Genomic DNA, 230,686 nt, shown 5'->3' with positions numbered 1-230,686 from the left:
CGATTGATCATAAATCTTCTCCAGTTTGTAGCCAGTAGGTAGGTCGTTGCGAATTGATTCTATGCGCTCTTCAACAGACTCAGCCACGGCAACAGTATTGGCATCGCCTTCTTTGTATATAGCGATCTCCACGGCTTCACGACCATCAAGTCGTGTAATGGCTTCTCGCTCTTTATAGCCTTGACGTACTTCGGCAATATCTTTTAAATAGATGGTGTTATTTGCCCTGCGTGTGATAACCACATTACGGATTTGATCCACATCTTGGAATTCGTTGAGAGTACGAACTAAATACTGCTGAGTGCCTTCCTGAAGGCGCCCCCCAGAAAGGTTAACATTCTCTGCTGCAAGGATTTGATTAATGCTTTCTATCGGAATGTTTAGGTAGGCAAGGCGTTGTTGATCGATGTTAACTTGGATCTCATCTTCTAAACCACCACTAATTTTAACAGAAGCCACTCCAAGCGACGCTTCTAAGTTTTTCTTTATTAACTCATCGGAGAGAATACGAAGTTGCTTGAGCCGTGCAATGGTAGACGGATCATCAATGTCTTGGGCTGAAGTGAGTTGAACAGGTGTATTTTTATCGGGCGAAGCACCTTCATAATAAATAGCGTACCGAATGATAGGATCTAAAGTAGGATCGAATCGTAGGGTGACAGGCTTTTTTGCTTGAAGGGGTAATTGAATGGCATCAAGTTTACTGATCACATCTAAGTTTGCGATGTCCATATTTGTACCCCAATCAAATTCGAGTACCACGTCCGATTGCCCCGGTCTAGAAATCGAACGAACAAGTTTTACCCCTTTAACCACACCTACCGCTTCTTCAATAGGTTTGCTAATTAAATTTTCGACTTCAAGGGGTGCTGCTCCTTCAAATTCAGTGCGAATAGTAAGGGTAGGATAGCTGAGATCAGGTAGTAGGTTTACATTCAAGCGTGTAAGAGATACGATTCCAAACAACAGTATGGCTACTGTAAACATCGAAATCGTTACTTTTCTTTTAACGGAGAAATCTATGAGTTTCATTTTCTATCTCCGCTTAGCTACGAACTACATTTACTTTAGTGCTGTCTTTTAAACTGCCTTGGCCAGTAGTAACAATAATTTCTCCTTCTTCGAGTCCTTCAATAACTTCAATGTTTTGTCCATTCACGTAGCCTGTCTTAATAATTTTTCGGTAGGCTGTTGAATCTTTGATTACGAAAACAGATTGGTTCTCATCTTCTGATAAAACCGCAACTTTAGGAATCATATGAGTAGCGGTATGAGTGTCGTAAACAATCTTGATGCGTCCAAACATACCTGGCTTTAGCTTACTGTTCTTTTCATCGATTACTACCGTCACTTTAAAAGTACCTGTTGTAGGGTCAACGATAGGGCTGATTCGTTCAACATGTCCTTTAAAAACTTGGTTAGGCAGTGCGTCTGCTTTAAGCTCAGCTGGCTGCCCTTGATCTATCTTAGCCATCTCGTGTTCAGGGATGTAGAGTATGGCTTGGAGTGGGTCGAAATCAGTTACTTTAAATACATCTTGGTCGGTACCAATCATATTACCAACTTTGATAAAACGTTCAGAGATCACTCCATCAATAGGTGATTTTATAGCCGTGTACTCTTCGTTTAATTTAGCCAGTTCATAGGCAGCACGTTGGGCTTCATATTCGAATCGTTTATTATCGTATTCTTCAACAGAAATTGCCCCTTTTTCATAAAGCTCTTTACTACGTTTGTAATCGTTATTTAAACGATCCATGGTAGATTTAGCTCGTTCGGCTTCAATGCGATATTGCTCACCTTCAATTCTGGCTAAAACTTGTCCTGCTTTAACACGGTGGCCTTCTTCTACTAAAATTTCTTGGATAACCCCACGAACTTTTGCTACTACTGTGGCTTCTTGTTCTGCTTCGAGTGTGGCTGTATTCGAGTAATAAGCGGAGATGTCACCCTTTAGAACTGTAGCTGCTTCAACGGGAACGACTAGTGTTGAATCTTGGTCGTTGTTTTGGTTTTCATTGCCTTCGCTGTTGTTGCAAGCTGTGATTAGTAGAAAGGAGCTTGCAAGGAGTATCCCTATGGCTTTTGTTCTCATGATTGAAGTCTTATTGATTGTGTGAACATTTGTGGCTTTGACGGTTCACTCAAAAAGATGTTACAATTTCAATCTATAAGAACGATAAAAAGTGTTTGGAGCACGGGCTATGTATTTAATTTTGTGTAAGTATTAATCTTCAATAGGAAGTCGACGCAGGATGATGTCTCCGTAATATGCTGTTGCTGAACCTTTCGAATTGTCTGAATCCGTCATGATGGCAATTCCGGTTATATTCTTTGGTTTTTCATCAAATGCCGATAGGTAATCATCGTACAGATTAGCTGAGGCTTTAACCCAGGTACCAGCTTTGTCATTGCCACTTTCCTTCACAACCATATTTACCCAATTGGTAAATACATTTTCTTGAATCTCACCAATGGAAGCTTTGTTAGCCCAAACGTAGTTCAAAGATCGAAGGGGAATATTGAAGCTTGTGAATGTTTTCATGGCTCCATATTTAATACGCTCACCCAATGGCAGATCACGTCGGCTGTAATCGAAAGTAATGTAAATTCGAGCTGGGTAGTCGTCTCCATCTTTTTGGGTCATATCACCATTTTCAAGCACACCATCTATTTTCCATTCCCATTCAATGATAGGATATTCCGCTGGGTCAATATCTACTACGTACATCCAACCTGAAGCACTATTAGTACTCACGGCTTTAATGTGAGGTTTATCGGCATCTTCAACTAAGGTGTACTCGGTCCAGTCTTTCTTCGGAAGGGTTAAGCGTTCCCATTCATTTGAATCAGCATCTTTGTCGAAGTTTGCAGGGTTGAAGCTAGTAATTGGAATGCGAATTACATCTTGAGCTTGCACAGAGATGCTAAGCAGTATGGCAAACAAAATGGTAGATAAGAATTTCATAGAAATATGTGGGTTGAGTGTCTTATGAGTAATTACGAAGAATCAAGACGATTAGATGGATAATCTATATAAAACTATTTTTGTTGAAATCGTTGCAAATGGATGGACTTAAAGTTATCCACATTCGTGGGATGGGGTAGTGAGCCCAATAAATTGCTAAACCTAGTGTAAGCTAGTACCCCTCTATATTGGGGATGTATTCCTCAGGTATTTACTCATTTGTTCATTCGATATTTCATCACTTTAAGATGTAGGAAGAAATAAATAGCGTTTGAAAAGCAGGTGATAAGAGGGTTTTTACAAACATTATTTACGGGCATGATATAGCCTGAGATTGAAGGTTTTTGTAGATACAATAATTGTTTATATAGTATAAAAATATATACTATAAAAATGTGATTTGTTAATGATTTACAAATACGAATGTGGATAACTTTTGAGATAATATAATTCTCGTTCTATTCGTGTATGCTATTAATTTAAAGGGTTTTGAGGGTTTGAATAAAATATTACATCAATGAAAATATAATTTAATAGCTAATATTTTATCTTCGTTTATAGAGAGCGAAAATAGTGCGATTTTAATTGTGGATAAGTGTTGGTAATTGTGGAAAAGTAATTGATATTTTACTTGCTCACTCCCGACCACTCGTATATATTTATTTTCACTTCAAAGGGAAAAGCAGCTCCCGCCAATGGGTTTTTATCCTGTGCAAACGCTCTACGAAAAATTACTAAGATAACCGGAGTAGCTAATGAAATTCACGCGCTTTTACACCCAGTCAGACTGGGAAACCCCATTCGATTCAATGAACTTTGTATCCAGAACATCGGAGATTAAGAATCCTGATGGTTCACAGGTATTTCACATGGAAAATGTGCAGGTACCCGAAAGCTGGTCGCAAGTAGCAACAGATATTATAGCCCAGAAATATTTCAGGAAAGCGGGCGTACCTGTGAAACTAAAAAAGGTTGCTGAAAAGGGTGTACCGAAATGGCTACAGCGATCTGAAGCGGATGAAAAAGCGTTAAAGGATATTGACCCATCAGAACGATATACACATGAGGTAGATAGCCGTCAAGTGTTTAACAGGTTAGCGGGTTGTTGGACGTATTGGGGATGGAAACATGATTATTTTAACTCAGAAGAAGATGCGCGTGTTTTCTATGAGGAATTATGTTACATGTTAGCGAATCAAATGGCAGCTCCGAATAGCCCACAGTGGTTTAACACAGGCTTACATTGGGCATACGGAATTAATGGGCCCGCTCAAGGTCATTATTACGTAGATGCTAAAACGGGTAAACTTACGAAGAGTAAAGATTCGTATACCCATCCACAGCCACATGCATGTTTCATTCAAAGTGTGGATGATGATTTAGTAAATGAAGGTGGTATCATGGATTTATGGGTGCGTGAAGCCCGTTTATTCAAGTATGGTTCTGGTACTGGTAGTAATTTCTCGAATATCCGTGGATCTAATGAGCCGTTAAGTGGTGGTGGTCGTTCATCAGGACTAATGAGTTTCTTAAAAATTGGTGACCGAGCTGCTGGTGCTATTAAATCTGGTGGAACCACACGTCGTGCGGCGAAGATGGTAACTTTAGATTTAGATCACCCAGATATTGAGGAGTACATAAATTGGAAAGTGAAAGAAGAGCAAAAAGTAGCGGCGTTGGTGTCGGGCTCTAAGATCACTGAAAAGCATCTTAAGGAAATCATCAAGCTTTGCCATACACCGGTTGAGATTGAAGGTAGAACGTTCAACGGGGCAGTAAGTAGAGATCCTCTAAAGAATAAAGATCTTGGAAAAGTAATTCGCCAAGCTAAGCGTGATCAAGTACCGCTTAACTATATCGAGCGTGTAATTCAGTTAGCTGCTCAAGGAGTAACTGATCTAGAATTTGAAACATACGATACAGATTGGAATTCAGAGGCTTATGCCACGGTAGCAGGTCAGAATTCGAATAACTCTGTTCGTGTGCCTAACGATTTCATGAAAGCAGTTAAAGAGAATGGCCAATGGAATCTATATTGGAGAGTTGAAAAAGCGAATGCTAAGAAAGAAGGCCGAGAGCCAGATCCATGCAAGGTGCTAGAAGCAAACGATCTATGGGATCAGATTGCATATGCAGCTTGGGCTTCAGCTGATCCAGGTACTCAGTACCACGATACCATTAATGAATGGCATACATGCCCTGAAGATGGCGAGATCAAAGCAAGTAACCCTTGCTCTGAGTATATGTTCTTAGATAACACCGCGTGTAATTTAGCTTCATTAAACTTGATGAAGTATTTCAAGGATGAAGAATGCACAACCTTTGATGTAGAGTCTATCCGATATGCATCTAGAATATGGACAGTTGTTCTTGAGATTTCAGTATTGATGGCTCAATTCCCATCGAAAGAAATCGCCGAGCTTTCGTACGTATTTAGAACATTAGGTCTTGGCTACGCAAATATCGGAGCAGCGCTAATGGTTCAAGGATTACCTTATGATAGCGATGAGGGAACCGCTACAGCAGGTGCTATTACGGCCATCATGCACATGCAGTCGTACGAAACGAGTGCTGAGATGGCTGGTGAATTAGGGCCATTCAAAGGATTCAAGAAAAATAGAGAGCACATGTTACGTGTATTGCGTAACCATAAGCGTGCGGCCTACAATGCGGATCCTTCTGAATATGAAGGCCTTACTGTGAAACCAATGGGTATTGATGCAACCATCTGCCCAGATTACTTACTGAAAGCGGCCCGTGAAAATGCAGATCGTGCGGTTGAACTAGGTGAAAAGAACGGATATCGTAACGCACAAGTAACCGTACTTGCACCTACAGGTACCATCGGTTTAGTAATGGATTGTGATACTACAGGGGTAGAACCTGACTTCGCACTTGTGAAGTTCAAGAAGTTAGCGGGTGGTGGTTATTTCAAAATCATCAACCAAAGTGTACCAAAAGCACTTAAGACTTTGGGTTACAGCGCTAAAGAGTCAAAAGCTATTATCGACTACGCAAAAGGGGCGGGTACTTTAGAAGGTTGCCCGCATGTAAACCCTGAAAGCTTAAAAGAAAAAGGCTTTACAGAGGATAAGCTTGAAGCCATTGAAGCTGCACTACCAAGTAGTTTTGATATCAAGTTCGCATTCAATCAATGGACCCTCGGTGAAGACTTCTGTAAGGATGTGCTTGGAATTTCTGAAGAGCAGTTGAGTGATGTATCCTTCGATATGTTACGATTCTTAGGCTTTAGCCGTGAGCAGATTCAAGAAGCCAACGATTATGTTTGTGGTACAATGACAGTGGAAGGTGCGCCATTCTTAAAGGATGAGCATTTACCTGTTTTCGATTGTGCCAACAAGTGTGGTAGAACAGGTACTCGTTATATTTCAGCACGTGGTCATATTCGAATGATGGCGGCTGCACAGCCATTCCTATCTGGAGCAATTTCGAAAACCATTAACCTTCCAAATGAAGCGACTATAGAGGACATGAAAGATGCCTATATGCTTTCATGGGAGATGATGTTGAAAGCAAATGCTCTTTATCGTGATGGTTCTAAATTAAGCCAGCCTCTCAATAGTTTAGCGGATGTATTCGAAGAACTAGAGGATGAAGAGGAAATTGACGCACCTACGATGGCTGCACAGGATAAAGTGGTAGAAGTAGCAGAGCGTATTATTCATAAATATGTAGCTCGTCGTCAACGCCTACCATTCCGTAGAGAAGGGTATACACAGAAAGTGAAAATTGGTGGACAAAGTGTTTACCTAAGAACAGGTGAATACGAAAATGGCCAGCTTGGTGAAATCTTTATTGATATGCACCGTGAAGGAGCCGCGTTCAGAAGTCTCCTTAATTGCTTCGCTATTTCTATTTCCTTGGGATTACAACATGGTGTGCCACTAGAAGAATTCGTGGATGCTTTTGTATTCACTAAATTCGAGCCAAGTGGTATGGTTACGGGTAATCCACATGTGAAGATGAGTACCTCTGTTATTGACTATATCTTCCGTGAGCTTGCGGTTGCATACCTAGGTAGAGAAGACTTAGCACATGTACCATCAGATCAAATTACAACTAGAGATCTTCGTCCTACTCCGGGCGGTGAAGTTGTTGAAACTAAGACGGCTACTGCTCCAGCGCCTGTAACTGAGCCAACCCCAGCAACGGTGGCAACACCAACTGCGGATGCAACAGCTACAGAAGCAGCGAGTGAAAAAGGTTCGAGCTACGAAACCGATTATGCTAAAGCCAAACAATTGGGATACACAGGTGATGCCTGTCCTGAATGTGGTAGTATGACCATGGTTCGTAACGGAACTTGTATGAAGTGTATTACTTGTGGATCAACTTCTGGTTGTTCATAAGTATTGAACTCATTTGCGAAGGGTATAGCATTAGCTAGCCCTTAAGTAAACTAATGTAATAAGTTTTCTTTCATGGAGAACAGGATAAACCCTGACTGGCTGAGTGCCGGTCGGGGTTTTTTATTGTTCGAAAGTGGGTAATGAAGCTAACTCCTTAGTAGAACTATCCGACGGATAACCCGTCGGGTGGATGAACAACGCCCTAATGGATGGAATAGGGCAGTGGTAAGTAAGGTAGAGACATTAAAAACCACCGGATGGGCAATCCATCCGATGGTAAATAGGGCAATGAAGCTAGTTCCTTGTAAGGACCATCCGACGGATAACCCGTCGGGTGGATGAACAACGCCCCGAAAGAAGGAATAGGGCAGAGTTAAGTAAGGTAGAGACATTAAAAACCACCGGATGGGCAATCCATCCGATGGTAAATAAGGCAATGAAGCTAGTTCCTTGGAAGTACCATCCGACGGATAACCCGTCGGGTGGAATGAACAAAGCAGAAGCCTTGATTTAAACAGTAGCTAATAAAGTAGCTTCGTATTCTTCAATAGAACTGAAGAGTTGTTCGAACGACTCAATAGCGAAGTACTGAGTTTGAATTTCAGAAGTAATGAAATCGGTATTTATAATCTGCTCCAGATTATAATCATGAATGGTGATTTCATCATTCATTACGTGGTCCGTTTCACCCGATGATGAAATAATACCAGCTCCATAAATCATATTTTTGTCACCGTTTTTGATGAGGCCAAATTCGATGGTAAACCAATACAATCTCTGAAGTTGCTTAACTACGGTTTCGTTGTCGATAAAACGAACACCTAAAGCTCCCATTTTCTGTACGAAGTCGGCATAAGCTTCATTCATCAACAATGGGATATGGCCAAAGATATCATGAAACATATCAGGCTCTTCTAAATACTCCAATTGCTCTTTAGAACGAACCCATGTAGAAGAACTAAATTTTCTATCTGCTAGAAGTTGGAAGAAATCTTCCACTGGTATTAAGCCAGGTACTACGGTAATGGTAAACCCATTGGCTTTAAGTAGGGCTTCATTTAATTCTTCAAATTTCGGTATCGCTTTTTCATTCAGTACATCGGATAGTTGCTCTAAACAATACAAATACTCAGGATGAGCTTTTCCGGGTAAATTCTCTTTTTGTCTCGATGCCAATAAACTCCAAACTTCGAAGTCTTCGGCGGTATAGTTCTTGTAATCCTGAATCATTGTAATTAGTTGTTATAACAGCTATTTAATGGTTTTTGTGAGGCAAAAGTTAACCATTCACTGCTATCAAAACTGTACGATATAGAACTAAATTTTAACTGAATATTTTCTTAAAAAAGAATGATAAGTGTAAAATTAATAGTGTTGTAAGTGGGGTTTATGAAATCGTTGTGTCAGTAAATATTGTTTAAACAACTGTGATTGAAACAGACAGGTCTTGTCACAAAAAGGAAGGTAGATAGATAGTAGTGAATGAGGTCTGAACTTGATATAAGCCCAGACCTCAATTCAATTATAACATGATTAAATACGTGAGTTTAAGAATAGCAATCTGATCATTCATGATAAAATCTCTGCGTGGATTAAAGGTATTCTCATTAGCACCCGTGATGTGGTATGAGGTGTTGTAAACAAAGAAGAGGTCACTGCCGGGAGTATGAATCCAATCTACTCGGATATTTGCTTGGAGGTCTCTACTGAAATTGTCGTATTGAATCAGAGTTTTGGTGAAGAGTTTTCTACTAAACGCCCCTAATACTGACATGGAAAGGGTAGTGGCATCAAACTCTCCATTGTTAACAGGTAAGTCGATTTTTGAATACTGGAAGTTTCCTTCAAGTGTAAGGTGCTGAGATTGACGGAACCCAAATCCACCGCTGTAATCAGTACGCTTGCCATTATAGAAGTCGCCAAATGAAAAGCCACCCATTAAGAATAATCGTCGACTACTATCAGTTTCACCGTTGATTTCATACACATTAAAGGTGTAATCGCCGGCAGGTATGGTAGCATCTTCGGTGATGTCGAAAGGTGATTGAAGGCGATCGAAATTGCGTTCAAATTCAAATGTTAATCTATCTCTAGTACTGAAATCCATAGTGGTTTCAAACTCGAGCTCAGTAGTTTGTTTTTGCCCATCTTGGCCTTCTATATAGTCATAAACTGCATTGAAACCCATTCTATTTAAACTTGGTAAGGCTTCGAAATCTACAGAAGGAGTGTAACCCGCTCTTAAGTTATATTGGCGCATATCACGGCGACGAACAAATCCTAGAGCTGGACTATAATTGGTGCCAACATTGGTATATGAAATCTGACCATTATACAAGTCATTTCGAATTCGAAGTGATGCATGACCGGCGGCATCATTTAAGGCACTTAAGTCGTCCCACACATTTGTGAACCAAGCATTGAATAAGCTGGAGCTCCCAAATCGATATTGGGTGTCGAAGCCTAAAGCTCTGTTATAGCTATTATTTTGTTCGAGGTTTGTGAAGATCACACCAGCGGTGGCTCTAGGCATAAAATTATTACGAAGTCGTATAACCGTATTATTTTGCGAATTACTTCCAAGGAAGTCTCTCATTTCATCCCCGGTTTCGATATTCAATGCACCGATCGACCATTCCCCAATTTGGCCAGTCATTCGTGCACCAGCTAGTATCTGATTTCTTAATCCAATTCGGCGTGAAAAGAATGTTTGAGTAGATCTAAGGTTACCATGTTCGAATAAGCCAGAGCGTTCTAAGAAGAACTCTCTCTTTTCAGGAAAAAATAAGTTGAATCGAGTAAGATTTAGCTGAACATTATCTGATTCTACTTGTGCAAAATCGGTATTAATGGTCATATCAAGCGTGAGGTTTGAGGATATGCCGTATTTTACATCAACCCCTAAGTCTTTGGTGTAATCTATATTGGTTTCTTCGAACTCAATATCAGGTCGTATTTCTTGAGCTCCAGTAATTACATACGGTTTGATTTCAAGGTTTTTACCGCGTCGAATATTCTTTAAACCCTTGAGAGTTCCATACTGTGATACGGCTGCTAGGGAAGTGAAATTTCCATACTCAAGACCAATTGCTGGCCAAAGAACTCGTTCGTTTTTACGGTTGATGGTTCTAGAGAGCATAAGCCCAAATTCGAGTTCATCGCCTTCTGGGAATCGAAGTTGTCGAAAAGGAATGGATACTTCGAGTGTCCAGCCATCGTCATTAATTACTGTTTCGCTTCTAAAAACAGCATCCCACGAAAAGCTATCAATAGATAAACGCTCATCAGTGATGGTGGCGTCATCTTGGGTGCCAAGTGCATTCATTTCGAAGAGGTATGCATTACGCCCATCTTGATAGGTATCGATGCCAATATAGGCATGGTCGTCACGATCGTTACGCCCACCACGTTCTAAGTTCTTAGCTCGTATAAGTTCAGGATTTTTATCGTAGAATTTGAAAGCGAAATAGAGGTTGTCACGGTCGTAGGCAATCCGAACTTCTGTTTCTTCTGTAGCTGGTGAACCATCATTTGGCCAAACTTGAGTGAAATTCGTGATGGGTTGAATTTTCTTCCAGATGTCGTCATTGATATACCCATCTATTTGTGGCGCTTCTTCGACGAATACAGCTGTAACCTCGAAGTTAGTAGCATTACTAGATTGCGCAGTGACATTTTGCATGTTTAATGAAAACAATAAAATGCCTAAAGAAAAGATCGTGTGCTTTTTGATCATAATAGAGTTATCTCCCTTATAGATTAATAGTAGTCTCGCAATGGTTTCAAGATAATCAAAACCGCGACTTTTGCGATTTTATGAACCATTTGTTTCAAACATTTAAAACTTGCATACTCTAACGAACATAATTGGAGGGGAATGAGTAATAGAGACTTAGGGGCATATTGGAAAAAGAATCTCAGGTATTTGGGGTTACTATTGAGCATTTGGTCTGTGGTATCCTATGGCTTTGGGATTCTGTGGGCACCTTGGTTAAACCAGTTTCAAATGGGGGGATTTAAACTAGGGTTTTGGTTTGCCCAACAAGGATCTATTTATGTATTTGTGATCCTCATTTTCGTGTATGTGTATTTGATGAATCGCCTTGATAAAGAATTTGGCGTAAATGAGGAGGATGCCTAATGGATGTGCAATTATGGACCTATATCATTGTTGGGATTACTTTTGCGATATACATCGGCATTGCAATTTGGTCGAGAGCAGCATCAACCAGTGAGTTTTATGTTGCCGAAGGAGCCGTTAAGCCTCTAGTTAATGGTATGGCTACTGCGGCCGATTGGATGTCGGCAGCTTCATTTCTATCTATGGCTGGACTGATCTCATTTATGGGATATGATGGCGCTGTTTATCTGATGGGTTGGACGGGTGGTTATGTACTCTTAGCTCTTTTACTAGCACCGTATCTTAGAAAGTTCGGTAAATTTACCGTTCCTGATTTTATAGGCGATCGCTACTATTCGAATAAAGCGCGTACCGTTGCTGTTATTTGTGCCTTATTAGTGTCATTCACTTATGTGGCAGGACAAATGAGAGGGGTTGGTTTAGTCTTTTCAAAATTTTTAGAAGTAGACATCTTTTGGGGAGTTATAATTGGGATGGCCATCGTCTTTTTCTATGCAGTGTTGGGAGGGATGAAAGGCATCACTTACACACAGGTTGCTCAATATTGTGTGCTGATATTTGCATTCATGGTTCCTGCATTCTTTATCTCGATGCAGTTAACGGGTAGCCCTATTCCTCAAATAGGGTTTGGTTCAACAGTAACCGATGGATCTGGGCAATACTTGCTAGAGAAGTTAGATCAATTGCATACCGAGCTCGGATTTGTGGCCTATACCGAAGGTACCAAAAGCATGCAAGATGTATTCTTCATTACGGTAGCATTGATGGTGGGAACGGCAGGTTTGCCACATGTTATCGTTCGATTTTTTACTGTACCCAAAGTTAGAGATGCTCGAGTATCGGTAGGTTACGCGCTTATTTTTATAGCCATTTTATATACCACAGCACCTGCAATCGCAGTTTTTGCACGAACGAATTTAATTGAAACGGTAAGTGAACGTCCCTACCAAGAATTACCAGAATGGTTTAACACTTGGGAAGAGACAGCACTTCTGAATTGGGTTGATAAAAACGATGATGGAGTAATCACTTATGCACCAGGACCTGCCATTCAAGGTACCCCAGATATCATTCGAGAAAACGGAGTTATTCGACGTGGGGCTCATAACGAAGTAATGATTACAAACCAGAGAACAGATAATACCAATGAGCTTTATGTAGATCGTGATATCATGGTGTTAGCTAATCCTGAAATAGCGGGATTACCAGCTTGGGTTGCAGCCTTAGTTGCTGCAGGTGGTTTAGCGGCCGCATTATCTACCGCAGCTGGGTTGTTGCTTGTGATTTCAACGTCCGTTTCACACGACTTAATTAAGAAGCAGTGGAATAAAGATATTTCTGATAAAGCTGAATTGAGATATGCACGAATAGCTGCGGCGGTAGCAGTAGTAGTGGCAGGTTACTTCGGCATTAATCCCCCAGGTTTTGTTGCCCAAGTAGTGGCTATAGCCTTTGGTTTAGCAGCGGCTTCTTTCTTCCCAGCTATCATTTTGGGAATTTTTTATAAAAAGATGAATAAAGAAGGAGCTATAGCAGGAATGATAGCCGGTATTTTATTCACCTTGGCCTACATCATCTATTTTAAGTTGGCATTTCCAGAGCTCAACTCCCCTGATAATTGGTGGTTCGGTATTTCACCAGAGGGTATTGGAACATTAGGTATGTTGGTGAATCTAATAGTGGCGCTTGTGGTTCAAAAGTTCTATCCAGTACCTCCAGAAGATGTGCAGGAGATGGTTGAAAACATTCGGTACCCTAGGTAGTTTCTTTATTCTTTAATGGATAAGTAAATATCTACGATTCCATTTTCCCAATTTTGGCTACGATCGTCATATACTTCGAAGTCATAGGTATAAGTTCTAGGGATCTCAGAATTCCAAATTTCCTGCCAAGCTTCAGCTATACAATTTGGAAGTACTCCTTGAGCTTCGACTTTATGATATATACCAGCTGGAATTTGGAGTGAATCTAATCCCTCGGGAACGGTAGTACCTTCTTCTACCCAGCATCCAATGAAGTATGAAAATGGAGAAGTGTGATCACTTTCATAATCGTGATACACCGCAATAATACTTTCATTTACCTTGTTTGAAATAAGCGATGGGATCTGCTCAGTTTCAAATTTCTGCCAATGTGCACCGCAATCAATACCTGATTGTCCGTTACTATTTACCGTTTTATGGGGTAAAGCCAAGCCTATTAATTGCAAGGTGTTAACGGTTCTTTTCATAGTTTTTAGCCGAATATAGCTTCTCTAAAACAAATAGTTAAGTAAAAGTTGTTAATTTTAATTATTCGTTGCTAATAGGAATAGTTGACAGGTCCCATTTTGGTCCAGCTGGACTCCCACCATAATGAATCACACCTTTAGTGGAATCGATCTTGCTCTCATTACTTAGAGTAGTTCCTGTACCTTCATTAAACCGAAACATGCCTACTGTATAATTGTCCACCGTAAGTTCCGTCGAAGGTCGATTGAAGGTACTATTAAACCTTAAAGCATTTGAGATTCTAAGTTCATCAATCCAACCAGAATAAGCCGGATATTCAGGGCCTACATCATGTTTCTCTGCACCAATAACTAAATATGGATCGCTGTTTATACATGCACCATTGCAATGGTTTCCTGGAACTCCATCGTCGGGATAGGAGATATCACCAAGTGGACCTTCGTACTGTGATTCTAGCTGTCCATCTATAAAAATCCACATCATCCCATCTGATCGCCGACGTTGTACTAAAATATGGTGCCACTGATTATCGAGTACAAAAGTAGATCCACATAGGCTGTATTCCTCTAAGTTGGTGCCGCGGACTCCAAATACGATTCGGCCATTTGCGAGTGAAATACCGTAAGCTCGACTTTGAGAATATCGGTCACGATCTAAAATCATATTACCATTGATCCATCCATTTCCAGAACCACATGAAGTAGTTGGAGCTGTATTCTCTTGCCATCTGGCTTTCATCCAGAACTCAATGGTAAAGTTTTCAGCACCAACATCATTAGCAGGGCCCGCTTCTGAATTATTAGGATCATCAACCTGAATCTTGACCCGATCTTTGTCTGGGGCTGCCGACCCATTCCCGTAAAAGCGTAATGCATAGTTCAATCCATCGGGTTCTTTATCTCCAACAATTTTCACTGTGTCAGAGCAAGCTGTAAGAGTTAAGAAAATGAAAAAGCTCAGCAAGTATGTTTTAGCGGACATCTAATTGGAAAGTGTGTATATGCGATTCAGTCATCAATAGATTAAGTAATCTAATTGATGTTACAACTAATATGATAGAATATGAATTTGCTGTGCCTAAGTGTAGTCTGCTATTCAAATGATTTCGAATAGATGTAAAAATATCTGTGATTTATACAGGGTATATCAAAATTTTATACATTCCGAGCCTATCTAAACAATTAATACGGGTATCTATGAAAAGAATTCTACTATCATTTTTATTTATTGGGATTTCTATTGCAGGGATGGCTCAAGTGAGTCCGAAGTGGGCGCGCTATTCTGCAATATCTCCTGATGGAAATACGATCGTTTTCACTTATAAAGGAGACTTGTATTCAGTGTCTTCGAAAGGTGGAGAGGCGAAGCAACTTACTCTTCATGAAGCACATGATTACATGCCAGTGTGGAGCAAAGACGGTAAAAAAGTTGCTTTTGCATCCGACCGTTACGGCAATTTTGATATTTATACAATCGACGCTGAAGGTGGAGAGGCTACGCGCTTAACGTTTCATTCGAATGATGAATCGCCTTTTAGCTTCACCCATGACGATAAAAATATCCTATTCGGAACGGTTCGACAAGATCTTGCAACGCATCGTCAATATCCAACAGGTTCACAGCCAGAACTTTATAGCGTACCTGTTGAAGGTGGCCGTGTAGACCAAGTATTTACTGTTCCTGCTGAATATGTACAAGTGAATAGAGCAGGTACTAAGTTGGTATATCACGATAAAAAAGGTGGGGAGAATGAATGGAGAAAGCATCATGAATCTGCCATTACTCGTGATCTGTGGATTTATGATATGAAAAAAGGTGAGCACAAGATGCTTACTACATATGAAGGCGAGGATCGTCAACCAATTTATAGTGCAGATGAAAAATCTCTGTATTACTTAAGTGAAGAAAGTGGAAGCTTTAACGTGCACAAGTTGTCTATCGATAACCCATCAACGAATCAGCAACTCACCAATTTTGATACTCATCCTGTTCGTTTTCTAAGTATGGGAGGAGGAATTCTCTCCTTTAGTTATGATGGTGAACTTTATACAATGCGCGAAGGTGAAAAACCTAAGAAGGTAGATATCATTATCCGCACGCCACTGAAAAAGAACTTAGATAGCTTCATTACTATTAATGGTGGTGTTAGAGAAATGGCGGTTTCACCATCTGGAAAAGAGATTGCCTTTATTGCTCGTGGCGAAGTATTTGTGACATCAACAGATGGTAAATTCACAAAAAGAATTACGAATACACCGTATCAAGAACGATTTGTAACCTTCACTGCTGATGGAAAGAGTGTTGTTTATTCCAGCGAGAGAGATGGTAAGTGGAGTATCTATAAAGCGGAGAAAGTAAGGGAGGAAGAACCTTTCTTTTATGCGGCTACACTTATTGAAGAGCAAGCTGTATTAGAGAACAATGAAGACAATTATATGCCTACCTATTCACCTGATGGGTCGAAGATAGCATATATCGCAGGAAGAAGAACGCTGCGTGTGATGGATTTAAAGTCTAAGAAAACAACCGATTTGCTAACTCCTAAAGATTTATTCCACATGCGTGACGGGGATAAATACTTTACATGGAGCCCTGATAGTAAATGGCTACTGATTGGTTGGAGTAAATTACTTAGCAACAGCGAAGTACTATTGATGTCGGCTGATGGGAAGGAACGCATTAACCTAACCGAAAGTGGTTATAGAGATTATAGACCAAAATGGGTGAATGGCGGTGAGCAGATGATTTGGGTTAGCAATCGTCATGGTTTAAAAAGCTACGCCACCAGTGGTAGCACTCAAAGCGATGTTTATGCCATGTTTTTCACTCAAGATGCGTGGGATAAATTCAACATGAGTGAAGAAGATTTTGAACTCATGAAGGAGCTTGAGAAAGCATCCAAAAAAGAGGAGGATACAGAGGATTCCAAGAAGGATGAGAAAGAAAAGAAAGACGAAGTAAAAGCTTTAGAGTTCGACTTTGACGACATGAAAGATCGAACGGCACGTCTTACTATTCATTCGAGTAGCCTAGGGGATGCTGTTCTCTCTAAAGATGGGGAGACCTTGTATTACTTGGCTCGTTTTGAGCAAGGTATGAACCTATGGGAAACCAATTTAAGAACACGTGAAACGAAAATGGCGCTTAAGTTAAATACAGGCTCTGGAAGTTTAATGTGGGATAAGAAACAAGAGAATTTATATCTGCTAAGTGGTGGACGTATTTCTAAGATTGACCCTGCTAAAGGGCAGAACAAAAGCATTCGTATTTCTGGTGAAATGGAATATGATGCTATAGCTGAACGAGAGTATATGTTTGATCATGTATACATTCGTACTAAGAATATATTCTATGAGCCAACATTCCACGGCAACGATTGGGATATGCTATACCGCGAATACAAAGAGTATCTGCCGCACATAGGTAATTCTTATGAGTTTGCTGAAATGCTTTCTGAAATGCTTGGTGAGCTAAATGTATCTCATGCTGGAGCTCGATACGGAACCAGTATTCCTAATGCGGATGCGACCGCTTCCCTTGGTATTTTTATGGATTACGACCATAAAGGAGATGGAATAAAAGTTGCCGAAGTGATTAAAGGCGGACCGCTAGATAAAGCGAAGTTTGATATAAAGCCGGGTACGATTATTCATAAAATTGACGGAGTTACAATTTCTAAAGATAGAGATGTAGCTCAATACCTAAATCGCAAAGCGAATAAATTCACCTTGCTAGATATTACGGCTCCTGGAAGTAAGGACGTAAAGCAGATTACTGTAAAACCTATTTCTTTAGGTGCAGAGCGCGGTCTTCTTTATAGAAGATGGGTCGATAAAAATGCTCAAGAAGTAGATGAAAAAAGTAATGGGCAGCTTGGGTATGTGCATGTGCCAGGAATGAGTGATGGTCCATACCGTAGTATTTATGAAGAAATGATGGGTAAATACTTCGACCGTAAAGCGGTAATTGTTGATACACGATTTAATGGTGGTGGTGATTTAGTGGCCGATTTAGCCATGTTCTTTACCGGAGAGCCTTTTATCACTTACGCAACTGAAGATAAAGTTGTAGGAGGGGAGCCAACTTCAAGATGGACGAAGCCTACCTTAACCATGTTCAACGAAAGTAATTATTCAGATGGGCATTGTTATGCGCAAGGTTATACGGATTTAGAAATTGGTATCACATTAGGAATGCCTACACCTGGAACCTGTAGTTTTGCAGGCTGGGAAGGACTCCCTGATGGCACACGATGGGGAGTAGTTCCTGTAAGTGCAAAAGATAAATCGGGACGTTGGATGGAAAACCTTCAAACCGAACCTCAAATTAAAGTGAAGAATATGCCTGGTGTGATTGATTTTGGAAGAGATCAACAGCTAGAGCGTGCTATTCAAGTGTTACTTGATGAAGTGAAGTAAACACTAAAACTAATCCAATAAAAAACCCGTGCTGAGGAATCAACGCGGGTTTTTTTATGTCAATAAATATTGGATTAAAAGCGAGCGTGTAAGCAGAAAAGCAAACAACATGAGGTGTTCTAAATTATTCTCATTTACATAGTAGCATATATATAAACGTCGAAAGACTTAAGAGAGAATAAGTTTAGCTGATCATAGTTTGGATTGCATCGAAACAATCATGCCCTTCCGCTTACAGCTACGCTTAATGATATGAGCCGGTTAGTTAACGGCTCTTACCATAGTAGCATATGGGTATAGAATGCTTAAAAGATTTTGTAAATGCAATAGAGTCGAATCAAAAATTTAAATAATGTAAAACAACCGTTAATCCATAGTTAATATGGATGTGTATATATCTATTCCATACCAGATATTGCCAATTCTGATGTTCTCATCAGGTGCATGTTGATTGTTATCATGGTTAGCAATTGGAACAATAATGATCGGCTTCTGCATAATTTGTTCAAAGTGGAAAAGGGGTAAAGACCCTCCAAAAGTTGGATATAGTATCACTTCGTCTTCTGTTACCTGATCAATGGCCTGTACAATCTGTTGTGCCCATTTATTATCAATAGGAGTGCGAACCGCAGGGTAACCACTACTGCGCGTTACTTTAGCGATTTTAGCGTATTTACGGCGCGTATCAATGTCAGGGTCTTCTCGAACTATATGGAACCCCTGAGCACGAATATGAGCTTCTACTTTGTCCTGCATTTTCTGAGGATCATTCCCTTTAGCAAGTCGCATGCCTATGGAAGCTACAGCTTGTGTAGGTATGACATTTCTAGCTAAGGGGCCTGTGTTGCCACTGCTTAATCCTTTAATGGTAAGTGTTGGGTACATGTAGCTCTCAATAAGCGCGCGATTATCAAATTCACTGTTTAATAACCCAAGTTCAGATCGAATTTCAGCATCATAGTCAGGGAGAGTGGCAAAGGCTTTTTTATCGGCGGAAGTGATGGGAGCTGTTTCCGCATTGAAATCCTTAATAAGAATTTCACCTGAAGGTTTTTTCATGCTTGCTAATAAATCAGCTAGGATTTGGCCAGGAACCGGCGCCCATCCTCCATAATGGCCACTATGTAGGGGTCTCTGGGGACCGTAAACAGTAATCTCCATACCCGTTACACCACGAACCCCAAAAACTACTTGAGGTCTACCACTTTGATGTTTAGGTCCATCAAGGAAAACCCACAAATCGCCATCAAGTTTATTTTTGTAGGCTTTTAAGTATTCCCCTACATAATCGGAACCGGCTTCTTCTTCACCTTCGAAAAAGAATTTTATGTTGGAGGTAAGAGCAATATTAGATTCTTGAAGGGCATCAAGTGCCGTGAGTAAAGCAGGAAAGGGGACTTTGTCATCTGAAGCTGATCGTCCATAAATTCGCCATTCAGGATGTACGGATTCACCATTTTTTGGGAAATCTATGGGTTTGCCACCTTCTGCCATCGATGTAGAATAAAGAGTAGGTTCCCAAGGGTTATGCGTCCAATTTTTAGGGTCTGCGGGTTGCCCATCATAATGCACATAAATGATTAGAGTTCGGGTAGCATTAGGTACTTTGATTTCACCAAATACAATAGGAGGCACTTCAGGTTTCCCGGGTAAAGTAAGCATCTCCATCTTTGCGCCTCTTTTCTCAAACTCACTGATTAAATAGCGAGCGTTCTTGGTGATGTTTGGGATGTCTGAAGCGACGTTCGGAATCTCTAATAACTTCTTGTAATCATTAATGATTCTCGCTTCATGTTTCATCCTATAATTTCGAACTTTTTCGAGGGTAGCTGTTTGAGCAAATACAAACCCTTGTACAAAAATTAGTAAGGCCGAAGTGGCAAATAAACGTTTAAGCATAGTCTAGATAAATGAATGTTTGAAGCTTCCAAAATAGAAATTATCTAAACATAAGCTAATACCTAGCGCAAGTGTGGCTTATAAATGAATAGTAATTTTGAAGGACGGTTGTATGCCTAAATCGAATACGCTGGCACTACCAGTAACGATATCACCTGACTCAGTGCTTACACCGCCAATAACCTGAGAGTACCACGGATTATTTCGATTTAAGACGTTATACACTGAAAAAGCAGCTTCAAATCGTTCTTCGAAGTTCTTTTGGTAGGTATAGGTTAATGAGAAATCTACCCTCGAATAGTCGCCGATTCTGCTTTCACTTTCATCTCTTAAAATGGCTAGTGCGTTAGGGGTGCCTGTAGCATAAGTCCATGAACTAAATAATTTCCATCCTTCACCAATCGTAAAATCATTCATCACTGTAAGCTGATGTGTCCGATCATAATCTGGATGAAAGGGTGCGCCCTCATTTAGCATGATATTTTCCAATTCAATAGAAGAAAGGGTATAAGTAGCTGCAACACTGCCTTTGTGATGAGTGAACTTATGTAGTACCTCTAAGCCTTTTCCTTCGCCCGTGTTATTAAACAAATATGGGACTTCAGCTTCACTAAATGATGCTGATATAGCTCCTTCAGATAAGGTGTGAATTCTTAGATTATCAAAGTGCTTCACATAACCCTCAATTTGAAAGTAGTAATAGGGAGAAGGGCGTAGGCGAAAATTTATGGTGTAATAGTCTACCGATGAGGGTGGTTGTTCCTCGTTCGACATAATCCAAAAATCAGTGCTATTTATGGTTAAGAAATCAAGACGATGAAGGAATTGGTAGTTTGTACTATATCCAAGACCAAATGAGAAATTCGATTCAGGAAAAAGTTGAGCTTTAATTCGAGGCGACCATTTTAGGTATTGCCCATTACTGAAGTAATGAAGTCGACCCCCAATATTAAGCTGTGCGTTTTCAATTTGGTTGAAATCGAGTTGCGTAAATAGGTCTAATAGTTGACTGGTTCTTTTACTTCGGAAAGATCGGTTTTCAAGTCTTAATTCGGTGTATTCAAGTTGGAAATCACTGTAGGAGCTTCCCAATTCAAAACTGCCAAAGCTTGTTAGGTAATGAAACCGTTGAGATGCGTTAAATTCCTGCAAATCGTTTTCCAGCGATAGAGGTCGAATTTCAAGACGTATGATAGTCCTATTTCCATTCGTAGTTTCAACGCGTTGTGAGCGATAATCTTCTTTGAAATAGCTCGCATAATAATCAGTAAATCCAATGCTTGTTAATGAACTGGCATTATTTGCTAAAGGAAGTGTCAAATGGAGGTTTAGTAATTTATTCGACCACTCATTAGATGTTTCAAACTGAAATCGGTTGCTTTTTGGTCCTCTTTCGTATTCTTGAAGTGCTTCATCATGGCCGAGATAACCACTTAAGGATAATTGCCCTCCATTTTTAAATTCGGTATACATCTTTCCATGAACATCATAAAAGGAAGCATCAGTAGAAAGTAGGTTTAAATTTCGATTGAAATATTTGGCAATGGTATCTGCTTTAAATGAATAGGGGCGATCAATATCTAAGCCATATTTGATGATGTTCTGATTATTCATCCAGTCAATATCATCAATGTAGGAGTGCCTACCTGATACAATGAAACTGCTCTTTCCTTTCACTAATGGACCTTCTAGAGTGGTACTGATAGCCGTATTACTGAATCCAACTGAGCTATTGTAGTTCTGAAGTCTACCTGTTTTAGTAGTGTATGATAAAATACCTCCTAATGGGGCTCTAAATTGAGCTGGTGTAACATCATAAAAGAATCCACTGCTTCGCAGTATATGAGCATTTAAGCCATCTAGAAGTCCAAACAAGTGACTTTGGTTATACATGGTTAATCCATCTAATATCACTCGGAAACCATCAGAGGAACTACCTCTCACATTTAAGCCATCATTCACAGCAGGTCCCGATAGTACAGAAGGTAGAGATTGTAATGACTGTATCGCGTTATTATCACCAAGTGGGCTAAATGAGCCCGTCTTGATTAATGATTGATACACGGTATCAGCAGGAGAGAAGAGAGAAGTTCCTTTTACGACAATCTCTTTACCAGTATAACGACGTGTTGTGAGGCGAACAGTTAAATCAGTCCAATTTGATCGGTCCTCAGTATTTAATTGTACTTGTTCGGTTTGATAACCAACATAGGAGAATAAGAGCGTTATTTCTAGTTGTTGAGATTCAATATTGATAGCGAACCGGCCCTGTTCATCAGAATTGACCCCAGTAATTTGTCCATCTTTATACCAAGCTATGGTAGAATAAGGTAAGCGTTCACCTGAGGAAGCATCCACAATATAGCCTTGAACGCTTAAGCTAGTAGAAGTAGGAGTACTTGTTGATTTGAACAAGAGGATCTTATTTCGTTGCTCATCGATATGGAGTCCGATTGACGCCTTATTGAGTTCTTGTTCAAGCTCGCCTATGGTATATTCTTTCGCGGGAATCTTAATATCAACAACAAGTGCTTCTCGATATAGAAACTTCCAGGCGGATTCTTTTTCAATCTCTTTAATAACCGTTAAAACATTGGTGGATTGGGCCTGTGCCCTGCTAACAGTGCCTAATAGTAACTGAATACCAACAATAAAAAGAATGATAAATAACCGCATAAGCTAGCTAGTTAAGAGAGATGAAGCGGTATTCGTCGGTATTTGTAAGGCGGAAGGTACCGTTTAAGATAATCCCAAGGTCCTGCAATGTAGAATCTACAGTGCTGAGTTCAATAGAACCTGTGATAAGCTCATTCTCCAACGCGCTGTCAGTAAAGGTTATTTTGATTTGATAGTGCTGTTCAATTTCATTCAATGCAGAAGCCAATGGCGTTCGCTCAAGCACAAGTACTTGATTCATCCAATCTAGGAAAGTAGCAGAAGTGCTTTCAAGTGATTCAATATTTCCGCTGGTCTTTAATTTGGCCGATTCACCCGGTTTTAAAATAAGTTCTTGATCTGATAACGAATTTAGCTGTACCGATCCTTCTTCAAGGTACACAAGGGTTTCCTCTCCCCACGTGCTCATATTAAATCTCGTACCTAACACGGTAACTGTGCCGTGTATACTTTCTACTGAAAACGGATGCTCTGGCATACTTACAACATTAAAAAATGCTTCCCCTTCAATGGTATAAGCTCGATTCGTTGGGTTGTTATCTGTGGAGTATAATTTAGAATATGGACGAAGAGTAACTGTAGATCCATCTTCCAGAGTAACTTGCTCTATTTGAGCAAAACTTTCTCCTTTCAGTACCATAGTAGGTTGAGTAGTCATCCAGAAAATGCCTATAAATGCAGCAATTATTACTGTAGCAGCCGTGGCCCATATCCTATAGTTGATTGATCTAGCCTTTAAGGTATGTACAGGAGCGGCTTGATAAGTCTTAGCTTGATTTATTGTTTGCTGCTCAATATTAGCCCACATTGTTTGGCTATCACGCTCAGAGGTATTTAGCACCTCATTTATAGATGAACGTTTAAACACTTCGAGCTCTTGTAGCAAGGGATCTTGTACAGAGCTGAGACCTTCGTCACTTTCCAATGCTTTACCAAGGGCTTTGGCAAGCTTTAGGTCGAGGTCTGATTCTGGTAAAAATTTTGAAGTGTTCATGGTTCTTGTATAGGAAAAGCAGGCTACTTCAATAGCCTGCTATTCATTATCTAGGTTAGGTTATCTTCCTTATTCCTCATCAGTACTTCCGTCTTTCAGAGAGAATCGAATGATTTTAGGGATTTTCTTAAAGCGTAGTAGTGCAGTTCCGTCGCCTACAAACTCAATAGTTCCTTCAACAACTTTTTCTTCACTTCTATCGCCATTTACTTTGTTCAATGCTACACTATAGTTCAGGGTACCATTAACGCCTTGCTCAAGATTACTATAAGTGGCTACCGAGTCTTTATCAATAGTAACGTTGTCGAGCTCAATATTTACTGCGAAGCTTCTAGATACCTGAGTACCATCTTCTAAAGTACCACTTGCTGAACCTTCACCGTAGTGAATACCGTCGATTGTTACGATTGAGCTAGTACTATGTAATCCGCTTACTGCAAAAGTATCAGCACGAGCAAATTCAGATGAACGATGTGGACGTGTATGCGAACCTGATTTGTTTCCAGTGAAGTCGATGCTTTCAATAGAATCACGATCTGCACGTGGACGAGCTATGAAATTACCTTCTGGTGTTTTGAAGATGTAGGTGTTTACTAATGAAACACTCTTGCTGAATTCACCACGCTGTGCACTTCTGTTGTAAGAAATGGTGTGCAAACCGGTAGCTTCGTCGTATGTATAAGAGTAGCTCGATTCATGTCCGCGGTCGGTTGGGTCGTTTGCCGCTTTAGCTTTATCGCCATACTCAATACCACTTTCGTCTACATTAGATACGGCATCATATACACTACTCATTACGCCAGAGTTTTCACTCGACATCGATTCAGATACCACTTGGGCTGCCATCGCTATATCTTCATCAGATAGTGATTCTATTTCGTTACTCACTGAAGAGCATGCTGCAAAACTAACTAGTAGAACTGCAATTAAACTTAGTTTGTATAGGTTTTTAATCGTTTTCATGACTTAATCCTTTTGTTTGTGTTAAAGACATTTGTTGTTTGCCCTTATTACACATGGGATGAAAGCACCCCCTAAAAAATTTTCAAATTATTTTAAATTCGTTCTTTTAAGTCCTTTAATTGAGCTCTTAAGTCTTTTAAAGCCAGTCCTATATGGTTCTCAACGGTTTTAACAGAAATATCCAATACTTGAGCTGCTTCCTTATAGGTGAACTCTTGTATATAGCATAATCTAAATACTTCTTGGCGCTTTGTAGGCATTTGTTGAATCGCTGATTCAATCGCATTTTTGATCGTAACAGATTTCTGTTCACCTGCGATTTCAACTTCCTCAGGTTCCACCGAAGCCTCTATAGGTGTTGATTTATCAAATTTATTCTCATCTCTAAATACATTCAGCATGCGTGTGTATGCAATTCTGAATAAATAAGATCGGATTGATTTATCAGGGTCAATTTCAGCTCTTTTTTCCCAAATAAGTACAAAAGCTTGTTGAACTAAATCTTGTGCAGTTTCCTCAGGAGTGCCTCTTTTTAATAAAAAATTAAGGAGATATGCATGATATCGATCAAAGAATTCTTTGAAAGCCTTATGATCACTTTCTTTGATTTTATGAGCGAGTGCATCATCGTCCAATTCCTTGAACTTGATGGTAGCCAGTAATAGTAGAAGATATAGTATGAGTATGTTCATAGGTGGGAATATAATCTCAAGAAATGCTAATGAACAATAATTGTATTAAGCAGTAGATTTCAACTATGAAATACATCGCATTCATATTCCTTATCGCTAGTTTATTTGAGATTCAGCAGTCGCAATCAGTGCTTGTTTATCACGAAGAAGCTCAAAATGGTGCCGTTGTAATTGCCAAAAATAGTAATTACTTCCCGGTGACCTTAAATATCAAGATGGATCTGACCAATGTTTCGAGCTCAAGAAGAAATCCACTTACCATAGTCTTACCTGGGCGTAGCCAAAGCCAAGTAGCTCAATTAACTATTACTGATAAAACGAAAAGTTGGCGGGTAAACTATAATTACTCCTATCATATGGGTAGTATATTTGCAAAGCACGACGATCAATTTGCGTACAGATTGCCTTACCAAAGGGGAGAGAGCTATCGTTTAGACCAAGGTTATGATGGTGCATTTTCACATCAAGGAGATGGGCGCTATTCGTTAGATTTTAATATGCCAGAGGGTAGCAGAGTATTAGCGGCAAGAGCAGGGAAAGTGATTAAAATCACGGAGAAATATAACGTGGGGAAAAATGATCCCGAATTTAGAGAGTATGCTAATCATGTGAGCATCCTACATAGTGATGGTACCATTGGAACTTATAGCCACTTAAAACAAGATGGGGTAATCGTGAAACTAGGGGATACGGTGGCGGCAGGTCAGCATATAGCATTTTCGGGAGCAACAGGATATGTAACAGGACCACATTTGCACTTTTCGGTTGAGAAAGCAAAACAGGGAGGCGGTTATACCACACTCCCTGTTAAATTTCGAACCCAAGAAGGTATTTTAATGCTAGAAGAAGGTAAAACTTATACCAGCTACTAGTACTAAATGAGTCTAGGTGGTTTTTTTCTTAGCCGTTAGTTTAAACTCATCCAAGGATAGACCTTCCATTACGGCGTCATAACTTGAGATATCTTTTGGTAAGATGATATCATTTTGATTACGACCTAAGCCTTCTAGGGTATTCAAGTATTTTTCTGAAAGCCTTAATTTCATGGCTTCTGTACCCATTGGTTGAGATAATGCTTCAGCTATTTTTTCGATGGATATAGCCGTTGCTTCAGCAATAGCTTCAATCTCTTTAGCCTGTCCTTCAGCTTCATTGATCTGGCGCTGCATTTCAGCCTCCGAAATATTCACAATTTCAGCTTTTATACCTTCTGCATCATTTACTTTAGAGCCTTTAACCCCTTCAGATTTCGCAATTACAGCACGTCTATCACGTTCTGCAGTCATTTGCCTTTCCATGGCATTTTGAACTGTTCTTGGAGTTAAAATATTCTTGATTTCATATCGGTGAACCTTGATTCCCCACGGAATTTCCATTTCACTGAGCACTTTAACTACCTCTTTACTCATAAAAGCGCGTTCTTCGAACGTTTGATCTAGATCCATTAAACCGATTACTGAACGAGTGGTTGTTTGAGCTAGTTGAATAGCGGCATATCGGTAATTCGTTACTCCGTAACTGGCATTCACTGGATCCATAACACTGAGGTAGATAACACCATCTACTTCAACTTTAACGTTATCTTTAGTGAAACATTCTTGAGGTTCAACTTCTATCGTTTCCTCACGCAAATCTTGCTTGTACACCACTTTATCTACAAAGGGCACAAGAGCGTGGAAACCTGGCCCAAGCGTTTTATGGTAATTACCAAGGCGTTCTACGATGTAGGCATATTGGTTAGGCACGAGTCGTAGTGACTTTATCACTTTAAAAATGAGATATAATGCAAATAAGCCAACTAAAGCTTGGCTAACCAATTCCATGATTTCAATGACTTCCATAACTACTTACCCTCTTTAGATTCATTACTTTTTGTGTGGTCACTTACTTTACCAACCCCTTCAAAAAAGGTCTTCAAGTTGGCGGTTTCAGTAGGAAGAACTGAGATATTACTTTGTTTAAGAATTTGGCCAAACTGATTTATGTATTGCTCAACAAGTTTGGTTTTCACCGCTAATTCACCACCTGGTTTTTTCATTGCTTCAGCAATTCTATTGATACCATTTGCAGTAGCAGTGGCTATTAATTCAATTTCTTTGGCTTTACCAACTGCCTCATTAATTCTTTTCTGTCGAGCCCCTTCAGATAATAATACTTGGCTACGTTGTTCACCTTCCGATTCATTAATTCGAGCTTGTCTAAATCCTTCAGAATGTGTGATTTCAGCACGTTTTTCACGTTCTGCTTCCATTTGCTTTTCCATGGTATCTACAATTTCATTCGATGGACGAATATTTTTAATCTCGTATCGAAGAACTTTAATACCCCAAGGATCGGCTGCTTTATCAATTTCACGAACGATATTTTCATTCATCTTCTCACGTTCCGAAAAGGTGTCATCTAAGGTGATTTTACCTACTTCACTTCGCATAGTGGTTTGCGCAAGGTTGATGGCCGCTGCCTGGTAGTTTGAAATACCATAACTAGCTTTGTACGCATCCATCACTTTGATATACACTAAACCATCTACAGCAACCTCAATGTTATCTTTTGTGATACAAGTTTGGCTCGGTACATCTAGCACCTGTTCACGCATTTCTCGACGGTAGGCGGGGCGGTCCACAAAAGGAACAAGAAAATGAAAACCCGGTTTTAGGTTCTTTTTAAATTTACCTAGTCGCTCTTGAATTACCTCTTCTCGCATCTCTACGATGATGAATAGACGTGTAAGAATAAAGTATAAGACAACTAGACCAATAAGTATTGGAGTCCAGAACATATTATTCCTCGTTTGATTGTTTTAATTGTTGATTTGAAGTGGGTGAAATAGGTGTTACAGGCTCAACAATCCAAGTTGTATTGTCGCGATATTTAATGCGAACTTGTGCGCCCACAGGAACCTCTCCGTCAATTGTTCGAGCTTGCCATGAGATGCCTTGAAATCGAATTCTACCTTCATTTGTAGAATCATTAAGTGGTTCAACAACCTCTACAATTTGATCCATGGCTTCGAAGTCTTCATCGGCGAACTTAAAAGAGGTCTCACCTTGAAAATATTTTTTTATAACAGGTCGAACCGCGATGGTAAGTGCGACGGATGTGAATAACCAAGCCATTACCGCATTTACAGGATCTTCAAAAAATCCAAGCAGTTGAACCAAACCAACTAACACACCGCTTAACCCTAGTAAGAAGGCCATCCCAGATGGTATGAGCAATTCAAGTAGCATTAGGCTCAGACCTCCACCAATAAAAATCCAAGTGATTAACTCAATATCCATAATATTATGATGAATTTAACTCCTCTTAGTAGATACATAATTGAGTGCAAAAAAGCTCATTTTACTTACATACATTTTCACCATATTTATGTCGCTCATAAATAAACAATTGGGAGATAGGCTGTTTTATGAAATGGCCCATTAGATGATAGATGGCAGAAAAAGAGAAAAATATAAAAGCAGATACTAAACCATCTATATCGTCACTTAAAGATACAATGATTAAGATTTTTGCTCTGAGTAAGCCTTACAGAGCAAAGTTTTATTTTGCTACAGTTGTTGTATTAATAGCCTCGGCTATTTGGTTAACAGTACCTCTAGGTCTTAGAGCATTATTAGATGCTGTATTCGATAAAGGAGACGCCTCTCTATTGAATACCTTAGCCATGGGTTTGATTCTTCTATTTACCCTTCAGGCACTATTTGGCTTCTTAGGTAACTATTATTTAGAGTGGGTAGGCGAACGTGTAGTAACTGATCTGAGAAAAAAAGTATATGGTCATCTTCACACATTAGGGTTTAGGTTTTTCGCAGATCGGAGATTGGGTGAAATTACTTCGCGACTTACTAATGATGTTGGATCAATTCGCACGGCCTTAACAGATTCTCTACCTCAATTACTTACCATCTCATTTTCTTTAATAGGATCTGTGTCTTTGATGGTTGCCTTAAACTGGCGATTAAGCTTAGTCATTTTTGTAACTGTACCATTTGTAACCATTGCCACACGATATTTTGGGCAAAAGATTCGGAAGCTGTCTCGAGGAATCCAAGATGATCTCGCCGATTCAACTGCGGTAGCTGAAGATGCACTGGGGGCTGTTCGGCTAGTAAAAGCATTTGTTAGAGAAGACTTTGAAGTAGAGAGGTATAACTCTGCTATTGAACGATTGTTTACTACCGTTCGAAAGAAAGTAGTATTGAGCGAATTGTTCTGGTCGGGCGTAGGGATTTTATTTATGGCTACACTCGTAGTGATCTTTTGGTATGGTGGAAAAGAAGTTTTAGAAGGAAGGTTAACTGCAGGTGATTTAGTAGCTTTTATATTCTATGCCTTGAATATCTCTCGATCTATAAGTCAAACATCTCGTTTATATACCGCAGTTAATTCAGCTGCTGGGGCATCAGAACGAATTTTTGAGCTTTTGGAGGAAGTTCCTGAGATTCAAGATGTTCCCGGTGCTAAAGATGTTCAGAATGTTGAAGGTGAAATAGAATTTCAAAAGGTTTCATTCGAATATGAACCCAATCGCCCCATTCTAAAGAATATATCGTTTCATGCGAAAGCTGGAGAGACCATCGCATTAGTAGGACCAAGCGGTGCTGGTAAAACAACCTTACTTCACTTAATTCCTCGATTTTATGACATCCAAGATGGAGACATCAAGCTTGATGGAAATTCAATTTCTAAACTTAAAGTAAAAGGATATCGAGAACATTTGTCGATGGTGCCGCAAGAGGTTCACCTATTTAGTACTTCTATTAAAGACAATATTCGATATGGTAATTTAGAAGCTACCGATCAGGAAATTGAAGCGGCTGCTAAAGCTGCTAATGCACATGATTTTATTCAGGAGATGCCCGATGGCTATGATTCTTTAATTGGTGAAAAGGGCGTAAAGTTAAGTGGTGGGCAGCGTCAACGTGTTGCGATAGCGCGAGCGATCTTAAAAAACCCGAAGATCCTACTATTAGATGAAGCTACATCATCGCTGGATTCGGAATCAGAATCATTAGTTCAGGAAGCTTTAAACCGATTAATGCACAACCGAACTACTTTTGTTATTGCTCATCGCTTATCAACCATTCAAAATGCGGATACCATTTTAGTATTAGATAAAGGAAAGATTATTGAAAAGGGTGGGCATCAAGAGTTACTACAACTCGGTGGCCTGTACAGCCACCTTTATGAGTTACAGTTTCGAGATTTGAACAACGTACATTAATTATCGGTGGTATAAGCCATGATGATATCAGTGAAGCTCATATCATCTAATATATCGCGTTCATCAAGTGCCTTAATGAAACTTACAGGAACGCCAGCATTATACATGCCAATGATGGATGAAAATGAAAATCTATCTAAATATTCAGCCTCTTTTAAATCATCTAGATAGCTAGTAGTTACCCCGCCATTGTACAATCCGATAATGGCAGAATATGAAAAGGTGTCTAGATAACCAGCCTCATTCATAGTATCTAAATAACCGGTAGTAACTCCACCATTATAGAACCCAATGATGGCCGAGTAGGAGTACCGATCCATATAACCAGATTCCTGGAATTGGTTGATATAACTTGTGGTAACTCCTCCATTGTAAAAACCAATAATGGCAGAATAGCTGAATGTATCTAGTATACCTGCATCTTGAAACTGCGTTAGATAAGCAACAGGAACCCCACCTGAGTACAGTCCTATAACCGCTGAATAGGAAAAATTATCCAAATAACCACCTTCTTCAATTTCACCCAGATAAGAAAGTGGAACCCCAGAATTATATAGTGTTTGAATACCAGTATTTGAGAAATAGTTGGTGTAGCCTTTATCGGTAGCTTCACGGAGATAGTCCAGATAACTTGAGGAAATAGCTTCACCAGAGGTATTAAACTGTGGAATATCTACACTTGGGATGGGTGGTGGAGGAGGTGGTGGAGCAATCATATTTTGCCCACTGCCAGCAATTGTATTGGTGTCGTCGCCGAATACGGAAAATGGATCACTATTAAAAAACCAAAAGGCTGGTAGCAATACAAAGAGTGCTAATGCAATGATATTTCTCTTTGTGCTTGGTTGCTTTTCAATTTCAGCTTCATCAAATAGATTCTCAGATGCCGGGTGAGATTGCTCTTCGATATAGGAATCTAAATCGAAATCTGAATCGTTTTTTTTTAGATCATTTTTAAAGCGTTGATTAGCCATTTTAATTTCCGTCTAACTTATATGCTGCAATTATGGATGAAGAAGACATATTTGGTAAAAGTCCCTTTTCTCTTAGTGTAAGGAGGTATGAAACAGGTACATCGTTTCTATAAAGTTGTGAAAGTGATGAACTGCCAAATTGATTTAAAACCCCAGCTTCTTGAGCTTCTGATAAATAACTAACAGGTACTTCATTTCTGTATAGCCTTATTATGGATGATCCACCAAAATTATCTAATAAATTTGCCTCTTTTAGTTCAGATAAAAAACTTAGTGGAATTTCATTTTGATAAAGCATAGAAATGGAGCTGCTTCCAAATGTACTAAGTAATCCTGCTTTCCCTAAACGGTCTATATAATCAACAGGTACGCTATTATTGTATAAACGAAGACTTGAACTGCTACCAAAATCATCGAGATAACCTAGTTCATTCAGGGCCTCAAGATATTCTGTATAGCTGATATTTAGATTTGAAGTGGTTTGAGTAGCAAACTCGGCAGGAAATGAAATAGAAGGTATTTCGATATCTGGAATTTCTATGTCGGGAATTTCAATATTAATTGTAGGAGCTTGGGCGGTAGTAAATCGAGTCGGGATCGCCTCTTCATTTACCCCAAATAGTGTACTAAAAAACCAAACTGCAGGGATAACTAAAAATAGACCCATTGCAATAAGATTCCGTTTGGTAGTAGGTTCTTCGAATTCATCTTGTGAAGCATAAGTATGATCGAAGTCGCCTTGTCTTGCTTGTTCTTCTAAGTAAAGATCCAAGTCGAAGTCAGGTTCATTATGTTTGGATGGTTTATATCTACGGTGTGCCATATGCCTAAAAATTTTCTTGAAAGACGACTAGATGGAACAATATGTTTCAAATCAGATAGGATATTCATCATAAAATCTATTACAATAGAAGATGACATCTTCAAAATAACTAACGATTCAACTATGAGTATTGCTATGAATAAAAAAATATATCTACTACCAGTGTTTCTGGTGTTACTATTAGCAAGTCCTTCATTTGCGCAATTACCAGTATCGCTTGATTTGCCAAAAGTGAGTCCTAAAGAAACAAGAAGTATAACTATTGGTTACACCAAAATTAGTTTTGAGTATAGCTCAGTAGCGGTAAAAGGGCGCAAGGTTTGGGGCGACTTAGTGCCATATGGAAGAATCTGGCGTACCGGAGCAAATGAGAATACTATAGTCTCTTTTAGTGATGATGTATTGATTAATGGAGAACCGATTGCTGCAGGAAGCTATGCCCTTCATACCATTCCAAGCGAAAATGAATGGGTACTTATTTTCTCTCACTTTACAGAAGGATGGGGTAGTTTCTTTTACGATGAAAGTGAAGATGCCCTTAGAATCCGTGTAGAACCCAAAGATATGGATAGTAAATATGAGTGGATGAAGTTTTCATTCGATAACTATACCGCTTCCTCGGTTGATATCGCACTTAAATGGGCACATAAGAAAATACCATTCCGCGTTGAAATACCGAAGGAGCAGACCTTTGCTCATATAGAAAATCAATTGAGAAGCTTAGCCGCCTTTTCATGGCATGGATGGTACCAAGGTGCGGAGTATACTCTGAACAATAGTTATAAGATGGAAAAAGGCTTAGCATGGGCCGATCGTGCTATGCAGATGGAAAAAAATGTTCAAACCATGACCATGAAGTCGAAGTTGTTACTGGCTACAGGCGAGAATGCAGCAGGTTTGGAATTAGCCGAAGAAATGGGCGATAAATTTGGTGACGAATGGAGAACCCACTACAACATGGGAGAAATCTATCAATTGGCTGAAATGGAAGAGAAGGCTATTAAGCATTATAGCAAAGCTCTAAAAATGAATTCGAATCAGCGTTGGAAAGACCGCATTCAGGCTAAAATCAATTCTCTTAAAAGCAGTACCCCTTAAGATAATTAAAGGGTACTGTTATTTTTTACCATGGTAAATTTCCAAGGTCAACATTGCCACCGGTTATAATAATGCCGACTTGTTGACCTTTAAATTTTTCTGGATGATTAAAGACGGCCGCTACTGGAACCGCACAAGAAGCTTCAATAATCATATTCATTCGTTCCCAGATGAATCTCATAGCCTCAATAATGTCAGCTTCTGAAACAGTAATGATATCATCCACATGGTCTTTGATGATTGAAAAGGGAAGGGCTCCAATCTGAGTTCTAAGTCCATCGGCAATAGTAGCAGTACTTAAAACAGGTTGTATACTTCCAGCTTTAAGAGATCGGTAAGAATCGTCTGCGATTTCAGGTTCAGCACCATATACCTTAATAGCCGGATTTATGTGTTTAGCTGCAATTAAAGTGCCGCTTAATAATCCGCCACCGCCCACTGGAGTTATAATAGTATCTAAATCAGGGTGAGATTCAAGAAATTCAATAGCTGAGGTTCCTTGTCCAGCAACAATTCGACTATCGTTGTAGGGATGGATGATGGTAGCGTTAGTTTTCTCGACTACTTCATTTAGAGTGCCTTCGCGAGCTTCCAATGTTGGTTCGCAAAATGTAACCTCTGCACCATAGCCCTGAACGGCGTTTACTTTAACCTTAGGAGCATTTTTTGGCATAACCACATAGGCTTTTATCCCTCTTATTTTTGCAGCCAATGCTACAGCTTGTGCATGATTACCTGAGGAATGTGTGGCTACGCCTTTGGTTGCTTCTTCATCTGTAAGTGTAAAGATAGCGTTACAAGCTCCTCTAAATTTAAAGGCTCCTACCTTCTGAAAGTTTTCACATTTAAAATAAATGGATGTGCCCGCTCGCTCATTCACAGCCTTTGAAGTTAAAACTGGAGTTACATGTGCATGATCTTGTATAATAGAATGTGCTACTTTTAGATCATCGAAACTTGGAATCGCTTGGTATTCAGACATATAACTACTTTAAATAGGGTGTGAATTATTAAGATTTTAACTACTAATAGTGGATTATTTAGGGTGTAAAAAATAGATAAAAATTTACTGGAAATAGAAAAAATCGTGTTCGTCTTCTTATCTACTTGGTAGCTAACAATATTAGGAGGAACAATTGGGAAAGTTTTTTGGATGTACACTAATCATTCTGATTATTAGTGTAGGTGATGTATGGGCACAGCAACCTACGAGAATAAACGAGGAAATTAATTTAGACGGTGTACTGGATGAATCATTTTGGCAAAGCATAACCTCATATCCAGTGGTTCAATATGAACCAGTGTATAGGGGTGAGATGTCGGAGAAAACGGTTTTTAAAATCGCCTATGATGATAACTACTTATATGTTGGCGGCGCGCTGTATTACAACGACATAGACGATATGACTTCGAACTCCTTAGTTCGAGATAAGTATAGCCAAGATGACATTTTCGCAATTGTAATAGATGGCTTTAATGACAATCAAAACGCGACTTGGTTTTTCACTAATCCTGATGGAACCCGATTCGATTTTGCAGTTTCGAATGATGCCTCATCTGGGGGTGGTCGTAGTTCGAGGAATGCCAGTTGGAATACATTTTGGGATGTAGCTACTACTAAAACCAATGAAGGTTGGTTTGCTGAGATGAAAATTCCATTTAGCAGTATTGGTATTCAAGTTGAAGACAACATCTCAGAAATGGGCATCATCATGTATCGATTAATTGCCAGTAAAAATGAACGGCATGTATTCCCAGACATTCCACCAAAATGGGGGATGGGTTTTGCAAAGCCATCAATTGCCCAAGATTTTAAATTAGAGGGACTCGAAGCAAAGAATCCGTTGTATGTAACGCCGTATGTATTGGGTGGAGTGAAAAGGCTCAGTGAGTATGATGCTACAAACAATGAGTACTATTACGAAGATGATACTCAACTCGAATTGGGTTTTGATGCAAAGTATAATTTAACTCCGAATCTAACTTTAGACGTTACCGTTAATACTGATTTTGCTCAAGTTGAAGCCGATGACCAACAGCTAAATTTATCACGGTTTTCATTGTTTTTTCCGGAAAAACGTCAATTTTTTCAGCAACGAGCTGGTATCTATGACTTCCTAATCGGGCGTGATATGGTTTTTTACAGTCGTAGAATTGGATTAGATAGTTCAGGAAATCCAGTTCGGATATTAGGAGGTGGGCGTGTTACAGGCCGTGTGGGTAACTTGGATATTGGAGTAATGAACCTCCAAACAGCCGATAGTGAGAATTTACCTTCCGAAAACTTTGGCGTTGTTCGTTTAAAGAAAACTGTTTTGAATGATCGGTCTTACTTAGGAGGGATATTTACTTCTCGCCTTGGGGCCAATGGCAATAGCAATGTTGTATACGGTGTTGATACCGATATCAATACTTTCGATAACCAGTTTGTGGAGTTAAGAGCAGTTCAATCCATTGACAGTGATTTGCCATCTGCAGAGCGAACCAACTTCGATGAAACGTCAATGCTTCGTGTTTCAGTGAGAAGTTTAACGGAAACAGGTTTTAGCTATCAGACTTCCTATACACGAACTGCCGAAAATTTTAGGCCAGAGTTAGGTTTTGTTCGCATAAAAGGCATTACTCAGAAATACCTCACTTTAGGATATGGCTGGTTAGCCAAAGAAGAATCTATGTTCACCATAAATAAGCTAAAAGCTTTTTATGTAGGCCGATTCTATAATACCGATCATGAATTCTTCTCATACGAGAAAGGTTTGCAAAGTAGAAGTGCAAACTTCATCTGGGAGTCGAAATTCAAAAAGATTGGAGAACTAGGTATGGAGTTGGTGCTTACCAAAGAGGATATACCTATTGGGGAATCATTCGATTTATTAGGTAAGATTTTTATTCCATCGGATACTTATTCAAATCATAAGTATAAAATACTTTACCGACTTTCAGAAACATGGAAGTTTGGTGGGAACATTCGAGGAGGAATAGGAACCTTCTATGATGGCGATATAATTGAATTTGAATTCAATCCTTATTTTTACGCATCTAGAAAAGTAGAAATAGGAGGGAGTTATAAATTGACAGACCTTCGGTTCCCAGAGAGAGCCGGGCGCACAACCACCGACTTCACTTCTCATTTAGGTCAATTTAAAGGTCAATTTTCGTTTGATAAAAAAGCTTCGATCAGTGCTTTCATTCAATACAGTAACGTGGAAGAGTTAATAGGAGCGAACATCAGATTCCGATATAATTTCCGAGAAGGCCAAGATTTATGGATAGTTCTGAATGAAACGTCTTACACAAACAGAGACCCTCGAGCATTTGGAATGCCAGATTTACCTATGATGCAGAGTGGATCCATATTGCTGAAGTATAATCATACATTTGGGTTCTAGGGATTTAAGTAGTTGAAATCTTTGTTCTGAACACTGTAAACTAGATTTGGTTTAAAATTTAAGCTTGTAAAAATTCGAAAAAAAGGCTTCGTTTAGTCCAGATAAAAGTTCTGAATGCTTATTTACTTAGGCTAAAAAATATTGGAGCTATAGAACATTGATCAAGAAAATTATAGGGCTTTTGGGTGTTTTGCTGATAGTACAAGGTTCAGCAAAAAGTCAGGATAAAGTTCAAATTACACGAATTAGTACCCCCATTACTTTAGATGGGATGCCAACCGAAGAAGCTTGGCAAGCTATTCCCGCATTACCCGTGGTGCAATACGAACCCGTGTTTAATGGCGAAATGAGTGAGACTTCACTGATGAGAGTCGCCTATGACGAAAACTACTTATACGTTTCGGGTGAAATGTATACCAGCGACCCAAGTACTATCACTACGAATTCACTTTCAAGGGATAAATATAGCCAGGGGGATGTATTCGGAGTAGTAATTGATGGTTTTAACGACAATCAAAATGCAACTTGGTTCTATACCAACCCAGATGGAGTTCGCTTTGATATGGCCGTATCTAACGACGCAGATTTTGGTGGTGGTAGAAGTGCTATCAACGGAAGTTGGAATACCTTTTGGGATGTTGAAACGGTGCGCAACGAAAAGGGTTGGTTTGCTGAAATGCGCATTCCATTTTCAAGTATAGGCGTTCAAGTACAAGACGACGTAACTGAAATGGGAATAATTATTTATAGATGGATTAGTAGTGCGAATGAGCGCCATATCTATCCTAGTATTCCTCCAAACTGGGGACTTGGAAATGCTAAGCCTAGTCAAGCTCAAGATGTAGTGCTTAAAGGGATCAAATCGAAGAAGCCTCTCTATTTTACACCGTATGTTCTCGGTGGCGTAAATACCATGAGCAATCTGAAAAGTGATTCATCGGCCTATTATTTTAATGATGATGTTAAAAAAGAAGTTGGTTTCGACTTGAAATACAATCTTACTTCCAACTTAACAATGGATGTAACGGTGAACACCGATTTCGCTCAGGTTGAAGCCGATGATCAGCAGTTAAATCTATCGCGCTTTTCACTTTCATTTCCTGAGAAGAGACAATTTTTCCAACAACGATCATCCATCTTCGATTTCAATTTTGGACGAGATCGTCTTTTTTATAGTCGTCGAATAGGTCTCGATAGCTCAGGTAATCCCGTTCGGATATTGGGTGGTGCTCGATTAACGGGAAGAGTAGGGGATTTAGACATCGGCATGATCAATATGCAAACAGCTGATTCAGATAACCTACCATCGGAGAATTTTGGAGTACTACGAATTAGAAAATCGGTGCTTAATCAGCGAAGCTATATGGGTGGAATCTTTACTTCTCGCATAGGCGCTGACGGTAGTTCAAACATCGTATATGGTTTTGATGGGGATGTGAATACGGTAGGGGATCATTTTGTAGAATTTAAAATGGCTCAATCTATAGACGATGGTATTCCTAAAGAGGACCGGTATGATTTTAAAGAAACTAGCGCTATACGTTTTGGCGTAAGAAGCACAAGTAGCACTGGCTTCGGTTATCAGTTTACATTTAATAGAATGGCCGATGACTTGAGACCGTCATTAGGTTTTGTTCGTGTTGGCGGTACTTCTCAAAAGTTTGCACGCCTAAGTTATGGTTGGGTATCAGGTAAAAACTCTGTGTTTAGAAGAACCGGAGTTCGAGTTTTTTACTACGGGAGATTTTATAACTCTGAACATGAAATGTTAAGCTTTACGAAAGGGATTCAAGGGCGAACCCTTAGTACACAATGGGAAGGAAAATTCAAATACTATGGCGACTTAAGTATTGAATTCAATACAGGTAAAGAGAATATCCCAGCAGGTAACGATTTTAATTTAATTGGGAAGATTTACATCCCATCAGGCACTTATACGGATGAGAAAATTCAGTTACGATACCAATTTTCAGAATCATGGACTGTTGGTGGAAATATAAATGCGAATACAGGGACCATTTATGATGGGAATATTAGTGAGCTTGAATTAAGCCCACGATTTTTTGTATCAAAACAACTCGAGTTAGGCGGTAGTTACCGAATTACTCATTTGTCGTTCCCAGAACGCCAAGGTCGTGATCAAACGGAGTTTACTTCACACCTAGCACAGTTTAAAGGACAGTTTGCCTTCAATAAAAAAGCTACACTTAGTACATTTTTGCAGTATAGTAATGTGGCTGAATTAGTTGGAGCAAATATTCGCTTCCGTTACAACTTTAGTGAGGGGCAAGATCTATGGATTGTTGTAAACGAGCAGAACTACACCGATCGAGTACAAAACGACCCTCGTTTACCAAATTTACCGTATCTACAAGCGCGTTCCATCTTATTGAAATACAATCATACATTCTCATTTTAGCATGTTGTAGCTGCGAGCTATTTAACTGCATGAGTAATGAAAAATTAAACCAAACTACACTATGAAAAAACTAAGCTTATTACTAGTTATAGGATTATTCACAGTTTCAGCTTCGGCTCAAATACAGGAAGCAATAGAACGCTTTCAGTTTGAGGAGAACATAAACTATGACCGTTCTATACCTTCACCTAAAGATTATTTGGGATATGAGTTAGGGGAGGAATATACATTCCACTATCAAGTTATGGGCTATTTCAAAGCCTTAGCTGATGCTTCTGATAAAATCACCTTCCATGAGTATGCCCGTACTTATGAAAATAGAAGTGTGAATTATGCGATTATTACATCTAGCTCGAATCATCAAAATTTAGAATCGATTAGGAAAGCAAACTTAGCATTGGCGAATAATCCTGAGAATACTTCTATAGCAGATGATCAGCCTATAGTAGTTTGGATGAGTTACAATGTACATGGTAACGAGCCTTCTAGTAGTGAAGCTGCGATGCAAACGGCCTACAGATTAGTGGCAGCCAACGATTCAGAAACTCAAGATTTATTAGAGAACTCAGTGGTAATCATTGATCCAATGATAAACCCTGATGGGCGTGATCGATATGTGAATTGGTATAAATCGAGCCAGTCAAACATTCTTAATGTAAATGTAGAAGATGTAGAGCATGACGAGATTTGGCCAGGCGGACGTACCAACCATTATTGGTTCGATTTAAATAGAGACTGGACGTGGTTAGTACATCCTGAATCAAGAGGTCGTATAAATGTGTACCAACAGTGGATGCCTCAGGTTCATATCGATTTCCATGAGCAAGGTTATAACAACAACTACTTCACCATGCCAGGAACCACTCCTCGTAACTTGGAATTACCAGGTGCTTACGAAATGTGGGCAGATGTATTTGGTAGAGGTGCCATCGCTGAATTTGATAAAGCAAAAGTGAATTTCCAGACTCGTGAAAGCTTCGATTTCTTTTACCCTGGTTACGGATCTTCGTACCCAAGTGTAATGGGTGGTATCGGTATGTTGGCAGAGCAAGGTGGACATAGCCGTGGTGGCCGTGCAGTTGAAACGAATGATGGCTATGTACTAACGCTAAGACAGAGATTATTTGACCATTATAAAAATGGTGTTTCTATTGTTAAGACCTCAGTAAACAACAAAGGTAAGCTGCTTAATTATTTCAAAGAGGCTAGATCACAGTCTACTCAAAAAGGAAATACAAAAGCGTATATCTTGCCGAATAACTCAAATGATTATACTTATGACGTAATCAATTTGATGATGAAGCATGGGGTAAAAGTTGAGCAAGCTCAAGAGAGTTTCACAGTAAGAAATGCATACGATTATTGGGATGGTAAGAGCTCATCTAGATCATTTAATGAAGGTGATTTCATTATTAAGACCGATCAGCCCGCTCACCTTTTCATCAATACATTGATGAGACGACAATTAGAGATTCGTGATTCTGTGATGTACGATATGGCTACATGGTCGGTGCCTTTGGCTTATAACTTAGATGCAGCTTGGACTACCTCAGATGTAAAAGTAGGTACACAGTCTTTAGCCGCTCCACTGTCGTACCCAAGTGGAATATTGAATCAGAATGCGCAATACGCATATGTGATAGATTGGAACCAAAGAAATGCACCAAAAGCATTAACTAAACTTTGGAGAATGGGCTATAAAGTTCGTTCAGCAGAAAAAGAATTCTCGAAAGGTGCAGACAAATTCAGTAGAGGTAGTTTGGTAATTCTTGTAGGTAGAAACCTACATAAGGAAAACACCATCCACACGGATATGCAAGAAGTTGCAAGCTACGCAGATGTACAAATTGCTGGATTTAATGGCGGTAGAATGGATACTGGTAGCGACTTAGGGGCTCCTAGTATGCGCCCAGTGGAGCAACCTCGAGTAGCTATGCTTATGGATGATGGCTTTAGTTCTTATACCGGTGGACAATTATGGTTCTTATTCGACCAATGGACAGAGTTAGGAATTGACCGTGTTCGTTCTGATTCATTTAATGGTATAGATCTTAACAAATACGATGTCATCATTTTCCCTGGTGGATATGGTTTAGATAATGTATTAAGTAAAGGAACACAAGAACGATTAAAAGCTTGGGTTCAAAATGGTGGTACATTAGTTGCAACCGAAGGGGGAGCAACATGGTTAACTAAAGATCGTTCAGGGATGACTTCTGCTGAGTTGTATACCGTAAAGGAAGACAAAAAAGATGAAGATGAGATTGACCCAGCCGCTTATACCATGTATAAAGATCAATCAGATTCGTCTGGTTTAAAGCGTATTCCAGGATCAGCGTTTAAAGGAATGGTTGATAACTCACATCCTCTTGCATTTGGTATGCCAAATAAGCTGTATTCTCTCAAATTTAGCTCAAACGCCATCAAACCTAGTCCATCGATTAGTTCGGTTGGTTATTATGTTAAAGACGCTGAGGAAGTATTAGCTTCGGGTTATGCTTCAAAAGAGAATAAAGAAAAAGCAGCAGGAATGGCTTTCGCAGCCGTTGACCAAGCTGGAAGAGGTCAAGTTGTGATGTTCTTAGATGCTACACAGTATAGAATGTTTTGGGTAGGACCAGCACGTATGGTTCAAAACGCAGTAATGCTTTTACCAGCATTCTAAAACTGAACTAATTCAGTATGTAAAAGCCTCTAAGAGATTAGAGGCTTTTTTTTGCGACTAAACTAAATTAGCTGAACGCGTACTTTTTTCTTTTTCACACGCTGATTGTTTGTGCTAGCAATAACTTCACTTACTTTACTCTTTTTCACAGCTACAAAAGCAGCATCATTGTGAAGCTCAATCAAGCCAAGTTCATCTTTCTTTAAGGAAGCTTTTTTAAAGAATAATCCCGCTAAATCGCCTTTGGATATTTTGTCCTTTCTACCCCCTGATACATGTAAGGTAGCCCACTGTGTAGGGGGAGGGGTTGTACCTTCAGTCAAATCAAGGGTGTCATCCGCATGGATAAATTCAGGTAATTTTTCCTCTACCCATTGTATAACATAGGCAACACCATCTTTTCGCATACGGGCAGTTCTACCATTTCTATGGGTGAACTCTGCTGCTTTTAATGGTAAATGATAGTGTATAATAAAAGCGAGTTCAGGAACATCAAGACCACGTGCCGCTAAATCGGTGGCTAATAATAATCGATGGGTACCATTCCTGAATTTAACCAATGCTTGTTCACGAGTGTATTGATCCATTCCTCCGTAAAAACATCCATGTTCAATACCATGTTCAGATAAGAAATCGCTTACCCGCTGTATGCTATTTTTGAAGTTACAGAACACAATTCCAGGTTGATCTCCTATATGTCTCAGTAACTGTACGAGGGTTTGTAGTTTGTCTTTATTTGGAGAGTCTACTTTCAGAATTTCAAGAACAGAGCCTTTCTTCTCTGATAAAAAATCGACTACAATGGGATCCTCCATTTCGAGAAAGGAAGGTATTTCAACGGCATGGGTTGCTGAAGTCAAAACCTTCTTAGTTATGGAAGGCAAGAGATCATAGATCTCCTTCATGTCTTCTTCAAAACCGATTTCAAGTGATTTATCAAATTCATCGATTACTAATGTTTTAATATGTTCGGTACTGAAGGAATTGCGGCGCAAATGATCTGCAACTCTACCTGGCGTACCAATCAACAAAGCAGGGGGGTGTTGTAGGTTCTGCTTGTCTTTCGAGAACGTCTTTCCACCATACACAGCATTTACTTTAAAACCTGTACCCATCTCTCGAGCCACCTGCTCAATCTGAATCGCTAACTCCCTTGATGGCGTTAAGATCATGGTTTGAACTTGATCTACATTGGTATCAAATTCCGCGATAATGGGTAATAAAAATGCGAGTGTTTTACCGGTTCCAGTGGGCGATAAAAGCACAACATCTGGTTGGGTATGAATTTGAAATTTTGCTTCTTCCTGCATGGCATTCAATGATTGAATACCAAGTTTAGAGAGGATATTACGTTGGTTTTTAATAGAATCTGACATACACCAAAGCTACGGTTTATCTAGCTCGATGCCTATACCCGATTTAGTTCAGGTATTAATTTGATGACTCTTGTTGCTTTTGGAGCTTTTCGAAGCGTTTTCTGTTTTTTCGTTTCGATAGATAAGGAATAGCAAAAAGGTAGATACCTGTAATCCATAGAATGGTAACCACAATACCAGATGGAAGGAAGATCCATAGTTTTGCTGAATCATGGAACCATGATCCATCGTGTAAGGCCTCGATAATGTTAGATCGTCTAAAGGCTACTTGTAGTACTTCCCCAGTTTGGGTGTCTATTTGAATCTCCCAGTTATTAACACCTCTAACTTTCACAATTCCTTTATCAGGGCGAACATCTAGTCGGTCGATGTCAGTCCATTCTTGAATGCCAGCTTCGCTTACAGAACGAGACACTTCTAAGATTTCATCAAAAGATATTTGAGGATTGGTAGATACCCCCGTTTGGCTTGGTGGTTGAACCCATGCCACTTCTTTTTTCACTTGAAGCAACAAGCCAGTGATTAAAACAACTAAAAAAGGTAAAGCAACAATGATTGCTCCCCAACGATGTATCTTGCGACTATCACGCCGCATATGCCAAGCCATATTCTTATTTAGATATTGTTGAAGGAGTTATACTTATAATTCATTGCAATTAGGCTTTTAACGCAGATGAGTGCCTATTATTAGCCTTAAAAAGTGATACCAAACATACTAAAAGTTTAGCAAACAGATGGTAAAAGAAAGTTATAAAAGTAATGCACCTTCATGCTTTAGAAGCCATTCTTTACGATCTAGGCCTCCTGCATAGCCAACTAATTTATTATCAGCACCTATCACTCGATGACAAGGGACTACAATCGCAATTGGATTCTTCCCATTGGCTGATCCAACAGCCTGAGAATAGTTTTTATCGCCTAGTTTTAGTGCGATCTCTCCATAGGTTGTTGTACTGCCAGCGTCAATAGTATTTAACAGTTGCCAAACACGATTTTCAAACTCAGTGCCTTTGGGTTGAAGGGGTAAATCGAAGGAGTGACGTATGCCTTCAAAATATTCTTTTAACTGAGTTTTAGCCGATTCAGTATGCACATCGGGGTCTTCTGGACCTTCAAAGTCTAAGAATTTGATTTGAGTAATTGCACGTCCATTTGATAAAATTCTGAGATACCCAATTGGAGTATCTAAATAGCTTACAAAGGTCAAGATGATAGTTTTTATGAGCGATTAATTGCCCCGATAATCCACATAAAAACAATGGATTTCAAGCCATGAAAAAAAAGTAATTATTTGTTGTAACAAGTTTGGTGGAAATGACTCTTCCAATTATTACAGCTACTAAGAATTGCGTACGGTCTATCCCGTACAATTCACTAGTCACTCCTTAAGCTGAAACCTAAAGCTAAAGACCTCGGAAATGACATTTCTGAGGTCTTTTTTTATTTAAAAGAATAAACGATAAAGTAGAGTGATATTTCTGCCGGGGGCTGGCCTTAAATCCTTGATGCGCGAAAGGTGGTTGTAGTACTCCGTATCGAATACATTATTCACGTTTAAAGAAACAGTTTGTAGCAGTTTCTTAGTTGAGAATCTATACTGCGTGAACAAATCTACTTTGTGATATGCATCTGTAGAAGTCTCAAATTCAGCCGTTCTGTCTTGTTCTGCAGCGTAGTTATATCTTCCGCCTACTTCAAATCCTTTATGTGCATACTTTATCCCACTTTTAAGCTTCAATGGTGGAATTTGAGGTAAAGGAGTGGTTTCTGTTGAACCATCCGGTTGAACCGCTTCTTGATTACCTATGGTGTAGTTCACAGAAAAGTCGACAACAAAAGATTGAAATAATTGAACTTCAGAAAGAAATTCGAATCCATAAAGAGTTGCTTCAGTTCCCGTGAATTGATAATCATTGAGGTCAGGAAACCTGTTATTTGGTTGCCCTGTATTGGCCGCGTATAAGTAATTAGAAAAGTGGTTGTGAAAAACAGCCGTTTCTAAATTTACTCTATTGCCTCGATACCTAAGAAATAATTCTTTAGCTAATCCACGCTCTGGGTCTAAATCTGGATTACCGATTTCATAAGAATAGGAAGCTAAATGAGGCCCTTCGGAATATAATTCTTCTAAAGAAGGAGCTCTAAAAGAATGCAGTAAAGTTGTACCTACACTGATCCCATTTTGGAAACTGTAGATAGCCGAAAGAGAGGATGATAAGGCTGCGAAAGAACGCGCACGGATATCACCAATCCTTGAATTTGGTTCTCTTTCATCTGGTGAATTTTTTACCCAATCAAAACGCAACCCACCTTCTAAATGAATATTGTTTATATCTGTTTCTTCAATGATATATGCACCAACGGCATAGCTATTTGAGTTTGGAGTACTGGCTCCACTCACGGCATAATCTTCAAAAGAAGAACTGATACCTAAGCTTCCTTTTGTGATGAAACCAAAACCACCATGCTTGGCATTTATATCAAAGTCGGTAGTCACTAAACCGAATTCAGTTCCAATAACCTCTTCCGACTCAAACTCTTTATGATTGTAGTTTTTTAAAGACCATTCCGCTTCAAGGGTAGATATAAAGCGTTCTTCCATCAAATACTCTGATTTCAACACATATTGAAACTTAGATACTTCGATATCAACACCATTTTCGTGGCCATCAGGATTTGGAGGTATTCCGTAATTGCTACCATAAAATCCTAACGAACCACCTACATATCCCCAGTCTCTTACCCAGCTTAAACCAACACCATCATTAGTAGTGTTAAAGTAGGAATTTCGAATGGGTCCTTTTGGTGATTGGGTGTTAAGAGCTGTACGGGCATTTAAGTCAAGATTTAACGCAAATGACTCTATAGGAATGGTAACGTTTGCAGCTCCAGAGAAACCTGTATTAACACTTTCACCATTAAGTGTGATTGTGCCATTAGCCTTTGCAGGCACATTGGTGGCAATCTGATTTCGTACCACATTAATAACTCCACCGATTGCATTGGCACCAAAGGCTAAGGCTGCAGGTCCACGTGCTACTTCAACTTCTTGAGCTGAAACAGGATCAATCGTTACAGCATGATCAGAGCTTTGAGCAGATACGTCTCCGGATGAAACTCCGTCTTGAAGAATAACAACGCGTTCGTCGCCTAAACCTCTAATCACTGGGCGACCAGGTGCACTACCATTCGTTCTTTGGTCGAAACCAGGTAGTGAACTAAGGGTTTGTGATAAAGTAGAACCTAAATTTCTTCGAAGTTCAGAGCCTAACACTTTTCTTGATGCGTGTTCTAAACTTGAACCTGAAACGCCATCTCTTTGGCCTGTAACTTCTATGGCTTGGGCACTTAGTACGCTTTGATTTAATTTGATATCAAGTTCTAAGTCTTCATCTCCAATCGAAATAGGGATATTCTTGGTTTTATAACCAATTCTATGAACCGTTAAGGTGTAATTTCCTTTTGGGATATTATTGAGTTGATATACCCCTTCAATATCGGTGGCTGTAGTCCGATTTATTTCTTCTAAATGTATGTATGCAAAAGTTACAGGATCAGATGTTTTAGCGTCAATTACTCTGCCTGAAATAGAATTGCTATCTCCGGTCGTAAAACCGGAGAATAGCATAAGTATGAGGGATAAATAGATCATTGTGCAGCTGTTGCAGCAGTTACTTCAACTAAAATAGCTTGAGTATTAAAGTCAGAGTGTCCTTCATGCATTAATTGAAGCGTTAAGTTTGTACTACCAGCAGCTTCACCGTGAATATGGAAGTTCCACTTTCCATCTTCTGCATGTTGTTCAAACCCTGCTATACCACTTGCGCTGAATGAATGACCAAGTGATAGCTCGCTATCGTCTGGCTGAAATTCATCTCCGTCTTCAGCAATTAGATAAAATGAGATGAGGGCAGTTTCTTGTCCTTGTTGAACAACAAGTGAACCCGTTACATCAGAATTAGGTAATTGCTCAACAACGGTTGAACCGTTTAGTTTTAATCTAAAACCTGCTGGTTCTTCATGATCATCATCGTGAGAAACGGAATTACTACACGCAGTAATAGTTATGATGCTTAATAATGCTAAAGTAAATGCAATACGAGATAAATTGAAAAATCGAAATTTCATGGCTTATGTAATTTTTTATATAAAAAGTGTTTTAGTAAAAGGCTCCAAATAGGAGGCATGGGAGGGTATTAAGCCAAGAAAGGGGGAGCTCGGGGGGATGCTAACCTGTAGGTGTTATCATCCGAATAAACATCATTTTCGTAAACAAGTGTTGTTGATGGGGTCAACAATCCATTTGTGTTAAATGGAGTTTCAATATCTGAAGAAACAACAATAGTACAAATCGGACAGAAGTCGACAGTAGGTATTATATGTGCTTCTTCAGCATGCTCTAGACATTCTAATCCTTCACTATGGTAATGCACCATAGATACAAATAAACCAGCTACCGCTAGGTAGGCCAATAAATATTTGATATGAAAAGATTTGGTGTTCATTGAATACGACTGATAAAAAATTCCAATGTTGAATTTACAATATCATAAACTATTATCTAAAAGAATTTGTAACTCGTAACGCATCTTTACATTTAAAATTTTAAGTATAAGGCACTAAATGGCAGAATTTTTCGAAATGGCAAAGGAATGGTTTTTTGGCCTTGGCGAACAGTATGGAGTAAACCCATTAATATTCGGGAGTATATATGTAGGTGCAATCCCATTTTTCACATTGTCGTTAGGCTGGTTAGTTAAAAACTTTAAGAAAGGGAAGTCTGTAGTTTTGCCCGCCATTAGTACCACCTTCTTTTTTATATCAGCTTATTTGTACTTAATTATTGCTGGTAAAAATGTACCCATTTGGGTATATGGTGTGATTGTTCTATTAGTGGGTGCTGGGGCGTATTCAACCATCCAAAAAATCAGAAATAAAGTAGACGAACCATTATTGGGAGATGAAAATGAGCAAATATGAGTTTGATAGTATCGTGATTGGTGGTGGGGCTGCAGGGTTAACGGCATCTGGAATTTGTGCGAACTTTGGTGCAAAAACGATGATGATTGAAGCCGATAAACTTGGAGGTGATTGCACCTGGACGGGATGTGTACCTAGTAAAGTTTTACTGAAAGCAGGAAAAGTTGCTCAACAAATGCGATCGGCTAGCAAGTACGGCTTAATAGATCAAGAAGTAGAAATCGACTTTAATAAGGTGATTAAGCACGTTCAAGGTGTTATAGATGATGTGTATGAAGACGCTGATCGCCCCGAGATCTACGAAGATATGGGCATTGAAGTAGTACATGGCCGGGCTTCATTCCTCGATGCACATACCATTGAAATTGAAAGTGAAGGAGGAGAAAAGAGAATTGTGACCTCACGATATTTCTTTATAGCTGCAGGGGCAAGAGCAATGGTTCCACCAATTGAAGGTATAGAGAAAGTGAACTACCTCACCAATGAAGGACTTTTTGATATTCAAGAGTTGCCGAAAGAGTTGGTTATAATAGGTGCAGGAGCTATTGGTACTGAAATGAGCCAAGCGTTTACAAATTTAGGCAGCACCGTAAAAGTAATTGATATGGCGCCTCGAATCATGATGAATGATGATGCTGAAGTAGTAGATATTTTATTCAAAGAGCTTCAAGAACAGGGCGTACAATATCACCTAAATGCTTTGGTGAAATCAATATCCGAAGAAGGGGATTCAGTTTCAGTGCATATAGAATCTGAAGGTCAGGTTAAGACAATATCGGGTGATAAGCTTTTGATGGCCACTGGAAGACGACCAAATATTGAAAACCTTGGCTTGGATAATGCAGAGGTAGAATTCACGAAAAAAGGTATTACAGTAGATGATAGCTGCAGAACCAATGTAAGCCATATTTATGCGATTGGTGACATAACGGGTAGATATCAATTTACTCACATGAGCGAGCATATGGCTAAAGTGGCTACAACCCGAGCATTGCTAAAAGTGCCTATGAAACTGGATAAAAAGCACGTGACTTGGGCAACGTATACTTCACCTGAAGTTGCACATCTAGGAGCTTCTCAGAAACAGTTGGATGAGCAATCTATTTCTTATGAAGTGTATAAATTTCCCTATTCAAAAATTGATCGGGCTATAACGGAAGGTGAAACAACAGGACTCATAAAGATCTTTGCGAAGAAATGGTCGGGCAAGATACTGGGAGCAACAGTGGTTGGGGCCCATGCAGGTGAAATGATCTCAGAATATGCGGTAGCAATGAAAAATGGTGTAAGCCTTCGCAATATTGCGGATACAATCCATCCGTATCCTAGTTGGGGATTAGGTGCCCGTCGCGCTGCCGATCAGTGGTACATTCGTAACCAAAGTACGAGTAGTGTGAAATGGATTCAGAGAATATTTAGATATAAGGGCAGTATCCCTGATTATAGCGATCCAGATAGAATCGTTTAAATTTACTCCTCAATAATACTATCAAGTAGCCTTAGGTCTGCTTTCAAAACATCACTTTCTGCATCGAATGTAAGTCCTTCTAAAACTAGCGTCCGAGCCTTCTGGTAGTCGCTTAATCGGATTTGTTGCATCGCTAGATCATGGTACACTTCAGTAGCGAATGATTTGAGGTATATGTTCTCTGGTTGTATGGATCTGGCCAAGGTTAAATCTGAACGTAGTTTCTCTTCATTAGCTTCTATGCTTTCAACACGAACTAATCCCGCTAGAATAACTTTGACTCGGGCATCATCTATCACAGGATAGCCAGTAGGGTATTGTTGAGTTAAAGAGTCAATCTCTCTCCGAGCAGATTCTAATAACCCAAATTGGGCTAACTTTAATGCATGATTGCTTACCACGGATATATAATAGGTTTCCAATCGCTGATTTTTGGGCGATAATGCTAATGCCAATTCTAAATTTTCTTTTGCAGTAAAGAGATTTCCCCTTAAAGCAGCGTCCTGAGCTTTTGTGGTGTAAACATATATATACAAAGATTGAATAGCTTCTTGAACACGATTTGTTGATTTGTAATGCTCTTCGGCTTCTTTAATGAGGGATAATGCTTCACTAAAAATAGTGTCGGCTCGTAATCCATCTTCAATAGTTTCGCTTAAATGGAATACTGCAGTGTTAGCAATGGAGGTGTCGATGTTTGTAACACTTAAAATCTGATTATGTAAGTCGATTTTTTCTTGAATGGATAAGGATCGATGATCGAAACTCAAATTGAGCTGCTCGATATAGGCTTCGATAATAGGGGCGTGAGGGTATAATGTAATGGCTTTATGAAAGGAGTTAAAAGCTTGCTCTACTTTGTTTTCAACCAAATCGAGTAGCGCAAGATTGTGATAGTGAATGCCTAAAAAATCTTTGTCTGAAATAGGAGCTGAACCACGAACATGCTCCTGATATAATTGTGTAACGGTTTTAGTATTCAGTTCAGAAGGGGGAATTAATTTACTATCTACTAAACGACGTATTACTTCATCCGCATTATCCTTGTAATTGAATCCATTCTGAGGGGCTGTTAGCTCAATGTTATATGATTTACCCTCAGATTTCAGGGTAGCATAAACATGAGAAGGGGATTCAATGACCTCCATATTTAACCCAATGGCACGCCCTAAACTCACATAAAGCGAAGTTGCAGTAACACAATTGTATTCTTGCGTTGTAAATAAGTCTTTTTGCCTTGAGTAAAGGTCGTATTGTTGAAACACTTCATCATGGAGGTATCGAAAAATGGTATTGGCTTTCTTTAAACCACTATCTCTCGATCTTATTTTCTTTTGAATAGCTTGTAGATGTTCCTGGAAAAAAAGGTCTGCTGTTTTTTGCTCAACATCAGATAGATGAACGATGGATTGGTAGAAGGGTAGTGGAGCATTTTCAGTAAAAGCGTCCCAATCACGAAATATCAATTCTTCTTGGGAATTAGAAAACAAAAGCTCTTGCCCCATAACGGGTAGTGTTATGAGTATTGAAGAAAGGAGCAAGAGTGCATATGCTTTCATATCTACCCCATATTCTGAATTTCTTCTAGTTTTGAAAGTGCGCGTTCTTTTAAATTTTCAAATAGGTCTTCAGGAATAAGGCCAATTGTAAATTGATGGTACAACCAAATGATGTATGTACCCATAACATCTTCATAACAGTAATGTTCAATCAGGTCTAGCTCTTTGCGTTCATACATAGCTAGTACTTCATTTCCTTCACCCGTTTGCTTGAATGGAATTCCCACTAGGTGACCCAAGTGTTTGAGTTTAGGCCAAGAGCTTGCGCCATAGTTGCTGAATTCGTCAACAAGATCAACATTGTGCTTACTATATCGATAACGAATGTCGTATTCGTTCATTCTAACCGGCATTTGTAATCCATGCTTCATGGCACGATAAGTGAGTACAGGTAAGTCGAATCCCTTTCCATTATGATGAATAAGCCCAAAGTCTTTATAAGTACCTATGGCATCAAATATTTTAAGTAAGCCTTCTTTTTCGTCCTCGCCATTCCACGACACTTTCTGTTTAGGCTGACCATTATTTTCAATCCATAAACCAACCCATGAAACCACGCGATGATACATTGGAGGGAGGAAGCCTGATTTGTTTCGAGCAAGCTCTTCACTTGCAATTTCTAGAAGGGTCTCGTTATCTGAGTCATAATCGTTTAATACCTTGCGTACGAAGTCAAAATCAGGGATGGTTTCTAAGTCAAATATGAAATACATAATCAATCGTTTATTTAATTGATTATAGCTAAACCATATAAAAAATGCCTCCCCGATTGGGAAGGCATTCTAGGAGCTATCGAATGCTACTCATTATGAGTTTCATCGAAGATTTTGTGTTTGTAGTACGGGTGAGTGATTTCGTTTTAGGTTTCGAAATCTCATAGTTTGTAGGAGCACTACGGCTTCCCTGGTGGTCAATTAAGGTTTCTACGAGTTGAACCTTTTCCATATTACCAAAGTTAAAACACCCAATAGTTTCGGTATTTCCTGATACGGTATATCCGCCAGTTTTTAGATCAATTATCCAAAATCCAGAGTTCCCATTAGGAAGGAAGTTCCATTCAACTTTTAGTTTAGCACCTTTCTTTAATGCAAAAGGGGCATAGAATTTCGAACCGAATTTCACTCTAAACTCATCGCTAAAACAACCAGAAGAACTAATATTGAAAACTGGTTTTTCTAGTTTCAAATTACATTCCGTTTCTTCGCCATTTTCAAAACAAACCGTACTACTAGAGGATGCTTGGTTGAGCTCATTTAATTGAACATAATAATCATCGCTATTCAATACGCTTGAATTGGAATCGTATGCTAATAAGATTCTCGTGAAGAAATCTATAAACAGAGGGTAGCTAGATGGGTTTAAACCTGAATCCTGTTCACTCTTAGCAATTGATTGAATCCATATAGATGAATTTGATACGATAGAATGTTTAGTCCAATCAACAAGTTGATTTCTGAGCGTGTTTGTATGTACAATATTGTTTTTCGCAATAATGGAAGTAGCAATACTGTTTAGCTCAGATTGAGTTGGAATTTTTAATCCCATCGCTAGATAAATTTTAGCTAAGTAATCAGTGAGGATTTTTTCACTTCTAGCTTTCAAAGCTTTATCACCCGCTTTAACTAGAGTTGAGTGAGCTCCATCAGCTATAGTGGCATTCAACTGTTCCTTCTCATTGATGAAATCAAGCGGTTCACCATAGCTTAGTAAGCTATTCTTTACCTCATTAAAAACTAGACTATTCATTTCGATCTCGAAAGGGACTTTAGAGCCATTTACGAGTTCGGCCTCACGTTCTGATATAGTATCAATGTCTATAATTGAATCTATATCAAGGGAAGTGTTAGTCGCTTTATTGGGCTCTATTTGCCTACTCATTGTGTTCAGAATAGCTAGAACTTTTTCATCCTCTAAAAAAGACTGATTGTTTGAGCTTAGTTCTTCAATACGAAGAGTTAATTCATCAAACTTTTCATGAGATTTTATATCGTTTTCTAACACCTGATAAGGAGTCTCTGAAAGCGCATCGTCAAATAAGGTTGCAATAGCGATTGCGGTTTGTTCATAGCCAATTACATAGCTCGTCGAGTTTGAAGATCGCGAAGCTAGTATCGGTTGTTGCTGATCATTCAATACAAGGAGGATATCTGTGAGCTCTGATTTCGGAGCCATAATAATTCCTTGATCAATCGATCTATTGTCATAAAGTGTTGCTACAGAAGCAACATTTTGTATCGTGCTACTATGCACGGATGTGTCGAACTCCACAGATTTCTCTGTTTGATTCAAGTGATTTGGTTCTACTTTCCCTGAAGAACTTACTACTTGTTGACACCCCATTGCACAGATTATTAGTAGGGGGTATATGTATCTATTAACCATTAGAGTTTTTTAATATTAGAACTCTTTAATAAATAATATCGGCTAGTCTTCTCCTTTCCTAAATAGTAAAATTTACTTCATTACATCTGTTTACAAGTCGATAAAAATCTGCTCTTAGGGTGCAAAAAAAGCAGGTGTAAGTGGATTAGTGAGGTGTTAATTCACCCGCTAAATTCTCTTGAAATAATTTTTCTACTTCAGATTTAGAGGTTTCTTGAGCGGTTAGATACATTAGTTTTGTAAGCGCAGCTTCTAAGGTCATGTCTCTTCCTGATACGGCACCGGCTTTAATTGCAGACCTGCCTGCTGGATATTTACTTAGATCAACCGCGTCGAAATCTGCTTGGGATACCATGGCTACTATAACACCTTGATCTCTACATTTTTCAAAGAAGGGCAGTAGATTAAATTCACCTTTCATTGGGAAGTTGCCACTGCCAAATGCTCGAACAATGATGGCGTCTAATTTGGACAAATCAAGGCAATCTAAGTAGGAGGTATTTAATGAAGGGTGTACCGTACACACAAAGATTTTATTTGAGAATTTTGCTCGGTTCTCAAATGGTGGGAGAATCTTTTTAGGTTGTACATTGAGTTGAATATTCAATCCAATTTCAGCAATAGGGGGAATATTAGGGGAACCAAAAGCATCGAAATCACCAATACTAAGTTTAGTAGCTCGGTTGGCTCTATAAACATGGTCATTAAAACAAATAGCGACTTCTTGAATAGGAGTGGTAGCCATTTCAATAGCATTAATGAGATTGCGACGAGCATCACTACGGATGCTACTCATTGGAACTTGACTACCTGTGAAGATGACAGGTTTAGCTAGATTCTGTAAGGCAAATGACAAGGCGGAAGCGGTATAGGCCATAGTATCTGTTCCATGCAGAATCACAAACCCATTATACTTTTCATAATTACTATCTATGCAGTTGGCAAGGTTCACCCAGTGGCTACTGTTTAAATCAGAACTGTCCTCAAAAAATAAGGGGTAGGTATCAATTTGGGCAAGTTCTTCAAGTTCTGGAAATTCTTTATAAAGTAGGTTCGACCACGCCTCAGGATCTAATTCTACTCCATCGCCTTTTGCACTCATAGCGATCGTACCACCCGTTTGAATTAAGAGAATCTTTTTCATCTTGCTTATTTGCTCTAGCCGTTTAATTTAATTAGTCGCAGTAAATACTGCTGTTCTTCAATTTATTGGAAATATAAGTGCAAAAAATGGAAGCACCTCAATCTAGTTAAGAGAATTATAAACCGTTAGCAATCTCAGGAGTAACCATGAAAGTATACGATCCTACTAGAGTAAGAAATGTTGTATTACTTGGGCATGCAGGTTCAGGAAAAACAACGATGGCAGAAACCATGCTTTATGAGGCAGGAGCAATAAATAGGCGTGGTAGTATAGAAGAGAAGAATACCGTCTCTGATTATCATTTCATTGAGAAGGAAAAACAAAAATCGATTTTTTCTTCATTTATGAATTTGGATTGGCGTGGTCATAAAATAAATTTAATAGATACACCTGGAACATCAGATTTTGTAGGGGAAGTGGCCGGCCCCTTAAGGGTTGCTGATACCGCTATTTTTGTACTAAATGCAGAACAAGGAGTAGAGGTTGGAACCGACAATTTATGGAAGTACACACGGCACTATAATGTGCCGTCTTTGTTTGTAGTAAATAAACTAGATAATGAACGCTCCGATTTTTGGGCAACGGTGGAGCAAGCAAAAGAACATTATGGGCGACAAGTTACGGTTGTTCAATTTCCATACAGCGAGGGTAACGACTTCCATGCCATTGTAGATGTACTTCGAATGACGATGTATGAATTTCCAGATGGAGGAGGGAAGCCAGATAAGTTGCCAATCCCTGATTCATTAGAAGCTCAAGCAGCCAAATTACATCAAGAACTGGTTGAAATAGTTGCCGAAAATGATGAGTCGCTCATGGATGTCTATTTCGAGCAAGGTACCTTGGATGAAGAGCAGATGGAGGTTGGTTTACATCAAGCCTTTGTAAGTGGATTGATAAACCCATTATTCTGTAGTTGTGCATCAAAAAATATGGGGACTGGTCGCATCATGGGCTTCATCGATGACATTGCACCAAACCCTCTAGAAGGAAATCCTCCCAAAACAGATCAAGGAGAACCATTTCAACTGCTTCAAAATGGGGAGTCTACCATTTTTCTATTTAAAACTCATTCAGAGTCGCATGTTGGGGACCTCATTTACTTTAAGGTATACAGCGGTTCTGTGAAGCCCGGAATGGACTTAGTAAATGCGAGTACGGGCAATAGTGTGCGTCTTGGAAGTCTATATCTCACTGAAGGGCAAAAGCGAATCGAAGTAAAGGAGCTAAAAACTGGTGATATTGGTGCTGTAGTTAAACTTAAAGAAGGAGAGGTTAACGATACTTTAGTTGTAAAAGGAAAGGAAGTTAAGCTTGAAGAAATCGTGTTTCCTTCAACCATTATTAGAACAGCAGTAAAACTAAAAAATGATGGTGATGAAGATAAATTAGGTACAGCTCTCCATCAGATTCACCGAGAAGATCCATCCATAATTATAGAACACAGCCAAGAGCTCAAACAGATTATTATTCATGGGCAAGGGGTTGAACATCTTGGTGTGATCGAGCATGAGTTACAAAATCGATATAAGCTCGATGTTGAGTTCTATTCACCCAGAATACCCTACAGAGAAACACTCACTTCATCGGTAGTTTCAAAGTATAAGCATAAAAAGCAATCGGGAGGGGCAGGGCAATTTGCTGAAGTCGAAATGCTGATAGAACCCTATGAAGAAGGCATGGTAGATCCTAAAGATTTGAAAGTCCGAAATTCAGAAACCCATGATTTACCTTGGGGTGGTAAACTCGTATTCAATAATTGTATAGTAGGCGGGGTAATTGACAACCGATTTATGCCAGCTATTTTGAAGGGCATTATGGAGAAAATGGAGAATGGCCCGTTAAGTGGTTGCTGTGTGCGAGACGTGCGTGTTTCTGTATTTGATGGATCGATGCATTCAGTAGATAGTAACGAAGCGGCATTTAAAACGGCTGCACGCATGGCTTTCAGAGATGGGTTCTTAAAAGCTAATCCACAGTTAATGGAGCCTATTTATAACGTTGAAGTAATTGTGCCAGCCAACTATATGGGAGATGTTCTAGGCGATTTAGGTACTCGCAGAGGCCAAATTCAAGGTATGGAGAATGAAGGGGGGAGCTTACAGAAAATCAAAGCTCAAGTACCCCTAGAGGAACTCGATAGATACGCAACTTCCTTGAAATCCATAACACAAGGTAGTGCCACGTATCGAAGAAGTTTTTCACATTACGCCTCGGCACCTTATGATATCCAAGAACGTGTTATGAAAGAAACGAGTGCGCTTGAAGAAGTAAGCTAAAAATAAAAGCCCCTATCAGGGTTCAACCTCGTTGATCCGATAGGGGCGTTTCTCACTAAAATAAAATGGTAAGATTTAGTACTTCGCTGGAGTGCCTGCTGGTGGAATTGAGTTTTTAATAAACTCACGAATGTCATCATTCGCATTTTTAAGATCTTCAGCACGTAAGTACATCATATGACCACTTCGGTAGCCTTTAAATGATAAACGATCTTTCATCTTTCCGCTTGGGTCAATTTGCCACATCGTATATTTTGCATCGAAATACTTCGTTGCTCCATCATAGTAACCCGATTGAGTTAGTACATGTAGATATGGGTTTTGAGCCATTGCTTGGCGAAGGTTTTCACCCGTGTTGTTATTACTTCTATCCCATGGATGAACTGGCCCAAACATATTGTACTTGATGTCGGTGTTCCAATTCAGCTCATTCTGGAAATAGTAGTTGATAGCAGGAGTAAAAGAATGCAACCATGAAGTTAACTCAGAGTTGAAATCGGGGCTGTCACCACCATCCGTACGATCAATACCTTTATAGCGCGAATCTAGTCGACCTACAGTATAGCCTTCTTCACGTAGTAGTTCTTTCCAATAGAATGAGGTTGGAACATCTAAGTTGTACTGCAAAATTGCTTTTTTAGAGATCCCAGATAGACGAGCCATCTCAGTAGCTGCTTGGTCTCTTTCGCTATCACTTACAAAACCACCTTTTGCGATAATAGGCATTAATGTTTCCAGAGAATATTTTTCTGAAATTTCGAGTACTTCATCTAAATCTTTCGATTGTAAGTCGCTTGGTAGCTTGTTGTGATACCATGCCGCAGCCGTGAAATATGGAACTCTTAGAGCAGCTCCTAATGGACCTTCACGTCTTCCTGCACCAGAATGAATCCCTAACTCTGTAGGTGATACAAGGATCACACCGTTTAAGTACATCCATTGGCTGTTTTGAAGCGAATTAGCTAAGCCAGAAACTCTTGTAGTACCATAGCTTTCACCAATTAAGTATTTCGGTGATCTCCATCTATTTACTCTATGAACAAATGCATTAATCCATTTTGATAAGTATGCAATATCTTGATTTACACCAAAGAACTGTCGACGATCTGCTTCTGGGTCAAGAATTCTTGAATAGCCAGTATTTACTGGGTTCACAAAAACGATATCAGCTACATCTAGAATTGAGTGTGGATTGTCTTTTACACCATATGGTTGAATAGGATATCCTTCATCATCAATTTTTAAAATCTTAGGTCCGGTATAGGCAAGGTGCATCCAAACAGATGCAGATCCTGGTCCACCATTGAATGATATAACTAAAGGACGCATGGTGTCGTCTTTAATATCAGTGCGCTTATAATAAGTGTAGAATAAAGCAGCTATAGGATTACCATTGTCATCCCAAACTGGTTGTGTGCCGGTAGTAGCAGAGTAAGGAATTTTCTTTCCTTTAATAGACACTTCGTGATTGGTAACCACGGTAGAATCTGCTGGTAATGTAACTTGCTGAGCAATGCCTGATACACTGAATATCAACATCAGCAAAAAACTAATCGATAGAAGTTTCTTCATAGTATGTTTTGTTTTCAATTGGTGATTTAAAATAATGCTGGAGTTTTAAGAATGAAGTAAAAATATATAAACCTCATTCATTGCTCAAATTGCTTTAAGTAGTTGAGCTATTTGAATTTATTGACGCTCAACATTTGTGCGATTTACAAATCGGAGCGGTAATTCAAAGGGGCGGTCAGCAGATATGGGTGGGAGTTGAGGAAGAGGTTCACGTATAGGCTTTATTGGGCGAAGTTCTGGGGTCCAAATGAAGCCCGCTAACTTACGTTCACTTAACTCTGTGTATTCTGGTAAGAATAATCCTTGGTTCTGTCCCATCCATGCACGCACTAACTCCCCTTTATCAAAATAGAGTATGGTTTTTGGAGAGCTACTTTCAACGGCACCATCGGGTTCATTGGCGTCGTTTTTGGTATGATATAAAAGCTCGCTATTTGGATAGATATCAATTTTTGAAATATCACCATCAGTAAAGTAGGCGCTTAATGTATCGCCTTTGATTTGATTCAATCTTCCAGTAACGGTGTCTTCTTGAACTGCAAATGGGGAAGGGTAAGAGGTGAGGTTCTCGACATTGTTATCCTTTAATTGAACAGAGATAAATGGCCCAGATAATTGAATGTTTTTATGCCAAGCTTTGGGATCCCCATAAAGTCGAAAGAGTTCAGTAGTAGAATTATACTTTAGAGTATCTGAAAGGGAGGAAAATTTGGAACTCCACACTCGCACATTACCCATAGCATCAATAAAGCTGGTAGTGTCTTGTTTAGTGAGCTCAATTTCATCACCGAAAATATGAGTTGTATCAGCCTCAGTTGTGGTAGAATCGGTTACTATTCTTCGTAAGTATGCATCATCACTTAAATATCGTCTGCCGGTAGAATCAGCCTCTAAATAGTGCCCCGTTAGCAAAGCATTATTTGTACTGTCGATTACAATAAGATTATCAAATAGGCGAAGAAATTTTGTCTCACGATTGATGAATAAACTATCCCCTTCAACATATTGTGCAGAATCGGCGAGTTGGACATTACCTCGAAACTCAGCACTATCACTATTTTGGTAGTATATCCCTGAATCAGCAACTAAAATGCCGTCGGTATCTTCGAGTCTAATCTCATCTAAAAAGTGACCTACTTTAGTGGCAAAATTATAATCTACGCTCTTCCCAAAAAGCAGCGTACTATCTTGTTCAATAATAACCCTGCCGCGAAGTTTACTGAGTTCAAGGATGTTGTAATAGATTAAAGTGTCAGCCCAAATACGCTCAGTGGGTGTGTCAATTTGGATATTCCCAAATGCATGCACTTCATCTTTATCCAAGAATTGCCATGCACTATCACTCATAAACCGGAAATCACCTGAGCTTAAAACAGCATCATATAATTTTCGTACTCGTTCACCATCCACGGTAGTGTTGTTTACTATTTCGGCTTTTTCGATAGTAACTTTTGTTTGCCCAAAAGAAGGAGCCGATAACATAAAGCACCATAAAATGATAAAGAGCGCTATGGAAGGCTTAATTCTAATCAATTGAATTGGGTTTTACCTGTTACTTTTTTCAAAGTATACTCAGTTAAAGTGGTGGTACCTTCAAAACCTGTGGCTGCTATACTATCGGTTTCTGTGATAATTAACACATAGCCAGGAGTGGTAACTTTATCCCCATTTCGGTTCCAGAGCAGGTGGTCTGCAAATAGCTGTTTTCCATTTCTAGAAAAGACTTTAACATTTTCGAATAGTTCAAATTCGGCTTCTTTTGGTATATAAAGAGCACTATCTGCGAATACTTCTGTACTTAAAGTGTCGGCTTCAAATACTTGAATTTGTACGGGTCCACTTAATTGAGTGCGTTTTTCATCATCATAACGAATGGTAACAGCTTTAGAACTTTTTAGTGATAGTTTCCTAAAGCCATCCTCCATGATTTCCATATTTAGATTCCATGTGGTTGAGCTTGTGACTAATGAATCGGATAGTGCTTCTTGAATACGTTCGTTGTCGTATTCGCTTAACTCATTACATGAACATAGTATGAGTATGAAAAAAACAAAGTGTAAGGGATATGACTTAAGAGGTCCCAAAGTATCGGTCTCCTGCGTCACCTAATCCAGGAATAATGTACGCCTGATCATTTAGTTTCTCATCAATAGCAGCGGTAATAATGGGTACATCAGGATGATCATTTTGCATCCTTTCTACACCTTCAGGTGCAGCTATTAGAGATACGAAACGAATATTTTCAGCTCCAGATTCTTTCAAAAAATTAATAGCATGGCTAGCACTACCGCCAGTAGCTAACATAGGGTCTACCACTAAATTGTATCCTTTTTTAATACCGCTAGGAAGATTGTCGTAGTAGTTTACAGGTTCGTGAGTGGTTTCATCACGGTAAACACCAACATGCCCAACTTTGGCTTCAGGAATAAAATCAATGATGCCATCTACTAAGGAAAGTCCCGCTCGGAGAATAGGAACAACTATAACCTCAGAGGCTGTTTGGTAGCCTTTGGTTGATTGAATAGGGGTCTCAACCGTTGTTTCCTTTAAAGGAAGCTCACTTAAGGCATGGTAAGCTAAGATGTTACCGATGTGAGCCATTGCACGTCTAAAAGAAGCCGTATTGGTAGTTTTATCCCTTAATACTGTTAAATATAAATGTACTATAGGGTGATCAACTACCAATACGTTCTTCATAATCTTTTACTCTGCTTTGTAATTCTTCATTTTTTCGAAATACGTTTTTGTAGCCATTGCAACTGTACCAGATAGTGCAAATAGTGCAATGATATTAGGGAATGTCATTAATCCCAGTGCAATATCACCAATGGCCCAAACGGTCTCAAGTGTAAGAACAGCACCAATAAAATGCATCACTAAATAAACGAATTTGTAGTAAAGTATCGACTTATCACCAGCTAAATATTGAATAGAACGGTCACCATAGTAACTCCAACTAATAGCCGTTGAAATACCGAATAAAATCACACAGATAGTTACGATAAATCGGCCACCAGCGAATGGCAATCCTTTCTCAAAAGCGAGAGCAGTTAATGGCGCTCCATTCTCAATAATAGAAGAATATAGCTCAGCTACAGGTTCGCCTTGAGCATTTTTAGCCACATAGGTTTGGCCTTCTAATTGAATTGAACCAGTAAAGGTTTCAGTTCTTGCATCGTTAGCATAGAATGTGCCTGTAGGATGGTCATTTCTGATTACTTGACCATTTGTTGGCTCACCATCTACAATTAGTAGGGAGTTGCCGTTTTCAATTTCGTAGGTGTTTTCTGTACTAGAAGGGAGGAAGGTCATATCATGCTTTTGCTCCCAAACACCGGTTGATACAATCACTAAACCAGTCATTGTACAAACTACGAGTGTATCAATAAATGGCTCTAATAATGCCACAACACCTTCACGTACAGGTTCTTTAGTTTTCGCTGCACCGTGAGCAATAGGCGCTGAACCTTGTCCAGCTTCGTTAGAGAATAAACCTCTTTTGATACCCCATACTAAAGTTGTTAAGAAAACACCCGATCCAACACCAAATAATCCTGCTTCAGGAGTGAATGCATACTTTAAGATCGTTCCAAATGCAGGCCCAACTTCGCTAGCATTAACTAATAGAATAATAAGTGCGCCTAATACATAGATGATGGCCATAACGGGCATTAAGCTCGCTGTTACTTTACCGATTCTCTTAATACCACCAATAATTACAACACCAACAATAGATGCTGTTACTAAACCAGTAATCCAACCTGGTACTAAGAAAGTACTTCTCATAGTATCAGCTACCGTGTTCGCTTGAACAGCATTACCTGTTAAGAACGAACAAATTACCGCCATAGCTGCGAAAAATACTGCCAACCATTTCCAGTTTTCACCAAGACCTTTCTCGATGTAATACATTGGTCCACCAGATACGGAACCATCATCGTTTACTTTTCTGTATTTAACAGCCAGTGTACACTCTGTATATTTAATGGCCATACCAAAAAATGCAGTTACCCACATCCAGAATAATGCACCCGGCCCACCATAGTGAATGGCAATGGCAACACCGGCAATATTACCAATTCCCACGGTTGCTGAGAGCGCGGTTGTTAAGGCTTGGAAGTGATTTACATCTCCGACTGCATCAGGATGATCAAACTTTCCCATTACGGAAAGTACACCATGACCAAATTTTCTTACTTGAATAAAGCCTAATCGTAAAGTTATAAAAATCCCGAAACTAAGTAGTACAACGACCATAAATGGAAAATTGGAAGGAGTACTCCATACCAGGTCGTTTAAAGTGTTAACAATGCTTTCAAATAATTCCATGCAATCGTAGTTGTTAAGTTATTAGCTAAAATTTGACCCATGAAAGTAAAAAAGATTTGGCAATAAATAAGACCAACATTTTTTCTTTAGCCAGATAATGAACTTTTTTACAAAGAAATGAACGATTTACGCTAAGCAATGTTTTTTGAGAAGCTTAATTATTAGTATTTTTAGCCCGAATAAAAGGAAACAGATATGACCAAAGCAGACATCGTAGATATTATATCATCATCAGTTGGATTAACGAAAGTTGAAACTGAGGCCGTTGTGAATGGTTTCATGGAAACTGTAATTGATGCAATGAAGAGAGGAGAGACTATTGAGCTACGCGGTTTCGGTAGTTTTAAAGTTGTGAAAAGAGCTCAGAGAGTAGCTAGAAACCCAAAAACAAACGAAGAAGTCATTGTACCAGAACAGTATGCTCCGGTACTTAAAATGTCTAAGGATTTTAAAGAAGCTGTAAACAATAGTATGTCAATTGAAAATTGATTTAGAAAAGCTTTGAAAAGTTCTTATTTTTGATGCTATTCGAAAAAAGAAACAACAATCAGTAACTTTCGGTGATAATTTATGCCAAGCGGTAAAAAAAGAAAGCGCGCTAAAATTGCAAAGCATAAGCGTAAAAAGCGCCTGAGAAAAAACAGGCATAAGAAGAAAAAATAGTTTTTCAGGCTTCGGTAGCATATCGAGGCCTTTTTTGTATCTGAGAGTTTTGCACTCTCAGATATGAATTTCTTACGCAGCTACAGACTTATCAAGGATATCGTTAGATAGGGTAATTACTTTGTTAGCTTTTACTAGTAAGTCTTGTAATCGACGCCCTACAAATTGATTTACCTCATTCAGACTTTTAGGTGAGGTTATTTGATATTGGAAATAGGAGATAAGGTTAATGGCAGATAAGTACTTCCCATTTTCATCGCCTTCAATTTCTACGTGCCAGCGAGTTATGATATCATCTTTAGCGAGTAAATTATTTACTTGCTTGCTGATATTCTCCATCCAAAGGCTGGCTCTCTCAACGCGGTAATTACCATGTAGATCGGGGAGAGTGGGTTGGCAGCTTTCATCATCAAACAACCATGTCATCTCAACATCTATTGAAGGTATAATCTCATTATCCTTGAGATGCTCAACTTTTAAAATTGGATGGGATTCCATCCCTTTTATTTGTTTAGCTAAACTATATTCTCTGAAGCTATCCCAATCAAAGTTGATAGCTAAAGATTTCATAAAAGAAGAAAAATTCGAAAGTTCAATTTCTAACTCTAATCCCGTAGCGTTTATCTTGTTATTTTCCCAAGTTCTAAATTTGTCGGTAAAGACGCCTCTCAGTTCTAAATTAGAATCAACCGTTTTAACGATTGAGTTAAATATTGGGTAGTGCATTGTTACCTCTCACAACAGTTTAATCTATATCCCATTGAATTATTACGAATTAAAATATTTAAAGGAGTTCATTAAATCCAATTTAACTGGGAAAAGACTTGTTCATGCAAATACTAGGTATAAGAATTTATTAGACTTATTCTTTGAAAATGATCATGAAGGGAAGAAGTTAGTGTTTAGTACAGCACCGGGTAATTTAGCGCTCTTTATAGATCGTTACGCGAATCCAAAGCGGTTAAATACCATTTCATTTTTTGAAGAAATTTATGGGGCTGTAGTTAGGGATATCTCTTTAGCTAACACGGATAGAATTTTAACTATTGAGTTTGAGGGTAGCGCAAAACTAGTTTTTAAGATTTTCAGTAATAATGCCAATGTATATTTGGTGAACGATCAAAAGCTGACAGATTCGTTTAAAGGAAATGACATTGATGAACTGGATGTGCCGGATAAGAAGTCTATTAATCTTTTTAAGAACATTCCTGAACAAGCCAATACTAAGCAAAAGATTACTTCACTTAATCCACTTATACCAAGGGCTCATTTAAACGAATTAATAGAGATCCATGATTTAGAAAGTAAATCAGATCAAGAACTAGTAGAAGTAATTAAAAACTTATCCCATAGTATCGATGAGAATCCAGTTTTTCGAAAAGTGAAGGGAGGCTCAACAACCTTGTTATCTGAGGATTGGTTATCCCTACCAACTGAGCGCACATTCGAGTCGATAAATGATTTAATAGCTTATCGGTATAAAAATTACTCTCACGATCAACGGCTGAAGCAACAGAAAGGCGAGTTATCTAAGCAACTTAAGCGTCAATCTAAAAGGTTAAAGTCTGGATTGAATAATTTAGATAAAGCAGATAAAGGCCTAGAGCGAGCAGATGAGTACGAAAAATATGGACATCTTTTGATGGCCAATGGTCATGTAAAGCCACAGGAAGAAAATAAGATCGAGGTACAAGATCTCTATAATGAGGGCGAGAAGGTTAGTATTCCGTTAGATGAGAAATTGAGTGTAATCCAAAATGCAGAGAAATATTATTCTAAAGCTAAAAACTCGCTTCAGTCCTATGAGGATGCTTTAAATCGTATCCCAATTCTTCAAGGAAAAAAAGAGTTAGTAGATACCTTGCTAAACGAACTACAAGAGATAGACGGGTTGCGAGAACTAGATAAGTGGAAAAAGACTAAAGCTGAGGATTTAAAGGAATTAAACATTGGGAATCATTCCAGTGGGAACGAAGATCAACTTCCTTTTCATACACTTGAAGTTGAAGGTTATGCGGTGTGGATTGGTAAGAATGCAAAGAGCAATGATGTGCTCGTTCAAAAAAGTCATAAAGAAGATATTTGGTTGCATGCTCGAGGAGTATCAGGTTCTCATGCTCTTATTAGAATGAATAATAACCAAGGTATGCCTCCAAAAGATGTACTTCTAAAGGTAGCTTCTTATGCCGCATTCAATTCCAAAGCTAAAGGAGCTGAGGTTGTACCTGTGATCATCACAAAAAAGAAGTATGTTCGAAAGCCTAAAGGTGCCCCAGCTGGTGCGGTACTTGTTGATAAAGAACAGGTTGAATTCGTAACTCCTGAAAAACCAAAAAATGAATGAACATAGATTGAAGAAGTTTGACGGTAATTTTTTTCTCTGCGGTTTTATGGGGGCTGGGAAAAGTACACTTGGAAGGGCGTTAGCACAGCGCTTAGGCGAACCATTTTTGGATCTAGATAAATACATAGAAGCCAAAGAGTATCTTACAATACCCCAAATATTTAACACCAAAGGGGAAGAGTATTTCCGAGAAGTAGAGCAAAAATGTGCTATGGAAGTGGCTAAAAGCTTCAAAGGAGTTGTTGCTTTGGGAGGCGGAACCTTGCAATCTCAGTTTATTATAGACCATCTAAAACTCCATGGATTACTCATCTATTTAGAACTTCCTTTAGAGGATATCTTAGATCGAATTAGTAAGAATAAAAATCGACCAATTTTGCTAAATGAAGCAGGAGAATTAAAGTCGAAGGAAATACTTAAAAATGAACTAAATACCTTATATTTGAGTCGTTTAGATAGCTACAACCAAGCTCAAATAAAGCTCAAGGTGAATGGCTATGATAGAACAGAAAGTTTAGCTGAAGCCCTGATTGAAAAAATTAAACAACATGTGTAATCAAATAACTCTGAATATTAATCATTCAGAGCAATATTCTATTCATACAGGATATGATCTTCGAGCCGAACTATTTGATTATTTAGGGGCGCAATTCACTACTCGAAAATCCATTTTAATTGTAGATGAAAACGTTAATAAGCTGCACGCTAATTACTTTGTAGACGCAGTAAACAAGCATTTTGATCAGGTTATCACATATGTAGTTCCTGAAGGGGAACATAGTAAGAGCTTAGAGCATTTTGAAAAAATACTCGACTTGGTTCTGGAATCTGGAGTTGATCGTAAAACCCCTGTATTAGCGGTAGGTGGTGGTGTTGTGGGAGATTTGGCGGGCTTTGTTGCCGCTTCTTGTTTGCGTGGACTTCCCCTCATTCATATACCAACTACCTTATTGGCTATGGTTGATAGCTCAATAGGAGGTAAAACTGGAATTAATCATACCGTGGGTAAAAACCTCATTGGTGCTTTCTATCAGCCTAAAGCTGTATTTGCTGATTTAAAATTTCTAGAAACCCTATCAGAGCAGCAATGGATTATTGGCTTAAGTGAAGTGATTAAGTATGCAATGATAAGGGATGCATCCTTGTTTGATTTACTCGATGAGACATCATTTAAGGTTTCAGCAACGGATTATAAAGGCTGGGAACAAATCATTCATAGAAGTGCTCATATAAAAGTTGATGTTGTAGCAGAAGATGTAAAGGAAGCCGGTATTCGAGAGTTTTTAAATTTTGGGCACACATTTGCTCATGTTATAGAGCGGGTAGGTAACTACAAACAGTATTCGCATGGTGAAGCTGTGTTTATGGGAATGTGGGCTGCGGTTTATGTTTCACAAAAATTAGGCCACCCCATCAATCACTCAAATTTATCTACTTTCCGACCGTTGTATACATCAAAGTTACAGGTATCAAATACACCAAGTGAGCTTACGGCTTTAATGCTGCATGATAAAAAAGTAAGTGATGGGGTAGTAAAACTTGTATTGGTGAGTGAGCTTGAAAAGCCTTTTACAAAATTATTTAAGGACACTAAGCTTATTGATGAAGCTTGGGCATACACTTTAGAGGAATTCAATTAGTGCCAGTTATTCGTTGGTTACATAAAACTTGGAATGTATTTTGGGCCACTATAATGGGGGTAGCCCTTTCTATACTCATTTTTAGTGGAATAATTTTAGGTTTAGTTCAACTCGACAGTGTTAAAACGTATATAGCCTCTAGAATTGAAACCAATTTTAGTGAACGTTATAACGGGGTGTTTACTATTGGTGCCTTAGACGGAACCATTCCATTTACATTTCAGCTACGTGATGTAAACCTTTATGCAGATTCATCCAGTGTAGTTTCCGTTTTCCACAGCGATAGCCTTTCGGCTAATTTAGATATCCTAGCATTACTGCAACAACGCTTTGTTGTTACTGGTTTAAATATTAATGCCCCTTCCATTATTATCGATAATCAATCTAATAATTCCCTTTTATACGCTATAAAAAAGAAGGACCATTTACCTGTTGATATAGATTCTACTGAAATAAGTAATCCATTCTTCGAAATTTTAGCACCTCGAGCAACGATTACTAATGGGAGTATATTAATTAGAAATGCATTTCAGGATAGTGTTGCATTTACAAATTCAGATAGCCTTCATTTTCGAGATCTTGATTTGGCTATGTTTTTTGAATACCGCAAAGATCAACGTTTTTTAGATATTGAAAACCTTTCTTTTATCGCGGATGAGTTAGCAATTGAACGCGCTCGGATTGTTGGACAAGTGTATAGCGATGATGAGTTCCTAGAATTCAATTCATTCAACATAAATACCAGTGATTCTTATCTAAAGTTTAGTGGTCGAATCCAAGGCATCGATATTTATCAACCTAACTTGATAGATCAATTTAAAGATGCTAACTACGAAATTGATATGGATGAGTTCATCTTAGCTGAAGATCGAATTCGTCAATTCCAACCTAATATTACCACGCTTGATGAACCTCTCCTCATGGCTTTAGATGTTGAAGGAACGCTAAAGAAGCTTGATGTGAATAATGCTACGGTTCAGTATGGAAATTCTGGATTTAACATGGAAGGGGAACTAGCAAGCCTTCTCAATAAAGAGACATTTAATTACTCGGTAGTATTAACGGAAGCCGTTTTAAATCAAAATGACTTTCAAACATTGTTGCCCAATGCATCTGAAGTTCAACTTCGAACAATCTCGAATTTAACACTTGATGCTCGTGTAACTGGGGATCTCAACAAACTGGATGGTGAGGTATCGGCTAAAAGTGATAGGGGACAATTTTCGGCTCTAGGTTCACTGGGATTGAAAAATAGTAAGGACCTCAATATTTCATTTTCTGTAGATTCCTTAGATCTGGGCGGATTATTTGTTGATGAGATTTATAAAACTAGTATTACAGCTTCAGGTGATTTAGCTACTTCCAATTACCAAGCTCTAGAGTCGTATGAAAAATTTCAATTCAAGGCTGTAAATAGCACGATCAATTCATTTAGAGTGGATAGTTTACTGATTGAAACTGAATTCGAAGATCGTGTAATAACCCCAAATTTTACTCTATTTGCACAACGGGGCAATTTGGATGGTACGGGTGTTATTGATTTTACGAATGAAGAACGTGAGTTAAAATTAGTGGGGGCTGGCTCTGATTTAGATTTTAAGTATCTCACGCAATCAGAACTAATGGCGAATACGGTTGCGGATGTAGAATATGATATTGACTTAAGAGGACGCTCAATCGACGATGTGACTGGTAGACTGAGTGTAAACATTCCATTTGCAATAGCTGGTGAAGATACCCTTGAGCCTCACTTGATTTACGCTGATGTGGCAAATTTAGGACCTGATAATCGATCATTGAGAATCACAACTACGGCCTTAGATTTTAGTGTTGAAGGCGACTACCGCCTCTCAGAGATGATCCCATTAGCCAAACACTGGGGTGGATACTTTGCGGAACGTATAGAGGAAGAACTATTTGCCGATGAAATTGATGCTTCTTCATTAAATCCACAGGAATTTGGGAATCATAACTTCAATATGACCGCTTCATTGAAGGATTTAGATTTATTGAAATCCTACTATCCTGATTTCCCTGAATTGATTTCTTCACTGAGAATTAACTCGAATATCACGGTGGATCCGAATCGCCTTCTATTCAATGCAGATTTGATTGATCCAGCTTTTAGGATGCAAGATTACAAAGCGGATAGTATTCGAACACAAGTTACAGGTACATTCAGGTATAACGAGTCGTTAAAAGACTTTTCAAACGTGCTGCTTCAGTCTGAAATCGCATTATTCGAAACTCCATACTTCATCAATAAAGGGTTTCAGTTGAATGCTACGCTAAATAGAGATTCGCTTCATTTTTCTAATTCCATTCAAACAATAGGTGAAGATGCTCGCTTGAGTTTAGAAGCCGTTGGTTCATTAAATGATTCCACCATTTCGGTACAGATCCCACAGTTTGATCTCGGAACAAGTACATATGCATGGAGGAATGAAGGGATACCATCTCTTGAATTTACGCGCGATCAAAAGCTGATTTTCAAAGATTTTACTTTCGAAAACCAAGAAGAGCTATTCAGTATAGATGGCGCTTTTAGTAATACAATTGAAGATTCGGTTAACTATTACTTTCAAGGTATCAAGCTCAATCGTATCTCTGATATTGTAAATGGCAGAATTGATTTTGGCGGAAATCTGGATGGCATTTTTACCACTCGAACACTTACTAGAATACCTACTATTGAGGGTAATATTGATCTTCAGGCATTCGAAATTGATGGTAATATTGTAGGTGACCTAGAGATTAGCAGTCGGTTTAACCAAGAATTAAATCGATTTGATACGGAGTTTCAGGTACTTACAGATTCAACCATATACCCCAGTTATTTCGAGCGGAATGATAGACAAGGACAGAACCTCAAATTTGATGGCTATGTACTTGCGCCCGTTCAAGGACAATTCCCGGAAGCTGATTCACTCTTTTATTTCGACCTAGATTTCAATACGGTTGATCTCTGGGTAATCCCGTTTTTAGCGCCTAAAGTGTTTACAGAGATGGCTGGTGTTGCCTCAGGAAATGGAGCCATTTGGGGGAACCTCGATACATATGACTTTAAGGTGGATTACGAAATTGGTCAAAATGACGCCGTTTATATTAAACCACGCTTCCTAGATACTTATTATTATGCACAAGGTCCCGTGACCTTTTCTAAGACCGATGGGCTAACATTTAAAGATATCTATCTCATAGACCCATCGGGTGGTACAGCAACCCTAGAAGGCTATTATAATTTTAACGGCTTTCAACCCATCCATAATATGGATATCTCCATTCGTACGGATGAATTCCAGTTCTTGAATAACGACTTTGATCCAACGGCTCCTTTCTTTGGAACGGCTTATGGAACGGGAGTTGTAAGGATATCTGGAACCAATGCGAATCCTGTACTTACAACACCGGAACCGATGAGAATATCAGATTTCTCTCAAGTTGAGTTACCGCTATTAGAAGAAACTGAGTTCAACGAAGACAATAAGTTCATTCGCTTTGTAAACTCCTTCGAGAATATTGGCAGAGAGTTAGAAGAAGGTGAGGGCACGAATACTGATTTAGATAGAGATTTAGGTGATTTAACCTTTGCAGAACGATTTACATTAGACCTTCAGTTTGTGGCAAATAACCCAATGAAGGTGCGACTCATATTTGATGAAGTAACCGGAGATATTATTACCGCTGATGGAACAGGGAGAATTAGAATCCGACTGGAAGATCAAGACCTTAGTATTTTTGGTAGGTTTGATATAAGTGGAGGTAACTATCAATTTGTGAGTGGAGATATCTTTACTCGTCGGTTTGTACTTGAACCAGGCGGAAGTATTGTGTGGGAGGGGGAACCCAATGAAGCTCGTATTAATATAAATGCGGTGTACTCGGCTCGACCAAATATTCGAACACTGACTACAGCACGTGCCGATTTAGACTTGAATGATCCGAAAAGTATTCAAAGAACCCCTGTAGACTTAGTACTTTCCATTAGTGGATCGCTTTCAAGCATTGAGAATAATTTCTATTTCCGCCTACCTAACAACTTTGAATCAAGGCAAAACAGCACGCTTGCAACTCAAATTGCAGCTTTAAATAGAAATGAAGATGAGAAACTGCTTCAAGCAACAAGTTTCCTATTAATGGGTGATTTTATCCCAGCCACCTCTGTAAACGGAGCATCTTCATTAACCGAAAATTTTTCAAGTAGTGGAGCAGTATTAAATCCGCTACTTTCAAACCAAGTAATAAGTCCACTTTTATCAAATCAAATTAACTCACTTTTAAGAAGTGATATTAGTAGTTTCGATATCGACTTCAACCTTAATACATATAACCAAGTTGATCTTGGCTTAGCATTAAGGTTATATAACGACCGTATTATATTACGACGAGACGGTCAAATCACAGGTGCACAATCAACCATTGGTGATATTGGTGCTACCTATCAAATCAATCGAACATTTTCTGTAACGGCATTTCACAGGCAAGATCCTACCTTTAGTAATATTTCTAATGGTCAGGATTCTCAACAAGCTCAAGACATTAATGGAGTTGGAGTTGAGGCAGAGTTTAGTTTTAATACATGGGAAAGTTTTTTTAATAGACTAGCTAGCCCATTCAGAAAACTGTTCGGGAGAAAAGAGAGCAAAGAAGAACAAAACAATCAGGATGATAATCCTACCTAAAAAAAGGAATGAATGAGTAGAAACTCGAGATTAAGCAGTTTAGAAGAAATTGTATTAGACCTAGTAAAGAATAGCCCCGAGAAAAAGTTATCTAGAGATGTTATAGCGCATGCTTTAGCTATAACCAGTAAAAAAGAGCATAAGCGGTTAGATAAAACCATAAATGTGCTCATCAGTAAACAACTGATTTTAAGAAATGGAGATTCTGTTAAACTAAGAACAGGCAAGAAATCTAAAGCGAAAGATTTAGATCTAATTGAAGGACGGATTGAAATTACTCAGCGTGGCACGGGCTATGTAATTGTAGATGGGATGGATGAAGATATCATGATTCCATCAAACGACACCGATTTAGCACTCCCTGGTGATATAGTTAAAGTAAAGGTAAAAGGGAACCGTAGAAGTGGCCAGCCTAAAGGTAAAGTCATGGAGATTAAATCTCGTGGCAAAGAATTCTATGTTGGAACGTTTAAGAAAACCGGCCAAAAAACCTTTTTAATTGAACCGGATCAGAAGTCGGCACATATCGATTTTTATGTGCTAGAAGACAGCATTAACGGCGCTAAAACGGATGATAAAGTGCTGTTTAAGTTGAAGAAGTGGGTGCATCAACGAGCGTTACCAGAAGCGGAAATTGTTTCCATTTTAGGTAAATCAGGCACAAACGATGCGAACATCCTTTCTATTCTTGCCGAGAATGATTTAAGATCAGATTTCGACCCTTCAGTGGAGAAATTTGCAGATCAAATACCGGTAGATATCCCTGAAGAGGAATTCAAGCGAAGAAGGGACCTTCGAAATGAGAATGTATTTACTATCGACCCTGCCGATGCTAAAGATTTTGATGATGCACTCAGTATAGAAATACTCGACAATGGCAATTACTACTTAGGGGTGCATATTGCCGATGTAAGCCATTACGTTCGTCCTGATACCATATTGGATAAAGAGGCGTACTCTCGCGGTACAAGCGTGTATTTAGTAGATCGAGTGATTCCAATGTTACCTGAAATACTCAGTAATGGAGTTTGTAGCCTGAGGCCAAACGAAGATAAGCTTACTTATAGCTGTTTCATGGAAATAGACAAAAATGGAAAGCTTGTAGATTATTCGGTAGAAGAAACAGCCATTCACTCTAAGCAACGATTTACATACGAGCAAGCTCAAGAAGTGATAGATGGGGCCAACCATCCTTTCAAAAAAGAGATTAAAATGGCCGAATCTCTTGCTCGCACTTTACTCAAAAAACGCTTTGAAGAAGGAGCTATTGATTTTGAGTCGCCGGAACCGAAATTCGTTTTGGATGAAAAAGGAAAGCCCATTGATGTAATCATCAAAAAGAGAATATTTGCTCATCGCCTAATTGAAGAGTGTATGTTAATGGCGAATAAAACAGTAGCTCTGCATGTAGAAAACTTGAGGAAAGAATCAGGTAAGCGTAAGTCGAAAGATCTGTTTCCTTTCTTTTATCGTATTCATGACAAACCAGATACGGAAAAATTAGCAGGCATTGCTGGACAAGTAGCGCCTCTTGGAATCAAATTTGAAGTGAGAGATAAAATAACTCCAAAGTACATTAATAATCTTCTGCAGAAAGTTAAAGAGACTCCTGTAGAGATGATTGTAAACGGACTGATGCTGCGTGCGATGGCCAAAGCAGAATATTCTCCAGCAAATATTGGTCACTTTGGTTTAGGATTTCCACATTACGCACACTTTACCAGCCCAATTCGCCGTTACCCTGATGTTATTGTGCATAGACTCTTAAAAGAGTACAACGCAGGTACAAAAGGATATAATTTCGATACCTTAATTAAGCATGGTGAACATTGTAGCGAACGCGAACGTGTAGCCGTTGATGCAGAAAGAGATTCTATAAAATTAAAACAAGTGGAATTTTTAAGCTCAAAAATTGGTCAAGTATTTGATGGGGTTATAAGTGGTGTTACCGAAAGGGGCATTTTCGTAAACCTTAAAGATGTGTACTGTGAAGGTATGCTTCGTGTGTCTGACCTGAAGGGCGATTATTATATATTTAATCCTCAGCTACATGCTTTAGTGGGTAAATCATCAGGTAAAGCATACAAGCTAGGTGATGATATAAAAGTGAGAGTGGATAGTACCAATCTCCAAAAAAGACAGATTGATTTTACTTTAGCTAAATAAACAGATGTTGTTATGAAAGTACGTTTCTTATTTACACTACTAGCTAGCTTTTTGATGCTGAGTTCGGCTTCAGCTCAGTATTTCCCGTTTGGTAAAAATAGAGTTCAATACGACGATTTCGAGTGGCGTTACATTCAATCGAAGCACTTTGATATCTACTACTATAACGAAAAGAACTACGAGCTAGCTGAATTCACTGCCTTAAGTGTTGAAAGTGCGTACAAACAAGTTCAGAAAGATTTTAATCATGAAATTTCAGATCGAATTTCAGTGATTATTTATGATTCTCATAACGACTTCTCGCAAACAAATGTAGTTAACCTTCCTAACAGTGCCGAGGGGATAGGTGGGGTAACGGATAAGTACAAAAACAGAATTACCCTGCCGTTTGACGGTGATTACAACGATTTCCGTAGAACGATTCACCACGAGCTTGTACATGCCATATTCAACGATATGTTTTATGGTGGCAGTGTTCAGTCCATCATACAAAATAACATCAATCTTGTATTTCCACTTTGGTTTGAAGAAGGATTAGCAGAGTACAGTGCATTAGGTTGGGATAGTAATACTGACATGTACATTCGTGACGCGGTAATTAATAATTATCTACCGCCAATTCAGTATCTAAGTGGATACTATTCTTATAGAGGTGGCCAATCGCTTTGGAATTACATTGCCGAAGAATATGGGCGTGAAAAAATCGCTGAAATTCTTCAACGTATTCGAAATAGTAGAAGTGTGGAGTACGGAATGACTGCTGCACTGGGGATGAATATCGAAGAACTTTCTGAAAAATGGACCGAAGCTTTAAAGAAACGGTATTATCCAGAAGTGGCAGAAAGAGAACGTTCTGAGTCTGTTGGTTCACTTTTAACAGAACGTGGAAAATTCGGTACCTACAATACTTCTCCAGCTATTTCACCACAAGGGGATAAAATTGCATTCATTACCAATAGCCGTGGATATTTTGATGTGGTAGTGATAAGCGCCATCAATGGTCAAAAGCTTAAAACGGTGATTCGAGGAGAGGATAACCCAAACTTTGAAGAGCTTAATATTCTAAACCCGAACCTAACTTGGTCGCCGGATGGAACTAAGTTAGCTATGTCTACAAAAACAAAAGGTAGAGATGACTTAGCGATTATTGACTATGCAACAAGTAAGGTGAGTAAACTTAAGTTTCCAAGCATTGATGCTATCGGCTCAGTTGCGTGGGCACCTGATAACTCAAAAATTGCTTTTGATGCGAACATAGGCCCATACCAAGATATTTTTATATACGACTTCAACGAGAAGAGCTTAACAAATGTAACTAAAGACTTTTTCTCAGATCGTGAGCCTGCATGGTCAGCCGATTCCAAATCTGTTTACTTTATATCTGATAGAGGAGATAAAACTGAGTTATCAACTTATGCGCTTCAGCACAACTTATTCTCGGGAGATGGCTTCTATCAAACCGATATCTATATGGTAGATTTGGGAGCAACCGTTGCCGAACGAATTACGGAAACTCCTATATGGAGTGAAATGCAGCCCGTTACATCCTATAGAGGAGATTTATATTACATCTCTGATGAAAATGGAATTCAGAATGTGTATAAGATGGATTTAGCAAGTCGTACATCATCGCCTATCACGGATTTACAATCAGGTATCTCTCAAATATCAGTTAGTGCTGATGGAAGCCGAATTGCGTTTAATGCCATTAATGAAGGGTATCTAGATATTTTCTTATTGAAATCGCCGGAGGCTAAGATTAAATCTGAACCTCTAACAAAGAACTACTGGGCACAGCGTAGAGCTACGGAGTCGAAAGAGGAGCGAGTACCTGCCATTGCCTATGCACGTGAGATGTTTGATACTGGTGTTATGGCCGTGGATAAAGCGGAAGAAAAGGTAACCATTGAAGAACCTGAAGTAGAGCAAACCAACGATAATATCGACTTTAGAAATTACGTGTTCGCAGATGATGTGGTTCAAGACACAACCCTTTACCTCAAAGATGTAGAAAGCTTTAGCGTTGAAGATAATATCACAGATGATGGTAGATACATACCTCAAGAGTACAGACTCAAATTTGGAGTTGATATAGCCTATAGCCCAACTTTTGTGGCATCAACTTATGGATCTTTTGCACTTACTCAATTTATAATCAGTGATCTTTTAGGAGATCATCAGATATCGATTGGTACCAACTTTGTATTCGATTTAAAGGATAGTGATTACAGTTTCCAATACGGTAACTTTAAAAATAGAACCAATTACTTCTTTAGTTACTTCCATACTTCAAGAAAGTACCAAAGTTATTTCGGAGAGCTTATCAGATATAGAACATATGGAGTAAGTTCATCTATTCAATATCCATTTGATAAATTCCGCAGACTCGATTTCAATTTATCATTTTTGAATATCGACTTAAACTACAATAGTGTATTCAATGTTATTGATGATACTGGGAATTCATTTCAAACATCTGACCCAAGTGAAACGAGTAGGTTCTTATATCCTGAAGTGGTGTTCACTTCTGATAAAACATTACCAGGTTTCTTAACTTCACGAGCTGGTTCTAGATTCTCTGTTGGCTTAAGTGGTAGTCCATCATTTTATAGCGGTGCACCAGAGTTTGTTTCCGTTTTAGGCGACTTCCGTAAGTACTTTGACCTTGGACTAAACACAAGTATTGCGTTAAGATTTTCAGGGGGTGCTTCAATAGGAAAAGATGCACAGAATTACTTCTTAGGAGGTAAACTAGGGTGGATCAATCAAAAGTGGAGCGATACCGGATTACCTGTTGATAGAATCACAGATAACTTTTTCTCAGTGCCTGCATTACCACTTCGTGGATACGAGTACAATGCCATTAATGGGGAAAACTTTTCTTTAATCAATGCTGAATTTAGATTCCCATTATTTGCTGCAATTATACCAGGAGCGATTCCAATTTTACCGCTCTATAATATTACTGGCGTTGCCTTCTTGGATGTTGGAACGGCTTGGGGTTCTACCAATAACCTTGGGATTTATGTGAACCCAAGTACTAATTCTGAATTCGTAATCAATTCAAAATCTTTAGACTTTAAACCAGCAACTCAAGAAGTAGGATATATACCCATAGGGAATAATACCTTCCAAGAAGTGAATTATTTAGATGGTGATTTATTAATTGGCGCTGGATTTGGTTTCAGAAGTATCGTATTTGGATTGCCATTTGGCTACGATGTAGGTTGGGCTCATGATGGCAGTAGCTTTTACAGCGACCCCGTACATTACTTCTCGATTGGCATCGATTTCTAACGATTGGCTTCTACAGAACCAATCATAAGAATGCGATCGAAGTTCTTAACAGGATCTCGATAGTAAACTACTGTATGATAAATTTGAGGTCGAGCACTTAATCGATCATTTATAGGGAGTAAATAAGAATTTGTTCCCTTTTTTATTACACGAAAGTACTTGTAGCGATACGTACCTTGCTTTATCAAAGCAGAACCCTCCAAATATCTAGAGGATTGATTATAGCTTAATTTTAAGCGTTCGTCATAGGTCCAATTATTAAAGTCACCTAGCACAACGATCTCATCGGTAGAATTGAGTGCATCTGCTTCGAGCCTAAAAATGACTTCAGCATATCTAGCGTTACGAGCGTTAAGTGGGCCGATTGTTCTTGAGTGCATTTCAGAATTAACTCCACTAATGAAGTTTAGCTGATCGGGTTTTAAAATTACTCTAGCTGGATTAGCTTCGGGTATCCATTCATCAATCTGCGTTGCATTTATTGCGAAATTGCTCAAGTCTAATAACGCGAAATCATAGGATGCATCGAAGACCTTCTGCCGTGATAAATGAAAATTAATCTCACGATTATTGCCGATGTTTTTTATATCAGTTGAAGTGGCCAACCCAAGAAACCGACGTGGGATATAGGTAAAGGAGAGTTCGAACTGAGGAAATTCAATTTCTGATGGGTAGGTATAGCTATTAAAGATTTGATGCCCATGAGCTCCACCTTCAACACCATTGTAAACGGTTTCAATGTTAGATTGTAATTTCCCTTCTTGTTCGGTCACTAAAAAAGGAAGTGAAAACAGTAGTGTATTTGTGCTAAAATCGTACACTTCCAACATATAGTTTCCACTTACTAACAAGTCTAGTTCTTTAGCATTGAAGCTTTCTTTGTAGTGATAATACTTAGGATCGCTTAACGAATTAGAGGTTCCACCATTTATAATAAATTCGTTAAAACCATCCATTATCCACGCATCAGGTAGGTTGCTTGGAGTCCAATCTTTGTTGTAGTGTTTAAATTGAACTCTAAACTGTCCAGATACATCCGTCAATTCATCAAATTCTAAATGTAGTTGATCTGACGAACCCAAGTGTAGAATAGGCGGCGCGTCCGATTTATATGATGAACTAAAAGTAATACTCTGAATAGAAGAAGGTGGTAGTACTTGGGATTTTACACTCGCTAAGCGATTTGAAGCTTGTGGTACTACTTCGATGGTAGATAATTCAGCTGAACTCGAACACTGTATAAGAGTGAAACTCAGGCATAAAAGTAAGACCCATAAGTAAGAATGTCGGTTAGACATTTACTTCGCCTTGAAATACGAAATTCGCAGGTCCAATCAGCTTAACATCTTTATAGTTATTCTGTTCACCAACAAAATCGAAACAGATGTTTAACCTACCACCTTTAACTTTTACTTCGTAGTTAAATGAACCCGTTTTGTTACCATTTTTATAATGCGTTGCTACGGCCGAGGCGACAGCACCGGTGCCACAAGCTAGCGTTAAATTTTCAACGCCGCGTTCATATGTTTGAAGAGAAAGGCTTTGCGAAGAAGTAGGGCATATAAAATTAACATTAGTGCCTGGAGGGTTTAGGGCTTCAGCATGTCTAATATCAGACCCAACCTGAATTAGTTCTTGTTCTTCCTCTAAACGTTCTAAGGCTACAAAAGAAACCACATGTTCGGTGCCTGTATATACTTTTGTGAGAGGGAGCCCAAGTACGGTAATGTCTTCGGGGCTATTCACATCTGGAAAACTGAGGGATACCTGGTTTTTAGTTAGGTCTACAGAGGCTTTATATAGTCCATCATGTACATTAAAAGTATGATCGTTTTCAAAGCCATGAGTAGCGGCGTACAGGGCAATACATCGGCCACCATTGCCACACATGCCGGCATCGCTTCCATCAGCATTGCGATAGATCATGGTATAGTCAACATGTTCATTCTCTGCTTCTTCTAATACCAGCAGACCGTCTGCACCAACACCATATTTTCTATCACATATCTTTGGTGTGAATTCAATGATTTCTTTTAGCGTGAAGCCATAGGTACGATTGTCGATTATGACAAAATCGTTACCTGCTCCTTCCATTTTAAAAAATTTAATTCGTGACATTATTCAACAAATGCAGGTAAATGTTTCCATGATTCTTCGTCTGAAATAACAGGATCTTCTCCTCTCATTAAGGCCGAAAAGCGTAGTGCTAGAACAATGAATAAAAGCTTTGGTGATACATTCTGATAGATTTGAGGTCTACATTTATCAACTTCTTTAATCATCTCATCAAGTCTAGCATTTTCCAAAGTGTCTACAAATTTTACCACCGACTCTAATTGATCGATATTGGTAATCAATGTCTTATTCTTGGTTTCTTTGTAGATCATTAAGTCTCTGATATACATTTCCAACAAATTGGTGATAGCAATCAATCCTTCAATATTATTGGAGCTTTGCCAGTCTTGAGCTAGTTTCGTTAAAGCAATCGCATCGTGGCTAAATGCCCACCTTAGATATTGAACTACTTCAGCACGATTTTGTTTTAGGCGTTCTATGTCAAAAAACCTTGTTGCAGCATAATTACCATTGGCTACACGGGCTAAATACTTGGCATCATCTTCAGGAATGCCATCTACGTGAATAAGTCCTTGTTCTACCTCACTAGGCGTTAAAGTGCCAAGTGCAATATGCTGACATCTAGATGTTATAGTAGGAAGAAGGCTTTCGTAACTCTCTGTGGTAAGGATAAACATCAGGCGATCGCTTGGTTCCTCAAGAATTTTCAGAAATGCATTTGCCGTTTCCTTACGCATGGTTTCCACTTGCGTCATTATAATGACAATACGATTGCCTTCATTAGGTCTAAGCTTGGTAACAGGTCTAATTTCATCTCTAAAATAATCGATTGGGTAAAACGATTGTAGATTCTTAGAATTAGATGCATCGTTTAATGAAGGGCGTTGTGAGAAATTAATTATCTCATAAGGGTCGTTAGACAATAACTCTAGACGTTCACGCAATTCCTCAACCTTTGCAGAAGTAGGCTTAGGTATAAACACATGGATGTCGGGGTGGGTGAACCATGATGATTTCTTTGAAGTGGTATTAGGTCCCAAATCAGAAAGATTCGAAATACCGTTTATTACTTCAGCGAAAGCCAATGCAAAGGCTGTTTTCCCCACACCTGATGCTCCCGAAATTAAATATGCGTGGCTGATGCGATTCGATTCAAGCATTTTCTCAATTTGAGATTTTGCTCGCTGTTGTCCTATTAAGCGTTGATTACCAAATGAAACCTTCAATTATTCCTCCCAGATATATTCAAATAGTACAATTCCTGCGGATATGGTAACTCCAATAAACCCGATGAGTGCTGAAAAATCGTTGGTGAATCCATCTTCTAATCCATTTACAAAAGCAGATTTAGTGATACTAGTTAACAATAATATAAATGGAATAAACAGCGGGATGGTTAATACCGAAAATATAGCCCCTTTGCGATCGGCCTGAGATACAATAGCTGCAATGAGTGTTGACACCCCCGATAACCCAAGTGTTCCAAAAATAAGGATAACCCCAAATGCAGCCCACGAAACGATGGTGAGGTCTGCTAAGAAAATATAAATTAAAAAAGTGAGCAGATTTACAACCAAGCTAAATAGGATGTTGAAGAATAACTTACCGGCAAAAACACTCGATCCCTTTGCGTGAATTCGGAGCACATCATAGGTGTTTTTCTCGGTCTCAGAGATAAAGCTTCTACCTAGGGAGGACAATGCAGCAAACAAGACGATAATCCATACTAGTCCACTCTTGGGTGTAGGATTGAGTTCTTGAGCTTTCAAGGTAAACATCACCAATAAAAGAGCAGATACTACAAAAGCTAAAACCATATTAAACCCAAATCGGGTACGGAATTCTGTCTGTAGATCTTTTTTAAAAATTGTGATAGTGGTTTGGAGCCATTGCATGCTCAAGTTTAAGCAATTTGAAATGGTTTTGCTGTACTGCATTTAGGAAAGTGCCAATATTTTTAAACAGCAAGAATCCGTAAATAGCTCAAAATTGCTTTTGATAGATAGGGCAATGCATCCATATATTCCGACCCTATTTTTATAACTCCCAAATTACAGATCATATGAATTTATTCTCCCTCTTGGATACAAAATCAATACTGTCAGAACTAGAGGTAGAGAATAAAAATGATCTCATTTCAAAATTAGTGCAAACTCTTGCACACAAAGTAGATACTTCGTTTTTACCCGAAATTGAAGAAGCCGTTTTTGAAAGGGAGAGTGTGATGAGTACTGGAGTAGGGAAAGGGCTAGCAATTCCTCACGGTAAGTCAAAGAACATCGAAGAAAATTACGCGGCCTTCGCAGTACTAAAACAACCCCTCGAGTTTGATTCAATTGATGGACAACCCGTTAATATGGTGTTCCTGTTAGTTGGGCCAGATTCAAAAAACAGCCTACATATTAAATTGTTGAGTAGAATATCACGGTTAATGAACAGTAGCTCATTCCGAGATAAAATAGTATCGTGCACAAATTCTCAACAAATCTTAGACGCTTTTAAAGAAGAAGAAGAGAAATACTTTATATCCTAAGTGCTATGAATCTTAAACTATGTATTGCTTGTTTACTCACAATTTTTGCAACGGGGATAAACGGCTATACACAGGATATATCTAAAATAATTGATACTTCTAATCACCCAGAAGCTTTTTGGTCGTTAACGGTTTTAGATAAAGATGGAAATACGCTTGAAGCTATAAATGATAACAAACTCATTATTCCAGCTTCTAACCAAAAGCTATACACTCTTGCAGCTGTTTTAGATCGTTTAGGGCCAGACTATAAATATGCTACAAAAATTTATGGAGATGGTAGGCTTGAAAACGGTACTTGGAAAGGTAATCTCATTATAGCTGGAAGTGGTGACCCAAGTATCAGTGGGTTTCTGTATGATGAGGATCGTTACTATGTATTCAATGAGCTATATAACCAATTAAAAGACTTCGGTATTGAGCGCATTGAAGGGGAAGTATTAGCTAATGAGACCTACTTCGATGATCAGGTTTACCCCAAAGGATGGGACTGGTACGACCTTACATTTTACTATGGTGTTGAAGTAAGTGCACTGTCGTTTAATAATAATGCTGTTGATATAGAGGTATTTGCTGAAGGCAAGGTAGGAGATAAACCACGAGTTACACACTTCCCATCTACGTATCCAGTACAGCTTGCCAAAGGGCCTCTCGATCGTTTAGAGTCTCCAGGAATTACCATTGTGAATAATCAGACTATTGCAGAACGGAATACAAAGTACGATGAAGATTATAAGCGTAAACCTGGTACTAATGTTTTAAAGCTAGGAAGTATGCTTCCTCAGGGCTATTACGAAGACGAAGCTTTAGCCATAACAAACGCCGGCTTTTTCTTTGTAGAATCGTTCGAGCAATATTTAAATGAGCAGGGAATCAAAGTAAATCCAAGTGAAGAGCACCGTATTAAAGACTATACTCCATTCATAGAATTAGGAGACTTTGAAGTTCTCGCCACCCATTATTCAAAACCGTTAGCCGAGTTAGTTAAGTGGGCGAATAAAGAGAGTGATAATTTCTATGTAGAGATGATGCTGAAAACACTGGCCGCTGAGTTTCAAGAAATACCGGGCACTTTTGATAATGGAATTCAAGAAGTAAGAAACTTTTTAGCCGAGCAAGAGTTAGACACCACCTTAGTACTAATGAATGATGGGTCGGGACTGGCAATGGGTAATTATACAACTACGAGTAATATCTCTCGGTTACTTTCTCAAATGAAGGAACATGCTTCATTCACCGAATTCTACAATAGTTTCCCAATAGCTGGTATAGATGGAACTATTGCCCATCGCTTTAAAGGAACAGAACTTTATACTAATTTAAGAGCTAAGACTGGATATGTAGGGGGTGTTCGCACATTAAGTGGCTACTTCACTACAAAAACAGGAAATGAAATAATTTTTAGTTTAGCGACTAATCACTTTGTGGGTAAAGTGAGATATGTAGATGCGACTCACCAACAGATAATAGAAGCACTCTACGAGAAATATTGATTACCTTAAACTATGGCTGATACAAAAGCACACATACTGGTAACCGATGATGAAAAGGGGATAAGGAATACTCTAAAAGAAATTCTCGAATTCGAGGATTATGAAGTTTCTACAGCCGAAAGTGGAAGCGAAGCTCTTGAGATGATATCTAAAGAAGAGGTAGATTTAATGCTTCTAGATATCAAAATGAAGGGAATCGATGGCATCGAAACACTTCGACAAATACGTACTTCTGGATTTGAATTTCCAGTGATTATGATCTCAGGGCATGGCACCATTGATATCGCAGTAGAAGCCACAAAAATGGGAGCCTTCGATTTCCTTGAAAAACCACCTGATTTAAACCGTTTGCTTCTCACGGTAAGAAATGCTCTTTCACAGCAGGACCTCGCCAAAGAAGTAAAACAGATAAAAAAAAAACTACCCCAAATTCAGGAGATCATAGGGGAGAGTAAAGCAATTATTCGCATTAAGTCGATGATTGACAAAGTGGCTCCAACTCAATCTAGGGTTCTGATTACGGGTGAAAACGGTACAGGTAAAGAATTGGTAGCAAAATGGATTCATGAAAAGAGTCCACGTGCCAATGCTGTATTCGTTGAAGTAAACTGTGCGGCTATTCCTGCCGATTTACTTGAAAGTGAGTTGTTTGGTCATGAAAAAGGAGCCTTTACCGGGGCTAATGAGCAAAGAATTGGAAAGTTTGAGCAAGCGGATGGTGGAACGCTTTTTTTAGACGAAATTGGGGACATGAGCTTAGATGCTCAAGCTAAAGTATTGCGTGCATTACAAGAGAATAAAATTACACGAGTGGGTGGCAATGAGTCTATTAATGTGGATGTGCGCATCCTAGCTGCGACCAACAAAGATTTAGAGCAAGAAATTAAAAACGGCAACTTCCGAGAAGATTTATTCCATCGAATCAGTGTAATTCCCATAAAAGTACCGGCTTTAAATGAGCGGGCAGAGGATATTCCATTAATTGCTGAAGCTTGCCTAAAAAAGCTGAAGACAACAGATATTAGTTTTTCATCTGTAAAGTTTACTGAGTCGGGACTTAATGCTCTTAAAAAGCGATTATGGTCGGGAAATGTTCGAGAATTGTATAATGCTGTAGAGCGACTTGGAATATTGGCTACGGATGATCTAATAGATGAAGAAGCTGTAGAAAGTGTACTTAGTTCAAAAAAGATTGAAGACTCTGATTTAAGTAACTTGGCAGATAGTACCAGCAACTTTCAAGACTTTAAAGAAACCGCAGAACGAATCTTTCTGGTAAAACAACTAGAGAAGAATGATTGGAATATCTCCCAAACAGCTGATACGGTTGGACTTCAGCGAAGTCATATTTATAACAAAATGAAAAAATATAATATCGAGCGATAATATGAGCGCAGAGATCATTGATGGAAAAAAAGTAGCTGAATTAGTTCGAACAAGGGTTCGAGAAGATGTAGCTGAATGGGTTGGGAAAGGGAATAGAGCTCCCTTTTTAAAAGTGATACTTGTAGGGGATGATCCAGCATCGAGAGTATACATTGGTGCCAAAACGCGTGCCTGTGAAGATGTTGGAATCGAGACATCAACCGAGATTCTACAAGACACTATTTCTGCTAAAGAACTTAAAGATGTAATTCGAATGTACAATACTGATGACGCTGTTGATGGTATTCTCGTTCAACTCCCATTACCATCACATTTAAGTTCACATGATGTGATTGAAACCATCAATCATAAAAAAGATGTGGATGGTTTCCACCCTATGAATGTAGGTCGTCTTGCATTAGATCAGCCTTGTTTTAGAAGTTGTACTCCTGCTGGAGTAATGGAATTATTCAAATACTATAGTATTGCTGTGAAAGCGAAACATGCTGTAGTTGTAGGGGCTAGCAACATAGTGGGCTCACCAATGGCTACCATGCTATCTAGAGAAAATTCCTCAGGTAAAGCCACAACAACTATTTGCCATAAGTATACTCGCGATTTAACGCTCCATACTATAAATGCTGATATTTTAATAGTTGCCGCAGGACAACCTCATTTAATCAAAGCCGAAATGGTGAAAGAAGGGGCCGTTGTGATTGATGTGGGTATTAATAGAGTAGCCGACGAGACTAGTGAGAAAGGGTATAAGCTTATCGGTGACGTTGATTTCGAATCTGTGCGTAAAAAAGCGAGTTGGATTACTCCCGTACCTGGTGGTGTAGGCCCTATGACGGTTGCAATGCTCATGAAAAACACATTACTTGCCGCCAAACAGAGCATTTATCCAACCGATTAAAAATGATATTAATGAATAGGGGTTTTTAGCCCCTATTTTTTTATTCAAATAAGGGTGACACTATGTTGTCACTCTGTGTGTGTATCCTTGAGTAAATCAAAAAACAAAGGAGATTATCATGGCACTGCATGCATTAACAACCCCATCTATTACAAAGAATAAAAAATCTGATTTATTCATCGCTCCACTTTTGAATAGAATCAAGAAAGAGAGCAAACAAGAGTTTCAGGAGATGCAGCAAGCTTTTGAACTTCTGGGTTGGGGCGAATTACCAGACGAGCTTAAAATCGAAATCTACGACGATGTTAAGTTCATGGTTGAAGAGTTGAAAGGATATTTTTCGTCTTGTGATCCATACGTTCAAAACAGAAGAAATAGTGTGCACTACTGGGTTAGCTGCTATCAAGATAAGATCTGTAGTTTAGATACCGCTGTGAAAGCACTTAAAATTAAAAAGCTATAAAGCACTTAATTAGTGCTTTATAGATTCTGAGCTGTTAGAAATAGAAGTTTTATCTGCATAAACTTGTTCATCTTCAATCTGAATAGTGGGTGATTTTATGGATGATATCTTCGAAGATATACCTTCAACAAGTTTTTTAAGCTGAACTCTTTGCTTATTGAATTGTTGATTCAGGATTACTCTTGATATAGGGAATAAACCAACAGCCGTTGTAGCTATGGCAAAGAGTAAAGCAATTTTACCATAACCCATTGATTTGAATATCACTGCGGATGGGGCGAGAAGTGCCATAGATACACCCATGTAAATTAAAAACTTTAGACTATTCCATCCTGAAACATATTGAATTTCTGTACGACCATTAGAAGGGGTTAGAGTTAGGTGGCGATATCCGAAGTCGCCTCTGCGTTGTTCCCATTCATATGATTTTCCTGTCACAGTAATTTTGCCGATACCACCAGTTATTCGTCGAATTTCACGAACTAAATCGTCCCAGTTATCGGCACTTATTTCGCCATTAACGGAACTAATGTGTTGAACTTTAGTGGTGCCTTTTATCCAATCAAACTTAGAGTTGAATTCAGGATCATCAAAGGTTTTTAATGCTTCGAGTATAGCCGCTTTATCAATTCCAACTTCTTCACTGATGTGCATTAGTTCTTGTTCCGTCAATCCATCAGTAATGCCTTGTTGCTCTTGTTGAGATTGGATTTCAGATGCTCTCGTAAGAATCTTACTGATTTCCTTTTTGGAATATGTTCGAGTCATGCCCTAAATGTTAGTGTAGTTTTGCAACAACTACGGGTGGAAGAAAAAAAAGTTTATCGATTAAGCACTTCCATTGAGATATGCTTATCTTTGAAAAACTGCAAGCCAAACTTTTTAGTGTTAATGTATAAAATGAAGGATTCCTCTCCATTTGAACGCATCACCCGCCAAGGCCTTACCTATGATGACGTTCTCCTTGTGCCCAATTATTCTCAAGTTCTACCACGTGAAGTAGATATAAGTGTGCAACTCACTCCAACTCTAAAACTGAATATTCCTATCGTTAGTGCCGCTATGGATACGGTATCGGAATATAGGTTAGCCATTGCGCTAGCTAGAGAAGGGGGTATTGCAATGCTTCACAAGAATATGACAATCGAAGATCAAGCTGAGCAAGTTCGATTAGTTAAGCGTAGTGAAAGTGGGATGATTGTAGACCCTGTAACTTTAGATGAAGATAAAACAGTTAAAGATGCGCGTTCACTAATGCGTATGCACAAAATTGGTGGGATTCCAATTGTTGATGATGCCGGAATCTTAGTTGGTATCGTAACTAATCGTGACCTTCGTTTTGAGTCTGATATGACTAAGCGATTAGGTGATATCATGACCCATGAAAACCTAATCACTGCTAAAGAAGGAACTACACTTACTCAAGCAGAGCAGATACTTCAGCATTACAAAGTGGAAAAGCTTCCAATCGTTGATGCGAATAATAAGCTAGTTGGTTTAATTACCTTCAAAGACATCGAGAAGAAGATGAACTTCCCGAATGCTTGTAAAGATAAATTAGGGCGCTTATGTGTTGGAGCGGCTGTTGGTGTTACAGCTGACACTATGCAACGTGTTGAAGCTCTTGTAAATGCAGGCGTAGATATTATTACTGTAGATACCGCTCATGGCCACTCTGATGGTGTTTTGAAAACAGTATCTCAGATAAAGAAAACCTATCCAGATCTAAATGTTATTGGTGGAAACATCGCTACAAAAGATGCGGCAATTGCTTTATCTGAAGCGGGCGCTGACGTTGTTAAAGTAGGTGTGGGACCTGGGTCAATTTGTACTACTCGTGTAGTTACGGGTGTTGGGGTTCCTCAACTAAGTGCCGTTATGGAAGTAGCTGAATACTGCCAGGAAAATGGCATTGGACTTATTGCTGATGGTGGAATCAAGCAAACAGGGGATATCCCAAAAGCAATTGCTGGTGGAGCCGATGTAGTTATGATGGGTTCTATGTTTGCCGGTGTGGATGAAAGCCCAGGCGAGACTATCATCTATGAATCTAGAAAGTATAAGTCGTACCGAGGCATGGGAAGTATTGGAGCCATGAAAAAAGGCTCTAAAGATAGATACTTCCAAGATGTAGAAGATGATATCAATAAGCTTGTACCGGAAGGTATTGAAGGGCGTGTGCCTTTTAAAGGATACCTTTCAGAAGTGGTACACCAAATGACCGGTGGCTTGAGAGCTGCTATGGGTTATTGTGGAGCAGGCGACATCAAGGCGATGAAGACCACCGCTGAATTCGTACAGATTTCTGCCGCTGCTTACAAAGAAAGTCACCCACACTCTGTACAAATTACAAAAGAGGCACCGAACTACTCGGTGTAATTCCTCTACCATGAAAAATGTACTCTTTATTGTATACTACTTTCCCCCTATGGGGGGGAGTGGAGTACAAAGGCCTCTCAAGTTCGTAAAATATTTAAAAGAGTACGGATGGAACCCCATAGTATTAACCCCTGAGCCAGGGATGTATCAAATATTTGACGATACACTGCTTAAAGAAGTAGAAGAAACTGGAGTGGAAGTGCATAGGGTACAAGGAAATACCCCTTTCCACCTTATGGGTAGTTCAGCTAATAATACAGGGCTGGTAACAGGAAAAAAGGCAACTATATTTCGAGCAATTTCAAGGTTGATGTTCTTTCCTGACAACAAGAAAGGTTGGATTAAAACGGGTTACAAAAAAGGACTTGAGTTATTGAAGTCGAAGGACATCGATTTAATTTTTAGTACAGCTCCTCCATTTAGTAATAACATCCTTGCCCAAAAGCTCAGTGAAGAATCCGGAATTCCATTTGTTATAGATTATAGAGACCTGTTTGAAGAAAACCAGTTTGAGAATCAATCGTCGAAACGGTTATTAGCTAAAAAAAGAAAGCTTGAACTAAGCTGGTTAAAAGCGGCTAAAGGGATTAGCGTATTAGATGAATATTCAGCTGAAACCCTTCAACAAAAAGTGGATCAAGAGTTGCCATTAAAAGTTATACCACATGGTTACGATCCGGTAGATTTTGATAAAGAATCTAAAGGAACAATCGAGTATAAAGATGGTAAGTTGAACATTCTGTATAGCGGTTTATTTTATAGTAAGAATCAGCCAGATACTTTTTTGAAAGCTGTAAAGTTACTCTTTGATAGAAGTGAGGAAGCGCGAAGTCTTATACATCTACATTTCCAAGGTGGATTGGATGCAAGAATAAAAGACTTCATCGAGCAGTTAGAACTCAGCGACTTTGTTTCTGATTATGGATATGTGAATCATGATGTAGCGGTGAGCAATCTTAAAAGTGCGGATTTACTGTGGATGCTAGAAAACTTTTCAGAAAGTTTGAAACAGGTAAAGAGCGGGAAACTCTTTGAATACATTGGTTCCCAAAAACCCATACTTGGCTTAGTACATAATGGGGAATCACAGAAAATTATTGAGGATTACAAAGCAGGTTTTGTAGTTTCACCTGATAATGAAGAAACTATCGCGAACGTAATAGGTACCATATTAGATAAATGGAAAGCTGGAATGCTCAAGAATGTAGATGAAGAAATAGTGCAAAAGTACAACCGAAAACATATTACAGGTGAGCTAGCTGATCTATTTGAAACTGTTGTTAGCCAAGATTTGAAATGAAATCATTTATTCAACGATTATATCAAGACCGAGACAAAGTATTAAACATACTGTTGTTAGATGATACTCGTCCGGGGCAAGATAATTCCTATACCATAAAACCTAAGAGTTTATTCCTTGCACTCGGCTTTGTTTCTGTTTTATTAGCAGGATTTGTGGCACTTATTTTTATGCTTACGCCATTAGGCAGTTTATTGTATAGCACGGATGAGATGAAGATTAGAAATGAAATTAAAGGCATTTCAGATAGAATCGTGGCACTTCAAGATTCATTAGAAGTGAGAGACCAGCAGTTACAGGACATCAAAACTGTGATTAGATTGAATCAGGATACCACACTTTCCATTGATGAACGGTTGAGACAAGCGGCATTAGATCAGGCTGCAAAAACCACCAACAGTTCTGCGGCTTCTGTTTACGACATTAACTTGTATGATAATTTTGGAGATGGCTATTTTTTAACGGCGAATATATTGAGCGATGTGCCTGATTTTCCTGCTCAACCTCCGGTTGAAGGCACTATAAGTAGAGGCTATGAGCCCATGAAAGGGCATTATGGTATTGATATAGCCTCAACAGAAAATGAACAAATAAAAAGCGTAGCTGATGGCAGCGTGATTTCAAGTGGCTGGACTATCGATTTTGGATATGTAATATCAATCCAACATAATGATGGCTTAGTAAGCACCTATAAGCACTGTTCAAAACTTTACAAAACAAAAGGTGAAAAAGTGCTCAAAGGTGATATCTTAGGATTGATAGGGGATACTGGTATCTCGAGTACAGGCCCCCATGTGCACTTTGAAATTTGGAAGAACGGGTCATCACAAAATCCTAATCTGTATCTAATTTTTTAGAAAGAATGTTTAATTCAAACAAAGCGAGTAATAAAGTGAGTAATACAACGAATCAAAGCCCCTCGGTTAATATTATAAGTGAAGGCACAAAACTGAAAGGGAATATTCATTCCAACTCGGATATTCGTATTAGTGGAACCATAATTGGTGAAGCGGTCTCGAAAGGAAAAATGATTATTACCAATGAGGGTGAAGTAAAAGGAAATATCACTTCTTCTGATGCAGACATTGCAGGCCGTGTAGAAGGGGATGTACGTGTAAATAGTAAGTTAGTACTTCGAAAGAACTCTGTAATTGACGGTAATATTTTCACGAAGTCGCTTATTGTTGAAGAAGGCGCTCAAATTAATGGTACTTGTAAGATGGGTGCCGATTTGAAATCAATCACACAGAATAACGACGCTGAATACGCAGAAGAAACCAAGTTAAAATCAGCGAAGTAATATGAAGATGCCCAAAGAATACGCCGAGTATCTTGGGCTTGGAGCTGAAATAGCGGCTTCACTCTTTATCCCTATCATATCCGGTTATTTTATTGACCAATATTTTGATACCTCTCCGATTGCTATGCTCATTGGCGTAGCAGTAGGTGTAGGTATTTTTTTTTCACTCATGATCCGAGTTTCTCGTACCTTTACAAGCTCAAATAAAAACGAAGATCGAAGTGATGATTAAATACATTCTGCGACTGAATGTGATACCCATGATTGCGAGTGTTTTAGCACTCTTTATTTTACCAGTAGACCCAGCTGTAGCAATATTTTCAGGTTTTTTCTTAAGTCTGATATTTATTGTTGGAAATGCCTGGGTTATAGATCAGTTCTGGGATGCTGATTCTAATACCTTTATGAAGGTTTTTTTCTTTTCAATGGCAGTTCGATTCGTTTTAGTTCTCGCTGCAATGGGAATTTTGCTCGGGCTCACAAAAATTGATGAAATCTACTTTACAGTTAGTTTCATAATTTCCTATCTTTACCAATCTGTAACGGAAATGATTTTTATCAATAAAATTCTTCAACAAAGAAGTAGCCAAAAGTAATGATTCAGACCTTACGTCGTTTGTTTTTAACGCTTCTGTTTTTATCGGTGAGTACCCCTAATTTGTTTGCTTCTGCTGAAGATGAAGCTGCAAAAGAATCTCCAATTGATATCATGGGTACTGTTGCCGATCATGATTATCTAAAAACGCCTTTTGGCAAAATCTACCTACCTAGGATTTTCTATTGGGAAAATGAAGCAGGAGAGGCTAGCCTAGATGCATTCTCAAATAGTAAGGCTGCTATCGCATCAGGTTCTTTTGAAGATGTAGATGGTATTGTAACTCCAGTAGCGGGTAGTATCATTGTTGACTTCTCTATTACTTCACATTTGATATACTTTTGGTTAAGCCTTGGTGCGGTATTCATTTTCACTATGTTTGCTCGCGGTCGCTATTTAAAGGGCGTGGGTAGAGAGTCGGAGCCTAAAGGGGCTGTACAAAACCTTTTCGAAATTTTCTTTGTATTTATTCGCGATGAAGTAGCTAAGCCAAACATCGATGACAGAAAGCACGCTAAGTATGTTCCTTACTTGTTTACTGTATTTATGGTAATTGCTTTCATGAATATTTTTGGTCTATTACCATGGGCTGCAACTGCAACAGCTGATATTACAGTAACTGCTGTATTGGCTGTGTGTACTTTTGTAATTACACAGTTCAGTGGGACTAAAGATCACTGGGGACATGTATTCTGGTTCCCTGGAGTGCCGTTAGGCGTTAAGTTTTTAATGATCCCAGTTGAGTTAATTGGGTTAATCACCAAGCCGTTTGCATTAGCTATTCGTTTATTTGCAAACATGATGTCGGGTAAGATTATGATTATCGCGATTCTTGGCCTAATATTTATTTTCAATGATATGTACGGTACAGTGGCTGCCTACGGAGTAAGTATCTTCTCTGTAGTATTAACAGCAGTTCTATACATCTTGAAGTTGTTTGTGTCGCTACTTCAAGCATACATATTTACATTGCTTTCTGCGGTTTTCATCGGAATGGCAGCGGAAAGTCATGAGCACGACGAAGAACATTACCATGCTGAGCACACAGCATAAAACAAATACTAATAACCCAAACAAATCAAAAACAACATTATGGAATTTGCATACTTAGCAGCAGGTTTAGGAGCTGGAATCGTAGCAATCGGTGCAGCTTTAGGTATCGGAATGATCGGTAGAGCAGCTACTGAGAGTATTGCACGTCAGCCAGAAGCATCTGGAGACATTAGAGGTGCGATGATTCTTACTGCAGCATTCATTGAAGGTGTAGCTCTTTTCGGTGCTATTATTTGTATCATTCTTGCTCTTAAATCATAGAACAAAATGATTTTTCTCTTAGCAGGCGGAGGCGGGCTTTTATCATTTAACACAGGGTTTGCTTGGTGGATTCTAATTAGTTTGGTGCTCTTTGTAGTCATCATGTCTAAATTTGCAGTTCCACCAATCATGAAAGCTCTGGATGAGAGAGAGACTAAAATTAAAGAGTCTCTTGAATCAGCAGAAGTAGCATTAGCGAAAGCTGAGGAAATCTCAAAAGACAATGAGAAGGCCCTTCGCGAAGCTGAAGCTAAGGCACAACAAATCCGAAAGGAAGCTTTAGAAGAAGCCGAAATCCTCCGAACCGAGCGTATCTCGAAAGCCAAGGATGAGGCTGCTCAAATCATAGATCAAGCGAAAGCTACTATTGAGCAGGAAAAGAAGCAGGCACTTATGGAACTTCGTAACGAAGTTGCACAGCTAGCTGTAAAATCTGCTTCTATCATCATAGATGCAGAGTTGGATAACGAAAAGAATAATAAGCTGGTCGATAATTTTATTAACGACTTGTCTAAAAATTAAGCATAGCATTAATGTTGGTATCAAAATCAGCACGCCGTTACGCCGTAGCACTTCTTGGAGTATCTAAAGAGCAAAACTCTTTGGATACAGTTCTGGAAGATATACTTACGATTCAGGCTACTTTAGTAGGTTCTAAGGAATTAGTTAATTTCTTAAAGAGCCCTATAGTTAAGCCCGACGATAAGAAAGCGGCGTTATCTGCTATTTTTAGTGATAAGGTTTCAAAATTAGTATCTCAGTTTATCGATTTGGTAGCCCAAAAAGGTAGAGAGAATATCTTATTTGAGATAACCAAGTCTTTTGTTGATGTATACAACAAAGATGCCGGTATTATCACTGTTGAAGTTAAATCAGCAAAGCAATTAGGTGATTCTCAAGTAATTGAGCTAACTAAAATGCTTGAAAGAACAACTTCAAAAAAAGTAAACCTTTCTTTAAAAGAAGAAGCCGACCTTAAAGGTGGTATTTCGGTAAAGATTGGTGATACCGTATTTGATGCTACTGTTAAGCATAAATTAGAACAGCTTGAAAATAAATTCCTCGCCTCGTCGGTGGAATAGAATTTGAACAGTTTTAGAAATTAAAGTAATACAATGAGCCAAGTCAGACCAGACGAAGTTTCAGCCATTTTACGTAAACAATTAAGCGGTTTCGACAACGAAGCTGATGTTTATGATGTGGGTACCGTACTAGAAGTAGGTGATGGTATTGCACGTGTATATGGCCTTTCTAATGTACAAGCCGGTGAGCTTGTAGAATTACCGGATTCAAAAGATGAAGGCGGTAACAATATCAAAGGTATGGTTCTTAACCTTGAAGAAGATAACGTGGGTATTGTACTCTTCGGTTCTTCAAGCTCTGTTAAAGAGGGTCACACCGTAAAACGTACCAAAGATATCGCCTCAATTAATGTTGGTGAAGGTGTTCTTGGTCGTGTAATTGATCCGCTTGGTAATCCTATCGACGGAAAAGGTCCTATTCTAGGTGATACTATTAAGTTACCACTGGAGCGTAAAGCACCAGGTGTAATTTATAGAGAGCCTGTTGCAGAACCTCTTCAAACTGGTATTAAAGCGATTGACTCGTTAATTCCTATTGGTCGTGGCCAGCGTGAGCTTATCATTGGTGACCGCCAAACTGGTAAAACGTCTGTAGCTATTGATACTATTCTAAACCAAAAAGCTACCCAGGATTCTGAAAATCCAGTATTCTGTATTTATGTAGCAATTGGTCAGAAAGGCTCTACAGTAGCTGGTATTCGTCAGGTGCTAGAAGAAAACGGAGCGATGGATTACACAGTTGTTGTATCTGCTCCTGCAAGTTCTTCTGCTCCTATGCAGTACATCGCGCCATTTGCTGGTGCAGCTGTAGGTGAGTACATCCGTGATACTGGGCGTCATGCATTGGTTATTTACGATGATCTTTCTAAGCAAGCTGTTGCATACCGTGAAATGTCACTCCTTCTGAAGCGTCCTCCAGGGCGTGAAGCATACCCAGGTGATGTATTCTATCTTCATAGTCGTTTATTAGAGAGATCTGCAAAGATTATTAACGACGATAAGGTTGCTCAGTCAATGAACAACATTCCTGAAGAGTTAAAACCTATGGTAAAAGGTGGTGGTTCATTAACAGCACTTCCTGTTATTGAAACTCAAGCAGGCGACGTTTCAGCGTATATTCCAACTAACGTAATTTCGATTACGGATGGTCAGATCTTCCTTGATACTGATTTGTTTAACTCGGGTATTCGCCCAGCAATTGATGTGGGTACTTCTGTATCTCGTGTGGGTGGTTCTGCACAGGTGAAATCAATGAAGAAACTTTCTGGTACATTGAAGCTTGATTTAGCTCAGTACCGTGAGTTAGAAGCCTTTGCGAAATTTGGATCTGACTTAGACCCTGCTACTCAAGCTCAACTTAAGAAAGGTGAGCGTACTGTTGAGTTATTAAAGCAAGATGTGTATCAGCCACTGCCAGTAGAGCGTGAAATTGCACTTCTAAAAATTAATGACGAAGGGTTATTAAATAAGCTTCCTGTTGAATCGATTCGTGAATTCGAAACTCAATTCCTTGAAACAGTATTAGCTAAACACGACAAAGAAATGGCTTCATTAGCTAAATCTGGTGTGTTAAGTGATGAGCTTGGACAAAGCTTCATCAATATTGCAAATACTGTAATTGATCAAATCTTAGCATCACAAGAAGCTTAATAAATGGCCAACTTACGCGACATACGGAATCGAATTAGTTCTGTAAACAATACGCAGCAGATCACCAAAGCAATGAAGATGGTGGCTGCTGCAAAGCTTAGAAAAGCTCAGGACAGAATGACCAAAACACGTCCTTATGCTGCTAAGATTCAAGACGTTGTAGGTCGTTTGGCTGAAAACACGAATGTTCAGAACCCATTAGTTGAAATTGCTGAAGAACGTTCAAACTTATTGTTCATCATTATTGGATCTGATCGCGGATTATGTGGTGGATTCAATAACAACTTGTTCAAAGAAGTAGAGAAGCAATTAAACTCTACCTTTATTGAGCAGTTGGAAGCGGGTACTATTTCATTAGTTACGGTTGGTAAAAAAGCTACGGCTCACTTTACTAAGAGAAAGTACAATGTTATTGAAAGTTTCCCAGGCTTCTTCGACAGTATTGAATATGACGCAACTTCAGCAATCATGGAAAAAGCTACTGAGCAATTTGTAGCTGGTACCTTTGATGAGGTTTATATAGCATTCAACGAATTTAAGTCTGTAATTGCGCAGAATAGAAAGGTAGAGAAGGTGCTCCCGATCGACCCTAAAAGTTTTGGAAGAAATTTTGAATCTGAGGGTGACACTAAATCTACAAATGACTATATTTACGAGCCTGATTCGGAAGCGATTCTTAATAAGCTTTTGCCTCTACATTTGAACATTCAATTGTGGAAAGCAGTGCTAGAATCAAATGCTTCAGAGCAGGGTGCACGAATGTCTGCGATGGATAGTGCAACAGAGAATGCGAAAGATTTAGAGCGTTCATTGAAGTTGCAATATAACCAAGCACGTCAGAGTGCAATCACTACTGAGATATCCGAGATTGTATCGGGTGCTCAAGCACTTAGTGACTAAATTATTGGAGAGTTGGCAGAGTGGTCGAATGCGGCGGTCTTGAAAACCGTTGAGGCGCAAGTCTCCGGGGGTTCGAATCCCTCACTCTCCGCATTTCAGAAATAGCCCTTTTAGGGCTATTTTTGTTTTAATAAATGGTATTTTGATGCGTTATCTCCACAAAAAATATCTATGAAGAAATTCTTACCTATTTTCAGTCTCTTGTTAATCTCATTTTCATTGGAGATTCAAGCTCAAGACACCCTTCAAATCTCGCTTCAACAATTTTTAGATAAGGCTATAGCCAACTCTGGACAAATTAAGCACGCTAATACGAAAGTAAATTTAGCTGAAAACCGTGTTAAAGAGGCCAAAGATCAAAAATACTTACCTAGCCTAGAGTTTAGATCCGAACATGCGGCTGTACCAGGTGTTAGCTCCCCCAACGACTTCCCTGAAAAACAAATTTATTTAGATCCAGATGCCAAAAACGATTGGTCGAAAATAGGGGTCTATACCCGATTAAGAATTTCGGGTGTTCAACCCGTTTTTACATGGGGTTCTGTGAACAAAGCTGTGCATGCTGCAGAATTAGCGGTTAAGGCCTCAGAATTTGAAAAAGATGTTACAGAAGCTGAATTAACAGCTCGTCTTTTCGAATTGTATTACAGTTACGTATTAGCACTTGAGATTGAGCGTTTGCTAGATGACGCAAATTCAAAAGTAAGGCAGATAGAGCGTAGTTTGGATGAAGCCAAAAGTGAATCAGATAGTGATGTTGATGAAACAGATGTCTATAAATTTAAGATCTTTAAATCTCAATTTGAGATTCAAAAAGCGGAGGTTGAACAGAATCTTCTCTTTGTTAAAGGCGTTTGGGACTATGTATTAAGAGGTGAGGATAATGTTACTTACGAGCCTTCAGTTCGATATCTCGAAAAAGAAGCGGTTGCTCTTCAAACACTTGATCATTACAAAGCTAGTGCATTTAATAATAGGCCTGAAATTCGAGGTTTAGAAGCCGGTATTAAGGCTTTAGATCGTTATATAGACTTTCAAAAAGCGCAAAATTTACCAGGGCTTTATTTTGGCTTTACTACCACTTTCGCTTCCACACCTATCCGTCCTCGTCAGCCTAATCCATTTATAAGCACACCTGAGAATACTTTTAATACTGCATTAGGCTTTAGTATTCGTCAGAATTTAAACCTGTTTCAGGTGAAGAATAAGATTGAACGTAGTAAACTAGAGATGAAGCGGACTACATTACTTAAGACGGCAGCTCAAGATGGTATTATGTTGGAAGTAAGTGAAGCTTATAAAGATGCGAATCTAGCAGATGTCAAAGTTCAGAGAACCGAAGAAGCATTAAATACTTCTAAAGAATGGGTTCGTATGGAACAACTAGATTATGACTTTGGTATAGGTGAAGTTAAGGACCTCATCGACGCAATGAAGATGGAACTCGAATTAAGGCTAAAAGAAAAAGAGTATATTTTTGAATTGAATACTTCGATGGTAAAACTAAATAAAGCGGCAGGTCTTCCGTTAGTACAGCCTCAAAATAACTAAGCAAAACTATGAAGAACTTTATTTTATTATCACTCTCGTTAATTTTAGTAATTGGAAGCAGTCAAAATGTACAGGCTCAAACTCCAAGTACTGAAATTCAAAATATGTTAGAAGAGCGTGATCAAGAGATTAAAACATTATTAGGACCTAAGGGTTCTGAATACACTGATCAGCAGCGCAATAAGCTAAAAGACATCATCAACGGTGTAATAGATTTTAAAGCTATGGCCACTTACGCATTGGGTGATACTTATAGCACTTTAGATGAGGCTACTCAGGTAGAATTTGTAGAATTATTCGCCACTATTGTCAGAGATCAGTCTTTAAATAAGTTAGATATCTACAGAGCAGATGTGAGTTATAAATCTATTGATGTAAATGCCGATAAAGCTCGTGTTGAGACTCTTGCAGTATTGGACGAAGTTAGAACTCCATTGTATTACACGATGAAAAAGGAAGATGGTGAGTGGGTAATTACAGATATGATTATCGATGATGTATCTACAGCAGAATCTTATAACAAACAGTTTCAGCGTATTATTAATAAACGCGGCTTTGACGCATTAATGTCTAGCTTAAGAAAAAGGGCGGCTAGAGGTTAGATTTTTAGCCAATAAATAATAAGCGTATCTTCAAATCAAAAAAAATTGCTTAAGACACTGAAAAACGATCGTATCCCTGGAGAGGGATATGTTTATGTAAGCTACGGTCATACGAAATACTTAAAGCACACATTAGCTTCGGTTGCTACTTTAAGAAGGCATGATCGTAAGCGCCCTATAGCTTTGCTTTGTAGCCAAAAGCAGAAGGATATCCTCGAGGAGAAAGGATTAGATTCTTACTTTACTGTTATTCAGGTCTTACCAGAAGAACACTGTTCAATTGTTGGTTTTAAGCACAATGTATATCAGTACATGTTGTTTGAAAGAAACCTCTACCTCGATAGTGACATTGTATGGTGTAAGAACCCAGATTCGTTATGGCAATCTTTTGGAATCTTTGATTTTACCATCACTGGTAATCTTGTTTCCGATAATTTTTTCGGGTCGGCTAAAGGCTTTGGTGTTTTAAAGGATATTATATTAGGAAGGCGTAAACGAACGTTGAAACGATTCGGCCTCAATTACTTAAGTAGAGTTCAATCAGGACTTATTTTTGCTCAAGATTACTCACAAACACGTAAAGTTTGTGTGCTTGCCTCAGAGATGTTAGATCGTAAATTCGAGACACATTTTCAGAGCCGAAAAATGGAACAGGGAAGAACAGAGGAATCGTGTGAGTGGAGTTTAGCTATGGCGATGTCTAAGCTGAATAATCCTGTATACCCATGGCTTCAAGGTCACAACAGCCCTCAATTAGATTACATTTCTGACCTGACCGAACACGACGATGAGTTTGAGTATGTGACGTGTAAATACTACTGCGACGATTTTATGTACTCATTACGTGGGCTAAAATCTCCTAAAGTTCGATCGATTCTATTAAAGATCTTTTCGATGGTTCCTGGTAAAAGTGATTTCTTAATTACCACACCTTACTGCATCCATTTTGGATGGTATCATGAAAAAGTACCATTTTTTGTATTCGCAGAATCGAATTGGAAAAAAATCACACATAATCATGAGGGATTGAAGGCCAATAATTCAACATCAAGTGATGTGAATGAGCTTTCCTCGTAAACAGTGATGCTTTGAAACATCTACTGCTATTACTTTTCATCCTATTAGGATTTCAAGACCTAAAAGCACAACAGGCTCGAATTCTAGAATTAGATAATCAAATGGCCTATGAGTTGATTGATCAACTCATTCAAAAAGGGCATATGAAAGCTTTGAACCCGAATAGGTTACCCTATACTCATTTTGAGGTGTTCGAAGCCTTAGAGGCGATAAACAGCGCCTCATTATCAGTATTAGAGATACAGTGGGTTGCTCGATTGTACGAAGAGATACAATTTAAGCGAGAAGATGTTAATCGAGATTACATCATTGCACCCTATGTTCGAAGTGGGGCTGTTGCAAATGATACCGAACGAATGGATGTGTACAGAGCTACTTCAACCGATTATCACCTTTGGCCATTCACCGATTTAGCATTCTTTACCGACTTTAAAAATATCACCTTAAATACGAACGTCCGATTCGATACTTATTATGAATTTGGTCCCGATGGCTTAGATGCTACAAACCGTTTATACATGCGAAATGAAGATTCGTATTTGGGTTTTTCTTCACCTTTTATAAAAGCATATATCGGTCGTTTTGAACATAATTGGGGGCTGTATAATCGGAAATCTACTTTCATTACGCCCAATGCGAATACCTTCGATCAAATCAATTTTACAATTGGGAACTCCAAAATTTCATACCAAACCATATTTGGTTTCTTAGATGAAATAAGTAGTGATGATCGCTTTGATGGAAACTCAAGAGGGGATGCGGAATCCCAGAACAGATATTTGAGCTTAAAACGTATTGATTGGAAGATCAACGATCATTGGAGGCTCAGTTTCAAAGATGGAATTTTATATGGGGGACATAACACCACCTTAGAGCCCAAATATTTAGTTCCTTCCATGGTATACTTTTTCTTAGAAGGGGCAACCCCCATGGATCAAACCGAAAACCTTTTTCTTGGGACGAGTATTTGGTTCAGCAAAGACGGATTTACCGCGAATTTTGATTTCATGCTAGATGACCTAATCTTTAATAGAGATGAAAGGGGAATCACAGAAAAAAACAATTTCTCGGCAATATTTAATAGTTCATATATGATGAGAAAGGCGCCATTGAGGTTTAATATGGATGCTGAAATCGTGAGCTATCAAGCCTATAATACGGATGATGCCGAAGGGCGACATGTCTATTTAAAGAAAGGGATTGCAAGTCAATTTAACGACTATATTTATGGCGCATTCAAAGTTGATTATTTTGCACATTCACGAATCAAAGGCTTAAGAATCTCACCATATGTTGGGGTATTATTGCAAGGGGAGCAGGAAATTGATCAACCTTTTTCTTCATCTTATGCCAATGGAAATGCTTTTGAGTATGTGCTAACAGGAACCACTGAAGCTACGGGTAGAGTAGGGGTAGATTTCTTATATAGTCCTTTTAAATTTGTTTGGATAAAAGGAGACCTAGGATTCAATATGGTTGAGAATTTTAACCATTTTGGTGGGGTGTCTGATCAACGGTTTGCATCCATGATTGAAATTGGTTTTAAATACCAATAAGCTCACGAACAAAATTAGACGGATTGTTTTGACCCAAGAACAACAACCTAGTGTGTTAATATTCGCGCCTTATTTTCCCCCAAGAAAAAGGGTTGGGGCTATTCGTCCGTATAGGTTTGCCAAGCACCTGAATAAAATGGGGTGGCGCGTTACAGTGATGTGCATTCATAGTAAAGGAACATTAGATGAGCGCACAAGCGCAGAACTGGAAGGGGTCGAAATACTTTCACTTAAACCGCCTTTAGATAGAACGGAGTCGTCAACTTCAAAATCTTCCAGTAAAAAAGCATCTTCGGCTTCAGAATCGAAATTGACGCAATGGTTCGATCAACAGTTTCCTTTAGACACTTGGTGGCCGTTTTTTAGAGCCAAGAGAAATGAGATAGAAGAGCATATACATGCTATCAATCCAGATATCATTTGGAGTACTTCAGATCCTTGGTCGGGTGGTTATGTAATTGGTCAAATAGCGGTATCCATGAATAAACCTTGGGTTGCAGATTTTAGAGACCCATGGACACTTTGTGATGTTCGATTCCCGAAAAAAGGTAAGTTGGCCCAATGGTTCGAAAAGAAAGCCGAACGATGGATGATGAAGCATGCAGATCATGTTACCTTTACGGCCCATAAAACCGCAACTAAATATAAAAAGCAGTATCCGAAACTAGATGCTTCGGTTATTTATAATAGCTTTGATTTAGACCATTTTGATCAACAAAAAACACATACACCTGAGGTTAGTAATAAACTCAGAGTGCTCTTCTTAGGGGCATTCCGAGATCTTTCTAATGCGGAATTGATATTAAATGTGCTAGAAAAGGCGATGTCTATCAATGAAGAAGTAGCGAAGTGTATTGAAATTCATAGTTATGCAGCATTAACGGGCGCAGATAAGGAAAAGGCGGAGAATTTGGGAGTAACACATCAGTTTATAGTCAGAGATAAAGTTCCCGTAACTCAAGTCCCTCAGGAGATCAATCAAGCCGATGTTCTGCTACTAAGTACACAACCCGATCGGACGGATATCATACCAGCAAAACTGTGGGATTATCTTCCAGCAGAAAAGCCTATTATTTCATTGGTTCAAAATAGCGAAGTGAAAGAGATTTTGTTAGAAACAGACCGAGGTGAACAATTTGATATTCAAAATTTGGAAGCGGCTGCAAATCAATTGATAAGATATGCTGAAGGCAGATTAAAGGGAAATGATGTACCTAGTAGGCCGGGAAAAACTGAAGTCATCTCAACATATGATGCAAAGCAACGAGCAGCTGAACTATCCACTGTTTTAAAAAAGGTTATAGATCATGTCGGCTAAGTCACTGACCCAAAAAACGATGGTGGTAGTATTCTCACGAGTGCTTACCTCATTAATTGACCTTACTACGGCAGTTATCATTATTCGGATTCTATCCAAAACCGAATACGCTATAGTTGGTTACCTATTGATGATCTATGAAGTAGCGCGGTATGTATCCACCTTAGGATTCCCTGAAAGTATTTTCTACTACTTTGAGCACTTATCGAAAAACTTCAGAAAAGCTTTTGCCCTACAAACCTGTGGAATATTATTAGTTACAGGATTGATTTCTGGAGCGCTCATAATGTTGATAAAAGTGCTCGCACCTTGGCTGATAAGTGACCAATTTGAGCCTCAGGTTATAGAAACGATACAGCAGTTCCTGCCTTACATAGCCATTATTGCAATTTTCGAGATCCCTTCGTGGCCGGTTCATAACATATTATTAGCATCAGATCGTCAAAAAGAAGCGGGTTGGTATCAGGTAATTACCAGCTTGATGTCGTTTGTAGCGCTAATTGGTCCTTTTGCTCTTGGTTATGGCATTGAATGGGCGCTTTACGGGATGATATTGTATGCGATTATCCGCTTTGTTGGTTCACTCATTTGGATGCTCGTAATTCTACCACCGGGTGAATTGAAAACGCCAAAAGGGAATTTTAAAGAACAGATTGGCTTTTCTTTACCCCTCGGCATCTCATCTTTTGTTAACCAGTTCAATAAGTACGCTGATAAGTTTATTGTAACGCTTTTCTTGAGTGAAATAGCCTATGCCGAATATTTGGCAGGAGCTACCGAGGTTCCCATCATCAGAGTGATTCCATTTGCAGTAGGTACTGTATTAATTTCGAGATATGTAAGCCATAAGATCAAAAATGAGCATGAGAACCTGATTAATGTATGGCATAAAGGGATTAAGAAAGTAGCCATAATCGTAATCCCTTTAACGATTATGATCGTAGTTACCGCTTCGAGTTTCATCTCACTTTTATTTGAAACAGATGGGAAGAGTTATCAAGGATCGGTATTACCATTTCAGCTATACAACTTAATAATATTGATTCGTGTAGCACATTATGGAAGTATACTTCAAGCGTATGGCGATACCAAAGGGGTGCTGAGATTGAGTATTTCTTTAATGGTTTTAAATGTGTTATTAAGTGTTCCTTTTACCATTTGGTTTGGTATAAATGGTACGGCCGCCGCTACTTTAATTGCCAACGTGATCAATTGGGTGTTTACTCTTCAACGAATTGCAGGGCATATGAAGGTGCCTATTCAGAAAGTACTGCCGGTTAAGCATTACAGTGCCGTACTCATTACCTCTTCAGTTGTAGGTGTGATTGTATATCTGTTGGGTAACCTTGGCTGGCCTGATGTAGATGCCAAACTAGATCTCACCTACAATGTGGTTAGTTATATAGGATTATACCTAGTGCTTGGTTCGCTATTCAAAGTGATTACTAGAGAAGAATGGCGAAATCTAAAAGAGATGTTAAGTTTTAGCTTTTTGTGGAAGTAAAATTAAGCCCTTCGAAGAATAGATAACCCTTTTTCGGTATAGATATATTGATGGGTAAAGCCGGGAAATTCCTTTAGCCAACGGTTCACAATTTCTTGTTCTTCGGAACGTGCTGCATCGTCTAAAATAACCACAGCATTTTCTGAAAGGTGATCAATCAAAAGGGGTAGGGCTGGGTAACGAGCATGTTTTTGGGTTTTTTCGGGCGGACCATCAACCACTAATAAATCAATTTTTGGCAATTCACTTAAGTTGATAGCAGATAAATCGTACCAGCTGTATGACTCATTATTTATTGAAACAGAGGTAAGCGGTGCGTAATGCAAATCTGCAAATTGCTCTAACTCATGAAGTTTTAGGTCATCTCGTGTTTTTCCCACATAGTGTTCACTATGATCCAATGAAGTGATGTGACCGTTACCTAATTCTTCCAATAAGTATGAAGTAATGATGGTAGAAGAGCCACTTCCAATTTCAAAAATGTGATTAGGCTTATTTCGTTTAACTTCAGATAGGATAAGTTCAATTAGCCCTGGGAATGCTGCCCAACCTGTTAATGAAGGTATGGGGAATCTAGGATTCACTATACGGTGGATATTCATCATTGCTTGGTCACGTCCATCTTTATATCGAATCTCTTCGAGTATAGAACGCTGCGCATGAATGATCGTAATCAATATGAAAATGAGAGAGTATACCTGTAGAAAAATCAGATAAGTAAGGAGCTCAAAAAAATAGATTACTACTGGGCTAAGTACAATTAGTAGAGCCAGAGGAATTAAGATGAATTTGTGATCGATATGCTTAATTCGAAGCTCTGTAAAATATGACATGCCCAAAAAATTAGTTAAATCTGTAGAATCTTATTGATAGCGGAGTCTTTGCTGATTTTAAAATTATATCTATTCATTAACTCCGGATATGGGAAGCCAAGTATAAGTAATTCTATCATAAAAGAATCAAATCTTATGTTCATGCTCATCATTACACCGAAGTGCATTCCCACTAATGCTAAAGTAACATAAGGGCGAAGTTTTTTGAACCAGATCAGTATTCCAAAAAATTCAGTGAGTATACCAACAAGTAGCATTAAGGTAGCGGCAGGGATACTTTTTAAGGCTAGTTCTTGTACAAAGGAATATGAAAAACTTCCTTCTCTAGATAGTATATCCGTTCCTTTTTCGGCAATCCATAGCCATAGATGTCTACCATCTACCCAAAAAATTCCTGTACCTATAAGCTTGGATATGGATGCAGAAAAATACCCTAATCCGATGTAGAAGATGGTAAAGCCAAATATAAATCGATAGCGATGCAGTTCTTTCTCGAAAAAAGTGCAGCCAACTGCGAAACTAAATAATGCCATGCCTACCAAATTGGCGCTATGAGGTATTTCGCCAATTGAAAAGCGAGCCACATACTGCAAATGCAATAATACCAGTGCAACCATATAGATCCACTTTTCACCTTTTCGAAAAAAGGCGAATAGCATAAGTACAGATATAAGTGCGGCATTAATTAAGGGAAGATTATTGCCATGCATGAAGGAGATATCGATGATGTTAGCAATACCAAGAGGCAATACTACATCGGTAATTTTCAAGGTATATAAACCCCATTCCCATGAAAGCTGAATTACATAATACAGCGTGAAAAGCTCAAAGATTTTGAAATACACACGATGTGCTGAGCTTAGTTCTTCGGGTTCGCCGTATAAATTTTGGGTAATTACTTTTCCGATACTCATTCGTTGAAATAATCTGTTTTAGGCAGTGAGGGATTAAAAAGAGTGGTATCTCTTTTGAAGTAGAGGTATGGGATAGCTTTTACTTCAACACTATCGGAACCTATTAGCTGTCCTTTCACTTTATATATCATCCAAGTGTTAGAGTTTACGTCTTCGTTACCCAACATTGTTCGTAGTGCTGAAATACGTTGGCTATTCCAGTTCTTTGTTTTAGAAACAAAGTTAGAATAGTCGATTTGATCTACACCTATGGCTCTCATTGAAATGGGATTGCCTTTAAGGGAATCGAGATTGGTTGTTTCCCAAATTTCGACTTCAGGAACATTTGCCATGTCACGAACTAAAGCGCGAGTCCACGGTTGGCCAGCTTTAGAAAACATAGGGTAAATACTAAAAGGCCAGTACTCTCCTTCGTGTGTGGCTACTAAAAAACCATAAATCAGAAAGCTGATTAAGGTTACTCGGATCGATTTCTTTTTAAATGACATTAGAAAAATTGAACATAATGTTTTAGCGATTCACAAGTTAAGACTTTAGATGAAGATAATTATCTTTGTCCTAGAAAAAATTTTGAATGAATATCACCTACGGCTAATAATATGCCTCAATCTTTACTCACTTATATAACCCTTCTGTTAATTGTACTATGTGCGCATTCGCCTTTGTCTGCACAGGATAAAAGTGAAGCACCAAAAAAATTTCTTGTTGATGATTTTGACAATGAAACGGTAGATGATTTACCCGAAAAATGGTTCAACCAAAAAGGCGAAGCAAAACCAATTACTTACACAGGGGATCTACGAGCTACATATCACTACCGGATTATGGAAGAAGAGGGGAATATGTTTCTTCGATTTGAAGGCAAACGAGGGAAGCATTTAAGTTTTCCATTAAGGAATAAAGAACATTTAGATATTTATGAGACTCCTATCCTTACGTGGAAATGGCGTATCCACGAATATCCTGCAGGTGCGAATGAAGATGATGGTGATAAGAATGATGCAGCTGCAAGCATCTATGTAGCTTTTGACTTAGGGCGTGTTCTGTTTAAAAAAGTACCTAAGAGTATTCGTTATACATGGAGTTCCACGCTCCCAAAAGGAACGGAGTTATCAAAGTTTTACGGTAATCAAAAAATTATAGTGATTGGTACAGGTGGCGATAAGCAAGGAGAATGGCAAACTTTTGAACGAGATATAGTTGCAGATTACAAACGATTATTCGGGGATAATCCGCCAGCTAAACCACTTGCCATCTTAATCCTAAGCGATGCAAACAACACGGAAGATATAGCCAAAGCGGATTACGACGACATATATTTAAAATCGGCTCAAAATTGATAGATCTTTTCGGTACCTTCATCGGCTAATTAAGGGCATACTACATTCATGAAAAAAATATTAAGGCTTTTTAGACCCCTTCTTAAACTCAACATAGAACACCCATTTTTAGTAGTTGGGTTTAGCTTAATTCTTGCAGTTCTAGGTGGGTATTATGCAATTCAGTTAAAGATTGATACGGATATTGCAAACCTGCTTCCTAAAGACAATCCAAACGTATTAGCCCTCGAGAAACTAAAGGATACGGTAGGTGGTGAAACAGAAATGCAGGTAGCTATTAAGTCGCCTAGTTTCGAAGCCAATAAGAGGTTTGCTGAGGCTTTAATCCCAAAGACTTTAGAGCTGTATTACCCACGATATGAAGACACGTATTTTAGTGGGGTTGAATTTCAGAGAGATACAGAGTCTATAAAGAATAACGCTCTTTATTTAGCCAGCGAGCAAGAATTAGACGATGTAATAGATTGGTTGCAGGATGAGATTACAACGGCGAAAGAAGATGCCAATCCATTCTTAATCGATTTTGGGGATGATTTTGAGGATGAAGAGGAAGAAGTAGACGAAGACAAAGCGGCGAAATTCCAAGAAAGCTACGAAATGTTAGTGCCTTCAGAATATCCGGTGAATGAGGATAGCACGATCATGGTAGTAAAGTTTTACCCAACGGGATCAAAAAGTGACATTAAGTATCTAGAGGATATGTTCGTTGCTTATCAGGAGCTTATTGATTCGCTAGATCCAGCTTCATTTCACCCTGAAATGGAAGTGCGATTTGGTGGACGTTTGAAGCGTCACCTTGAAGAATTAACCTCCATTATGGACGACGTAATAGGAAGTTTTGCTTCTGGTATTAGTGGCGTAATTGTACTTGTGATGCTTTACTTCTTTGTGAAGAAGTACTTGCATTACCGCAAAGGAAAATCTGAAGAACTCAAGCACTCTATTTGGAGTCATGTATTACGAATTCCAGTACCCGTACTAATTATTGGTCTACCTTTGGTAATGAGCTTGGTGTGGACCTTCGGGCTCACCTATTTTTATTTAGGGATGCTCAATACCATGACATCGGTATTATTCGTAATTCTATTCGGTCTGGGCATCGATTATGGGATTCACTATTACGCTCGTTATATCGAATTAAGATCTTCAGGTTATAGTGTTGAAGATGCTATATATCAAACCAATGATAAAACAGGTGAGGCCATATTTGTAAGTGCATTTACTACAGCTGCAGCACTTTATGTCCTCATGTTTGCAGACTTCAGAGGCTTCTCTGAATTTGGCTTTATTTCAGGAACAGGAATCATATTGGCACTCTTTGCCATGCTGTATGTACTGCCATCATTATTGGTAATATTTGAGAAATTCAACTGGGTATTATTCTCCAAAAAGGAAGAGCATCATGTAGTTCAAACCAAACGCTATCCTTTAGCTCGATTTACGGTTGTACTTGGTTTAACCATTTCAGCCTTGGTAATAGGTTTTAGTGGTTCACTTGGCTTTGAATATAATTTCGGGAAACTCGAACCTACCTTCCCTGAATATGAGGAGTTTAGAAGAGTAGCGGGGCAAGTAGGAGAGACCTCAAAGAGAAATCCAGCCTATATAATCGCCGATTCAGATGAAGAAGTTGAAGGGTTGGTTGAAGTGTTAAATAGAAAGATTGAAGCCGATACTACTTCCCCAACCGTAGAAAGTGTTGAGGCCCTACAAGATCGATTCCCATCTACAGAGGAGGAAGAAAATGCAAAGCTTCAGAAAATAGCTCGTGTTCGTGAGTTACTACAAGATCCCGTTCTAGTGAACAAGGATGACGAGGAGTTGGATAAACTAAGATTGGCTGCTCAAACAAAAGAGCCACTCACTATCGATCAAATTCCTGATTACCTGAAATCCCGATTCATAACTAAGGATGGAGAAGTAGGACGTTTTGTAATCATATATCCATCTGTAGGCTTATCTGATGGGAAGAAGTCCATTGCCTTTAAGGATGATATAGGGAGTGTAGAACTAGATAATGGCAAGACTTATTACGCTGGGAGCACAAGTATTGTAGCCGCGAATATGTTGGACTTAATGCGTACAGAAAGCCCATATATGGTTGGTGCTACATTTATCATCATCTATCTATTCATGCTCTTTACTTTCCGATCCTTTAGGTGGTCGGTAATAGCGATGTTGCCATTAGTGGTTGGCTTACTGTGGCTGTTCGGTATAATGATGGTGTTTGATATTCAATTTAACTTCTACAATCTCGTAGTGTTACCCGCCATACTTGGTATTGGTGAAGATAGTGGAGTTCATTTAGCACACCGCTATCGTGAAGAAGGTAGAAACTCGATGTGGCAAGTACTTTCAAGTACTGGGCAGCATATTACCATGGGATCGGTTACAACCATGTTAGGATTTGCTGGATTGTTATTCACAAGTCACCCTGGTTTGCAATCGATTGGAGTGATTGCCGTATTAGGTATTGGGATGACCTTATTAACATCCTTAACCTTCCTGCCTGCTCTTATTCAGTGGCTAGAAGACAAAAATTGGATTCGATTCTAAAGTGACATTAGATCGCTCAGCTTTACTAAATAGATGAGAAATCAAATAGGGGTAGAGCCCGTAAGCGGTCATAGTGTAAGGTTCTTAAAAAACTGGGGTAATCACCCCATTTACAACCTGCGCTTTGCACTTGTTTGCTTAAGTTCATACTTCTTTTCTGCCAGCTTTAATATGCTAATACCGGAGCTCCCGGCTTATTTAAGCCAAATGGGAGGAGCTGAGTATAAAGGCTTAATCATTTCCTTATTTACACTCACAGCAGGGCTATCACGCCCTTTTAGTGGCCGATTAACGGATACGCTAGGTAGAAAGCCGGTGATGTTCATTGGTGCTTTCTTCTGTGTGATTTGTGGGTTTTTATACCCAGTGCTAGGTACTGTTGCTGGCTTTTTATTCCTGAGATTGATGCATGGATTTTCAACGGGATTTAGTCCAACGGCTTATGCAGCTTATGTATCCGACATTGTTCCCGCCAATAAATGGGGTGAAGCACTTGGACTACAAAGTATATTTTTTAGTGTGGGTATGGCATCAGGTCCTGCATTGGGTAGCTATATCAAACTTTACTATTCGTTCGAAGTACTATTCTATAGTTCTTCATTACTCGCTTTCTGCTCCATGGCATTCATGCTCGCACTCAAAGAAACTGTAGGGCAGAGGAAGCCACTCAGCTGGGATATGATCAAAATTACTCGGCATGATATCTTTGCCCGTGAAGTATTACCGCCGTCAATCGTAATATTCCTTTCTTATTTAGCCTTTGGATCCATATTAACACTCATCCCCGATTGGAGCGATGGGTTAGGCTTCGCCAACAAGGGGCTATTCTTTGTGGTATTCACTCTATCCTCGGTGCTAGTTAGGTTTATCGCGGGGAAGGCATCAGATCGTTATGGGCGAGTCCCAGTAATCATAGTTGGGTTGGTAGGTATGGTGCTTTCTTTAAGTGTGATGGGTAGTTTTGAAACACAAATAGGCCTGATGGTTGCTGCAACTTTGTACGGACTATCCCTAGGGATTTTATCGCCAGCATTGAATGCTTGGACTGTAGACTTAAGCCCCACAAACGCTCGTGGCAAAGGCATCGCAACCATGTTTATAGCACTAGAAGCGGGGATCGGTTTTGGAGCCTTTTTCTCAGGGTGGTACTATCAGGATGTACTTTCGCGAATACCTATAGTGTTCTATGTATGTGCCGTAGCGAACATCATTGCATTGGGTTACATAATCCATCGTTCGCATCGCCAACGACAAACTTTAGAACCGTAAAAAAATCTAATTAGTGTACGTCAATCTCTTTAAGGTGTACACAGAAGTTTTTAACTACGGGCTCGGTAAGGGCAATGATATTCTTCGTATCTGCTGCTTTCGAAAACTCAACAGCATTCCCATCATTCAAAATCCAGATGCTTTCATTCTGGTATTTGTAGGCTTCTGTATAGCTTCGGTCAAAACTGTAGTAGTAAGCAGCACTTTCATTACCGTAAGGCAGGTTCAGCTTTTTAAGGGCTAATTTTGTTCGCTGATGAATAGCTTCTTTTTGTTCATCGGTTGGAACCGAGTCGAAGAAAGTAGTACGGAACAGGCTGCGATCTAAAAATCGGTTACATAAATCGGATAATACTTTGTCGTTATTTAGTGCCCAAAATTTAATGTTTAGATACACATCGTAGTCATCCAACTGCATATAGTAGGCCATCATTTTTTTAGTAATCTGGCGCTTTGCAGAAGGCTGTTCTTCAATGAAATACTTTAAGCTTTGAGAGGCGAATTCTAAGTTGGATTTGGTATCCATCAAGTGACGAACTCTTTTGAAAATCGCTCTAATCAAAGCATCAGCGCTTAATACCGTTTTATGCAGGTATACTTGCATGTACATCAAACGGCGAGCAATGATATAGTTCTCGATCGCATAAATACCTTTTTTCTCAATCACGATGTTCCCTTTGTGAACACGCATAGTTTTAAGGATACGATTGATCCCAATTCGTCCTTCCGATACGCCTGTGAAAAAACTATCTCGGCTTAGATAATCCAAGCGATCTAGGTCTAACTGGGATGAAATTAATTGATGTAGAAACTTCTTTTTGTACTGATTGGTGAAAATGGCAATTGCGGTATCCAGTGCACCATCGAACTCCTTGTTAAGTTCTTTCATCACTGCAAGACTCATCATTTCATGATTAAAGTCTTTAACCAAAGTATGCTCTAAAGTGTGAGAAAGGGGGCCGTGTCCAATATCATGAAGAAGTATGGCAATTAAGGTGCCTTCATACTCTTTGTCGCTAATGGTTGTATCCTTTTCGCGAAGATTGTTAAGTACACGTTTACCTAATTCTAGGGCTCCTAAGGCATGGGAAAATCGAGAGTGTTCGGCAGCAGGGAATACCATATACCCCAAGCCTAGTTGCCGTACTCTGCGAAGGCGTTGCACATAAGGGTGATCAATAAGTTTAAGGATGATTCCTTTTGGTACGGTTATGAAACCATGAACCGGATCGTTAAAGATCTTGTATCGTGTACTTTTATCCATTAGGGCAATGTAACTAACATTTCATCGAGATTCTCGATCTCAGGTAAACGGGTAGGGCGTTGTTTTTCTAAATCAAACCATACTCCCTTTGTTTTGGCCATGCTCTTTAATGATTTATCCTTTTCATCATAAATGGCTTGTAAAGCCACTAAACTTGAGTTGCCTACCTCGAGAATGCCTGTGCCTACTAACAGCGTGCTAGGGTACTTTATTTGCCCTAGAAACTCGGTCTCTGCTTTAACAAGCACAAACGATTTGGTTTTACCGAATTCGGCTCCACTTTTTGATGCATAATGAGCTAAGAAATGAATTCTTGCCTCTTCATAGTATGTGAAAAAGTTGGCATTGTTTACATGCCGCAGTGTATCGAGGTCTCTGAATCGAGTTTCAATTTTATGCCAATGGTAAAATTGATCTTCGTTATAGGGAAGTTTGTCCATGAATAGATTATTTCATTGTTTGGGCAGAATATCGGTGTAAACCACTCCATCTTCAATTGTGAATCACATATTCCAATGTCGGTTATGATTTCGCTATATTCCGAGGCAAAATTTACAACCAATTCATCAAACAGCACATGGCTAAAATTACAAGTAACGAGTTTTTAGAAGATCTACTGATTACCCCAAGTCCAACCGGTTTTGAAAAGGGAGGAGTAAAAGTTTGGAAGAACTATGTAGAACAGTTTTCTGACGAAGTAGTTACTGATGCTTATGGTTCAGCTGCCGCTAAAATCAATACGAGTGGTGATGTAGCTACAGTAATGTTAGAAGCACATTGTGATGAAATAGGTATGGTGGTTCAACACATTACCGACAATGGCTTTATCTATGTAAATAAGCTAGGTGGAAGTGATTCAACCATTGCTCGCGCTAAAAAAGTATTTATCCATAATAAAAGAGGCCGTGTTGTAGGGATAACAGGAAATACGGCTATTCACCTACAAACCACAAAAAATGGTGGGGGTAAGCAACCTGCATGGAAAGACATTTATGTTGATATCGGGGTGTCTTCAAAAGAGGAAGCCTTAGAGCTTATTCAAGTTGGCGACCCTATTACCTATGCCTCAGATATGGAGTTTTTGAATGATGATATCCTATCAGGCCGTGCTTTAGATAATAGAATGGGTGGATACATCATTGCCGAGGCTATGCGTAGCTTAAGTGAGCGTAAAAGCGAGCTAAAAGTAAATGTGATTGCTCTTAATTCGGTACAAGAGGAAGTAGGTGGTTTCGGTGCTCGAATGATGAGCTATAGATTTATGCCTGATGTAGCTTTGGTAACCGATGTAACCCATGCTACAGATACCCCCGGTATTGACCAAAAAGAACATGGTACTGTGGAAATGGGTAATGGTCCTACTATCCAACATGGTGGTGCAAATCATCCATCCGTAGTGTCCTTTTTAGAAGATGTGTGTGAAAAATCGAGCATCGAAGTTCAGCATGAAGCCACTAGTGTAAGAACAGGAACCGATACCGATAGTATTTTCTATCAACAAACGGGAATTCCGAGTGCACTTATTTCTCTGCCATTAAGATATATGCATTCACCCGTAGAGACATGTAATATGAAAGATGTAGAAGCACTAATCACCATCATGGTGGAAGCGGTGCTAGCCATGCGGCCCGACCAAACGTTTAGTGTTTTCGAAGATTAATTAGTTTAAAAGCCCGCTTTCGAAGTGGGCTTTTTTATTGGCCCTGATTTCGATAATGAAGTAAGTGCATAGCTATCGAAGAAAAGAAATCAATGTATATATCGTGGCGAATTAGGATAGAACCTGCTTTACTCTCCCAACAATTCCAGATTCGAGCATCACTTTGATACCGTGAGGATGAGAGGGTGATTTGGTTAGTAAGCGTTTTACTACTCCTTCGGTAAGCTCTCCAGATCTTTGGTGATGTTTCTGTACCACCTTAACGCTACTGCCAACTTGAATGTCTTTTCTTTGTGTTCCGTCCATGATTCCTAGGCTTATTTACCGATTGCTTTTTCGATTCTATTTAGAAGAGCTGCAGCAACGGGAGAGTTGTTTTTATGAAAGGGTTCAATGATTACTTTTTTGTACCCATGTAAGTCCGCTTGCCTAAATCGGTCATAGAGTTCACGAGCAAGCTTTTGATAATCTCCATCATAACCAACGATGTGTTCTTCTGAAGTTTCACTATTCACGAGTAGAAATAGAGTATCATCTTGATCTATTTCATCTTCGGAAGTTAGCCAATGGACTTCAGCATTGGGTTTGTAATGAGAATACTTTTGTCCCGGACTTTTAGGCTTATCCGTTTGTTGATTATCTTCTAGCACTTCTGAGTTCAGGCACTCTTCAATTTCTGCTTTTGAAATACTCCCTGGGCGTAAAATGGTGGGTTTTTCACTTGTTAAATCAAGAACAGTTGATTCCAATCCCACTTCTGTAGGCCCTCCATCTATTACTGGGAATGAACTGCCAAAATCAGCGAGAACATGGCTTGCTTTGGTTGGGCTTGGTCGGCTGGACTTATTTGCACTTGGAGCAACAAGAGGCCCTGTTTGCTGGATAAAGTCGAGAGCTAAAGCATGGTTCGGCATACGAACAGCCACGGTATCTAAGCCGGCAGTGATGGAATCTAAGACTGATGCCTTCTTAGGAATAACTATGGTTAAAGGGCCGGGCCAAAATTTCTCCATTAATTGGGGAGCAAATTTCGGTAATGGATAGTTAGTGAAATCTGAAAGCTGATCTATCGATGAAATATGAACGATAAGTGGGTTGTCGGATGGCCTTCCTTTTTGTTCAAATACTTTGGCGATAGCAGAGGGGTTGGTAGCAGATGCTCCGAGCCCATAAACGGTTTCAGTAGGAAAGGCTACAATTCCGCCTTCCTTAATTTGAGATACATAGTTTTGCATAGATTCCATGGTTGGAAACTATGCAAATTTTGAATGAGGTGTGAGCTAAAGCTTAATGGTTTTCTGAAATGAAATCCTCAAACACACTGTATTTAACGAAACTAACACCACCGCCAATTTTACCTGAAGTAACACTGTTGGCAATATTTAAAGCTTCAGTACTGTATTGAATATCAAGATCTTTTTCAATTTGAACTTGAACTTGTGGGTTACCTTTTGCGCCCTGTTGCCCAATCATTAACGATCCATGAATATTCAAGCTTCCCGATTGAACCTGAATCTGAGTTTTAGTGTTTTGCGCCTTCCTTAAAGTTCGGCTACCAACCGAGTAAACCAAGCCATCAATGTTCATATCACCTTTAGCTACTTGAACTTGAACAGTTTCGCCATTGAAAATTACCAATCCTTGCCAGTTAAAATCATCTTCAACCTGTAACTGAACGTCTTCACCTTCGATGATGAGGATGCCATAGCCGTTTAGGTCACCTGATGTTACTTGCAGCTTGTCTTTAATAACCACTATCTCAGGAGAGGAGGGAGTGCCCCAATTTGCGCTACTTACGGTTTTGCTACTATAGTTTCGTGTAGCATTAGTCTTAAAATCATTAATTAACTGCTCAAAATCTGGTTGTGGTACACTTTTATCAGTTAGAATACTTGGGGTAAATACGCCTTTACCGATTATTTGATTTTGTTGAGCGGTAGAAAGTTTAGAGCGTCCAGGATTAGTAATTGAACTCTTTGTAGTGTTATTACTTGCAAAAATTCCATGAACTGGAGATGAGAACACCGGTATAGATCCATCTAAATTTTCATCATAACCAGAGATTGAAAAGTTTGACCCTTTCACTTCCATTTCAAAATCATTTGTTTTTGAATATAAGCCTAAGGAAGAATTGACTAATGGGAATCCATTATCTGTTAGTTTGGCTAAGGTGATTACCCTACTAATAACATTGTCAGCAACACCGGTTGAAATTAGTTTAATCTCTCTGGGTGAGTTTGATAAGGTAGTGTCATGGTTGAAATCTAACACCTTTATGTAAACCCGTTCCTTAAAGTTTGCGGATCCCATATTCAATTCTAATGAATCATTTTCGCCAGTTACGAAATATGGGCTCGATTTTAGAAAATTTAAGGTATGATCCACCCCTGCGTTAGCAAGACTTAGTGCATGCTTTTGAGTGATGGTGTAGTTATTAACATCAAGTATTACAGATTGTTGGTTTCTGATACTCAGTTGATATATAGCTAGAACCGTTGATAAAACTACCGTGTAAATAAGTAAGGCACGTCCCATAATTTATAAGCTTAGGTTAATAGGGTAGATTGTTTTTTCCCAGAGTGTAACTTCATATTTGCCGTCTACAGCACCAAGACTTTCTAGCATCAGGTACACCTGAATGCTTTCTATATCATCGGGGTCAAAAACAGGGGATGCGAGCTCATTTTGGTCTTCATCGTAAAAAGTAAACTTTAACCGTGTAACACTTGCTGGCATGGTAGCTTCTTCAATCACAGTTGAATCTGGTAAAGTTCTTTGAGTGCGATAAAGATTGAAGTCTTTAGGGTTCTCGGTAGATGTAACCGGGGAGCTTCGATCATAATGCCATTTAATTTGATCGTTTATCCCGTCATTGTTGATATCGGCTTCAAATACTATTTGATTAGAATCGGCATACACAATCGGACTATCTTGAATAATCCCATTTTTGGTGTAGCCAATCTTTTTCATTTCAAACTCTAGTAGCTCAGAGATAAAGTCTAATCTGTTTTTTGTGGAACTTGCTAATGATTGGCTTGCTGAATGGTTGCTAAAATTAAGCGTATATGTAGCCATTGAAACTAGAAGAAAGCCAGCTATTACAAAGCTGGTTAAAAGCCCGTGAATTTGCATAATAATCAGTTCTGTAGGTTAGTGGTAGTATGAGTTGATATACTCGAGTTGAACAGGAGCGCGGTCGATACTATACCTAACAGGATCAATATTACCGTATCTAATATTTACGATCATTTTTTTAAATCGACTCTGAGTGTTAATGCAGGTGTCTTTCGACTCAAGGTCGGCTATATAGCATACTTCAATCCACCCTTCATAATCCCCGTTGTCAGTTTCTTCATCCCACGAATACCCGTGATAGTCATCAAAGTCGTCGAAATCAGCACGTGAGCTTTCTGAGCCATCATTGCCAAAGTTAGAAGGGTGAGTAAATTCAGATGGGCTACTTACAGGGTCAATGCCTTGTGCTAATTCATCGTAGCTTTTTGACCGAGCTTCTTCAATTACTGTACTTGCCAATGCAATAGCAGACTTGTCTTTTTCTGCTTCTATATCAATTACAATGTTATTGAGTTTAGATTTATTGAAGTTTAAAGCGATGAGGGAATAAAGTATAATTGCCCCTAACGCTTGTAATGCCTGAGATGAGTCTTGCATGTCCTAGATTTATTTATTTTCCCGAATAGTTATCCTATTTCTATAGAGGACTAATCTAAAAGAATATGACAGATATTAAAATTTTTTAATGTTAAAATTACAACATTAATCTAAACGGGCCCAAAGGGTTTTAAGGAACTTAGATGCTTCGAAAATGTTTTCAATGTCATGTATCACAAACCTAACAGCATCATTCTTTTGGATCAATTGAAACTTCTCGGGTTTAAGTGCTTCAAGATGTTTTAAGATTTTCTGGAACTTGCCATTGTCGTAGAAATGAGGGGCTAATTTAGCTTCAGCCTTAGGGCACACAATCCAAATTCTACCCGCTCTTATCGTCACTTTAGTGAATAAACATTTCGAAGCAAACAGTTTCACTTTACTTGCCTCAATCAAGAAGTTCGCTTCTTTAGGAACCGGTCCAAATCGATCTTCAATTTCTTTTTTCCAGTCTTCGATCTGTGCTTCATCTTTGGCTTGTGAAAGCTTACGATATAAGTTCAATCGTTCTACATTATCACTGATGTAGTTATTTGGAAGTAGGGCTGATTGGTCAAACTCAACCAGTGTCTCAGGAAGTTCAATATCAACTTCAACGCCTTCGAACATGTCGCTGAATTCAGATTCCTTAAGTTCTTTGACTGCGTCATTTAGAATCTTGGTGTATAACTCAAATCCGATGTCGTTAATAAAACCACTTTGTTCGGCGCCGAGGATATCACCAGCACCTCGAATATCTAAATCGCGCATAGCGATATTAAATCCAGAGCCTAAATCCGAAAACTCTTCAAGGGCAAGTAGGCGTTTTCTCGCCTCGGGGGTTAAAGTCTCAATAGGTCGAGTAATGAGGTAGCAAAAGGCTTTACGATTCGAACGCCCAACACGTCCACGAAGCTGATGTAATTCAGCTAAACCAAAGTTATCTGCTTGATTGATAATAATGGTGTTGGCATTCCCAATATCGATTCCGTTCTCGACAATATTGGTAGATACGAGCACATCAAACTTATGGGAGTAGAAGTCGGTAATGATTTTTTCCAGCTGAGGGCCTGTCATTTGTCCGTGGCCAAAGCGTACTCGAATGTCTGGCACAAGGCGTCGTATCATCTCAGCAACTTCTTCAATATTCTTTACGCGATTATGAATAAAGAATACTTGTCCACCTCGGCTCATTTCCTGAAGAATGGCATCACGAATAAGGTCTTCGTTGAAGCTGTGTATTTCAGTATAAACAGGTTGACGGTTCGGCGGGGGAGTACTTATGATACTTAAGTCGCGAGCCCCCATAAGAGAAAATTGGAGCGTTCGTGGGATGGGCGTTGCCGTTAACGTTAATACATCAACAGCAGCTCTAAATTCTTTAAGCTTTTCTTTAGCACTTACGCCAAACCGTTGTTCCTCATCTACTACGATTAGCCCAAGGTTTTTGAACTTTACATCTTTCGAAAGGATTCGGTGAGTGCCTATAAGAATATCTACTTCACCTTTATCAAGTTTCTTCAGTACTTGAGTTTGCTCTGTTTTACTTCTGAACCGTGAAAGCACCTCAATGCTCACGGGGAATTTACCCATTCGCTTCTGAAAGGTTTTAGCATGCTGCTCAGCAAGGATGGTAGTGGGCACTAAAACCCCCACTTGTTTATGGTCCATTACTGCTTTGAAGGCCGCACGAACCGCTACCTCAGTTTTTCCAAAACCTACATCTCCACACACTAAGCGATCCATGGGTTGTTCGCTCTGCATGTCTTGTTTTACGGCTTGAATGGCAGCGTCTTGATCGGGCGTTTCTTCATACTGAAAGTTTGCCTCCATCTCCACCTGCCAATTGGTATCCTCGCCGAATGAGAATGCTTTTTGAGCTTTTCGTTTCGCATAAAGTAAGATGAGTTCACGTGCGATATCCTTCACACGCTTCTTAGTTTGGGCTTTTTTACGAGCCCATTCTCCTGAGCCTAGTTTGGTTACTCTAGGCGCTGTTCCTTCTTTACCCGAGTATTTTTGGAGCTTATGCAAGCTGCTTACATTCACATAAAGCACGGAGTCGTCTTTATATAGAAGTACTACAACCTCTTGATGGCTTTCTTTTACTTTGATTTTCTTGAAGCCTGAAAACTTTCCGATACCATAATCCACATGAACTACATAATCGCCCATGTTTAGATCTTTCAGTTCTTTGAAAGAGATACCGCCTTGGTGCTTACGCCGCTTTACCTTTGGGCGGTAGTATCGGTTAAATATTTGATGATCGGTGTACAGGCATAAGTTAGCAGAAGGGAAAATGAACCCTTCATGTAATGACTCAACCAGTAAAGAGTAATCGAATTCATCGGTAGGTTCACCTAAGAGTTCTTCAAAACGATGAATTTGTCCTTCATTATCGCAACAGATTACTACATGTCGACCAGCTTCTGTCTGTTCAGTTATATCTTTACGTAGTAACTCAAAATTACCATGAAAATCTGGTTGCGGCTTCGTACTTAGTTTGAACGGGTCTGTAACTCCAGTGGCCGCTCCGAATATGATAGTGGTTTCAAATTTTGACAGGTCTTGGTCAAATTGAGAGATATCTAAGAATTGAGTAGAAGGATGTGCTTCATCCTCATCATCAAGGTTGTTATAGGCTATGCAAGCCTGCTCAAATTGCGTTTCAATTTCATTTCGAATGAGCTCAGGGTTAATGAGAACCAAAGCCGTGTCTTCACTGAAATAGGAGAGGAAACTGTCTTTCTCTGAATCTGGTAGATTTGTTAAATCCGGGATGAAACGCGCGTTATTTAAAAAGGCGATAGAACGTTGAGAGTCTGGGTCGAATTCACGGATTGATTCGAGTTCGTCTCCAAAAAATTCAAGGCGAATTGGGTACTCACCCGCATAAGGGTATACATCAAAAATTCCACCACGTACGGCAAATTCACCGGGTTCATCTACAAAACGAGTGGGGCTATATCCTTGATCAACTAACCGCTCTTTAAGTTGCTCAGGGTCTATGCTTTCGCCTTTAGTTACATTTACACTCACTTTGTCGAGTACATTTGGCGGTGCTACTTTTTCAGATATAGCCGCTGCTGATGTGAGTACAATTTTCTTAGCTCTACCTTTCACTAAATCGAGAGCCTCAGAACGTAATACAAGGGTACCCGAGTCTACTATTTGATCTTTATCATAGGGCTTGTGGTTGGTAGCAGGGAACCGAATGTGTTTTACTTTAGAAATCGTATCTAAATCTGCTTTTAAAAAGCGTTCATTTTCTTCAGTATCCGTAATGACCAATACATTTTTGAACTCATTGCTTAGCTCATTGATCAAAAATGAAGATATAGACCCAACGCTTTCCTTAACAAAAAGGGTAGAGGTGTTCTTTAGCTGTTGTTTAAAGGTGTCGAACTCGACAGTAGATGAAATTCTCTTGAGTAAAGCCGTTTTCTTCATGAAATAGGATCAAATCGAATGGTCAAAAAATTTGGTGCCCAAAGGTAAGGCATATCCTATTTAAGAACTAACTATGCTCCGAAGTATAAACCGATCAATTCCGAATGCTAGCAGAAAACAAACAAATGCCAGAGATAGATATTTAGGGTATTGGTCTTCGAAGTCAGTGTAGATGAGTTCTTCTACTTTAGATTTTTCGAGTTCATCAATTTCGTTGTATACCCTCATAAGTTCGTCTGAATCCGTTGCACGGTAGTATTTACCACCTGTAAGCTCCGCCACGGAAGTCAACATTTCTTCATCAATGTTTACTTCAATATTCTGATAACGGCGCCCAAAAATTGGGTCTTGAATAGGGTAGGGTGCTGTTCCTCGTGTACCCGCACCAATGGTATAAATTTTGATATCGTAAGTCAGGGCTAAGTCGGCGGCGGTTACAGGATCAATCTCACCGGCGTTGTTTTGCCCATCAGTGAGTACAATGATAACCTTACTTTTAGTCTCGCTGTCTTTAAGGCGATTGATTGCCGTAGCTATTCCCATACCGATAGCGGTACCATCTTCTATCACACCCATTTCTAAATCATCCAATAACTGAGTAAGTAATTGGTAATCGAGGGTAGGCGGAACTACCGTAAAACTCTTCATAGCAAAGGTTACTAATCCAATACGATCTGACACTCGCTTGCCTACAAACTCCTTCGCAACTTCGCGTGCCGCTTCAAAGCGATTGGGTTGCAAATCTTCAGCCCGCATAGAAGATGAGATATCTAGCACCATCACTATATCAATCCCCTCAGCATTCCGTTCGATGGTGGTTAGCTTTAGCTGAGGTCGAGCTAGAGCAACAATAAGCAGTGCAAAACCGGTCCAAGTTGCCAATGCAACCATCCAATGTAAATGCGACTTCCAATTTCCAGGTAAGCTTTTGGCAAGCTCTAGGTTTGAAAACGTAAGCGATGGACTACGTTTCTTAAAGAATCGAAATAAATAGACTCCTATAAATATAGGAAGTAACAAAAGTGCGTAAAACCATTCAGGATTAGCCCATTCCATGGTCGGCCTCCTCAGTTTGAATAGTTTGGAATTGAGCTTCAAATTCGTCGCGAAGTCGTTGAATACGAGTTAAATCAACTTGACGGGCACGTTCTAAAAATGAATGCCCAAAATGATAAGCTTTTAGCGATTGCTCGTAGGTGGGTTTGAACTTGGCAAACTTTGCCATATCCGCTTCCTTCAATATCTCACGAGTGTGCTTTAGCATTTCTATATCCATTCCAAAAGCATCCATAAATCTTATGACTTCTCGTGAAGTGCTTTCCAGTGCAGGAATCTTGTACACTTCCTCTATGTACCATCTTAATGCATCACCCAATTCGCTGTAAAAAGTCTTGTAGTCTTTCTCAATGGAATCGTCGTGCTTGGTTTTGAGTGCTCTGAGTCGTTGTTCCAGTTCATTCAACGGATTCTGGAATTCAGGGATAATAACTTCTTGAACAGGTTCTTCTTCTTTATTCACTACATATTTTTGATAGAGGAAGTAAGCGATAGCGGCGAGTAAAAGTAAACCCAATATCCATGGCCATAGGGTGATCGGGAATTCAAAAATTGGCTTGGATGGCTTTAATGGATCTTCAGCACTAGCCAAAACACTTCGTTGGTTTAAAACTACGGCTTCCGTAAATAATAAAGTGGTATCGCCGGCACTTATCACTCTAAGAGGCAGGGGAGCAATGGTGGCTTCGTCGAGGGCAAAAAACTGAAGTTCATATACCGTACTATCTGCATAATCAGATAGTTTGAATTGTTGCATGGATCGAAATCCTAAATCGGCACCAAATAGGGTAGAGTCAGGAAAAATAACTTTATCGTAAGTGGTAGTACTTTTGTAAGAAATAGCGAATTCAAAAGTCTCACCTACTTCAAGAGAATCGGTAGGTGAAGTAACCGTAACAGTTTGAGCTTGTACTACTCCTGAGAATAATAAAAATACTAGGCAACAAATTTGAAGACGAATTGTTAATAGCCGATCAATATCGATCATGAATGTGTTTGAATTTTCTGCGATGTCAATTTTCAATATAGGTTAATAGCCACAAAGATAATTTCTTTTAACACTTTGTTTAATCAAATTTACATCTCATTCCTTTTATGAAAAAATCATTTTTAGCCTTAGTTTATCAAAATCATCTGCAAAAGAATACATATGAATTGGGATAAAACTCTACTTGTAGCATTAGCTGCCTTTACATTTTTAGCATCTTGTAATTTTGGTGAACCTGATATCACTAAAAAACCTACCGTTACAGAAAGTAACTTTGAAGAAATAAAAGAGCTACCCGGTGTAGATTCTTATGGGTTTGAGATAGATAACATATTAGTTAAAGAAGCGCGCGTAAAGCGCAACGAAAGCTTGTACATCATTTTAAGGTCACTTGATGTAACTCCCGAAACCATTTATGAGCTTCAACAGAAGTCGAAAGGGAAGTTTAATTCTAGTCGAATTCGTCAGAATCAAAAATACCTTACTTACCACGATGCAGATACGGGCACTCCTAAAAGGATGGTATTTCATCAGTCAGCCACAGACTATGTAGTATTTGATTGGGAAAAAGATATTGAAGTGAGCTTAGGGCAAAAAGAAGTTCGCAAAGAAGTAGCCGTTGCTTCGGGTACTATTGAGTCCTCTTTATATGAGACCCTTGTGAGCCAAGGCGTGAATATGCTCGTAGCTAATCGCCTGAGTGAAATCTTTGGATGGGAAATTGATTTCTTCCGCATATATAAAGGTGACAAATTTAAAGTGGTATACGAAAAGCAGTTTGTAGGCGATAAGCGCTATGGCATCGGCCAAATACTTGCCGCTGAGTTCGAACACCGTGGACAAACGTATGATGCCTATTTCTATGATAACGGTGAAATATTTGGATACTTTGATAGCGAAGGCAATAGCCTGCAGAAAGCGTTATTGAAAGCACCGTTCAAATATTCACAACGAATAAGTTCTAATTTCTCTTACAATCGTTTTCACCCAGTATTAAAGAAGAGAATGCCACACTACGGGGTAGATTATGCTGCACCAAAAGGAACTCCAGTAATTTCAGTTGGTGATGGTGAGATTATAGAAGCTCGATATCGTGGAGCGAATGGTAACATTGTTAAGATTCGTCACAACAGTACTTATACCACAGCTTACTTACACTTGAATGGCTTTGCTAAAGGAATTAAGCCTGGAACTCGAGTTCGTCAAGGTCAAGTAATTGGATATGTAGGAAGAACAGGGCGTGTAACCGGGGTGCATTTAGATTACCGTGTTTATAAGCATGGAAGTCCAGTTAACCCAACCAAACTTAAGCTGCCTCCATCAAAAGGAATTAGTGCAGAAGAGATGGACACCTACAAGAATTCAATCGCCGATCTTCAAAAAGAACTCGAAGCACTTACCGAGCCACCAATACTTGCCGAAGTTCAATAAGTACAAAGTTGAATTAAGAAGGGTAGGATAGAATTCAATTAGTATCTATTTACCCTTCTCAGGAAGAAGTTCATTAGTGGGCGAACGTACGATCGATTAGTTTGTACTTCTACAGAGTCGATCTTCATACGAAGTAACTTGTCTTGTAATTCGTGCTTCTGTTTAGCCCTTCTAGTTTTAAAAGCCTTTCGTACTGCCTTATTTGAGGTATCTATCAAAATCTCTTTGCCACTTTCTGCATCCGTAAATGGTAATAGGCCTACATCAGGAAGTTCTTCCTCGTGCTCATCATTTACGATGATACTTACCAAGTCGTGTTTCTGGTTGGTAATTCTAAGCTGCTTCTCGAAGTCTTTATCTTGGAAATCGGAAGCCAGTACAACAATAGCTCTTCGATCTAATAAACGATTAACATAAGAAAGGGCATCCGCGATATCAGTGCCTGTACCCGTGGGCTTAGTGGTGTATAATTCACGAATGAGACGTAGTACATGGGTTCGTCCTTTTTTGGGTGGGACTACTTTTTCTATATGATCGCTAAATAATACAAGTCCTACTTTGTCACTATTCTTAATAGCACTGAATGCAAGTACTGCACAGATCTCAATTGCCAGGTCCATTTTGGTTTGATTTAAAGAGCCAAAGGTGCCACTTGGAGAGATATCTACACACAGCATTAAGGTTTGCTCGCGTTCTTCTTCAAAAATCTTAATATATGGATCGCCCGTTCGTGCTGTAACATTCCAATCTATTTGTCGGATGTCATCTCCGTAATTATAGGCTCGAACTTCCGAGAACTCCATTCCTCTTCCTTTAAAAGCGGATTGATATTCCCCACCAAACAGGGTGTTTACAATGCCCTTCGTTTGAATCTCAAGTTTGCGAATCTTCTTTAGTACTTCTTTAGAAACCATAGCTAACTGTTGAATAGACTGTGTTTTGGCTCAGAATAAGAAATATAAATTATATTTAATGGTATAAATTTAAATATAATTTTAAGTTCAATGAAACGTATAATTAGGTTGGTTTTGTAATTAGTGTGTAAACATTAAAATATTCTAAAAAACCAATCCAGAAGCCCTTCAAATGCGTATTTATCATTAGAGAGTTCTAACCTAAAATTAGATAATTAACCTTTCTTAATTAAAGCATGTTAACGGTACTTACTTATAGAAGTGGCTACCTTAGTGCTGAATTGATTGCGCAAGTAACACAAAATGCAAATTCATATGAAAACCAAATACTTTTTCATATTCCTTTTTCTTCTGGGTTTAACAGTTAATGCAACTGCTCAGCAAAGTGAGAATGGTCTTACTTCAGTTTTGAAGGCTTATAAGATTACCACTGCGGCTGATGGAAACGAGGTTGCAACGGAAGTGACTGAAGTGACTCCGGGGGATTTAATCGAATATCGACTTACTTATACAAATGCAACTGGTGGAGATATATCACAACTCCAGCCAGTGTTACCAATTCCATTGCAGATGTTTTACTTAGGTGAAACTGCCTCTCCGGAATTAAGTGGTGCCAGCGTAAGCCCAACGGCTAACGACTTTTCTAGGCCTCCACTAACTCGTCAGGTTCAACAACCAGACGGTTCGACTACAACGGAAACCATACCGGCTGAAGAATATCGTCGGATCCAATGGTTGGTGCCTGCTCTAGCGGCAGGAGAAAGTATAACTCTCACCGCAAGAGTTAGGGTTAGGAGTTAACCCCGATCAATTTAAATCAATAAAAGTGTTCATAAAAAATTGAACCATAATCATAGGATAGAACAATGACAACAAACACACATAAACTACGAAGCAGGGTACAAGCTCTTGTAGGTATGCTTATGGTTTTTGCTGTAGTGCTAGTAGGTACATCAGTTGATGTATTTGCACAGGTACCACCAGCAAATTCTTCCATTGGTAACCAGGCAACAGCTACGTACGTTGACAATGGGAATAATTCCCAGTCTGTTACGTCGAATACCGTTGTTACAACAGTACAACAGGTAGCCGGTGTAACGCTTTCTGCTGGAGTAACCAAGCAGGTTTCTCAAGGTGGTCAGGTAACGTTTAGTCATACTATTACCAACACTGGTAACGGTACTGATCAATTCGACCTTACTGCTATAGATGCCAACGCAGGTTCTTTCAACTTCACTAACATCAAGATATATGCTGATGCTAACGGTGATGGTGTAGCGGATAACTTTACAGAAATTACACAAACCCCAAACATTGATGCCTTCACTAATAATACTTACGGTATTGTTATTGTAGCTGATGTTCCAGCTTCTGCGCTAGATTCTCAGTTCGAAGATATCACTGTTACAGCAACAAGTGTATTTGATAATACTGAATCTGATACTGCAACTAACAAAGTTGTTGTTGATGAAGATGCAGTACTTGATGTTAACAAACAGGTAAGCCAAACGTTGGCGGATGTTGGTGATACATTAACATACACAATTGCATATGCTGAGAACGGTAATGCTGCTGCAACTAACGTTGAATTAGTAGACGTTATCCCAGTTGGTATGACTTACGTTCCTAACTCTGCTTCTTGGAGTGGTGGTGGTGCGTTAACAGATGCTGCTGCTGGCGATCCAGCGGGTATCACATTTAGAAGAAGCACAGCAGGTGCACAGGATTCTTTAATCGCTGTAATCGGATCTGTTGCTAACGGTTCTTCTGGTAACTTAACGTTCAAAGTAACTGTTAATAATGACCAGCATGGTAATACCATTATTAACCAAGTTTCTTACAAGCATGATGACCTTCCTGCAGGTAACACTATTAATGGTCAGGCTGTTACAGTAAATGAGAACTACGACATTGCGTTAGTAGATGCTCAATTAGTTGAGATCACTACTGCAGAGCAAGGTGCTACTCTAAACTTTATTAACCGATTCAAGAATACTGGTACTACTACTGATACGTATAACATTGCGATCAACACAGGTAACTACCCAGCGGGTACTCAGTTCTTCTTTTACAAGGCTGATGCAAGTAACGAACCAACTAGTACTTACCAAGATACTGGTTCTGATGGTATTCCTGATACAGGACCTGTTGCAGCTGGCGATACTGTAGTTGTAATCTTACAGGTTCAGTTACCTTCTGGTGAAAGTGGTGGACCATTCTCTGTAGACAAGACTTTAACGTCTGTTAATAATGCTGCTGCAAGTGCAACTCATACCGATCAGGTAACTAACGTTGTTGCTCCTACTGTAGACCTTACTAACGATGCTGCTTCCGGCGATGTTGGCGCACTAGGTGAAGGTCAAGGACCAGAAGCAAATGCAGTTAAGTCTATTACTACTAATCCTGGTAACACTGTTTCTTTCAGCTTATTTGTTAAGAATACAAGTGCTGGTCAAGATAACTACAACCTAGCTTTTACTACCGATACTACTGGTGGTTACCAAGCAGGTACGCTTCCAACTGGATGGACTGTTCAGTTCCGTGATCCTAACAATGCTAACTCTGTTGTTTCTAAAACAGGTGATTTAGCTGCAGGAGCAAGTAAGGAACTTGTAGCAGAAGTATTTATCCCAGCTGGTTACGCACCAGGTGATGTTGAGCTATACTTTAGAGCACTTTCGCCTACTACGAATGCATTTGATATCATTCATGATAAGGTTTCTGTTAACACTCAGCAGAACATGCAGTTAACAAGTAACCAATCTGGACAAATTGCACCAGGTGGTTCTCGTAACTACTTACACACACTTACTATTCTTAGTAACGTGCCTGAGAACAACGGTTCTAACTCTGACCTTTATATCAACTTAGCGAACTCTAAGCCAACTGGTTGGACTTCGACGGTATACTGGGATACAGATGGTAACGGTGTTATTACTAGTGCCGATTCACTTCTTACAACAGGTGCAGCTTCTGATTCAGTTAAGCTTCCAGCACAGGTAGGAACATTGAACTTCAACGATCAAGTTAAATTCATTGTGAAGGTAACAGGTCTTGCAGGTCTTGATGATGGTGAAACTAACACTACTACTATCACATTGTTAGACAATTTGAACAACCTGCCTAGTAAGTCAAACACTGACATTACTCAGATTCAAGCTGGTTTAATTGTAATCGAGAAGTTCCAAGCTCCAGATGTAGCTGGTTCTGCCGGAACGTACACGAAGAATCCATTCAATGTACTTCCAGGCGACACGGTTTACTACCGTATTACAATTAGAAATGATGGTTCACAGCCGGTAACAACGGTTTCTGTAACTGATGATACTCCATCGTTTACCAAACTATTGAGCGCGGCTACTGCTACGGTTACCTCTGGTACTGTGAACTCAGTAGTTGTTACATCTCAACCTGCTGTTGGTGGTACGGGTACCATCCAAGTAGACATCGATCAACTCGATCCTACCGAGCAGGTTACCATAGAGTTTGCTGTTAAAATAGACAGCTAAAACCCCATATAGAAAAATATCTATTAACCCAGATTTATGAGGGTGAGGTTGACCCCTTGCCCTCCTCTTAAAAACACAAAAGTGCAGAAATTTAACTCCCTCATATCTTTATTGGTTCTTCTACTGGTTTCCGGTATGGGTGAGGTGCATGCACAAAACACTCCTCCTAACGGCACAGAGATTATAAACCAAGCCGTAACTACCTTCTCACAAGACGGTGGTGCTACTACTCTACAAACGCAAAGTAATGCGGTATATGTAGTAGTTGATGGAGTTCCAAGCTTCGCTCTTGAGGTTGATAATTCAATCAAAAGATTTAGAGGCGACAAAGTATTTTTTGATCACTACTTAGTTAATAATGGTGATCTTGCTTCTACCTTCGATATCAAGATTTACAATTCAGAGGAAGGGGAGTATGCTCTTGAAAATTTAACTCTAGAGAGTAGCCAGAAATCTAAATTTGCGAATACCGATACCTTATCCCAAGTAGTTACTCTACAGCCGGGTGAGCGTTTCGATTTTACTTATTCTGGTCAAATCAGCAATATTGAGAAAGATTCAACGACAGCAATCTTAAATATCGATGCCATTTCAAGAGAATTTGATGTTTCACTACAGCGTCGTGACTCTGTGTACATCTTATCAGGTTCTAGAATTGAATTAAATAAAGTTCAATCGGCTGGAGCTGATCTTCAATCAGGTGATAACTTCACTTATACTATCGACGGTCAAAACACTGGCGATGCTACCGCTTATCCAAGAACCATTTCTATTGATGGTATCTCAATGGATAAAGTGATTCTTCTTGATTCAATTCCTAATAATGTAAGCTTCGAACGCTTCATCTCTACAGATAAAGGTCAGCGACTATATAATTACGAAGGTTCAGGTAAGTTTGAATTCAGTTCAGTTGAACCAACAAACCCATCTGAAGTTTCAGTAATTGCTGTTGTATTTGATTCATTAGAAGCAGGCGAGACATTTTCAGCTACTTTTGAAGTACAAGTTAATCCAGGTGCAAGTGGCGATATCGAGAACATCGCAGAAGTAAGTTATGTTGATCCTGACGGTTCAGTAACTACGAGCTCAGCATCTAACAATGTAATTACTACCGTAGCGGGTGGCGCGAAAATTGACTACTTCACCGATGACTCATTCGAAAAGAGAACGGGTACTACTAGTATTGGGTCTGTACTTCATATTCAAGCAAGTGCAGCATCTTGTAATCAGTTTAGAACTCTTGTTGAAGAAGTAACTGTTAGGTTAACCTCATTTGAAACAGGTGATCGCGAAGAGTTCAGAGCTTTAGAAACAGGTCCTAACACGAGTATTTTCAGAATTACTGAAGATGTGCCTACTAGAAATGGTGTTCAGTTTGAAGTAGTGCCTGGTAACAGAATTCTTGAGACTGTTGAAGACGACGTTATTGAAGCTGAGCTTCAGTGTGATGGTATTAATAATGGCGGCGGTGGCGGCGGCGGAGCTCGTATTCAATCTACCGTTGTTGTTGATCCATTTGGAATCGTATTTGATAGTGAAACTAACGCTCCTATTACTGGTGCTGAAGTAAGTATTTATGATATTACAGGTGCTAACAACGGTGGTAATGCTGGCGGTTTAGCAACAGTTTATGAAGCAGATGGAACTACTGAAGCACCAAGCACTTATACCACGGGAATTGATGGTAAGTTTTCATTCCCATACCTAGAAATTGGCGAATATAGAATTGAAGTAATTACCCCGGAAGGATACTCTTTTGCTTCTGAAGTTCCTTTCAGTTTATTACCACAAGGTCGTAAAGTGGATACATTAGCTTCTTATGGTAAAGAGTGGCAGTTATCGAATGTCCCCAAAGGTACAGATTTTGACATCCCATTAGATCCTTTAAGTAAAGGTGTTCTCTTCACTGAGAAAACCGTGGATCGAAAAGATGCCGAAATCGGGGACTTCGTTAACTACACCGTAACTATTCGTAGTGAGGCTGTTAACACCGTTCGTAATCTGTCTATCGATGATAGCCTTCCATTTGGTTTCTCATACCAATTAGGTTCTGCAAAATTAGATGGTAACGCACTAGCTGATCCTGAAGGTGGCGAAGGTCCAGATTTGAAATTCAATGTTGGTGATATCGAAAGTGGTGCTACTAAAGAATTAACGTACCGAGTATTTGTAGGTCCTGGATCAGAAAAAGGGGAAGGGATTAACTCTGCAATTGCAACAAGTGATGAGGTAATTGTTAAGAGCAGTAACCTTGCTAAAGTTAAAGTTGAAGTACGTGGTGGACTATTTAACGACAATGCTTACATCATTGGTAAAGTATTCCAAGACTGTAACGAAAACGATATTCAAGATGCTGGTGAAGTAGGTGTTCCTGGAGTTCGTTTATATCTCGAAAATGGTAACTATGTAGTTACGGATAACGAAGGTAAATATACATTCTACGCTATCAAGCCTAACAAGCATGTACTTAAAGTAGACAACTACAGCTTGCCAAATGGTTCTAAGTTATCAGTATTAGATAACCGCCATGCTAACGACCCAAGTAGCCGTTTTGTAGACGTTAAGAAAGGGCAGATGCACCGAGCTGATTTCGCAATTTGTGAATGTGAGCCTGCAGTTAATGAAGAAATTGAAGCACGTAGAGCGCTATTCTCGGAAAATGCGAGTCAATCGCTATCAGGATCTCTTACAAGCAACTTCTCTGCTAACGATAATAACTTAAGTAGCTCTCAAGGTAGATTTGAGGATGCGAGTGGTACTGTTGGCGGTCCTAAAGAAGTAAAAGCAGCTTCTATTAAGAAGGATACTAAAGAAGATTCTACCGTAGCAGAAGCAACAGAAGTGCAGTCGCAAGTAGCGAAATTAGAAGAAGCACTCGTGAATGCGGAAGCAGGTTTAGGATTCTTAAACATTAGCGATAACGATACTCTTCTTACAGATACTTATACGGTATGGGCGAAGGGATTAAACGGTGCTAAGTTTGAGCTATATATTAATGGCGACAAAGTTGACGACAAGAGAGTTGGTCAATCAAGTATTTCTCCAACGAATAATCTTCAAGGTTGGGAATATGTGAGTTTAGATTTTGAAGCAGGACGTAATGAACTTAAGCTTCAAGAAGTGGATCCATTTGGAAATGTTCGCAATGAAGAAAGTATTGAAATTTTTGTACCAGGTACTCTAAAGAAAATTGATGTTCGTGTACCAAGAAATGATGTAGCTGCTGATGGTGTATCATCTGCACTCGTTCAAGTTGAATTACTTGACGAGAACAACTTAAGAGTGGGTTCTAAAACTCAAATCACATTAGATACTGAGTTTGGTAAGTGGAAAGTTAAAGACAACGATAGTTCAACTCCAGGTACTCAAACAAGTATAGAGAATGGTGTTGCTCAGTTCGAATTAACATCAACTGATAAGCCACAAACAGCAATCGTAAGAGCAACTTCGGGTATTATCGAAGGTGAAGCTAAAGTTGAGTTCCTACCAGATCTTCGTCCACTTATCGCCGCGGGTATTATTGAAGGTACTATTCGTTTTAACGAGGCGGTTAACATCAGTTCAGATAAAGAGACTGACGGTTTTGAAAGAGAACTAAAGCAGCTTTCTTATAGCATCGAAAACTTTACAGGCGATGCTCGTTTAGCTTTCTTCTTAAAAGGTAAAGTGAGCGGTAAGACTCTACTTACTGCCGGATATGATTCAGAAAAAGATAAATCAGATCGTCTATTCAGAGATATACGACCTGATGAATTTTACCCAGTATATGGTGAATCTTCTATCAAAGGTTTTGATGCACAGTCATCAAGTAGACTCTATGTTCGCGTAGATCGTAACAAAACGTATGCACTATATGGTGATTTTATCACCCAAGAGAGAGACCAAGATGTCCAGCTAGGAAATTATAGCAGAGCTCAAACCGGTTTGAAGGCAAACTTCGAAGAAGGTAAGATTAAAGCTCAGGCTTTTGGTGCAAGTGCATTCTCAAGTAGAAAAATCAGAGAGTTCCAAGGTCAAGGAATCTCACGTTATGATCTACCGGACAAAGACATTGTTGAAAATTCTGAGATCATTGAGTTAGTAACTTATGATCGTGAGCAGCCAGAAGTAATTCTAAGTGTAGATCGCTTAACTAGATTCCGCGATTATACTATCGATCCGTTCTCTGGAGTAATTACTTTCAGAACACCAGTTTCTTCTGTTGACCAGGATTTCAACCCAGTGTTTATCCGTGCTACTTATGAAGTAACTAACAACAAAGATCGTTACCTAATTGGTGGCTTAAATGTTGAAGGTCAAGTAACTAACGCCCTTAAAGTAGGAGCGGGTGTAGTTCGTGATAACAACCCAGATGATACCTTTACTATGGTATCAGGTAATGTGGTTGCTAACCTTTCTAAAGACACTAAAGTAGTTGCAGAGATCTCGAACACGAATTCAGATAACAACGGTAGTGGTTCTGCAGGTCGCGTTGAGTTAAATCACCGAGGTAAGAAATTAGATGTACTTGCTCAAGTAGGTAAGTCTGAAAAAGACTTTAGTAATCAGTCTTCTTCTCTAGGACAAGGTAGAACGGAAGCTCGTACTAAAACTCGTTACAAATTAACGAACACGACTAATGTTAATGCAGAGTTCTTGTACTCGCGTAACGACACTACTAGCGATAGAACATTCGGTGGTTTATTTACTGCTCAGCAGTCGTTTGGAAACAACTTAAGTGCTGAATTTGGCGTGCGTTACTCTGAGAACTACATGGCATCTCAAGATTCAACGAATTACAACACGAACCTTCGTGGTAAGTTGAATGCTGATTTACCATTCCTATCAGGTGCTTCTGTATTCGCTGAAGGTGAACAAGATCTAAACGACTCAGATAAGAAATTAATCGCGATTGGAGCGGATTACCGCTTAAAGCAACTAGCTAAGATTTACGCTCGCCATGAGTTTATTTCAAGTGCAGGTGGTATTAATACCTTAAGTAGCAACCGTCAGCGTAACAACACAGTAGTTGGTATTGATGCAACGTACATGAAAAACGGTCAGATTTTTAGTGAGTACCGTGTTAACGATGCATTTGACGGAAGAAGTGGTCAAGCGGCTATTGGTTTAAGAAACCAGCTTCAGATTGCTAACGGTATTGGCGCTAACTTTGGCTTCGAAAGAGTATTTACCTTAGAAGGACCTTCTGTAAATGACGGAACAGCTATTACAACGGCTATCGACGTAACACGTTCTTCGAACTGGAAAGCCACAGCTCGTGCTGAAGCTCGTTTCACTTCAAACACAGACACTTATTTAAATAGTATCGGTTACGGTTTACAGTTGAGCAAAGACTGGACTTTCCTAACTAGAAACATCATCTCTGTTACTTCTCAAGATGGAACAAGTGGTGTAAGCAAATTACAAGAGCGTTTCCAATTAGGTGCTGCTTACAGAAGTACAGCTACCAATAAATTTGACGCATTATTCAGATATGAATTCAAGCATGAGATTGATAAAGCTATCGACGACGATTTCTTTAGAACGGCTCATGTTCTTTCTTCGCACGGTAATTATCACCCATCAGCAGATTGGACCTTCTCGGGCCGTGTTGCTGCTAAGTACTCTATTGAAAATGATAGCCAGTCGAAGAGTGAAAGCTTCCTAGAGTTAATTTCGGGTAGAGCACTATATGATATTAATGAGAAGTGGGATGCTGGTATCAACGCAAGTTTACTAGCGAACAGCGATTTCACTACTAAAGATTTTGGATTTGGTGTAGAAGCTGGATTCTTAGTAGCAACAAACTTACGCCTTGCTGCTGGTTATAACTTCTTCGGATACGACGATGAAGATTTAACAGCTAACAACTACACGCAAAACGGTGCATACATTGGCTTCAGTTACAAGTTTGATGAGCGTATGTTCGACAAGCTTATCCCGAACAAAGCGAAGCGTAGCCCAATTGTAGATCCTGCTTTATACTTACAGTGTGAGGATACTTGTGAGCCACTTATCGTGAATACGAACCCAGTAGATATTTTACCATTTACTCCGGCTCCATTTGAGACTTCACTAGCTGTAGCTGATTTCAAAGGCAAAGAATTGAACTTCGAAAGAGTTGAGCCAATGACGGTTCTGCCGAAGCATATTCACTTCAACAACAACAGTACGTATATCAACCAGCCTGCAGCTCAAATGCTTGATAAAGTGGCTAAGTTCTTAATTGAACGTGGCGATGATTACTTCATCCGAGTTACAGGTCATACTGATAGCAAAAGTTCACAGTCTTACAACCTTGCGCTTTCTGAGCGTAGAGCGAAAGCCGTACGTGCTTACTTAGTAGCTGCTGGTGTGAATGCAGACTTACTACAGTTCGAAGGCTTAAGCTACAGTAAAAACGCTGTACCTGAGAAAGATCGTGTTGATATGGCTAAGAACCGTAGAGTAGAACTAGACTTAAGTGTTGAAAACAGAAATGTTCGCTTCATCACTCAAGTAGAAGATCTTCAGGTGAACCCAAGCATTAGAGGAATTAACAACTGGGATTACATCTACATTGCTGAACACAATGCTGTACCATCTGCCTTGAATCTAACTGGTAGCTCATTGAACAGAATACATGAGTACTTAATCAAGCGTATTGCACTTGCAATGAACGAGTACCAGAATGTAGATCTGACCATCGCAGCACCAAGCTTAGAAATTGCTAATGCAATTAGCATCCTTCTAAACGCTGAAGGAATTGATTCTAATAGAATTAGAGTAGTAAATAGTGCATCAAGTGGAGCAGTAAGGTTTGAGTATTCTAATACAGAAGTACTTAAAGTATACGAGCAAAATGATGATATTGAACTCATTAACAATAGCAGAGCATTGTCGATGATGGACAACCTATTAGACATCTTGAAAAACCGTGAAGACTTAATCTTACTACGTGATTACTCACAAAGCTACACTGTACCAAATAGTGTGACCTTTGCTGGAAACCAGGTTGAGTTAGACAATGAGCTTAGAGCCATAATTTCAAGAGTAGGTTCTTACTTATACACTAACAGAGCCGTAACGCTTAGATTAGTGGGTAATTCAACATCTAGTTCTGCAAAAAGACTTGAAGCTATTAAAACATATTTAGTGAACTGGGGCATAGACGCAGATAAGATTGAGATTACTACGAATGAATCTACAGTAGGAAGTGTGATTGGCTTAGAATACATGAATGCCGATTCAATTAACCTTCTGAAATTAGATCTCATCAACGATGGTAAAGGTGGGGGTAAATAATAGATGGATCGTAAGCACGAAATAACGATGACGGGTTATAAAGTAATTTTTAATATCGCAACTAAAGGTCTCGGTGCCTTTATGTTGCTATGGTTAATGCTATTCACAAGCGAGCTCTCAGCGCAGGTAGTAATTAACCAAAATACACTTACCTCAAGTAGTTATACTGTTCAACAAGATGGGCAGATTTCAATTACAATCAGTGGTGCTGATGGTGGTAATGGAAGTAATACATTAGGTGGTAAAGGGGCTACAGTAACCGCTTCATTTTATGTGAATGCTGGCGACATAATTCGTTATGTAGTAGGTGAAAACGGCCAACCAAACGCAGGATCAAGTGGTGGTGGTGGAGGTAGTACAGGTGTATTTATCAACGATGTTTTAGTAATGGTAGCCGGTGGTGGTGGTGGAGGTGATAACTCTAACGGCGCTGTTGGTTTAGGTGGTAATACAGGTACTGCAGGTGATGCTGGTACTGGTACAGGACCTGGTGCTGCGGGTACAAATGGTAATGGTGGTGGTACTACAACCAATACTACAGCAGCCGGTGGTGGTGGTGGTTACCTCTCGGCCGGTGGTTCAGGAAATGGTGGTGGTGGTGCTCGTGGAGACGCCACAACGACTGATCCTAATGTGTTATTAGCGATAGCTGCGGGTGGTGCTGGTAGTGGTACTGGTTCACGCGGTGGACAAGGATTTACAGGTGGTGGTGGTGCATCATCAAACTACTCTGGTGGTGGTGGTGGTTACTCCGGTGGTGGGGGTGCAGGTGCCAATGGTAGTGCTGGTGGTGGTGGATCCTTTGTAGATGCATCAGCTCTGAGTTCTAATTTTACAGCCGGTGCCAATGGTACATCGAATGAATCAGATGGATCTATCAATGCAACCTTTTTCCCAGATTCAGACAGTGATGGTGTTATTGACGACAATGACCCTGATGATGACAATGATGGTATTTTAGACACAAACGAGACAGGAGATACAGACAGCGATGGTGTTCCTGATCGTTTAGACTTAGACAGTGATAATGATGGTTTAAGTGATATTCTTGAAAGTGGTGCTGATTACACCACACTGGATCCTGATAACAACGGTATTATTGATGGAAATCAATTTAATGATACAGATAGCGATGGTTTATCAGATGATATCGAAGCTACAAATGGAGCCAATACAGGAACTACACCTGCAGAATCTGCCGATGATGCCGATTCAATTCCAAACTTTTTAGATTTAGACAGTGATGGCGATGGCCTGCCAGATAACATAGAGGCGCAGGCTACATCTACTTATTCAGCACCAACTTTTGTTAATAATGCTACTAATAGAGGGGTGAACGACAATGGCCTCTTTATTCCGGTAAATAGTGACCAGCTACACGCAAACGATGATACGATCCCTGATTATCTAGATACAGATAGTGATGGCGATGGCTTCACCGATGCTTCTGAAAATGGGGGAGATGTAACAACAGCTCCGACCTATGCAGATCCCAATGGTAACATTGATGATCCTACTCAGTTAACCAATGCTCAAAATCCACAAACCGCAGAAGTGGATTTCAGAGACGAAACGATCTTAGTGGTTAATCCGCCTTCAGATGTAACTGCAACTGCTATAAGTGCAGGTGCGATTCAAGTTTCGTTTGATGATGTTGGATCAGGAGGCTTTATCTCCTCATATACGGTTAAAAGAGCCACAAGCCCAGGCGGTCCTTATACTCAAGTAGGTACCGTTACCGACAATGAAAGCGCGAGCTATACATTTACGGATAACACTACCAATGATGGAACCACTTACTACTACATCGTTACTTCAACAAGCAGTGGTTCAACAGAAAGTGCCAATAGTGACGAAGCGAATGCTACAGCTGATGCAACCAATCCTACGTTTGAAAGTGCAGTTGTTGATGGAGCGTCTATGTTGGTTGACTTCTCTGAAATTTTAGATGGTACGTCGGTACCAGTAGCGGGTGATTTTGATGTGAAAGTAAATGGTATTTCCGTTGGTGTTTCTACGGTTAGTATCAGTAATGTACGTGTGAATATCGGTTTAACGAATCCTGTACAACCCGGCGATAATGTTACTATATCTTATACCTCAGGCACGAACGCTATTCGTGATGAAGCAGGTAACAACGCTACAAATTTTGTTGATCTTCCAGTAAACAATATCACCATAGGTTCTAGCGCCTTTGGCCCAGATCCATGCCCTATCTTTAATGGGCAAGATGCAAGTTGGGCTTGTTTTGATGGCGCCAACAACGGAACGAGTATGGATGCTAAAGTTGGGGACTTAACGGTTGCTTCGGTTACAGCAGCTTCAGGTTCACAAACTACGTTCTCTCCAAATGCTATTCAGGAATGGAGTTCGGGAGCTTTTTCAGGCGATCAGTTTAACGGTCCACAAGCAAACCCAAGTGGAAATGCAGGTAACACTACTTCTTTTGATATTAATGTACCAGCAGGGGTTCCTTCTGATGCCATCATATTTAGCTTAAACAAATTACGCCCTAATGCAGGTGCTACAACTTATACCATCGAAGCATTTGATGGCAGTAACAATAAAGTAGCACTGAATGGTTGGACCACAGGTCAAGGCGGCGACGGTGGGGTATGTACAAACTCCATTAACCTAAATTATACCAATGCTAATACTACCTTAGAACTTCAGCCTACTGTTTCAGGAAATTCACAGTGTGCATCTTCATCAAATCCAATTTGGTTTAGAGTAACTAGCACGGATGTTCGCAGAATTGAAGTTCGCAAAGTAGCTACTCAACCGGATAACATTCACGTTGGGATTGCAATCAAAGCAGACTACGGTGATGCTCCAAATACTTATAGAACTACTTATAGTTCTCGAACAGCCTCTCCTGCATTCCATTTATTAACAAACACAGGTGCAGGTACAGTTTACTTTGGTACTGGCGTTGATGGCGACGGGAACGGTGCTCCAGGTGCTAATGCAGATGGCGATGACACAGAAACAGCGGCTATTGATGGTGGAGATGATGAGTCTGGTATTTCAAGCTTCCCATTATTAAGAGCTAGTGATCAAGAATATACAGTTACCATTTCGGCAACTACAGGTGCTCGAGTAGGGGCATGGATCGACTTTAACCAAAACGGGTTCTTCGATGCCTCAGAATATACTTCCGCTGTAGCTAGTGGAGGTTCTGCAACACTTCGTTGGTCAGGACTTTCAGGGCTTAGCGCAGGTGATACTTATGCACGATTTAGAATTGCTACCAATGCGAGTTCAGTGTCAACTCCTTATGGGTTTGCCATTGATGGTGAAGTGGAAGATTACAAAATTACGATTGATGAGCCTGCTACCCCAGATCTTGACCTTACAAAAACAGTTAACAACTCTACACCTACTGAAGGTGAAGAAATCGTTTATACCTTATCTGTTACAAACCCTGGCACCTTCATGGCAAGTGGGGTTAAAGTAACCGATCAGTTACCAGCTGGAGTAACTTATTCAAGTCATTCTGAAACTCAAGGTTCGTACAATGTATCAACAGGGGTATGGAACATTGGTACCTTAGCTCAAGGAAGTGCAACTACGGTTACCTTAACAATTACAGCTACAGTAGATGAGAATACCTTGGGTAACAGCATTGACAATAATGCTGAAATAACATCACTGAATGAAAGTGATCCAGATTTAACGAATAACTCAGCAACGGCAAGTATTACCGTTGTTCCGGAAGAAGCCGACATCGCTATCACTAAGACCGCGAATAAGTCTCAGGCTTTAGAAGGGGAGTTAATTACGTATACCGTTGTAGTTACAAACAATGGTCCAAAACCATCTACCAGTTTAAAAGTTGTAGATCAGTTACCAACTGGTTTAGATTTTGAATCTGCCACTACAACCAAAGGTGTATATGTCACTTCCTCTGGAATTTGGGACATTGGCGTATTAGGTGTCGGCGAACAAGAGACGCTTACCATTGTAGCACGTGCAGCTGCAAACACAAAAAATTCAACTATTGTAAATACAGCCGATTTAAACAGTCAAGATCAAACAGACAACAATTCGGCGAACAATACTTCATCGGCAAGTGTAGATATTATTGAAGCTACCATACCAGCTAATTGTTTGGATATTCCAACCTTAGACTTCTCAACCTTTACCTTGCAAAGTGGATCTGCGGGTCAAGTAGGGGCTATTTATAGATACACCAATGTAACAACAGGCGTGGATGCCGAAATAGAAATTATTACGAATAACAATGCATCCCTTGTAAACTTCGATCAAGCAACAACAGGAACAGCTCAAAACTTCCAGCCTCAAATTGAAGCGGTTGATAAAACATTAGCGGAAGCATACATCGATTTTGAAATTCGTTTTTATGAAGCAGGAACTTCAACCGAACGCTACTTAACTTTTACTTCAACTGGAGTTGATGTTGATGGTGATAACCAAGACACCCGTGAATTTGTAGGATTCCAGCGACTTAGTTCATTTACAATTGAAACAGCTACGAACTTATTGGTTGGTACTGAAGGTATTTATACCACCTTTGAAGCGGCAACATCGGCAGTTGTAAATGGTATTGATCCAAATGCTACTGAGAATGCGGCATATACTACCTATAAAAACGAGCCTAAGTTTAGATTAAGAGCAGGGTTGAAAGATCCTACAAATGGAGCTACAGGTGGGGCTGCTCAACGATTATTCTCTTTTAACTTTGATGCGTGTATTAAAAATAACTTTACAAACCCTACATCTGAAAATGTGGTAGATGTGGGTGTAGTGAAGACTGTTAATAACAACAACCCACAAACTAGTGGAAATATTACGTACACCATTGAAGTTTCAAATAAGCAAAATAATGCGGTTGGTGGAGTTGAAGTTACTGATAACTTTCCAGGTGGTGTATTAGTCAATAACATTACTGTTAGCCAAGGTACTTTCAATGGTAACACATGGAATGTTGGAACCTTAACAGGGCTTCAAACAGCTACAGCTACTATTAATGCTACAGTAACTGCTACTGCCAATAATACGGTGAATAACACTGCTACATTAACAGCGGTTAACGGTAGAGATGGAAATTCTAATAACAATAGCTCAACGGCTACTTTTGTAGTACAAGGCTTTGGTGGCGGTTGTAACGAGCCCCCATTGTATAACTTTACCAACCCTAGCCTCGAGGAAGGGGTGGACCGACAACTTAATGCCGTATATCGATTTAGTAATGTAGGCCCAGGACTGGATGCCTTAGTTAAGGTGAAGTCGTTAGTGAATGCGGTTATCGATCAGATTGATGCCGACGGTAGTGCTAACAGAACACAAAACTTTAGCCCATTCTATACTTCAACTTCCAATGGTGGATATGTAGAGTGGCAAATTACCTTTGTTGAATCAGGTACTTTTAATCCGGTTAAACAAACATTTGCATTAACTGCACTTGATATCGATGGTGGGGCGAATCAAACGCAGAGCGTACGCGATTACTTAAGTTTTGCTCAAAACTCATCTAATACCGTTCAGTCTGGTAACAACCTGACGGAATCGACAGTAGGTGAATTCCAACGCTTCGAGTCATCGGTAGCGGCAGGTGGTAATGGTTCATTTGATATCGACCATATTGCTTATATCTCTTATAAGTACTCATCTGTATTTGAAATTAGAACGGGTTCTTTCACCACAGGTAACTTACAAGCTTCCCGTTTGGTAGATATCGACTTCGTACAGTGTAACAATGAAGAGTTTACAAACCCGGTTGTTACTACACGTGATGCTGACCTTGCGGTAACCAAAACTGCCGACAAACAAAATTTATTAGAAAACGAGACCGTTAATTTCACCATTGATGTGACGAATAATGGTCCTGAAAGAGCGACTGAAATTGACGTTTACGAAAAACTTCCTACTGGTTTAACCCTTGTTCAGGCGAATCCAACACAAGGTGCTTACAATCAGATTAACGGTATTTGGAGTGTTGGAACCATCGCAAATGGTGCTTCTGCACAGCTTGATATTGAAGCTACTCTAGATGCAGGAGTTTCAGCCGATTCACTCGTGAATACTGCCTATGTATTAGGATTCAACCAAGTTGATCCGAATCAAGCCAACGACACTAGTAGTGTTACACTAACACTCAGCAATCAAGTGGATGGTATTGTATTTAGAGACCGCTTAGGTAATGGTATTACTGATGGCGACACCAATTTCGGGGATGCGGCTGGCGATCAACAAGCACTTAAAGATGTTGAAGTTCATTTATTCAAAGACGGTGGTGATGGTGTGGCCGATGGGGTTGATGATACCTATATCGGAAGTGATTCAACATCAACCACTGGTAAATTTGATTTTAATATTGGTGCCGATGGAGACTATTGGGTAGTAGTTGATTCAAAAACTGGCGGACTAAGTAATGGTACTACATGGGCTGAACAGACTTATGCTCCAGCGGGTGCGCTCTGTTCCGACGGGGCTGGTTCAAGTACCACTAAAGCTTCTGCAGGCAATTGTTTCGGTGGACGTAGAGGAGGTGTTTCTGATAACATTTCAACTAATCCAGTTCCTAGCGATTTAGCAAATGCGGAACACGTGGCTAAGTTCACGATGGCAGGTGCTAATATTACCGATCTTGATTTTGGATTCAGCTTCAATGTTGTAACGGATACTCGTGATACTGACGATGATGGAACAGCTGCAAGAACAGCTCAAGGTTCATTACGCCAGTTCATTCAAAATGCGAATGCAATCTCAGGTTCAAATGCGATGCGTTTTGTGCCTGCTGTACCAACCAATGCAAGTGGTAGTGGGGGCTCGTGGTGGACGGTAACCCTTAACTCTGCTCTTCCTCAATTAACAGATGCATTAACAACGGTAAATGGTACGGCATACGACCTCAATGCCCCAACTTCAGTTATAGATACGAACAGTGGTACTGTTGGCTTTGGTGGACAAGTTGGAACCGATCAGCAATCACTGAATGTATTCGATCGAAAAGAATTAGAAGTAAACCTAAATGATGTTGGTAACACCGCATTTAGTATAAACAGTAGTGGATCTATCATTGTTAGAAACATGGCATTCTATAATGGAAGTAGATCCATAGATCTAGTGAATACCAATAGTGGTACTATTGAACGTAACTTCTTAGGAGCTCGTGCTGATGGAACCAATCCGGGCGGTGCAAATCGTTCAGAAGCAGGTCTTGTATTATCTGGCTCAGGAAATACTTCAGCACTACTACAACGAAATTATATTGCCTATACAACCGGCTCAGGTGTTAGTTCCACCAATGCGAATGCTAACATGCAATTCACTCAAAATGAGGTGTACCAAACAGCAACGGGTGTAGCTAACGCTGATGGTATGGAAGTAGTGGGTACATGGATGATTAACCGTAACCTCTTCCATGAAAATGGGTTCGCTAGCTCGAATGAAGTGTATGGTGGTAGTGGTATCGAAGTTGGCAATAGTACAGGTACAGTTGTTTCAGGAATCACTATTAGAAATAACACCATTCGCGATCAAAAAGTAGCGGGTATCAGTGTACTGAACAGAGTATCAAACTCTATCATTGAAAAGAATATTATTACAGGTAACGGTACCAACTATAGTGGTACTCCTTATAAAGGTGCAGGTGTGAAATTAAGCTTCCCAGATGCACAACCTCAGCAAGGAATTCTGATTTCAAAAAACAGTTTCTCTAACAACTTCGGTTTAGGTATAGATGTTGTGACTACAGGAACCGGTGCTGCCGATGGGGTAACACCTAATGATGGAGTAACTCAAGACCCAACGGTTCAGCCTAATAAAGGCCTAGATTACCCAGTATTTACACTAGCTACAGTGAGTGGAAGTCAGCTAACCGTTGAAGGTTACATGGGTACAAATTCGAACAGAGTTTCAGGCACTTATACTATTGAAGTATATAAAGCTGCAGATGATGGAAATAACGATGGTTTAATTGAGGTGGGTGGAACACTGTCTAGACCTCATGGTGAAGGACAAACCTTAATTGGTACGATTACTACAGCTTCAGATGGTTCGTTTAGCGAAAGCTTTACAGTATCAGGGGCTTCAATTGCTGTGAACGACCGTATCACCGCTATTGCTTACGATTCAGGGAATAACACTTCAGAATTTTCTTCAAACCAGCGAGTGGTGCCAACGGGTGTTTCAGTAAGTGGTTATGTATTCCATGATACGAACCATAATACAAACCGCGACAACAGCGAGAGTGGATTAGAAAATGTGACTGTTGTGCTATACAATCGTCAGCTTAACAACTGTAAGAGTGTATTGACGGATGCTAATGGTTTCTATCAATTCACAAACGTATTAAATGGTTCGTACGACTTAATCGAGTCGTTTGGCCAAAGTGTACCTACCCCTGATGTGTGTACACCTGCTGAAAACGATCCAGATAACTTTATTTCTACTACTCCAAACTTAAGAACGGTTACGGTTAACAACCTTCCAGTACAGCAGAACTTCGGTGATTTCGAAGGTTCGAAAGTGGAAGGGCGTGTGTTTAACGATAACGGCATTGGTGGTGGAACGGCAAATGATGGTATCCTCAATGGCGGCGAAGTAGGAATTCAAGGAAAAACTGTAAAAGCATTAACAGGTGCAGATGCTCTCATCGAGCAAACTACTTCAAATGCCGAAGGACGTTATACCTTATGGATTCCACGCTCAGTTGTAGGTTCAGGTGGAACCGTTAAGATTCAAGAAACGAATGGTACGTCGCACGTATCAACCGGAGGTACTGCAGGAACTACAGGCGGTAGCTACGACATCAATACCGATGTAACCACTTTTACGAATACCGTAGCTCAAGAATATACAGGAGTGAACTTTGGTGATGTTCAATTAAGTAGTTTCTTAACAGACGGTAACCAAAATATTCAGCCAGGCTCTATTGCTCTGTTTACGCATACATTCAATGCTAAAACAGCCGGTGATGTTACATTCTCTACTTCATCAGTGAATAATCCAACAGGTTCAAACTGGCCAATTGTATTGTATAGAGATACAAACTGTAATGGTGCAATTGATAGCGGTGAACCCGTACTAGATGGAACCAATGCTGTAAGCGTTGTAGCCAACGAAACAGTGTGTGTAGTTCTGAAAGTAACGGCACCACAAGGGGTGAATAATGGTGCTACTAGTACAACTACTATCACCGCAGACTTTGTGTTATCTGGAACGTCTCCACAAATATCGCAGACGTTAACACGCTCTGACATCGTTGTAATTAACGATCAAGAAGCCGGACTCGTAATTGTAAAATCGGTTGATAAAACCTCGGCATTGCCAGGTGAAATATTGACCTATACAATCAGTTACCAAAATAACGGTGATGAGCCACTAAGCTCACTCGAAATTATTGATAACACCCCTATATACACTACATATAATTCAGGTAGTTGTGGAACACTTCCCAACAATTTGACTTCATGTACAATCACAGCCCCAGCAGTTGGTAGCTCTGGTGGCGTTAAATGGACATTCGGAGGAACTCTAGCACCTGGTGCAACAGGGCAAGTTTCCTATACCGTAAAAATAGATAATTAAGGTACACCCAATGAGTAAAGAGAAGAAACAGCCGCTGGTTTTTGTCGTGGAAGACAACCATGCATACCGGATATTAATCGGTCGAATATTAGAACAGAGAGGATTCACTGTAATGTTATTTGAAAACGGAATTAAAGCCCTAGAGATGCTTAGTTTCGTACAGCCAAATATCATTTTATCAGATATCCAGATGCCAGGAATGGATGGCTTTGAGTTATTCGAAGAAATAAAACTCAAATTCCCTGAAGCTAAAATCCCATTTCTATACATTTCATCAACTCAATCAGAGTCTATGATTTCGAAAGCGAATGATATGGGAAGCGATGCATTAATTAGAAAACCAGCACAACCGGAAGAACTTTTTTCAGTGATAAACACTACACTAAAGAACTTCGTAGCGGCTTAAAATTGAATTTCATTTAGGTAGTGGAAGAAGTAGATTTAAGACATGATCACTTCTTCTAAAACCATATTGCTCCGCAGCATCGATTATCAAGAATCGAGCAAGATTATCACAGTACTTTGTGAAAAAAATGGCAAAGTAGCATTGATGGCAAGAGGCGTAAAAAAGCCCAAAAATAAACTAGCAGGATGTATAGAAGTAGGTAACATTATCGATGTTACCTATTACTACAAGCCTTCCCGAAACATCCAAACCATCAAAGAGGCTTCTATAGGGTATCAGTCTTTAAACTTCCGCAAAGATTTCGAACGAGCTTCAATTTTATATGCAACGCTCGAGCTAATCGCCCAACTCACCCATGAAAATGAAGAAAATCTCGAAGTATTTTCTTTTGCTGAAAGCTTTATTAAATGGTTAGGGGATAGTGAGTTCGTTCATCCATCTATATTCGCTTATGTTCAATTACGGCTTAGCCAAATTATTGGCTTCGGTTTAATTGATGATACCACTCAAGAAAACGAAACTGTTTATTTAAATATCAGTAGTGGAAGCATTGCACATCAACCCGACTCTGAACTATCCTATAAGCTTACAAACCTTCAATCCAAGTTTGTGACCTTAGTATTGAATGCAAGGAACAGTGAAGTTTTTAAGCTTGGTTTGCAGAATCTTGAACTTAAAAAGCTTATAAATCATTTAGACGTATACTTTAAGTACCATTTAGACGGTTATAAAGAACGGCGCTCTGATACAATATTCGAACAGATGATGAAGGTAACATGATATGAACTCTAGAAATCGCTTCTTAACAGGCTTATTACTCATTCTTATTGGTGTATCCATTGGTACAATTTTAGCCTTGTATACCATGAATGAAGAACTCGCACCTCTAGCTGAAGTTCGGTATACAGAAATTAGTAAAAGTGAAGAGCCTCTCTTTGAAGACGAAGACCTAGCCGCCATTGATACTCGTTTTGTTTTTAAAACCATTGCTGAAAAAGTAACCCCATCGGTTGTATACATTGAAACTTTGGTACCTGTTGGTGGCTCGAATAGTGAAGCCAATAGCTTTTGGGATAGGGTTATGCCAAGAAGGGCTCGAACGGTGGGCTCTGGGGTAATGATTACCAAAGACGGCTATATCTTAACGAATAATCATGTAGTTGAAGACGCGGTTGAGCAAGGCATTAAAGTAGTACTAAACGATAAAAGAGAATACCCTGCTAAAATTGTGGGTCTAGATCCAAGTACAGATTTAGCCGTGATTAAAATTAATGGCGAAAATTTCGAAGCTATCACTGTTGGTAATTCAGAAACCGTTGATGTAGGCGAATGGGTGCTTGCCATAGGAAACCCATTTAGATTACGATCTACCGTAACAGCCGGTATTGTGAGTGCGCTTAGTCGAGATGTTCAGATCATTGATGATAATTTTAGAATTGAGAGCTTCATCCAAACAGATGCAGCCATTAACAAAGGAAACAGTGGGGGAGCCCTCGTAAATACCAGTGGACAGTTAATCGGTATCAATACGGCCATAGCCTCTCAAAGTGGGAGTTACCAAGGGTATGGGTTTGCTGTTCCTATTAATTTAGCGATGAAAGTGGCTACCGATCTCATGGAATTCGGCGAAGTGCGACGTGCATTGCTTGGCGTAAGTATTACGGCCGTTGATTACGAACGAGCTATTCAAATTGGCTTAGAACAAGTTCGAGGGGTGGAAATCGTTGCTATCACAGAAAATGGTGCCGCCTATGAAGGGGGCTTACGTGAAGGGGATGTAATTCTAAAAGTGAACAACTTTGAAGTAAATGAATCCAACCAGCTTCAAGAAAAAATAGCGATTGTAAGTCCTGGCGATGAAGTAGACCTAACCATTTGGAGAGATGGCAACGTAAGTACAAAAACGATTTTACTTAAAGTGCTGGAACAGCCCGGAATTGATGACTTAATTGGTGAACAAATTATCCCTGAAAATAACGATGACGCACAGAATTTTAGGCTAGATGTAGACTTTCATGAATTTGATAATGGCTTTCGGGTAGTAGCAATTCCAAATCCAGATGAACCCGATACCCAAAAGCTTATAGTTTCAAAGGTTTATAAATATTCTGAAGCTTGGAATAGAGGGCTTAAAAAAGATGTAGAAATTGTATCGATTGATGAAGTTCAAGTTGAAGATCTCGATAGTTTGAAAGAACTTATTACCAATAATTTAAATGACAATGGAAAGGTAACCCTAGAAGTGATAAACGAAGATAATGCAATAGGGTTTATCGAACTGAAAAAGGACGAATGAAAAAAATCTCACTATGGGCACTCATCGGTGCCTTTTCTTTTACACTAGCTTGTACAGGAGCTAAAGTTACTTCTACTACTAGCACTAAAAACCAAGCGGACACTTCTATTTATCCCGCTTGGTACAACAACGATGGTTTTGCAACAGATAGCACCAGCTTCTTAGCTGTAAGCGAAGGCGTAAGCACTGATTCAACCATGGCTTTAACTAGAGCTAATTCACAAGCCAAAGTAAGGTTAGAAAGTAATATTGCTAAAGAATTGGAAGCGGTTAGAAAAGCCCTTGTAAAAAACGGGTCTTCCACCGCTGATACGAAAGGTTTTATCGTAGCTCTACGAAATGCGCACTATCGTGTACAAGACGAGGCAACTATATCAAACTCTATAGCCCTTAAAAAAGGAACGAGCTATGTCGCTTTTGCCGAAGCTCAGATTTCAAAATCAGAAGTGCATGATATTTTGAAAAACTCCATTGGAAAAAATGCCCGGTACTGGAGAGTGCTTATGAACGACTCATCGTTCAATGAACTCTTAGGAATGTAATTCTACTCAGTAAGAATTTTAAAGCCCTGTTGTCGTATGGATAGCAGGGCTTTTTTTATACTACATATTCGGGTAGTGTAAAGTAATAGGGATTAATTATACTGCAAGGGTAGTATCAAACCGTAATTATATCGGAGATTATTATGAAACTGCTGGTTGTAAGTATAGCCCTAATGATGGGGATTCTGGGTATTGTTGTGAATATGGAAAGTGAAGCAACTAGTATAAATTTACCCAACAATGTTTTTGAACTTACCATACATGAAGACAGTGTAGATGTGATAAAAAATTCATCTAACGCCAAAGTGAAAGTGTTTAGAGTGGATAAAAAACAAGGCTGCACGCCCATAAACTCAAGGAAATGCGAAAAAAGAGAGGGTATTGGTAGACTTGAAAAAGATTCCCTGTATCAAGCCAAAAAGAACATTAAAGCCTATAAAGTTAGGAATAAGAAAGACTTTAAAATTCGAATGAAATTCGATATTGCTGACTTAGCAACTGACCCTAAAGGGGAGACATTATATCCTATTTATTACCCAGGAAAAGAATTCCAAAATTTTATAGATAAAATGCAGTGCTACAACTATCCGGGTTATGACCCTGCGAACGACTTATGCGTATTCAAAGGTGTGCGTAAAGGGAATCATTATGTTATCGACGTGCCAATCATCAAGAAAATTCCTAAGAAGAAGCATGATCACCCCCATAAAGAAGATGAGAAAGAGTTTGCGGAAAAAATGAAAAACCTCATCATTTACCACATTGATTCTCATCTATGTGATCCAAACCCTGCCAAACCTTGGGAGTGCCAAACCTAGGCTCATAATTAGAATTAAGTCTAAAGTTGGATTAATCATAGAATTCGTTATTTATTGACACTAATTGATGACAAATCATGAATAAGTGAAATCGTTTCGAATTCTACTTCTTACAGTTCTTGGGTTACTATGTACACAAAGTGTATGGAGCCAGGGGTATTCTTTTACCAATTATTATGCCCCTAAGCAGGCTCGAACTGGAAGTAATATCTGGGACATCTACCAGGGATCGAATGGGTTGATGTATTTTGCTAGTACAACAGGTGTTGTGATTCATGATGGGATCAACTGGATCCCCATTCATATCGAAGAAAAGGGCAGGGGTTTAGATATTCTTGAGATATCAGCAGATACGCTGTTGGTAACGGGGCAAAATGGAACGGGTTACCTCGTTTCTGATTCTACTAACAATCCTATTTATACTTCCCTTAATACATCAACTAATGCGGGGGAGCAGTCGCTAGTATTTACTAAGATTCATCGTTTGAAGAAGCAGGTGTATCTAACGGGTTCTGGTGGATTATATGCACTACAAAACGATCAGCTAATCAAGATTGATGAGATTAATTCATATGTAATTACTTCCTTTAAAGTAGGTGATGAATTGATTTTAAGTACTCCAGATGGCCTTTGGGCATATGATGGTAGTGATGCCATTCAAATTAGTGGAAGTGATCAATTAGCCAATACACCCATTCTGGCAAGTGCTGTAATAAATTCCACTCAAGCATTTCTGTTTAGCTATAATGGCGACTCGTTTTTTCTAGATGATCATACCGTCAAAAATATAGACACAGATTTAGATAGTGATACTCAGGTTTGGGATGCCATTAGCATTTCTGACAATCTGTTAGCTATTGCTACTCGGAATAAAGGGGTGATTTTCTTAGATCATGATTTAACGACCCATTCGGTTTTTAATGAGTCGAATGGATTGGCTACCAATCGTGTGAACACCCTGTATTTAGATGAAGAATCAGTACTCTGGATCGGCTTAGGGGATGGAATTCAAAAGTTATTACTAAATGGCGATGCCTTCAAATATGGGAGTGAACATGGTATTAAAGAACCCATTTCAGCCTTTACTATTAATGGGATTCATCAATATGCTAAAACAAGAAATGGTGTTTTGTATAGGGATTCTTCAGAACAACAATCCTTTAGCGCACTAAAAAGCGTTAATCATGTCCAAAGTGATGGTACTACCGCTTGGTATATAGGAAGTGAAGGCATCGGTATTATGAATGGGAGGCAGAAACAGGAAGCTATTTTTGATGACGAAGCCGTAATTCAAATTTTTGAAGAGGTGAATGAAAGTGAAAGTATACACTTCTTAACCCCCGGTCGGATTATAGAATACACCGGCACTCGTTTTCTAGAACATCCGATAAACTCAGACATTCAAAATGCAGAATGGGTTGATGGGGCTTATTTTCAGAATAAATACTATCTATTAGATCGCAAAGATGGAGTATTTGTGTATAGCGACTCAACCTTGAAGAAGGTGCCCATTGCTGTGAATAGCAACGAACGAGTGTTTGTAAACACTTTAGAAATTGTAGACAAGCAGGTCATGATCGGGGTAGATGTAGAAGAGGGGAGCTCCGGCTTATATCAATTAAATGAAAAGGGGGTTTTTGAACTTGCCAGTAACTTCAAAGAAGTGGATGAAGAACTTATATCAAAGCAGGTTTTTTATATAAAAGAATGTTCAGCGTATGAATTCTGGGTAGTTAATAACAAGAAAGTAAAACGCGTAATCAAAGTGGGCGGTGTTTATGAAGTGGTAAGCGATCCCTACACTCAAATTGGAGAACAGGAATCCATCTTTGATATCGCATGTGATGAATCAGGCGTTTGGTTTGGAGGCATTGAAGGGTTGTATCACTTACCGAATGTAAACTGGTTCAATGAGGTCCGCTCTAAAACATTAATTACCAATTTTTATGCCTCAGGCGATTCTTTGCTATATGGCGGATTTGGAACTCCGAGCAATCAACCATTCATATTAGATTATTCTGAAAACGAGCTACGGTTCAACTTCACATCTACCAGTTTTGTAAACAACACTGAAAATACCTTCAGTTATAAATTAGAAGGATTCGATGCCAATTGGAGTATATGGAATAAGGAACAGCAAAAGGATTATACCAATATTCCTGAGGGCAACTATACCTTTAGGGTGAAATCGAAAAATGTATACAACATTGAAGGGGATATAGCTGCATTACAGATTAAAGTGCTTCCACCTTGGTATCGAACTTGGTGGGCCTATACAGCATATGCTCTGTTGATAGGGTTGATACTCTATTTGATCTATCGTATCCGAGTTCAGCAGATACTGAAGGTGCAAAACATCCGAAACCGCATTGCGGATGATTTACATGATGACTTAAGTGGAACCCTTATTGGTATCAGTAATTTTGCCCGGGCTATTAATCGTTTTGAAGACGAAGAGAAGAAGAAAAGATTTGTTCAACTTATTGAAAAAAGTGCAGGAGAAGCCAAAGAAAAAATTTCAGATATAGTGTGGGCAATCAATCCTGAACACGATGACTGGGAAAGTTTTGTGGCGAAGTGTAGAAGGTATGCCTCCGACCTACTAGGGGCTAACGAAATAGAATTCGACTTAGATATGGATTCCATAATTCATGGTAAGTTGCCTATGAACACACGTCAGAATTTGTGGCTCGTTTATAAAGAAATCATTACAAATATTGTACGTCATGCAAAAGCGAGCTATGTGCAAATTGCATTCAATATTGAATTAGATACACTGAAAATCTTTATTAGAGATAACGGAATTGGTTTTGATGAGAACGAGATTGAACGCGGTAATGGGCTTTTAAATATCAAACAAAGAGTACTTCGTTGTAAAGGTAAAATAAAGTTAGAGAGTGAATTGAATAAAGGTACTAAGTGGGAAATCGAAGTTCGACTATACCCTTAATACCACATTGTTATGTAGAGTTAATGGCGATGTGCTTCCTTAGCTTGTAGTTGATTATAAATGAATATGAATCATTTGATACGAATAGTAATAATAGAAGACAATCCATACGTACGTGAAGGTTGGCAAACCTTCATTGATATGGAAAATGATATGTGTGTACTTGCTTGCTTCGAAAGCGTTGAGGATGCTTTAAAAAGCAAAGAACTGAAACAAACAGATATCATTATCATGGATATCGATTTGCCCGGTATGTCGGGTATTGAAGGGGTAAAGCATATCATGAAATTAGATATCGATCCAACAATCATAATGGCTACCATACATGATGATGACGATAATATCTTTCAAGCATTGAAAGCAGGTGCGATGGGGTATATGGTTAAAAAGACATCCCCAGAAAAATTAGTAGAAGCACTGAGAGACGCACATACTGGTGGGGCACCCATGACTCCCAACATAGCAAGGAAGGTAATTGGTACCTTTCATGCCATTACAAATCCGGATGAAGAACAACTAACCGAACGTGAACTTCAGATATTGAATGAGCTGGCTACTGGTCGTTCTTATGCCGAAATAGGTAAAAAAATATTCTTATCAACCGATGGAGTACGGCATCATATCAGAAAGATCTACCGGAAACTAGAAGTACACTCAAGGTCGGAAGCTATAAGCAAAGGGATGAATCGAAATCTGATAAACCTTGATTCAGACAAAGAATAAGGCTTTCAAATTTGCACTTTTTATGTACATTGCCCCCTAGGACAGTGCAATTCATCTCTCATCTACGTGCGTTTACTCTTCATAGTATTATTTACTTTTCCGGGGCTTATAAGCTATGCACAGCCTATAAATATACAGTTCAATAACTACTCCTTAGAAGATGGACTGTCGCAATCCACTGTATATACATTTCTAAAAGATGATTTAGGGTACATTTGGATCGGCACCAGAGATGGCTTAAATCGATTTGACGCTCATAGCTTTAAAAAGTACTACCCTGATTCAAGCCCAACGTCACTAAGCCATAGAAGTGTTCGCACCTTGGTACAAGATCAAGATGGGATTATTTGGGTGGGAACCGATGGTGGTAGTATAGATCGTTTCAATCCCGAAAAAGAAGAATTTACCAACCTGTGTTCCATTATTGGAAAGCGTGTATGTAATCCCGAGTGGTCCATTCTTTCTATGCAGTACTTCCAGGGGAAGCTCTATTTTAGTACTCGAGAATCAGGGGTATTTAGCTACGATATCAACCAGCAAAAACTGGAACATATTTATGTCACTCAATCTCCAGTTTGGGATGTATTAGTTACCCCAACTCAAGTAATTATAGCTTCAGAACAAGGGGTGATAATTCAGCAAGCGGGTAATTCAGAGCGCTTTTTAAACCGTATTCGAGTTACAAGTTTAGCATTACATAACGACCAATTATTGGTGGGTAGCAGCAGTCAAGGGATCTTCATTCTGGAAAAAAATGGCAGTCAGTTTAAAGCCTTTGATAGGCAATTATCCAATACCAGTATTCGCGATATAACCATCGACAAACAGAATCGAATTTGGATAGCTACAGAACGATCAGGAATATTTTTATACAATGACAAAAGGGTATTGTTTTCAACACTTCGTGCCAAAATTGAAGACCCCAAAAGTATATCAGAGAACTCAATTCGAACTGTATATAGCGATAACGAGGGCGTAGTATGGGTTGGCAGTAATACCTCTGGTTTTGGCAGTTATCACCCTTTGAGGTATCAGTTTCAGCATTATACCACCTTTAATCAAGAAGGGCTGAAAGGGAAAGTCATATTATCTTTTGAAGAACTTGATGAGGAATCGATGCTCATCGGAACCGAAGATGCCGGCCTTTATAGATGGAATAAGAAAGGACGGATGTTCTATCAAATTCCTGGTTTTAATAACTCACCTATAGTTGTTATTAAAAAGAGCGCATCAGGCACCCTTTGGATAGGAACGGATGGAGATGGGTTATATAGAATTCCAGACATTGATAAGCTTCAAGCCAAACAACGAATTCGAGGCTTAAGTGATGATAGCATTCTCTCTTTATATGAAACTTCAAAAGGGGAGCTGATAGTGGGTACTTATATCGGAGTGAATACCATTATTGGTGATAAAGTAACTCAATCATTGCCCAATCGATTCAATACTAAGGATCGTTCAAATACTCAAAGGGTATTGGCGCTGCATGGCTCTCGTAATGGAGATTTATTAATGGGAACCTATTTGCATGGCTTACAGGTGTTTACCGAAGATGGGGAAGTCATAGAACTCAACAATGACGAAGATGAAGATCATCATATTCTGTCAAATCGAGTATTGAGTGTAACCAAGTGTATGCATGGGAATTATTGGGTGGGAACATATAACGGGCTATACAAACTAGATACTTCTTATAAAGTTATTGATTCCTTCTTTACCCAAAATGGCTTGCCAAGTAACGTGATTTATGGAATGCTTATTCATAATGAAAAGGATATTTGGCTCAGTACAAATTTTGGCTTAAGTGCATTTAGTCATAGCGAGAAAAAGTTCCTTAACTATGGATTATCCGATGGCATACAAAGCACAGAGTTTAATGGGGGAGCATACTTCAAATCTAAGGCTGGCACCATGTATTTTGGGGGTGTTAATGGTTTCAATGCTTTCGATCCTTCACAAGTGTATGATGCCCCTACCAGCGGTAACACAGTAATTAATGGTATTCAGATCGAAGGAGTGGAGTATTTAAAAGAAGTGAATGGTGGTGAACTTCGCCTTAAGCCTCAGCAGAATTTTGTTACTATAAATTTCACATACTTGAACTATTTCGACCCTGAACGACAACAATTTCAATATCGATTGAGGGGAGTGTCCGATAATTGGATAGATATCGGGAATACGCGATCGGTGAACTTTTCAGGATTAAACCCAAATTACTACCAATTTCAGATACGCGCTTCTTACACTGGCGAGGATTGGAGTGTTCCGTCTGAAGTAGTTGCCTTCAGCATTGTAGCTCCATTTTGGAAACGATGGTATGTGCTCACAATGATAGCCATACTCAGTGTTCTAGTGGTTTATGGGTTGATGAGATACCGTCTTTTTTATCTTCTAAAAGAAGAAAAGACACGTTCTCGAATAGCAAGAGACCTTCATGATGATCTAAGTGCAACTTTAAGTAGTATAAGTTTCTTTACAGAAGCAGCTAAACGAACAAAAGGTCGAGCTGATTCGGGAAAGTTTTTAAAGCTCATCAATAAAAGTGCCATTGAAGCCAAAGAAAAGATCAATGATATAATATGGGCTATATCACCAGAGAACGACGATTGGAACTCATTACTCACCAAGTTTAAGCGATACGCTTCCGACATCTTAGAGGTATCAGATATTGAATATAGTATCGAACTAAATCAGGTGCCTGAAGGTCGCCCCACCTTGGAGGTGAAGTCTCAACTATGGAACGTTTATAAAGAGATTATTGCAAACACTATTCGTCATTCTTCGGCCACTAAAATCGATATTAGCATCAGCTTAAAAGGCAACTATCTATTGGTTTATATATCCGACAACGGCGTGGGATTCGATCCCATGAAGGTGCATGAAGGCCATGGGCTAAATAATATTAAACAAAGGCTGGAGCAAATTGACGCTGAGTATAAACTCCAAACTCAGTTAAACGAAGGCGTGAGTTATCAATTAAAAATCCCTATCAAATAAAAGACCGCATAAACGGGTAGTGCCATTAGTTGACTGAATAGATATGTTGATTTTAGTCAAGAGAGTATGTCCTAAATGATCTATCATTTCGAAACCTGGCCTTAGTAAAGCCAGGTTTTTTTTATGCCTTAGAGTGGCTTCATTTTTTTGCAATTTTACAGATGAATTTCTGAAAATGATTATATATCCTAAAGCTTAGGACGAAAAAAATTTCAAAAGACGGCATGAAGGGGATCATCTTAGGGGCACTATTAGTTGGAATGAGTATGTTATGTTACGGGCAACCCAATGGCCCAGTACGAAGTGATAACAGTTATAGGGTATACTCTCCACAAGATTATCAATCAGACTTAAAAAACATTCAGGATGCCCAACATCCTGATTCAGTACTTAAACTCTATGTAGCGCTCGCTCGAAATTCTATACACCTATACCCAGATTCAACAGATAATATCATTGATCGAGTAATGAAAATCGATGGGTTATCAGATACTAAAAAGAATGCCTATGCAAATCTCATAAAGGCTGACCATTGGTCACGTCCTAATCCTGATTCATCTTTGAAATACATTATAAGGGCTACCAGCTATTTTGAAGAGTTAGGCATGAATGAAATGGTTGTAAATATGTACCTACGAAAAGGACAACAACTATTTCGGCGAAACGACTACCTAGCCGCAGAAGAAGCGTACTTAAAGGCCAAAGAAATCACAGAAACAACAGACATAGATGAATCTATATACAAGTTAGTGTTAGATCGCTTGGCGAATTTATATATACGCGTGGGGGTAGTTGAAATAGCTTTAGATAGGTACCAAGAAATATTAGAGATAGAATCGGACTTTACTCGAGTGTGTCAAATTAGGCTTAATATCAGTAATGCACTCAAGATGAATAAAGACTTTGAGCTTGCTAAGGAATACCTCTCTGAGTGTATTCAAAAAGATCTACCAGCTATGATGAAAGCAGCTTTACTGCGTTCAATGGGCGATCTTGAAAAGGTTCAAGGTAACTTTAAAGAAAGTGTCAGATATCTAGAAGAAGCAGTATCGCTTCCTAATTTAGTACCCGTTGATCGATTTCAAACCAATCTAATGCTCGCTGAAGCTTATGACGGAGCAGGTGATATGCAGAAAAGAGATAGCTTGATTGATGAAATGAAGTCTATGGACCTATCCAGAATCCAACTACCATCAAAAATCCATTTTTATAGAGTTCAAATTAATAGTGCTCTCGATAACAAACAGTATAATGAAGTAATCGAACTAGCGAACAAAGCAGAAGCTTTGCTCAATAGAATGCCTGCAACTCCTATTTATGGTGAAATTATGGAATCTAAGGCAGAGGCTTATGCAGCATTAGGTAACTACCAACAAGCCTATAGAATTGAAAAAACTGCCTTCAATAATTTAAATGCAGTAGAAACTAGAGGGCGAATCTCTCAAGAAGAATTATATAAAGTACGCTTTCAAATGCGTGACAAAAACGATCAAATCTCTGAAGCCAATTTAGAAATTGATAAGCTTAACACGCGTTTATTGTGGCTATTAGGCATCACTATTTTATTAATTTTGATTGCTTGGCTAATAGTTAACAAAAATAGGGTGCAGACTAAACTTAGAGTGGAGGCTACACGAAACCATATAGCTCGAGATTTACACGACGACCTAAGTGCCACCTTAAGTAGTATTAGCTTTTTTGCAGAGGCAATTCGTAGGAATAATGCTCAATCATCTAATCTTAATGAAGACGATCAAAGCGTAAAATACCTCCAACGTATCGACCAGAGTGCTACCGATGCCAAAGATAAAATAAACGATATTATATGGGCTATTAACCCTGAAAATGATGATTGGACTAATTTCGTAAGTAAAAGTAAACGGTATGCAGCTGATCTATTTGAAAGCAAAAACTTAGAATATGAAATCAATATAGAAGAAGAATTCGATTCAGATATGAATTTGACTTTTCGTCAAGATTTATGGTTAGTATATAAAGAGTTAGTTACCAATCTTGTGAGGCATGCTAAATCTACAAAGGCTCAAATAGATTTGTACCAAGAGGGGAATTCACTTGTGCTGAAAGTATCAGATAATGGCATTGGTATGAGTGAGGAAGAAATGAAAAAAGGGAATGGTTTAAAAAATTTACGATATCGAACAGACCGTTTAAATGGTGAACTTATTATCGATACAAAAATCGGTCAAGGAACAGATATAAAGGTGGTAATACCCAATAAATAACTACCTAAAAAGGTAGTTACTATGGCTAAATTTAGCTGTATCTATAAGTATGATTAAAATTGGCATCATAGAAGACAACGTGTATATGCGTGAAGGTTGGCAGACTATCTTAGATTTCGAAGCCGATCTTTGTGTAACAAACACCTATGACAGTTGTGAAGCAGCTTTTGAGGATGAAAAATTAGCAGCCAATCAAGTTCTTCTATTAGATATTGAGTTACCGGGTATGAATGGCACAGAAGGGGTGAAAGTCATCAAAGAAAAGTACCCCGATATTCTTGTGCTCATGGTTACTATGCATGATGAAAATGAAAAGATTTTCACTGCACTACGAAATGGGGCTGTAGGTTACCTACTTAAGAAAGTATCGCCTTCAGAGCTTATTGAAGCCGTTAAAATGGCTGTTGAAGGCGGGTCACCGATGAGCCCAAACATAGCCCGAAAAGTAATCCATTCTTTCCAGAGGCAACATCAAATTGAAGCCTCTTTAACAGAAACTGAAATTCAGATTTTAACCCATTTAGCCGAAGGCTTGTCTTATAAAGCTATTTCAAAAGAAGTGTTTCTTTCAGTAGATGGTGTGCGCTACCATATTCGAAATATTTATCGAAAATTAGAAGCCAAAAACAGAGCTGATGCCGTGGCCAAAGGCATAAAAGAACGCCTAATTAATCCCACCTAACCCAATTGGCGATACTACCTATTTACACTACATGATTTACTACATAGAATGGAGTGAATATGACCAGGAATTGTAGATTTATATTGATAATACTGCACTTAACTTGATTTGAGTGTGTAAGTCCATTTATCCTCAATTTCCACCTTTTCATGTGGTGAGAATGTACCATCGAATGCATAATGTCCTACAAACTTAACCTCAGTGGGATTATTATGAAAACGCTAAAAACCTTCCTCACCGTAATAATTGCTTTAGTTTGTTCAGCAATTTCTTTTGCACAATCGGATGAAGCACCTTGGTTGCAGAATATAAATGTGGAGAATAATACGAAGTTCACAGCCATGGCTATGGACGTTGACGATAACGTTTACCTAGCAGGTAATATCGATCAAGGTAGCTTAATTATGGATGCCCAAAATAGAGTGTGCGGCGTAAATACATCCGTAATTATTAAAATAAACAAAGAAGGCTCAGTGGAATGGAATCACTGTTATTCTTCTGGTGACATAAGTGATATTGCATATAGAGAGGGATCGATTTATTTCACGGGTACATCAAACAATGGGTTTATTGTAAAGCGAGTAAACGCTGATACCGGAGTTGAAGTAACAAACGCTAATGGAGTAGCTGCCATACTTAGCGTGAATGATACCGGTACAGTAGGAGCTAATGGTTATGGTATCGACATAATAGTACGAGATGGGTATGTATATTTTGGTGGTATGATTACTGGAGCAGGATTTAATGTAAAACGAGAAGGTTCAGCTACAGGGGCAGGGGAGTTGCCTAGTAATTTAAGCCCACGTGGAGTGGATGATTTTTATATAGGTAGAATTGATACCACCTTCGATTTATCACAACTTAAAATGATACAAGCTGGCCATGCAAATATTGCTGAAATCAGTGATAAATTTGAAGTGATTCCAAATGGTACTAATGTATCTGCCAGGTTTGAAACACATGAAGCAACCTTTGTTTTTGATAGCACGAACTATTCCAAAAGTGTAAACAATGATTTTGAATCTCTGATTTACACTTTTGATTTCGATACAGAAACCATTTACCCCACAAATGTAAGAACGAACGAAATTACGCATCTTGTTGCTCGACCAAATACATCCTTAACTGGCTTTGTATGGTTAGAAAAAACTTCGGCTAATCAATACACCTTATACAGAGGTGAAAATGCAGGTGTTTTTGCAAGCAGAGCGATAACATCTTCAATGAGTACAGACTTTACAATAACTGGATTTGTGGGTGCTGCAGATTCGAATACAGATTTTTATACTATGTTTGGCTATACCGACGCCTCAAATGCCGTATTTAGTTCAATAAATTTCTATCCTGCAAATAGTACTAACGGTCGGACGAATCTTTACGCCATTATCTTTACTAACACTACTCTTAATGTTGGAGATATTGAAAATTTAGGAGAAGTAGATGGTAGTAGAGCAAATGATTTATATGCATTTGATGATTCACAAGGAACACGGTATGCCTATGCGGGATCGTTGGATTTAAATACCGAATTACTACTAGGTGCACAGAATGTAGATGCGGGTTCAGTGAATTACTTCGTAGGCTCATTTTCACCTAAATACTTTAAGTTTTTATATCCAGAAAATGGAATGGTGCTTAAACAATATGAAGTGGATACGCTTCATTTTCAATTTGAGGATGTAGCCGTTTCTTCAAATATAGCTATAAACAATGTTGTTATTTCAGATGATAACTTCGCTACTACAACTACGGTTCAAACATCAAACACAAACCCTATTTCTCGTTTTAAGAGAGAATGGGATAAGCCTGATACCTTCCAAGGCACTTATCAGATGGCTTACCCTAACCAAGACACCATTTCTTTCTCTATAGAAGCCGCTGGGTTATTAACCTCTAGCCAAGGGAGTATAAACTTTGGTAATCAGTATATGCACAGAACCTTGCGTGACACAGTAGTATTCACTAACAACGGCACGGCTAGTACCACCATCGACTCGGTGAAAATGATAAATGGTACAGATTTTAGCATTCTTCGTGCCCCCGCAGGTGTAATTGGAATTGCTCAAAAAGATACCTTAGTCGTAGAATATCAGGTGACTTCTACAGGTCATTCTATTGATACTGTCCAGATAAACCATACAGGGGCCTATGGACAAATTAATTTCATTGTCCAAGGAACGGGGCTAAATGTTATCAGTGAAGCAAAGTTTGCTGCCGACTCGAATGCAACTCCTGTAACCAATGCATTTAACCCATTCATAGGGGCCGATAGTACTCAGGTAAATAAAGCCGATACCGTAACAACATATATTGTAAGCGTTGGTACGGATAGCTTAAATATTGACTCAGTATCATTTGCTAGCGGTGCGGCATTTAGATTGGAATCACCACCTATTACCCCTTTAAGCTTGCTGCCAACTCCTGAAAATGATTTAGCAGATAGATTGTTAAGGCTAGATATCATATTTGAACCCACCGAGTTCAAGAATTACAAGGATACCATTTTTGTACAAACCAATTCCATTGGCTTTGAAAATGGGCTTATAGAAATTCCACTCCTCGCTATAGCCAAAGATACTTTAGGGCGATTAGAAGCACTAAGTCCTATAGTTTTTAATTCCGTGTTAAGCGAAAATGATACCGCGGATGTATTTATTTCTTTGAAGAACACAGGATTAGATGATCTAATTATAAGTAGTGTTTCATTTTCTGACGATTACTTTGAGCTGGGACAAAGTATAAGTAGCGATAATAGCGTAAACCCACTGGTAACCACCGAGGTGGCAAAGGGACAAACAATTGGTGTAGCTTTGCAAACCCGGCCAAATTTTTACGACTTGCCGAATGACACAACACTCTTTGAGACTATGACAATACACCATAGTGGGTCAGGTGGTAAATCGACATTCGATGTTGAAGTGAATTTGGAGAAAACAGAACCCGTAATTCAATTTAAGCAAGTGTTTACATCGGGCGTTGATGCAAATTATCCTTCTGGATATGTGAATACACAATATGATGGAGTTCCTATTCAAGAGTATAGAACGGAAGTCATCGAGTTTTATAATAAAGGAACAGATACGTTAACCATTAATGGATTAGCTTTTCAAAAACAGCTTGATAATCAAATCATTCAAGATGACCGTGTTACGGTAGTAGTTTCAAGCAATAATGAAATACTTGCTCCTGGCGATACTGGAATTGTAAATATCGATTATGAGTTGTTCGAATTTCTAGATTTCGCAATAGGCTTAGAATTATACACGGATGCTGTTAAAGTACTGTATCAGGTTAGTCAGCATAGTTCTGTATCAGAAGCACCATTAGAGGAAGGTAAATTCAATTTCAATTATTATGGAACAGGAATTGTACCAACTCTAAATGTTCAGATGTCTGAAATCCTAACCGATACTATTCATCCAAGCTTCGTGAATGTGTTGTTCCAAGCTACCGATCCTAATGGTGTAGGTATCACATTCCTAGATCAAGCGAATCCAGATCAGTTAGTAGGAGGCGAGCCCAAACCGAATTTCTTCACGCTGAAAGAAGGAACCTCTGTAATTGCCCCTGGTGATGCGGAATCCGATTTCCAAATTCTAAAACAGGATGCCATTGACTTCGAAATCAACACGGCGCTGGTATTAGATAAATCAGCCTCTATTGGTTTTGCGAATCTACCACTAATTAAAGAAGCCGCTATAGAGTTAGTTCGAAGTATAGAGGAGGATCAAAGAATTGGGATTTACACTTTCTCATCTCAAGTACAAACCGTCCAGTCGTTTACTTCCGATACCACACAGTTAATCAATGCAATTAACAGCATTCAATTATCAGGTTCTTCTACAAACCTATTTGGGAGTGTTGTAACATCTGCTGGAGACTTAGATGCTCTTATCAATTCTACACTTGATAAAATTACCCGTGGTAACATTGTAGTATTCACCGATGGGGAAGAAAATACAGGGCAGTACACCATTCAAGAGGTGCAAACTGCAACGGCAAATATAGATGTTTATGCCGTAGGTGTAGGAGATGCCAATCAAACCCAGCTTCAGCAAATTACAGGCTTTAGTGGTCGTGTATTCCAAGCTGATGACCCCTCAGGATTGGCGGCAGAGTTCAAAAAAATTCAGCGTGAGATCGCAAAAATTGCAAATAGCTTTTATTGGATCAATTACATCAGTCCGAAAAGATTTGGAACCATAGATATCAGCGTTGCAGTGGATAACAATCAATACTTTGGTTCAAATAATGTACTAAACACTTCCTTCGTAGCCGATGGCTTTAGTGACGTCTCTGCGCAGGTAGTAGTAAACCAAAATTTCCCAGAAATATTTGGAGTAGATACACTCTATGTTCCTGCCAATGGAGATACGGTTGTAACCGCTGTAACCATCTTGAACGATGCTTCACCTACCTATAAATGGGAAAGTTCAAATGAAAGCAAAGTGGTTATCAATCCAAGCAATCAAAGTGGTAGTACCGCTGAATTAATCGCTTCTGGAGTGGATGGAGATCAAATAACGGTAACGGTAACAGATACCTCAAATATTGATTTACAAGGGGTAAACCTCTCGAAGTCAATTATAGTGATTCTAGGGCCGGAACAAGCCATTCCAGATTACAAACTAGATATCTTAGCGGATCAAACAGGAACTTTTGAATTGGGTAATTCTGGATTAAGTATAGAGATTACTTCCAATACAGGAGATGGATTCTCGATTACAACAAGTGTTGCCGAGAATCCCGGTACAAATTATCCAAATGGCGTAGAGTCGATATATCAAGATATCTACTGGATTATAACGCTAGAATCCACTGGCACCCCTGAGTTCCAATACGATCTATCTGTGGATGTTTCAGGATTTACAATAGATGTCCCAGAAAAAATCACACTGCTAAAACGAATAGATAGTTCTTCCTCATGGACTGACTTAAGCGAAGCAGGTCTAAGTGTCAGCATAGCAAACAATACACTGTTAGTTACAGGTTTAACAGACTTCAACGAATACGCAGTGGCGGTAAGAAGTGAATCTATCAGTACAGAACGTGTTTCAGATACACCAAACACCTTCTTGTTGAGTCAAAACTATCCGAATCCATTCAACCCAAGTACAACGATTAACTTTGCATTGCCTAATGCAACCGATGTGCGCCTTGAGCTGTTCAACACCTTAGGGCAAAAAGTAATGACGATAGTGGATGGTAGATACAATGCTGGATGGCACAGCGTAATGGTAGACGCTTCGTCCTTATCATCGGGGATGTACATCTATCGAATCGTTACTCCAGAGTTCAACACCACACGTAAAATGATGTTACTCAAGTAGTATATGAAGGTCCTTACAGAGGATAAGTTCATTAAAAACCCAGTTTGGATAAAGCTGGGTTTTTTTATTTCACTAGCAGTCTATTTTTCACGATATTCCGAGCCTAAATAAAAGACTTAATCAAGAATAACCCATCTGTGAAAGAATTTATTAGAATTGCATCGGGACAAGGCTTTTGGGGAGATCTACCCATAGCCCCAGTTAATCAAGCAAAAAAAGGCCCAATCGATTACCTCGTAATGGATTACTTAGCTGAAGTAACCATGTCGATAATGCAAAAACAAAAAATTCGAAATCCTGAATGGGGATACGCTCGCGACTTCGTGGGTGTGGTTGAGCAAGTACTTCCAGAAATCCGCGATAAAGGGATTAAAGTTATCAGCAATGCAGGTGGGGTGAACCCAGAAGCTTGTAAGGATGAAATCCTTAAGATTGCACGTGAACAAGGCTACAAGAATTTAAAAGTAGCGGTAGTAGATGGAGATAACATCCTTCCACAAATTGATGAATTGATTGCCGATGGACATCAATTAAACAATATGGAAACGGGCGAGCCTATCACCACCGTTAAAGATCACCTATTGAGTGCAAATATCTATTTTGGATGTCGACCCATTGTTGAAGCTCTAAAGCAGGGTGCAGATGTAATTATCACAGGCCGAGTTACGGATACAGGACTTACACTCGCACCTATGATTCATGAATTTGGTTGGGATTACGAAGATTATGATAAGATGTCGGTAGGTACCATCGCAGGTCATATTCTTGAATGTGGTGCTCAGTCATCAGGGGGTAATTTCACGGATTGGGAAAAAGTAGAAGACTTCACAGATATCGGTTTCCCAATTGTAGAAGCCTATCCTAATGGTGAATTTTTTGTAACCAAGCACGAAGGAACAGGCGGCTTGGTAAATGCAATGACAGTGAAAGAACAGTTGCTGTATGAAATTGGTGACCCGAAAGACTATATCACACCCGATGTTATTGCAGACTTCACTTCAATTAAAGTAGAAGATGTTGCTAAAAATCGTGTTCGAGTACACGGTATTACTGGATTCAAAGAAACAGATTCATATAAAGTATCAGCGAGTTATAACGACGGATATAAATTATCAGCAACCTTAGTATATTCTTGGCCAGATGCTTTAAAGAAAGCTCAGAAGGGTGCAGAGATACTTGAAAAAAGAGCGGAAGCTTTAGGTTTAAATCTTACCGAGTTTCATAAAGAATACATCGGCTATAACGGAGTGGGTGAAAAACCAGTAGATAATACTGATTCTGTTGATGACCTAGATGAAATTCAAATGAGAGTTTCTGTAACGGGGCCAGATAAAGCTGATTTAAATAGATTCGGCATGGAAATAGCTCCATTGATTTTAACAGGCCCAAGTGGCGTTACAGGCTTTGCCGGTGGTCGCCCAAAAGCGAGTGATGTAGTAGCATACTGGCCGGCGCTATTAGCCAAAGATGCAGTTCAACCAAGAGTAACTGTTTACGAAATTTAAATAATCAAACTAACTCAATTCATACGATAAGATGAAGATCGCAATTATAGGAGCGGGTGTTGCAGGATTGACAGCCGGACGAATTTTAGCTGAAGCCGGACACGAAGTAATGGTATATGAAAAAAGCAGAGGCCTTGGTGGTCGTTTAGCTACAAGATATGCCGGTGAAAACAACCAAACGAAAGTAGACCACGGTTTACCTTACATCGAAGAAACTTCAGAGAAAATTCAACCAATGCTTCAAAATTTGGTGAATAAAGGGAAATTAGTTCCTTTTTCAGGTCCTTTTATGCACCTTAATGAAGCAGGTGAGTTGAGTCAGTTTTACCCAACTAAGAAGAGATACGTTGCCCCTATGGGGATGAATCAAGTTGGTAAAGAGTTAGCGCGTTATGTGGATGTTCAAACCAACACAAAAGTGAGTGGAGTTACTCACATTGGTGAAGATCGCACTAAGAAAAGATCTTGGATGTTAAATTTCCCAACGGGCGATGCAGTAAATGTAGATGCCGTGGTAATAGCAACTCCTTCTAAACAAGCGTATGCTATCTTAAACACAACTATTGATGAAGTGGCAACCCTTAAGTTGCTACGAGAAGTTGATGCCGTTGAATACGATCCTTGTTTCTCGTTAATGGTTGGTTACGGTGATGCCGATGTTCCAGAATGGAGCATGATGGAATGTGATCACCCAATTATCGCTTCTATAACCAACGAAGTTTCGAAAAGAGGGGAAAGCACAGAGTGTTCGTTTGTAATTCAAACTACCGCTGAATTTGCTCGCGCAAACAAAGATGCTTCAAAAGAAGCTGTAGAAGAAGAAATACTCGATGCCCTTGGTGAAATTACCGGTGGGTGGAGTACACTTCCAGCTTGGAGTGAATTACACTTCTGGAGATACAGCAAAGCCATTAACCCACTTCCTTATCCTTTTATGGAAGTTGTAGGGAATGATGCACCGATAGCATTGATTGGTAGTTATATGAATGGTGATTCTGTTGAATCAGCCTATCTATCAGGTTTAGCATTAGGACAATTCTGGTCTGATAAATTCAAAGATTAGCCGTAGATGAATTCGTAATAGGATGTAGATTTGGGAGCTCTAAAACAACTTAATAGTTATCTAAAGAAGTATAGGGTTTCTCTCATCTCAGGCATCCTGTTTCTAACAGGCGCTAATTTCTTCCTCGTTTGGATACCAGTGCTCATCCGTAAAACCATGGATGAAGTAGAAAATCTAAACGAGGCTAATGTTGAAGCAGGCAACAACCTATTTGAAACGCTCTTTTCTACTGAAGCAGGATGGATACTCGCTGAAAACGCAGGGTATCTCCTAGGATCAGTTGCACTCTACGGAATTTTATTATTCGCTACACGCCAAACACTCATCGTTTCATCGCGGAAAGTTGAGTTCGATATGCGAAATGAAATCCTCCAAAAGCTAATGAGTCTTCCGCAACGATTCTACGCTAAGTACTCATCAGGAGAGATTTATGTACGAGCCACTGAAGATGTAAACAAGGTAAGAGAGTACTATGGCCCTGTTATCATGTATAGCATCAACACTTTAACACGGGCTGCTTTTGTAATCACAATGATGTACATCGTCAGCTCCGATCTGATGTTTTGGGCATTGATACCATTGCCATTCATATCGATATTTGCCTATTGGATAACGGGGTATATCCATAAACACTCTACCATCATTCAAGAGCAATATTCTAGACTATCGGGGCAGGCTAACGAGACCTTCTCATCCATACGCTTAATAATAGCCTATAACCGCATTGACAACGAGCAATCTAAGTTTGAAGCTTTAAGTGAAGACTATCGAAAGAAAAAGCTTCGATTAGATATGATAGAATCACTCTTTCACCCATCCCTAAACTTTTTGATCGGTATATCACTCCTGATCGTAATTTGGCAGGGCGGGATGATGGTAATAGAAGGAAGTTTGACAATCGGTAATATTGCTGAGTTTCTTATCTATGTAGCATACTTAACCTGGCCCGTAGCAGCACTTGGCTACACCACGAATCGTTTTCAAAAGTCCCTTGCCTCATGGAACAGAATCGCCGAAGTTTTAGATCGACCAGTCGAAATTGAATCTATCAATGATATCAAAGATGATGGAGTGTTTAAAGGGGATATAGAATTCAAGAATGTGAGTTTTGCGTACCCAGATACAGAATCGAAAGTGTTAAAAGATGTGAGCTTCAAGATTAGGGCAGGGGAGCAAATCGCTTTTGTGGGACGTACAGGATCAGGCAAAACAACCCTCGTACAGGTAATACCGCGCTTATTCGACCCTACGGAAGGGGAAGTTCTTATAGATGGCCGAAATGTAAAAGAAGTTGAATTAGATCAATTAAGAGCATCTATAGGTTTTGTTCCACAGGATACATTCTTATTTTCGGATACGATTGGCGAAAATATATCGTTTGGTAGTGAACATGCCACTCCTGAAATGATTGAAAACGCTGCTGAGAAGGCTCAAGTGCGAGATAATATTTTGGATTTTGAAAAAAAATTCGAGACTATCCTAGGTGAACGAGGGATAACATTATCGGGTGGGCAGAAGCAAAGAACAGCAATAGCACGGGCTCTGATAAAAGATCCCCGAATATTAATTTTTGATGACTCACTAAGTGCCGTAGACACTAAAACAGAGGAAGCGATTCTTAGTCATTTAAAAAACGAATTGAGTGGCAGAACGACTATTATGATTAGTCACAGAATATCGACTATTAAAAATGCCGATAGAATCTATTATCTAAAGGATGGTAATATCGTAGAAAGCGGTACCCATCAAGAACTTTTAGATATGGAAGGACATTATACAAGCATGTATAACAAACAAATACTAGAACAAGAATTAGCGGAAATATAAAACTGGGAAAGTTTAAGTAGCGCTAAAGCACCTTATATAACAGAACGGGAGACAACAATGATAGTAGTTCCATTAGGAGTAGCCTCAGCAACCCCAACAGCGGTTCGGCATTTACCAGCAGTAGCATTATGGAGAGAAGGAAGTGTATTTCTTTTTGATTGTGGCGAAAACGCCCAAATGCGTATGCTTCAAGCCGGTATTAAGCGTTCAAAAATAGAATGCATCTTTATTTCACATTTTGATGTTGATCATTATTCAGGGTTAATCGGGTTATTATCCACTTTACAATTACAACGCCGTGATAAGCCATTGAGAATGGTAGGCCCAAAAGGACTTCAAGAGTATATTGAATGGAATTTGAAGTTCTCGGACATCGAAATCGGTTTCGAAATTATTTTTATTGAAGTTGAGCACGACACGGATGCCGCTGTTGTTATCGATGAAGAAGATTATATAGTTGAAGCTCGTGCTCTTAAGCACCGTAGATTTTGCCTAGGTTACCGTTTCCAAGAAAAAGATAAGCCTGGTAAAGTAAACGCTGAGTTAGCAAACGAATTAGGTGTAACAAAAGACGAAGACTTCAAAGCCCTTAAAAATGGGGAAGACATCACTCTTGATGACGGCACTGAAGTTAAATCAGTAGACATTGTAGGTCATCCACGTCCAGGGGATAGTTTTGCTTACGTTACTGATACCGAGTATTGCCCAAATGCAGTTAAACTCGCACTGAATACCAATATCCTTTATCACGAAGCTACTTTTAGTGATAGCTTAGCGGATAAAGCATCAGAAACGGGTCACTCTTCAGCTAAAGATGCAGCTCGAGTTGCAACTGAAGCACAAACTAAGTTATTAGTGATTGGCCATTTCTCAGCGCGTTATACCAATCCACATGTGCTATTAAAAGAAGCTAGAGATGGGTTCTATCCAGCTTGGTTAGCAAATGAATTGCGACCAATTTATACAGATCCTTCTCATGAGCGCGGAATTTTGACCGCTAAAGTAGAGTTAAGAGACTTAACGAAATCAAATGACAGCCGTGGTGGCGGTGGCCGCAGTGGTGGACATCGTGGGCGTAGCGGTGGTGGCGGTGGTTACCGTAGTAACGACCGTGGTGGTGGAAATCGCAATTTCAGACCTCGTCGTAGTTCAGGCGGTGGTGGAGGCTATAGAAGCAACGATCGCAGAAGTAGTGGCGGCGGTGGCGGTGGTTACCGAAGCCGTGATAACAATCGAAGTGATGGTGGTGGATATAACAGCCGTAGCAATGATGGCGGAGGCTATAGAAGCCGAAACAGAAACCATCGTGACAGCTCAAGCAGTGGACGAAGTAGTGATAACAAGTGGAATTCAGATTCTAACCGCTCATACTCATCTCGTTCATCATACGACGATCAAGATAGATTCTAATTAAATCGCATTGAGTAAAAATAAAGATTCAAAAGCCGTCGATAGAAAACTAATTCGGCGGCTTTATTTTTTTATAAAACCCTACAAATGGTTTGTAGTTCTAGCCATCGCCTTAACCTTAGGCGCATCCTTTCTGGGTACCGTTCGGCCTAAACTAACCCAAATTGCTGTTGATGAGCATATCGCTATCAACGACACTGAAGGACTACTGAATATCATATTGTTATTGGGTTTAGCACTTCTAGGTGAATTCACCTTACAAGTGATTAATACCTACCTAACCCGTTGGTTTGGGCAGGGTGCACTCTATTCACTTCGGAACTCCGTATTCAAAAAAATCAAAAGTCTCAACGTTCAGTTTTTTGATAAAAATCCAATTGGCCGATTAATCACGCGAACCACAAGCGACATTGAAGCATTAAGCCAATTATTGTCGGATGGGGTAGTGGCTATTATTGGAGATCTATTCCGAATCATTTTCATTCTTTACTTCATGTTTAGCATGAGCTGGGAATTGAGTTTGGTTACAATTGCCATCTTACCAGTACTATTTTACGCAACCTTCTGGTTTAAGAACAAAGTTCGCTTGGCTTTCTTAGATGTTCGTGATCAAATAGCACGTCTGAATTCATTTGTTCAAGAGCATATAAATGGCATGGATGTGGTGCAGTTGTTCAACCGTCAGGAAAAGCAGTTAGATAAATTCAATAAGATTAATGCAGCACATAAAGGTGCGCATATTGAAACCATATTCTATTTCTCCATTTTTTGGCCCTTAGTTGAAGTATTAGCAAGTTTTGCAATGGCTCTTGTGGTTTGGTATGGGGGCGGTAGAGCATTGATGGGCGGAGTTACCTTTGGGGTACTTCTTGCCTTTATTCAGTACGCACGTCAATTCTTTATGCCAATTCGAGGGTTATCTGAAAAGTTTAATACTCTGCAATCAGCGCTCGCATCTTCTGAACGAATTTTTAATGTAATGGATGTGGAAAGTGAGGTTGTTGAAACTGCTTCACCCGTAAAAATTGAAGATCCCAAAGGACGCATAGAATTTAAAAATGTGTGGTTCCGCTATAATGAATCGGGCGATTATATTCTTAAAGATGTTTCTTTTGTTGCTGAACCCGGTGAGGCTATTGCCATTGTTGGAGCTACTGGTGCAGGGAAAACAACAATCATTAACTTGTTGTTTAGATTCTACGATATTGAAAAAGGGGAGATAACCTTAGATGGGGTGGATATAAGAGATCTTAGTTTAGCTGATCTTCGATCGCATTTTGGATTAGTACTCCAAGATAATGCTCTCTTTTCAGGTACTATATATGAAAACATTACATTGGGCAATACGGAGATTACTCGCGATGAGGTGATAGAAGCCGCACATAAAGTGGAAGCGCATCGCTTTATAGAAAAACTTCCGAATACCTATGATTATAAATTACGTGAGCGTGGAGCTTCATTATCGATGGGGCAGAAGCAATTGATTTGCTTTGTACGTGCACTGGTTTATAATCCTCAGATCTTAATTCTGGATGAAGCTACTTCAAGTGTAGACTCTGAAACTGAAGCACTAGTTACTGAAGCTAGTGAGAAGATGATGCAAGGTAGAACATCCATTGTAGTGGCTCATCGATTGTCTACTATTCAAGGTGCGAATCGTATTCTTGTAATGCACAAAGGGGAAGTAAGAGAGTCGGGTTCCCACCAAGAACTACTCACCAAAACCGATGGCCTGTACAAGAAGCTTTATGAGCTACAGTATCGTGATCAGCTAGTTGAAGACTAAGATAAACGGGACTTAGAGCTCAAATTTCTCGTCGATCTAATTCAGTTTTCAACATCACATACTCTTTTGAAGCATCGCTAGTAATAGATGTATTTTCATTAGCACGACGAACTAGATACGGGAATGTATTTTCAACTGAGCCATAGGGGAGGTATTTCATGGTAAGAACACCATGTTTGGCCAAATTGAATGTGATATTATCGCGCATACCGTATAACTGGCAGAACATAATATGAGGATGTTTCTGCAATCCACTTTCTTTTACGCGTTCAAAAAGACGTAAACTGCTTTCCTCGTTGTGTGAAGCACAGCAGAATGCTATTTCTTCATAGTGTTCAAAACTATAATCAATCGCTTCATTGAAGGCATCATCAGTATGTTGCTTCGATGGTTGAATAGGATTTTCGATACCGAATTGTGCAGCTCGTTCCGCTTCTTTTTCCATGTAAGCACCACGTACAATCTTGGCACCTAGTATCACTTCATCTTTTTGTAATAAAGTATGATGGTGTACTAATCGTTCGTACGACGACTTCAAATACATTTGATAAGTGTTGTAGATAATAGGATCGCTATGATTGTACTTTTTCATCATTGCAAGTACGAGCTCATCAATAGCTTCTTGAACCCAACTTTCTTCAGCATCTACAAAAACACTTACTTTTCCTTCATAGGCGGCTTCACATATACGTTCAAAACGCTCTTCAACCTTGGTCCATGCTTCTTGATCCACTGTGCTTTTGATTACATCGTGTTCACTGTATTTGTGAAGGAGATCAAAATCCGCAATCGCTGTTACTTTAACACTAATAATGGGGATAGCAGAGTTGCCAGATGCGAAGCGAATAGCCTTTAAAAACTCGATGGTTACATTCTCATATTCATCTTCTGAGTCTTTAGCTTCAGCACCATAATCCAGTACCGTTTTAACACCATACTTATCTAAGCGCTGAACCACATTTTTACAATCTTCAAGGTTCACACCTCCGCAAAACACTTTATAGAAAGTGTGATAGATCATTCTGTTAGCAAAAGGGAGTTTCCACTCTACAGCATTCATGCCAAGCTTACTGAGCATTAATACCAATTCCGGATAATTGTGCATTAATCCGAAAATCCATTTTGTTAGCCTAAGATCGTGTGATGATTTGTATCTGAACGCTGTTTTGGTATCAGAGAATAGTTCCTGCATATTGAGGTGCCCCTGTATTTCGTGTCTAAAAAAAGCCGGTCAATAATAACTAAAAATCTTTGGAAACTTCACTCCATTTTACAAATTATGTGATTTGAAGCCGGTAAATATTGAGTATGTCCACAAACCTAGATAAGCTCTCTTGCTACTACGTATGTTTTTAGGAAATAACTCGCAAAGACGCACAAAAAGTTCCGGTGAGAGCTGCACATGATTCCACTTCATCCATTTTTTGAACCATGGAAATGGAGTATGGTCGAAATCAACAATGGCAACTATACCATTTGGCAAGAGTAGTTTGTGAATGAGGGGTAAAAGTTTCTCATATTGCTGTATGATTGTAAGCGAGTAAGAGCCTACAACCAGATTAAATTTGGTGTCACCCAAATCTAAGTTGAATACATTAGACTGAAAAAATGTGACCCTATCATCCTTTATTTTTGATTTAGCAATTTTGAGCATTTCTTTAGACTGATCTACTGCTATAATCTGAGCCGAAGGGTATATTTCTAGCAGCCATTTTAGATGAGCACCTGTACCACAACCCACATCGAGTATGCGAGCACCATTAGGTAGATTGGGTAATAATCGAATGAGTTTTTTACGCCCGAATAGGATCGTCCACCGTGTAATGTCGTAGATACGAGCATGGAATCGATAATATGAATCAACACTCCTAAACATTTACCTGGGCTAGAAAAGTACGTTGATAGGTGTTCACACGATCATTCATATCAAGATAGTTCTCATCAATGGGGAGGAGAGTGCAATGATCTTGTACAATTTCAGGGAATTTATCGAGAGTAGGATATACTGACCTAAAGAGGATTTTAGCACCGGGCTTGGCGCGCTTGATGATTCCCCGCCAAAGCTGTTCGAGTGCTTTAGGATTTTTGTCGATAAACCAATCCATATGATCGAGCAAGATGAAATGAGAATAAGTATGAGCGCTGTTTTTTAATGCAGAGTAGGTAGAGGTAGTACTTAGTTTGATTCGATTTACTTTAGCACGGATTTGTGAAGCATACTCTGTTTTGAGATAATTAGGGCATACCTGAGTGTTGTACTTACCCTCTATATACAACCTCCAGAAATAATTCTCTTGTGCTCCTTGGCGAACAAAAACGTTTTCGATTACTTCTTTCATATAACGATTGAGCCCCGAAGTGCCTTTTAGTTGGTTACTAGGAACCCCAGCTAAACTTAATACCCATTCATTCTTCCAAATTCTTTGGCCAAACCCACTCCAGAGCTGCGGGTATATTTTAGTTCTATAGAAGTCCCTACGATTTTCTTCACCTTTCATGTGGATGAGTTCAATCACATGCTCATAAATTCCTTTTTGATGGAGTAGTAGTCTCAATAGCTGAGCAAACCTTCCACTTAAACTATGCTCATAGAACCCTCTATCATTCATGAACCAGTGGATGTTCTGCTTCCAATACGCATAAGTCGAATTAGATAGGACCTCTTTAACAGAGCTTAAATAATTGATAGCGTTTTTCGATTTCCCAGTAATAAATAAATCTTGCAGACGGTCTACTTGATCTGTTATATAAAATGCTTTTTTAAGTTCACACAGGTCGTTTTGATATGGATTTAGGTCAACACTGTGAATACTGTGAACATCATCGAGTAGGTAATCGAATGCGTTATCTCCAGCACTTGTAATCATAAAAATATCACTACTCGCATCCATTTGAAGTAAACTTCTATCAATGGCGGGATCTTCCCAGCATGTATTGTATATAAGAAAGTGTGAGGTGAGTGTATTAAACCACCAATCAGAGAGCAATTTTTTCATTGTTCAAAATTAATACAAAATAGAAGAAGGTTCAGAGGAAAGACCCAAACAATTACGCTTCAATTTTGTATTTTCGAAATCTTAAATAAACATGAGGAACTACATGAATACTCAGGACACCAAAAAACGACTAGAGCAAAGCTTAGAAAAAGCATCTGACAAGCTTGAGCAGAAAGCTATTGAGAACTATGATAAGGCCTTAGATCGTTTGAAATACGAGAAAGAGAGACTTGAACGTGAACTTAGACATGAATATAGAAATGCACGCCGCTATGTTCGCGCAAACCCAGAACAAGGGTTAGGAGTAGCCTTTGTTGCTGGCTTAGTACTTGGAGTTATTTTAACTCGCGGCGGTAAAGACTAATTATTACTTACGAATTTTAGAATGAGCATAAATAAAGATCATTTAAATGAGCTTTATGAGCGTGTGGATGCGCTCAGGAGGTATCTTTGACTACGATAAGCGCAAAGTCCGAATTATTGAATTAACTGAGAAAACTCAAGATCCCGAGTTTTGGAATGATCCTGATGCTGCACAAGGTGTCATGAAACAATTAGATCATGAGAAAAGCTTAGTTGAAGCTTGGGATGCATTAAACGAATTAAGAGACAGCATTAATGTATTTCTGGAATTCCAAGAAATGGGTGAAGATGTTGAAAGTGAAATTGATGCCGAGTACGCTAAGCTCGAAAAAGGTTTAGAAGAGCTTGAGCTTCGAAATATGTTAAACGGTCCTGATGACCAAAGAGATGCCGTTGTTACCTTTAACCCAGGAGCAGGAGGCACGGAAAGTCAGGATTGGGCTTCTATGTTATACCGCATGTATGTGCGTTGGGCGGAAAAAAATGATTTCAAAGTTTCCGTCATCGATTATCAAGATGGAGATGTAGCCGGTTTGAAGTCAGCAACCATAGAAGTACAAGGCATAAATGCTTACGGTTTTTTAAAAGCCGAGAGTGGGGTGCACCGTTTAGTTAGGGTATCACCTTTCGATAGTAATGCACGTCGCCATACTTCATTTTGTTCAGTATTTGTTTCGCCACTAATTGATGATTCCATTGAAGTGAATATCAATGAAAGTGAAGTTGAGCTTCAGCGATTCCATTCAAGTGGAGCCGGTGGGCAGAACGTAAACAAAGTGGAAACGGGTGTTCGATTAATCTGGGAAGGAGAATTATCAGATGGACGAACTGAAAAAGTAGTAGCTGAATGTCAGCAAGAGCGCTCTCAGCTGCAAAACCGTGAAAAGGCTATGATCTTACTGAAGTCGAGAATCTATGAGTTAGAGAAAGCCATCCAAGAGGAAGAGAAAGCACGACTCGAGGGCTCTAAAGGTAAAAACGAATGGGGTTCTCAAATTCGAAGTTATGTATTTGATGACCAACGAGTTAAAGATCACCGTTCAAATCATGAAACTTCCAATGTAAGTGCCGTGATGGATGGAGATTTAGACGACTTCATAAAAGCCTATCTACTCACAATATCTACACAGCCTCAATAATGATTAAAGTAGGGATTACAGGAGGCATCGGATCAGGTAAATCCACATTCTGCAGAGAATGGGAGTCCTTAGGTGCCACTGTAATTTATGCTGATGATTTAGCCAAACAGCTGATGATTGAAGACCAGGAACTGGTTAACAGCATAAAGTCTGTGTTTGGTGATCAGTCCTATCATAAGGATGGGACTCTAAATCGGGAATTCCTTGCACAAGAAGCATTTGCAAAAGGAAGAGTTGAAGAGCTGAATGAACTCGTTCACCCAGTTCTATGGGAGAGAGTGGCTGAAATTGAAGCGGAAGAGCGCGCCAAAGGAACGACTATATTTGCTAAAGAAGCCGCTATACTTCTTAATAATGGCCGCCCCACAGATTTAGACTATGTGATTCTCATCATTGCTGATGAGCAAACAAGAATTCAGCGAGTATTGCAACGAGATCACACGGATTCAGCGAAAGTTAAAGAACGTATCAAAAAACAGTCAGATTTCATGGAGTTATCTCGACTGTGCGACTATATAATTACCAACAACGGTACACAAGATGAATTAAAACTAAAAGCAAAAGAGCTTTTTCATCAATTATTGGAATTATAGAGGAATACCATAAAAACCATTCATATATTTGCAGGAATGCAACTCAGCTAACAAACGGGATATGACAGCACAACCAGAAAGCAAGCTTATTACGCTTGAAGAATTCATCATTCAATCACAGAGTAAATTTCCAGGGGCTAAAGGCGAGCTATCACAATTATTGAGAGATATTGGATTAGCCGCTAAAATCATTTCACGCGAAGTGAATAAAGCGGGTATCACTAATATTTTAGGATACGACGGCACTAAGAACGTTCATGGAGAATCGGTTAAGAAATTAGATTTATTTGCAGATCAACAGCTTATTTCGGCATTAGAGCGCTCAGGTATTACCTCTATGGTGATTTCAGAAGAAAATGACGGCATAGTTAAGCTTAGTTGTGAAGGAGGGAAATACATTGTGTATATGGATCCCTTAGATGGATCTTCAAACATCGATGTAAATGTATCGATCGGTAGTATTTTCTCAATTTATATGAGAGATGGCGATTTTGATAAGCCCGCAAAAGATGCAGAAGCACTTCAACCAGGAAACCGACAAGTAGCAGCAGGTTATGTGCTGTATGGTTCAAGTACAACTCTTGCGTACACCACAGGTGCTGGCGTTAGTTTGTTTACACTGGATCCTAGTTTAGGAGAATTCATGCTAAGTGATCGCCGTGTAGAAATTCCAAAGCATGGACGCATTTACAGCATCAATGAAGGAAGCTACAATTCTTGGGATCTTGGCCTAAAGAAGTACATCAAATACTGCCAAGAAGAAGACCCAGAAACAGGTCGACCATATTCAGCCCGTTATATTGGTTCGATGGTAGCAGATATCCACCGAACGTTGATTAAAGGGGGGATTTTCATTTACCCACACAGCAAGAACTACCCTGAAGGGAAATTACGTTTAATGTATGAGTGCAATCCGCTTGGTTTTATTATTGAGCAAGCCGGTGGGATGGCAACAGATGGTAAAATCCGAGTGATGGATATAGAGCCAAATGCTATACACCAGCGTACACCCATCTATATAGGCTCTCCTGAAAATGTTGAGCATGTAATGGATTTTCTGCACGAATACGAAGGCCAAGTAGGCTAATCAGTTCTGGTATGCTGTTATTGAAAGAAAGGTGAGGGTATTAAAACCTCACCTTCAATCCTTCCCGGATATCATGATTGATGCTGTAGCCAGCATTCGTTTCAATTACATATTTAGCAGGCTCAAATGAAGGTAAAGTCTTATCCGAAAATGGCGTAGTATTTTGATAAATACTAACTATTACACTATCCGAATTTACGTACATGATATCCAGAGGCAAGGGAGTGTTTGCCATCCAAAAACTTAGGGGTTCTTCATTCTCAAAAAAGAAAACCATGCCCGCATCTTTTGGCATTTCACGAACATCCATCAGCCCTTGATTACGCTCTAATTCAGTTTCAGCTTTTGCATACCTCAACGTACTTATGATTTCTCCTTCTTCATTTAAAAAATGGAGAGTTCCAACATAATCAGGTACACGCCCCGTTGGTTTTGTTGAGTCGTCCTTGGTATTCTTCTCGTTCGAACAAGCTGTCACAATCAAGCATAATAGAGTGATAAAGAAGGCTTTTTTGCACATTAGATAATTTTTTAAAAGAGGTTTTCGATTTCAAACAGAGTATAATAATTCTGTATTAAAGGAGGGCTTAAAAAATTGCAAGGAAATTGATTTGCTAAAGTTGGCTTCTATTTATGTTAGAAAGTGGGATCCAAAATTGTTTTTATACGTTAAAAAATTTCAAATACTCTATCATTTATTGGTTAATAATAAACCCACTGTCTTGTTTTGAAATCTTTATGAAATAAGGCTATATTTAGAGCCTCAGTGAGCGTCGACAAGGCACTCGCTTTTTTTTGTCTTTGTTTTCCAGATTATGCAATTAGATACCATACAAAAAATTAAAGATTTAGCGGCTCCTTTAGCGGAGTCTAATAACCTTTTTGTTGTTGACGTAGAAGTTAAAACAGGAGGAGGGTTGGCTGAGGTATGGGTATATCTTGATGGAGAAGAAAGAGGAGTTAATCTTGATGAGTGTGCAAACATTAGCCGTGAATTAGGCTTTTTAATGGAAGCGCATGAGATATTCGAGAATAAATACCGGCTAAACGTTTCTTCGCCTGGGCTTAGCCGCCCATTGGTGGATAAACGCCAGTACAAAAAAAATGAGGGGCGTACAGCCAAAGTGAAGTTCAAAAAAGACGAAGAATATTCGAAAGTTAGAGGCAGTATAGTTGGGATTACCGAAGAAGGAATCACACTAGCCGACGATGACGGAAATAATATTCAAGTGTTGTTTGATGAAATCATGGAAGCCAAGATCGTCCCAACTATTTAATCATTTACCAAGCTAAGAACGCTGATGCAGAACGACTTATCAAAACAAATTATCTCATCCTTTGCTGAAATCGCTAAAGATAAAGGCATTGATAGAGATCTATTGTTATCCATACTAGAGGATGTTTTCAGAACTATGATCCGTAAAACGTACGAAACGGATGATGCTTTTGAAGTAATCCTTAATGCGGATCGTGGAGAGATTCAAATCCTTCATGTACGTGAAGTTGTTCCAAAAGAAGAGCTCACAGATGAAGTATCTGAAATCGCATTAGAAGATGCTAAGAAGATCGATCCAGATGTAGAGCTTTATGATGAATTAGCACAGGAAGTTCAAATTGTTGACTTCGGTCGCCGTGCAGTGATGATGGCACGTCAGCAGTTAGCTCAGCGTATTCGTGAAATAGAAAAAGATAATATCTACGAAGATTACTCAGAGCGTGTGGGTGAAATCATCCTTGGAGATGTATACCAAGTACGCCACAACAAAGACATTCTTGTAAATCACAATGGGGTAGAGCTTCTGCTTCCAAAAAGTGAGCAAATTTACAAAGATAGATACCGCAAAGGTGATACCATTCGTGCCGTTGTAATTGGCGTGCACATGCGTAATGGTAATCCAACGGTAATAATTTCTAGAACCTCTGAGTTATTCTTAGAGCGTTTATTTGAAAATGAGATTCCGGAAGTATTCGACGGAATTATCGATTTAGTGAAAATTGCACGTGCTCCGGGCGATCGTTCTAAAGTGGCCGTTAGATCACACGACGAACGCGTTGATCCTGTTGGTGCTTGTGTTGGTATGAAAGGTATTCGAATTCACGCTATCGTGAGAGAGTTGCAAAACGAGAATATCGATGTAATCAACTACACCCCTGATAAAGTTGAGTTTATCAAGCGTGCACTTCAGCCTGCAGAAGTTCTTAAAGTTGAATTAGATGCTGAAGGAAAGCAAGCTAGCGTGCTTGTTCCAGCGGATGAAGTATCGAAAGCAATTGGTAAAGGTGGAGTGAATATTAGATTGGCTTCCAAACTTTCAGATTGCGAAATTGATGTATACCGTGAGGTAGAAGAAGAAGACGATATTGATATCGCTGAATTTGAGGAAGATTTTGGATCAGAAGCGGTTCAAAAGCTTCATGAAATCGGTTGTGATACCGCTCGTGCAGTACTAGAAATGAGTGCTAAAGAGCTGGTAAGCCGAACAAATGGTGAAATTGACGAAGAACTTGCCCGTAAGATTATTGAAGTAATCGGGTATGAGTTCGAAGACGAAGGTTAAGTCTCGTGCCTTAATTCCGCACCCCTAACCTTCAATAGACACAGAAAAAATCATATATGTCCATAAATAGACCAAAACCCTTATTCAAAGTAGCTTCGGAGTTTAACGTATCTACACAATCCATCGTAGAAGTGCTACAAGACGACTTCGAGGTAGCAAACCGTCCGAATTTCAAGATTACACCGGAGATGTATTCGGTCTTGGAAGGAATATATGGTGATGACAAGGCGAAAAGCCAAGATCATGAAAAGACGCGCGAAGATTACGAAAATCGTAGAAATACTATTATAAATCAGCGCAACGATAGTGTTACTCTGGATACCGTTTTAGAACCACTAGATGAATCTATTGGTCTGGAACCTCAGGATGAACCGGAAGAGAAAGAGGAAGAACTAGCTTTAGAGCCAATGGATATTGAGCCTGAGTTAGAACCTCAAGAAGAAGCCGTTGCTGAAGAGCCTGAAGAAGAAGAGGTAGAGGCAGTAGTTGAGCCGGAGGCAGAAGTTGAGGAAGAGCCAGAGGCAGAAGAAGAAGTTGAAGAAGCTCCTGTAGCAGAAGAGAAGGAAGAAGAGCCAGTGGCCGAAGCTCCTGCGGAAGCAAAAGAAGAAACTAAAGAAGAGGCGTCTTCTGAAGTAGTTGTAGAAGCAACACAAGAAGAAGAGCCTGAGGAAGAAGAAGCCGAAGAAGAGACCGCATCAGAAGAAGCAGAAGATGCTGACACTGACGAAGAAGAAGACGATGATGACGATGATGACGATGAGGATGAAGAGGAAGAAGAATCATCGGCTAAAGAAGAAACTGAGGCAGAAAAGGAAGAAAAGATAATTAAGGGTAAGGCAAGTAAACTAAAAGGTACTAAGGTACTCGGTAAGGTTACTTTCACCAACGACCTGACTTCTGGAACTAAAAAGAGAAAGAAGAGAAAGCGTAAGAAGGACCAAGAAGGTGCTTCAACTACTAGTGGCGATCAGAACGCTAAAAAGAAAAACACTGACGCTAAGACCGAAAAGACTCGTAAGAAAACCAAGACTAAGAAGTCGGCAAGTAAGCCTAAAACAGAGGTAGACGAGATTGATGTGGATCGTATGATGCGTGAAACCATGCAGAAGATCCAAGGGAATAGCAACGTAGGTAACAAACGTGCTAAGCGTCGTCGCCAGCGTAAAGAAGAGCGTGAGGAAGAGCAGCAGCTGCAACAAGAAATGCAGGAAATGGAAGCTGGCGTAATTGAAGTTACGGAGTTCATTACTGCAAACGACCTCGCTGAAGAGCTCGAAGTAGGTGTAAACGATATTATTTCTGCATGTATGAGTATTGGTTTGATGATTACCATCAACCAGCGTTTAGATGCAGGTACCATTGAATTGGTTGCTAGTGAATTCGGCAAAGATGTGAAATTCATCGATGCAGAAGAGATGACAGAAGATTTAGAGATTGAAGAAGATGATCCTGAAGATCTAGAAAATCGTGCACCGATTATTACAGTAATGGGTCACGTTGATCATGGTAAAACTTCTTTACTTGATTACGTTCGTGAAGCTCGTGTAGCTGAAGGCGAGGCGGGGGGTATTACCCAGCACGTTGGTGCATACGAAGTGATGCACAATAACAAGAAGATCACATTCTTGGATACTCCGGGTCACGAAGCCTTTACGGCGATGCGTTCTCGTGGTGCTCAAGCAACCGATATTGTAATTCTAGTAGTGGCGGCTGATGACAGCGTGATGCCACAGACTATTGAGGCCATCAACCATGCGAAAGCAGCAGGTGTGCCTATGGTAGTTGCTATTAACAAGATTGATAAGCCAGGATCTACGCCTGATAAGATTAAGCAACAGCTTTCTGACCACGGAGTAATTGTGGAAGATTGGGGTGGAGACACTCAGTTCGCTCTTGTATCCGCTAAAACGGGACAAGGCATTGAAGAGCTACTTGAAAAAGTATTGATCGAAGCTGAATTGTTAGAGCTTAAAGCCAACCCAAAACGTCGTGCAAATGGTGTTGTTCTTGAAGCACGTTTGGATAAAGGGAAAGGTATTATTGCAAACATCCTAGTTCAGGGTGGTACTCTGAATGTAGGTGATCCATTTGTTGCAGGACCAAGTTTCGGTCGTGTACGTGCCATGGAAAATGATTTAGGTAAGCGTATTAAATCAGCTGGCCCAGCAACGCCTGTTCAGTTAATGGGTTTTGATGAGATGCCTCAAGCTGGTGATACTCTTATTGTAGCAGAAGATGAGAAAACGGCTAAAGATGTTGCCAACCAACGTCAGCAGATTCGTCGTGAGCAAGCAATGAGAAAAACTAAGCATATGACTCTTGATGATCTATCTAGACGTCTTGCACTTGGTGAAGTATCTGAGCTGAATATCATTATTAAAGCGGATGTGGATGGTTCAATTGAGGCCCTATCTGGTTCATTACAGAAACTAAGTAACGACGAAGTTGCGGTTAACATCATCCATACGGGTGCTGGTGCCATTTCTGAATCGGATGTACTCTTAGCTTCTGCTTCGGATGCCATTATCATTGGTTTCCAGGTTCGTCCTACACTTCAAGCACGTAAGTTAGCAGAGACTGAAGAAATCGATATCCGTCTGTTTAGCGTAATCTACGATGCAGTGGATGAGGTAAGAGATGCCCTAGAGGGTCTATTATCACCTGAACTGAAAGAGCAAATAGTAGGTAACGTTGACGTTCGTGAAATCTTCAAAGTATCTAAAGTGGGTACTATTGCAGGTTGCTATGTAACCGATGGTAAGATTGATAGAAATAACCCAGTTCGTATCATCCGTGATGGCGTTGTAATTTACGACGGTAAGATCGGTGCCTTAAAACGATTTAAAGACGATGTGAAAGAAGTAGCATCAGGGTATGAGTGTGGTATCAGCATTGAGAACTACAACGATATAAAAGTAGGCGATAACTTCGAGAGCTATAAGATCACAGAAGAGAAAAGGACCCTCGAAGACGCCAATTAAGAGGACATAATGAGTATTAGAACAAAACGATTAGGTGAGGTTCTAAAACGCGATCTCGGGCAGATTATTCAACGTGAATATCAGCCTGAGGGTGTTTTCATTACTGTAACAAAAGTAATGATGACTCCAGATCTGTCTATTGCTAAGGTGTACTTAAGTGTATTTGCACCTGGTAGAGATGAACAAGTGATCTATCAAACGTTAGATGAACACGTACCTCAGATTCGCCATAAACTAGCGGCTAAAATCAAAAATCAGGTGCGTAAGATTCCAGAATTGCATTTCTATGTGGATGACACTGCAGAGTATGTAAATAAGATCGAAACCTTATTCAAAAAGATCGATGACGAGCCAACGGCTCCCAAAGACGAAGAGGAATAGTGTATGGCGAAAGCCTTACCTCTGCATGAAATTGAGGTGTTTGACCAACAAAACCTCCCATCTCCAGATGTAGATTTTAGCGTAGCATCTATCATTCTAGTTAATAAGCCAAAAACATGGACTAGTTTTGATGTAGTGCGTTATGTGCGTGGTAGATTGCGTACTAAGAAAGTAGGGCATGCTGGAACCCTTGATCCTATGGCTGAAGGATTACTTATCCTTTGTTCAGGTCGAGCAACTAAATCTATTTCTCAGCTGCAGGATTTGCCCAAAACCTATATTGGGGAAATCACCTTCGGAGCATCTACACCAAGTTACGACGCCGATTCAGAGCCGGATGCAACCGCGCCCACCGACCACATCACATTAGAGATGATTCAAGAGGTGCTCGACACTCATTTTAAAGGTGAAATTCAGCAAGTACCCCCTATGTACTCCGCTCTTAAACGTGATGGTAAGCGCTTGTATGAATTGGCTAGACGTGGTAAAACGGTTGAACTTGAACCACGACCTGTTACCATTCACGACACGCACATCATTAGTTTTGAAGACAACAAACTCCTTTTGAGTATCATTTGCAGTAAGGGTACGTATATTCGATCTATTGCCCACGATTTGGGTAAACTTATTGGATCTTTAGGGCATTTAACCCAACTTGTACGTACTTCAATTGGTGATTATTCTTACCAAAAAGCATTATCCCCTGAAAAAATTGATGAGTTGTTAAATGCACAAGACTGAACTAATCTATTTAAAAGATATTGAACGAGTTGCCAACTCAGTGGTAACAGTTGGTACCTTTGATGGTGTTCATGAAGGGCATAAGTCTCTGATAAATACGGTGGTTGAAAAGGCGAAGAAAAGAGATGCACGAAGTGTAGTCATCTCTTTTGATCCACATCCCCGTGATATCATCAATCCAGGAACCGCAGGTATAAAACAGCTTACTACCATCCGTGAACGTCGCGAGATATTAGAAGATATTGGTATTGATGTACTTCTAATCATCCCTTTTGATCGTGACTTTTCTCTGTTAAGCTCAGAAGAATTCGTTAAGAACATCGTATTTGAAAAAATTGGTGTTAGTGAGTTCGTAATTGGCTACGATCATCATTTTGGGAAAGATCGTTCAGGTTCCATAGAAACCATCGAGAACTTAGGTAAAGAGTTGGGCTTTGAGGCGTATATCGTTTCAAAGAAAGAGATGGGGGATATGACCGTAAGTAGTACCTTGATTCGAAAAGTGCTTGCTGCAGAAGGAGATGTTCAGTTAGCAAGTTCACTGCTCGGACGTTCCTATTTACTGAACGGTATAGTAATTCATGGGGATAAAAGAGGACGCTCCATTGGATTTCCTACCGCCAACTTAAAAGCCGAACATCCCAATAAAGTGATTCCAAAAGATGGGGTGTATGCCGTTCGTGTTCGAGTAGCGGATGTGTGGTACCAAGGCATGATGAATATTGGGAATCGTCCAACTTTTGAAGGAGCTTCAAAAGCCTTGGAAGTAAATATATTCGAGTTTGATGAAGATATTTATGGTCAAACAATTCAAGTCCGCTTTATGCAAAGACTCCGTGGAGAAAAGAAATTTTCAGGAATTGATGGTCTTGTTGAGCAACTAAAACAAGATCAAAAAGATGCACTTTCTATTTTCAGTACACTAGATCAATAATTCTAGCTTGTTACTACGCACTATTCCAGTCTCTCATTTCCTTTCATATTAGTTCTTGGTAGAATCCTAAAACCCTTTACAAGCTGATGAGCTCATAAAGGGTGTTCGAAGTACTTTTAGGTATATCAACTACCTGCAAATGGGCTATTGAAAATACCCACAGCTAATTCAGCCCAGATTAAAAAGAATACAGTCAAAATCGTGAATAGAAGGGCGAACCGTTGTTTAAATCCGGTCACTTTTCGAAGCACTGCTTCACATCCCAAAGCTACTAAAGAGAGAAGAACTCCCATGATTAAAAAGTCTGAAAAGGTCCATACTACTTCAGTTGTAAATTGCATAGCAACCAAAGGGATCATTAATAGTATGGCTACTCCGGCGAATAAATATCCGAGTCGTTTGTTTGATTGAACGGTAGTCATAAGAACAATAGGTTAATTTTAGAAAGTACTTTGTACTACAAAGTAATAATTTAGTTTCAATAATCAACTATTAATTTTACCGATGCAGGTTGAGGGGTTATTGTGCTAATAGAAATGAGTATAATGGACTTTGGAAATAGTGGAAGGGTTGTGCTATACTTATGTTAATATTAATTCAAAGAGGTTCAAATGTGTGGTAGGTACACCCTCAGCTTTAATGAGCTACAAGAGCTCGAAGATTTTCTTAACGCCGTGGATAAAAGCAAAACTCCGTATTCATTGGATGAATACACGGAAGAGGGGGTGTTTGCTAACTTCAATGTGGCACCTACACAACGAATGCCGGTGGCTTATGTGAACGACGATGGTGAGCGAGTAATTGAGGCGATGAGCTGGGGATTTATAGGCTGGAAACCTAAGGCTGGCCAAAAAAGTTTTGCGCCTATTAATACGCGTGATGATAGTTTGACCAAAAAACCAATGTGGACCAAAGCCTTTCAACAACGACGGTGTTTGGTGCCCATGATGGGTTTCTATGAGTGGAAGGGAAGTAAAGGAAATAAAACCCCTTTCTACATTCGAGATAAAGACGGGAAGTTGTTGGCTACAGCTGGTTTATTTTCAACAATAAATGTGGAAGGAATGGAGGGCATACCCACTTACTCGGTAATTACCACACGTCCCAACGAGTTAATGGAAGACATTCATGATCGGATGCCTGCTTTTCTTCATCCCAGTGAATTTGACGATTGGTTGAATCCCGTGCATACCGATGACTATTTACTCGATCTATTGCGTCCTTACCCCGATGATGCACTTGAAGCACAAATCGTAAGCAAAGAGGTTGGCAACGTTCGGAATAATCACCCAGGGCTTATTCAGAAAGCAGGGTTGTTTTGATGGGTTTGAACTTCCATGTATTGCAGCTAAGCCCTTCAGCATTTCTATTCATCGCACAAAGAAGAACTCTCGGTCCACCTCCTGCATAAAACGCCAGTCCATTTGATCGAGGGTGTACACTAGGTGGTAGAAGCGTTGATCGATATCTTCTACTACATAATGCAGGTGTTTGGTAATCATGGTGTTTTCGAGGTGTTTGGTTTCAATATGATGTACTTGAGTAGAGCCAGCTTTTCGCCGTTGAAAGCGGAAGGGGGCCATGCGCTCTATAAGGGGAAGCTCTAAGGGCGAAGGCCGTTCTATTTCAGAAACTGGGAGTACCTCAAAACGAATAGGCTGTAGTCGATGTGCATCTGAAGGTTGATGTTTGTGTCTTTTTACATGTACCAATACCCGATCTACCCGAAGGCCTTCTTTTTGTCGTTTGTCATCCAAACTCCATAATAATTCTTCTTGGTTGAACTCCAGTTCAATGATTTCTCCGTCTTTGGTTTCTACACTGTAATAAGAAGTTCGGATTCCTCCTTTAACCTTGCTATAACAGGAACGAATCTGCGCTACTTGCCGCACATATTGTGGTCTCCACGCAGGCTTCGCTAGGCGATTATAGCGGCAAAAAAATGCTAACATGTCTACAATGGGGAACTTATTCATGACCTTCTTTATTTGGTGGTTTTAAACTATACACATATTTTGTACATATCAATAGTTGGCTAAATAAATCATGAAAAAGAAGAAGGATTTCGCATATCAACCCGAAGAGGATGTACATCGCATTACGCTGTATAACACGGTATATGCCGAGCATCAACATCGTTCAGATAAAGAGCGATTATATCTTCATTTCGACTTCGCATGTTTTTATGCGCAGGTTGAACAGTTGCGCAAGCGCATGTACGGCTTGCCTTTGATTATAGGTGGATGGCGCAAAACGGATGGTACGGTAAAGGGCATTGTGGCTACCTCTTCGTATGAGGCCCGTGCTTTCGGTATAAAGACAGGCATGAGTGCTTTTGAGGCTTATCAGCTTTGTCCCTTTGTGTGTATGTTACAAGTGGATTATGCGGCTTACACGGCAATTTCTAAGCAGGTGCATCATATCATGAAGAAGTTCTCGCATAAAATTGAGCGCTATTCGATGGATGAGTACTTCATGGATCTCACTTTCATGAAAGATAAACCCGAGCAGGAAATCAGGGATTTTGCAGTTCGACTTCAACAGGAAATTTTTGATAAAACACGATTATATGGAGCCCTTGGGATCGCTCGATCCAAGACCTATGCTAAGCTCTGTAGTAGCCTAGATAAACCTCGTGGTATTTCTTTATTAATGGACGACGAAGCTGAGAAAGCCTATATACATCCATTGCCTCTTAGCGAGGTGTGGGGAGTTGGAGGAAGACGCTTCGAGCATCTTAGAGCAGAAGGCTTTGAAACCATTGGCGATGTGGTTGAACATGGAAGCATTGATACCTTCAAGCGAATTTTCGGTGCCAATTTTGGATCCATGTTATATGTAACCATCACGGGAAAGGATAAAGCACGTGTGTTGGAGGAAAATGATAACTACGAACCTAAATGGGGCGTGAGCTATGGACATACATTTTCAGAGGGTTGCTGCGACTTAGAGCGCATCAAGGGAGAGTTTGCCATCGCGATAGAACAAGTGTGTTACCGAATGCGAGGGTATGGTATCCGAGCCAATAGTTTTAGTGGTATGTTTGGGTTCAACGATCCTAATAAAGCGGGAGTGGGTTTCCGGTTTGTAACCGACGGTTACACCAATGTAGATCAACACGTATTTGAGGCATGTATGAACAAAGTGTTGCCCGCACTAACAGTGGCTTGTAATCACGGGGTGGAAATCAGAAACTTGATGATAGGCACCAAAGAGATAGACAAAACCCAGCAAATGAATCTATTTTATGTGGACGAAGCCGATGCTTTAGATCGTCTTCAAGCTATGGATGTGATTAATAACAAGTATGGGAAACGATCGGTGGTTAAGGCCCATACACTGCATAGAGTAACCGGGAAAACACACTTCTTAGAGCGTAATACCGAGGACTGAGGTCCCCATTGGGAGCGGAATTCTGTAGTGCTGAATGGATGGGCGTAGGGTGTAGTCCCCAACGAGGACGTTAGGGACTAGCGGTAGTAGGTAAACTAAAACAGAGTCACTATCGAAGGCTCTTTAACTCTGTGATAAGTGCACTGGTAAGTTCAAATATGGTTTTGCTTTTACCGAACTGAGTGGTCACAACTGCCACACTCGCATTCAAAGAGGGGACATACACTACTTGAGTGCCCCAAAAGCCAGCATGAGCATAAACCTGTTCGCCAGCAACTTCAAAAGTATAAATGCCCATTCGGTAGTCCATAGATCGCTCTGCATCCTCTGGTAGGGGAACCGATTTTATCATCAGTTCTAATGTAGAGGTATCATCAAATACTCGATGATTAAATAAGGCTTGATAAAAATGAGCCATATCAGCAGCGGTTGCAGCTAACCCACCACCCCCATAAAGATCCAAAGAAGGATCAAAGTTGTAGGTATCAAGTTCATTGAAATATTGGTGAGCTCTAGGAAGTGCTTGGCTAGGTTTGTCTTGAATGCTTTCCTGCCAAGTAGATTGAATACCGAGTTCATCGAACTTTAAAAGCTGATGAAATGCTTCACCAAGGGATTTACCCGTAATCTTCTCAATAATCTCACCCAGTAATAGATACCCTGTATCTGAGTAGCTGAAGCCCTGGCCGATTTCGAATAATGGATCACCCCAGTCTACAGCCCCTTTAATTTGCATACTTCGTGTCCAACGGAAGCTAGGATCGTCAAATACTTTGGATAGATAGGTCTGAGTAGCGGCATGATCCACCATCCCAGAGGTATGAGTGAGTAGGTGGCGAATTGTAATTTGCTCCGTGTGATACCCATCATTCTTCAAGAGTTGTAGATGCCCTTTGCTTATATATTCTTCAATAGAGTCATCTAGTTTCAATAATCCCTGTTCGTACAGTCTTAATATGGCTGCCGCGGTATAGGTTTTGGTGTTACTTGCGATCCTAACTGGTGCTTTAGGATTGAGTTCAGGGCCATCCCAGTAGCGCACCCCCGCCGATTGTGATAAAGATACCCCTTGTTTTGGGGCCTCTACATGAACGATGATTCCAGCTAAGGTAGAATCATTTTGAACTTCAGTTTGTATTACCTCCTGTACCGTTTGTTGAAAGGAGCTTGTTGAATGTTGTCTCGCGTCTAAGGTGGAAGTCTGCACCCAAAACAGAGTCACTAATAGTACAATTGTTCGCATCATTATTTCTTAGAGTTATAATTTTGAAGCGCTTCTACTCATTAGCTCCATGCAGGTTATATAAAATTTGTAAATGGTGTTAGCTAATAACCCATCCAAAATATTGTTGGCACACCCATACATATAGAATCACAAAAAGGAGGGAGATGAAGTTGCCAACTAGGAAGTAGTCGTTAGAAATCTGGGAGTTTTTCTCTTCATGCAGTCGAGTACCAATTTTGAGTGCCCCGAAAGCGGTTATTACATGAGGGAAGCCTGAAAGTATGCCTACCGATAAGAAGATGCGTTCTAGTACGCCTTTAAAAAACGAACGGAAAGTAGTTGTTGTAGGTCCTAGCCACGGGTTAATGACCAAGAATATGATATTGACGATCACTTCCATCACTAACCAAGCTACGATCATATCTGCGTACATCATTCTCTCACATAATCTCTTATAAATGCTTTAAGCTGATTATACTCATTTATCATTAGAGTTTTGCGCCTCTTCCAAATTTGGTCTCTATTCTTGTTATGCAGTTCCCCAACCTCTGCATTATTTTCATTTTCTATCATATCTAGAATAAGAGGGAAGTCTTCTTGTTTCCAGTTTAAAATGAGTGCATCTAGCACTTCAAAAAGGCGATTGAGCTGTAAGGTCTGTTGTTTATCCTGAAGTAGAAACTCAAAACGCAGCCTATTTCTCTTCTTATTGGTCAGTATTTCCCGAGTTGTTGTTAACCCTTCGCCCATCATCTCATAAGCAATATCAGGGTTGATAGGGGTGTCTATCTTACCAATATGGAAAGCATAGTGCAGTTTAAAGGGCAGTTCTTGTCTTAAGCACTCCTCTTCGAAGCTGAACAAAATAGCAATGGTAGCCTCTAGCGATTGGGTAACCCCCTGAAATTCATCTCCTAAAGTAATGGTGAATGGAGACTGTATATCGGCTGAATGGTCTTCATTAACGGCATGTACCAATGCTTTTAACTGCTTACTAAGAGATTGGGCATCGTAGGTGGCACTTGATACCACATCCCCCATAAGAATAGGATATAGGTTCTTTTTTCTAGACATGCTTTATTGTATCAAAAATAATGAAACAATGCAATTAGTTTCAAAAATAATGAAGCAAGTATCTTTGTATCAATTATTAAAGCAACGGTACAGCGGGTAGGCGATTAAAGAATGTTGTTTTCCCAACCCGTGCTAAGCTGAAAGTTTACAGCACATATTGAGCTAGCAGCTGCTGTACCTTATAGATATTTACCTTTTTGTTGAACTCTTTAGTGACGCTAGGCATCTGCTCGCTGGATATCCAAATCTTAAGCTCCGCTTCAAGATCAAAGTGCCCTGTGCTTTCGATACTAAATCGTGAAATGCTGTTGTAAGCAATGGAAAGATATTCCACTTTATTAACCGTTACACCTTGCTTATTTACCAGAATGAGGCGCTTGTTGGTGAATATGAACACATCTCGAATAAGCTGAAAACCTATTTCAATGTCTTCGCCTTCAATTAAGAGTTCCTGATACTCTTCTTGTAGCTTTTCGGAATCTGCTTCTCCAGCATTTCCCATTAATCCAGATAAAAGTCCCATACGAATAGAAATTAAGTTGAATGATGATGTCTAATACTTAACTAAGTCTCGAATTTTTTGTTCGAAAATATTTCTCTTTAAAAACTCTTCTTCAAGGTTCTTGTTAAAGGGGATAGGCATGTCTAAAGCCCCGCAACGAATAACGGGTGCATCCAAATACTCGAAACAATACTCAGAAATGAGCGCTGAAATTTCAGCCATAGGTCCCATCGTAAGTGATACTTCCTGCAATAATATAGCGCGGTGGGTTTTCTGTACTGACTTCTGAATGGTCTCAATATCTAATGGGAGTAAGGTTCTGAGGTCAACCACTTCAATTGAAATACCTTCCTTTTCTAAAACTTCAGCTGTTTCAAGAGCCCAATGCACTCCCATTCCGAATGCAAAGACGGTAGCATCCGAGCCTTCTTTACGCACTTTCGCTTTACCTAAAGGTTCATAAGTAGCATGGGTAGATACATCACTGCGTAAACTGCGATATAGTTTCTTATGTTCGAAAATGAGCACCGGGTTGGGATCGATTATAGAGCTGTACACCATGTTTTGGGCATCTTCAACCGTTGCAGGTACTACGACTTTAAGTCCTGGTATCTGCATAAACCAGCCTTCGGGCGACTGCGAATGAAACGGACCCGCGCCTACACCAGCACCATGAGGTGCACGAATAGTTAAATTAACAGCAGGGCTCCAACGGTAATGTGATTTTGCGATGTTATTCACGATTTGGTTGAATCCACAGGATATAAAATCTGCAAACTGCATTTCTACCACAGGTTTGAAACCAGCATAGGCAAGTCCTAATGCCGCACCAAGTGCCCCTGATTCAATAATAGGAGTATTGCGAACTCGATCTTTCCCAAAAGCATCTAAAAACCCTTCGGTGATTTTAAAAACACCACCATATTCAGCGATATCCTGCCCAATAATGATGGTAGTATCATCTTCTTCAAAAGCTTGTTTAAGTCCCGCTTGAATAGCATCAACGAAACGACGTTCAACCACCTTTCCATTTGAAGGAGAAGGGTGAGAAGTAGGGGCAGGCGCATACACCGCATTTAATTCGGTATCTCGATCAAAGATGGGATCGTCGGCAACCAAGGCTCGGTCTAAATCCGCTTTATAGAGTTCTTCAATTTGACCTCTAATAGCTTGCTGTTCTTCTTTGTTGAGTAGCTTATTAGCTTCTAAATATTCTTCAAATCTGAGGATGGGATCTTTAGCTGCCCAGTTTTCAAATAGGATGTCGGGCACATAATGAGTTCCTGAAGCTTCTTCATGTCCACGCATTCTAAATGTCTGGGCTTCAATAAGTACGGGTTTTCCTTTAAGAGCAAGTTTACGTGCTTTCTTCACCGTTTCCATCACTTCAAAGATGTTGTTACCATCAATATGGAAGCTCTCCATGCCATAACCAATGGCTCGGTCGGATAGCTTTTCGCAAGCATATTGTTCTGAAGTAGGAGTGGATAATCCATAGCCGTTATTCTCTATAATGAATATGGCTGGTAACTCCCACACTGCAGCAAGATTTAAAGCCTCGTGGAAATCACCTTCACTAGTCGCTCCATCTCCACAAAATGAAAAAGCTACGGCATTCTTTTTCCTCATTTTGTGAGCCATGGCCAATCCATCGGCAACGGGCATCATTGCCGCTAAATGTGAAATCATGCCTACAATGTTATGATCAAGAGTGCCGAAGTGAAAGGATCGTTCTCGGCCTTTACTAAAGCCTTCTGCTTTTCCAAATAGTTGGCAGAACAGAGGGTAAAAAGGAACCTTCCGTGTAGTAAATACCCCAAGATTGCGATGCATCGGTAAGATGTAATCATCACTTTCGCTAGATAATGTAACCCCAACGGCTACAGCTTCTTGCCCTATACCTGAAAACCATTTACTGATCTTGTTTTGTCGCAGAAGCTTCAACATTTTTTCCTCAATGTATCGAGGTAAGAGAAGTGCGGTATATATTTCCCTAGCTTCTTTTGTAGTGATTTTTTTAGAAGTCTTAATCATTGAGTTTTAGTAATTATGCGTATCTTTATCCCTTTATGCTCGGTCACAAATATTGAACTTTTGGGAAGTATAACTGTTCAACATTAATAACCAAAGCTGTAAAAGCGAACATTAACCATTTTATTTTATACCCTATTGGAAGCACTTGGGCGACAGATTCTAGTTGAGTTTTACGATTGTGAAAGCTCTTCGATTAATGATGTAGAGTATATCGAAGAGTCGATGTTGGACGCTACGAAAGAAGCGAATGCAACTATCATCTCACATAATTTTCACAAATTTAGTCCTTATGGCGTTAGTGGCGTCGTGGTAATAGCCGAATCTCATGTCGCTATTCATACCTGGCCCGAATACAATTACGCCGCCGTTGATATATTTACCTGTGGGGAGACTATTGATCCCTGGGTAATACAAGAATTTCTTAAAGAAGCCTTTTCCTCTAAAAACACTTCCAGTATGGAAATGAAGCGAGGATTATTCAAAGTTCCTCAAGGCCAACGACTTTTGTTTAAGCCTTCCAGCGAAGTCATTAATCAGTAATTTAATTTTTTAGTACAGTGAGTAAATCAAGTTTCAGAATGGTAGAAACCCCGAATGTGTATTGTCTAGTTTCGGGAGCTGCAGAAGGTAATACGCGTTTAAATGCCTTTGATAACGCATTATTAGAAGCGGGTGTAGGTGATACAAACTTAATGAGGATGAGCAGTATTTGCCCTCCGGGTGCCGAGCAAGTTGAGCGCAACGAGATTGAACTTCCAGGCGGTGGTTTAATTCCATTGGCATATGCACATATCGATTCTCAGACCCCTCAAATGTGGATTGCATCAGCAGTAGCCGTGGGTATTCCAGAAGATGATACTCAGCCGGGTGTAATCATGGAATTCGAAGATCATACTCGATTAGAGTATGTTGAAACCATCGTAAAGCAAATGGTTGTGGATGCTTTTGAGTACAGAAAACGTGCTTTAAAAGAGATTAAGTTTGTAGGTGTGGAACATCAAGTTGAGAAGTGTGCGGCTACTTTTGCAGCGGCAGTGCTTTGGTACAAATAGGGTAGATGATGGCCACAACGCAATACAACGAATATTATAAAGGGAAAACAGGCTTAACCGTTGGCGTTAAGAAGGTGTTGTTCTCTGAGCAAACTCCTTATCAGAAAGTAGAGGTGTTTGAAACCGATGCATGGGGTAACCTCATGACTATCGATGGGATGGTGATGCTCTCTGAAAAAGACGAGTTTGTATACCATGAGATGCTTAGCCATGTAGGGATGTTTGCGCATCCTAACCCTGAAAAGGTGTTGATTATCGGTGGCGGAGATGGCGGTACAGCGCGCGAGGTTTTGCGACATCCATCCGTTAAGGTTGTTGATATGGTTGAGATCGATGAGGCAGTAGTTAGAGCCTCTAAAGAGTTTTTGCCAGCTGTTGGCGCTTGGGATGATCCAAGACTTACCGTGCATTTCGAAGACGGCATTGCATTCGTAAAGGCTGCGACTAATGAGTATGATGTAATCATTATTGACGGCTCAGATCCTGTTGGTCCAGCTGAAGGGTTATTTGAAAAGGATTTCTTTGAGTTCTGTTTCAATGCTTTAACCGAAAACGGAGTGATTACTGGTCAAACTGAATCCCCATGGGTGAAGGAATATTACCCAAGCATGAAAAAGGTATTTAATGCCTTAACAGAAGTATTTGATGAATCATCTATGTATTTGGGATACATTCCGTTGTACCCTGCTGGTATGTGGAGCTTCGCTTATGCTTCAAAGGGAATTCGTGCCAATGATAGTGAAGTATTAGCGAGGGTAGAGCAAGGCTTAGAGACCTTTGGTAACTCTCTGAAATACTACAATAAAGACGTGCATTCAGCTTCGTTTGCATTACCAAATTTTGTAGCCGAAATTATACGCTAATCATCCGGTTAGCGTATATGCTCAAAGCCTTCCATTTATCGTTTTTATTTAGCCTTCTCTTCCAAGTTGTTCAAGCACAGCAAACTACGCGTGTAATTGAGAATGGGGAAGAGAAGGTTCTTCAATTTAATACCGATGCAACGCTGACCCTTCCCAAAGATCTGCTTAGTTATTATCGCGATCTTGGTTTTCTTGAAGTTTCTATATCACAAAACGCATCCAGTACTCCAATAGTTAACACAGGGCCTGTATACCATATTCGCTTAGTTAAGTACGATGAGGTGCCTATTTCTATTAAAGCCCTTCATCAACAAAGTTATAATCGGTTTATAGTTGAAGAGACGCTGCAACAAACCATAGAAGACTATAAAAAGGAAGGCTATGTAGAAGCCGAGGTAATTGTCAGAAAGGCTGAAGTTGATACCGTCAAAAAACAGCTAAAGCTCGATATTTCTATCGATAGTGGTGAGCCGGTTCAAGTAAAAGAGCTTTTCATAGTCGGTAATACCATTCATTCCGACGCATATCTTCGAAAAATATCCAGGGTTAGCAATCAGGGGAATTTAGATTTAACAGCCGTAAAAGAAGCTCGAGAAAATTTATTGAATAGCGGATTATTCGAGTCAGTTGATGAATGGGAGTGGGTTAAAGATGAGTCTGGGGCATATTCCGTTCTGCTTACAGTAGTGGAATTGAACAGGAATGAAGTAGAGGGATTGATTGGGTATGTGCCCAATGCGAATGGAGCGGGGCAGCTTGTGGGGGACTTTAAAGGCACGGCATGGAATGTATTTACTGAAGGCAACAGTGTGGATCTAGTGTATCAAAGAGTGCGACCAGAAGTGAGTAGGTTGCAATTAGCTACGCATCAGTATTGGATAGGACCGTTGCCTTTAGAGCTTGGTCTTGAGTTTGCCTTCTTTCAAAATGATAGTACTTATCAACAACGAACCATGGATGTGAGTTTGGGGTACATGATGACCTCTACATTAAGCATTCAAAGTAGCTTGTATCACAAAGTAGTAAATGTGAATGACGAGGTACCTTCTGTGAATGAGGAGGATGGTAAGGCAAGTGGCTTTGAGTTAGGATTTCTGTTTAATTCGGTGGTGAATAATGAGGTGCCCATAGCTGGAAATAGATTGGCATTAACACTTGGAAGATATGCACGAAGCTCAAAATCAGATGATAATAATATACTGAGGTATAATTACTTAGAAGGTTTAGTTGATAAATATACTCAGTTAAGTAAACAGCAAGTGTTAGCGATGCGCATACGAGGATTTTCCTTATTAGGCGATGAGTTTCGCGATACCGATTATCAACGAATTGGGGGAGCAAATTCGATCAGGGGGTATGCCGAAGAACAGTTTCTAGCAAGCCAATATATCTGGGGCGATGTTGAATTAAGATGGATTACTTCACGCCAACAATCCTATTTCTTCCTCTTTGCCGCCGGTGGATATTTTGAGAAAAAGAACGCATCAAATACAATTCAAAAAGACCTCTATTCAGGAGGATTGGGCTTTGATTTAGCTACTAGATTAGGCAGGCTTAAACTCACTTACGCATTGTCGGCACAAACAACCATCGACAACGGTAAGATTCATTTACGCTTCACCACAAAATTTTAAGTCGTAGGAACTATTATTCTAATTTTTTTAGTTCTTCAGTTCGAATAAATTAAACAGTAACTGGAAGGCAGGCTAAAAATATTCGGAATGGAGAGTTAATTGATAAAGAAAACGGGATTAATCGTATTCTTAACGCTGTTAATGGCGTTACAAGCACCTAGATTGTTTTCTGAGCGTGCGGTTAAGAGTGCTTCTAGTAATTACTTAGATTCTCAAACTTCCACCCAAGATCAAAATTTAAGCCAACCTAACTCGAAAATTCAGAGTTATATAGATCTTGTAATTGAACATCGATTTTCAAATCCAAATTTAGCAAAAGCATACGCTGATTCAGCATTGGCCCTCATCAGCTTAGATAGCCAAAAACCCTTCGAGGCAGAGATTTATAATCAGCTTGGGATTATAGCTAGTGTACAAGGGGATGCCCCAACAGCACTTCAGAACTTTTTAGATGTTCTAAGAGTTCGGGAAGATATCGGTGATACGGCTGGTATTGCCAAAATCGAAAATAACTTAGGGATTCTATACAAAAACTTAGGCGAACTCGACTTTTCCTTAGAATTCCATCAGCGTTCTCTAGCAACCAAACGTACCTTAGACGATTCTCTTGGCATAGCACGCAGTTTGAATAACATCGGTGAGATCTATCACCTCAAAGAAAATCAGTCGGTAGCCAAAGACTATTTCCAACAGGCTATGGAATTAATGATCACGTTGAACTTTGAGCCTGGCTTAGCTGCCGTTTATAATAATATGGCAGAGGTTTATCGCTTATCAGGTGACACTAGAACGGCCATCGACTATCATCAAAGATCGCTTATTATTGAAAAGAAATTGGGTGATAGAAACGGGGTAGGATACAGTTATATGAATATAGCTTCTCTATTTAATCAATTGGGGCGTAATAATATAGCTATTTCAAATTACGAAAATGCCATTGCTGAATTTGAAGCCGTTCTGAATTTAAGCGGACTCATGAATGCGTATAATGACCTTGCAATGACCTATGCATCCATCGACAGTTTTAGAGCAGCTTTAGAATACTCGCGACTGCATGCTTCTATTAAAGACAGCCTTCAATCCATAGACAATCAAAATCGAATAGCGGAATTACGAGCTACCTTCAATGCGGAGAAACAAGATCAAGAAATTGCTTTATTGAATGAGCAAACTGCACTTCAGGAACTAAAATTAAGTCAAGAAGCTAAGATTCGGAATTTGCTCATATTAGTATTGGTGTTAGTAGTAGGAGGACTAATCTTGCTCTATAATCAAATACGCGCTAAAAAGAAGCTCAATGAGCTCCTAATGCTTCAGAATAAACAGATTGAAGATGCAGCCGAGCAAAAAGCCCAATTCCTATCCGTGTTGAGCCATGAAATTAGAACGCCAATGAATGCCGTAGTAGGCATGACGAATTTATTGGTGAGCGAAAACCCTAGAGCTGATCAGAAACAATATCTAGATGTATTGTCATTCTCATCTACCAACCTGCTTTCGATTGTAAATGATGTGCTTGAGTACTCTAAAGCTGAAGCAGATAAAATTGAGTTAGAGCAAATTGATTTCCCATTATTGCCTCTATTAACCAACATCTATCAATCATTTTATAATCAGGCCATTAAAAAAGATGTATATCTGCGATTCGATCATGATGATAGAATTCCGGAATACCTTATTGGCGATCCAACTAGGCTTACTCAAGTATTGAACAACCTCGTTTCCAATGCATTAAAATTCACCCAGAAGGGAAGTGTTGATGTTGCGGTGAAGCTTGTAGACCAATCGGATGAGGAAGCACGTATATACTTTGAGGTGAAAGACACAGGTATCGGGGTGCCTAAGGATCGATTGGATACGATCTTTGAAAGCTTCAGCCAAGCAACTAAAGAAGTGCACCGTAAATACGGAGGGACTGGTCTTGGCTTAACCATTACTAAACGCCTTTTAGCCCTTCACAACAGTGAGATTAAAGTAGAAAGTGAAGTAGGTGTTGGAACTACCTTTTCATTCGAAATTGTATACAAAAAAGGAAAATACGACCATAAGAAGTCCTTTGACCGCAAAGAATTAGAAGCTTTAGAACCACTTCAAAATGTGAGTGCTTTGCTTGTTGAAGACAATCCGGTGAACATTCAGGTATTGAAAATATTCTTATCGAAATGGGGGATAGTGCCTACTATATGTGAAAACGGCATGGAAGCAATGAGAGAGCTTCAGAAGCAAAGCTTTGATATCATACTCATGGATCTTCATATGCCCATTAAAGACGGATATGAGACCACTTTAGAGATACGGGAGAAGCAAAAAGATCAAGAAAAGAAAACTCCTATCATTGCACTAACGGCATCCAATGTATTTGAAGAGCATAAAAAAGCCTATGATGTTGGGGTAGATACCATAGTGCCAAAGCCATTCGATCCTGTTACCCTTTATCAGATTATAGCAAAGTACACACGAAGTGCTCAGCATGGTTCTACCACGAACTGATTGAAATAGCGTTTAGCAGATTGGCTTTTGCATGAAAGCTTAGAACTCCTATATTTGCGATACATTTTAACAAGCTTATAAAGAAAGACTGAGGGAATGGGCCCTATGAAGTCTTGGCAACCATCACGCTAGTGAAAGGTGCCAAATCCCACTTATTTCATCATTGAAATAAGAAAAATAAGTGATATCCATCTCTTTCTCTTTCTTTTAGCGCAATTCCAGAAAGAGTGAATAACCACATTACAGAACTTCTACAGAAACGAGTATTGGTATTGGATGGTGCTATGGGCACTATGGTTCAGCGATACCAACTAACGGAAGATGATTTCAGAGGAAACCGTTTTCAGGAATCGGCCATCGACCTCAAGGGGAATAACGATTTACTTTCGATTACTCGCCCTGATGTAATCCAAGAAATTCATGAACAGTATTTAGAAGCGGGTGCTGATATCATTGAAACGAATACTTTTAGTGGTACAAGCATTGCGCAGGCCGATTATGCCTTAGAAGCGGTGGTTTACGAGATCAATAAAAGCTCTGCGGAAATTGCTAAGAAAGCCACTGATAACTTCACTAAAGCCAATCCTGATAAACCTCGATTTGTAGCTGGAGCCCTAGGACCTACCAATAAAACGGCATCCATTTCCCCAGATGTTAACGACCCCGCTTTCAGAGGGATTACCTTTGATGAATTAGTGCTAGCCTACAAAGAACAAGTAGAAGGCCTCGTTGATGGGGGCGTAGACTTACTGCTGGTAGAAACCGTTTTTGACACCTTAAATGCGAAGGCAGCGGCGTTTGCAATACAAAATGTGTTTGATGAGAAACAAATCACTAAACCTATAATGATTTCAGGTACTATCACCGATGCCAGTGGTAGAACCCTTTCGGGACAAACAGCAGAAGCATTTTTAGTATCTATGAGTCATGTACCGATGTTGAGTATTGGCTTTAATTGTGCACTAGGAGCCAAACAACTTCGACCTCATCTAGAAACACTCGCAAAGAAAGCACCGTGTTTTATAAGTGCTTATCCTAATGCAGGCTTGCCCAATGAATTCGGAGAGTATGATCAAGACCCTGAGGCAATGGGTCGTGAAGTGAAAGCGTATTTAGATGATCAACTGGTTAATATTTTGGGCGGTTGTTGTGGTACAATACCAGATCATATTCGAGAAATGGCGAGGCTTGCTTCTTCAGCTCAGCCAAGAAACATTCAAGTGTTGGAGGGCGCATCATGAAACCGAATCCAATTACACTAAGTGGTTTAGAACCCCTGATTATTACTGAAGACTCAAACTTTGTTAATGTAGGGGAGCGAACCAATGTTACGGGATCGAAACGATTTTTAAACCTCATCAAGAACAGAGATTATCAACAGGCTTTAGATGTAGCCAAAGATCAAGTGGAGGGAGGTGCCCAAATCCTTGATGTGAATATGGACGAAGGGATGTTAGATAGTGCTCAAGAGATGACGCAGTACTTGAACTTAATAGCTTCTGAACCCGACATCGCCCGTATTCCAATCATGATTGATTCCTCAAAATGGGAGGTGATTGAAGAGGGACTTAAGACCTTACAAGGAAAAGGCGTTGTGAACTCTATTTCACTCAAAGATGGAGAAGAGGAGTTTCTACGTCGAGCAAACCTCGTTAAGCGCTATGGGGCAGCAGTGATAGCCATGGCATTTGATGAGAAAGGTCAAGCGGATACCTATGAACGTAGGATTGCTATTTGTGAACGATCGTATAAGCTGCTTGTAGATCGAATAGGTTTTGATCCTTCCGATGTGATTCTAGACCCTAACATTTTCCCAGTAGCAACAGGCATGGACGAACACAAAACCAATGCCATTGACTACTTCAAAACTGCAAAATGGATTCGAACACATCTGCCTGGGGCACATGTAATTGGAGGCGTGAGCAATGTATCCTTTTCATTCCGAGGGAATAACAAAGTTCGAGAGGCCATGCACTCGGCATTCTTATACCATGCTATAGAGCACGGTATGGATATGGGAATCGTAAACCCGACCCAATTGGAAGTATATGATGATATTCCGTCAGATTTACTAGAGGCCGTTGAAGATGTACTGCTGAACAGAAGGGAGGATGCCACCGAACGGTTATTAGATATAGCTGAAAAGTATAAGCACGATTCTACCGAAAAAGAGAAAAAGGAAGAAGAATGGCGCACGTATGAAGTCGAAAAAAGACTTTCATACTCCTTAGTGAAAGGGATTACTGAATACATTATCGAGGATACCGAAGAAGCTCGCCAAAAATACGAGTCCCCTCTGGAAGTAATTGAAGGTCCACTTATGGACGGCATGAATGTAGTGGGCGACTTATTCGGTTCGGGTAAAATGTTTCTACCTCAAGTGGTGAAAAGTGCACGTGTGATGAAACAATCGGTGGCTTATCTAACCCCTTATTTAGAGGAAGAAAAAGCGAAGAACAAAGATGTAAGTAATCGTCCTCGTGTTCTACTCGCTACTGTAAAAGGGGATGTTCACGACATTGGGAAAAACATAGTTGGAGTGGTGCTATCTTGTAATAACTTCGATGTTATCGACTTGGGTGTTATGGTAGCCGCCGACAAAATCTTGGATGAAGCCATCAAAAATGAAGTGGATGTAATAGGTTTAAGCGGTCTTATTACACCTTCGCTTGATGAAATGGTGGATGTGGCGAAAGAGATGCAAAAACGAGGATTGGATATCCCTCTTATCATTGGAGGAGCTACCACTTCAAAGATTCATACCGCAGTAAAAATAGATCCAAGCTATGATGCCTCGGTGATTCATATTTTAGATGCCTCTCGGGCGGTTACGGTGTGCAATAACTTAGTGAATGCCAAGCTTTCCAAAGAAGTACATACCTCCACCAAACAGGAGTATGTTCAACTTCGTGAGGACCATGCTCGACGTACGAATAAGAAAAAATACTTAAGTATTGAAGCAGCTCGACGTAATAGAACTAGTATCGATTGGGAAAACTTCACACCACTTCAGCCAAAGCTATTAGGTACTAAAGTATTTGATGATGTTGATTTAAAGACAATACGAGAGTATATCGACTGGAGCCCCTTTTTTAGAACATGGATGCTAACCGGTAAATATCCTGCTATACTCAATGATGAGGTTGTAGGGGAACAAGCCGAAGAATTATTCGATGACGCCAATCAGTTGCTGGATGAAATCATAGATCAGAACAGCCTAAGTGCTAAAGCCATTATTGGTATTTACCCAGCTTATGCGCACCAAGATGATGTAACTATTGTAGACCCATCCACTAAGAAAGCACTTAAAACCTTTCCGTTCTTACGTCAACAAGGCCAAAAAAGAGCCGATCAACCTAATTCATGCTTAGCGGATTATGTCTGTCCCAAATCAGTAAACAAAGAAGACTATATCGGCTTCTTTGCGGTTACGGCTGGTTTAGGAATTGAAGAGCTGATTGCTACATATAAAGCGAATCACGATGACTATAAGGTGATTTTAGTAAAGGCCCTTGCCGATCGATTAGCGGAAGCCCTCGCCGAGTATATGCACTATCGGGTTAGAAAAGAGTTTTGGGGCTATGCACCTGATGACGTGCTCAATAATGACCGATTTATAAATGAAGAGTACCAAGGAATACGCCCAGCGCCTGGGTATCCTGCCTGTCCCGACCACACCGCTAAGCCTATGCTCTTTGACTTACTGGATGTCACCAAACATACAGGTATAGCTCTCACGGATAGTTGCGCGATGTATCCAGCTTCGTCTGTTAGTGGATTTTATTTCTCACATCCTCAATCTAGATACTTTGGAGTGGGTAAAATTCAAAAAGATCAAGTACAGGATTATGCTAATCGAACCCAAAAATCTGTTGATGAAGTTGAAAAATGGCTTTCATCAAACCTCGGATATACCCCTGAAGCATCATAATTATCATCATCTAGTTTCACAACCTACCAACCCATGAAAATTTCAGAATTACTAAAGGATAATACCTCCACCTTGTTTTCTATTGAAGTGTTGCCTCCACTTAAAGGGCAAAACATTCAATCCCTTTTTGATCATATCGATCCACTTATGGAATTCAATCCTCCATTCATTGATGTGACTTATCACCGGGAGGAGTATGTGTATAAAAAATTACCAAATGGGTTAATGGAGCGAAGGTCGGTGCGTAAGCGACCCGGAACCGTAGGTATTGCCGCAGCCATTCAAAATCATTACAAGGTAGAAGTGGTGCCTCATATTATTTGTGGAGGCTTCACAAAAGAGGAAACTGAAAACGCACTAATTGATTTAAACTTCCTAGGAATCCAAAATATAATGGTGCTTCAAGGGGATGTGCGGAAACCAGATCGCGTGTTCGTACCTGAACCAGATGGACATGCCTATGCTTCTGAGCTATTGGAACAAGTGGTGGACTTGAATAATGGGAAATATATCGATGATGAAATTCAAAATGCTACGGCATCGGATTTTTGTATCGGGGTGGCGGGCTATCCCGAAAAACATATCACAGCACCAAATATAGAATCAGATCTTAAGTTCTTGAAGCTTAAAGTTGATAAAGGGGCGGATTACATCGTCACTCAAATGTTCTTCGATAACAATCATTACTTCGATTTTGTAAATGCCTGCCGTGAAATAGGCATAACGGTACCCATTATCCCAGGGCTAAAACCTATTACTTCTCAGAAACAGATCACTTTGTTACCACATATGTTTAAGATTGATTTGCCGAATGAGCTGGTTACCGAACTTCAAAAATGTAAGACGGATCAAGCGGTTAAAGAATTGGGGATCGAGTGGACCATCGAACAAAGTAAGCAGCTTATTGAATTCGGAGCACCTTGTCTGCATTATTACTCAATGGGGAAGGCAACTTCGGTGTATAATGTGGCCAAAGAAATATTCTAAAGACGCTTAATCACACTTATAGCCCAAACATCGTCTTTTTTGAGTTGATTCCTCAGAGCATGTTTAATGATCCATTTGCGATCGGTAGAAGCAGTAGGTATCCAATCCTCGACGATTTCAACCGCTAGGGGCGGGTGGTCTTTGAAGAAGTCGTTGAGTTGATTGGCCACAGATTTTTGAACGTACTTAGAACTGTCATCCTTTAAGTTTTCGAGTATGGGAAGGATGGGGGAAGGGTTGGCTTGAAGGCTTTTGATAATGGGAGCCCAGGGCAGTCGAGGCCGACATCCTTCTACCGCTAATCTTCGAACATGAAAATTGGGAGAAAGCGACCATTGCCGCATCTGCTCTAAGGTGGTTTTGGGGTGCCGTTCGATGAAAGGACGAATTGCGTACTCTGCTGTGCTCCGCTTAGTAATCTCCTCGATGATATCCATAGAAATAGACCAATTCGAAAGTCCGTATAACTCCACATATTTCGCTAGTGGTAACACCCAATAATACTCTTTGAACATTCCGGTTTCACTGGGGTTCTCAGGACCCAGTATGTTCTTAAATACAGCAACGTCTTCGGCATAGTTACCGCTGAGGTGGGAATGAAGGGCTTCGGCATAAACTTGAATACGCGCTTTTAACTCCAGCTTAGGGATTTGTTGACCTACGGTATGCACAAAGCTTATTTGATCAAAAGACTGACCCGTATCGATGATTTTACGGGCTAAAAGCTCCGCTAATTCTTCATCAAACCAATATTTTAGTTTTTTATAGGCCACCTAATTCCATTTCCCTAATACTCGATTACAGCTATCATATCCAAGGTTGAGCTTCCTCGGGTACGGTTCCTTCAAAATCTACTTCGCCGGTATGCTTAGTGCCTTTTGGTTCAACCAGTAGTACCCAGCACTCGCCATGGGCTATAGGAAAATGTTCCACGCCTTTAGGAACTACATAAAGTTCTCCTTCGCTTAAATGCACCTCACCGTCCCTAAATTTCAAGGTGAGATTCCCTTTTACCACTAGGAATAGCTCGTCTTCTTCTTCATGAGCATGCCACACAAACTCGCCTTCGATTTTGGCTAGTTTAACCAATTGACCATTTGTTTCGGCAATGATACGGGGCGACCACTGCTCATTAAATTGACTGAATTTTTCTAAAATATTGATAGCGTTGAAGTTCATTCGCTGAGTAAATTTTCTTGTTGAAGTATTTCTTGTCGTAAATGTTCGTATTTCTTTGCCTTCTTATTCCGAAGATCAAGCACAACGGTACCGGCAATTTTATCGTGAATGGCCTGACGGTTTGCATCCCAAAAGATTTGAAAGAAACCTAATAATCCCGTAGCGAAACCTGCGGCATAACCACCAAAGCGCTCAAAAGAATACCAGATGGTGATAGGCTTATTGTTCAACCGAACAACCTGCAGACTGAGTAGTTTTTTACCAAGGGTTCTACCACCAAAAAGTGGTAAGCAGATGATGAAATAGATACCGATCCACCCAAACTTGAGGCCGATATCTTCGGCTCCTGCTTTAATCACTCGTAGGAAGGAGGGGTTTTCAATCGTATCGGCGAGTTCCTTATTTCGATCTTTTAAATCGAGTCGTTCGGCATTTAAGGAGTTAATGCGTGCATTCTGGGCATCCAGTTCGATGGAGGCTATGATGGGGGCAATGACCAATCGTAAACTGTCTATGGCGATGCTGTCTTGTGTCGCCAAGGCCGCCTGTAATTGCTGAAGGTTTGTTTGAACCTCAGCGGTTAATAGTTTGGGATGAAATAGCTCAGATGTTTTGCTGTCGGTTGGGGAAACACCAGCGGCTTTTTCTAATTCTTGTTCCAGCTTATCAAATTTGTCCTCAATGTCTTGTTCGTCGGTGTAATCTACATCCATCAAGGTGGAGCTTATTTTAGACCAGTCCGCATCGTTGGCGGTCACAACCGATGAGTCATCTGCGGATTCTGAATCGCCTACCAATGTAAATGTGAGTGCGAATACGAAAATACTGGAAACGGCCGCTACGGAATATCGAATGAGATTCTTCCACCACACAGTACCTTTGGCTTTATGCGCTAGCCAGATAAAAATAAAGGTTACGCCTCCGGCTAGAATAAATGGACCTAAGATGGTTAGAAAAGAGGCGAGGATCACATCTATGAATAATGCCAGTAAGCGACGCTTGGGTGTAGCCAAGGGCTTACCAAGAAGCTCAGGGTCTACTTCAAAAGCATAAGGGGTTACTATTTGCTTGGGGTCTCTTATCAAAACATAAATCGCTATAGGGGTATTATAACAAAAAATGAGTGAGTATGAACGGAGAGTTTTTGTGTTGTTAAATGCTGAACACCGTTGGTAGTCACAATATCATAATGCACTTCTTTGCATCAGGATTTTCAGGATGGATTCAGAATAAATCATGTACATCCAGTAAATCCTATAAATCCTGATACTAATTGTGATAGAATTTGGACGACTATTAATCTTAGATTCAATTTTGGTTAAAGTCTTTGTCACTTCGAGTGAATACGAGAAGTCTAAAGATTAATAACAACCCTCAATGATGTTTTAAGTCTGTGACTTGCATTAAGGGGGTTAAATGCAATTAATTGAGCCTATTTATTACAAAATTGAAGTGGTTGTTTAATCCATACAAAGTACTCTGATAAAACTACAAGCCTCCACCCATTCCCGGCATTGGGATTAAGTAGGGATAGCGTTCATTTTGCATAGCGTCAGAAAAGCAGAACATGCGCCGACCTCCCGGTCCCGTGAGGGTTGGGAGGGAGGAATTGGATGTTATGCCTGACGCGGCTAAGGAACGCCCGGAGAAATTCCTAGCCGGTGGTTTTTGCACCCCTTTTGTCCACACAAAAGGGGTATCAATGTGCAAGTAATCGATTGAGGGGGCAAACCCGTCATTACTTACCCTGGTTCATCCTTGTAGATGTTAGGTATTTCGATGACATCTACAATCCTGAATCACGCTGCACTTCGTTATGCTGTCCAGGATGACGTCGTTTTAAGTGTTTGGGCAAGTAAGTGAAATAGGCATCGTCATAAGCGAAGCTGGAGCTTCTAGCATGCATTCCCAACGAGGACGTTGGGAACGAAGGGGAAATGAAGGCTATTCCTCGTATATCCAACGCTGAGAATGTTTGGATGCGTTTAGATTCATTTTGTCTTTAAGTTGTCACATTTCTCTTATCTAACATTGTTGGGGAGCACCCAAAACCATACATCAGTTCTTTGCATCAGGATTTTCAGGATGATGGGATTAGCAGGATGGTTTCAGAATAAATCATGTACATCCAGTAAATCCTATAAATCCTGATTCTAATTGTGATAGAATTTGGACGACTATTAATCTTAGATTCAATTTTGGTTAAAGTCTTTGTCATTTCGAGTGAATACGAGAAGTCTAAAGATTAATAACAACCCTCAATGATGTTTTAAGTCTGTGACTTGCTAAGATTTATGGAATAGGAGATGAGTCGAAGCTGGAGCTTCTAGCATGCATTCCCAACGTCCTCGTTGGGAACAAGATGATTCACCATTTAATCGGATTCATTTAACCGCTCTAAGGTATGAGTATAAATCCTATTCAGTTCGTGTTCCTGAGCAATCATTTCATTCCATTCTATAGCAAGTACAATTAAACTTTCATCGAGTAGTTCTTTGCGGTGAATTTCTCTTGAGCTTAGTATATCGATGATCCGTTCAATGGTTCTTAATACTCTTTGTTGTTGTTCATAAGTAGAGAATAAAATCTGTGATTTCTGATAAGAAATTCTATTAGTGATGTTCTCTTCTTGAGCAATAGTCCACGCTATCCTTTGCAAATTACCTTGAATAATGCCCTTTGGTGCAACAGCATTGATTTCAAAATATCCACTACTAAAAAATGTGCTTTCAATAGAGTCGGCCATCGCCGCTTGTTGAATATTTAATAACACCGATTCATGATAAGGGATTAAAGAATCTAATAAGACCTGATTTTGTGTGATCTCCGTTTGGATGTTTTCCATCATCTTCGTGGTTTCATTTCGCTGATTCCGTTCAGTATTCCACTCGTTGATAAAAAGTGCGAATAGTACACTCAATACAATCAGTAGGGAATCAACGATTACATTCTTCCAAGCTATTTTTTCTTTCATAGTTCATTTTTGGAGTGAAGCGATATGACCTAATAATATGTAAATACCTTTTTAATCAGGTCTGATTTCTAAAACAACTCGGTTAAAATGAATAAATCAGCGATTATTTCAAACCCATCAAAACTCACCTAGGATCATCCTGATTCGCCAGCTGGCGGACAGGATCTGTAGAGTTAATGGATTGGTACCCTACCTTAAGAGGGTAAGCTTACACAGATGCTGAATCAAGTTCAGCATGACGATAGGGGTGGTATTAGGAAGGTAGACACATCAATACGCACCTAAGGTCATCTTGAATCACGCTGCACTTCGTTACGCTGTCCAGGATGACGTCGTTTTAAGTGTTTGGGCATATAAGTGAAATAGGAGCTTCTAGTATGCGTTCTCAACGTCCTCGTTGGGAACGAGATGAAACAAAAAATGGCACAAGTGAATACTTGCGCCATTCCATTTATACCATATAGCCCACAGTTTTTATTTCCCGTGATGCCTATCTATTTCTTCTTGGCTCAGTTTTAAAAATCTAGCAGCATTGTTATAAAGTATATCTCTCTTTTGAGCTTCCGTAAGAAAATCAGCATCTGTAACACTTTCAATAGAGACTTCAAGTGCCTTTGGCCATACGATATAATCACTGCCAAACATGACTTGTTTGCCAAAACCGGCTTCCACAATCCTCTTCAAGTAACTATGGAATTCTTTTCTTGAATTTAAATGGCTTATGATTCCTATGTCCACATATACTTGAGGGTGCGCAAATAATACAGCCATGGTTTCATCTAACATTGGCCAACCCGCGTGCATAATCCAAACTCTTAGCTTGGGATGTTTGACCAGAACCTCTTCTAAAGCCATTGGGCTGTGCAGTCTTGCTCTATAATTTGGACTGCCCGTTAAATAGGGGGAGCCAGGAGGACCGGTACCAATATGAATACCCACCGGAATATCATTTTCCTCAGCCCAAGCAAAATAGGGTTCCAAGGAAGGGTCGTCAGGACTCTTGCCATCATACTGAGTAGCTAGCTCAGCAAAGACTTCATATTTACCTTGTTCAAACCAAAGTTTCACACTGTCGATGGGTGGTTCTGAGCCTAAATATTGAGAATACCAGAGCGCGGGGGTAATCCGATCGGGCATATCTTTTTGCCAATCTCTTAAGATCTCCTCATTCCCGTTCATGATGGCATAGATATTATACTTTTCGAGCAATTCGAAAGTTTGTTTTTTCAGATCAGCATCGTCCTTAGCACTCCAACTTAGGTTTTCTCGATTCGGATCTTTCAACCATTCCAACCAGGTTTGCTCATAAGATTTGGAAAAATCGTGTACTGGATAGTTCGTTTCAATAGGGGTAGAAAGGGCTGTTGGTTCATTGCCGTATGCATTAGCGTATAAGGCGTGGAAATGCATATCAATAATAGGCAACGCTTTATCTTGTGTAGTTAAATGAATAATGCCCGTTGAGAAAAGAATGGTCCCGACCAAGAAAAGGAGTATTGTATTTCTATTTTTTTTCATATTTGTAAGTATTCAAACTTGCGCACACCATGGGCTTAACACACAAAGAGAGCTCCTGTTACCCCAAGTACAAGTTTAATGTTAGTTGCTGATATCCCTCATTTTTACCGGGCTAAAATGAATAATTCTTTTTTAACTTCAAAGCTAACATAGGTTCTATCCAACTACTACCGTTCAGCATGACGATAGAGGTGGTATTAGGAAGGTAGATTCATCATAACTCACTCAGGGTCATCCTGAACTTGCCAGCTGGCGGACAGGATCTATAGGGGAAAATTCTTTGAGTTGCATGGGCTTATAAACAACGAATTGGGAAGAGCCCTAGTAGACATTCAAAGCCAACTTAAGATCCTGAATCACGCTGCACTTCGTTACGCTGTCCAGGATGACGGCGTTGTTGAGTAAAAGGGCAAGTGAGTGAAATAGGAACGTTGTAAAAGTTCTATCGACTTCTCGTATCCACTCGAAGTGACAAAACAGGTGGTTCTTATTTCTTTGTCATATCGACCGAAGGGAGATATCTAAAGGTTTTCATTAGTACCCTGATAAAACTACAAGCCTCCCACCATTCCCGGCATTGGAATTAAGTAGGAATAGCGTTCTTTTTGCATAGCGTCAGAAAAGCAGAACATGCGCCGACCTCCCGATCCCGTTAGAGTCGGGAGGGAGGAATTGGATGTTATGCCTGACGCGGCTAAGGAACGCCCGGAGAAATTCCTAGCCGGTGGTTTTTGCACCCCTTTTGTCCACACAAAAGGGGTGAGGTATGTGTAAGTGACGCAGATGAGTTGCTATACGAAGGATCTCAATTAATGTACTGCTCAAAGCTAAGTATAGGGCTACACTTTTGGCTTGACCCAAAAGTGCACAAAAGGTCAATAAGATTCCAAACTCCTCCCATCGGATACTAAGTAAAGGCGTTGATATGTATAGATGCCGATGGTTCGTCAGACAGGGAATCTTAGTTTATTCTTCCTTTTACATGAAATAAACGTAGTGGTTGTGAAGCTAGAGCTTCTAGTAGGCATTCCTAAGAGGGTGTTGGGGAGGAGAGGAATGTAGTTTCATAAAGATGAGAAGGTGATGGAAGTCAGGAGACTTCCTTTGATGGATCTTTCAAGTTACAAACTTAAAAGATCTGTGGGTTTCGTGCTTTTTTCATTTTCATTCATGCCTGTCGTGAAAGCTCTTTGCAACCGCAGGAACGAGGATTGCAATGTACTTGAATCAATCACTTTCTAATTCATAAGGATCGCATATTTTCGTTCTCGCTGCTTGAACGCTTCATTGCCGCCTTCAAGGATTTCGCAAACGTGTTGTTTTATACCTTGTGAATCTAAAGTTATCTTAATTGCGTTATCCAATTCTCTCGTATTCTCAAGACTTCCTGAAACATATTGGAATTTGACACCATTTTTATTTGGTGAATCTGTTCCATTTTGATTTGCCACTATGATTAATTCTGAGTCTGCACCAACGACTATATTAGGGTTGTGTGTAACCAAAATTATTTGCCTTTGCTTTTTCTTTTTTATTAGGTAGGCAACTAAATCCTTGAAAATGGCACGATTGTCCAAGTCGTCTTCTGGTTGGTCAATCAATATTGGGCAATCTTTAGTGCTAAAATCAAGTAGTAGGAGTAAAACAACGAATGCCTTTTTACCTTCAGACATCTGATTGAAAATATCATCGTAAACGATACTGTACGAAATCTCGAAATGATTAGTCGCCATTAGTTCATTACATAGAGTACTATGCGAATATTGTTGCTTTAAGGTTATTGCTTTATCAAGTAGCTTTTCAAACAGTTGGTTTACAGACTTAAAGTATTCTTCTACATTCTTTAAATCTACTGATACAATGTTTTGACCTTGATTGCTTTGTTGATTAATGCTCCTGTAGAGCAGACTTTTATAACTTTCTACATTTAATCTAGCAAATGCGTTTATTCCTAGTTTATCTCTTGAGATGCTCAAATCTTCCTTTATTGATTCAATTTTTGTTAAGTATTGACGATGCGACTCTTGTATAAATCTTTTGAACGTCTCAATTTGTTCTTTTAGCTTGTCAATTTCTTTCTTAATTACTAGAATATCAGCAAGCTTATCTTTTTGAATTTTTAACTTAGTTTCAACTTCCCTGTACTGTTGGTTGTTTTGAAAAGCTTCTAATCCTTTAATGAATAGCTGGTCAGCCTCAATTTGTTTTATTCTTTCTAGGTTTTTGTCTTTCGAAGACCTGTTTTCAGCTTGAATTTTATCAATCTCCGCATTCCATTCTTTCTGAAACTTTGCCTTTAAATCATCAAACTTTGATTTGATAATTTGTCGATTATCTTCTGATAAAGAGACTAAGTCATAATCTATCTCCTTGGCTATGAAAAACTTTTCTTTCAGATTTTCTATTCGCGAAATCTCATCGTTAAAGAACTCGTTCGATTTTGAAATTTCATCTCTTTCCCCTTTGAGTTTGGAATACTTTTCCAAGTCTTCATCTGAAATTTTAGATTTACTTTTTAATTCTTGTAATTCTTTATTTAGTTTTTCAATTTCAGATTCGATTCCTTTTTTATCACCTTTCTCCTTAATTAGGATTTTCCTTTTGTTTAAATCTTCAAGCAGTTGAAATATTTTATTGACCTTATTTGTGATATCTGTATTATTCTCGCTACTAAATATTTCATAATTTGAAATCAGTTGATTCTTTTCATGGTCTTGTTTAATAATTCCTTCAATTAGTCTATCGAGCTCCTTGTTCTTGTTTTTTGCTAATGTATACATGTAGCTTTGGGGGAAGTACTCAATATCTCGGTCATCATTTTCTGTTCCATCCTTCCATATGACCGTTATATTATCTGCTACTTCACTGACAAAATTGGAATAATCCATATTATCAGTTTTGACATCTTTATCACAATTCAGTCTTTTAGCAATTGATCCCAACAATATTGATTTACCTGTAGACCTTCCGCCAATTATTGAATTCAAATTCTGATTAAGGTGTATGGTTTGAGGATGAAAACTGCTATGGGAAATTTTGACAGATTCAATGGCCTGATAACCTGCTTTTTGATGTGGCTTCAATGATTGTATTCTAACTCTTTGTTTAGGCTCGAAAACAACCTGCTTCAACCCTTCAAAAGTTGTATCTGCCTTTATCCAACAGCCTTCTTTCAGAACATATTTTCTGATATTGTGATTATCAGAGCATATTATCATCGGTATATGCTTTTTAATCGCTGGAAACACTACATCAATATATCCCTTTTTGTCATCGACCTTACCAAGTTCATAGAAATCAATCTTTTCAGCTATTTCTGTTTTTTGTGCTTCTCCATGTGGTAAAGAATGCGTAATATTTTCAATACTATTGGATTTTTCTCCTGCATGAATTGTTACTAACCCGCCTAATTCATGTATTAAATCGATAGTATTATCTAGGTGACAATAGACTTCATTATGTTTCTTTCCTTCTCCTTTAATTCTCGAAATGCTAGTTTTATTTTCAATTTGTCCCCAAACATATTCGAGGTTACAAGTCTCTGAGAATATTCCGATAAAATGAATAGGTACTTTCCCTTTAGCATCTGATAGAAATTCGATTCCCGGCAAAACAGTTATTCCTTTTTTAGCACCAAGTTTCTGTAAATCAACGATTCTTTCTATATCAATAATATGATGATCTGTAATTGCAACTACTGAAATTGAATTATTTGCTAACTCATCTATAATTTCTTGATTGTTTACAGACTTATCTCCATAGTCATAAGAAGATGGTGTGTGAAAGTGTAAATCCCACTTTCGCCATTCAGAACCTTTTTCCATTTTATCCATTATCAATATTTAATTGCATCTATCTTTTTCAAATTGGGTACAGCAATGCTATAACATTTTGAGTTAACTATTTAATTACAGTTCCTGTTATCCCTAATATTTTCAACAATAAAATGAATCCTCTATTAACTTCAAAGCTGAAATAGGGACTTAAGCGAAAGGGTATTGTAAAATATAGTTTAGGGAGAGGTGAGTATTCCTTGCATTAAAAAAGCCCATGTGAGTACATGGGCTTTCGGATAGAACAAATAATAATAAAAGCTCAGAAGGGCTTAGTCTTTTAAACCGTAAGCTTCTTTAACGGCATCGTAGTTACGATGATCGAAACCTTTGGCTTTGATGATCAGCGAAGGAGGGATGGCTACCACGCGTAATAGATCTCCATCAAATAGGTCTTCATTGGCTTCGTTGTTATTCGCCACTTCGCCTTCCAGCACTAAATCAAAACTGTTGATATCGAATACATAACGTAGGTTCACGATATCGTTTTCGAATGGAGTGCTAAATGGAAGTGCATGCCACGACGTAGTGCCATCAAATTGGATGTAACCCATCACTAAGCCGTAATCCACCGTTTCTTCATCAAGGATATCCCACTCAAATTCATTGATGGATACGAACTCGTCTACAATGTCGAAGTCGTTCGCAAAGATATCGCTGGTGCTTGAGTAGATTTGAACGCCATCGGCACCGTCGTTACCGCGTGGGCCTTGTGGACCTTCGTTGGTAATGGTACATGCTTGTAGTAAAAGTAAACTGGCAAATAGTAGATGTTTATGTAGTGATTTCATGACGTTCTCCGTTTATGTTGATGATCTGTGTTAAGATCTTGCGTTAATGTAGCTTCGAATTTTGGCTTGCTCTATCACATCTTCGGGTTAGGCAATTCATGCGATACAGAAGGGTAGAGGTGCCATAAAAAAAGCCCCTATGACAACATAGAGGCTTTAAAGTTCTTGAATGCTTATTACATGTTATGGTAAGCATACATAAAGATGGCAATCACCATAAAGTTGATGATACTAAGTGGCAGTAGTCGTGCCCAACCTAGCTTCATCACTTGGTTGTACTTGAATCTTGGGATAGTCCAACGAACCCAGATAAACACGAAGCACCAGAATACTACTTTTACAGTAAAGACTGATACATCAAGGAGTCCTTTCAGCCACATGTTCATGTCTTCAGGGATATAAAGATCCGCGAATGGTAAGTGGTAGCTACCGAAGAAGAAGGTGGTAATTAGGATACTTCCGATGAATACGTGCATGTATTCCGCAAGGAAGAACATACCGAACTTCATAGAGCTATATTCGGTGTGGAAACCACCTACAAGTTCCTGCTCAGCTTCCACTAAATCGAAAGGAGTACGGTTAGATTCAGCGAATGCACAAATAATGAAGATGATGGCACCTAATGGGTTCACAAATACATTCCAAATCATGCTTTGTGATTCAGCGATGTCCACCATGCTGAGTGAGCCCGTCATCAAGATTACAGATGCTACAGCCATACCCATTGGTAATTCGTAACTAATCATCTGAGCCGCTGCTCTAAGTCCCCCTAAAAGAGAATACTTACTGTTCGACGCCCAACCTGCTAGCGTTACACCATACACACCTAATGAAGCCACCGCTAAGATATATAGCACCCCAGCGTTGATATCGGTTACATACAGGCCTTCACCAAATGGAATTACAGCTACGGATAGTAATGCTGTTACCACTGGAATCATCGGAGCTACAGCATGTAATACTTTGTATCCATGCGTTGGGGTTACATCTTCTTTAAGTAGAAGCTTTAATACATCGGCAAGAGGTTGCATAAGGCCAAATGGACCTACACGGTTTGGACCTACTCGGTTTTGAATGAAAGCCGCAACTCGACGTTCAGCATATACTAAGATAGCCGCTGAGTTAAGGTAACTGATCATCCCCACAGCAAGTACTAAAGTCCATGTTGGTATAGCAAGAGCGCCTATTTCTAATACTCCAGGATTCATTATGCAGATACCTCTTCTTTAGTAGTTCCGGTTATGCTTACGCCATTCTCTTCGTCCATGCGTTCATAGTTGATGCCGGCAAAGTCAGATACTTTAGCCGCGATTTCATCCATGATTTCGCGAGAGGATTCAAACTCAAGATCCATTCCCATTCTGTTGGCTAACTTGCTAACAAGCTCCCATGCTGGAATACAATCTACTTTGTTGTCTTCATTCACCCAGTTGTCGTAATTAGTGCCAAATCGATCTAGTCGGCCTTCCGACATCTCAAGATTTAGCTTACGATGGGTGTACTTAGTTTCTTTAGCTGGGAATGAGCGTTGCACTCGTCCGTCAACATTCACGTAACTTGCTGCATGCTCAGCGATGCATGTGATCGGGATCACAAGATCAGCTACAGCTGAAGTTTCCGTTTCATTAGTCGCTAAGTTGATTACATAAGCATTGCTTAGGTCGCTCGCAGATAATGCGCCACGGTCAACAAGCTCGTCGTTGAGTAGCACTACTACTTTAGCGGCTGAAATAGCAGTCTTTAAATCACCTTCAGCAAGTGCTTCATAACCCAATGCCTTAACCCCTTGAGTGTTTGGAGCTTGGTCGTCAGTAAGAAGGAAGTCGTCGCCAAAACCTTCAACGATATGAGGAACAAACTTAAAGTTTGAAGCTCCCCAAGTATTGAAGAATTTCATAAGCGTGTAGTTCTCTTCAAGCGATGCATGTGCACTACCTAGAATAAGAACATCTGCTGGTTTTGCACCTTCTAAAGTCTCGGCAAAAGTCTCAACAGCGTTATTCCATGAAGTCTTAATTTGGTTGTCGCCATCTACTTTGATAGACGGTCTTGAAACGCGCTTCTCGTTAAACTTGCGGTATGCTTCACGAGCGGCATCAGGCATCCAGTGGTTGTTTACAGCTTCGTTAAAACGAGGTGTAATTCTCATGATTAAGTTATCACGAGTCCATAGATCGATGTTCGTGCCTTTTCCACCAGTAATATCGATGCTTGGCGTCTGGTTCATTTCCCATACACGCGCTTTAAAGCGGAAATCGGTAGAAGTAAGTGCTCCAACAGGACAAATATCAACCGTGTTTACAGAGTAAGGGTCGTCGAACTGAGTGCCCGGAGCTGTAATTGGGTAGTTTTTGTCACCACGAGAAGCAATCGTTAGTTGGAAAGTCTCAGAAATTTCTTCGGTGAAACGCACACAACGCGTACAGTTGATACAACGCTCGGCATCGAGAGTAACACGTGGGCCTAATTCAACACGTTTAGGCTTGTGTACTTTCTTAACTTCAAATCTACTGCCTTCAGGTCCGTATTTGTACGTTTGAATTTGAAGTGGACACTCACCAGCTTGATCACAAATAGGGCAATCGAGTGGGTGATTAATCAGAATGAGCTCCATCGTATCTTTTTGAGCTCGAGCCACTTCTTCACTGGTTTCTTGTGTGTGAACAACCATACCATCGGTCATTTCCATACTACAAGAAGTTTGCATCTTAGGGAACCAACGAATTACTCGTTCGCCGTTTTCGTCCAATTCATACTCACCAGTTTTTTGGTTCTTAACTGGTAGGCCCACTTTCACATAACACTGGCGGCAGTTGGCCGGAGCGCTCATGGAAGGGTGGTAGCAGAAGAAGGGTACTTCTTTACCATTATCCAAAATGAATTGGAGCAATTTAGGCTTGCCCTCAAATTCGTATCGTTTCCCGTCTATAAATATTTCTGACATGAATGCGTATTTTTTAAGCTATAGCGAAAGTGCTTTTCTTGCACTTTGCTTCAAATTCATCTCTAAAGCGATTGATGGTATGGCGTACAGGCCATGCAGCTGCATCAGCGAGTGCACAAATCGTACGTCCTTCCATTTGCGTGGTTAAATCGAGAAGCAGATCTAAATCTCTGATTTCTCCTTCACCATCTCTGATTTTAAGTAAAATCTTTTCTAACCAACCGGTTCCTTCACGGCATGGCGTACATTGGCCACACGACTCATGGTGGTAGAAATGGGAGATTCTCCAAAGCATTTCAACCATATCGGTGTCTTCGTCCATTACAATCATACCTGCAGTACCCATCATAGAGCCTGCTTCACGTAGGGAATCGGCATCCATGCACACGCCATCGAGAGCGTCGCCACGTAGAATAGGGGTAGAAGAACCGCCTGGAATAAGTCCTTTTAGTTTCTTGCCATTTCTCATTCCACCAGCTACTTCATTAATCAAAGTGTGGATGGGCATACCTGTTGGTAGTTCATATACGCCCGGGCGATTTACATGCCCTGAGATACCATATAGTACGGGACCAGGGTGTGTTTCAGCTCCAATATTCTTGAACCAATCGGCACCATTCTTAATTACAAGAGGCACATTCGCTAGCGTCTCAATGTTGTTGATGGTTGTTGGGCGTCCCCATAATCCTTTTTGAGCAGGGAAGGGAGGCTTCACACGTGGATAACCACGCTTACCTTCAAGAGATTCTAACATCGAAGTTTCCTCACCACAGATGTATGCACCAGCACCACCGGTAACGTGGAAGTCGACACTAAAATCAGTTCCGAATAAATTTTTACCAATAAAGCCTTTGTCGTAAGCGTCTTTAAGGGCTTTTTCCATCATTAGAATCCAAGAGCGGTATTCGCCACGGATATAAACATAGATGGTGGATACTTGCATAGCGTAAGCAGCTATCAAAGCACCTTCAATAAAGAGGTGAGGGTTGTACTCAAAGATTTTGCGATCCTTGAAGGTACCTGGTTCCGATTCATCACCATTACATGCAAGATAACGAGGACCGCCATCTGGCTTTGGCATGAACGACCATTTTAAACCCGCGTTGAAACCAGCACCACCTCGGCCACGAATGTTCGCCGCTTTCACTTCGTTTACAACGCTTTCCGGAGTCCAATCAGACCCTGTTACAACTTTCTTTAGTTCGTCATAACCACCATTTTTGATATATACATCAATCTCATGGAGATTTGGGATATCAGGTATTATAACAGGAGTATAGGATTTCCAATCAAACGACATCTTAGCTCCTTTCTTTGTGTTGTGGCATGCCCACAGATTCAAATTCTGGCATCTTTCCAGCTTTTAAGCTTTCAATTACCTCATCTAATTTCTCTTCAGTGAGATTGTTTACGTAAACGTCGTTCGTAATCTGCATCATCGGTGCATATCCACATGCGCCTAAACACTCAACAGATTGAATACTGAACATACCGTCGTCGGTAGTCTCACCTGCTTTAATCCCAAGTTTGTTCTCTAAGTGGCGAAGCATTTCATATCCGCCACAAAGCTGACAACTCGTAGTGGTACATACGTCTAATACATAAGTACCCATTTTCTTTTTGTAGTACTGTGTGTAGAAAGTTGCTACACCGTGTACGTGTGAAACCGGTAATCCTAAAGTTTCGGCTACTAAATGCTGAACTTCAGGCTCAACATGTCCGAAACGACGTTGTGCTACCCATAGCGTTGGTAGGGTAGCAGGCATTACCTCAGGAAATTTTGCTTTTATTTCCTCAATTTCTTGTAAGTCTTCAGGAGTAAATTCGTACGTATTTGCCATTATTTGTCTGCTTCTCCCATTACCGGATCAACTCCACCAATTACTACTACAGTATCGGCAACCATTTCGCCATCAAGTATATTTTCTAGTACTTGAAGGTTACGGAAGGATGGAGTGTTAATTTTGATTCTCCATGGATGACCTGTGCCATCACTTTGGATGTAATATCCGAGTTCACCTTTTGGTGACTCAACCGCATGATAACATTCCGCACCTGCAGGAGGGCAGATACCCGTATCAGTCATCATAAAGTCATGAATCATACCTTCCATCGAGTAATAAACTTCATCTTTGGATGGGTAGGCATGTTTTGCGTTATTCGAGCGAATAGGACCTGTTGGTAGTTTGTCTAAACACTGGCGAATAATGCGAATACTTTCTTGCATCTCTTCCATACGCACAAAGTATCGCGCTAAGTTGTCGCCTTCCATACGTGTAGGCACTTCAAACTCAACTTGGTCGTATCTTGCATATGGCGAGATGATACGTTGATCAACAGCGAAACCCGAAGCACGAAGTACAGGACCCGTAGCTCCTAAGCCAAGTGCACGTTCTGTTTCAAGAACACCCACGTTTTCGTTTCGATCAATAAAAATTCTGTTACGATCTAGCAGTTTATGCCAGTCTTTAAGCTCATTAGGGAACTTCTCAATAAACTCTTTAATGATGGCTGTTGCGCTGCTTGTTAAATCGTTCGCAACTCCACCCACACGAGCATGAGATACGGTAAATCTATGGCCAGCAATCTGATCCATGATATCGTAAATCTTTTCACGCTCTCTGAAGGTCCAGATAAAGAATGAAATAGCACCCGCATCCATAACCATAGTTCCTAACCAAAGTAGGTGAGAGGATATACGAGCTAGCTCGCAACCAATCATTCGGATGTAATGAGCACGCTCTGGTACTTCTACACTTGCAATTTTTTCAACCGCCGAGCATAACGCTACGTTGTTACTATAAGGTGATAAGTAATCCATGCGATCGGTGTATGGCATGAATTCTTGGTAAGTCTTATTCTCTGCAATTTTCTCAACACCACGGTGGAGGTAACCAATATCAAGTTTGGTTTTTTCAATAGTCTCACCGTTCAACTGAAGCACTAAACGAAGTACACCGTGTGTTGCAGGGTGCTGAGGACCCATGTTCAGAATCATCTTGGCATTTAAAGGGTCATCGCCAGCTAATTCTTCAACGGTAGTATGTTTGTCTTCAAGACTTTGGTAGATACTGCGTTGGTGCAGTTCCTGGAATTGAGGATTTACTTTACTATTAATGTCTTTCATTTTCATATGCCTTACTCCGTATCTGGTGTTGTGTTCGGCAATTCAATAGAACCTGGAATACCCAGAAGAGGAAACTCTTTACGAAGTGGGAAGTAGTCGAAGTCTTCAGGCATATAAATTCTGCGTAAGTCTGGGTGGTTTTCAAAACGAACCCCAAACATGTCATAAACTTCACGCTCGTTCCATCCAGCCGCTGGCCATACTTCAACAACGGAATCTAAAACTGGATCTTTTTCCTCAACACGTGTTTTAAGGAAAAGTCGAGTTTGAGTTCTTAGGTTCAATAGGTTGTAAATAACTTCAAAGCGTTCTTCAGAAGTGTAGCGATCGTTGCCAAAAATGTCGCACAGTAAAATGAAGTGCTGCGACTCTTTTAGGTATTTACACACTTCAACGATGGCATCTGCTTCAACGCGCACAAAAGTATCACCGCTTGATTGGTAGACCTCGATTAACTTATCAGAAAAGTTTTCTGATAAACCATCAACTACAGCCTGTAAAGTCTCATTTAATTCTAAACTCATCGATTAGGTATCTAGGAGAACAGAGTGTTCAGTTTTAATTTTGTCTTGGATCTTCATTAATGCATGAATAACCGCGTCTGGGCGAGGAGGACATCCTGAGATGTATGCATCAACAGGTAAGAAATTGTCTACACCTTGTACAACCCCGTAGCAACGGTGCATACCACCCGTAGATGCACAAGCACCCATAGCAATACACCACTTTGGATCCGGCATTTGATCCCAAATTCTGCGGATAGCGTGCGACATTTTGTAAGTCGTCCAACCGGCAACAATCATTACATCGCTTTGGCGAGGAGAGAAACGGAATACCTCAGAACCAAATCTAGAAACATCGTATTTAGGTCCAGCAAATGCCATCATCTCAATAGCACAACAGGCTAAACCCATTGGCATTGGCCAAGCTGCGTTTGCTCTACCCCAATTAATTAATTTGTCTAAGCGGGTGGTTAAATAACCTTCGCCTAATGCTGATTCAATACCCATTGTATAACTTAAATTTTATTTGTTTTGAGATCCCAATCGAGCGTGCCTTTCTTAAGTGTATAAAGAAGACCCACAAGTAGTATAGTTATGAATACCATCATGGAAATGAACGTTCCCAAGCCTAGATCTAAATACCTAACGGCCCATGGATAGATAAACACTACTTCGAGATCGAATACGATGAACTCCATCGCAACCAAGTAAAAGCTGATTGAATAACGCTCTCGTGCTTCACCCACAGGGTCCATGCCACTCTCGTATGGATTCAATTTGTGCTTATTTGGTCTGAATGGCCCGAGAATTCGAGATAATGTCATTAAGAGCAATGCAAGTACAATTGCGATTGCTGTAAGAATTAGAATAGGAAAATAACTGTCGAGCATAGACTTATTTAGATCACATTTTATGGCCCAAAAGTTAGGCGCATTGTTTGGTAATGTCAATGAAATCGGGCGTGAATATATGCTTAAATTTACTTTATAGGGGCATGTTTTTTTATTAAGAATGAATCTAAATAGATTCGTCGAATTGATAGCCAACCTAAGTTTAAGACTTAAAATAAAATCACTACATTTACACTCAAAATCCACCAAAAGAGAAAAGAGCTTGAGCAAAGTTTTAATGGAAATATTAGGGTTGTCTACAAGCCCAAGTAGTGGGGGCGCATACGCGCTCATACTTTCAGAAGCGTCTGGTAACCGTCGGCTACCAATTATTATAGGATCGTTTGAAGCACAAGCTATCGCCTTAGAGCTTGAGAATATTAAGCCTCCACGGCCTATGACGCACGACTTACTGAAGAATTTTGTGCTTAGTGTGAATGCCGAAGTTCAACATATCCATATCAATGATTTATCGGATGGAACGTTTTATGCACAAATCGTGCTGCAACGTGAGGGCGAAACTATTGAAATAGATGCAAGGCCAAGCGACGCAATCGCTTTAGCTGTTCGATTTGGTACTGATATCTATGTAAACGATACGGTATTAAATGAGGCAGGTATCTCAACCGAGCCAGAACCATCTACGTTAGAAGAAGCCTTAAATGTTGAACACAAGGAACCGGTAGAACAAGAACTCTCTCGCTTAGATGAACTACAAGAAGCTCTAAAACAAGCTATTGAATCTGAGAACTACGAAAAAGCAGCTAAGCTGAGAGATAGTATCCAAAAATTAAAGGCAAATTAGTGAATAAAGAGTCTTACACCTTTGAAAAGCTTCCATTTTCGAAGCTTTTCAAAACTTATATCCACGACTATAGCAAGCTCTCATCCTTCTATAATTACAACCCGCTTTCAAACGAAGATATTCAGTTAAGAGCGGAGCGTACCCCATATGGCGATTCGCATGCTCAGAATATAAAAGCCCTAAAAAGCTATCACACTACCTTGGGTATTAACCAAGAAGTTGCTCTTAAGAAGCTTGAGAATAAAAATGCATTAGCGGTGGTTACTGGGCAACAATTAGGAGTATATGGTGGACCTTTATTTACCATCTACAAAACCTTAACCACTATATTATTGGCTCGTGAATGGGAATCCAAACTGGGTAGACCTGTAGTTCCCGTTTTTTGGTTGGCGGATGAAGACCATGATTTCGAAGAAATTGCATGGGTTGGAATTCCAGGGAATACAGATTTTAAAAAGTTTGAATATCAAGCTACATCGAATGGTGAACCTGTAGCGGATCTGAAAATAGAAGACTCCATTAGTACGCTAATGGAAGAACTTCAGGAAGAAATGCCAGAGACAGATTTTTCAGATGCAATCTGGGATCTATTTACGACCTGTTGTAGCACGGGGCAAACATTTGCAGCTGCCTTCGCACAAATGATGGACAAGCTGTTTGGAAAACATGGTTTACTTATTGCCGGTAGTAATTATAAAGAGATCAAAGAAATAGTTGCACCGGCTTTTTTATGCTCGGTAGATAAATCCGAGGAAATTTTAACTGCTCTTCAAACTCAATCTGAAGCTATAGAGAATGACTTTCATGCACAGGTTCATGTAGGGTCTACCAATCTCTTCTATATAGATAAGGAAAAGGGCAGGCTTAAGATTGAGAAAGAAGCAGAAGGGTGGAGTGCTGGTCATTTAAAATGGTCTACTTCAGAATTAAAAGAAACGATTGAGAATGCACCGGAATCGTTTTCACCAAATGTATTTCTACGCCCAGTGATTCAAGATCAGTTATTACCCACCTTGGGGTATGTAGCTGGACCAGGTGAGGTGGCCTACTATGCACAGATGAAAGAACTGTATCCTCATTTTGATCTTGAGATGCCTGTGATTTTCCCAAGATTTAGTGCTACTCTCATAGAGTCGGGCATAGATCGTATTATGGATAAAATCCCTTTTGAATTTCATAGATATGGAGAAAGGATAGAAGATCTAGAATCGGAGTATGCTAAGAAATCAGAAGACATTGATGTGGAAGGGCTCTTTAATAATTGGAAGAGTGGTTTAGCGTCGGCTTCGGAAGAACCCCATGAGCTTATCAAATCTATGGATGGTTCCCTAGATGCTACCGTTGGTAAAACGGTTTCAACTTTTGAGAATGAACTCAATAAGCTGAAGGGCAAAGTGTACCGTTCAATCAAGCAGCAGGAGCAAACGAATATTCAGCGCATTCACAAAATTAAGGCTCAGTTATATCCAGAAAATGGGCTTCAAGAGCGTATGGTTTCATTCATTTATTTCATGAACAAATACGGATTAGATATTTGGGATGAAATAATAGAGCTTTATAGTGACGATGATTTGGAACTAGATAAACATCATTTGATCAAACTTTGATGGAAATTTCAAAAGAAAAGAAGGCTCTAAGAGCCCGCCTATTAGATATCCGTATGGATATGAATGCCGAGACGTGGAGTAGGAGATCGAAGCAGATTGTGGATGAGCTAAAGCAACTACCTGAGTTTTTAAAGGCTGAGCGAATTCACTGCTATGTGTCTATGAACCAGCGGCATGAAATCGAGACGCATAGTCTTATTCAAGAACTGCTGAATGAGAATAAGAAAGTGATTGTGCCAGTTACCAATTTCGAAGACGGCACTTTACAGCATATCCCTCTGGAATCTTGGAACGAGCTGAATGAAAATAAATGGGGCATTCTAGAACCCAAAAGCAGCACTCCATATCAGGGCGAGTTTGATGTAATCTTGGTGCCTTTGCTAGCCGCCGATAAGAAATTTAATAGACTGGGGTACGGAAAAGGCTTTTATGATCGCTTTCTAAGTTCCACAAACGCCACAAAAATCGGACTACTATTTCATGAGTATCTGATGAATCAAATTCCCGTTGATGACCACGACGAGAAGCTTGATATTTTAATTACAGATGAAATAACTTTAAGGCGAAACAACGACGAAATTAGTGCGTAGCAGGCCACAGGAGAAAAATTATGGCACAACAGATGAAGAATAAAACGGGTTCAAAAACTGGCTCGGCTACATTAGAATTTGAAGAGTTTGAACTGCAATCAACCATGCAGGAATTTCTTAAAGATGAAACCAAGGATGAAGGGAAGGGCATTTGGAACTTTTCTACCTTTGCAGGTCTTGGGATGCTTTTTATAGCAATGACCTACATGCTTCAATTGATAGGTCTACCCATAGGGTCAGGTTTAGCTAATTTTTCTGTAGACGCTATTTCAGCACTACCTATTATTGGTGGTATTCTAGTAACCTTAGTTGGCTTTGGTTATTTAGTTGGCGATCGTAGAAAAGAACGAAAAGCCAAAAGAGCCGAAAAGAAAAAGGCAAAATCTCGCAAAAAGTATACAAACGATATCCACGGTTCGGAAGAGTTTGCGAAGACCAGTGGATTGGAGAATAATTTAGATTCTTCTTCCTCCTCATCATCAAGAAGATCATCTTCAAGATCAACCAGCTCAGCGGCATACGACATGGATAGCTTTGGATACCGCCATGCACGCCGTTTAATGAAATCACGCACCGATAAGAAATTTGCCGGAGTATGTGGTGGCTTAGCTAAATACTTTGGATTGAGCTCTACGGTTGTTCGTTTTATCTTTGGAGCAGTGTTTATAATGGGGTGGGGAACAAGCTTGCTTATTTATATTGGTCTAGCCTTAGCCATGCCTAAAGAGCCTATTGAGATGATGGATGATTTCGACTTTTAGTTGAATAAATAATTCCATCTTAGGTTCAGATTTATTTTTAGATTTAGGGCATGCTTATAACATTCGAAGGTATCGATGGAAGTGGTAAATCCACTCAAATCGAATTATTAAAAGACAAACTCCAAAAAGCTGGACACAAAGTAGTAGTACTTCGTGAACCTGGTGGTACGGATATATCGGAGCTTATTCGTGGGATGCTTCTAAATCCTGAAATTGAAATCGATCCGGTAACAGAATTACTTCTTTTTTCATCGGCACGTTCTCAGCTTATGGCCGAGAAAGTAAAACCTTTGTTAGCCGAGAATGCCGTTGTGATCCTCGATCGTTTTTATGATTCAACTACCGCTTATCAAGGTTATGGCCGTGGAAGTTTGCCCTTAGAGCAAGTGCATCAAATTAATACCGTAGCCTCTCATAGTATCGCACCCGATCTAACTTTCTACCTCAAGTTGAGCCTCGAAGAATCCGCGAAGCGAACGGCTCACATGCAAAAAGATCGCATGGAAAAGTCTGGAGAAGCATTTTTCCGTAGAGTGATTCAAGGTTTTGATGATTTAGCGGAACAGGAAGACCGATTTGTGACCATCGATGCTTCTCAATCCCAAGATCAAGTGCATACCCAAATTGTAGAGCATATCTCCATCCTTTAATTCTTTGCTCGGATATCCTTCAATTTAGGATTCAACCAATAGAAGAGGGATGGTAGCACGATTAAGTCGGCAATTACAGCAAACAAAATGGTGGCGGCAACCAGTATTCCCATCAGCGTTGTTGAGGTGAATGCACTCGTGATTAATGTCCCAAAACCAGCAAGTAGAATGAAGCTCGTTATTATGATTGCTCGACCTGTTTTCTGCGTAGTTATTTCTAAAGCTTCCTGAATGTCTAAACCTCTCTTCAGCTCTATCCTAAATCGCGCTAAGTAGTGGATGGTGTCGTCTACAGCAATCCCAAAAGCAATGGTAAAGATCACCGCTGTGGAAGGTTTGATGTCGATGCCAAGTATTCCCATGATTCCAGCAATTAATACTAACGGCATAATATTTGGGATCAGAGAAATGAGCACCATCTTAAGGTCTTTGAATAGGAAGGCCATTAGTATGGAAATACAGATAAAAGCTAAGCCGATACTGCTTGCGAGCGAATACACCATTTTGCCTACTAAATTTGCACTTAGTATAGTGGAGCCCGTGATGAGTACATCTATTTCCTCCTCCACAAAGTTGCTGGAGATATACTCCTCGATTGAAGCTCGGATTTCATTAATTCGCATCGAGCCTGCATCCTCCGTTTGTGCAGCAATACGTAATTTTTGGTAGTCGAAATCCGTAACTCGAGAAAGTACATCGTTTCCAGTAATTTCTAGTAGTAACAAATATTGGGAAAGAAGGGCAGGGTTATTAGGGATAGTTGATAGTTCGGCTTTGTCTGGAGCCATAGTCTCGTGTAGCTCTTTGATAAGCGTGGTGAACGAAGTCGCTCTTTTAATTTCAGGGTAGGATAGAAGGTGTGCCTGAAATTGATCTACTTTGTTCAGTAACCTAGGATCGGTAATGCCACTTTCAACTTTCGTGTCGATTACAAATTCAAGTGGGAAGGCAGGGGCTAGTTCTTCAGAGAAAAAATTACTGTCTTGAATTAATACTGAACTGCGACTTACATCATCAAACACGCGACCGTTTACATTGAGTTTGAACATGCCTAGTCCAATCAATCCACAAATCAATATGGCCGATATGGAAATGGTTTTAAAATATCTTCTATTGAAGATGGAAAGCAGACTTAATTTTTCGGCAATCCAAGTATATAAACGTCCACCATTTTCTTTAAAGACTCGATCAATTTTGGTAATCTTAATGATAGCAGGTAAGAATAGTATGGTAATAGTGTAAGCGATGAGAACTCCAAGGGCTGTATATAAGCCGAATCGCTTCATAGGAACCACAGAGCTGGTGATTAAGGTGCCGAAGCCTATAGCTGTTGTGATACTTGTTAGGAAAGTGGCACTTCCAAGGGTCAACAACATTTCGAGGATGGCTTTACTCTTTTCGAATCCATTTTGAATGGCGTCATCAAATTTGGAGATCATATGTATGGAATCGGCCACCCCCACACAGAGCAGGATGGGCGCAATGGTACTACTCATAATCTCTAAGTAGCCTCCAGTAAGCGTGATGGCTGCAACCGTAAATAGAACGGTGAACCAAACGATTAACATCGGAATAATCACCCCTGATATACTTCGGTAGAGATACCATAGCAGTATTATTATCAGCACCGACGAGAAAGAGATATAAAAAATTACCTCCCCGTTTAAGGTGTTTACATACTGATTTCTGAAATAGGGGATGCCCGTAATTTTGAAATCAGTTTCGGGATAGCTCTCTAAAATTGAATTGAGTTCATTGATCAGAGCATTCCGAGTTTCGTAGGTGTTATTCTCTTCCTCTATCTCTATATAAAATGCGGTGGTCTGAGCGCCTTCATCAATAAAAAAGCCAGCAGCAAAAGGGTCTTGTGTGATATTCGCTTTAGCAGAAGAAAGTGAATGGGCTAAAGAATCTTCATCTAAAAAAGGATCAAAGGTAAGTGAGCCGTTGTTGTTTACCATTTCTTCGGCCGACCATACACTGCGAACATCTTCAACCAAAGGAATCTGCTTAACTGAATCTACAATTTGTTTGAGTTGAAGCAGTCCTTCTTTAGTGAAAAAGGTAGAATCCTTAAACCCAACCATGATGATATTATCATCTCGTCCAAACTCTTCTTCTAAGTATCGATAGGATTGAACCGTTGGGTCTGTATCAGGGTAAAAATTTTCAAGATCGAAGTCGGTTCTAATCTTAGATGCCGGCAATGCAGCCAATACAACGAGTACAAAAATAAAAAAAGTTATTAGCCGAGGATGGGCCAATACAAAGTTAGCAAACTTATCCATCATAAGGATTTACAGGTTTGTAGCGGTAGATGATTCATAGATGCAAAGCTAACCTTTTTTAAGAAATATCAATTCCCACCAATCTGAATTTTATATGTATTCGTACACATAAGCGAACGATGAACAATAAAAAGAACCATTATGAAATTTAAGAAACTAACCTACTCACTATTATCACTTTTAGCAGTGGGCTCATTGATCGTATTCGCAGCCGATCACATTGATGCACCAGCTG

General features: G+C 39.6%; 174 protein-coding genes, 1 tRNA gene and 1 riboswitch (2 of these 176 cut by a window edge). Of the genes, 95 read left to right on the top strand and 80 right to left on the bottom strand.

Annotated features, from left to right (window positions below):
* The 3 genes from B155_RS0103050 to B155_RS0103040 form a co-directional block, all read right to left on the bottom strand.
* Nucleotides 1-1,032, bottom strand: the 5' end (the start) of a protein-coding gene (locus B155_RS0103050) for an efflux RND transporter permease subunit (RefSeq protein ID WP_026167159.1). Its footprint begins 2,247 nt before the window's first position; 1,032 of the gene's 3,279 nt are visible here — the first part of the coding sequence; the start codon lies at nucleotides 1,030-1,032; its stop codon lies beyond the left edge, outside the window.
* Nucleotides 1,033-1,045: 13 nt separating this feature from the next.
* The gene (locus B155_RS0103045; RefSeq protein WP_018126772.1) at nucleotides 1,046-2,095 is read right to left on the bottom strand and encodes an efflux RND transporter periplasmic adaptor subunit; all 1,050 of its coding nucleotides are present in this window, start codon (nucleotides 2,093-2,095) and stop codon (nucleotides 1,046-1,048) included.
* A gap of 132 nt (nucleotides 2,096-2,227) precedes the next feature.
* On the bottom strand, nucleotides 2,228-2,968 hold the full coding sequence (locus B155_RS0103040) for a DUF3047 domain-containing protein (RefSeq protein WP_018126771.1): 741 nt from the start codon (nucleotides 2,966-2,968) through the stop codon (nucleotides 2,228-2,230).
* A gap of 755 nt (nucleotides 2,969-3,723) precedes the next feature.
* On the opposite strand from B155_RS0103040, the gene B155_RS0103035 reads away from it, so the two are divergent.
* Complete coding sequence (locus B155_RS0103035; protein WP_018126770.1) at nucleotides 3,724-7,338, top strand: vitamin B12-dependent ribonucleotide reductase; 3,615 nt, start codon at nucleotides 3,724-3,726, stop codon at nucleotides 7,336-7,338.
* Between the two features lie 510 nt (nucleotides 7,339-7,848).
* On the opposite strand, the gene B155_RS12845 is transcribed toward B155_RS0103035, so the two are convergent.
* Entirely contained in the window at nucleotides 7,849-8,568 is a 720-nt protein-coding gene (locus B155_RS12845; RefSeq protein WP_018126768.1) for a phenylalanine 4-monooxygenase, read from the bottom strand.
* 292 nt (nucleotides 8,569-8,860) lie between these two features.
* Nucleotides 8,861-11,074, bottom strand: a complete 2,214-nt coding sequence (locus B155_RS0103020) for a carbohydrate binding family 9 domain-containing protein (RefSeq protein WP_018126767.1) — start codon at nucleotides 11,072-11,074, stop codon at nucleotides 8,861-8,863.
* A gap of 141 nt (nucleotides 11,075-11,215) precedes the next feature.
* Between B155_RS0103020 and B155_RS0103015 the strand changes: the two genes are divergently transcribed.
* The gene (locus B155_RS0103015; protein WP_018126766.1) at nucleotides 11,216-11,479 is read left to right on the top strand and encodes a DUF4212 domain-containing protein; all 264 of its coding nucleotides are present in this window, start codon (nucleotides 11,216-11,218) and stop codon (nucleotides 11,477-11,479) included.
* Complete coding sequence (locus B155_RS0103010; protein ID WP_018126765.1) at nucleotides 11,479-13,242, top strand: sodium:solute symporter family protein; 1,764 nt, start codon at nucleotides 11,479-11,481, stop codon at nucleotides 13,240-13,242. The genes B155_RS0103015 and B155_RS0103010 overlap by 1 nt, the downstream gene beginning before the upstream one ends.
* Nucleotides 13,243-13,247: 5 nt before the next feature.
* Here the strand turns inward: B155_RS0103010 and B155_RS0103005 are convergent, their stop codons facing one another.
* Together B155_RS0103005 and B155_RS12840 are read right to left on the bottom strand one after the other, a co-directional pair.
* The gene (locus B155_RS0103005) at nucleotides 13,248-13,709 is read right to left on the bottom strand and encodes a GyrI-like domain-containing protein (RefSeq protein WP_018126764.1); all 462 of its coding nucleotides are present in this window, start codon (nucleotides 13,707-13,709) and stop codon (nucleotides 13,248-13,250) included.
* Between the two features lie 61 nt (nucleotides 13,710-13,770).
* Nucleotides 13,771-14,691, bottom strand: a complete 921-nt coding sequence (locus tag B155_RS12840) for a LamG-like jellyroll fold domain-containing protein (protein WP_018126763.1) — start codon at nucleotides 14,689-14,691, stop codon at nucleotides 13,771-13,773.
* A gap of 215 nt (nucleotides 14,692-14,906) precedes the next feature.
* Between B155_RS12840 and B155_RS0102995 the strand changes: the two genes are divergently transcribed.
* Nucleotides 14,907-18,128, top strand: a complete 3,222-nt coding sequence (locus B155_RS0102995) for a S41 family peptidase (RefSeq protein ID WP_018126762.1) — start codon at nucleotides 14,907-14,909, stop codon at nucleotides 18,126-18,128.
* A 366-nt stretch (nucleotides 18,129-18,494) separates the two neighbouring features.
* Here B155_RS0102995 and B155_RS0102990 read toward each other — a convergent pair whose 3' ends face one another.
* The 5 genes from B155_RS0102990 to B155_RS0102970 form a co-directional block, all read right to left on the bottom strand.
* Nucleotides 18,495-20,027, bottom strand: a complete 1,533-nt coding sequence (locus tag B155_RS0102990; RefSeq protein ID WP_018126761.1) for a M20/M25/M40 family metallo-hydrolase — start codon at nucleotides 20,025-20,027, stop codon at nucleotides 18,495-18,497.
* A 78-nt stretch (nucleotides 20,028-20,105) separates the two neighbouring features.
* On the bottom strand, nucleotides 20,106-22,703 hold the full coding sequence (locus B155_RS0102985) for a TonB-dependent receptor (protein ID WP_018126760.1): 2,598 nt from the start codon (nucleotides 22,701-22,703) through the stop codon (nucleotides 20,106-20,108).
* A gap of 7 nt (nucleotides 22,704-22,710) precedes the next feature.
* Complete coding sequence (locus tag B155_RS0102980; protein WP_018126759.1) at nucleotides 22,711-23,697, bottom strand: FecR family protein; 987 nt, start codon at nucleotides 23,695-23,697, stop codon at nucleotides 22,711-22,713.
* Between the two features lie 69 nt (nucleotides 23,698-23,766).
* Nucleotides 23,767-24,660, bottom strand: coding sequence for a hypothetical protein (locus tag B155_RS0102975; protein ID WP_018126758.1), 894 nt, complete (start codon nucleotides 24,658-24,660; stop codon nucleotides 23,767-23,769).
* A 92-nt stretch (nucleotides 24,661-24,752) separates the two neighbouring features.
* Nucleotides 24,753-25,352 carry an RNA polymerase sigma factor gene (locus B155_RS0102970; protein ID WP_018126757.1) on the bottom strand — a complete coding sequence of 200 codons (600 nt, stop codon included), beginning with the start codon at nucleotides 25,350-25,352 and terminating at the stop codon, nucleotides 24,753-24,755.
* 65 nt (nucleotides 25,353-25,417) lie between these two features.
* On the opposite strand from B155_RS0102970, the gene B155_RS12835 reads away from it, so the two are divergent.
* A complete protein-coding gene (locus B155_RS12835) occupies nucleotides 25,418-26,224 on the top strand; it encodes a M23 family metallopeptidase (RefSeq protein WP_018126756.1) in 807 nt (268 codons plus the stop codon).
* Nucleotides 26,225-26,236: 12 nt separating this feature from the next.
* Here B155_RS12835 and B155_RS0102960 read toward each other — a convergent pair whose 3' ends face one another.
* From B155_RS0102960 to B155_RS0102950, 3 genes are read right to left on the bottom strand one after another with little or no spacing between them, the layout of a single operon-like run.
* On the bottom strand, nucleotides 26,237-27,193 hold the full coding sequence (locus B155_RS0102960; protein WP_018126755.1) for an SPFH domain-containing protein: 957 nt from the start codon (nucleotides 27,191-27,193) through the stop codon (nucleotides 26,237-26,239).
* A gap of 2 nt (nucleotides 27,194-27,195) precedes the next feature.
* A complete protein-coding gene (locus tag B155_RS0102955) occupies nucleotides 27,196-28,131 on the bottom strand; it encodes an SPFH domain-containing protein (RefSeq protein ID WP_026167158.1) in 936 nt (311 codons plus the stop codon).
* A 1-nt stretch (nucleotide 28,132) separates the two neighbouring features.
* Nucleotides 28,133-28,633 carry an NfeD family protein gene (locus tag B155_RS0102950; RefSeq protein ID WP_018126753.1) on the bottom strand — a complete coding sequence of 167 codons (501 nt, stop codon included), beginning with the start codon at nucleotides 28,631-28,633 and terminating at the stop codon, nucleotides 28,133-28,135.
* Nucleotides 28,634-28,785: 152 nt separating this feature from the next.
* Here B155_RS0102950 and B155_RS0102945 point away from each other — a divergent pair, with 152 nt between their 5' ends.
* A complete protein-coding gene (locus B155_RS0102945) occupies nucleotides 28,786-30,579 on the top strand; it encodes an ABC transporter ATP-binding protein (protein ID WP_018126752.1) in 1,794 nt (597 codons plus the stop codon).
* Here the strand turns inward: B155_RS0102945 and B155_RS0102940 are convergent.
* Both B155_RS0102940 and B155_RS0102935 read right to left on the bottom strand, forming a co-directional pair.
* The gene (locus B155_RS0102940; RefSeq protein WP_018126751.1) at nucleotides 30,576-31,553 is read right to left on the bottom strand and encodes a hypothetical protein; all 978 of its coding nucleotides are present in this window, start codon (nucleotides 31,551-31,553) and stop codon (nucleotides 30,576-30,578) included. The genes B155_RS0102945 and B155_RS0102940 overlap by 4 nt on opposite strands.
* 1 nt (nucleotide 31,554) lies before the next feature.
* Entirely contained in the window at nucleotides 31,555-32,376 is an 822-nt protein-coding gene (locus B155_RS0102935) for a hypothetical protein (RefSeq protein WP_018126750.1), read from the bottom strand.
* A 135-nt stretch (nucleotides 32,377-32,511) separates the two neighbouring features.
* Between B155_RS0102935 and B155_RS13520 the strand changes: the two genes are divergently transcribed.
* Nucleotides 32,512-33,474, top strand: a complete 963-nt coding sequence (locus B155_RS13520) for a DUF2911 domain-containing protein (RefSeq protein ID WP_169331265.1) — start codon at nucleotides 32,512-32,514, stop codon at nucleotides 33,472-33,474.
* Between the two features lie 25 nt (nucleotides 33,475-33,499).
* On the opposite strand, the gene B155_RS0102925 is transcribed toward B155_RS13520, so the two are convergent.
* Nucleotides 33,500-34,456 (bottom strand): pyridoxal-phosphate dependent enzyme, encoded by a 957-nt coding sequence (locus tag B155_RS0102925; protein ID WP_018126748.1) that lies wholly within the window; start codon nucleotides 34,454-34,456, stop codon nucleotides 33,500-33,502.
* A 154-nt stretch (nucleotides 34,457-34,610) separates the two neighbouring features.
* On the opposite strand from B155_RS0102925, the gene B155_RS0102920 reads away from it, so the two are divergent.
* The 3 genes from B155_RS0102920 to B155_RS0102910 all read left to right on the top strand — a co-directional run bounded on the left by B155_RS0102920 (nucleotide 34,611) and on the right by B155_RS0102910 (nucleotide 41,947).
* Nucleotides 34,611-36,863 (top strand): carbohydrate binding family 9 domain-containing protein, encoded by a 2,253-nt coding sequence (locus B155_RS0102920; RefSeq protein WP_018126747.1) that lies wholly within the window; start codon nucleotides 34,611-34,613, stop codon nucleotides 36,861-36,863.
* Between the two features lie 157 nt (nucleotides 36,864-37,020).
* The gene (locus B155_RS0102915) at nucleotides 37,021-39,282 is read left to right on the top strand and encodes a carbohydrate binding family 9 domain-containing protein (protein ID WP_018126746.1); all 2,262 of its coding nucleotides are present in this window, start codon (nucleotides 37,021-37,023) and stop codon (nucleotides 39,280-39,282) included.
* Nucleotides 39,283-39,343: 61 nt separating this feature from the next.
* A complete protein-coding gene (locus B155_RS0102910) occupies nucleotides 39,344-41,947 on the top strand; it encodes a M14 family metallopeptidase (protein ID WP_018126745.1) in 2,604 nt (867 codons plus the stop codon).
* Between the two features lie 62 nt (nucleotides 41,948-42,009).
* Here B155_RS0102910 and B155_RS0102905 read toward each other — a convergent pair whose 3' ends face one another.
* The 6 genes from B155_RS0102905 to B155_RS0102880 form a co-directional block, all read right to left on the bottom strand.
* Nucleotides 42,010-43,323 carry a DEAD/DEAH box helicase gene (locus tag B155_RS0102905; protein ID WP_018126744.1) on the bottom strand — a complete coding sequence of 438 codons (1,314 nt, stop codon included), beginning with the start codon at nucleotides 43,321-43,323 and terminating at the stop codon, nucleotides 42,010-42,012.
* Between the two features lie 55 nt (nucleotides 43,324-43,378).
* Nucleotides 43,379-43,930 (bottom strand): PepSY-associated TM helix domain-containing protein, encoded by a 552-nt coding sequence (locus tag B155_RS0102900; RefSeq protein WP_018126743.1) that lies wholly within the window; start codon nucleotides 43,928-43,930, stop codon nucleotides 43,379-43,381.
* 141 nt (nucleotides 43,931-44,071) lie between these two features.
* Entirely contained in the window at nucleotides 44,072-44,530 is a 459-nt protein-coding gene (locus B155_RS0102895) for a methylated-DNA--[protein]-cysteine S-methyltransferase (RefSeq protein ID WP_018126742.1), read from the bottom strand.
* A 237-nt stretch (nucleotides 44,531-44,767) separates the two neighbouring features.
* On the bottom strand, nucleotides 44,768-46,975 hold the full coding sequence (locus B155_RS0102890) for a TonB-dependent receptor (protein WP_018126741.1): 2,208 nt from the start codon (nucleotides 46,973-46,975) through the stop codon (nucleotides 44,768-44,770).
* On the bottom strand, nucleotides 46,972-47,451 hold the full coding sequence (locus B155_RS0102885) for a hypothetical protein (RefSeq protein WP_018126740.1): 480 nt from the start codon (nucleotides 47,449-47,451) through the stop codon (nucleotides 46,972-46,974). The genes B155_RS0102890 and B155_RS0102885 overlap by 4 nt, the downstream gene beginning before the upstream one ends.
* 68 nt (nucleotides 47,452-47,519) lie before the next feature.
* Complete coding sequence (locus B155_RS0102880; RefSeq protein WP_018126739.1) at nucleotides 47,520-47,828, bottom strand: hypothetical protein; 309 nt, start codon at nucleotides 47,826-47,828, stop codon at nucleotides 47,520-47,522.
* A 118-nt stretch (nucleotides 47,829-47,946) separates the two neighbouring features.
* Here B155_RS0102880 and B155_RS0102875 point away from each other — a divergent pair, with 118 nt between their 5' ends.
* The gene (locus B155_RS0102875) at nucleotides 47,947-48,303 is read left to right on the top strand and encodes a hypothetical protein (RefSeq protein ID WP_018126738.1); all 357 of its coding nucleotides are present in this window, start codon (nucleotides 47,947-47,949) and stop codon (nucleotides 48,301-48,303) included.
* Nucleotides 48,290-49,771, top strand: a complete 1,482-nt coding sequence (locus B155_RS0102870; RefSeq protein WP_157464712.1) for a dihydrolipoyl dehydrogenase family protein — start codon at nucleotides 48,290-48,292, stop codon at nucleotides 49,769-49,771. Before B155_RS0102875 ends, B155_RS0102870 begins: the two co-directional genes overlap by 14 nt.
* A gap of 2 nt (nucleotides 49,772-49,773) precedes the next feature.
* On the opposite strand, the gene B155_RS0102865 is transcribed toward B155_RS0102870, so the two are convergent.
* From B155_RS0102865 to B155_RS0102850, 4 genes are all read right to left on the bottom strand, one after another.
* A complete protein-coding gene (locus B155_RS0102865) occupies nucleotides 49,774-51,330 on the bottom strand; it encodes a hypothetical protein (protein WP_026167156.1) in 1,557 nt (518 codons plus the stop codon).
* A 2-nt stretch (nucleotides 51,331-51,332) separates the two neighbouring features.
* Nucleotides 51,333-52,043 carry a ribonuclease H-like domain-containing protein gene (locus tag B155_RS0102860; protein ID WP_018126735.1) on the bottom strand — a complete coding sequence of 237 codons (711 nt, stop codon included), beginning with the start codon at nucleotides 52,041-52,043 and terminating at the stop codon, nucleotides 51,333-51,335.
* A 76-nt stretch (nucleotides 52,044-52,119) separates the two neighbouring features.
* Complete coding sequence (locus B155_RS0102855) at nucleotides 52,120-53,670, bottom strand: hypothetical protein (protein WP_018126734.1); 1,551 nt, start codon at nucleotides 53,668-53,670, stop codon at nucleotides 52,120-52,122.
* Nucleotides 53,671-53,857: 187 nt separating this feature from the next.
* Nucleotides 53,858-54,856, bottom strand: coding sequence for an asparaginase (locus B155_RS0102850; protein ID WP_018126733.1), 999 nt, complete (start codon nucleotides 54,854-54,856; stop codon nucleotides 53,858-53,860).
* A 146-nt stretch (nucleotides 54,857-55,002) separates the two neighbouring features.
* Between B155_RS0102850 and B155_RS0102845 the strand changes: the two genes are divergently transcribed.
* Nucleotides 55,003-57,135 carry an elongation factor G gene (locus B155_RS0102845; RefSeq protein ID WP_018126732.1) on the top strand — a complete coding sequence of 711 codons (2,133 nt, stop codon included), beginning with the start codon at nucleotides 55,003-55,005 and terminating at the stop codon, nucleotides 57,133-57,135.
* Nucleotides 57,136-57,210: 75 nt separating this feature from the next.
* Here the strand turns inward: B155_RS0102845 and B155_RS0102840 are convergent, their stop codons facing one another.
* The 5 genes from B155_RS0102840 to B155_RS0102820 form a co-directional block, all read right to left on the bottom strand.
* On the bottom strand, nucleotides 57,211-58,707 hold the full coding sequence (locus B155_RS0102840) for a S10 family peptidase (RefSeq protein ID WP_018126731.1): 1,497 nt from the start codon (nucleotides 58,705-58,707) through the stop codon (nucleotides 57,211-57,213).
* A gap of 117 nt (nucleotides 58,708-58,824) precedes the next feature.
* Nucleotides 58,825-60,240: an OstA-like protein gene (locus B155_RS0102835; protein WP_157464711.1), complete on the bottom strand. Its 1,416-nt coding sequence runs from the start codon at nucleotides 60,238-60,240 to the stop codon at nucleotides 58,825-58,827.
* A complete protein-coding gene (lptC, locus tag B155_RS0102830) occupies nucleotides 60,237-60,791 on the bottom strand; it encodes an LPS export ABC transporter periplasmic protein LptC (RefSeq protein ID WP_071594792.1) in 555 nt (184 codons plus the stop codon). Before lptC ends, B155_RS0102835 begins: the two co-directional genes overlap by 4 nt.
* Nucleotides 60,778-61,404: a uracil phosphoribosyltransferase gene (upp, locus tag B155_RS0102825; RefSeq protein WP_018126728.1), complete on the bottom strand. Its 627-nt coding sequence runs from the start codon at nucleotides 61,402-61,404 to the stop codon at nucleotides 60,778-60,780. The genes lptC and upp overlap by 14 nt, the downstream gene beginning before the upstream one ends.
* A gap of 6 nt (nucleotides 61,405-61,410) precedes the next feature.
* The gene (locus B155_RS0102820) at nucleotides 61,411-63,036 is read right to left on the bottom strand and encodes an alanine/glycine:cation symporter family protein (RefSeq protein WP_018126727.1); all 1,626 of its coding nucleotides are present in this window, start codon (nucleotides 63,034-63,036) and stop codon (nucleotides 61,411-61,413) included.
* 195 nt (nucleotides 63,037-63,231) lie between these two features.
* On the opposite strand from B155_RS0102820, the gene B155_RS0102815 reads away from it, so the two are divergent.
* Complete coding sequence (locus B155_RS0102815) at nucleotides 63,232-63,525, top strand: HU family DNA-binding protein (RefSeq protein ID WP_018126726.1); 294 nt, start codon at nucleotides 63,232-63,234, stop codon at nucleotides 63,523-63,525.
* Between the two features lie 246 nt (nucleotides 63,526-63,771).
* Here B155_RS0102815 and B155_RS0102810 read toward each other — a convergent pair whose 3' ends face one another.
* The gene (locus tag B155_RS0102810) at nucleotides 63,772-64,425 is read right to left on the bottom strand and encodes a hypothetical protein (protein ID WP_018126725.1); all 654 of its coding nucleotides are present in this window, start codon (nucleotides 64,423-64,425) and stop codon (nucleotides 63,772-63,774) included.
* A 34-nt stretch (nucleotides 64,426-64,459) separates the two neighbouring features.
* On the opposite strand from B155_RS0102810, the gene B155_RS0102805 reads away from it, so the two are divergent.
* Genes B155_RS0102805 through B155_RS0102780 form a run of 6 tightly spaced genes read left to right on the top strand, consistent with a single transcriptional unit; the run spans nucleotide 64,460 to nucleotide 77,828 of the window.
* On the top strand, nucleotides 64,460-66,043 hold the full coding sequence (locus B155_RS0102805; protein ID WP_018126724.1) for an NFACT RNA binding domain-containing protein: 1,584 nt from the start codon (nucleotides 64,460-64,462) through the stop codon (nucleotides 66,041-66,043).
* Nucleotides 66,036-66,599, top strand: coding sequence for a shikimate kinase (locus B155_RS0102800; protein WP_071594791.1), 564 nt, complete (start codon nucleotides 66,036-66,038; stop codon nucleotides 66,597-66,599). The genes B155_RS0102805 and B155_RS0102800 overlap by 8 nt, the downstream gene beginning before the upstream one ends.
* Nucleotides 66,592-67,683 (top strand): 3-dehydroquinate synthase, encoded by a 1,092-nt coding sequence (aroB, locus tag B155_RS0102795; protein ID WP_018126722.1) that lies wholly within the window; start codon nucleotides 66,592-66,594, stop codon nucleotides 67,681-67,683. The genes B155_RS0102800 and aroB overlap by 8 nt, the downstream gene beginning before the upstream one ends.
* Nucleotides 67,653-72,365 (top strand): translocation/assembly module TamB domain-containing protein, encoded by a 4,713-nt coding sequence (locus B155_RS0102790; protein WP_018126721.1) that lies wholly within the window; start codon nucleotides 67,653-67,655, stop codon nucleotides 72,363-72,365. The genes aroB and B155_RS0102790 overlap by 31 nt, the downstream gene beginning before the upstream one ends.
* 12 nt (nucleotides 72,366-72,377) lie before the next feature.
* Complete coding sequence (gene rnr / locus B155_RS0102785) at nucleotides 72,378-74,531, top strand: ribonuclease R (RefSeq protein WP_018126720.1); 2,154 nt, start codon at nucleotides 72,378-72,380, stop codon at nucleotides 74,529-74,531.
* 12 nt (nucleotides 74,532-74,543) lie between these two features.
* Complete coding sequence (locus B155_RS0102780; RefSeq protein WP_018126719.1) at nucleotides 74,544-77,828, top strand: peptidase MA family metallohydrolase; 3,285 nt, start codon at nucleotides 74,544-74,546, stop codon at nucleotides 77,826-77,828.
* Here B155_RS0102780 and B155_RS0102775 read toward each other — a convergent pair.
* Genes B155_RS0102775 through B155_RS0102760 form a run of 4 tightly spaced genes read right to left on the bottom strand, consistent with a single transcriptional unit; the run spans nucleotide 77,825 to nucleotide 81,799 of the window.
* The gene (locus B155_RS0102775) at nucleotides 77,825-79,126 is read right to left on the bottom strand and encodes a type IX secretion system plug protein (RefSeq protein WP_018126718.1); all 1,302 of its coding nucleotides are present in this window, start codon (nucleotides 79,124-79,126) and stop codon (nucleotides 77,825-77,827) included. The two genes, B155_RS0102780 and B155_RS0102775, sit on opposite strands and share 4 nt — an antisense overlap.
* Nucleotides 79,119-79,946 (bottom strand): diaminopimelate epimerase, encoded by an 828-nt coding sequence (gene dapF / locus B155_RS0102770; RefSeq protein WP_018126717.1) that lies wholly within the window; start codon nucleotides 79,944-79,946, stop codon nucleotides 79,119-79,121. The genes B155_RS0102775 and dapF overlap by 8 nt, the downstream gene beginning before the upstream one ends.
* A complete protein-coding gene (locus B155_RS0102765) occupies nucleotides 79,946-81,130 on the bottom strand; it encodes a DNA polymerase III subunit (RefSeq protein ID WP_018126716.1) in 1,185 nt (394 codons plus the stop codon). The genes dapF and B155_RS0102765 overlap by 1 nt, the downstream gene beginning before the upstream one ends.
* On the bottom strand, nucleotides 81,131-81,799 hold the full coding sequence (locus B155_RS0102760; RefSeq protein WP_157464710.1) for a heme exporter protein CcmB: 669 nt from the start codon (nucleotides 81,797-81,799) through the stop codon (nucleotides 81,131-81,133).
* A 185-nt stretch (nucleotides 81,800-81,984) separates the two neighbouring features.
* Here B155_RS0102760 and B155_RS0102755 point away from each other — a divergent pair, with 185 nt between their 5' ends.
* From B155_RS0102755 to B155_RS0102735, 5 genes are all read left to right on the top strand, one after another.
* Nucleotides 81,985-82,437: a PTS sugar transporter subunit IIA gene (locus tag B155_RS0102755; RefSeq protein ID WP_240386237.1), complete on the top strand. Its 453-nt coding sequence runs from the start codon at nucleotides 81,985-81,987 to the stop codon at nucleotides 82,435-82,437.
* A gap of 5 nt (nucleotides 82,438-82,442) precedes the next feature.
* A complete protein-coding gene (dacB, locus tag B155_RS0102750; RefSeq protein ID WP_018126713.1) occupies nucleotides 82,443-83,930 on the top strand; it encodes a D-alanyl-D-alanine carboxypeptidase/D-alanyl-D-alanine endopeptidase in 1,488 nt (495 codons plus the stop codon).
* A gap of 12 nt (nucleotides 83,931-83,942) precedes the next feature.
* On the top strand, nucleotides 83,943-85,316 hold the full coding sequence (locus B155_RS0102745; RefSeq protein WP_018126712.1) for a sigma-54-dependent transcriptional regulator: 1,374 nt from the start codon (nucleotides 83,943-83,945) through the stop codon (nucleotides 85,314-85,316).
* Between the two features lies 1 nt (nucleotide 85,317).
* Complete coding sequence (gene folD / locus B155_RS0102740) at nucleotides 85,318-86,211, top strand: bifunctional methylenetetrahydrofolate dehydrogenase/methenyltetrahydrofolate cyclohydrolase FolD (protein WP_018126711.1); 894 nt, start codon at nucleotides 85,318-85,320, stop codon at nucleotides 86,209-86,211.
* A 118-nt stretch (nucleotides 86,212-86,329) separates the two neighbouring features.
* Nucleotides 86,330-86,674, top strand: coding sequence for a hypothetical protein (locus tag B155_RS0102735; RefSeq protein ID WP_018126710.1), 345 nt, complete (start codon nucleotides 86,330-86,332; stop codon nucleotides 86,672-86,674).
* Nucleotides 86,675-86,683: 9 nt separating this feature from the next.
* On the opposite strand, the gene B155_RS0102730 is transcribed toward B155_RS0102735, so the two are convergent.
* Nucleotides 86,684-87,442 carry a hypothetical protein gene (locus tag B155_RS0102730; protein ID WP_018126709.1) on the bottom strand — a complete coding sequence of 253 codons (759 nt, stop codon included), beginning with the start codon at nucleotides 87,440-87,442 and terminating at the stop codon, nucleotides 86,684-86,686.
* 123 nt (nucleotides 87,443-87,565) lie between these two features.
* On the opposite strand from B155_RS0102730, the gene guaB reads away from it, so the two are divergent.
* The 19 genes from guaB (at nucleotide 87,566) to B155_RS0102635 (ending at nucleotide 104,802) form a co-directional block, all read left to right on the top strand.
* On the top strand, nucleotides 87,566-89,053 hold the full coding sequence (gene guaB / locus B155_RS0102725) for an IMP dehydrogenase (RefSeq protein ID WP_018126708.1): 1,488 nt from the start codon (nucleotides 87,566-87,568) through the stop codon (nucleotides 89,051-89,053).
* A 142-nt stretch (nucleotides 89,054-89,195) separates the two neighbouring features.
* On the top strand, nucleotides 89,196-90,353 hold the full coding sequence (locus B155_RS0102720; protein WP_169331264.1) for a glycosyltransferase: 1,158 nt from the start codon (nucleotides 89,196-89,198) through the stop codon (nucleotides 90,351-90,353).
* A complete protein-coding gene (locus tag B155_RS0102715; RefSeq protein WP_018126706.1) occupies nucleotides 90,350-91,210 on the top strand; it encodes a M23 family metallopeptidase in 861 nt (286 codons plus the stop codon). Before B155_RS0102720 ends, B155_RS0102715 begins: the two co-directional genes overlap by 4 nt.
* Before the next feature lie 5 nt (nucleotides 91,211-91,215).
* Entirely contained in the window at nucleotides 91,216-91,653 is a 438-nt protein-coding gene (locus tag B155_RS0102710; RefSeq protein WP_018126705.1) for a bactofilin family protein, read from the top strand.
* Between the two features lie 7 nt (nucleotides 91,654-91,660).
* The gene (locus B155_RS12825) at nucleotides 91,661-91,885 is read left to right on the top strand and encodes an AtpZ/AtpI family protein (RefSeq protein WP_169331263.1); all 225 of its coding nucleotides are present in this window, start codon (nucleotides 91,661-91,663) and stop codon (nucleotides 91,883-91,885) included.
* The gene (locus B155_RS0102700) at nucleotides 91,878-92,249 is read left to right on the top strand and encodes a hypothetical protein (RefSeq protein WP_018126703.1); all 372 of its coding nucleotides are present in this window, start codon (nucleotides 91,878-91,880) and stop codon (nucleotides 92,247-92,249) included. Before B155_RS12825 ends, B155_RS0102700 begins: the two co-directional genes overlap by 8 nt.
* Nucleotides 92,249-93,301: a F0F1 ATP synthase subunit A gene (gene atpB / locus B155_RS0102695; RefSeq protein WP_018126702.1), complete on the top strand. Its 1,053-nt coding sequence runs from the start codon at nucleotides 92,249-92,251 to the stop codon at nucleotides 93,299-93,301. The genes B155_RS0102700 and atpB overlap by 1 nt, the downstream gene beginning before the upstream one ends.
* A 39-nt stretch (nucleotides 93,302-93,340) precedes the next feature.
* Nucleotides 93,341-93,562, top strand: coding sequence for an ATP synthase F0 subunit C (gene atpE / locus B155_RS0102690; RefSeq protein ID WP_018126701.1), 222 nt, complete (start codon nucleotides 93,341-93,343; stop codon nucleotides 93,560-93,562).
* Nucleotides 93,563-93,568: 6 nt separating this feature from the next.
* Nucleotides 93,569-94,084 carry a F0F1 ATP synthase subunit B gene (gene atpF, locus B155_RS0102685; RefSeq protein WP_018126700.1) on the top strand — a complete coding sequence of 172 codons (516 nt, stop codon included), beginning with the start codon at nucleotides 93,569-93,571 and terminating at the stop codon, nucleotides 94,082-94,084.
* Nucleotides 94,085-94,095: 11 nt separating this feature from the next.
* On the top strand, nucleotides 94,096-94,644 hold the full coding sequence (gene atpH, locus B155_RS0102680) for an ATP synthase F1 subunit delta (protein ID WP_018126699.1): 549 nt from the start codon (nucleotides 94,096-94,098) through the stop codon (nucleotides 94,642-94,644).
* A 33-nt stretch (nucleotides 94,645-94,677) separates the two neighbouring features.
* Nucleotides 94,678-96,294 carry a F0F1 ATP synthase subunit alpha gene (atpA, locus tag B155_RS0102675; protein ID WP_018126698.1) on the top strand — a complete coding sequence of 539 codons (1,617 nt, stop codon included), beginning with the start codon at nucleotides 94,678-94,680 and terminating at the stop codon, nucleotides 96,292-96,294.
* A 3-nt stretch (nucleotides 96,295-96,297) separates the two neighbouring features.
* On the top strand, nucleotides 96,298-97,194 hold the full coding sequence (atpG, locus tag B155_RS0102670; RefSeq protein WP_018126697.1) for an ATP synthase F1 subunit gamma: 897 nt from the start codon (nucleotides 96,298-96,300) through the stop codon (nucleotides 97,192-97,194).
* Nucleotides 97,195-97,200: 6 nt separating this feature from the next.
* A tRNA-Ser gene (locus B155_RS0102665) sits at nucleotides 97,201-97,285 on the top strand.
* 80 nt (nucleotides 97,286-97,365) lie between these two features.
* Complete coding sequence (locus tag B155_RS0102660; protein ID WP_018126696.1) at nucleotides 97,366-98,745, top strand: TolC family protein; 1,380 nt, start codon at nucleotides 97,366-97,368, stop codon at nucleotides 98,743-98,745.
* Nucleotides 98,746-98,753: 8 nt separating this feature from the next.
* The gene (locus tag B155_RS0102655; protein WP_018126695.1) at nucleotides 98,754-99,347 is read left to right on the top strand and encodes an MlaC/ttg2D family ABC transporter substrate-binding protein; all 594 of its coding nucleotides are present in this window, start codon (nucleotides 98,754-98,756) and stop codon (nucleotides 99,345-99,347) included.
* Between the two features lie 45 nt (nucleotides 99,348-99,392).
* Nucleotides 99,393-100,424 carry a hypothetical protein gene (locus B155_RS0102650; protein ID WP_018126694.1) on the top strand — a complete coding sequence of 344 codons (1,032 nt, stop codon included), beginning with the start codon at nucleotides 99,393-99,395 and terminating at the stop codon, nucleotides 100,422-100,424.
* A gap of 11 nt (nucleotides 100,425-100,435) precedes the next feature.
* Complete coding sequence (locus tag B155_RS0102645; RefSeq protein WP_026167153.1) at nucleotides 100,436-101,980, top strand: hypothetical protein; 1,545 nt, start codon at nucleotides 100,436-100,438, stop codon at nucleotides 101,978-101,980.
* Nucleotides 101,981-102,032: 52 nt separating this feature from the next.
* Nucleotides 102,033-103,298 (top strand): glycosyltransferase, encoded by a 1,266-nt coding sequence (locus B155_RS0102640; RefSeq protein WP_276130745.1) that lies wholly within the window; start codon nucleotides 102,033-102,035, stop codon nucleotides 103,296-103,298.
* On the top strand, nucleotides 103,288-104,802 hold the full coding sequence (locus B155_RS0102635) for an oligosaccharide flippase family protein (protein WP_018126691.1): 1,515 nt from the start codon (nucleotides 103,288-103,290) through the stop codon (nucleotides 104,800-104,802). The genes B155_RS0102640 and B155_RS0102635 overlap by 11 nt, the downstream gene beginning before the upstream one ends.
* A 2-nt stretch (nucleotides 104,803-104,804) precedes the next feature.
* On the opposite strand, the gene B155_RS0102630 is transcribed toward B155_RS0102635, so the two are convergent.
* From B155_RS0102630 to B155_RS0102620, 3 genes are read right to left on the bottom strand one after another with little or no spacing between them, the layout of a single operon-like run.
* On the bottom strand, nucleotides 104,805-105,635 hold the full coding sequence (locus B155_RS0102630; protein ID WP_018126690.1) for a class I SAM-dependent methyltransferase: 831 nt from the start codon (nucleotides 105,633-105,635) through the stop codon (nucleotides 104,805-104,807).
* A gap of 14 nt (nucleotides 105,636-105,649) precedes the next feature.
* Nucleotides 105,650-106,549 (bottom strand): hypothetical protein, encoded by a 900-nt coding sequence (locus tag B155_RS12820; RefSeq protein ID WP_018126689.1) that lies wholly within the window; start codon nucleotides 106,547-106,549, stop codon nucleotides 105,650-105,652.
* A complete protein-coding gene (locus tag B155_RS0102620; protein WP_018126688.1) occupies nucleotides 106,546-107,037 on the bottom strand; it encodes a hypothetical protein in 492 nt (163 codons plus the stop codon). Before B155_RS0102620 ends, B155_RS12820 begins: the two co-directional genes overlap by 4 nt.
* A gap of 111 nt (nucleotides 107,038-107,148) precedes the next feature.
* On the opposite strand from B155_RS0102620, the gene B155_RS0102615 reads away from it, so the two are divergent.
* Genes B155_RS0102615 through B155_RS0102605 form a run of 3 tightly spaced genes read left to right on the top strand, consistent with a single transcriptional unit; the run spans nucleotide 107,149 to nucleotide 111,714 of the window.
* Nucleotides 107,149-107,889 carry a DUF3047 domain-containing protein gene (locus tag B155_RS0102615; protein WP_018126687.1) on the top strand — a complete coding sequence of 247 codons (741 nt, stop codon included), beginning with the start codon at nucleotides 107,149-107,151 and terminating at the stop codon, nucleotides 107,887-107,889.
* Between the two features lie 48 nt (nucleotides 107,890-107,937).
* Complete coding sequence (locus B155_RS0102610; RefSeq protein ID WP_018126686.1) at nucleotides 107,938-110,445, top strand: efflux RND transporter permease subunit; 2,508 nt, start codon at nucleotides 107,938-107,940, stop codon at nucleotides 110,443-110,445.
* A gap of 33 nt (nucleotides 110,446-110,478) precedes the next feature.
* On the top strand, nucleotides 110,479-111,714 hold the full coding sequence (locus B155_RS0102605; RefSeq protein ID WP_018126685.1) for an MFS transporter: 1,236 nt from the start codon (nucleotides 110,479-110,481) through the stop codon (nucleotides 111,712-111,714).
* Between the two features lie 10 nt (nucleotides 111,715-111,724).
* On the opposite strand, the gene B155_RS0102600 is transcribed toward B155_RS0102605, so the two are convergent.
* Nucleotides 111,725-112,978, bottom strand: a complete 1,254-nt coding sequence (locus B155_RS0102600; RefSeq protein ID WP_018126684.1) for an HD domain-containing protein — start codon at nucleotides 112,976-112,978, stop codon at nucleotides 111,725-111,727.
* A complete protein-coding gene (locus tag B155_RS0102595; RefSeq protein ID WP_018126683.1) occupies nucleotides 112,978-113,418 on the bottom strand; it encodes an acyl-CoA thioesterase in 441 nt (146 codons plus the stop codon). The genes B155_RS0102600 and B155_RS0102595 overlap by 1 nt, the downstream gene beginning before the upstream one ends.
* A gap of 137 nt (nucleotides 113,419-113,555) precedes the next feature.
* Between B155_RS0102595 and B155_RS0102590 the strand changes: the two genes are divergently transcribed.
* Nucleotides 113,556-114,638, top strand: a complete 1,083-nt coding sequence (locus B155_RS0102590; protein WP_018126682.1) for a M42 family metallopeptidase — start codon at nucleotides 113,556-113,558, stop codon at nucleotides 114,636-114,638.
* 111 nt (nucleotides 114,639-114,749) lie between these two features.
* Here B155_RS0102590 and B155_RS0102585 read toward each other — a convergent pair whose 3' ends face one another.
* The 8 genes from B155_RS0102585 to B155_RS0102550 all read right to left on the bottom strand — a co-directional run bounded on the left by B155_RS0102585 (nucleotide 114,750) and on the right by B155_RS0102550 (nucleotide 123,783).
* Nucleotides 114,750-114,944 carry a YwbE family protein gene (locus B155_RS0102585; RefSeq protein WP_018126681.1) on the bottom strand — a complete coding sequence of 65 codons (195 nt, stop codon included), beginning with the start codon at nucleotides 114,942-114,944 and terminating at the stop codon, nucleotides 114,750-114,752.
* A gap of 11 nt (nucleotides 114,945-114,955) precedes the next feature.
* Nucleotides 114,956-115,873, bottom strand: a complete 918-nt coding sequence (locus tag B155_RS0102580; protein WP_240386236.1) for an L-threonylcarbamoyladenylate synthase — start codon at nucleotides 115,871-115,873, stop codon at nucleotides 114,956-114,958.
* Nucleotides 115,874-115,925: 52 nt separating this feature from the next.
* Nucleotides 115,926-117,173: a hypothetical protein gene (locus tag B155_RS0102575; protein ID WP_018126679.1), complete on the bottom strand. Its 1,248-nt coding sequence runs from the start codon at nucleotides 117,171-117,173 to the stop codon at nucleotides 115,926-115,928.
* A gap of 3 nt (nucleotides 117,174-117,176) precedes the next feature.
* Entirely contained in the window at nucleotides 117,177-117,608 is a 432-nt protein-coding gene (locus B155_RS0102570; RefSeq protein WP_157464708.1) for a hypothetical protein, read from the bottom strand.
* A 180-nt stretch (nucleotides 117,609-117,788) separates the two neighbouring features.
* A complete protein-coding gene (locus B155_RS0102565; RefSeq protein WP_018126677.1) occupies nucleotides 117,789-118,310 on the bottom strand; it encodes a hypothetical protein in 522 nt (173 codons plus the stop codon).
* A gap of 105 nt (nucleotides 118,311-118,415) precedes the next feature.
* The gene (gene mfd / locus B155_RS0102560; protein WP_018126676.1) at nucleotides 118,416-121,739 is read right to left on the bottom strand and encodes a transcription-repair coupling factor; all 3,324 of its coding nucleotides are present in this window, start codon (nucleotides 121,737-121,739) and stop codon (nucleotides 118,416-118,418) included.
* A 60-nt stretch (nucleotides 121,740-121,799) separates the two neighbouring features.
* A complete protein-coding gene (locus tag B155_RS0102555) occupies nucleotides 121,800-122,795 on the bottom strand; it encodes a vWA domain-containing protein (RefSeq protein ID WP_018126675.1) in 996 nt (331 codons plus the stop codon).
* Nucleotides 122,782-123,783 carry a hypothetical protein gene (locus B155_RS0102550; protein WP_157464707.1) on the bottom strand — a complete coding sequence of 334 codons (1,002 nt, stop codon included), beginning with the start codon at nucleotides 123,781-123,783 and terminating at the stop codon, nucleotides 122,782-122,784. Before B155_RS0102550 ends, B155_RS0102555 begins: the two co-directional genes overlap by 14 nt.
* A gap of 162 nt (nucleotides 123,784-123,945) precedes the next feature.
* Between B155_RS0102550 and B155_RS0102545 the strand changes: the two genes are divergently transcribed.
* Nucleotides 123,946-125,214 carry a peptidoglycan DD-metalloendopeptidase family protein gene (locus B155_RS0102545; RefSeq protein ID WP_018126673.1) on the top strand — a complete coding sequence of 423 codons (1,269 nt, stop codon included), beginning with the start codon at nucleotides 123,946-123,948 and terminating at the stop codon, nucleotides 125,212-125,214.
* Nucleotides 125,215-125,252: 38 nt separating this feature from the next.
* Here B155_RS0102545 and B155_RS0102540 read toward each other — a convergent pair whose 3' ends face one another.
* The gene (locus B155_RS0102540) at nucleotides 125,253-126,128 is read right to left on the bottom strand and encodes a DUF58 domain-containing protein (RefSeq protein ID WP_018126672.1); all 876 of its coding nucleotides are present in this window, start codon (nucleotides 126,126-126,128) and stop codon (nucleotides 125,253-125,255) included.
* A gap of 315 nt (nucleotides 126,129-126,443) precedes the next feature.
* Between B155_RS0102540 and B155_RS12815 the strand changes: the two genes are divergently transcribed.
* The 20 genes from B155_RS12815 (at nucleotide 126,444) to B155_RS0102440 (ending at nucleotide 173,033) form a co-directional block, all read left to right on the top strand.
* Entirely contained in the window at nucleotides 126,444-126,929 is a 486-nt protein-coding gene (locus B155_RS12815; RefSeq protein ID WP_157464706.1) for a hypothetical protein, read from the top strand.
* A gap of 65 nt (nucleotides 126,930-126,994) precedes the next feature.
* Nucleotides 126,995-129,637 carry a beta strand repeat-containing protein gene (locus B155_RS0102530; RefSeq protein ID WP_018126670.1) on the top strand — a complete coding sequence of 881 codons (2,643 nt, stop codon included), beginning with the start codon at nucleotides 126,995-126,997 and terminating at the stop codon, nucleotides 129,635-129,637.
* Between the two features lie 81 nt (nucleotides 129,638-129,718).
* Entirely contained in the window at nucleotides 129,719-136,900 is a 7,182-nt protein-coding gene (locus B155_RS0102525; RefSeq protein ID WP_169331262.1) for an OmpA family protein, read from the top strand.
* Nucleotides 136,901-136,903: 3 nt separating this feature from the next.
* Nucleotides 136,904-146,455, top strand: a complete 9,552-nt coding sequence (locus tag B155_RS14000) for a GEVED domain-containing protein (protein ID WP_018126668.1) — start codon at nucleotides 136,904-136,906, stop codon at nucleotides 146,453-146,455.
* A gap of 10 nt (nucleotides 146,456-146,465) precedes the next feature.
* Entirely contained in the window at nucleotides 146,466-146,861 is a 396-nt protein-coding gene (locus B155_RS12810; RefSeq protein ID WP_040368031.1) for a response regulator, read from the top strand.
* Nucleotides 146,862-146,903: 42 nt separating this feature from the next.
* Entirely contained in the window at nucleotides 146,904-147,641 is a 738-nt protein-coding gene (recO, locus tag B155_RS0102510; RefSeq protein ID WP_018126666.1) for a DNA repair protein RecO, read from the top strand.
* Nucleotide 147,642: 1 nt separating this feature from the next.
* Nucleotides 147,643-149,157 carry a S1C family serine protease gene (locus B155_RS0102505; protein WP_018126665.1) on the top strand — a complete coding sequence of 505 codons (1,515 nt, stop codon included), beginning with the start codon at nucleotides 147,643-147,645 and terminating at the stop codon, nucleotides 149,155-149,157.
* Nucleotides 149,154-149,699, top strand: a complete 546-nt coding sequence (locus B155_RS0102500) for a hypothetical protein (RefSeq protein ID WP_018126664.1) — start codon at nucleotides 149,154-149,156, stop codon at nucleotides 149,697-149,699. Before B155_RS0102505 ends, B155_RS0102500 begins: the two co-directional genes overlap by 4 nt.
* Before the next feature lie 143 nt (nucleotides 149,700-149,842).
* Nucleotides 149,843-150,517, top strand: coding sequence for a hypothetical protein (locus tag B155_RS0102495; protein WP_018126663.1), 675 nt, complete (start codon nucleotides 149,843-149,845; stop codon nucleotides 150,515-150,517).
* Between the two features lie 85 nt (nucleotides 150,518-150,602).
* Nucleotides 150,603-153,467, top strand: a complete 2,865-nt coding sequence (locus B155_RS0102490; RefSeq protein ID WP_026167150.1) for a sensor histidine kinase — start codon at nucleotides 150,603-150,605, stop codon at nucleotides 153,465-153,467.
* A 66-nt stretch (nucleotides 153,468-153,533) separates the two neighbouring features.
* The gene (locus tag B155_RS0102485) at nucleotides 153,534-154,190 is read left to right on the top strand and encodes a response regulator (protein WP_157464705.1); all 657 of its coding nucleotides are present in this window, start codon (nucleotides 153,534-153,536) and stop codon (nucleotides 154,188-154,190) included.
* Nucleotides 154,191-154,256: 66 nt separating this feature from the next.
* Entirely contained in the window at nucleotides 154,257-157,187 is a 2,931-nt protein-coding gene (locus B155_RS0102480) for a sensor histidine kinase (RefSeq protein ID WP_018126660.1), read from the top strand.
* Nucleotides 157,188-157,411: 224 nt separating this feature from the next.
* Nucleotides 157,412-159,430: a tetratricopeptide repeat-containing sensor histidine kinase gene (locus tag B155_RS0102475; RefSeq protein ID WP_018126659.1), complete on the top strand. Its 2,019-nt coding sequence runs from the start codon at nucleotides 157,412-157,414 to the stop codon at nucleotides 159,428-159,430.
* Between the two features lie 49 nt (nucleotides 159,431-159,479).
* Complete coding sequence (locus tag B155_RS0102470) at nucleotides 159,480-160,112, top strand: response regulator (protein WP_018126658.1); 633 nt, start codon at nucleotides 159,480-159,482, stop codon at nucleotides 160,110-160,112.
* A 212-nt stretch (nucleotides 160,113-160,324) separates the two neighbouring features.
* Entirely contained in the window at nucleotides 160,325-165,442 is a 5,118-nt protein-coding gene (locus B155_RS12805; RefSeq protein WP_169331261.1) for a VWA domain-containing protein, read from the top strand.
* A 137-nt stretch (nucleotides 165,443-165,579) separates the two neighbouring features.
* A complete protein-coding gene (locus B155_RS0102460; RefSeq protein ID WP_018126656.1) occupies nucleotides 165,580-166,947 on the top strand; it encodes an acyclic terpene utilization AtuA family protein in 1,368 nt (455 codons plus the stop codon).
* A gap of 31 nt (nucleotides 166,948-166,978) precedes the next feature.
* On the top strand, nucleotides 166,979-168,010 hold the full coding sequence (locus B155_RS0102455) for an NAD(P)/FAD-dependent oxidoreductase (RefSeq protein ID WP_018126655.1): 1,032 nt from the start codon (nucleotides 166,979-166,981) through the stop codon (nucleotides 168,008-168,010).
* 30 nt (nucleotides 168,011-168,040) lie between these two features.
* On the top strand, nucleotides 168,041-169,837 hold the full coding sequence (locus B155_RS0102450; protein ID WP_026167149.1) for an ABC transporter ATP-binding protein: 1,797 nt from the start codon (nucleotides 168,041-168,043) through the stop codon (nucleotides 169,835-169,837).
* Nucleotides 169,838-169,894: 57 nt separating this feature from the next.
* The gene (rnz, locus tag B155_RS0102445; RefSeq protein WP_018126653.1) at nucleotides 169,895-171,247 is read left to right on the top strand and encodes a ribonuclease Z; all 1,353 of its coding nucleotides are present in this window, start codon (nucleotides 169,895-169,897) and stop codon (nucleotides 171,245-171,247) included.
* Between the two features lie 10 nt (nucleotides 171,248-171,257).
* Nucleotides 171,258-173,033: an ABC transporter ATP-binding protein gene (locus tag B155_RS0102440; RefSeq protein ID WP_018126652.1), complete on the top strand. Its 1,776-nt coding sequence runs from the start codon at nucleotides 171,258-171,260 to the stop codon at nucleotides 173,031-173,033.
* A 19-nt stretch (nucleotides 173,034-173,052) separates the two neighbouring features.
* On the opposite strand, the gene B155_RS0102435 is transcribed toward B155_RS0102440, so the two are convergent.
* From B155_RS0102435 to B155_RS0102425, 3 genes are all read right to left on the bottom strand, one after another.
* Nucleotides 173,053-174,225: a proline dehydrogenase family protein gene (locus B155_RS0102435; RefSeq protein WP_018126651.1), complete on the bottom strand. Its 1,173-nt coding sequence runs from the start codon at nucleotides 174,223-174,225 to the stop codon at nucleotides 173,053-173,055.
* 78 nt (nucleotides 174,226-174,303) lie between these two features.
* On the bottom strand, nucleotides 174,304-174,909 hold the full coding sequence (locus B155_RS0102430) for a class I SAM-dependent methyltransferase (RefSeq protein WP_018126650.1): 606 nt from the start codon (nucleotides 174,907-174,909) through the stop codon (nucleotides 174,304-174,306).
* A complete protein-coding gene (locus B155_RS0102425; RefSeq protein WP_018126649.1) occupies nucleotides 174,902-176,029 on the bottom strand; it encodes a DUF3419 family protein in 1,128 nt (375 codons plus the stop codon). The genes B155_RS0102430 and B155_RS0102425 overlap by 8 nt, the downstream gene beginning before the upstream one ends.
* Before the next feature lie 103 nt (nucleotides 176,030-176,132).
* Here B155_RS0102425 and B155_RS0102420 point away from each other — a divergent pair, with 103 nt between their 5' ends.
* The 4 genes from B155_RS0102420 to fbp all read left to right on the top strand — a co-directional run bounded on the left by B155_RS0102420 (nucleotide 176,133) and on the right by fbp (nucleotide 179,211).
* Nucleotides 176,133-176,393, top strand: coding sequence for an ElaB/YgaM/YqjD family protein (locus B155_RS0102420; RefSeq protein WP_018126648.1), 261 nt, complete (start codon nucleotides 176,133-176,135; stop codon nucleotides 176,391-176,393).
* Nucleotides 176,394-176,414: 21 nt separating this feature from the next.
* Nucleotides 176,415-177,531 (top strand): peptide chain release factor 2 gene (gene prfB / locus B155_RS0102415; RefSeq protein ID WP_157464703.1). Its coding sequence is split into 2 segments (ribosomal slippage): nucleotides 176,415-176,480 and nucleotides 176,482-177,531, totalling 1,116 coding nucleotides; the frame shifts between segments, so codons are not numbered across the junction.
* The gene (coaE, locus tag B155_RS0102410) at nucleotides 177,531-178,124 is read left to right on the top strand and encodes a dephospho-CoA kinase (protein ID WP_018126646.1); all 594 of its coding nucleotides are present in this window, start codon (nucleotides 177,531-177,533) and stop codon (nucleotides 178,122-178,124) included. The genes prfB and coaE overlap by 1 nt, the downstream gene beginning before the upstream one ends.
* Nucleotides 178,125-178,185: 61 nt before the next feature.
* Nucleotides 178,186-179,211 (top strand): class 1 fructose-bisphosphatase, encoded by a 1,026-nt coding sequence (gene fbp, locus B155_RS0102405; protein WP_018126645.1) that lies wholly within the window; start codon nucleotides 178,186-178,188, stop codon nucleotides 179,209-179,211.
* Nucleotides 179,212-179,251: 40 nt separating this feature from the next.
* Here the strand turns inward: fbp and B155_RS0102400 are convergent, their stop codons facing one another.
* Nucleotides 179,252-179,731: a DUF192 domain-containing protein gene (locus B155_RS0102400; RefSeq protein ID WP_018126644.1), complete on the bottom strand. Its 480-nt coding sequence runs from the start codon at nucleotides 179,729-179,731 to the stop codon at nucleotides 179,252-179,254.
* Between the two features lie 295 nt (nucleotides 179,732-180,026).
* Between B155_RS0102400 and B155_RS0102395 the strand changes: the two genes are divergently transcribed.
* From B155_RS0102395 to B155_RS0102370, 6 genes are read left to right on the top strand one after another with little or no spacing between them, the layout of a single operon-like run.
* Complete coding sequence (locus tag B155_RS0102395; RefSeq protein WP_018126643.1) at nucleotides 180,027-180,488, top strand: ribosome maturation factor RimP; 462 nt, start codon at nucleotides 180,027-180,029, stop codon at nucleotides 180,486-180,488.
* A 24-nt stretch (nucleotides 180,489-180,512) separates the two neighbouring features.
* Entirely contained in the window at nucleotides 180,513-181,769 is a 1,257-nt protein-coding gene (nusA, locus tag B155_RS0102390; protein ID WP_018126642.1) for a transcription termination factor NusA, read from the top strand.
* Nucleotides 181,770-181,825: 56 nt separating this feature from the next.
* Complete coding sequence (gene infB / locus B155_RS0102385; protein WP_018126641.1) at nucleotides 181,826-184,750, top strand: translation initiation factor IF-2; 2,925 nt, start codon at nucleotides 181,826-181,828, stop codon at nucleotides 184,748-184,750.
* 9 nt (nucleotides 184,751-184,759) lie between these two features.
* Nucleotides 184,760-185,131 (top strand): 30S ribosome-binding factor RbfA, encoded by a 372-nt coding sequence (rbfA, locus tag B155_RS0102380; protein WP_018126640.1) that lies wholly within the window; start codon nucleotides 184,760-184,762, stop codon nucleotides 185,129-185,131.
* A gap of 3 nt (nucleotides 185,132-185,134) precedes the next feature.
* Complete coding sequence (truB, locus tag B155_RS0102375) at nucleotides 185,135-185,872, top strand: tRNA pseudouridine(55) synthase TruB (RefSeq protein ID WP_018126639.1); 738 nt, start codon at nucleotides 185,135-185,137, stop codon at nucleotides 185,870-185,872.
* Entirely contained in the window at nucleotides 185,859-186,806 is a 948-nt protein-coding gene (locus B155_RS0102370; protein ID WP_018126638.1) for a bifunctional riboflavin kinase/FAD synthetase, read from the top strand. Before truB ends, B155_RS0102370 begins: the two co-directional genes overlap by 14 nt.
* Nucleotides 186,807-186,931: 125 nt before the next feature.
* On the opposite strand, the gene B155_RS0102365 is transcribed toward B155_RS0102370, so the two are convergent.
* Complete coding sequence (locus tag B155_RS0102365; RefSeq protein WP_018126637.1) at nucleotides 186,932-187,228, bottom strand: hypothetical protein; 297 nt, start codon at nucleotides 187,226-187,228, stop codon at nucleotides 186,932-186,934.
* Between the two features lie 189 nt (nucleotides 187,229-187,417).
* On the opposite strand from B155_RS0102365, the gene B155_RS0102360 reads away from it, so the two are divergent.
* Nucleotides 187,418-188,128, top strand: a complete 711-nt coding sequence (locus tag B155_RS0102360) for an SOS response-associated peptidase (RefSeq protein WP_018126636.1) — start codon at nucleotides 187,418-187,420, stop codon at nucleotides 188,126-188,128.
* A 48-nt stretch (nucleotides 188,129-188,176) separates the two neighbouring features.
* Here the strand turns inward: B155_RS0102360 and B155_RS0102355 are convergent, their stop codons facing one another.
* Complete coding sequence (locus B155_RS0102355; RefSeq protein WP_018126635.1) at nucleotides 188,177-188,782, bottom strand: hypothetical protein; 606 nt, start codon at nucleotides 188,780-188,782, stop codon at nucleotides 188,177-188,179.
* Between the two features lie 70 nt (nucleotides 188,783-188,852).
* Between B155_RS0102355 and B155_RS0102350 the strand changes: the two genes are divergently transcribed.
* The gene (locus B155_RS0102350; protein WP_018126634.1) at nucleotides 188,853-190,199 is read left to right on the top strand and encodes a Y-family DNA polymerase; all 1,347 of its coding nucleotides are present in this window, start codon (nucleotides 188,853-188,855) and stop codon (nucleotides 190,197-190,199) included.
* Between the two features lie 109 nt (nucleotides 190,200-190,308).
* On the opposite strand, the gene B155_RS12800 is transcribed toward B155_RS0102350, so the two are convergent.
* The 5 genes from B155_RS12800 to B155_RS0102325 all read right to left on the bottom strand — a co-directional run bounded on the left by B155_RS12800 (nucleotide 190,309) and on the right by B155_RS0102325 (nucleotide 195,034).
* Nucleotides 190,309-191,445: a serine hydrolase domain-containing protein gene (locus B155_RS12800; RefSeq protein WP_051069957.1), complete on the bottom strand. Its 1,137-nt coding sequence runs from the start codon at nucleotides 191,443-191,445 to the stop codon at nucleotides 190,309-190,311.
* A gap of 76 nt (nucleotides 191,446-191,521) precedes the next feature.
* Nucleotides 191,522-191,860: a hypothetical protein gene (locus B155_RS0102340; protein ID WP_018126632.1), complete on the bottom strand. Its 339-nt coding sequence runs from the start codon at nucleotides 191,858-191,860 to the stop codon at nucleotides 191,522-191,524.
* Entirely contained in the window at nucleotides 191,857-192,498 is a 642-nt protein-coding gene (locus B155_RS0102335; protein WP_018126631.1) for a SatD family protein, read from the bottom strand. Before B155_RS0102335 ends, B155_RS0102340 begins: the two co-directional genes overlap by 4 nt.
* A gap of 145 nt (nucleotides 192,499-192,643) precedes the next feature.
* Complete coding sequence (locus B155_RS0102330; RefSeq protein WP_018126630.1) at nucleotides 192,644-193,021, bottom strand: PH domain-containing protein; 378 nt, start codon at nucleotides 193,019-193,021, stop codon at nucleotides 192,644-192,646.
* A gap of 30 nt (nucleotides 193,022-193,051) precedes the next feature.
* Entirely contained in the window at nucleotides 193,052-195,034 is a 1,983-nt protein-coding gene (locus B155_RS0102325) for an alpha-ketoacid dehydrogenase subunit alpha/beta (RefSeq protein WP_018126629.1), read from the bottom strand.
* Nucleotides 195,035-195,169: 135 nt separating this feature from the next.
* Between B155_RS0102325 and speD the strand changes: the two genes are divergently transcribed.
* From speD to metF, 8 genes are all read left to right on the top strand, one after another.
* Complete coding sequence (speD, locus tag B155_RS0102320) at nucleotides 195,170-195,574, top strand: adenosylmethionine decarboxylase (RefSeq protein WP_018126628.1); 405 nt, start codon at nucleotides 195,170-195,172, stop codon at nucleotides 195,572-195,574.
* A 17-nt stretch (nucleotides 195,575-195,591) separates the two neighbouring features.
* Nucleotides 195,592-196,086 carry a pyruvoyl-dependent arginine decarboxylase gene (locus tag B155_RS0102315; RefSeq protein ID WP_205617750.1) on the top strand — a complete coding sequence of 165 codons (495 nt, stop codon included), beginning with the start codon at nucleotides 195,592-195,594 and terminating at the stop codon, nucleotides 196,084-196,086.
* 5 nt (nucleotides 196,087-196,091) lie between these two features.
* Nucleotides 196,092-196,949, top strand: a complete 858-nt coding sequence (gene speE / locus B155_RS12795) for a polyamine aminopropyltransferase (RefSeq protein WP_083902096.1) — start codon at nucleotides 196,092-196,094, stop codon at nucleotides 196,947-196,949.
* Nucleotides 196,950-196,966: 17 nt separating this feature from the next.
* Nucleotides 196,967-198,583, top strand: coding sequence for a BamA/TamA family outer membrane protein (locus B155_RS0102305; RefSeq protein ID WP_018126625.1), 1,617 nt, complete (start codon nucleotides 196,967-196,969; stop codon nucleotides 198,581-198,583).
* 99 nt (nucleotides 198,584-198,682) lie between these two features.
* Nucleotides 198,683-201,073: a tetratricopeptide repeat protein gene (locus B155_RS13515; RefSeq protein WP_157464702.1), complete on the top strand. Its 2,391-nt coding sequence runs from the start codon at nucleotides 198,683-198,685 to the stop codon at nucleotides 201,071-201,073.
* 72 nt (nucleotides 201,074-201,145) lie between these two features.
* A riboswitch (SAM riboswitch) is annotated at nucleotides 201,146-201,257 on the top strand.
* A 43-nt stretch (nucleotides 201,258-201,300) separates the two neighbouring features.
* Nucleotides 201,301-202,314 carry a homocysteine S-methyltransferase family protein gene (locus tag B155_RS0102295; RefSeq protein ID WP_018126623.1) on the top strand — a complete coding sequence of 338 codons (1,014 nt, stop codon included), beginning with the start codon at nucleotides 201,301-201,303 and terminating at the stop codon, nucleotides 202,312-202,314.
* Nucleotides 202,311-205,004 (top strand): methionine synthase, encoded by a 2,694-nt coding sequence (metH, locus tag B155_RS0102290; protein WP_018126622.1) that lies wholly within the window; start codon nucleotides 202,311-202,313, stop codon nucleotides 205,002-205,004. Before B155_RS0102295 ends, metH begins: the two co-directional genes overlap by 4 nt.
* A 33-nt stretch (nucleotides 205,005-205,037) precedes the next feature.
* Complete coding sequence (gene metF, locus B155_RS0102285) at nucleotides 205,038-205,991, top strand: methylenetetrahydrofolate reductase [NAD(P)H] (RefSeq protein ID WP_018126621.1); 954 nt, start codon at nucleotides 205,038-205,040, stop codon at nucleotides 205,989-205,991.
* Here the strand turns inward: metF and B155_RS0102280 are convergent.
* The 15 genes from B155_RS0102280 to B155_RS0102210 all read right to left on the bottom strand — a co-directional run bounded on the left by B155_RS0102280 (nucleotide 205,988) and on the right by B155_RS0102210 (nucleotide 223,750).
* Nucleotides 205,988-206,764: a DNA alkylation repair protein gene (locus B155_RS0102280; protein WP_018126620.1), complete on the bottom strand. Its 777-nt coding sequence runs from the start codon at nucleotides 206,762-206,764 to the stop codon at nucleotides 205,988-205,990. The genes metF and B155_RS0102280 overlap by 4 nt on opposite strands.
* Nucleotides 206,765-206,798: 34 nt before the next feature.
* Nucleotides 206,799-207,170, bottom strand: coding sequence for a cupin domain-containing protein (locus B155_RS0102275; RefSeq protein ID WP_018126619.1), 372 nt, complete (start codon nucleotides 207,168-207,170; stop codon nucleotides 206,799-206,801).
* Nucleotides 207,167-208,255: an RDD family protein gene (locus B155_RS0102270; RefSeq protein ID WP_018126618.1), complete on the bottom strand. Its 1,089-nt coding sequence runs from the start codon at nucleotides 208,253-208,255 to the stop codon at nucleotides 207,167-207,169. The genes B155_RS0102275 and B155_RS0102270 overlap by 4 nt, the downstream gene beginning before the upstream one ends.
* A 1,289-nt stretch (nucleotides 208,256-209,544) precedes the next feature.
* Nucleotides 209,545-210,144 carry a hypothetical protein gene (locus B155_RS0102265; RefSeq protein WP_018126617.1) on the bottom strand — a complete coding sequence of 200 codons (600 nt, stop codon included), beginning with the start codon at nucleotides 210,142-210,144 and terminating at the stop codon, nucleotides 209,545-209,547.
* A 474-nt stretch (nucleotides 210,145-210,618) separates the two neighbouring features.
* Complete coding sequence (locus B155_RS12785) at nucleotides 210,619-211,662, bottom strand: amidohydrolase family protein (RefSeq protein ID WP_018126616.1); 1,044 nt, start codon at nucleotides 211,660-211,662, stop codon at nucleotides 210,619-210,621.
* Nucleotides 211,663-212,900: 1,238 nt separating this feature from the next.
* Nucleotides 212,901-215,495 (bottom strand): TrlF family AAA-like ATPase, encoded by a 2,595-nt coding sequence (locus B155_RS0102255; protein ID WP_018126615.1) that lies wholly within the window; start codon nucleotides 215,493-215,495, stop codon nucleotides 212,901-212,903.
* A gap of 272 nt (nucleotides 215,496-215,767) precedes the next feature.
* The gene (locus tag B155_RS0102250; RefSeq protein WP_018126614.1) at nucleotides 215,768-216,286 is read right to left on the bottom strand and encodes a hypothetical protein; all 519 of its coding nucleotides are present in this window, start codon (nucleotides 216,284-216,286) and stop codon (nucleotides 215,768-215,770) included.
* Nucleotides 216,287-216,462: 176 nt separating this feature from the next.
* Nucleotides 216,463-217,494, bottom strand: coding sequence for an NADH-quinone oxidoreductase subunit NuoH (nuoH, locus tag B155_RS0102245; protein WP_018126613.1), 1,032 nt, complete (start codon nucleotides 217,492-217,494; stop codon nucleotides 216,463-216,465).
* Nucleotides 217,494-219,230, bottom strand: coding sequence for an NADH-quinone oxidoreductase subunit G (locus B155_RS0102240; RefSeq protein WP_018126612.1), 1,737 nt, complete (start codon nucleotides 219,228-219,230; stop codon nucleotides 217,494-217,496). Before B155_RS0102240 ends, nuoH begins: the two co-directional genes overlap by 1 nt.
* Nucleotides 219,231-219,243: 13 nt before the next feature.
* Nucleotides 219,244-220,530, bottom strand: coding sequence for an NADH-quinone oxidoreductase subunit NuoF (nuoF, locus tag B155_RS0102235; protein ID WP_018126611.1), 1,287 nt, complete (start codon nucleotides 220,528-220,530; stop codon nucleotides 219,244-219,246).
* A gap of 1 nt (nucleotide 220,531) precedes the next feature.
* Complete coding sequence (locus B155_RS0102230) at nucleotides 220,532-221,071, bottom strand: NADH-quinone oxidoreductase subunit NuoE family protein (protein ID WP_018126610.1); 540 nt, start codon at nucleotides 221,069-221,071, stop codon at nucleotides 220,532-220,534.
* Nucleotides 221,071-222,357, bottom strand: coding sequence for an NADH dehydrogenase (quinone) subunit D (gene nuoD, locus B155_RS0102225; protein ID WP_040368135.1), 1,287 nt, complete (start codon nucleotides 222,355-222,357; stop codon nucleotides 221,071-221,073). Before nuoD ends, B155_RS0102230 begins: the two co-directional genes overlap by 1 nt.
* A gap of 11 nt (nucleotides 222,358-222,368) precedes the next feature.
* Nucleotides 222,369-222,881, bottom strand: a complete 513-nt coding sequence (locus B155_RS0102220) for an NADH-quinone oxidoreductase subunit C (protein ID WP_018126608.1) — start codon at nucleotides 222,879-222,881, stop codon at nucleotides 222,369-222,371.
* 3 nt (nucleotides 222,882-222,884) lie between these two features.
* A complete protein-coding gene (locus B155_RS0102215) occupies nucleotides 222,885-223,367 on the bottom strand; it encodes an NADH-quinone oxidoreductase subunit B (protein WP_018126607.1) in 483 nt (160 codons plus the stop codon).
* A gap of 8 nt (nucleotides 223,368-223,375) precedes the next feature.
* Complete coding sequence (locus tag B155_RS0102210) at nucleotides 223,376-223,750, bottom strand: NADH-quinone oxidoreductase subunit A (RefSeq protein WP_026167146.1); 375 nt, start codon at nucleotides 223,748-223,750, stop codon at nucleotides 223,376-223,378.
* Nucleotides 223,751-223,973: 223 nt separating this feature from the next.
* Between B155_RS0102210 and B155_RS0102205 the strand changes: the two genes are divergently transcribed.
* From B155_RS0102205 to tmk, 5 genes are read left to right on the top strand one after another with little or no spacing between them, the layout of a single operon-like run.
* Nucleotides 223,974-224,555, top strand: a complete 582-nt coding sequence (locus tag B155_RS0102205) for a bifunctional nuclease family protein (RefSeq protein WP_026167145.1) — start codon at nucleotides 223,974-223,976, stop codon at nucleotides 224,553-224,555.
* Complete coding sequence (bshC, locus tag B155_RS0102200; protein ID WP_018126604.1) at nucleotides 224,555-226,162, top strand: bacillithiol biosynthesis cysteine-adding enzyme BshC; 1,608 nt, start codon at nucleotides 224,555-224,557, stop codon at nucleotides 226,160-226,162. Before B155_RS0102205 ends, bshC begins: the two co-directional genes overlap by 1 nt.
* Nucleotides 226,162-226,752, top strand: coding sequence for a 5-formyltetrahydrofolate cyclo-ligase (locus B155_RS12780; protein WP_018126603.1), 591 nt, complete (start codon nucleotides 226,162-226,164; stop codon nucleotides 226,750-226,752). Before bshC ends, B155_RS12780 begins: the two co-directional genes overlap by 1 nt.
* 20 nt (nucleotides 226,753-226,772) lie before the next feature.
* Nucleotides 226,773-227,513, top strand: a complete 741-nt coding sequence (locus B155_RS13810) for a PspC domain-containing protein (protein WP_018126602.1) — start codon at nucleotides 226,773-226,775, stop codon at nucleotides 227,511-227,513.
* A 50-nt stretch (nucleotides 227,514-227,563) separates the two neighbouring features.
* Nucleotides 227,564-228,163: a dTMP kinase gene (tmk, locus tag B155_RS0102185; RefSeq protein WP_018126601.1), complete on the top strand. Its 600-nt coding sequence runs from the start codon at nucleotides 227,564-227,566 to the stop codon at nucleotides 228,161-228,163.
* Here tmk and B155_RS0102180 read toward each other — a convergent pair.
* Nucleotides 228,160-230,454 carry an efflux RND transporter permease subunit gene (locus B155_RS0102180; RefSeq protein ID WP_018126600.1) on the bottom strand — a complete coding sequence of 765 codons (2,295 nt, stop codon included), beginning with the start codon at nucleotides 230,452-230,454 and terminating at the stop codon, nucleotides 228,160-228,162. The two genes, tmk and B155_RS0102180, sit on opposite strands and share 4 nt — an antisense overlap.
* 138 nt (nucleotides 230,455-230,592) lie before the next feature.
* Between B155_RS0102180 and B155_RS0102175 the strand changes: the two genes are divergently transcribed.
* Nucleotides 230,593-230,686 carry the 5' end (the start) of a DUF4331 family protein gene (locus B155_RS0102175; protein WP_018126599.1) on the top strand. 569 nt of this gene lie beyond the right edge of the window, so only the first 94 of its 663 coding nucleotides appear in the window; it begins with the start codon at nucleotides 230,593-230,595; its stop codon lies beyond the right edge, outside the window.

The sequence above is a fragment of the Balneola vulgaris DSM 17893 genome (assembly GCF_000375465.1).
GTDB lineage: Bacteria > Bacteroidota > Rhodothermia > Balneolales > Balneolaceae > Balneola > Balneola vulgaris.
This window is presented reverse-complemented; position numbering and strand designations above follow the sequence as displayed.

Excerpts from the sequence above, each read along its gene's own strand:
- B155_RS0102715 (WP_018126706.1), top strand. The coding sequence starts at position 90,350 with ATGAAATCATTTATTCAACGATTATATCAAGACCGAGACAAAGTATTA.
- B155_RS0102980 (WP_018126759.1), bottom strand. The coding sequence starts at position 23,697 with ATGAACACTTCAAAATTTTTACCAGAATCAGACCTCGACCTAAAGCTT.
- B155_RS0102475 (WP_018126659.1), top strand. The coding sequence starts at position 157,412 with ATGAAGGGGATCATCTTAGGGGCACTATTAGTTGGAATGAGTATGTTA.
- dapF (WP_018126717.1), bottom strand. The coding sequence starts at position 79,946 with ATGTCACGAATTAAATTTTTTAAAATGGAAGGAGCAGGTAACGATTTT.
- B155_RS0102710 (WP_018126705.1), top strand. The coding sequence starts at position 91,216 with ATGTTTAATTCAAACAAAGCGAGTAATAAAGTGAGTAATACAACGAAT.
- B155_RS0102845 (WP_018126732.1), top strand. The coding sequence starts at position 55,003 with ATGAAAGTATACGATCCTACTAGAGTAAGAAATGTTGTATTACTTGGG.
- B155_RS0102935 (WP_018126750.1), bottom strand. The coding sequence starts at position 32,376 with ATGGCACACCGTAGATATAAACCATCCAAACATAATGAACCTGACTTC.
- B155_RS0102610 (WP_018126686.1), top strand. The coding sequence starts at position 107,938 with ATGAAAAAAATATTAAGGCTTTTTAGACCCCTTCTTAAACTCAACATA.
- B155_RS0102420 (WP_018126648.1), top strand. The coding sequence starts at position 176,133 with ATGAATACTCAGGACACCAAAAAACGACTAGAGCAAAGCTTAGAAAAA.
- B155_RS0102855 (WP_018126734.1), bottom strand. The coding sequence starts at position 53,670 with ATGGGGTGTCAACAAGTAGTAAGTTCTTCAGGGAAAGTAGAACCAAAT.
- rnz (WP_018126653.1), top strand. The coding sequence starts at position 169,895 with ATGATAGTAGTTCCATTAGGAGTAGCCTCAGCAACCCCAACAGCGGTT.
- B155_RS0102850 (WP_018126733.1), bottom strand. The coding sequence starts at position 54,856 with ATGAAAAAGATTCTCTTAATTCAAACGGGTGGTACGATCGCTATGAGT.
- B155_RS0102865 (WP_026167156.1), bottom strand. The coding sequence starts at position 51,330 with ATGAAAGCATATGCACTCTTGCTCCTTTCTTCAATACTCATAACACTA.
- B155_RS0102590 (WP_018126682.1), top strand. The coding sequence starts at position 113,556 with ATGGCTAAAATTACAAGTAACGAGTTTTTAGAAGATCTACTGATTACC.
- nuoH (WP_018126613.1), bottom strand. The coding sequence starts at position 217,494 with ATGAATCCTGGAGTATTAGAAATAGGCGCTCTTGCTATACCAACATGG.
- B155_RS12825 (WP_169331263.1), top strand. The coding sequence starts at position 91,661 with ATGCCCAAAGAATACGCCGAGTATCTTGGGCTTGGAGCTGAAATAGCG.
- atpA (WP_018126698.1), top strand. The coding sequence starts at position 94,678 with ATGAGCCAAGTCAGACCAGACGAAGTTTCAGCCATTTTACGTAAACAA.
- nuoF (WP_018126611.1), bottom strand. The coding sequence starts at position 220,530 with ATGTCGTTTGATTGGAAATCCTATACTCCTGTTATAATACCTGATATC.
- folD (WP_018126711.1), top strand. The coding sequence starts at position 85,318 with ATGAGCGCAGAGATCATTGATGGAAAAAAAGTAGCTGAATTAGTTCGA.
- B155_RS0102495 (WP_018126663.1), top strand. The coding sequence starts at position 149,843 with ATGAAACTGCTGGTTGTAAGTATAGCCCTAATGATGGGGATTCTGGGT.
- B155_RS0102730 (WP_018126709.1), bottom strand. The coding sequence starts at position 87,442 with ATGACTCGAACATATTCCAAAAAGGAAATCAGTAAGATTCTTACGAGA.
- dacB (WP_018126713.1), top strand. The coding sequence starts at position 82,443 with ATGAATCTTAAACTATGTATTGCTTGTTTACTCACAATTTTTGCAACG.
- B155_RS0102435 (WP_018126651.1), bottom strand. The coding sequence starts at position 174,225 with ATGCAGGAACTATTCTCTGATACCAAAACAGCGTTCAGATACAAATCA.
- B155_RS0102485 (WP_157464705.1), top strand. The coding sequence starts at position 153,534 with ATGAATCATTTGATACGAATAGTAATAATAGAAGACAATCCATACGTA.
- B155_RS0102925 (WP_018126748.1), bottom strand. The coding sequence starts at position 34,456 with ATGTCTGAATACCAAGCGATTCCAAGTTTCGATGATCTAAAAGTAGCA.
- B155_RS0103035 (WP_018126770.1), top strand. The coding sequence starts at position 3,724 with ATGAAATTCACGCGCTTTTACACCCAGTCAGACTGGGAAACCCCATTC.
- speE (WP_083902096.1), top strand. The coding sequence starts at position 196,092 with ATGATGGCCACAACGCAATACAACGAATATTATAAAGGGAAAACAGGC.
- B155_RS0103020 (WP_018126767.1), bottom strand. The coding sequence starts at position 11,074 with ATGATCAAAAAGCACACGATCTTTTCTTTAGGCATTTTATTGTTTTCA.
- B155_RS0102860 (WP_018126735.1), bottom strand. The coding sequence starts at position 52,043 with ATGTATTTCATATTTGACTTAGAAACCATCCCTGATTTTGACTTCGTA.
- B155_RS0102760 (WP_157464710.1), bottom strand. The coding sequence starts at position 81,799 with ATGCAATGGCTCCAAACCACTATCACAATTTTTAAAAAAGATCTACAG.
- B155_RS0102575 (WP_018126679.1), bottom strand. The coding sequence starts at position 117,173 with ATGGGACGTGCCTTACTTATTTACACGGTAGTTTTATCAACGGTTCTA.
- B155_RS0102180 (WP_018126600.1), bottom strand. The coding sequence starts at position 230,454 with ATGATGGATAAGTTTGCTAACTTTGTATTGGCCCATCCTCGGCTAATA.
- B155_RS0102910 (WP_018126745.1), top strand. The coding sequence starts at position 39,344 with ATGAAAAAACTAAGCTTATTACTAGTTATAGGATTATTCACAGTTTCA.
- B155_RS0102350 (WP_018126634.1), top strand. The coding sequence starts at position 188,853 with ATGAAAAAGAAGAAGGATTTCGCATATCAACCCGAAGAGGATGTACAT.
- B155_RS13520 (WP_169331265.1), top strand. The coding sequence starts at position 32,512 with ATGAATAAAAAAATATATCTACTACCAGTGTTTCTGGTGTTACTATTA.
- B155_RS0103045 (WP_018126772.1), bottom strand. The coding sequence starts at position 2,095 with ATGAGAACAAAAGCCATAGGGATACTCCTTGCAAGCTCCTTTCTACTA.
- upp (WP_018126728.1), bottom strand. The coding sequence starts at position 61,404 with ATGAAGAACGTATTGGTAGTTGATCACCCTATAGTACATTTATATTTA.
- B155_RS0102890 (WP_018126741.1), bottom strand. The coding sequence starts at position 46,975 with ATGATCTATTTATCCCTCATACTTATGCTATTCTCCGGTTTTACGACC.
- B155_RS0102775 (WP_018126718.1), bottom strand. The coding sequence starts at position 79,126 with ATGTCTAACCGACATTCTTACTTATGGGTCTTACTTTTATGCCTGAGT.
- atpG (WP_018126697.1), top strand. The coding sequence starts at position 96,298 with ATGGCCAACTTACGCGACATACGGAATCGAATTAGTTCTGTAAACAAT.
- B155_RS0102970 (WP_018126757.1), bottom strand. The coding sequence starts at position 25,352 with ATGAACATACTCATACTATATCTTCTACTATTACTGGCTACCATCAAG.
- B155_RS0102615 (WP_018126687.1), top strand. The coding sequence starts at position 107,149 with ATGCCTCAATCTTTACTCACTTATATAACCCTTCTGTTAATTGTACTA.
- B155_RS0102505 (WP_018126665.1), top strand. The coding sequence starts at position 147,643 with ATGAACTCTAGAAATCGCTTCTTAACAGGCTTATTACTCATTCTTATT.
- B155_RS0102550 (WP_157464707.1), bottom strand. The coding sequence starts at position 123,783 with ATGATCGATATTGATCGGCTATTAACAATTCGTCTTCAAATTTGTTGC.
- B155_RS0102570 (WP_157464708.1), bottom strand. The coding sequence starts at position 117,608 with ATGAAAAAGATTGGCTACACCAAAAATGGGATTATTCAAGATAGTCCG.
- B155_RS12780 (WP_018126603.1), top strand. The coding sequence starts at position 226,162 with ATGGAAATTTCAAAAGAAAAGAAGGCTCTAAGAGCCCGCCTATTAGAT.
- aroB (WP_018126722.1), top strand. The coding sequence starts at position 66,592 with ATGTGTAATCAAATAACTCTGAATATTAATCATTCAGAGCAATATTCT.
- B155_RS0102395 (WP_018126643.1), top strand. The coding sequence starts at position 180,027 with ATGCAATTAGATACCATACAAAAAATTAAAGATTTAGCGGCTCCTTTA.
- B155_RS0102255 (WP_018126615.1), bottom strand. The coding sequence starts at position 215,495 with ATGGATAAAATGGAAAAAGGTTCTGAATGGCGAAAGTGGGATTTACAC.
- rnr (WP_018126720.1), top strand. The coding sequence starts at position 72,378 with ATGAGTAGAAACTCGAGATTAAGCAGTTTAGAAGAAATTGTATTAGAC.
- B155_RS0102635 (WP_018126691.1), top strand. The coding sequence starts at position 103,288 with ATGTCGGCTAAGTCACTGACCCAAAAAACGATGGTGGTAGTATTCTCA.
- B155_RS0102900 (WP_018126743.1), bottom strand. The coding sequence starts at position 43,930 with ATGGCTTGGCATATGCGGCGTGATAGTCGCAAGATACATCGTTGGGGA.
- B155_RS0102995 (WP_018126762.1), top strand. The coding sequence starts at position 14,907 with ATGAAAAGAATTCTACTATCATTTTTATTTATTGGGATTTCTATTGCA.
- B155_RS12810 (WP_040368031.1), top strand. The coding sequence starts at position 146,466 with ATGAGTAAAGAGAAGAAACAGCCGCTGGTTTTTGTCGTGGAAGACAAC.
- B155_RS0102210 (WP_026167146.1), bottom strand. The coding sequence starts at position 223,750 with ATGCTCGACAGTTATTTTCCTATTCTAATTCTTACAGCAATCGCAATT.
- B155_RS0102840 (WP_018126731.1), bottom strand. The coding sequence starts at position 58,707 with ATGAAGAAACTTCTATCGATTAGTTTTTTGCTGATGTTGATATTCAGT.
- B155_RS0102335 (WP_018126631.1), bottom strand. The coding sequence starts at position 192,498 with ATGTCTAGAAAAAAGAACCTATATCCTATTCTTATGGGGGATGTGGTA.
- B155_RS0102720 (WP_169331264.1), top strand. The coding sequence starts at position 89,196 with ATGTATCAAATATTTGACGATACACTGCTTAAAGAAGTAGAAGAAACT.
- B155_RS0102325 (WP_018126629.1), bottom strand. The coding sequence starts at position 195,034 with ATGATTAAGACTTCTAAAAAAATCACTACAAAAGAAGCTAGGGAAATA.
- B155_RS0102305 (WP_018126625.1), top strand. The coding sequence starts at position 196,967 with ATGCTCAAAGCCTTCCATTTATCGTTTTTATTTAGCCTTCTCTTCCAA.
- atpH (WP_018126699.1), top strand. The coding sequence starts at position 94,096 with ATGTTGGTATCAAAATCAGCACGCCGTTACGCCGTAGCACTTCTTGGA.
- atpF (WP_018126700.1), top strand. The coding sequence starts at position 93,569 with ATGATTTTTCTCTTAGCAGGCGGAGGCGGGCTTTTATCATTTAACACA.
- B155_RS0102400 (WP_018126644.1), bottom strand. The coding sequence starts at position 179,731 with ATGTGCAAAAAAGCCTTCTTTATCACTCTATTATGCTTGATTGTGACA.
- B155_RS0103040 (WP_018126771.1), bottom strand. The coding sequence starts at position 2,968 with ATGAAATTCTTATCTACCATTTTGTTTGCCATACTGCTTAGCATCTCT.
- B155_RS0103005 (WP_018126764.1), bottom strand. The coding sequence starts at position 13,709 with ATGAAAAGAACCGTTAACACCTTGCAATTAATAGGCTTGGCTTTACCC.
- B155_RS0102950 (WP_018126753.1), bottom strand. The coding sequence starts at position 28,633 with ATGGATATTGAGTTAATCACTTGGATTTTTATTGGTGGAGGTCTGAGC.
- B155_RS0102820 (WP_018126727.1), bottom strand. The coding sequence starts at position 63,036 with ATGGAATTATTTGAAAGCATTGTTAACACTTTAAACGACCTGGTATGG.
- recO (WP_018126666.1), top strand. The coding sequence starts at position 146,904 with ATGATCACTTCTTCTAAAACCATATTGCTCCGCAGCATCGATTATCAA.
- B155_RS0102370 (WP_018126638.1), top strand. The coding sequence starts at position 185,859 with ATGCACAAGACTGAACTAATCTATTTAAAAGATATTGAACGAGTTGCC.
- B155_RS12800 (WP_051069957.1), bottom strand. The coding sequence starts at position 191,445 with ATGATGCGAACAATTGTACTATTAGTGACTCTGTTTTGGGTGCAGACT.
- B155_RS0102660 (WP_018126696.1), top strand. The coding sequence starts at position 97,366 with ATGAAGAAATTCTTACCTATTTTCAGTCTCTTGTTAATCTCATTTTCA.
- infB (WP_018126641.1), top strand. The coding sequence starts at position 181,826 with ATGTCCATAAATAGACCAAAACCCTTATTCAAAGTAGCTTCGGAGTTT.
- B155_RS0102885 (WP_018126740.1), bottom strand. The coding sequence starts at position 47,451 with ATGAAATTTCGATTTTTCAATTTATCTCGTATTGCATTTACTTTAGCA.
- B155_RS0102600 (WP_018126684.1), bottom strand. The coding sequence starts at position 112,978 with ATGGATAAAAGTACACGATACAAGATCTTTAACGATCCGGTTCATGGT.
- B155_RS0102955 (WP_026167158.1), bottom strand. The coding sequence starts at position 28,131 with ATGTTCTGGACTCCAATACTTATTGGTCTAGTTGTCTTATACTTTATT.
- B155_RS0102500 (WP_018126664.1), top strand. The coding sequence starts at position 149,154 with ATGAAAAAAATCTCACTATGGGCACTCATCGGTGCCTTTTCTTTTACA.
- B155_RS0102620 (WP_018126688.1), bottom strand. The coding sequence starts at position 107,037 with ATGTCATTTAAAAAGAAATCGATCCGAGTAACCTTAATCAGCTTTCTG.
- B155_RS0102815 (WP_018126726.1), top strand. The coding sequence starts at position 63,232 with ATGACCAAAGCAGACATCGTAGATATTATATCATCATCAGTTGGATTA.
- B155_RS0102330 (WP_018126630.1), bottom strand. The coding sequence starts at position 193,021 with ATGGGACTTTTATCTGGATTAATGGGAAATGCTGGAGAAGCAGATTCC.
- B155_RS0102960 (WP_018126755.1), bottom strand. The coding sequence starts at position 27,193 with ATGGAAGTCATTGAAATCATGGAATTGGTTAGCCAAGCTTTAGTTGGC.
- B155_RS0102870 (WP_157464712.1), top strand. The coding sequence starts at position 48,290 with ATGAGCAAATATGAGTTTGATAGTATCGTGATTGGTGGTGGGGCTGCA.
- B155_RS0102780 (WP_018126719.1), top strand. The coding sequence starts at position 74,544 with ATGAAAGTACGTTTCTTATTTACACTACTAGCTAGCTTTTTGATGCTG.
- B155_RS0102745 (WP_018126712.1), top strand. The coding sequence starts at position 83,943 with ATGGCTGATACAAAAGCACACATACTGGTAACCGATGATGAAAAGGGG.
- atpB (WP_018126702.1), top strand. The coding sequence starts at position 92,249 with ATGATTCAGACCTTACGTCGTTTGTTTTTAACGCTTCTGTTTTTATCG.
- B155_RS12815 (WP_157464706.1), top strand. The coding sequence starts at position 126,444 with ATGAAAACCAAATACTTTTTCATATTCCTTTTTCTTCTGGGTTTAACA.
- B155_RS12835 (WP_018126756.1), top strand. The coding sequence starts at position 25,418 with ATGAAATACATCGCATTCATATTCCTTATCGCTAGTTTATTTGAGATT.
- B155_RS0102430 (WP_018126650.1), bottom strand. The coding sequence starts at position 174,909 with ATGTTTAGGAGTGTTGATTCATATTATCGATTCCATGCTCGTATCTAC.
- B155_RS0102940 (WP_018126751.1), bottom strand. The coding sequence starts at position 31,553 with ATGGCTAATCAACGCTTTAAAAATGATCTAAAAAAAAACGATTCAGAT.
- B155_RS0102365 (WP_018126637.1), bottom strand. The coding sequence starts at position 187,228 with ATGACTACCGTTCAATCAAACAAACGACTCGGATATTTATTCGCCGGA.
- B155_RS0102975 (WP_018126758.1), bottom strand. The coding sequence starts at position 24,660 with ATGAAAACGATTAAAAACCTATACAAACTAAGTTTAATTGCAGTTCTA.
- metF (WP_018126621.1), top strand. The coding sequence starts at position 205,038 with ATGAAAATTTCAGAATTACTAAAGGATAATACCTCCACCTTGTTTTCT.
- B155_RS0102585 (WP_018126681.1), bottom strand. The coding sequence starts at position 114,944 with ATGGACGGAACACAAAGAAAAGACATTCAAGTTGGCAGTAGCGTTAAG.
- B155_RS0102230 (WP_018126610.1), bottom strand. The coding sequence starts at position 221,071 with ATGGCAAATACGTACGAATTTACTCCTGAAGACTTACAAGAAATTGAG.
- tmk (WP_018126601.1), top strand. The coding sequence starts at position 227,564 with ATGCTTATAACATTCGAAGGTATCGATGGAAGTGGTAAATCCACTCAA.
- B155_RS0102470 (WP_018126658.1), top strand. The coding sequence starts at position 159,480 with ATGATTAAAATTGGCATCATAGAAGACAACGTGTATATGCGTGAAGGT.
- rbfA (WP_018126640.1), top strand. The coding sequence starts at position 184,760 with ATGAGTATTAGAACAAAACGATTAGGTGAGGTTCTAAAACGCGATCTC.
- B155_RS0103015 (WP_018126766.1), top strand. The coding sequence starts at position 11,216 with ATGAGTAATAGAGACTTAGGGGCATATTGGAAAAAGAATCTCAGGTAT.
- B155_RS12840 (WP_018126763.1), bottom strand. The coding sequence starts at position 14,691 with ATGTCCGCTAAAACATACTTGCTGAGCTTTTTCATTTTCTTAACTCTT.
- B155_RS0103010 (WP_018126765.1), top strand. The coding sequence starts at position 11,479 with ATGGATGTGCAATTATGGACCTATATCATTGTTGGGATTACTTTTGCG.
- B155_RS0102565 (WP_018126677.1), bottom strand. The coding sequence starts at position 118,310 with ATGCAAGACTCATCTCAGGCATTACAAGCGTTAGGGGCAATTATACTT.
- B155_RS0102735 (WP_018126710.1), top strand. The coding sequence starts at position 86,330 with ATGGCACTGCATGCATTAACAACCCCATCTATTACAAAGAATAAAAAA.
- B155_RS0102905 (WP_018126744.1), bottom strand. The coding sequence starts at position 43,323 with ATGTCAGATTCTATTAAAAACCAACGTAATATCCTCTCTAAACTTGGT.
- B155_RS12805 (WP_169331261.1), top strand. The coding sequence starts at position 160,325 with ATGAAAACGCTAAAAACCTTCCTCACCGTAATAATTGCTTTAGTTTGT.
- B155_RS0102595 (WP_018126683.1), bottom strand. The coding sequence starts at position 113,418 with ATGGACAAACTTCCCTATAACGAAGATCAATTTTACCATTGGCATAAA.
- mfd (WP_018126676.1), bottom strand. The coding sequence starts at position 121,739 with ATGAAGAAAACGGCTTTACTCAAGAGAATTTCATCTACTGTCGAGTTC.
- B155_RS12785 (WP_018126616.1), bottom strand. The coding sequence starts at position 211,662 with ATGAAAAAAAATAGAAATACAATACTCCTTTTCTTGGTCGGGACCATT.
- B155_RS12820 (WP_018126689.1), bottom strand. The coding sequence starts at position 106,549 with ATGAGTATCGGAAAAGTAATTACCCAAAATTTATACGGCGAACCCGAA.
- B155_RS14000 (WP_018126668.1), top strand. The coding sequence starts at position 136,904 with ATGGATCGTAAGCACGAAATAACGATGACGGGTTATAAAGTAATTTTT.
- B155_RS0102265 (WP_018126617.1), bottom strand. The coding sequence starts at position 210,144 with ATGAAAGAAAAAATAGCTTGGAAGAATGTAATCGTTGATTCCCTACTG.
- B155_RS0102655 (WP_018126695.1), top strand. The coding sequence starts at position 98,754 with ATGAAGAACTTTATTTTATTATCACTCTCGTTAATTTTAGTAATTGGA.
- B155_RS0102540 (WP_018126672.1), bottom strand. The coding sequence starts at position 126,128 with ATGGTTTCTAAAGAAGTACTAAAGAAGATTCGCAAACTTGAGATTCAA.
- B155_RS0102215 (WP_018126607.1), bottom strand. The coding sequence starts at position 223,367 with ATGGGTATTGAATCAGCATTAGGCGAAGGTTATTTAACCACCCGCTTA.
- B155_RS0102945 (WP_018126752.1), top strand. The coding sequence starts at position 28,786 with ATGGCAGAAAAAGAGAAAAATATAAAAGCAGATACTAAACCATCTATA.
- B155_RS0102220 (WP_018126608.1), bottom strand. The coding sequence starts at position 222,881 with ATGAGTTTAGAATTAAATGAGACTTTACAGGCTGTAGTTGATGGTTTA.
- B155_RS0102455 (WP_018126655.1), top strand. The coding sequence starts at position 166,979 with ATGAAGATCGCAATTATAGGAGCGGGTGTTGCAGGATTGACAGCCGGA.
- B155_RS0102250 (WP_018126614.1), bottom strand. The coding sequence starts at position 216,286 with ATGAAATCACTACATAAACATCTACTATTTGCCAGTTTACTTTTACTA.
- B155_RS0102360 (WP_018126636.1), top strand. The coding sequence starts at position 187,418 with ATGTGTGGTAGGTACACCCTCAGCTTTAATGAGCTACAAGAGCTCGAA.
- B155_RS13810 (WP_018126602.1), top strand. The coding sequence starts at position 226,773 with ATGGCACAACAGATGAAGAATAAAACGGGTTCAAAAACTGGCTCGGCT.
- B155_RS0102340 (WP_018126632.1), bottom strand. The coding sequence starts at position 191,860 with ATGATGTACGCAGATATGATCGTAGCTTGGTTAGTGATGGAAGTGATC.
- B155_RS0102880 (WP_018126739.1), bottom strand. The coding sequence starts at position 47,828 with ATGAACACCAAATCTTTTCATATCAAATATTTATTGGCCTACCTAGCG.
- coaE (WP_018126646.1), top strand. The coding sequence starts at position 177,531 with ATGATTAAAGTAGGGATTACAGGAGGCATCGGATCAGGTAAATCCACA.
- fbp (WP_018126645.1), top strand. The coding sequence starts at position 178,186 with ATGACAGCACAACCAGAAAGCAAGCTTATTACGCTTGAAGAATTCATC.
- B155_RS0102985 (WP_018126760.1), bottom strand. The coding sequence starts at position 22,703 with ATGCGGTTATTTATCATTCTTTTTATTGTTGGTATTCAGTTACTATTA.
- atpE (WP_018126701.1), top strand. The coding sequence starts at position 93,341 with ATGGAATTTGCATACTTAGCAGCAGGTTTAGGAGCTGGAATCGTAGCA.
- B155_RS0102630 (WP_018126690.1), bottom strand. The coding sequence starts at position 105,635 with ATGTCATATTTTACAGAGCTTCGAATTAAGCATATCGATCACAAATTC.
- B155_RS0102275 (WP_018126619.1), bottom strand. The coding sequence starts at position 207,170 with ATGAACTTCAACGCTATCAATATTTTAGAAAAATTCAGTCAATTTAAT.
- nuoD (WP_040368135.1), bottom strand. The coding sequence starts at position 222,357 with ATGAAAGACATTAATAGTAAAGTAAATCCTCAATTCCAGGAACTGCAC.
- B155_RS0102810 (WP_018126725.1), bottom strand. The coding sequence starts at position 64,425 with ATGCACTACCCAATATTTAACTCAATCGTTAAAACGGTTGATTCTAAT.
- guaB (WP_018126708.1), top strand. The coding sequence starts at position 87,566 with ATGTATAAAATGAAGGATTCCTCTCCATTTGAACGCATCACCCGCCAA.
- B155_RS0102240 (WP_018126612.1), bottom strand. The coding sequence starts at position 219,230 with ATGTCAGAAATATTTATAGACGGGAAACGATACGAATTTGAGGGCAAG.
- B155_RS0102800 (WP_071594791.1), top strand. The coding sequence starts at position 66,036 with ATGAATGAACATAGATTGAAGAAGTTTGACGGTAATTTTTTTCTCTGC.
- B155_RS0102425 (WP_018126649.1), bottom strand. The coding sequence starts at position 176,029 with ATGAAAAAATTGCTCTCTGATTGGTGGTTTAATACACTCACCTCACAC.
- truB (WP_018126639.1), top strand. The coding sequence starts at position 185,135 with ATGGCGAAAGCCTTACCTCTGCATGAAATTGAGGTGTTTGACCAACAA.
- B155_RS0102530 (WP_018126670.1), top strand. The coding sequence starts at position 126,995 with ATGACAACAAACACACATAAACTACGAAGCAGGGTACAAGCTCTTGTA.
- B155_RS0102990 (WP_018126761.1), bottom strand. The coding sequence starts at position 20,027 with ATGCTTAAACGTTTATTTGCCACTTCGGCCTTACTAATTTTTGTACAA.
- B155_RS12845 (WP_018126768.1), bottom strand. The coding sequence starts at position 8,568 with ATGATTCAGGATTACAAGAACTATACCGCCGAAGACTTCGAAGTTTGG.
- B155_RS0102875 (WP_018126738.1), top strand. The coding sequence starts at position 47,947 with ATGGCAGAATTTTTCGAAATGGCAAAGGAATGGTTTTTTGGCCTTGGC.
- nusA (WP_018126642.1), top strand. The coding sequence starts at position 180,513 with ATGCAGAACGACTTATCAAAACAAATTATCTCATCCTTTGCTGAAATC.
- B155_RS0102605 (WP_018126685.1), top strand. The coding sequence starts at position 110,479 with ATGAGAAATCAAATAGGGGTAGAGCCCGTAAGCGGTCATAGTGTAAGG.
- B155_RS0102355 (WP_018126635.1), bottom strand. The coding sequence starts at position 188,782 with ATGAATAAGTTCCCCATTGTAGACATGTTAGCATTTTTTTGCCGCTAT.
- B155_RS0102555 (WP_018126675.1), bottom strand. The coding sequence starts at position 122,795 with ATGGAATGGGCTAATCCTGAATGGTTTTACGCACTTTTGTTACTTCCT.
- metH (WP_018126622.1), top strand. The coding sequence starts at position 202,311 with ATGAAACCGAATCCAATTACACTAAGTGGTTTAGAACCCCTGATTATT.
- B155_RS0102580 (WP_240386236.1), bottom strand. The coding sequence starts at position 115,873 with ATGCAAAACTATGTATCTCAAATTAAGGAAGGCGGAATTGTAGCCTTT.
- B155_RS0102545 (WP_018126673.1), top strand. The coding sequence starts at position 123,946 with ATGAATTGGGATAAAACTCTACTTGTAGCATTAGCTGCCTTTACATTT.
- B155_RS0102700 (WP_018126703.1), top strand. The coding sequence starts at position 91,878 with ATGATTAAATACATTCTGCGACTGAATGTGATACCCATGATTGCGAGT.